The organism is Pseudoalteromonas sp. S8-8, assembly GCF_000497875.1.
In the GTDB taxonomy this organism is placed as follows: domain Bacteria; phylum Pseudomonadota; class Gammaproteobacteria; order Enterobacterales; family Alteromonadaceae; genus Pseudoalteromonas; species Pseudoalteromonas arctica.
Genome location: NZ_AUTR01000035.1, coordinates 115,344 through 306,802, shown reverse-complemented (window position 1 = coordinate 306,802; position 191,459 = coordinate 115,344). Strand labels below are relative to the sequence as shown.

At 39.4% G+C, this 191,459-nt stretch carries 172 protein-coding genes, 4 tRNA genes, 1 pseudogene and 1 riboswitch (1 of these 178 only partly in view); of the genes and pseudogenes, 81 read left to right on the top strand and 96 right to left on the bottom strand.

The window, feature by feature from the left end; genetic code table 11:
* Position 1: 1 nt before the first annotated feature.
* From L659_RS0112220 to xerD, 10 genes are all read right to left on the bottom strand, one after another.
* Positions 2 to 75 (bottom strand) — tRNA-Arg (locus L659_RS0112220).
* 51 nt (positions 76 to 126) lie between these two features.
* Positions 127 to 203: transfer RNA gene (locus tag L659_RS0112215), tRNA-Arg, on the bottom strand.
* A 74-nt stretch (positions 204 to 277) separates the two neighbouring features.
* Positions 278 to 354: transfer RNA gene (locus L659_RS0112210), tRNA-Arg, on the bottom strand.
* A 38-nt stretch (positions 355 to 392) separates the two neighbouring features.
* Positions 393 to 485, bottom strand: a tRNA-Ser gene (locus L659_RS0112205).
* Positions 486 to 613: 128 nt separating this feature from the next.
* Positions 614 to 796: a hypothetical protein gene (locus L659_RS0112200; RefSeq protein ID WP_010553261.1), complete on the bottom strand. Its 183-nt coding sequence runs from the start codon at positions 794 to 796 to the stop codon at positions 614 to 616.
* Between the two features lie 324 nt (positions 797 to 1,120).
* Positions 1,121 to 2,656: a lysine--tRNA ligase gene (gene lysS / locus L659_RS0112195; protein ID WP_007583775.1), complete on the bottom strand. Its 1,536-nt coding sequence runs from the start codon at positions 2,654 to 2,656 to the stop codon at positions 1,121 to 1,123.
* Positions 2,657 to 2,682: 26 nt separating this feature from the next.
* A protein-coding gene (gene prfB, locus L659_RS0112190) for a peptide chain release factor 2 (protein WP_096058065.1) occupies positions 2,683 to 3,781 on the bottom strand; the annotation gives its coding sequence in 2 pieces (ribosomal slippage) (positions 2,683 to 3,705 and positions 3,707 to 3,781; 1,098 coding nt in all).
* A 143-nt stretch (positions 3,782 to 3,924) separates the two neighbouring features.
* Complete coding sequence (gene recJ, locus L659_RS0112180; protein WP_024590719.1) at positions 3,925 to 5,646, bottom strand: single-stranded-DNA-specific exonuclease RecJ; 1,722 nt, start codon at positions 5,644 to 5,646, stop codon at positions 3,925 to 3,927.
* An 81-nt stretch (positions 5,647 to 5,727) separates the two neighbouring features.
* A complete protein-coding gene (dsbC, locus tag L659_RS0112175; RefSeq protein ID WP_007583768.1) occupies positions 5,728 to 6,456 on the bottom strand; it encodes a bifunctional protein-disulfide isomerase/oxidoreductase DsbC in 729 nt (242 codons plus the stop codon).
* Between the two features lie 63 nt (positions 6,457 to 6,519).
* A complete protein-coding gene (xerD, locus tag L659_RS0112170) occupies positions 6,520 to 7,446 on the bottom strand; it encodes a site-specific tyrosine recombinase XerD (RefSeq protein ID WP_024590718.1) in 927 nt (308 codons plus the stop codon).
* A 94-nt stretch (positions 7,447 to 7,540) separates the two neighbouring features.
* On the opposite strand from xerD, the gene fldB reads away from it, so the two are divergent.
* The gene (fldB, locus tag L659_RS0112165; RefSeq protein ID WP_024590717.1) at positions 7,541 to 8,062 is read left to right on the top strand and encodes a flavodoxin FldB; all 522 of its coding nucleotides are present in this window, start codon (positions 7,541 to 7,543) and stop codon (positions 8,060 to 8,062) included.
* Between the two features lie 78 nt (positions 8,063 to 8,140).
* Here the strand turns inward: fldB and L659_RS0112160 are convergent, their stop codons facing one another.
* From L659_RS0112160 to L659_RS0112150, 3 genes and pseudogenes are all read right to left on the bottom strand, one after another.
* Positions 8,141 to 8,608, bottom strand: coding sequence for a YHS domain-containing (seleno)protein (locus L659_RS0112160; protein WP_007583762.1), 468 nt, complete (start codon positions 8,606 to 8,608; stop codon positions 8,141 to 8,143).
* Between the two features lie 139 nt (positions 8,609 to 8,747).
* A pseudogene (locus tag L659_RS01000000123005) lies at positions 8,748 to 9,193 on the bottom strand (DUF2147 domain-containing protein).
* Positions 9,194 to 9,313: 120 nt separating this feature from the next.
* Positions 9,314 to 10,012 (bottom strand): tRNA1(Val) (adenine(37)-N6)-methyltransferase, encoded by a 699-nt coding sequence (locus L659_RS0112150; RefSeq protein ID WP_024590716.1) that lies wholly within the window; start codon positions 10,010 to 10,012, stop codon positions 9,314 to 9,316.
* A gap of 75 nt (positions 10,013 to 10,087) precedes the next feature.
* Here L659_RS0112150 and srmB point away from each other — a divergent pair, with 75 nt between their 5' ends.
* Both srmB and L659_RS0112135 read left to right on the top strand, forming a co-directional pair.
* Positions 10,088 to 11,314 (top strand): ATP-dependent RNA helicase SrmB, encoded by a 1,227-nt coding sequence (gene srmB / locus L659_RS0112145; protein ID WP_007376476.1) that lies wholly within the window; start codon positions 10,088 to 10,090, stop codon positions 11,312 to 11,314.
* A 272-nt stretch (positions 11,315 to 11,586) separates the two neighbouring features.
* Positions 11,587 to 11,907, top strand: a complete 321-nt coding sequence (locus tag L659_RS0112135) for a BON domain-containing protein (RefSeq protein WP_024590714.1) — start codon at positions 11,587 to 11,589, stop codon at positions 11,905 to 11,907.
* Between the two features lie 93 nt (positions 11,908 to 12,000).
* Here the strand turns inward: L659_RS0112135 and L659_RS0112130 are convergent, their stop codons facing one another.
* The 3 genes from L659_RS0112130 to yaaA form a co-directional block, all read right to left on the bottom strand.
* Positions 12,001 to 12,666, bottom strand: coding sequence for a hypothetical protein (locus L659_RS0112130; protein WP_024590713.1), 666 nt, complete (start codon positions 12,664 to 12,666; stop codon positions 12,001 to 12,003).
* A gap of 255 nt (positions 12,667 to 12,921) precedes the next feature.
* Positions 12,922 to 13,869, bottom strand: coding sequence for a mechanosensitive ion channel family protein (locus L659_RS0112125; protein ID WP_024590712.1), 948 nt, complete (start codon positions 13,867 to 13,869; stop codon positions 12,922 to 12,924).
* 121 nt (positions 13,870 to 13,990) lie between these two features.
* Positions 13,991 to 14,770: a peroxide stress protein YaaA gene (gene yaaA, locus L659_RS0112120; RefSeq protein ID WP_007583748.1), complete on the bottom strand. Its 780-nt coding sequence runs from the start codon at positions 14,768 to 14,770 to the stop codon at positions 13,991 to 13,993.
* A 225-nt stretch (positions 14,771 to 14,995) separates the two neighbouring features.
* Between yaaA and tal the strand changes: the two genes are divergently transcribed.
* Entirely contained in the window at positions 14,996 to 15,946 is a 951-nt protein-coding gene (gene tal / locus L659_RS0112115) for a transaldolase (protein WP_007376481.1), read from the top strand.
* Between the two features lie 223 nt (positions 15,947 to 16,169).
* Positions 16,170 to 16,358, top strand: coding sequence for a DUF3545 family protein (locus L659_RS0112110; protein WP_007583746.1), 189 nt, complete (start codon positions 16,170 to 16,172; stop codon positions 16,356 to 16,358).
* Positions 16,359 to 16,465: 107 nt separating this feature from the next.
* Here L659_RS0112110 and ung read toward each other — a convergent pair whose 3' ends face one another.
* The 8 genes from ung to L659_RS0112070 all read right to left on the bottom strand — a co-directional run bounded on the left by ung (position 16,466) and on the right by L659_RS0112070 (position 24,594).
* Positions 16,466 to 17,128 carry a uracil-DNA glycosylase gene (ung, locus tag L659_RS0112105; protein ID WP_024590711.1) on the bottom strand — a complete coding sequence of 221 codons (663 nt, stop codon included), beginning with the start codon at positions 17,126 to 17,128 and terminating at the stop codon, positions 16,466 to 16,468.
* The gene (locus L659_RS0112100) at positions 17,125 to 17,985 is read right to left on the bottom strand and encodes a cobalamin-binding protein (RefSeq protein WP_024590710.1); all 861 of its coding nucleotides are present in this window, start codon (positions 17,983 to 17,985) and stop codon (positions 17,125 to 17,127) included. Before L659_RS0112100 ends, ung begins: the two co-directional genes overlap by 4 nt.
* Positions 17,985 to 18,584 (bottom strand): cob(I)yrinic acid a,c-diamide adenosyltransferase, encoded by a 600-nt coding sequence (gene cobO, locus L659_RS0112095; RefSeq protein ID WP_007376484.1) that lies wholly within the window; start codon positions 18,582 to 18,584, stop codon positions 17,985 to 17,987. The genes L659_RS0112100 and cobO overlap by 1 nt, the downstream gene beginning before the upstream one ends.
* On the bottom strand, positions 18,577 to 20,061 hold the full coding sequence (locus L659_RS0112090; protein ID WP_024590708.1) for a cobyric acid synthase: 1,485 nt from the start codon (positions 20,059 to 20,061) through the stop codon (positions 18,577 to 18,579). Before L659_RS0112090 ends, cobO begins: the two co-directional genes overlap by 8 nt.
* Positions 20,062 to 20,065: 4 nt before the next feature.
* Positions 20,066 to 21,070: a FecCD family ABC transporter permease gene (locus L659_RS0112085; protein WP_024590707.1), complete on the bottom strand. Its 1,005-nt coding sequence runs from the start codon at positions 21,068 to 21,070 to the stop codon at positions 20,066 to 20,068.
* 1 nt (position 21,071) lies between these two features.
* On the bottom strand, positions 21,072 to 21,884 hold the full coding sequence (locus tag L659_RS0112080; RefSeq protein WP_024590706.1) for an ABC transporter ATP-binding protein: 813 nt from the start codon (positions 21,882 to 21,884) through the stop codon (positions 21,072 to 21,074).
* 554 nt (positions 21,885 to 22,438) lie between these two features.
* A riboswitch (cobalamin riboswitch) is annotated at positions 22,439 to 22,588 on the bottom strand.
* A 34-nt stretch (positions 22,589 to 22,622) separates the two neighbouring features.
* A complete protein-coding gene (locus L659_RS0112075; RefSeq protein WP_024590705.1) occupies positions 22,623 to 23,555 on the bottom strand; it encodes a porin in 933 nt (310 codons plus the stop codon).
* A 166-nt stretch (positions 23,556 to 23,721) separates the two neighbouring features.
* Entirely contained in the window at positions 23,722 to 24,594 is an 873-nt protein-coding gene (locus L659_RS0112070) for a LysR family transcriptional regulator (RefSeq protein WP_010553277.1), read from the bottom strand.
* Positions 24,595 to 24,685: 91 nt separating this feature from the next.
* On the opposite strand from L659_RS0112070, the gene L659_RS0112065 reads away from it, so the two are divergent.
* Entirely contained in the window at positions 24,686 to 25,060 is a 375-nt protein-coding gene (locus L659_RS0112065; protein ID WP_002961378.1) for a DUF413 domain-containing protein, read from the top strand.
* A gap of 86 nt (positions 25,061 to 25,146) precedes the next feature.
* Positions 25,147 to 26,382: a response regulator gene (locus L659_RS0112060; protein WP_024590704.1), complete on the top strand. Its 1,236-nt coding sequence runs from the start codon at positions 25,147 to 25,149 to the stop codon at positions 26,380 to 26,382.
* Between the two features lie 17 nt (positions 26,383 to 26,399).
* Here L659_RS0112060 and rarD read toward each other — a convergent pair whose 3' ends face one another.
* Together rarD and L659_RS0112050 are read right to left on the bottom strand one after the other, a co-directional pair.
* Positions 26,400 to 27,317, bottom strand: coding sequence for an EamA family transporter RarD (gene rarD / locus L659_RS0112055; protein WP_024590703.1), 918 nt, complete (start codon positions 27,315 to 27,317; stop codon positions 26,400 to 26,402).
* A 51-nt stretch (positions 27,318 to 27,368) separates the two neighbouring features.
* Entirely contained in the window at positions 27,369 to 27,824 is a 456-nt protein-coding gene (locus tag L659_RS0112050; RefSeq protein ID WP_024590702.1) for a thioesterase family protein, read from the bottom strand.
* A gap of 385 nt (positions 27,825 to 28,209) precedes the next feature.
* Here L659_RS0112050 and recQ point away from each other — a divergent pair, with 385 nt between their 5' ends.
* From recQ to L659_RS0112030, 4 genes are all read left to right on the top strand, one after another.
* Positions 28,210 to 30,033 (top strand): DNA helicase RecQ, encoded by a 1,824-nt coding sequence (gene recQ / locus L659_RS0112045; protein WP_024590701.1) that lies wholly within the window; start codon positions 28,210 to 28,212, stop codon positions 30,031 to 30,033.
* A 7-nt stretch (positions 30,034 to 30,040) separates the two neighbouring features.
* A complete protein-coding gene (locus L659_RS0112040; protein WP_007583724.1) occupies positions 30,041 to 30,325 on the top strand; it encodes a DUF3630 family protein in 285 nt (94 codons plus the stop codon).
* 171 nt (positions 30,326 to 30,496) lie between these two features.
* Positions 30,497 to 32,206 (top strand): ShlB/FhaC/HecB family hemolysin secretion/activation protein, encoded by a 1,710-nt coding sequence (locus L659_RS0112035; RefSeq protein WP_024590700.1) that lies wholly within the window; start codon positions 30,497 to 30,499, stop codon positions 32,204 to 32,206.
* 64 nt (positions 32,207 to 32,270) lie between these two features.
* Positions 32,271 to 32,846, top strand: coding sequence for a mechanosensitive ion channel domain-containing protein (locus tag L659_RS0112030; RefSeq protein WP_024590699.1), 576 nt, complete (start codon positions 32,271 to 32,273; stop codon positions 32,844 to 32,846).
* Between the two features lie 353 nt (positions 32,847 to 33,199).
* On the opposite strand, the gene L659_RS0112025 is transcribed toward L659_RS0112030, so the two are convergent.
* The 3 genes from L659_RS0112025 to L659_RS0112015 are packed head-to-tail and all read right to left on the bottom strand — an operon-like array spanning position 33,200 to position 35,587.
* Positions 33,200 to 34,258: a succinylglutamate desuccinylase/aspartoacylase family protein gene (locus tag L659_RS0112025; protein WP_024590698.1), complete on the bottom strand. Its 1,059-nt coding sequence runs from the start codon at positions 34,256 to 34,258 to the stop codon at positions 33,200 to 33,202.
* On the bottom strand, positions 34,245 to 35,150 hold the full coding sequence (gene rimK / locus L659_RS0112020) for a 30S ribosomal protein S6--L-glutamate ligase (RefSeq protein ID WP_024590697.1): 906 nt from the start codon (positions 35,148 to 35,150) through the stop codon (positions 34,245 to 34,247). Before rimK ends, L659_RS0112025 begins: the two co-directional genes overlap by 14 nt.
* 2 nt (positions 35,151 to 35,152) lie before the next feature.
* Positions 35,153 to 35,587, bottom strand: a complete 435-nt coding sequence (locus L659_RS0112015) for an ATP-dependent zinc protease family protein (RefSeq protein WP_024590696.1) — start codon at positions 35,585 to 35,587, stop codon at positions 35,153 to 35,155.
* A gap of 285 nt (positions 35,588 to 35,872) precedes the next feature.
* Between L659_RS0112015 and zntB the strand changes: the two genes are divergently transcribed.
* Positions 35,873 to 36,844 carry a zinc transporter ZntB gene (zntB, locus tag L659_RS0112010; RefSeq protein ID WP_024590695.1) on the top strand — a complete coding sequence of 324 codons (972 nt, stop codon included), beginning with the start codon at positions 35,873 to 35,875 and terminating at the stop codon, positions 36,842 to 36,844.
* Positions 36,845 to 37,129: 285 nt separating this feature from the next.
* Here the strand turns inward: zntB and L659_RS0112005 are convergent, their stop codons facing one another.
* The 10 genes from L659_RS0112005 to L659_RS0111960 form a co-directional block, all read right to left on the bottom strand.
* Positions 37,130 to 38,317, bottom strand: a complete 1,188-nt coding sequence (locus L659_RS0112005; RefSeq protein WP_024590694.1) for a polysaccharide lyase family 7 protein — start codon at positions 38,315 to 38,317, stop codon at positions 37,130 to 37,132.
* Between the two features lie 898 nt (positions 38,318 to 39,215).
* A complete protein-coding gene (gene rraB, locus L659_RS0112000; protein ID WP_007585369.1) occupies positions 39,216 to 39,551 on the bottom strand; it encodes a ribonuclease E inhibitor RraB in 336 nt (111 codons plus the stop codon).
* Positions 39,551 to 40,264, bottom strand: coding sequence for a 1-acylglycerol-3-phosphate O-acyltransferase (locus tag L659_RS0111995; protein ID WP_024590693.1), 714 nt, complete (start codon positions 40,262 to 40,264; stop codon positions 39,551 to 39,553). Before L659_RS0111995 ends, rraB begins: the two co-directional genes overlap by 1 nt.
* 162 nt (positions 40,265 to 40,426) lie before the next feature.
* Positions 40,427 to 42,721 carry a DNA topoisomerase IV subunit A gene (parC, locus tag L659_RS0111990; protein WP_024590692.1) on the bottom strand — a complete coding sequence of 765 codons (2,295 nt, stop codon included), beginning with the start codon at positions 42,719 to 42,721 and terminating at the stop codon, positions 40,427 to 40,429.
* A 10-nt stretch (positions 42,722 to 42,731) separates the two neighbouring features.
* The gene (locus L659_RS0111985) at positions 42,732 to 43,826 is read right to left on the bottom strand and encodes a PQQ-dependent sugar dehydrogenase (protein WP_024590691.1); all 1,095 of its coding nucleotides are present in this window, start codon (positions 43,824 to 43,826) and stop codon (positions 42,732 to 42,734) included.
* A gap of 29 nt (positions 43,827 to 43,855) precedes the next feature.
* Positions 43,856 to 45,745 (bottom strand): DNA topoisomerase IV subunit B, encoded by a 1,890-nt coding sequence (gene parE, locus L659_RS0111980; RefSeq protein ID WP_024590690.1) that lies wholly within the window; start codon positions 45,743 to 45,745, stop codon positions 43,856 to 43,858.
* Positions 45,746 to 45,853: 108 nt separating this feature from the next.
* On the bottom strand, positions 45,854 to 46,414 hold the full coding sequence (locus L659_RS0111975) for a YqiA/YcfP family alpha/beta fold hydrolase (protein WP_007585377.1): 561 nt from the start codon (positions 46,412 to 46,414) through the stop codon (positions 45,854 to 45,856).
* On the bottom strand, positions 46,399 to 47,184 hold the full coding sequence (locus L659_RS0111970) for a metallophosphoesterase (protein ID WP_024590689.1): 786 nt from the start codon (positions 47,182 to 47,184) through the stop codon (positions 46,399 to 46,401). Before L659_RS0111970 ends, L659_RS0111975 begins: the two co-directional genes overlap by 16 nt.
* Entirely contained in the window at positions 47,171 to 47,629 is a 459-nt protein-coding gene (locus L659_RS0111965) for a DUF1249 domain-containing protein (protein ID WP_024590688.1), read from the bottom strand. The genes L659_RS0111970 and L659_RS0111965 overlap by 14 nt, the downstream gene beginning before the upstream one ends.
* 26 nt (positions 47,630 to 47,655) lie before the next feature.
* Positions 47,656 to 48,282 (bottom strand): NUDIX domain-containing protein, encoded by a 627-nt coding sequence (locus L659_RS0111960; RefSeq protein ID WP_010553288.1) that lies wholly within the window; start codon positions 48,280 to 48,282, stop codon positions 47,656 to 47,658.
* Positions 48,283 to 48,433: 151 nt separating this feature from the next.
* Between L659_RS0111960 and tolC the strand changes: the two genes are divergently transcribed.
* From tolC to L659_RS0111945, 3 genes are all read left to right on the top strand, one after another.
* Entirely contained in the window at positions 48,434 to 49,789 is a 1,356-nt protein-coding gene (gene tolC / locus L659_RS0111955) for an outer membrane channel protein TolC (RefSeq protein ID WP_024590686.1), read from the top strand.
* A 109-nt stretch (positions 49,790 to 49,898) separates the two neighbouring features.
* The gene (gene lpxL, locus L659_RS0111950; RefSeq protein WP_024590685.1) at positions 49,899 to 50,828 is read left to right on the top strand and encodes an LpxL/LpxP family Kdo(2)-lipid IV(A) lauroyl/palmitoleoyl acyltransferase; all 930 of its coding nucleotides are present in this window, start codon (positions 49,899 to 49,901) and stop codon (positions 50,826 to 50,828) included.
* Positions 50,829 to 50,869: 41 nt separating this feature from the next.
* Positions 50,870 to 51,442, top strand: a complete 573-nt coding sequence (locus L659_RS0111945) for a toxin co-regulated pilus biosynthesis Q family protein (protein ID WP_024590684.1) — start codon at positions 50,870 to 50,872, stop codon at positions 51,440 to 51,442.
* A gap of 77 nt (positions 51,443 to 51,519) precedes the next feature.
* On the opposite strand, the gene glnE is transcribed toward L659_RS0111945, so the two are convergent.
* Positions 51,520 to 54,315, bottom strand: a complete 2,796-nt coding sequence (gene glnE / locus L659_RS0111940) for a bifunctional [glutamate--ammonia ligase]-adenylyl-L-tyrosine phosphorylase/[glutamate--ammonia-ligase] adenylyltransferase (protein ID WP_024590683.1) — start codon at positions 54,313 to 54,315, stop codon at positions 51,520 to 51,522.
* Between the two features lie 77 nt (positions 54,316 to 54,392).
* Here glnE and L659_RS0111935 point away from each other — a divergent pair, with 77 nt between their 5' ends.
* From L659_RS0111935 to ruvX, 6 genes are all read left to right on the top strand, one after another.
* Positions 54,393 to 55,286: a DUF350 domain-containing protein gene (locus L659_RS0111935; protein ID WP_024590682.1), complete on the top strand. Its 894-nt coding sequence runs from the start codon at positions 54,393 to 54,395 to the stop codon at positions 55,284 to 55,286.
* A gap of 64 nt (positions 55,287 to 55,350) precedes the next feature.
* Complete coding sequence (locus L659_RS0111930) at positions 55,351 to 55,851, top strand: hypothetical protein (RefSeq protein ID WP_081709157.1); 501 nt, start codon at positions 55,351 to 55,353, stop codon at positions 55,849 to 55,851.
* 69 nt (positions 55,852 to 55,920) lie between these two features.
* A complete protein-coding gene (gene rsmE, locus L659_RS0111925) occupies positions 55,921 to 56,655 on the top strand; it encodes a 16S rRNA (uracil(1498)-N(3))-methyltransferase (RefSeq protein ID WP_007585397.1) in 735 nt (244 codons plus the stop codon).
* Positions 56,656 to 56,709: 54 nt separating this feature from the next.
* The gene (gshB, locus tag L659_RS0111920) at positions 56,710 to 57,660 is read left to right on the top strand and encodes a glutathione synthase (protein WP_024590680.1); all 951 of its coding nucleotides are present in this window, start codon (positions 56,710 to 56,712) and stop codon (positions 57,658 to 57,660) included.
* A 115-nt stretch (positions 57,661 to 57,775) separates the two neighbouring features.
* The gene (locus tag L659_RS0111915) at positions 57,776 to 58,333 is read left to right on the top strand and encodes a YqgE/AlgH family protein (protein WP_007585401.1); all 558 of its coding nucleotides are present in this window, start codon (positions 57,776 to 57,778) and stop codon (positions 58,331 to 58,333) included.
* A gap of 38 nt (positions 58,334 to 58,371) precedes the next feature.
* Positions 58,372 to 58,821, top strand: coding sequence for a Holliday junction resolvase RuvX (gene ruvX, locus L659_RS0111910; RefSeq protein ID WP_008170791.1), 450 nt, complete (start codon positions 58,372 to 58,374; stop codon positions 58,819 to 58,821).
* 89 nt (positions 58,822 to 58,910) lie between these two features.
* Here ruvX and L659_RS0111905 read toward each other — a convergent pair whose 3' ends face one another.
* Positions 58,911 to 60,047, bottom strand: a complete 1,137-nt coding sequence (locus L659_RS0111905) for a PilT/PilU family type 4a pilus ATPase (RefSeq protein ID WP_010553294.1) — start codon at positions 60,045 to 60,047, stop codon at positions 58,911 to 58,913.
* A 9-nt stretch (positions 60,048 to 60,056) separates the two neighbouring features.
* A complete protein-coding gene (locus L659_RS0111900) occupies positions 60,057 to 61,097 on the bottom strand; it encodes a type IV pilus twitching motility protein PilT (RefSeq protein ID WP_007585408.1) in 1,041 nt (346 codons plus the stop codon).
* Between the two features lie 2 nt (positions 61,098 to 61,099).
* On the opposite strand from L659_RS0111900, the gene L659_RS0111895 reads away from it, so the two are divergent.
* The 8 genes from L659_RS0111895 (at position 61,100) to L659_RS0111860 (ending at position 68,115) form a co-directional block, all read left to right on the top strand.
* Positions 61,100 to 61,813, top strand: a complete 714-nt coding sequence (locus L659_RS0111895) for a YggS family pyridoxal phosphate-dependent enzyme (protein ID WP_007585410.1) — start codon at positions 61,100 to 61,102, stop codon at positions 61,811 to 61,813.
* A gap of 17 nt (positions 61,814 to 61,830) precedes the next feature.
* Complete coding sequence (proC, locus tag L659_RS0111890) at positions 61,831 to 62,652, top strand: pyrroline-5-carboxylate reductase (protein ID WP_024590679.1); 822 nt, start codon at positions 61,831 to 61,833, stop codon at positions 62,650 to 62,652.
* A gap of 26 nt (positions 62,653 to 62,678) precedes the next feature.
* The gene (locus L659_RS0111885; RefSeq protein WP_007585413.1) at positions 62,679 to 63,212 is read left to right on the top strand and encodes a YggT family protein; all 534 of its coding nucleotides are present in this window, start codon (positions 62,679 to 62,681) and stop codon (positions 63,210 to 63,212) included.
* Positions 63,213 to 63,272: 60 nt separating this feature from the next.
* The gene (locus tag L659_RS0111880) at positions 63,273 to 63,716 is read left to right on the top strand and encodes a DUF4426 domain-containing protein (protein ID WP_024590678.1); all 444 of its coding nucleotides are present in this window, start codon (positions 63,273 to 63,275) and stop codon (positions 63,714 to 63,716) included.
* Positions 63,717 to 63,720: 4 nt separating this feature from the next.
* Complete coding sequence (gene rdgB / locus L659_RS0111875) at positions 63,721 to 64,320, top strand: RdgB/HAM1 family non-canonical purine NTP pyrophosphatase (RefSeq protein WP_024590677.1); 600 nt, start codon at positions 63,721 to 63,723, stop codon at positions 64,318 to 64,320.
* Positions 64,317 to 65,453 carry a radical SAM family heme chaperone HemW gene (gene hemW / locus L659_RS0111870; protein WP_024590676.1) on the top strand — a complete coding sequence of 379 codons (1,137 nt, stop codon included), beginning with the start codon at positions 64,317 to 64,319 and terminating at the stop codon, positions 65,451 to 65,453. Before rdgB ends, hemW begins: the two co-directional genes overlap by 4 nt.
* A gap of 68 nt (positions 65,454 to 65,521) precedes the next feature.
* On the top strand, positions 65,522 to 67,357 hold the full coding sequence (locus tag L659_RS0111865; RefSeq protein WP_024590675.1) for a DUF885 domain-containing protein: 1,836 nt from the start codon (positions 65,522 to 65,524) through the stop codon (positions 67,355 to 67,357).
* Positions 67,358 to 67,446: 89 nt separating this feature from the next.
* The gene (locus tag L659_RS0111860) at positions 67,447 to 68,115 is read left to right on the top strand and encodes a hypothetical protein (RefSeq protein ID WP_024590674.1); all 669 of its coding nucleotides are present in this window, start codon (positions 67,447 to 67,449) and stop codon (positions 68,113 to 68,115) included.
* On the opposite strand, the gene L659_RS0111855 is transcribed toward L659_RS0111860, so the two are convergent.
* The gene (locus tag L659_RS0111855) at positions 68,098 to 68,541 is read right to left on the bottom strand and encodes a hypothetical protein (protein WP_007585421.1); all 444 of its coding nucleotides are present in this window, start codon (positions 68,539 to 68,541) and stop codon (positions 68,098 to 68,100) included. The genes L659_RS0111860 and L659_RS0111855 overlap by 18 nt on opposite strands.
* Positions 68,542 to 68,815: 274 nt before the next feature.
* Positions 68,816 to 69,532: an SIMPL domain-containing protein gene (locus L659_RS0111850; RefSeq protein ID WP_024590673.1), complete on the bottom strand. Its 717-nt coding sequence runs from the start codon at positions 69,530 to 69,532 to the stop codon at positions 68,816 to 68,818.
* A 114-nt stretch (positions 69,533 to 69,646) separates the two neighbouring features.
* Between L659_RS0111850 and L659_RS0111845 the strand changes: the two genes are divergently transcribed.
* Positions 69,647 to 72,316 (top strand): bifunctional acetate--CoA ligase family protein/GNAT family N-acetyltransferase, encoded by a 2,670-nt coding sequence (locus L659_RS0111845; RefSeq protein WP_007586928.1) that lies wholly within the window; start codon positions 69,647 to 69,649, stop codon positions 72,314 to 72,316.
* Positions 72,316 to 73,269, top strand: a complete 954-nt coding sequence (locus L659_RS0111840) for an ion transporter (protein ID WP_024590672.1) — start codon at positions 72,316 to 72,318, stop codon at positions 73,267 to 73,269. The genes L659_RS0111845 and L659_RS0111840 overlap by 1 nt, the downstream gene beginning before the upstream one ends.
* A gap of 16 nt (positions 73,270 to 73,285) precedes the next feature.
* On the opposite strand, the gene L659_RS0111835 is transcribed toward L659_RS0111840, so the two are convergent.
* Genes L659_RS0111835 through L659_RS0111825 form a run of 3 tightly spaced genes read right to left on the bottom strand, consistent with a single transcriptional unit; the run spans position 73,286 to position 78,433 of the window.
* The gene (locus L659_RS0111835; protein WP_024590671.1) at positions 73,286 to 77,788 is read right to left on the bottom strand and encodes an EAL domain-containing protein; all 4,503 of its coding nucleotides are present in this window, start codon (positions 77,786 to 77,788) and stop codon (positions 73,286 to 73,288) included.
* Between the two features lie 25 nt (positions 77,789 to 77,813).
* On the bottom strand, positions 77,814 to 78,215 hold the full coding sequence (locus L659_RS0111830; RefSeq protein ID WP_024590670.1) for a GNAT family N-acetyltransferase: 402 nt from the start codon (positions 78,213 to 78,215) through the stop codon (positions 77,814 to 77,816).
* Between the two features lie 14 nt (positions 78,216 to 78,229).
* Positions 78,230 to 78,433: a DUF3283 family protein gene (locus tag L659_RS0111825; protein WP_002962585.1), complete on the bottom strand. Its 204-nt coding sequence runs from the start codon at positions 78,431 to 78,433 to the stop codon at positions 78,230 to 78,232.
* 118 nt (positions 78,434 to 78,551) lie between these two features.
* Between L659_RS0111825 and L659_RS0111820 the strand changes: the two genes are divergently transcribed.
* The gene (locus L659_RS0111820; protein ID WP_024590669.1) at positions 78,552 to 79,250 is read left to right on the top strand and encodes a transporter substrate-binding domain-containing protein; all 699 of its coding nucleotides are present in this window, start codon (positions 78,552 to 78,554) and stop codon (positions 79,248 to 79,250) included.
* On the opposite strand, the gene L659_RS1000000123435 is transcribed toward L659_RS0111820, so the two are convergent.
* Together L659_RS1000000123435 and L659_RS0111810 are read right to left on the bottom strand one after the other, a co-directional pair.
* Positions 79,247 to 79,492, bottom strand: a complete 246-nt coding sequence (locus L659_RS1000000123435) for a DUF1289 domain-containing protein (protein WP_007586940.1) — start codon at positions 79,490 to 79,492, stop codon at positions 79,247 to 79,249. The two genes, L659_RS0111820 and L659_RS1000000123435, sit on opposite strands and share 4 nt — an antisense overlap.
* A 105-nt stretch (positions 79,493 to 79,597) precedes the next feature.
* Entirely contained in the window at positions 79,598 to 80,731 is a 1,134-nt protein-coding gene (locus L659_RS0111810; RefSeq protein ID WP_024590668.1) for a 1-acyl-sn-glycerol-3-phosphate acyltransferase, read from the bottom strand.
* A gap of 387 nt (positions 80,732 to 81,118) precedes the next feature.
* On the opposite strand from L659_RS0111810, the gene L659_RS0111805 reads away from it, so the two are divergent.
* Together L659_RS0111805 and L659_RS0111800 are read left to right on the top strand one after the other, a co-directional pair.
* Positions 81,119 to 82,063 carry a D-2-hydroxyacid dehydrogenase gene (locus L659_RS0111805; protein ID WP_024590667.1) on the top strand — a complete coding sequence of 315 codons (945 nt, stop codon included), beginning with the start codon at positions 81,119 to 81,121 and terminating at the stop codon, positions 82,061 to 82,063.
* Between the two features lie 185 nt (positions 82,064 to 82,248).
* Positions 82,249 to 82,629, top strand: coding sequence for a DUF3192 domain-containing protein (locus L659_RS0111800; protein WP_024590666.1), 381 nt, complete (start codon positions 82,249 to 82,251; stop codon positions 82,627 to 82,629).
* Positions 82,630 to 82,907: 278 nt separating this feature from the next.
* On the opposite strand, the gene L659_RS0111795 is transcribed toward L659_RS0111800, so the two are convergent.
* From L659_RS0111795 to L659_RS0111785, 3 genes are read right to left on the bottom strand one after another with little or no spacing between them, the layout of a single operon-like run.
* Positions 82,908 to 83,807 carry a diguanylate cyclase gene (locus L659_RS0111795; protein ID WP_024590665.1) on the bottom strand — a complete coding sequence of 300 codons (900 nt, stop codon included), beginning with the start codon at positions 83,805 to 83,807 and terminating at the stop codon, positions 82,908 to 82,910.
* Complete coding sequence (locus L659_RS0111790; protein ID WP_081709156.1) at positions 83,791 to 87,600, bottom strand: PAS domain-containing hybrid sensor histidine kinase/response regulator; 3,810 nt, start codon at positions 87,598 to 87,600, stop codon at positions 83,791 to 83,793. Before L659_RS0111790 ends, L659_RS0111795 begins: the two co-directional genes overlap by 17 nt.
* A 51-nt stretch (positions 87,601 to 87,651) precedes the next feature.
* A complete protein-coding gene (locus L659_RS0111785) occupies positions 87,652 to 89,049 on the bottom strand; it encodes a PhoH family protein (RefSeq protein WP_024590663.1) in 1,398 nt (465 codons plus the stop codon).
* A gap of 305 nt (positions 89,050 to 89,354) precedes the next feature.
* Between L659_RS0111785 and rapA the strand changes: the two genes are divergently transcribed.
* Both rapA and L659_RS0111775 read left to right on the top strand, forming a co-directional pair.
* A complete protein-coding gene (gene rapA / locus L659_RS0111780) occupies positions 89,355 to 92,249 on the top strand; it encodes an RNA polymerase-associated protein RapA (protein ID WP_024590662.1) in 2,895 nt (964 codons plus the stop codon).
* Positions 92,250 to 92,567: 318 nt separating this feature from the next.
* Complete coding sequence (locus L659_RS0111775) at positions 92,568 to 93,341, top strand: YggN family protein (protein WP_024590661.1); 774 nt, start codon at positions 92,568 to 92,570, stop codon at positions 93,339 to 93,341.
* 98 nt (positions 93,342 to 93,439) lie between these two features.
* Here L659_RS0111775 and L659_RS0111770 read toward each other — a convergent pair whose 3' ends face one another.
* A complete protein-coding gene (locus L659_RS0111770; protein ID WP_024590660.1) occupies positions 93,440 to 95,869 on the bottom strand; it encodes a zinc-dependent metalloprotease in 2,430 nt (809 codons plus the stop codon).
* Between the two features lie 154 nt (positions 95,870 to 96,023).
* Between L659_RS0111770 and L659_RS0111765 the strand changes: the two genes are divergently transcribed.
* Complete coding sequence (locus L659_RS0111765) at positions 96,024 to 96,992, top strand: class 1 fructose-bisphosphatase (RefSeq protein ID WP_024590659.1); 969 nt, start codon at positions 96,024 to 96,026, stop codon at positions 96,990 to 96,992.
* A gap of 535 nt (positions 96,993 to 97,527) precedes the next feature.
* Here L659_RS0111765 and L659_RS0111760 read toward each other — a convergent pair.
* Positions 97,528 to 97,854: a hypothetical protein gene (locus L659_RS0111760; RefSeq protein ID WP_024590658.1), complete on the bottom strand. Its 327-nt coding sequence runs from the start codon at positions 97,852 to 97,854 to the stop codon at positions 97,528 to 97,530.
* A 43-nt stretch (positions 97,855 to 97,897) separates the two neighbouring features.
* Here L659_RS0111760 and L659_RS0111755 point away from each other — a divergent pair, with 43 nt between their 5' ends.
* Positions 97,898 to 98,257: a DUF5522 domain-containing protein gene (locus L659_RS0111755; RefSeq protein ID WP_024590657.1), complete on the top strand. Its 360-nt coding sequence runs from the start codon at positions 97,898 to 97,900 to the stop codon at positions 98,255 to 98,257.
* A gap of 160 nt (positions 98,258 to 98,417) precedes the next feature.
* Here the strand turns inward: L659_RS0111755 and L659_RS0111750 are convergent, their stop codons facing one another.
* The 7 genes from L659_RS0111750 to L659_RS0111720 all read right to left on the bottom strand — a co-directional run bounded on the left by L659_RS0111750 (position 98,418) and on the right by L659_RS0111720 (position 105,958).
* Positions 98,418 to 99,251, bottom strand: coding sequence for a sulfurtransferase (locus L659_RS0111750; protein WP_024590656.1), 834 nt, complete (start codon positions 99,249 to 99,251; stop codon positions 98,418 to 98,420).
* On the bottom strand, positions 99,251 to 100,345 hold the full coding sequence (locus L659_RS0111745) for a capsular polysaccharide export protein, LipB/KpsS family (RefSeq protein WP_007581963.1): 1,095 nt from the start codon (positions 100,343 to 100,345) through the stop codon (positions 99,251 to 99,253). The genes L659_RS0111750 and L659_RS0111745 overlap by 1 nt, the downstream gene beginning before the upstream one ends.
* A gap of 177 nt (positions 100,346 to 100,522) precedes the next feature.
* Positions 100,523 to 100,942 carry a group I truncated hemoglobin gene (locus tag L659_RS0111740; RefSeq protein ID WP_007581961.1) on the bottom strand — a complete coding sequence of 140 codons (420 nt, stop codon included), beginning with the start codon at positions 100,940 to 100,942 and terminating at the stop codon, positions 100,523 to 100,525.
* Complete coding sequence (locus L659_RS0111735; RefSeq protein ID WP_024590654.1) at positions 100,942 to 101,775, bottom strand: DUF3034 family protein; 834 nt, start codon at positions 101,773 to 101,775, stop codon at positions 100,942 to 100,944. The genes L659_RS0111740 and L659_RS0111735 overlap by 1 nt, the downstream gene beginning before the upstream one ends.
* A complete protein-coding gene (locus L659_RS0111730; RefSeq protein ID WP_024590653.1) occupies positions 101,762 to 104,077 on the bottom strand; it encodes a bifunctional diguanylate cyclase/phosphodiesterase in 2,316 nt (771 codons plus the stop codon). The genes L659_RS0111735 and L659_RS0111730 overlap by 14 nt, the downstream gene beginning before the upstream one ends.
* A complete protein-coding gene (locus tag L659_RS0111725; protein WP_024590652.1) occupies positions 104,070 to 104,732 on the bottom strand; it encodes a methylamine utilization protein in 663 nt (220 codons plus the stop codon). Before L659_RS0111725 ends, L659_RS0111730 begins: the two co-directional genes overlap by 8 nt.
* Positions 104,733 to 104,854: 122 nt before the next feature.
* Positions 104,855 to 105,958 carry a phosphoribosylaminoimidazolesuccinocarboxamide synthase gene (locus tag L659_RS0111720; RefSeq protein WP_024590651.1) on the bottom strand — a complete coding sequence of 368 codons (1,104 nt, stop codon included), beginning with the start codon at positions 105,956 to 105,958 and terminating at the stop codon, positions 104,855 to 104,857.
* 178 nt (positions 105,959 to 106,136) lie between these two features.
* On the opposite strand from L659_RS0111720, the gene L659_RS0111715 reads away from it, so the two are divergent.
* The 4 genes from L659_RS0111715 to L659_RS0111700 are packed head-to-tail and all read left to right on the top strand — an operon-like array spanning position 106,137 to position 109,695.
* Entirely contained in the window at positions 106,137 to 107,210 is a 1,074-nt protein-coding gene (locus L659_RS0111715; RefSeq protein ID WP_024590650.1) for a CDP-glycerol glycerophosphotransferase family protein, read from the top strand.
* 9 nt (positions 107,211 to 107,219) lie between these two features.
* Positions 107,220 to 107,918: an ABC transporter ATP-binding protein gene (locus tag L659_RS0111710; RefSeq protein ID WP_024590649.1), complete on the top strand. Its 699-nt coding sequence runs from the start codon at positions 107,220 to 107,222 to the stop codon at positions 107,916 to 107,918.
* The gene (locus L659_RS0111705; RefSeq protein ID WP_024590648.1) at positions 107,915 to 109,180 is read left to right on the top strand and encodes an ABC transporter permease; all 1,266 of its coding nucleotides are present in this window, start codon (positions 107,915 to 107,917) and stop codon (positions 109,178 to 109,180) included. The genes L659_RS0111710 and L659_RS0111705 overlap by 4 nt, the downstream gene beginning before the upstream one ends.
* 14 nt (positions 109,181 to 109,194) lie before the next feature.
* On the top strand, positions 109,195 to 109,695 hold the full coding sequence (locus L659_RS0111700) for a DUF3299 domain-containing protein (RefSeq protein WP_007581943.1): 501 nt from the start codon (positions 109,195 to 109,197) through the stop codon (positions 109,693 to 109,695).
* A 359-nt stretch (positions 109,696 to 110,054) separates the two neighbouring features.
* Here the strand turns inward: L659_RS0111700 and mutM are convergent, their stop codons facing one another.
* Positions 110,055 to 110,864 (bottom strand): bifunctional DNA-formamidopyrimidine glycosylase/DNA-(apurinic or apyrimidinic site) lyase, encoded by an 810-nt coding sequence (gene mutM, locus L659_RS0111695; protein WP_024590647.1) that lies wholly within the window; start codon positions 110,862 to 110,864, stop codon positions 110,055 to 110,057.
* Positions 110,864 to 111,379 carry a hypothetical protein gene (locus L659_RS0111690; RefSeq protein WP_024590646.1) on the bottom strand — a complete coding sequence of 172 codons (516 nt, stop codon included), beginning with the start codon at positions 111,377 to 111,379 and terminating at the stop codon, positions 110,864 to 110,866. Before L659_RS0111690 ends, mutM begins: the two co-directional genes overlap by 1 nt.
* 118 nt (positions 111,380 to 111,497) lie before the next feature.
* Here L659_RS0111690 and L659_RS0111685 point away from each other — a divergent pair, with 118 nt between their 5' ends.
* Entirely contained in the window at positions 111,498 to 112,424 is a 927-nt protein-coding gene (locus L659_RS0111685) for a manganese-dependent inorganic pyrophosphatase (protein WP_007581938.1), read from the top strand.
* A gap of 137 nt (positions 112,425 to 112,561) precedes the next feature.
* On the opposite strand, the gene rpmG is transcribed toward L659_RS0111685, so the two are convergent.
* The 3 genes from rpmG to radC form a co-directional block, all read right to left on the bottom strand.
* Positions 112,562 to 112,717: a 50S ribosomal protein L33 gene (rpmG, locus tag L659_RS0111680; protein ID WP_004335545.1), complete on the bottom strand. Its 156-nt coding sequence runs from the start codon at positions 112,715 to 112,717 to the stop codon at positions 112,562 to 112,564.
* Positions 112,718 to 112,728: 11 nt separating this feature from the next.
* Positions 112,729 to 112,965, bottom strand: a complete 237-nt coding sequence (gene rpmB / locus L659_RS0111675; protein ID WP_004335549.1) for a 50S ribosomal protein L28 — start codon at positions 112,963 to 112,965, stop codon at positions 112,729 to 112,731.
* A 274-nt stretch (positions 112,966 to 113,239) separates the two neighbouring features.
* Positions 113,240 to 113,914 (bottom strand): RadC family protein, encoded by a 675-nt coding sequence (gene radC / locus L659_RS0111670; protein WP_024590645.1) that lies wholly within the window; start codon positions 113,912 to 113,914, stop codon positions 113,240 to 113,242.
* Between the two features lie 144 nt (positions 113,915 to 114,058).
* Here radC and coaBC point away from each other — a divergent pair, with 144 nt between their 5' ends.
* The 4 genes from coaBC to L659_RS0111650 all read left to right on the top strand — a co-directional run bounded on the left by coaBC (position 114,059) and on the right by L659_RS0111650 (position 120,214).
* A complete protein-coding gene (gene coaBC / locus L659_RS0111665) occupies positions 114,059 to 115,252 on the top strand; it encodes a bifunctional phosphopantothenoylcysteine decarboxylase/phosphopantothenate--cysteine ligase CoaBC (protein WP_024590644.1) in 1,194 nt (397 codons plus the stop codon).
* Positions 115,253 to 115,362: 110 nt separating this feature from the next.
* The gene (gene slmA, locus L659_RS0111660; protein ID WP_007581932.1) at positions 115,363 to 115,950 is read left to right on the top strand and encodes a nucleoid occlusion factor SlmA; all 588 of its coding nucleotides are present in this window, start codon (positions 115,363 to 115,365) and stop codon (positions 115,948 to 115,950) included.
* A 140-nt stretch (positions 115,951 to 116,090) separates the two neighbouring features.
* The gene (locus L659_RS0111655) at positions 116,091 to 118,859 is read left to right on the top strand and encodes a S9 family peptidase (protein WP_024590643.1); all 2,769 of its coding nucleotides are present in this window, start codon (positions 116,091 to 116,093) and stop codon (positions 118,857 to 118,859) included.
* A 251-nt stretch (positions 118,860 to 119,110) separates the two neighbouring features.
* Positions 119,111 to 120,214 carry a GGDEF domain-containing protein gene (locus L659_RS0111650; RefSeq protein WP_024590642.1) on the top strand — a complete coding sequence of 368 codons (1,104 nt, stop codon included), beginning with the start codon at positions 119,111 to 119,113 and terminating at the stop codon, positions 120,212 to 120,214.
* Positions 120,215 to 120,216: 2 nt separating this feature from the next.
* On the opposite strand, the gene L659_RS0111645 is transcribed toward L659_RS0111650, so the two are convergent.
* Positions 120,217 to 121,401: an NAD(P)/FAD-dependent oxidoreductase gene (locus L659_RS0111645; RefSeq protein ID WP_024590641.1), complete on the bottom strand. Its 1,185-nt coding sequence runs from the start codon at positions 121,399 to 121,401 to the stop codon at positions 120,217 to 120,219.
* 328 nt (positions 121,402 to 121,729) lie between these two features.
* Here L659_RS0111645 and L659_RS0111640 point away from each other — a divergent pair, with 328 nt between their 5' ends.
* Complete coding sequence (locus L659_RS0111640; protein WP_024590640.1) at positions 121,730 to 123,856, top strand: S8 family peptidase; 2,127 nt, start codon at positions 121,730 to 121,732, stop codon at positions 123,854 to 123,856.
* A 104-nt stretch (positions 123,857 to 123,960) separates the two neighbouring features.
* Here the strand turns inward: L659_RS0111640 and L659_RS0111635 are convergent, their stop codons facing one another.
* The 7 genes from L659_RS0111635 to rplU form a co-directional block, all read right to left on the bottom strand.
* Entirely contained in the window at positions 123,961 to 124,434 is a 474-nt protein-coding gene (locus tag L659_RS0111635) for a peroxiredoxin (RefSeq protein ID WP_007586078.1), read from the bottom strand.
* A gap of 188 nt (positions 124,435 to 124,622) precedes the next feature.
* A complete protein-coding gene (galU, locus tag L659_RS0111630) occupies positions 124,623 to 125,507 on the bottom strand; it encodes a UTP--glucose-1-phosphate uridylyltransferase GalU (protein WP_024590639.1) in 885 nt (294 codons plus the stop codon).
* A gap of 292 nt (positions 125,508 to 125,799) precedes the next feature.
* The gene (locus L659_RS0111625; RefSeq protein ID WP_007586082.1) at positions 125,800 to 126,177 is read right to left on the bottom strand and encodes a DUF3718 domain-containing protein; all 378 of its coding nucleotides are present in this window, start codon (positions 126,175 to 126,177) and stop codon (positions 125,800 to 125,802) included.
* A gap of 78 nt (positions 126,178 to 126,255) precedes the next feature.
* Positions 126,256 to 126,747 carry a type 3 dihydrofolate reductase gene (gene folA / locus L659_RS0111620; protein ID WP_024590638.1) on the bottom strand — a complete coding sequence of 164 codons (492 nt, stop codon included), beginning with the start codon at positions 126,745 to 126,747 and terminating at the stop codon, positions 126,256 to 126,258.
* 73 nt (positions 126,748 to 126,820) lie between these two features.
* Complete coding sequence (cgtA, locus tag L659_RS0111615; protein WP_010553337.1) at positions 126,821 to 127,978, bottom strand: Obg family GTPase CgtA; 1,158 nt, start codon at positions 127,976 to 127,978, stop codon at positions 126,821 to 126,823.
* 140 nt (positions 127,979 to 128,118) lie between these two features.
* Positions 128,119 to 128,376 carry a 50S ribosomal protein L27 gene (gene rpmA, locus L659_RS0111610; protein WP_002957747.1) on the bottom strand — a complete coding sequence of 86 codons (258 nt, stop codon included), beginning with the start codon at positions 128,374 to 128,376 and terminating at the stop codon, positions 128,119 to 128,121.
* 16 nt (positions 128,377 to 128,392) lie between these two features.
* Positions 128,393 to 128,704, bottom strand: a complete 312-nt coding sequence (gene rplU / locus L659_RS0111605) for a 50S ribosomal protein L21 (protein ID WP_002957748.1) — start codon at positions 128,702 to 128,704, stop codon at positions 128,393 to 128,395.
* Between the two features lie 422 nt (positions 128,705 to 129,126).
* Here rplU and ispB point away from each other — a divergent pair, with 422 nt between their 5' ends.
* A complete protein-coding gene (gene ispB, locus L659_RS0111600) occupies positions 129,127 to 130,098 on the top strand; it encodes an octaprenyl diphosphate synthase (RefSeq protein WP_024590637.1) in 972 nt (323 codons plus the stop codon).
* 96 nt (positions 130,099 to 130,194) lie between these two features.
* Here the strand turns inward: ispB and mdh are convergent, their stop codons facing one another.
* Positions 130,195 to 131,127 (bottom strand): malate dehydrogenase, encoded by a 933-nt coding sequence (gene mdh / locus L659_RS0111595; RefSeq protein ID WP_024590636.1) that lies wholly within the window; start codon positions 131,125 to 131,127, stop codon positions 130,195 to 130,197.
* A gap of 225 nt (positions 131,128 to 131,352) precedes the next feature.
* Between mdh and argR the strand changes: the two genes are divergently transcribed.
* Complete coding sequence (gene argR / locus L659_RS0111590) at positions 131,353 to 131,820, top strand: transcriptional regulator ArgR (RefSeq protein WP_002957753.1); 468 nt, start codon at positions 131,353 to 131,355, stop codon at positions 131,818 to 131,820.
* Between the two features lie 7 nt (positions 131,821 to 131,827).
* Here argR and L659_RS0111585 read toward each other — a convergent pair whose 3' ends face one another.
* The 4 genes from L659_RS0111585 to L659_RS0111570 are packed head-to-tail and all read right to left on the bottom strand — an operon-like array spanning position 131,828 to position 136,461.
* A complete protein-coding gene (locus L659_RS0111585; RefSeq protein ID WP_024590635.1) occupies positions 131,828 to 132,727 on the bottom strand; it encodes a Dyp-type peroxidase in 900 nt (299 codons plus the stop codon).
* A 48-nt stretch (positions 132,728 to 132,775) separates the two neighbouring features.
* The gene (locus L659_RS0111580; RefSeq protein ID WP_024590634.1) at positions 132,776 to 133,825 is read right to left on the bottom strand and encodes an ABC transporter ATP-binding protein; all 1,050 of its coding nucleotides are present in this window, start codon (positions 133,823 to 133,825) and stop codon (positions 132,776 to 132,778) included.
* Positions 133,826 to 135,457, bottom strand: a complete 1,632-nt coding sequence (locus L659_RS0111575; RefSeq protein WP_024590633.1) for an ABC transporter permease — start codon at positions 135,455 to 135,457, stop codon at positions 133,826 to 133,828.
* On the bottom strand, positions 135,457 to 136,461 hold the full coding sequence (locus L659_RS0111570; protein ID WP_024590632.1) for a Fe(3+) ABC transporter substrate-binding protein: 1,005 nt from the start codon (positions 136,459 to 136,461) through the stop codon (positions 135,457 to 135,459). The genes L659_RS0111575 and L659_RS0111570 overlap by 1 nt, the downstream gene beginning before the upstream one ends.
* A gap of 937 nt (positions 136,462 to 137,398) precedes the next feature.
* Between L659_RS0111570 and L659_RS0111565 the strand changes: the two genes are divergently transcribed.
* Positions 137,399 to 137,914, top strand: a complete 516-nt coding sequence (locus L659_RS0111565) for a hypothetical protein (RefSeq protein WP_024590631.1) — start codon at positions 137,399 to 137,401, stop codon at positions 137,912 to 137,914.
* A 10-nt stretch (positions 137,915 to 137,924) separates the two neighbouring features.
* Here the strand turns inward: L659_RS0111565 and L659_RS0111560 are convergent, their stop codons facing one another.
* The 5 genes from L659_RS0111560 to pdhR all read right to left on the bottom strand — a co-directional run bounded on the left by L659_RS0111560 (position 137,925) and on the right by pdhR (position 145,965).
* Complete coding sequence (locus L659_RS0111560) at positions 137,925 to 138,605, bottom strand: tRNA-uridine aminocarboxypropyltransferase (RefSeq protein WP_024590630.1); 681 nt, start codon at positions 138,603 to 138,605, stop codon at positions 137,925 to 137,927.
* A gap of 324 nt (positions 138,606 to 138,929) precedes the next feature.
* On the bottom strand, positions 138,930 to 140,354 hold the full coding sequence (gene lpdA / locus L659_RS0111555; protein ID WP_007586124.1) for a dihydrolipoyl dehydrogenase: 1,425 nt from the start codon (positions 140,352 to 140,354) through the stop codon (positions 138,930 to 138,932).
* A gap of 175 nt (positions 140,355 to 140,529) precedes the next feature.
* A complete protein-coding gene (gene aceF, locus L659_RS0111550; protein ID WP_024590629.1) occupies positions 140,530 to 142,449 on the bottom strand; it encodes a pyruvate dehydrogenase complex dihydrolipoyllysine-residue acetyltransferase in 1,920 nt (639 codons plus the stop codon).
* 10 nt (positions 142,450 to 142,459) lie between these two features.
* Positions 142,460 to 145,126 carry a pyruvate dehydrogenase (acetyl-transferring), homodimeric type gene (gene aceE / locus L659_RS0111545; RefSeq protein ID WP_024590628.1) on the bottom strand — a complete coding sequence of 889 codons (2,667 nt, stop codon included), beginning with the start codon at positions 145,124 to 145,126 and terminating at the stop codon, positions 142,460 to 142,462.
* A gap of 89 nt (positions 145,127 to 145,215) precedes the next feature.
* The gene (gene pdhR / locus L659_RS0111540) at positions 145,216 to 145,965 is read right to left on the bottom strand and encodes a pyruvate dehydrogenase complex transcriptional repressor PdhR (protein WP_007586129.1); all 750 of its coding nucleotides are present in this window, start codon (positions 145,963 to 145,965) and stop codon (positions 145,216 to 145,218) included.
* A 727-nt stretch (positions 145,966 to 146,692) separates the two neighbouring features.
* On the opposite strand from pdhR, the gene L659_RS0111535 reads away from it, so the two are divergent.
* The gene (locus L659_RS0111535) at positions 146,693 to 147,145 is read left to right on the top strand and encodes an REP-associated tyrosine transposase (RefSeq protein WP_024590627.1); all 453 of its coding nucleotides are present in this window, start codon (positions 146,693 to 146,695) and stop codon (positions 147,143 to 147,145) included.
* A gap of 500 nt (positions 147,146 to 147,645) precedes the next feature.
* Here the strand turns inward: L659_RS0111535 and ampE are convergent, their stop codons facing one another.
* Positions 147,646 to 148,497: a beta-lactamase regulator AmpE gene (gene ampE, locus L659_RS0111530; protein ID WP_007586130.1), complete on the bottom strand. Its 852-nt coding sequence runs from the start codon at positions 148,495 to 148,497 to the stop codon at positions 147,646 to 147,648.
* A gap of 13 nt (positions 148,498 to 148,510) precedes the next feature.
* On the bottom strand, positions 148,511 to 149,065 hold the full coding sequence (ampD, locus tag L659_RS0111525) for a 1,6-anhydro-N-acetylmuramyl-L-alanine amidase AmpD (protein ID WP_024590626.1): 555 nt from the start codon (positions 149,063 to 149,065) through the stop codon (positions 148,511 to 148,513).
* Between the two features lie 329 nt (positions 149,066 to 149,394).
* Between ampD and nadC the strand changes: the two genes are divergently transcribed.
* The 8 genes from nadC to yacG all read left to right on the top strand — a co-directional run bounded on the left by nadC (position 149,395) and on the right by yacG (position 157,715).
* The gene (gene nadC / locus L659_RS0111520) at positions 149,395 to 150,246 is read left to right on the top strand and encodes a carboxylating nicotinate-nucleotide diphosphorylase (RefSeq protein ID WP_024590625.1); all 852 of its coding nucleotides are present in this window, start codon (positions 149,395 to 149,397) and stop codon (positions 150,244 to 150,246) included.
* Positions 150,247 to 150,730: 484 nt separating this feature from the next.
* A complete protein-coding gene (locus L659_RS0111515) occupies positions 150,731 to 151,144 on the top strand; it encodes a pilin (protein WP_029769886.1) in 414 nt (137 codons plus the stop codon).
* Positions 151,145 to 151,342: 198 nt separating this feature from the next.
* Positions 151,343 to 152,551 (top strand): O-antigen ligase family protein, encoded by a 1,209-nt coding sequence (locus tag L659_RS0111510; protein ID WP_024590623.1) that lies wholly within the window; start codon positions 151,343 to 151,345, stop codon positions 152,549 to 152,551.
* A gap of 87 nt (positions 152,552 to 152,638) precedes the next feature.
* Complete coding sequence (locus tag L659_RS0111505; RefSeq protein WP_024590622.1) at positions 152,639 to 153,868, top strand: type II secretion system F family protein; 1,230 nt, start codon at positions 152,639 to 152,641, stop codon at positions 153,866 to 153,868.
* Positions 153,869 to 154,030: 162 nt separating this feature from the next.
* Positions 154,031 to 154,924 (top strand): prepilin peptidase, encoded by an 894-nt coding sequence (locus tag L659_RS0111500; RefSeq protein WP_024590621.1) that lies wholly within the window; start codon positions 154,031 to 154,033, stop codon positions 154,922 to 154,924.
* 1 nt (position 154,925) lies between these two features.
* Complete coding sequence (gene coaE / locus L659_RS0111495; protein WP_024590620.1) at positions 154,926 to 155,567, top strand: dephospho-CoA kinase; 642 nt, start codon at positions 154,926 to 154,928, stop codon at positions 155,565 to 155,567.
* Positions 155,568 to 155,693: 126 nt separating this feature from the next.
* Positions 155,694 to 157,370, top strand: coding sequence for a type IV-A pilus assembly ATPase PilB (pilB, locus tag L659_RS0111490; RefSeq protein ID WP_024590619.1), 1,677 nt, complete (start codon positions 155,694 to 155,696; stop codon positions 157,368 to 157,370).
* Between the two features lie 114 nt (positions 157,371 to 157,484).
* Positions 157,485 to 157,715 carry a DNA gyrase inhibitor YacG gene (gene yacG / locus L659_RS0111485; protein WP_007586146.1) on the top strand — a complete coding sequence of 77 codons (231 nt, stop codon included), beginning with the start codon at positions 157,485 to 157,487 and terminating at the stop codon, positions 157,713 to 157,715.
* Between the two features lie 234 nt (positions 157,716 to 157,949).
* Here yacG and L659_RS0111480 read toward each other — a convergent pair whose 3' ends face one another.
* Positions 157,950 to 158,438 carry a periplasmic heavy metal sensor gene (locus tag L659_RS0111480; protein ID WP_007586148.1) on the bottom strand — a complete coding sequence of 163 codons (489 nt, stop codon included), beginning with the start codon at positions 158,436 to 158,438 and terminating at the stop codon, positions 157,950 to 157,952.
* Positions 158,439 to 158,603: 165 nt separating this feature from the next.
* On the opposite strand from L659_RS0111480, the gene L659_RS0111475 reads away from it, so the two are divergent.
* From L659_RS0111475 to L659_RS0111465, 3 genes are read left to right on the top strand one after another with little or no spacing between them, the layout of a single operon-like run.
* Positions 158,604 to 159,293: a response regulator gene (locus L659_RS0111475; protein WP_007586150.1), complete on the top strand. Its 690-nt coding sequence runs from the start codon at positions 158,604 to 158,606 to the stop codon at positions 159,291 to 159,293.
* The gene (locus tag L659_RS0111470; RefSeq protein WP_024590618.1) at positions 159,271 to 160,686 is read left to right on the top strand and encodes an ATP-binding protein; all 1,416 of its coding nucleotides are present in this window, start codon (positions 159,271 to 159,273) and stop codon (positions 160,684 to 160,686) included. Before L659_RS0111475 ends, L659_RS0111470 begins: the two co-directional genes overlap by 23 nt.
* A 3-nt stretch (positions 160,687 to 160,689) precedes the next feature.
* Positions 160,690 to 161,637: an alpha/beta fold hydrolase gene (locus L659_RS0111465; protein ID WP_007586153.1), complete on the top strand. Its 948-nt coding sequence runs from the start codon at positions 160,690 to 160,692 to the stop codon at positions 161,635 to 161,637.
* Here L659_RS0111465 and L659_RS0111460 read toward each other — a convergent pair.
* On the bottom strand, positions 161,597 to 162,463 hold the full coding sequence (locus L659_RS0111460; RefSeq protein ID WP_081709160.1) for a cation diffusion facilitator family transporter: 867 nt from the start codon (positions 162,461 to 162,463) through the stop codon (positions 161,597 to 161,599). The two genes, L659_RS0111465 and L659_RS0111460, sit on opposite strands and share 41 nt — an antisense overlap.
* Before the next feature lie 161 nt (positions 162,464 to 162,624).
* Between L659_RS0111460 and trmL the strand changes: the two genes are divergently transcribed.
* On the top strand, positions 162,625 to 163,089 hold the full coding sequence (trmL, locus tag L659_RS0111455) for a tRNA (uridine(34)/cytosine(34)/5-carboxymethylaminomethyluridine(34)-2'-O)-methyltransferase TrmL (RefSeq protein ID WP_007582820.1): 465 nt from the start codon (positions 162,625 to 162,627) through the stop codon (positions 163,087 to 163,089).
* Between the two features lie 69 nt (positions 163,090 to 163,158).
* Here the strand turns inward: trmL and gpsA are convergent, their stop codons facing one another.
* Genes gpsA through L659_RS0111435 form a run of 4 tightly spaced genes read right to left on the bottom strand, consistent with a single transcriptional unit; the run spans position 163,159 to position 165,410 of the window.
* Entirely contained in the window at positions 163,159 to 164,166 is a 1,008-nt protein-coding gene (gpsA, locus tag L659_RS0111450; RefSeq protein ID WP_007582822.1) for an NAD(P)H-dependent glycerol-3-phosphate dehydrogenase, read from the bottom strand.
* 3 nt (positions 164,167 to 164,169) lie between these two features.
* Positions 164,170 to 164,655, bottom strand: coding sequence for a protein-export chaperone SecB (gene secB, locus L659_RS0111445; protein ID WP_024590616.1), 486 nt, complete (start codon positions 164,653 to 164,655; stop codon positions 164,170 to 164,172).
* Positions 164,656 to 164,689: 34 nt separating this feature from the next.
* The gene (gene grxC, locus L659_RS0111440) at positions 164,690 to 164,947 is read right to left on the bottom strand and encodes a glutaredoxin 3 (RefSeq protein WP_002957783.1); all 258 of its coding nucleotides are present in this window, start codon (positions 164,945 to 164,947) and stop codon (positions 164,690 to 164,692) included.
* Positions 164,948 to 164,978: 31 nt separating this feature from the next.
* Positions 164,979 to 165,410, bottom strand: coding sequence for a rhodanese-like domain-containing protein (locus L659_RS0111435; RefSeq protein WP_002957784.1), 432 nt, complete (start codon positions 165,408 to 165,410; stop codon positions 164,979 to 164,981).
* Positions 165,411 to 166,013: 603 nt separating this feature from the next.
* On the opposite strand from L659_RS0111435, the gene gpmM reads away from it, so the two are divergent.
* From gpmM to L659_RS0111415, 4 genes are read left to right on the top strand one after another with little or no spacing between them, the layout of a single operon-like run.
* A complete protein-coding gene (gpmM, locus tag L659_RS0111430) occupies positions 166,014 to 167,558 on the top strand; it encodes a 2,3-bisphosphoglycerate-independent phosphoglycerate mutase (protein WP_007582830.1) in 1,545 nt (514 codons plus the stop codon).
* Positions 167,559 to 167,561: 3 nt separating this feature from the next.
* Positions 167,562 to 168,701, top strand: coding sequence for a murein hydrolase activator EnvC family protein (locus tag L659_RS0111425; RefSeq protein ID WP_024590615.1), 1,140 nt, complete (start codon positions 167,562 to 167,564; stop codon positions 168,699 to 168,701).
* 34 nt (positions 168,702 to 168,735) lie between these two features.
* A complete protein-coding gene (locus L659_RS0111420; protein WP_024590614.1) occupies positions 168,736 to 170,001 on the top strand; it encodes a S41 family peptidase in 1,266 nt (421 codons plus the stop codon).
* A gap of 49 nt (positions 170,002 to 170,050) precedes the next feature.
* Complete coding sequence (locus L659_RS0111415; protein ID WP_024590613.1) at positions 170,051 to 170,812, top strand: divergent polysaccharide deacetylase family protein; 762 nt, start codon at positions 170,051 to 170,053, stop codon at positions 170,810 to 170,812.
* Between the two features lie 179 nt (positions 170,813 to 170,991).
* Here the strand turns inward: L659_RS0111415 and rpoH are convergent, their stop codons facing one another.
* The 4 genes from rpoH to ftsY all read right to left on the bottom strand — a co-directional run bounded on the left by rpoH (position 170,992) and on the right by ftsY (position 176,029).
* Positions 170,992 to 171,855: an RNA polymerase sigma factor RpoH gene (gene rpoH, locus L659_RS0111405; RefSeq protein WP_007582838.1), complete on the bottom strand. Its 864-nt coding sequence runs from the start codon at positions 171,853 to 171,855 to the stop codon at positions 170,992 to 170,994.
* 314 nt (positions 171,856 to 172,169) lie between these two features.
* Positions 172,170 to 173,156 carry a permease-like cell division protein FtsX gene (gene ftsX / locus L659_RS0111400; protein WP_024590612.1) on the bottom strand — a complete coding sequence of 329 codons (987 nt, stop codon included), beginning with the start codon at positions 173,154 to 173,156 and terminating at the stop codon, positions 172,170 to 172,172.
* Entirely contained in the window at positions 173,153 to 173,830 is a 678-nt protein-coding gene (ftsE, locus tag L659_RS0111395) for a cell division ATP-binding protein FtsE (protein ID WP_007582842.1), read from the bottom strand. Before ftsE ends, ftsX begins: the two co-directional genes overlap by 4 nt.
* A gap of 87 nt (positions 173,831 to 173,917) precedes the next feature.
* Positions 173,918 to 176,029, bottom strand: a complete 2,112-nt coding sequence (ftsY, locus tag L659_RS1000000123425; protein ID WP_442960112.1) for a signal recognition particle-docking protein FtsY — start codon at positions 176,027 to 176,029, stop codon at positions 173,918 to 173,920.
* Between the two features lie 228 nt (positions 176,030 to 176,257).
* Between ftsY and rsmD the strand changes: the two genes are divergently transcribed.
* The 13 genes from rsmD to L659_RS0111320 all read left to right on the top strand — a co-directional run.
* Positions 176,258 to 176,863, top strand: coding sequence for a 16S rRNA (guanine(966)-N(2))-methyltransferase RsmD (gene rsmD / locus L659_RS0111385; protein WP_007586536.1), 606 nt, complete (start codon positions 176,258 to 176,260; stop codon positions 176,861 to 176,863).
* A 145-nt stretch (positions 176,864 to 177,008) separates the two neighbouring features.
* Positions 177,009 to 177,224: a 30S ribosomal protein S21 gene (gene rpsU / locus L659_RS0111380; protein WP_002957797.1), complete on the top strand. Its 216-nt coding sequence runs from the start codon at positions 177,009 to 177,011 to the stop codon at positions 177,222 to 177,224.
* Positions 177,225 to 177,243: 19 nt separating this feature from the next.
* A complete protein-coding gene (locus L659_RS0111375) occupies positions 177,244 to 177,690 on the top strand; it encodes a GatB/YqeY domain-containing protein (protein WP_024590610.1) in 447 nt (148 codons plus the stop codon).
* Positions 177,691 to 177,934: 244 nt separating this feature from the next.
* Positions 177,935 to 179,686 carry a DNA primase gene (gene dnaG, locus L659_RS0111370; RefSeq protein WP_007586534.1) on the top strand — a complete coding sequence of 584 codons (1,752 nt, stop codon included), beginning with the start codon at positions 177,935 to 177,937 and terminating at the stop codon, positions 179,684 to 179,686.
* A gap of 124 nt (positions 179,687 to 179,810) precedes the next feature.
* Entirely contained in the window at positions 179,811 to 181,658 is a 1,848-nt protein-coding gene (gene rpoD, locus L659_RS0111365; RefSeq protein WP_007586533.1) for an RNA polymerase sigma factor RpoD, read from the top strand.
* Positions 181,659 to 181,725: 67 nt separating this feature from the next.
* Positions 181,726 to 182,607, top strand: coding sequence for a 50S ribosomal protein L11 methyltransferase (gene prmA, locus L659_RS0111360; protein ID WP_024590609.1), 882 nt, complete (start codon positions 181,726 to 181,728; stop codon positions 182,605 to 182,607).
* 281 nt (positions 182,608 to 182,888) lie between these two features.
* Complete coding sequence (gene dusB, locus L659_RS0111350; protein ID WP_010553368.1) at positions 182,889 to 183,860, top strand: tRNA dihydrouridine synthase DusB; 972 nt, start codon at positions 182,889 to 182,891, stop codon at positions 183,858 to 183,860.
* 19 nt (positions 183,861 to 183,879) lie between these two features.
* A complete protein-coding gene (gene fis / locus L659_RS0111345; RefSeq protein ID WP_002957804.1) occupies positions 183,880 to 184,170 on the top strand; it encodes a DNA-binding transcriptional regulator Fis in 291 nt (96 codons plus the stop codon).
* 191 nt (positions 184,171 to 184,361) lie between these two features.
* On the top strand, positions 184,362 to 185,948 hold the full coding sequence (gene purH, locus L659_RS0111340; protein WP_007586526.1) for a bifunctional phosphoribosylaminoimidazolecarboxamide formyltransferase/IMP cyclohydrolase: 1,587 nt from the start codon (positions 184,362 to 184,364) through the stop codon (positions 185,946 to 185,948).
* Between the two features lie 106 nt (positions 185,949 to 186,054).
* Positions 186,055 to 186,876: a class I SAM-dependent methyltransferase gene (locus tag L659_RS0111335; RefSeq protein WP_024590608.1), complete on the top strand. Its 822-nt coding sequence runs from the start codon at positions 186,055 to 186,057 to the stop codon at positions 186,874 to 186,876.
* Between the two features lie 15 nt (positions 186,877 to 186,891).
* Positions 186,892 to 188,175, top strand: coding sequence for a phosphoribosylamine--glycine ligase (gene purD / locus L659_RS0111330; protein WP_024590607.1), 1,284 nt, complete (start codon positions 186,892 to 186,894; stop codon positions 188,173 to 188,175).
* Between the two features lie 112 nt (positions 188,176 to 188,287).
* Entirely contained in the window at positions 188,288 to 190,828 is a 2,541-nt protein-coding gene (locus L659_RS0111325; RefSeq protein ID WP_024590606.1) for an EAL domain-containing protein, read from the top strand.
* A 22-nt stretch (positions 190,829 to 190,850) separates the two neighbouring features.
* A protein-coding gene (locus L659_RS0111320; protein WP_010553372.1) for a DUF2797 domain-containing protein crosses the window boundary here: on the top strand, positions 190,851 to 191,459 show its 5' portion. The gene runs 201 nt beyond the window's last position; the window shows 609 of its 810 coding nt (coding positions 1–609); the start codon lies at positions 190,851 to 190,853; its stop codon lies off the right edge, out of view.

The following is a 191,459-nucleotide window of genomic DNA, read 5'->3' as shown; positions in this document are numbered from 1 at the left end:
GTGGGCGCAGGAGGATTCGAACCTCCGACCGCTCGGTTCGTAGCCGAGTACTCTATCCAGCTGAGCTATGCACCCACTTTCATTTTTACTATTACTTTTTTTTACTCTAAGTGAGAGTCTATAAAGTGGTGGGCGCAGGAGGATTCGAACCTCCGACCGCTCGGTTCGTAGCCGAGTACTCTATCCAGCTGAGCTATGCACCCACTTTATAGTTTACTTATTTTAACTCTAAGTAGAGCTTTTGCTTATTTAGACTCTAAGCAGAGTTATTAAAGCATGGTGGGCGCAGGAGGATTCGAACCTCCGACCGCTCGGTTCGTAGCCGAGTACTCTATCCAGCTGAGCTATGCACCCATACTTTAAAACTTTACAAAACACGCCATTAAAAGAAATGGTGGAGAGGGAGGGATTCGAACCCTCGATAGAGCTACAAACTCTATACTCCCTTAGCAGGGGAGCTCCTTCGGCCACTCGGACACCTCTCCGTCTTGTGGGGCGTATAATAAAGATTTCAGAAAATATGTCAAACACTTTTCTACCAAAAACGACTATATGGTTATAGATTGCACATATGCTTGGTTTAAAAGTGTAATTAGTTTGAAATTTAAGCGGGTTACGTATTTTTATTTGAAGGATTAACACCTAGCACAGGAACTAAGTCATCAGTTAACTGAGCCAAATACTGTTCTTGGTAACCTAATTGTTGAAATTCAGCAATACAAGCACGGTAGTAAGCATTTCTTTCTTGCTCTGATGTGCATTCTTCTGATAAATCATCTACTCGTTTGTCTTTCATACTATTATTCTAAGTCCTTTAAGAATCTATATTTAACTGCTAAATACCAAGCAGTGTAAATTTCGTGCGTATTCTAGCTAAAACCTTTACATAAATACAACATATGTTTAAAAAACAATCATACTAAAAAGTTATAGCACTGTTAGTTTTAATATTAAAAACTGCCAATAACAATAAATTAGCGAAGCTGAATTGCACATTAACCAGCACTAATAACTACATTTAATTTTTAGTGTAGTACTTATTAATTAAAATACTAATGCAAAGCAAAAAAAACGCCGCTATTAAGCGGCGTTTATTAACTTACTTTGTTCTACCCAAAGCTTAGTCAGCTTGTGGACGCATATGCGGGAACAAAATAACGTCTTTAATTGTAGATGAGTCAGTAAACAACATTACTAAACGGTCAATACCAATACCTTCACCTGCAGTTGGCGGTAAGCCGTACTCAAGTGCGCGTATGTAGTCTTCATCGTAATGCATTGCTTCATCATCGCCTGCGTCTTTCTCTTCAACTTGGCGAGTAAAGCGCTCAGCTTGGTCTTGTGCATCGTTAAGCTCAGAGAAACCATTTGCAAGCTCACGACCGCCAACAAAAAATTCAAAACGGTCTGTAACAAATGCATTTTCGTCGTTACGGCGTGCAAGTGGAGAAACTTCCCACGGGTAGCCAGTAATAAACGTAGGTTGAATAAGCATGTGCTCTGCTGTTTCTTCAAATATTTCACACAAGAACTTACCTGGGCCCCAAACACAATTTTCAGGAATTTTAACGTGCACTTGTTTAGCGTACGCTTTTAATTCGTCAAAGTGGTTTTCTGGGTCGTTAAATACCGCAGCATCAAACTCAGGGTTATATTTTAATATTGCATCGCTCATGCTTAAACGTGTAAACGGTTGGCCAAAGTCGTATTCAACTGAGTCAATTACTTCGCCGTTTTCGTCTTTAGTTGTATTAACTACAACTGCACTACCTAGTACGTTTTCCGCAACCGTACGTAGCATGTCTTCGGTGATGTTCATCAGGTCGATGTAATCAGCGTATGCTTGGTAAAATTCAATCATTGTAAATTCTGGGTTGTGACGCGTAGATAACCCTTCGTTACGGAAGTTACGGTTAATTTCGAATACACGGTCAAAACCACCTACCACTAAGCGCTTTAAGTAAAGCTCAGGCGCTATACGCAAGTACATGTCGATATCAAGCGCGTTATGGTGAGTTACAAACGGACGCGCAGATGCACCGCCAGGTATAACCTGTAGCATTGGTGTTTCTACTTCCATAAAGTCACGGTCTGCTAAAAAGCGACGAATGCCTTCAACTACTTGTGAACGAATGCGGAATGTTTCGCGCGTTGCTTCGTTAGTAATTAAATCAACGTAACGTTGGCGATACTTTGTTTCTTGATCTGATAAGCCATGGAATTTTTCTGGTAACGGACGAAGTGACTTTGTTAATAATTGATACTCAGTCATTTCTACGTATAAATCGCCTTTACCTGATTTATTTAATGCGCCTTTAACACCAATAATATCGCCAGTGTCTAGTTGACCATATTTTTCTTTAAGATCTTTTTGAACATCTTTAGATGCATACGCTTGTACGCGACCTTTCATGTCTTGAATTACAAAAAACGGTCCACGCTTTGCTAAAATACGGCCAGCGATAGACACAACTTCTTGCATCTCTACTAATTCTTCTTTGCTCTTATCACCAAACTGGGCTTGCAAATCAGCCGTGTAATGCTCACGACGGAATTGGTTTGGATGACCGTTGGCTGGGCAATTTTCGCGTATAGCGTCTAACTTGCCGCGACGCTCAGCGATTAACTTGTTTTCGTCTTGGATTTTATCAGTCATTTTTTAGCTCTTTATTAGCTTGGTGGTTATAGGCCAGATTTAAGGCTGGCTTCAATAAATTTATCTAAGTTACCGTCAAGTACCGATTGGGTATTGCGGTTTTCAACGCCTGTACGTAAATCTTTAATGCGTGCGTCATCAAGTACGTATGAACGAATTTGACTACCCCAACCAATATCAGATTTAGCATCTTCTTGCGTTTGTTTTTCAGCATTTTGCTGTTGTAGCTCAAGCTCAAATAATTTAGCTTTTAACTGCTTCATCGCTTGGGCTTTATTTTTATGCTGCGAACGCTCGTTTTGACACTGCACTACGGTATTTGTTGGTACGTGAGTGATACGAACCGCCGATTCGGTGGTGTTAACGTGCTGACCACCCGCGCCCGATGCACGGTAAACGTCTATACGCAGGTCTGACGGATTCATATCAATTTCAATATTATCGTCAACTTCTGGGTATACAAACGCAGAAGCAAATGAAGTATGACGACGACCACTTGAGTCAAATGGACTTTTACGTACTAAGCGATGCACACCAGTTTCTGTGCGTAACCAACCGTAAGCGTATTCGCCAACAAAGCGGACAGTTGCGCCTTTAATACCAGCAACATCACCGTCGGTAGCTTCAACTAGCTCAACTTTAAAGCCTTTAGCCTCGCCCCAACGTAAATACATACGAAGTAGAATATTACACCAGTCTTGTGCTTCAGTACCGCCAGAACCTGATTGTAAATCAAGGTACGCATCGTTTGAGTCATGAGGACCTGAAAACATACGACGAAACTCTAAACCTTCTAACTGTTCGTTTAGATCAGTTAATTCGCTTTGCGCTTCATCAAAGGTATCTTGATCTTCAGCTTCTACAGCAAGCTCAAGTAAGCCTTCAACATCATCAGTACCGGCTACAAGGTTGTCGATTGTTTCAACAACAGCTTCTAATGCTGACTTTTCACGGCCAAGCGCTTGTGCGCGTTCAGGCTCATTCCACACGGCTGAATCTTCAAGCTCGGCGTTAACTTCTTCTAAGCGTTCTTGTTTAAGAGCGTAGTCAAAGGTACCCCCGAAGCAATTCAGTACGTTCGCGAATTTCCTTGATTTGATTAATCACAGGATTCACTTCAAACATGTACATCACTCCAAAATGGCTAGGTAATTGCGCCCCTTTAAATGGGATTTTCGCAATAAATTATCGTCAAATGATAAAAACGCCCGATTTTAACAAAAAACCGCGCGCTTTATTAGCATTTTATGCATGATATTACATATTTTTTAGTGTACTTTTTCAAGCTCTCTAACTATTAATTGCAGCGTAAATTTACCTCTAAACTCATTTATATCGAGCTGGTACGCTACTTTTACAAACTTCGCCTCAGTATCTGGCCATTCTTTTACATCAATACCAAAAGCAATGGCGTCAACTAATCGACCAGATTGGTGCTTTAACACGAGCTTTAAATGCTTTTCGCCTACTATGCGCTGCTGTATTAGTTCAAAGGTATGCTCAAACACCGGCTCAGGAAATTGCTGACCCCACGGGCCCGATTGCTTTAATAGCTGGGCAAACTCCATTGTAAAGCAGTCGTTTGGCAGCTCGCCGTCGGTAAATACAATACAGCGCTTACTTTCTTCACTCAGTTGCGCGCTAACGGCGGCATCAAACGCTTTTTTAAAGTCGTTAAAGTGCTGCTCGTTAATACTTAAACCAGCGGCCATTGCGTGGCCACCAAATTTATTAATTAAGTGTGGGTCGGCAGTATTAAGTCCTTCGAGTAAATCGCGCATGTGTAGCCCTTCAATAGAGCGGCACGAGCCTTTAATTTCACCGTTTTCGCCACCAGCAAATATAACGGTTGGGCGGTGGTATTTTTCTTTTAAGCGACCAGCCAAAATACCAATAACACCTTGATGCCAATCGTCTTGAAACAAACAAATAGCATCAGGAATGTTATCGTCGCTAAATGCGAGCCTATCAAGCACGGCTTGCGCCTCGGCTTGCATGCCTTGTTCTATTTCGCGCCTTGCAAAGTTTAAGCTATCGAGCTCGCCGGCTATACTACGCGCTTGGTTTATATCGGTGCTAAGCAAGCACGCTATACCCAAACTCATGTCGTCCAATCGCCCTGCTGCATTTAAACGCGGCGCAAGTGAAAAGCCAAAGTCGCTTGCGCTTAAGCGGGCAGCATTGCGGTTAGCCACTTCAATAAGCGCGGTAATGCCTGGGCGTGTTTTACCACTGCGAATACGTGCTAAACCTTGGTGTACTAAGGTACGGTTATTTGCATCAAGTGCCACTACATCGGCAACCGTTCCAAGCGCTACAATGTCGAGCAAGTTAGCTAAATTAGGCGGTGGTTGTTGCTCAAAATAACCCAAATCTCGCATTACGCTTCTCAGCGCTATTAATAAGTAAAAAGCAACGCCAACGCCTGCAATAGATTTAGACGGAAAATCACATTCATGTCTATTTGGATTTACTATTGCATCGGCATTTGGCAGCTGCTCACCTTGTAAGTGGTGATCTGTTACCAACACTTTTATGCCAACCGCTTTTAAAATATCAATACCGGCAATACACGATATGCCGTTATCTACGGTGATCACTAAATCAGGTTTTATTTGTACTATTTGCTCAGCAAGCGCGGGGCTTAAGCCATACCCTAAGCTAAACCTGTCAGGAATTAAGTAATCTAAATGCTTAAAGCCAAACATCTCAAGGCCTTGCATTAATGTTGCAGTGCTTGTTGCGCCATCGGCATCAAAGTCGCCAACTATTAATATTTGGCTTTGCGCTTTTAATGCTTCAATTAATAAGTCGCTGGCTTTGTCGATGTCTTTAAACAATTTGAAGTCGTGAAGCGTAGCTACGCTGTTATTTAGCTCTTCGGCATTGAATACATTGCGGTTAGCATAAATTTGTTTAATTACAGGGTGTAAATTACTCGGCAGATGCGAGTCGTCAACGTTTTCACGCGCAATGATTAGTTTTTTCATGCAGGGTTTTAACTTATTGAGTCGTATTAAAAAGACAAAAAAAGGCCATTAAGGCCTTTTTAATAATAACTAAGCGTTTAATTACGACGCTTTGTTAGCTTCTAATGCTGCTTTTAGTGCTGCTGCTGGCTGGTAACCAGGGATCATAGTACCATCTTCTAAAATAATAGCGGGTGTGCCGCTAATACCAAAGCTTTGACCTAATTGGTAATGCTCTGCAACCGGTGCGCTACAGCCTGCAACTACTTTAGTGCTTGTGCCCGATTTAGCTTCTGTTAGTGCTTCTTGCTGATCGCGTGCACACCATACGTTCATTAAATCTGCATAACCTGAACCTTGTAAGCCACCACGTGGAAACGCTAAGTACTTAACGGTAATACCCGCATCAAGTAAATCGTCTAACTCGCGGTGTAATTTACGACAGTAACCACAGCTAATGTCGGTAAATACAGTAATGCTGTGTTTTTCGTTTGGCGCTTTGTACACAATCATCGATTCTTCGTATTCTTTAAGACCTTCAACACGCACGCCATTTAATGCTTGCTCTGTTAGGTTATTACGATTATTTAAATCAATTAACGTACCTTGCATTAAATATTGACCGTCTGGACTTGCGTAAAGCACGCCCTTATTAGTGATTAATTCTTTTAAACCCGTTACTGGACTTGGATTAATTTGCTTTACAGTTACACCAAGCTCGGCAAATTTAGTAATAATAGGATCATTAGCATCTGGTGTTACAGCAACGCCATTTGCAAATGCACTAATACTTGTGCACAACATGGCACCTGCTAACATTAATTTTTTCATAACTTCTCTCTATCCTAAAAATACTTAATATATTGACCGGCTTAATGATATTTACTTTCAAACTTACGCACGCGGATGATGCTCTGCATGTACCGACTTTAACCGTTCATTGGCAACATGGGTATAAATTTGCGTCGTCGATAAATCGCTATGGCCCAACATCATTTGTACCACACGTAAATCTGCCCCATGATTTAATAAGTGCGTAGCAAAAGCATGGCGCATAGTATGGGGCGATAATGGAGACTCAACTGCTGCCAAAATAGCATAGTGTTTAATTCTATGCCAAAAGGTTTGTCGCGTCATGCCTACTCCGCGTTTAGATGGGAACACAAAATCGGTGGCATGTTTTATCATTTGCGCACGCCCACCCTTTAAAAACTGCTCAAGCCAATACATGGCTTCTTCACCCAGTGGAACTAAGCGCTCTTTATTACCTTTACCTTTTACAAACACCACTGCTTGGCGCAAATTAATTTGCTCCATGCGCAGTCCAACAAGCTCACTTACACGCAAACCCGTTGCATAAAGTAGCTCTAGCATGGCTTTATCGCGCAGTCCCATCGCTTCTTCGGTATTAGGCGCATTTAATAATGCCTCAACTTCGGCCTCTGAGAGTGTTTTAGGTAACGACTGCCCTGCTTTTGGCTGAGAAATATTTAGCATGGGGGTGTCGCTAATTAGTTTTTCGCGCACAAAGTACTGATAAAAACGTTTTAGCGCACTAATACTACGTGCAGTACTGCGTGGTTTTAAGCCTAAATCGACTCGATGCGCTAAGTAACTTTCAACATCAAGCCCTGTTACCGTCATTAAATTTTCGCCCTTTAAAAATAGGCAAAACTTGTCTAAATCACTGCGATAAGCACTTAATGTGTTTTCGCTTACGCCTTGTTCTAAGTACAGGCTATCTAAAAAGGTTTCTAGGTAGTCGCTATTACTGCTCATACTGCTGTTATTTTCAAAAGAATCGTCAGATAGCGTTGTCACATTGTGCTCTCATGCTTTGCTAAGGTATCAATTAAAAATACCTTACGGTAAACTTGAGCCTATCATATCAGGCAATTACACAGTGATAAATACGATGCAAATTGGTTTATTTTTTGGTTCTACTACGTGCTACACCGAAATGGCAGCAGAAAAGATTCGCGACATTATTGGTGCCGATATAGTTACCCTGCACAATATTAAAGACGAGCCACTAAAAAATGCAGAGCAGTACGACTTTATCATCTTTGGTATTTCAACATGGGATTTTGGTGGAATACAAGAAGACTGGGAGTCAAAGTGGGACGACATAGCCGACGTAAACCTAAATGGTAAAACCATTGCTTTATTTGGCATGGGCGATCAACAAGGTTACGGGCAGTGGTTTCAAGATGCGCTAGGCATGCTACACGACGAAATAAATACGCAAACATTTACTCAACTTGGTTTTTGGCCAAACGACAGTAGTTACGAATTTGAAGCTTCAAAAGCATTAACGCCTGATGGTAAACAGTTTGTAGGACTCGCGCTCGACGAAGACAGTCAATACGAGCTAAGCGACGACCGCATTGCAACATGGGTTGAACAGGTAATGACTGAATACGGCGAAACGCTTTAATTAATAAGCTAATAAATAAAAAGCAAAAAGCCCGCAACTAGTTTAGCTGCGGGCTTTTTAATTAATAATATGAGTAATTTATTGAAACGTCATCACATTGGTTGTTTGTGGGTAGTACCCATCTGCCATAACAATGTACGGTAGTAAATTACTTAACCATTTTTGCTGCACGCTTTCGCTATAGTTTAAGTAAAGCTTACCTTCGTGAATATAAAATGCTTCTGGGTCTATACCTACAGCGTTACCTTCATCAGCCATTGCATAAGCACACCAACCACCGTATTGCGGTGCATAACGTTTTGGGTTTTCTGCAAATGTCGTTTTGTTTTCTTCACTCGAAAAGTGCCAGTTGGCACCTAAATAACTAAACGTGTATTTGTCGCTGCCTTTAACGGCTTTATTTTGCGTAAAATAAGCAACGCTGTCGTACCCTTTAATAGCCGTGTTATTAAACCAACCCGTATTTACAGCATCATCCTTTGCATTTGCCCCACCGCTTATTAACAGTGCGCTAAGCATTATTAAAGCAACTATGTACTTAATCATCTTTTTTCCTTTATTATTTACTCAAAATTGAATGCCAATTAAATATAGCTGGCTTAGTGAGTAAGAAAGGCAAAGCGCAAAAATGATTTCAGTTAATACTTAATTATTTAACGTTTAGTAATTAAATAAGTAGTAAAACTTACTCTACTTTTAGCCAATATTGGTTTCGGTAAAAAAAGCCAATGTAGCCGCGTACTTCGAGCTTTTCACCTTCATCTTGCGGGGTTAGTTGTAAAGTGTAGGTTTTACCATTTGTTGGATCGAGTATTTCACCGTCTCCCCAAACACCATCATCTTGTGCTTTTACACCCGTGATTATAGTCATCCCTAAAATAGGCTGATCTTTTAACTCATTATCGCATTTACTGCATATATCGTTTTGTTTTGCCGGGTTAAGAAGGTTTCAACTTTGCCGCTTAATATACCGTTGGTTTGGGTAATACGCACATACGATTTAGCTTGGTTTGTATCCTCGTCAATCGTTTTCCAAAGCCCTACAGGCGTAATAGCAGCAAACACACCTTGGCTTGCAAAAATGGTGGCTGCTAACGTGCTAAGTAATGCTAATTTATTTAACTTTTTCATTGTGTTGCCTTTTAAATTAAGTGGCCAATGGCTAAATCATATCAGGTGATTTATAAACACACTATTAAAGCGCATCTCAAATTAGGAATTACTCAATAGAGTTCACTCAACTTTATTGCTTCACATTTTCAAATAAAATGCTTTGCACAGGGCTATATAATCAGCGGTGTAGGTATTATCTAAGTTTCTAATACACAGGGTTGATGATTCTATATCGCTTTTTACGTAGCTAAATGTCATTAAACTGCGGCTAATATCTTTGTTGGGCGTGGCTTTTACTTGGCAATGAGTATTTAAATAAAGCCCATTTTGAGTAGCAAGCTCAATAAATAATGCGCCTTCAACGCTTGGGAGTATTAAGCTAAAGCGAGAACCTCTATGGCTTAAATGTTTAAACGCATTAATTAACTCTTCAAAACTTAGGCCGTCGGTATGGCGTGCGGTATTACGCGCAACATTATCGCCTTTTAAACTGTGATTAAAATACGGTGGATTAGAGATAACCACGTCAAATTTAACTTCACTACTAAAGCTTTGAATAGTTTGATGCGTAATACTTATTGTTGGCCACGGGCTATTAGCTACATTTTGTAATGCTTGGGTATAGGCGCTTTCGTCAATTTCTACCGCAGTTATATCAAGCTCATTACTGCGCTGCTTACACATTAGTGCTAGTAAGCCGGTGCCGGTGCCTATATCAAGTAATGACTTTGCACCGCTTAAATTAGCCCATGCGCCAAGCAAAATGCCATCGGTAGAAACTTTCATTGCACAGTGGTCGTGTTCAACTTTAAATTGTTTAAATACAAAACCAGACATTTTTTCACCTTTTCATTCACCAAGCGCAGCATAGCGCGTATAATCAGGGTAATTGTCCCTTATTTTAGACACTCTATGCAATTTTCTGAATTTGATCTTGATAACAAGCTACTCGATGCCATTAATAAAATGGGCTACGAGACGCCAACCAGCATTCAACAACAAGCTATTCCTGAAGCACTACAGGGGCGCGATATTTTAGCATCTGCGCCTACTGGTACAGGTAAAACAGCGGCATTTTTAATTCCGGCTATTCAGTACTTACTGGATTTCCCACGTCGTGACCCTGGTTTTGCGCGCGTACTCGTTATGACCCCGACTCGTGAGCTGGCTTATCAAATTCATGAACAATGTGAACTGCTAGCTAAACGCACACACCTAAAAATTGGTGTAGTAACAGGCGGTATTAACTACGGCACGCATAAAGAAATTTTTGAAAAAAATAACGATATTTTAATCGCCACACCAGGTCGATTAATGGAATACCTAGAAACCGAAAACTTTCATGCTGAACACGTAGAAATGCTTATTATTGATGAAGCAGATCGCATGTTAGATATGGGTTTCAAAAAAGAAATGAGCCGTATTTGTGACGAAGCTAAAAATCGTCGCCAATGTTTTTTATTCTCAGCAACACTTGAAGGTGACAGCGTAGAAAGGTTTGCTGAAAAAACATTAAACGACCCAGCTCTATTAGAAGCCGAATCGTCACGTAAAGAAAAAGCTAAAATTCACCAATGGGTACATTTAGCCGACGATTATCATCACAAACTTGAGTTATTAGTTAATACGCTAAAAAATCCTGACGTGACTAAAGCGATTGTGTTTGTTAAAACTCGCGAACGCTTAGAAACATTGATTGGCGAACTTACAACTAATGATGTAAAAGCAGCGTGGTTACGCGGCGAAATGCCACAAGACAAACGTATGAAAGCCATGGAAAACTTCCACAGTGGCAAAACAAGCATATTAGTTGCTACCGACGTAGCTGCACGTGGTATTGACGTATCTGACATCAGCCACGTTATTAACTTTGATATGCCGCGCACTGCCGACGTATATGTACATCGTATTGGTCGTACTGGCCGTGCTGGTAAAAAAGGGATAGCAATATCGCTAGTTGAAGCACACGATATTGGTATTTTATATAAAGTAGAGCGCTACGTTGAACAAAAATTAAAACGCCGTGTAATTAGAGGTGTTGAGCCACAGCATAAAGAAGCTAAGCCACCTGCTAAAAAGCGTAAAGATCCAGTAAAAATGAAAGCCAAGAAAAAAGCTAAGGTTAAAAAGAAAAAGTAACCTAAAACATTTTTATACTAAGCCGACTTTTGTCGGCTTTTTAGTGCAAGCCTTGTAGGCTCTGCTGTTTGTACCTGTTACATATGTAACCCAAGCATGTAACTCATACTCATTTAAATGTAATTTTTGCCAACCTGAATTCCCACTTAATAAAATTTCCTTATATTTCATAGCGTTAATATTGGCACCGAAATTGTAACTACAAAGATAACCTAGCCGATGGAATTTCCATATTGTGGCTGCACTATTCACCGTAATGTAAGGATTAAGTTATGAACCGCTTCAAGTTAACTATCGCTTTAGTATCATTTTGTTGTTTATTTTTATTAGCTTGCGCTACAAAAGTAAGTGCAGCAACAAGCGTGATCGTAGTAAGCACTGTTGCTACGCAACCTAACTTGCAGCAAACAATTACTCATACCTTACGTACCAATCCTAACTTAGTGTTAAGCGATATTCGTGTGCAGGTAAAAAACGGTGAAGTAGATTTATATGGCGAAGCGCAAACCGGCTTTCAGCGCGCATTAGCTCAAAAGTTTTTAGAAAATATGGATGGGGTAAAAATAATTCGTAACAAAATTAGCGTTATTTAATACGCACCACATAAACCTATTTGTATAACTAATTCATAAGCGCGGCTTGTTACTCCAACACAAGCTGCGCTTTTTTATGTTTATTTTTTGTAGTTATTTCAATTTATCTAGTTGTTGAATAACATCACTTAATTTAAAACTACTTTTTTGTGAATTAAAACTTTCAACAAAAACTTCTTTAAAACTGCTTACCGTAGAATCTTCATTTAGCTCAAAAGGAAAACCCTTAAGTTCCTTTGTTTTTGGATTAAACTTATAAACAAAATTGTCACCACTTAAACCCGCTGAAAAAACGTAATGATGATTATCAACCCATCCTGCCGCGCCATGAAATAGAGCAATATTTATTTTATCGTTTTGAGTATGTACGCCGACTTTAACTACATTATTTTTATTGAATGCGGCTTTTGTTATCTCTTTACTGGGGATAAACCAAAACCCTTTTGTATTACCCACAAACACAGCTAAATATTCATCATCAGGTGACCAAGTGATAACGTTACTTTCATAACTTTTTCTAGGGCATAAAACATCATCTGAGCTACAAAACTCTCGTAACTTCTCTTTTTCAATATATACCGCTTTATTTGGTAAGATTAATGTAGAGGTAAGGTTTTTGTTTTTATCGAGAAAAAGTATTTCAGCGGTATTGTTATCTATATTTAATTTATAACTCACATCATATTTAGCATTATATTCGTTACCTACTGAAATAAAGCTAATAACTAGGCTGAAAATAAAATTATTTTTGTAAACCATTTAATCTTTAACTTCATTTGTTTGTAATCCTAATATTTAAAAAAATACACCTTGTATAACCAATAATTGCATAATAAATAGATAAAAGGGAAACTTACCTTATAAAAAACACGTTATAAAATCTGCTGGAGAAAATAATTAATGAATAAAGAAAAGTGACTTGAACTAATTAAAAAGCGCATTTTTACTCTGTAAAAATGCGCTGTTGGTAAGTAACTATTTCCCAATGCTTTTGCCTAATGAGCTTTAACTAAATTACTCACTTTGGCTAGAGTCAGCACCGTCTTTATTTGATGATTGCTGGCTTATTTTATCGCTAATCATGGCATCGAGTTTTTCGCCGCCTTTAATACCAAAATCTAAAGTGCGAATTGGGAATGGAATGCTAATGTCAGCTTCGTCTAGTGCTTGCTTAACGGCAACTATACCTTTATGGCGCACCGTCATAAAATCAGGCTCGCCTGGGTATTTAATCCAAAACCACACCAGTAAGTTAATGCTGCTGCTACCAAAGCCTTCAGCGTATACAGCGGTTTCGTCTTTGCGTATTACAAAGTCAAACTCGTTAATTTTTTTAACAATGGCATCTTTGGCTTTATCTATATCGTCGCCATACGAAATACCCACCGGCACTTCTATTCGCCTAACACCTAAGGTGCTGTAGTTTTTAAGGACGTTTCTAAATAATACTTTGTTAGGTACGAGTATCAACTGCCCGTAAAAGCTCTCTATTAGCGTGTTACGCAAGTTTATTGAATGTATTGAACCAAACACGTCATCGGACTCAACAACATCACCTGCTTTAAACGGCTTACGTATCCCCATGGCGATACCTGCAATTAGGTTTTCGGTCATATCTTGAAACGCAAAACCAATTGCTAAACCTACAATACCCGCACCAGCAAGTAGCGAAGTAACGGTGCCTTTTAAACCAACAAAATCGAGCGCTATAAATAAACCTATGCACAACACAATAACTTTAAAAATTGACGCCATTAAGTCGGCAATTTGTGTTGAGTCGAGTGAGCGGCGTAATACGTTTTTCATCAGCTTGCCAGCAAAGCGTGCCAATATTGAAAACACAATTGCGATCAGTATCGCAACTATAAAATTAGGGATATGACTTATTACAACATCAAACCACCCTCCGAGCTTTTCTTCTATTAGTTTTTCGGCTTCGTCAATTGACGGAATGCTGATCATTTTATTTGCACCTATTTAATTAGTGTTCTCATTAATATTAGATGGGGTTGCAAATATAACGCCAACATCAAAAAAGCCATGCAATGCATGGCTTTTAAATTTTTTATTTAAGCTTATAAACCTAATTTTGTTCGTCGCGCATAAATACCGGCTCAAGCTCTTTAACTGTTGCCTCTGGGCTAAAGTAATAACCTGCTACCGTAAACTCTTTAAGTTGGCTTAACTGCGTTACTTTATTTTCGATAATGTAGCGCGCCATCATGCCGCGTGCTTTTTTAGCGTAAAAGCTAATTACTTTGTATTGACCGTTTTTACAGTCTTTAAAGTGTGGGGTAATAATTTGTGCATTTAATGCTTTCTTATCTACCGCTTTAAAGTATTCGTTTGAAGCAAGGTTAACTAAATATTGTGCGTCTTGCGCTTTTAATACGTCGTTTAGTTTATTCGCTATTACGCTGCCCCAAAACTCGTATAAGTTTTTGCCACGCGAGTTTTCAAGCTTGGTGCCCATTTCAAGACGGTAAGCTTGCATTAAATCAAGTGGTTTTAATAAGCCGTATAAACCCGAAAGGATACGTAAGTGGTTTTGTGCGTAATCAAGCTCACTAGCTTTAAGCGTACTTGCATCTAAACCGCCATATACATCACCATTAAAGGCAAGTGCGGCTTGTTTAGCATTACTTTGTGTAAACGGCTGCGCCCACTCGCTAAAGCGTGCTGCGTTAAGCCCAGATAGCTTGTCGCTAATTTTCATTAAACTGCCAATTTGCGCTGGTGTTAGTTCACGGCATACTTTCATGAGCTCTTCGCTGTGCTCTAGTAATTCAGGCTGAGTGAACTTGTCTGTTGCGGGTGGCGTTTCGTAATCAAGATTTTTTGCAGGTGAAATAACAGTGATCATAGTTAGCTATTGACTTGTAATTTATTTAGTGTCAATTTCAACATTAAATGAAACGAAAAGCACGTTTTGTTTAAATAAATCCTCTCTTAATAACCCATGCATTGCCGTTTTTTTATTGATCAGGACATAAGACCTATCAAGCATTGTCACACTGTTGCAGTATGGATTAGATATATTAAGAGTGATTAGATTTTTCTTTTAACTTGCTTGGAATGAGGAAAGCAAATGACTTCAGCTCTACAAAGGCTAAAACAACATTCATCTATCGTAGCCGACACTGGTGATATTGAAGCTATTAAAAAGCATCAACCAGAAGATGCAACTACAAACCCGTCGCTTTTATTAAAAGCGAGCGAGATTGAAGCATATAAGCCTTACCTAGATAAAGCTTGGAGCTACGCAAAAGAAACCGAGCAAGAGCCTGCTAAACAACTTGAACTAGCATGTGATTACTTTGCCGTATTACTAGGTAAAGAAATTAGCGCTATTGTACCTGGTTATATTTCTACTGAAGTAGATGCACGCCTTTCGTTTAATACGCAAGCTACGATTGATAAAGCACATACCCTACTTAGCCTTTACGAAAAAGAAGGTGTAAGCAAAGACAAAATTTTAATTAAAGTAGCGTCTACATGGGAAGGTATTAAAGCCGCTGAGCAGCTAGAAAAAGAAGGGACTAAATGTAACCTTACTTTATTATTTAGCGATGCCCAAGCCCGTGCTTGTGCCGATGCAAACGTATTTCTAATTTCGCCATTTGTTGGCCGTATTTTAGATTGGCACGTTGCTAACGGTATGGAAAAACCAACCGATCCGCTACAAGATCCAGGTGTTCAGTCTGTACGCAGCATTTTTGAATTTTACAAACGTCATGACTACAAAACAGTTGTGATGGGTGCAAGTTTCCGTAACACAGGCGAAATTATTGCACTTACAGGTTGCGACAAGCTAACTATTAGCCCTAATCTTTTAGAAGATTTAGGTAACCTTGAAGGCGCACAAGAATATTTGCTTGAAAGCGATGTTCCACAAGAGCCAAAACCAGAGCCATTAACAGAAGCACAGTTCCGTTGGTTACATAACCAAGATGCTATGGCTACTGAAAAACTAGCTGAAGGTATTCGCTCTTTTGCTGATGCACAAGAACAACTAGAGGCGCGCTTTAAAGCAATGTAATTTGCTATAATCGTGTTTTAAAAACGTCGCAATAGCGGCGTTTTTTTATGCCTAAAATACGCTACCCCTCTATATAATCTTCATATCGACTTCATATAATCTTCGTATAAACCTTCATCAATTAATCACACCTATGTAACATAACTGTCACTTTTTTATTCTATTTTAACTAGGCCTGTGGTATAGGTATTCTTGAGGTCAATAAAATCAATAGGAGAAGTTCATGGATAGCCTAAACGATATATTAGAGATATTAGAAGGACCAGATACAACAAGGAAAACCTCTCAGAAAAATAAAAAAAGAAAATGGCGTGAAATAGAAGCAATAAAAGACAAACAGCGCCTACGTAAAGAACTACAAGAACTAGACTACTTTACAGACAGTATTGCAATTGAAGAGCTCGACTTTTAATTCAATACGCCCCAACTAAACAAAAAGGCTTCCGATATATGGAAGCCTTTTTTAATGCGCTGAAAATAGCTGCATGAGATAAATTTATTATTCAGAGCCCAGGTTATTTACACCTGCCAGTTAATCGGTTTTTCATCTTGGGCTTGTAGTAGCTCATTCGTTTGTGAGAAATGCTGACAACCAAAGAAGCCTCTATGCGCCGAAAGCGGCGATGGGTGCGGCCCTTTTAAAACATGATGGCGAGCGCTATCTATGCCTTTACCTTTTTTTTTTGCGTGTGCACCCCATAAAATAAATACCACACCTTCGCAGTGTTTATTAATATGCGCTATTACATTATCGGTAAATTGCTCCCATCCTAAATGCTTATGGGAATGCGCTTGCCCTTGCTCAACGGTCAATACTGTATTGAGTAAAAACACGCCCTGATCTGCCCAGCTTTGCAGGAACCCGTGTTCAGGAACAGTAAACCCGCTGATATCGGTAGCTAACTCTTTGTACATATTTTTAAGCGACGGCGGCAGCTTTTTTACATCAGGCAATACCGAAAAACACAAGCCATGCGCTTGCCCTTCTCCGTGGTATGGGTCTTGTCCTAAAATTACAACGCGGATGTCATTTAGTGCTGTGGCATCAAAAGCACTAAATACTTGAGGTTCAGGCGGATAAACAGCAACACCTTCATTGCGGCGATTAGCCACATACTCTAACGTTTCCTGCATGTAAGGTTGCTGTAATTCACTTTCTAAAAATGTAGCCCAATCGCTCATTGTGTACTCTTAATCTGTTTACGTGATGCGTCTATTTTATCACACATATCCGCGAGTCCATCTAGCATGCGCGGAGTAAAACGATGTAATAAATCGGCATTTACGCTAATAAATTGATCATTTTTAACAGCGGGCACTTCTGGCCACTTTTGCCAATTAACAACCGGCTGTGGTGTTTTTGATTTTTCATCAGGGATAATAATAACTTGTGGCTTAGTAACAATGACATTTTCGATACTAATTTGCGGGTAATCTGTAACGCTCTGTGCAAATACATTACTTACATGGCATGTTTCAATCAGTTGGCTTATCCATGTATTTTTACTTACTGTCATCATGGGCTCAGCCCATAACTGATAAAACCCGGTAATATTTTTTTTATCTTGCTGGCTTTTAACAATACCATTTAGCTTATGTTTAAATGCATTTGCCGCTTGCTGGCTTTGCTTAACGTTCCCTGTAAATTCACCAAAAGTAAGTAACTCGTCGGCTACTCCAGCGATTGTGGTGGGATTACTCAAATATACTTTTATGCCCAGGCGCTCTATTTGGGCTAAATCTTCGCTTTGATTTCCGCTTTTCCACGCAATGACTAAATCAGGTTTAAGCGCCAACACTTTTTCAAGTGAGATACCGTAATAACCCCCTATGCGCTCAATACTTTGGGCTTCAGCAGGGTAGTCGGCGTAATCAACCGTGCCCACAATATTATCGCCCGCCCCTATGGCAAATAGGTTTTCGACTATATGTGGTGCAAGCGCGATTATTCGCAGTTTTTTAGAATCATTAACTTGCTCTGCAAGTGCATCACCCGATACACTAAAAAGCAGCCCCCCAATAAAAAACGCTTTAAGCATTAGTAATCAAACCCTTCAAGCGCTTTTATACCTGAGTCGAATGCATGTTTTACATTACGCACTTCGCTTACAGTGTCGGCAAGGTCGGTTAAAGTACGATGCGCTGCACGCCCTGTAATAATAACTGACTGCATTGGTGGGCGGTTATTAAGCGCCGTTACTACTTCATCTAAATCAACGTAGCCGTAGGTCACCATATACGTAAGCTCATCGAGTAATACTAAATCAATACTGCTATCAGCAAGCATGCGTTTTGACTCTTGCCATGTTGCTTGGGCGGCCGCTGTATCGGCTTCTTTATTTTGTGTATCCCAGGTAAAACCGGTGTTCATTACAACAAACTCAACGCCTGCACCTTGTAATAAATTACGCTCGCCACATTCCCAAGTGCCTTTAATATATTGGCAAACGGCTGCTTTTTTACCATGCCCTACGCAGCGTGCTACAACGCCAAAACCCGAGGTTGATTTACCTTTACCATTACCCGTAATCACCTGAAAAATACCTTTTACATCTTGTGCTGCAGCAACGCGCGCATCCACTTGTTCTTTTACTTTTTGTTGGCGCTGCTTGTGCTTATCGTTGTTTTGTTCAGTCATTATTGTGCCCTTCATAAATCGAGATAATTTGCTGTATATTTAAATGCGTTTCGCACATGGTTGCTAATCGTTCTAACTGCTGCTCGCGATGAGTGGCAATACTAATTGGATTAATTGAGGCGCTTGGTTTTACCCATTTTAAAATTTGCGATGTAGCATCGGCTTCATCAAATAAACCATGTAAATAGGTGCCCGCAATGGCGTTATCATCGCTAATAAAGCCATCAAACGTAAAACCATTTGGGTGGTTTTCATCAAAGGTTAAAAATGGCTTATTAAGCGCTGCACCTTGGCTAATTCCTGCATGTATTTCGTAACCACTACAGGGTGTTTGTTGGTTATTTAAAAGCAGTGTAGCGGTTATTTTAGTTAATACTTTTTGCGCTGTTAGCGTGGTTTCAAAGTCGCACAGGGCAAGTCCATTTACTTGCTTTAATGACGATTCAATACCATCGGGATCGTTGAGCGTATTGCCCAGCATTTGCATGCCGCCACAAATGCCAAGTACTTTGCCACCATAGCGTAAGTGGCGCTTAATTTGAGTGTCCCAGCCTTCATTTTTCAAAAAATTTAAATCGCCCAGCACATTTTTACTGCCTGGGAGAATTATCAGATCAACGTCTGGGATCGTTTGGGTATGGCGCACATAATTTATATTAATGTTTGGGTGCAAACGCAGTGCATCAAAATCGGTGTGGTTACTAATGTGTGGTACAAGTAGCACTGCAATATTAATTGTGGCGTTGGTTACATTATTATCAATTGCGACGGCGTCTTCAGCATCAAGCGCGAGGTCGTGCAAATAAGGTAATACGCCAAGTACGGGTTTGTTTGTATATTCTTCAAGCCAATCTAGCCCGCCTTGCAGCAAACCTATATCGCCTCTAAAGCGGTTTATAACAAAGCCTTTTACGCGCGATTGTTCTGACTCGCTTAACAACGCAAGTGTACCTACCAAATGTGCAAACACACCACCTTTATCAATATCGGCAATAATAATGACAGGGCAATCTACCTCTTCGGCGTAACCCATATTGGCAATATCGTTTTCACGCAGGTTTATTTCAGCAGGACTCCCCGCTCCTTCAACAAGGAGTAAATCAAAGCGTTTAGCTAAGCGGTTATGTGAGGTAATTACTGCATCCATCGCCACTTTTTTATAGTCGTGATATTTGCCCGCTTCCATATTGCTAATGGCTTTTCCGTGAATAATCACTTGTGCGCCCGTATCGCTATTAGGTTTAAGTAAAATAGGATTAAAGTCTATTTCGGGCTCTACTTTAGCCGCTATTGCTTGCAAAGCTTGCGCACGACCAATTTCGCCGCCATCTTTTGTTACTGCGCTATTAAGTGCCATATTTTGTGGTTTAAAAGGCGCAACCTTTACCCCTCGCTTAGCAAATACCCTGCAAAGGGCTGCAACTAGGGTACTTTTACCTGCGTCGGAAGTAGTGCCTTGCACCATTAAGGTTTTCATGGAATTACACCCTTCGCTTTCTAAAAAACAATAAACTTAAAAAGAACACGCTACCAATAGCAGCAGTAATAACGCCTACGGGTAACTCTTGGTTTTTTAGCAAGGAGCGCGAAAGTACATCAACCCACACCATAAATGTACCGCCCACTAAGCTGGTTACTAGCAATCCCGCGATGGTGCCTTGGGAGATAAAAAAGCGCACAATGTGCGGTACCATTAATCCTACAAACCCAATACCACCACACATAGCCACCAGCACAGCGGTAATTAATGAGCTCAAAACTAGCATAAGTATTCTAAAGCGCTGGACCCTAACACCTAATGTAATTGCGCTTTCATCGCCAAGTAACATGGCATTGAGCTGCCTTCTATAGCTCAGCATTACAAACGTACACAATGTAATTACCAATAAAGGTAACCAAAGCGTAGCCCACTGCGCACGAGCAAAGCTGCCCAGTGTCCAAAATAAAATAGCGGCTACCGCCTGAGGGTCGCTCCAATAAAGCAACAAGCTGGTAAACGCACTAAATAAAAACGACAGAGCAACACCAGCTAATAGCATTGATTCTACCTGTGCACTTTGCTGCCTACCTGCAATAAGTATTAATAAACTCATAGCGAGTAAGCTGCCCAGCAGTGCTGCTGCCGATAGCATAAAGCCTGCGCTAATGCCTGCTAGCGCCATAAGTAACACCACGCCAAATGAGGCACCCGACGATATACCAAATAAGTAAGGATCGGCTAAAGGGTTGCGCGTTACCGTTTGTAAAATAAGCCCCGCAATTGCTAAGCCGGAGCCTGCTAAAAAGGCGAGTAATGTGCGTGGCATTCTTAGCTCGTAAATAATACGCGTATTAAAAGACGCATCATTTGAGAGTAAAAAACTATTAAGTACGTCTTGAAGTGAGGTTTCTGCTGCACCAAAACTAAGTGCTGCAAATAAGCTAAATAAAGCAGCTGCAGCACTTATAAATAGCGCAAGTGAGTGGCGAGTATTAACTGCGCTCATATTATTTGTAACCATAAAAGTAAGTGATATGAGGGATGCTATTTCCCGACTTCGATATTTGCGGGTGATTATTTACTTGGGCGCAGACACCAAAAACCTCGCCTAGCATGTTTTCGGTTAATACCTCACTTGGCGTGCCTGTATGTGTAATTTCACCGTTTTTAATAACCACTAGTTCATCGCACATTGCAGAGGCTAAGTTTAAATCATGAAACGATGCAAATACCGTTACACCCAACGATTTAGCAAGCTCCATAACCTGTATTTGGTATCTAACATCTAAATGGCTAGTTGGCTCGTCCATTATTAACAGTTGAGGTTGCTGGACTATGGCGCGGGCTATCAAGGCACGTTGCTTTTCACCGCCCGAAAGTGACTCAAAGCTTTGCTCACTATGATCTACCAACCCGACTGTATTGATTGCTTGAATGATTTTTTGTTTATCAATGTTAGTTATTGAGCTAAATAGCGATTTATGAGGCGTTAGCCCAAGCGCAATAACATCAAATACGCTTAAGTTAAATTGCGACGGGGTTTCTTGTAAAACAACCGCTACTTTTTTTGCGTACTCATCGCTTTTTAGCTGCCAAATGTCGGTGTTGTTAAACTCTACAATGCCATCACTAGGTTTATTAAAACGATATAGACAACGCAATAAACTCGATTTACCTGCGCCATTAGGTCCAATTAAACCAACAAATTTACCTGTAGTTATTTTAAGGTTTATTTTTTTGAGGATCGTTTTATTGCCAATACCCCACGATACGTTTTTAACGTTTAGTAATGGTATATTTAATGGCGTTTGAGTGTGCAATAGTCAGTCCTAGGCTAGGGTCTGTTGATCTTTCAAGGTTAAATTTGCAACAGTCTGTTTGGTATTTAGGCAAGGCAGAGCCTATGTAGTGTGGTTATTCCCCATAAATGGGCGATAACGTAGCATTAATGCCAAACAGGCGCTGCCCAAAGGGTTCTTCCTAGGGGCTATTTACTCTTTGTTGCTCGGTTTTTACTTAGCCCACTAGGTTACAAACCTCGCGCCGCGATTAAATAGCCCCTAGTTTGAACAAATTTTAATCCGCAAAGTTCAGCAGACCCTAGGTTAAACTCACTAAAAATGCGATAAAAATACTAATGCACTACAAGAAAAAATGAGTAAACCCGCTCGTTAAAAGAATTCATACCAATTACATTAAATTAGTGATTTATTATAGCGACAAATAAATAGCTTAATAACAAGGCGGAAATTATGACATATAGTTGTTATCACTAATTGCTCCCTGCATTGCTCTGCATCCATGCAGTCGTATATCAATAATTTTTAACTAAGTTAGTAAGTTATTTAATTCGCTAGAAAGATCATGTTTTTAATAAAATTGGTATTATACCATTTGTATCTGACTTACAGCTCAGCTGCTTACAGTTGCGGGAACAGTCGAGGACTCGCACCTCATTCCAAATGAAGCTCTATTATGGGCGGCTAAGTAAATAATTTAAAGCAAAAAAAACCGCACTCAAAAGAGCGCGGTTAAAAAGGGAGTGTTTTAACTAATCGTTAAAACTTGTATTCCATACCTAAGCCTACGTAGTCTTGGTCAACGTTGTTGTCCATATCGAAGCTTGAATAAAAACCAAATACTTTAATATTTTTATTTAATTTGTGATCAAGACCAACTGAAATTGCTGACTTATCGTCGCTGTCGTCAAAGTCCATATCTTGGTATTGCACTTTAAATGTGTTGTTACCCATGCTGTAAGCAGCATTTAGCAAGTAACCATCCGCTTCTGCGCTGCCATCTACTGCTTCTTGTGTTTGGTACATTGCGCCCAATTTAAAGTTTTCAACTTTACCTTGGATTGATGCACGCACTACATCATAGCCATTTACTTCGCTATCGGCTGCAATAGAGGCGTATACCGCGCTCTTTTTAAGTGCCACGTCACCGTATGTCACCGCCATTGAATAGCCGTTATCAGCGTCTACATCGTCTTCAGCTACAAAAGTAGCAAGTACTTTAAAGCCTTCGTATGAGTTTGATGAATAACTAACTGTATTTCCTAAGCGGTTTTCACCTTTAAATACATTTTTAATGTCGCCTTCAAGATCGTTAAATAAATCTAACTTACCTTGAGATTGTTTAAGCGCAGTATCGTTACGACCAATAACCACTTGGCCAAACGCACCTTTTAAACCAACGTATTGGTTACGCGCAGAAATATTGTCGTCGTTATCGCCTTTTGAATCAGCATCAGACACATCCACTTGAAACTCAAACTTATATACCGCTTCTAAACTATCATTTATTTTTTCAGAACCTTTAACACCAAGACGAGATGCATTACTTTTTATCTCAGTAAAAGACCCTTCGCCATCATCAGATGATTGCACTGTTACATTCGCTTTACCGTAAATGTCTACATCAGCAAGTGCATTAAAAGATAAACCACTTAATAGTGCTAAGCATAAGCTCGATTTTACAAATTTCATGTTATTTCCTTGGATAATCACAAAAGACTAATTTTTAAAACTGCTGCATTTTGTCACCGCTAAATGACAGTAATATTACAATGGAAATATTAATGTCTTTTTTTATTAATAAAAATGCATTAAATGTGAAATCAAAATAACATGAAAGCTTAATAAACGGCCGAACTTACTTACCTTGCTTTAATGACAAGCTTGGCGTCATTTGCGAAAGTAAATTAACTAAGGTTTCTATTAGCTCTTTTTGCTCGTTGTCTCTGTGATACGCAATAAATACGTCTCTTGAGGTGTTTTCTACCCCTTTAACATGAAACAACTCACCTTTTTCTAAATGCCCTTCTACCAATACTTGAGGTATAAACGCACTGCCGCCACATTGCAGTATTAAATCAAGTGCAATACGTCCTGTGCTAGTTCTAAAATAAGGAGGGGTTTTTCCAGTAAACTGGCGTGCATGCCAAAGTGAGAAAGTAGTTCCCCAATCAACATATACATACTGATTATCAAAAAAGTTTTCGTTCGTTGCAGTGTCGTATCCGCTTACTGGAATGATTGGCAACTCACAGATTCGCTCTACTACTAACTCGTCTACTTTTGGTGGATCAAACAATATTGCCAAATCAAGCGTGCGTTCTAATAACAGCCGAGTGCTTTCTTGTTGTGCTTTAACTTCTGCGACTAATGACACGCCCGGCATCGCCGATACAATATTTGTTATACCAAACTGTAAAAAAGCATCCCAAATATTAGGCGTTCCTGCTAAGCTAATTTGCTTATGCATATTGTCGGCAAGTGCAACATCGACTTTGGCCCGCTGCATGCCCGTAATAATCATTTGTGCATGGGGTAATAAACGCTCGCCAGGTGCTGTAAGTTGAATGTTATTACGCTGGCGAATAAACAAATTAACACCAAGTCCTTGCTCTAATTGGCGAATTCTAAAGCTCACTGCAGACTGCGTAATATAAAGGTTTTCGGCCGCTTTACCAAAGTGACGCGTACGCACTACCTCAACGAATGTTTTTAATAAATCGATATCCAATTTTTTATCCTCACGATAAAAATAATTTGTTTAATAAATTGCCAAACTTGCATCATACTCCAGCTAATTACTAAGGTATGAGGATAAAGCTATGAGCAATAACATTTCATTACTACGCCAAGCATTTGTTAGCCAACGTCAATTTTATGATGATCAAAACTTTCCACGAGGCTTTAGCCGCAGCGGAAACTTCACCTTATTAGAAGCCAGCATACTTGAACAACACGGAGTTGTTTTAAAAGGCTTATACAGTAAAACAATTGAGCCGCAAAACGAACACCAAGAACAGTTTGTAGCAGTCGTAACTGGCTCACAAGAACCTACCAACCCAATCGAACGAGCTTGGGTAAAATACTTAAAACTAACGACTTGCAAAACTAAGTTTCATACTTTATTTGGCCGCTCAAAAATGTCAGGGCCGGCACCGATTAGCCAAGAGTATTATTCAGAAGCGGATAATCTGTAAGTACTTAAGTTATTTGCTTTTTTGCGTTTTAACAGTTACAACTTGTATAAGCAAATATTTTTGCAAAATATAAACAGGGTTGTTCCGTGACGCGAAAAATACTAATAGTTGAAGATACACCTGCAATGGCGCGAGTGCAAAAGCACATCGCGCTTAAGGCTGGTTATGAAGTTGATATAGCTGAGTCATTAGCGCAAACAAAAGAGCTTATAAGTAAAAATAGCTATTTTTGCGCTGTAGTTGACTTCATATTACCTGATGCCCCATCTGGTGAAGCTGTACCTTGTACTATTAATGCAGACATTCCAACTATTGTAATGACGGGCAATATTGATAAAAAAACTCGCGACACTGTAGAAAAATACCCAATCATCGATTACATCATTAAAGAAAACAAACAAGCATACCAATACCTCGAAAAACAATTGCATCGCTTACCCCGCAACGAAAATGTAAAAGTACTGGTTGTTGATGACTCTAAATCGACTCGCCGATACATTTGCAGCCTATTAGTTCGTCACAAATATCAAATTATTGAAGCACAAGACGGAAAAGAAGCATTAAAAATGCTCGAAAATTCACCCGACATTTCAGTCATCATTACTGATAACGAAATGCCAAACATGAATGGTGATGAGTTATGTAGCGAAATTCGCCGCTTATATAGCAACGACGAAAAAGCCATTATTGGTATTTCGGGCTCTGACTATGTAGGGCTTTCTAGTTTATTTTTAAAAAATGGCGCAAACGATTATTTACATAAACCTTTTAATAGCGAAGAGTTTTACTGCAGGCTTAGTCAAAACGTCGATATGTTAGAACTTATAGCCACTATAAGGCGACAAGCCAACACGGATTATTTAACCAATTTACCAAATCGTCGTTACTTTTTTGAAGAAGCTGAAAAATCATTAAAGCAAATAAAACATACTAAAGGTGATGGTGCTTTAGCTATGCTTGATATTGATCACTTTAAATCAATTAACGATACATACGGGCACGATGTTGGCGACGAAGTATTAAAAGGACTCTCTATTTGCTTTAGTAAATATTTTAAAAAGTATTTAGTAGCCCGCTTAGGTGGTGAAGAGTTTGCCGTTTACTTTGCAAATGCGGATAAACAAGAAGCACTAAAAAGACTTGAAGGTTTTAGGTACTTTATAGAAATGAATAGCCAGGAGTTTAGTAAAGCTAAAATAAAATTCACCATTTCTATTGGTTTTGCAAACGGGCCTGTTTATCAAATTGATGAATTATTAAAACAGGCCGACTTAAAGCTTTACGACGCTAAAGAATCTGGTCGTAATAAAGTAGTTAGCTAGCAGCTCTATTAGCTTAATTATACTTCTGCGGCTGTAATAGCCGCTTTTTTACGTTTGCGCGATTGATGGTAAGAGTCCCAACTAAAAATAGCCAGTGCACTCCAAATACATGCAAATGTTACTACACGCTCTGCATCAAACACTTCACCATAAAACACCACAGCTAGTATAAACATTAGGCTTGGCCCAATATACTGAAAAAAGCCTAATGTAGTGTATTGCAAACGCTTAGCGGCGCCAGTAAAACACAGCAGTGGTAATGTAGTTACAATACCTGCACTAATCAGTAATGCATTAGTATGCCAATCGTTAGCTGGCAGGCTTGATGTTGCAGAAGGTGCCATTAACCACCAATAAATGAGTGCAACAGGCAGTAATATAAGTGCTTCAAGCAAAATGCCTGGCAAGGCTTCAACGGGTAGTTTTTTACGTAACAAACCATAAAGCGCAAACGATATAGCTAATGAAAATGCCACTACCGGAAACGAGCCAAAACTAATTAGCTGCAGCACAACACCGGTAAAGGCCAGTGCCACTGCTACACCTTGAAACTTACGCAGGCGTTCACCTAAAAAGAGCATACCCAGTAATACATTTAAAAGAGGGTTTATGTAATAGCCCAAACTCGCATCAAGCATATGGTTATTATTTATAGCCCATATAAATAAACCCCAGTTAAACCCTAGTAATGTTGAGGTAATAACAAGCATAAGCAAAAGCTTAGGCTGAACAATAATGCGTTTAACTTTATCCCAATACTTTAAAACACTTACTACTAGCACTAAAAATACAACCGACCAAACAACCCGATGCATTAAAATTTCAAAGGCAGAAACATGCTGAATTAACTTAAAATATATTGGCGCAAGGCCCCACATAAAAAAAGCAAGACAAGCAAAAATAGCACCTTTACGCTGCTCAGTATCAATCGACATAATAAACACTTAGTGATTTAAAAGGCCGCTAGTTTACTTCCCATACACGTTTTATCCAACTAAATACGTGCCTGTCCCAAAAGCAATTTGAACTGATTGCTCATTATGTAATTCCATTCGACAAACACACACTTTATTACCTGAGCGAATAAGTGTGGCACTCGCTGTAAAGGTCTCTCCTTTACCAGGGCGCAAATAATCAGTGCGCAAGTCGATAGTCCCAAGCGTGGCTAATTTTGTTTGCACACTTGTGATATCTAAATCGGTGAGCTTATCAATCACGCTTGCTGCAGCGAGCATACCGCCTACATTATCAAGTACGGCTGAAATAACACCACCGTGCAGTATTTTTTGCGCAGGGTTACCAATGAGTACATCCTGCCACGGAAACGTAATTTTGGCCTGTTCAGGGCTTAAAGACTCAACCGATATTTGTAAAAACTGGTTGAACGGCATGCCATTTACAAATAATGCACCCACTTGTTCAATTAACATTTCTTTATTCATTATTATTCTCTATGTTTAAACTGGTACGATGAGTAAAGCATAACTTAAGCAAAACTACGAGGTTCTAGTTAAATCATTTACTTAGCAACCTAACTTTAAGAAAGCAGATCTATCTTAATAAGCGGTTTCAACACTACCAGAGTTTAATTTACTTACAATAGAGTTGAGGTTAATACCAATTAGCTTAATTAAGTGATCTATCTGGAGGTAAGAAAATAGTGTCTATAACAAGGCAAAAAACTCGTTATTTAGTTGTTCTATATCAGAAATTTTTAACGCAGCTAGCGTCAGATTTGATCCCTCAAATTGATTAAGTAGTATTGCGGATTGGTATAAGTAACTCAGCTAAAGACATCTCACTAAAAAACCACTAAAATACCCGCCAATGAATACATCAACACCACCTTCTAGCACCCTTGTGCGTAAACCCGAAACTGTCCTCAAACAAGTGTTTGGCTACAGTGAATTTCGCGACGGCCAAAAAACAGTTATTGATGCTGCTATTAACGGCCAAGACTCGCTTGTATTGCTCCCTACTGGCGGCGGAAAATCGGTTTGCTATCAAATACCCGCTTTAGTGCTTGAAGGCGTCACTATTGTTATATCTCCGCTCATATCGCTAATGCAAGATCAGGTAAGTCAACTTCAAGCACTTGGGGTTAAAGCCGCTTACGTAAATAACAGCTTAGCGCGAGAAGAGCAGCAATTGGTGTATCAACAGCTTCATCAGGGGCAAATTAAGCTTTTATATGTGGCACCTGAAAAAGTATTACAACGCGAATTTTTAGAGCGTTTATCGCATTTAAATGTAAGCTTATTTGCCATTGACGAAGCGCATTGTGTGTCGCATTGGGGTCACGATTTTAGGCCTCATTACTTTCGCTTAAACGAATTAAAGCAACGTTTTGCACATGTACCCATGATGGCGCTCACTGCAACTGCCGATAAAGCCACCCGTTTTGATATAGTTGAGCAACTAAAATTACAACAGCCTTATATTCATACTGGCAGCTTTGATCGCCCCAATATTCGCTACACCATAGAAGAAAAATTTAAACCTATGGTGCAACTACTTCGCTACTTAAAAGAACAAAAAAGCCAAAGTGGTATTATTTATTGCACCAGCCGTAAACGTGTAGACGATATAGCTGAAAAAATAGCTGATGCAGGTATTAACGCCGCTGCCTACCATGCAGGTATGAGTAATGAGCAACGACAATTTGTACAAACTGGTTTTGCCCGTGACGATATACAAATAGTGGTCGCAACCGTTGCTTTTGGTATGGGTATAAACAAGCCTAACGTGCGTTTTGTACTGCATTACGATATTCCAAAAAGTATAGAGTCGTACTATCAAGAAACAGGCCGAGCTGGGCGAGATGGACTTGCCGCAGAAGCCATAATGTATTTTGACCCAGCTGATATAGGTCGCGTAAGGCGCTTTTTTGAAGACATAGACGACGAGCAACGCCGCCGTGTAGAAGAACAACGCTTTAACGCAATGGCAAGCTTTGCAGAAGCACAAACGTGTCGCCGCCAAATATTGCTTAACTATTTTAGTGAGTATCAGCGCGAACCTTGTGGTAACTGCGATATTTGTCTAAATCCACCTAAAAGCTTTGACGGTACATTAGTTGCCCAACAAGCGCTTTCTTGTGTGTATAGAGCTGACCAGCGCTTTGGTCTTGGGTACATTGTTGAATTACTACGTGGTGCAAATACTAGCCGCATACGCGATAACAATCATCATGAGCTAAGCACTTACGGCATAGGTAAAGATAAAAGCAGTGAATTTTGGCTTAGTATTTTACGCCAGCTTATTCATCAAGGCTTACTTAGCCAAGATATAACGCAAGGTGCGTCACTTAGGTTAACCGAAGCCGCGCGTGCAATTTTAAAAAGTGAGTACGCACTGCAATTAGCCGAGCCACGCCTGCAAGCCAAACACGTTTATCAAGATAAGTTAGCGCAATTCAATTACGACAAAAAACTGTTTGCTCGCCTGCGCGCACTACGTAAAGAACTTGCTGATGCCGATGATGTACCACCTTATGTGGTATTTAATGATAAAACGCTAGCCGAAATGGCGCAGCTTATGCCAACAAACGACAGTGAATTTTTAAAAGTGTCGGGTGTCGGTTTTACTAAATTAAATAAGTACGGCGGCGAATTTTTAACGGCAATTCGCAATTACCTAGCTACAAATTAAGAACCTTATGACCCAAATAGAATATGACCACGCCCATAAATACATTTTAATTACGCCAGTCGAGCCTCCACACGATGAAGACTTTGAGCTGTGGAGTACACTCTTTTTACACTCAGATGATGTAACACTCAATGAGTATTCTGCAGGCGCCGATCGCCATCAAGTCCGCTTTACCTATAATCAGCAGACCTTTAATTTAAACTATGAGCATTATAGCCAAAGTATTTGGATTAATGCCGAAGGCCATGAAGCTGAGCACTTATTAGCCGCTTTAGCATTTTATTTAAGTTAGCTTTTAATACCCCGCGCACAGGCGGTTCTAAACCAAGTTGGTTATTAACATAAGTGAATATGAGTAACAATTAATTAGTTTCAAAATCCATACCTTTTACTTACATTATAATAACAATGATGTAAGCTGATATTACGATAGTCATTTGCTACGTAGCAGTAAAGAGGTTTAATGGTGAACAAGAAATGGATAGCACAATGTTGTATTAGCTTAACGGTTTTAAGCTTTTATGTGCCTAATGCATTCGCACAACAATCTTCAATGAAAACCGATAACTGCCTTCTAGAACAGACAGATTTAAGCACAAATAAAAACTTACGCCGAGAAGTTCAAGACAAAACAACCCTCACGCACAGTAATAGTAACGCTAAAATAGCCTCAATAAAGCTCAAGCAACTTAATGTATTTAATACTGAGCTTGAAGAGGAAAATAATGCCCTATTCCGATTTGCTAACCGCGCTCATATTCAAACAGAGCCCGATGTCATTAATAACCTTTTATTATTCTCCCCAGGTGACAAGTACGATGCTAAAAAGCTTGCAGAGTCTGAGCGCCTACTTCGTAAAGAAAGCTACTTATATGATGCACAAATTAGTGCAATCGAAAACTGCGACGGCGATGTTAATGTAGAAGTGGTTACCCGTGATTTATGGACACTTTTACCTGAAGTAAACTTTAGCCGTAGCGGCGGAGAAAATAAATCGAGTATAGGTTTTAGAGAATCAAACCTGCTTGGTTGGGGGAAGCGCCTTTCGTTGTCACGCACGACCGACAGCGATCGTAGCGGTTATTTATTTGTTTACGACGATCCTAATATTTTATCTACTCGCTACCGCGGCCGTTTAGAGTACGCTGATAACAGCGATGGCAAGCGCCATTTACTTGAGCTAACCTATCCATTTTACGCGATAGACACCCCTTTTAGTTACGGTATTTTAAGCTATTCTGAGCAGCGCGAAGAGTCACTATATAAACGCGGCGAAGAGTTTAGCGAATTTGATCAAACTACTGATTTAAACCGTGCATTTATAGGACACTCTAAAGCGCTTAATAATAATTGGACCCAACGCTTAACCTTAGGTTATACCGACGAGCAGCATACCTTTGAAGCTATAGACACTACATTTGCACCACTTGCCGATGACAGAAGTTTAAGTTATCCCTTTATAAGCGGCCATTGGTTTGAAGATAACTACATAAAAGTGCGCAATTTTGACAGTATATCTCGCACTGAGGATTTAAACTTAGGTTGGAATATTAAAAGCTTAATTGGCTATTCAGACGAATCATTAAGTAATGACGACAGCCGCGCGGTGTATTCTTTTAACTTTAAAAAAGCCCACTTTACTAACGATAATACCTTATGGCGTTTTAGTGCTGATATTGATGGCTATTGGAATAAAGAACAGAAAAAACTCGAAAACTTTATGGCCACTAGCCAAGTACAATATTATTTAAATACCAGTGAAGACCAATCTTGGTATGTTAAAGCTCGGATGCAATACGCAAAAAACCTTACTGCTGATCAACAACTTACTTTAGGCGGCGAAACAGGCCTGCGTGGTTACCCTATGGATTATCAACATGGCGACCGCAGCTTTTTAGTTAATCTAGAAAAGCGCTATTACTGGGAGTACGATTTACTACAACTATTTAAAGTGGGTGGCGCAGCTTTTGTAGATGTAGGCAGAGCATGGTTTAACGATGAGAATAACGGCGAAAATTCACATGTATTAAAAAATATAGGCGTGGGTCTTCGTTTAGCACCAAGTCGTGCAAACTCAGGAACCATGATCCACATTGATATTGCAGCCCCAGTTGATAGCTACGATGACGTAGACTCAGTACAGTGGTTAGTGAGCGTTAAAAACACTTTTTAAATAATACAAACGCGTTAAACTAATACCAATTGAATTAAATTGGTATAAAAGTTCAGGGCCTAATGTGGAAATAATAGAAGTTTTAGAATTGTTTGCATCACAATATAAGTTAATTGTAACTATAATCGCTATTTTGGTTTTCCCTCTGCTATTAAAAATAACCAAAAAATTACTCGAAAAAGCAATTAAGGGGAAAGTTGATTTACACCGAAAATACCGTGCAGAGCTCTTACTAAAAATTATACTCGCCTTTGTCGTGCTGTGTTTAGTTTTAGTATTTTGGGGTATAGAGCTTCGTGGCTTATTGGTTTTAGGCTCCTCTTTATTCGCTATGTTGGGCGTAGCACTCTTCGCTGCCTGGTCATTATTAAGTAATCTCACCGCATTTTTACTAATGTTTATTCAAAACGATTGCCGTGTTGACTATTGGGTACGAATTATTGATGGTGCAAATCATGTTGAAGGGCGCATTGTTGAAATGGGCTTAATGAATGTAGTACTTGAGCATATTGATGGGCACCGTGTAATTTACCCTAATAATTTATTTGTGACACGCCCTGTCATGGTTTTAAATAAAGAACCAAAGCCAACAAAAGCTCCCGTTATAAAGCGTATTATTGGCCCTAAAAAACATAGTTAAAAAAGTAATAGTCACAAAAAAGCCGCAGAAGATAATTACCTTCTGCGGCTTTTTAATGCTTTAACTAACCAAAATTAAGACTAGGGCGTGTTGATCTTTGATGGTTGAATTTGCAGCAGTATGTTTGGTTTTTAGGCAAGGCAGAGCCTATGAAGTGTGGTTACTCCCCATAAATAGGCGATAACGCAGCATAAATGCCAAACATGCGCTGCCCTTCGGGTTCTGCCTAGGGGCGATAAACTCTTTGTTACTCGGTTTTTACTTAGCCCACTAGGTTACAAACCTCGCGCCGCGATTTAATCGCCCCTAGATTGAACAAATTTCAATCCGCAAAGTTAAACACGCCCTAGCTATTAGTTATTTAGTTCTGCTGTTTTAAGCTCGTCATCTAAATCATTTATCTCATCAATAAAGTTCTCTAGTTGCTGCTCTACTAAACTATTGTCATTTGCAAAGTAAGCAAGGTGGAATACCGCATCACCTTCATTTACTAATGGCATCGTTTGCTGACCAATAACAATACCGCCTTTAGGCGCTAAAAGCTCAAGCTCAGAGTCACCTAGTGGGCTACTAATATAAGCAAGTACTTGCCCTTTAGTTACATGCTCACCCAGTGATACTTGTGCACGCACAATACCATCAACTTCGGCACGTATCCAACTAGTTGAACCTGCAATAATAGGATCTGGTAACTTTTTAGGACGCTTGCCACGGATCATTTTTAAATGACGCATAACATAATCAACACCCTGCACACCTGCCGCAATTGCGATTGGATCAAAACGCAGTGCTTCACCAGCTTCATAGGTTATAACCGGTATACCTAGGTTTGCTGCTTCACTTCGTAATGAGCCATTACGCAATGATGCATCTATAACTGCTGGCGTGCCGAATGCTTTAGCCATTTCAGCGGTTGCTTCATCAGCTAAGTTAGCGCGAATTTGCGGTAAGTTAGTTCGATGAATAGCGCCAGTATGTAAATCAATAATGTGGGTACAATGTATTGCCACTTGATTAAAAAACATATAAGCCATACGCCCAGCAAGTGAGCCACGCTCAGAACCTGGGAAACTACGGTTCATATCGCGTCGGTCTGGTAAATAACGCGATTTATGAATAAAGCCAAACACATTCACAATAGGCACAGCGATTATTGTGCCGCGCAGTTGGCTTGGGTCTATTTTAGCAATTAACTGACGCACAACTTCTACGCCATTTAGCTCATCACCATGAATAGCCGCACACACCATAAGCACAGGACCTTCCATTACACCGTTAACCACTTCAATAGGAATATTAAGTGGTGAATGGGTATAAAGCTTAGCTGCCTCTAAGGCAAGTGTTTTACGCTCGCCTACGCCTACACTTTCACCTAATAAGGTAAAAGGACGGTTAATTTTAACCTTTGCCACGTGTTGCTGTTCCTTTACTTGAGGCATTTTTTTCGATGAAATCAATCACCATGCCTGCAATGTCTTTACCTGTTGCTATTTCAATGCCCTCTAAACCTGGTGATGAGTTTACTTCCATCACAAGTGGTCCACGAGATGAGCGAAGTAAATCAACTCCCGCTACGTTCAAGCCCATTGATTTAGCCGCCGCTACTGCCGTTTTACGCTCCTCTGGAGTAATACGAACTAATCTAGCACTACCACCACGGTGAAGGTTAGAGCGGAACTCACCTTCTTGTGCTTGGCGCTTCATAGCTGCTATTACTTTATCGCCTAATACGAAACAACGTATATCGGCACCACCCGCTTCTTTAATGTATTCCTGAACCATAATATTAGCTTTTAAGCCCATAAATGCTTCAATAACACTTTCAGCCGCTTTGCGTGTTTCAGCAAGTACAACACCAATGCCTTGTGTGCCTTCAAGTAATTTAATTACAACAGGTGCACCGCCTACCATTTCTAGTAAGTCTTTTACATCATCTGGTTTGCTAGCAAAACCTGTTACTGGCATACCAACGCCTTTGCGCGAAAGTAACTGAAGTGAGCGTAATTTATCGCGCGAACGAGAAATAGCGACTGATTCGTTTACAGGGTAAACACCCATCATTTCAAACTGACGAAGTACCGAACAGCCATAAAATGTAACCGATGCACCAATACGCGGGACGATTGCGTCAAATTCTTTTAAGTTTTCACCGCGATAGTGAATTTCTGGTTGCTCAGAGTTGATATTCATATAACAGCGCAATGCATCAATCACTTTAACTTCGTGACCGCGTGCCTCTGCCGCCTCAATTAAGCGACGTGTTGAATATAATTTTCTGTTGCGAGATAAAATACCGATTTTCATAGTTAAACCTTACGACCTAATAGTTGAGATAAAGCCGGGTCAACGACTATACGATTTTCCATGGCTGTACGCCCTAATAACATTCTAAACTTCATTGTTGCACGGCTTGTTAAAGTAAGCTCGATAGGCCAGCTGTGCTCGTCTGCATGCAATGTAGTCTCTATAAAGTAACGTAACTCTTTTTGCCCACTTGAGCTGGTTACGTACTTCATTTTTTTAACTTTTGCATTGCAAGTGACTTGCGTTTGCTCATCATCTTGCAGTGGCTGGGCCGTAAATTTAACCCATTTTTCTGAGTCAACTTCGTATTCTTCAATGTTAATTGCATGAATACATGAAGTGCGAGCGCCAGTATCAATTTTTGCTTTTATCTCGTTAATACCAAGCTCAGGTAAACTTAACCACTCACGCCAACCAACTGTGATCTTTGCTGTCATAAATGTGCCCTTAATAAAAAAGTGACTTATACGCTACAGGTAAAAAAACACCAACGAAATAAATTTATCTAGTCGATTAGTAAATTAAATTGATCTTTTTAAACAACTGGTCACACAATGCACGCCTTGCTGAATAGTACTTTATGCCACTTTACTCAGCCCAAAGGCTCTGCATATATTTTGCTATTTAAGCTTAACTTATTAAAAATAAAGGTAAGTTTAAAATAGTTAAGTAGATACACTATAGTTAACGGTATTAAAAATACACTATTATGAGAAATAATTATGATTAATGGTTTACTACATGCACTTGTACTTGATGGACAAGGCGGCGCTCGCCCTATTGAAAGCACTAATGAGCTAAATAGCTGGCAACCAAGCCACGGAAAACTTTGGGTGCACATGGACTATAGCCAAAGCGAGGCTGTTCAGTGGCTCAAGGCACAACCTCATTTAAACGACTACGAATTAGAGTCCTTAATTGCTGATGAAACACGCCCGCGTATTACATCAACTACTAACGGACATATGTTATTTTTACGTGGTGTAAATTTAAATCCAGCACAAAGCCCTGAAGACATGGTTTCAATTCGTTTATTTATTAGCGAAGACATTCTTATTACTACCCGCAAGCGTCGTTTATTATCGGTGCAAGATACGCTCGCCTGTTTAAATGAAAATAAAGGCCCATGCAATATTTCTGAGCTAGTATGCTCTATTACACAAAAACTAACTTCTCGCATGCAAAGCGTTATTGACTCACTAGATGAAACACTCGACGAGTTTGAAGAAGAAATAGATGAACCAAGTAAAAAGTTTGATAACCAAGGTTTATCACAGTTGCGCCGTCAAACAATTGCCTTAAAGCGTTATTTAAAACCGCAAAAAGAAGCCCTTAGCTCAATGGTAAATAATCACTACCCGTGGCTGTTAGATGACGATAAAGCAAAATTAAACGAAACAACTAACTTACTTATTCGTTATTTAGAGGAGCTTGATAGCTCTATTGAACGTGCGCAAATCATTCAACAAACAATCACTAACCAAGTGTCTGAGCAATTAAATCAGCGTATGTATGTAATGTCGGTTGTGGCTGCATTGTTTTTACCTTTAGGCTTTTTAACCGGCCTGTTCGGCGTAAACGTAGGAGGCATTCCGGGTACCGAGAGTCCTTATGCGTTTAGTGCTTTTGTCATATTTTTAATTGTGCTTACTGGCGGTATTGGTGTGTATTTTAAAAATAAAAAATGGTTGTAATACCAACCCGCAATAATACTTAATCAATTTGAGAGATTAAATCTGACGCTAACTGCGTTAAAAATTTCTGATATACGTCTGCATGGATGCAGGAGGTAGAGCAATGCAGGAGCAATTAGTGATAATAACTAAATAACGAAATTTTTGCTTTGTTATCGACACTATTTTCTTACCTAAAAATAGATCACTTAATTAAGCGAATTGGTATAAATTAAGTTTTTACAGTTAAAAAAGCCACTCAGCTTTAAACTAAGTAGCTTTCTAAACTACTGAATAACTAAATAATTAGTTAGTTTTACGCGTATAACTAACGTCAGTCATTGTTACTTTAGCTTTTGTAATTCCTAAATCTTTAAAGCACTCTTTAAATGAATCTGAGTTTCCTGACTCGCCACACTCATCTAGTGTATATGGGTCTTGTGATTGTAAATAATTACCAAACTTGAAGTAAGATTCTGAATCATCTTCTACCGGAATACCAAAGGTAGTACCTAGTGCAGTCACATCTACATCACCGTAATTATTAACTACTTTTAGATTGAATGAACCACCACTTCTGATAGTACCTAGTGCATGTTTTTCTTCTTTACCACTGGTGTTACGCAGGCGAACATAAACGTCAAAAATCCCGTTACCTGCTACGCTATCATCAAAACCTGATTCATCAGTATCTGAAACATATACTTTTGAAATCGTACCCGTATCGCTAGCGTGGTGCTGAGAAATAATCGTTTTACCACCATCTGACATTTCAACTTTTACAGTTGCCTCAAAAACCTCATAGGTTTCAGTCATTGCAACACGTGCACTTTCTTTTACTTTATATTCATGACGCCAGCCATTCCCGTTTGGAGTGATATGACGCGCTTCTAGAGGAACAAACTCTAAAGTGTCGCTATTTACTAATGGATGAGGATCGTTACCTTCAAGGTCAAAAATACTACCGTTGGTGATGTTGCTTGCTATACCTGAGCCACTACCAGTGTCGCCACCGCCAGTATCACCACCACCCGTGTCTCCACCGCCAGAAGAAGTTCCCTTAGTTAATGAAAAGTTGTCAAAGCGAACATCATTTGAGCTTTTGTCATGCTTAGCAAATACCTGCAATGAATTAGTACTAGCTGTGGTGAAAGTTTTAGATACTTTTGTCCACGAAGAAACGTTAAATTTCTCACTTTTAAACAAACCATTAAGATCGTTAATGCCGATTTGTCCCTTGCCAAGTACGTACGCACTTAACGTGTACTGAGTATTTCGATCTACATCTACATTCTGGTAAACACGCCCTGGGCTACCTTGAATTTTTAATGATTTAGAGCCTTTATACGAATCTGAAGATAGTGCTGCGGGCTCTGTTTCATTCCAGTTACTCCAACCATCTTCAAAACCAGAATTATCAATCGTGGCAGCATGCGCAAAAGAAGTACTCGCAGCAATTGCAGAACAAATAAGTAACTTTTTATATTTAACCATCATTTTTATTCCTTTAAATCTGTATAAATAACCTAACAGCTAACTTAGTACTAAATACCAAACTTAGCTTGAGCTTGCATCATGTAAACAGACTTTCAATTCAAAAAATTGGTAATATCAAAAATAAATTAAAATAACTCAAATTGGTATTACCAAAACATTGCCAAACCGGTAAGGCAAGGCTATATTTTTTGTATCCAATATGTCAACAAGTGAATTGTTACCATGAAATCAGCTAAACGTTCTAAAAATAATAATAAAATAAACATTAATCAATTAATAACAACAAGTTAAAAACAAACCAATTTAAAAAAACGAATGTTGTTATTTGTAAATTTCAGAAAATAGTAGTAATTAAAATAAAATGGTCTATTACCAATTTTTATTTATAGCTTAATGCTTTATGAATAAACCGAATTAAATTTTGATTAAATTGTAACTGAGAAAAACTGGTCATACCAATAAGGCACTAACACAGCTTGATTTGAAAATAGATTTAGTACGAATAATTAATTAAATGGAGCTTTAATCAACACATTTACTAGCATATTAAAGCCCTAAATATTTAGATTTATTAGTCTCTAGCTAGTCCATGTTGACCTTTGGTGGTTGAATTTGTAGCAGTATATTTATTTAATACCAATTCGTTTAATTAAGTGATCTATTTTAAGGCTGGAAAAACGTGTTGATAGCTAGGTAAAAAAATCGCTATTTAGTTGTTCTAAATGAGAATTTTTTAACGCAGGTAGCGACACGTTTAGCCCCGTAAAATGATTAAGTATTATTACGGATTGGTATAACCTCGAAAATAAACATGCCCTAGTTATAGGCATAAAAAAGCGAGTGCTTCTACAGCACTCGCTTTTAAACTAGTTAATCTAAACACTCGTTAATTACATTACTCTTGAAAGTAAGTACCCCAACCATCGTACTCAACTTCGCACTCAACGGCTAGTTGCGCTAGCTTATCAACGTCTTCCATAATAACGTCTACGTCTAGCTCAGCTTCAACTACAATGTCAAAGCTCCAAATTTTGTTACCGTCTTCAAGCTCAAGCTCTGCTGGTTCTTCAACATCGTAACCCAATTTAAAAGCAGCAAGTGCAGCTTGCTCTAACTTAGGAAAGTCTTCACACACAAAGTGGTGCTCTACTTCATAAAGTATTTCAGGGTCTGACCCATCTTCAAGTAGTGAACTTACGATGTCTTCACTTATTTCACGCCAGTTTTCCATTATTTTTCTCTCACTTGAGCATCTAATTCAGTTATTTTAGCAGCCATAATGCTATGCACGCTTTTAGCATGCTCACGCGCGCTAATTTCTTTATCAAGCGGTATAGGCGCTAACATTTCGATGTGAATTGTACCATTATCCCAACGATTTAGCTTAATGGTTTTATGTGTTGTATTCATACATACCGGAATTATGGGTACATCTGCGCTCATTGCGGTGTGAAATGCACCGGTTTTGAATGGTAGCAACCCTCTTCCGTAGCTTCGTGTACCTTCTGGAAACATCCATACAGATAAGCCATTATTTTTAATTTTTTCGGCTGCTTTTGAGATAGTTCCTGCCGCTTTGGAGCGATTCGATCTGTCTATTAATATATTACCCGACAACCAATAAAGCTGACCGAAAAATGGGATCCACTTTAAGCTCTTTTTACCCAAACTTACGCAGTTTTTTGGCACCATTGCTGGCACTGTAAATAAGTCGTAGCTATTTTGATGATTAGCAACATAAACTGCAGGACCTGGATCAACGGCATCTTTATGACGTGTTAAAACTAGCTTAACGCCAACCATTTTAGCCATTGAGCCAAACCAACCCGCTATAATATGTACATTATTAGGGTGAAATGGTCTTACAATCGAAAGTAATAAACCAAAAATACAACTGAATAATATAAACAGCAGCATAATAAAAACGCGTATAACAGCTAGCAAATGGGCTTCTCCAAAAATGAATTATAATTATTATAGCGTTATTTTGTGACACAAACGAGTCAATAGCGCACAAGTGTACGCTGAAATATTTAAGCTCTTTATTTTAAAACAAAAACGGCCTGCAAATGCAGACCGTTTTTATTTATACAAAAAAGTAATTGGCTACTCTTCGCTAATAACGTCTATTGGTTCATCATCTTGAGGGGTTAGCTCAACAACGGCTTCGTCAACACGCTGTAAGCCACGCGGTAGTTTATTACCCCTACGTCCTCGCTCACCATGATAATGCTCTAAATCACTTGGTTTAAGTGTTAGTTTACGCTTACCAGCATGAAGCGTAACACTGCTTCCTAGTGGTACAACAGCAAGCACTTTTACAAACTCTTCACGGGCTTGTACTTTAGCACCTGGTATAGAAATGATTTTATTACCTTTACCCTTACCTAATTTTGGTAAGTCTCGCAGCGGGAATAAAAGCATTCGACCTTCGTTAGAAATAGCCATACAGTAATCGCTAGCAACATCGTTCACTCTAATAGGAGAAAGTAATATTCCACCTTTAGGGACACTTACCAGCGCTTTACCGTTTTTATTTTTACTAACTAAGTCTTTAAAGTCGGTAATAAAGCCGTAACCTGCATCTGACGCCATAAGCAATACTTGCTCGTCTTCACTCATTACCACGTGCTCAAAATTAGCACCTGGTGTTAAGTTAAAGCGACCTGTCATTGGTTCGCCTTGGCTACGCGCCGAAGGTAGACTGTGCGCATCGGTTGCAAACGCCCGCCCCGCTGAATCTAAAAACACCGCAGGTTGATTACTCTTACCACGAGCAGAGGCTCTAAAGCCGTCCCCTGAGCGATAATTTAAGCCTTGTACATCTAAGTCATGACCTTTACCAACGCGTGCCCAGCCTTTGTCTGATAGCACAACAGTAACTGACTCTGATGGAATTAAATCTTTTTCGTTAAGTGCTTTCGCTTCTGAGCGCTCAATCACTGGCGAGCGACGATCGTCACCATACATTTCAGCGGCTTCTTGAATTTCTTTTTTAAGCAGTGTCGACATACGACGTTCTGAGCCCAAAATTTGCGCTAATTTATCACGCTCTTTAGCCAGTTCGTCTTGCTCACCACGAATTTTAAACTCTTCAAGTTTTGCTAAATGACGAAGTTTTAATTCTAAAATTGCTTCTGCTTGCGTATCAGTTAAATCAAAGCGCTTCATTAATACAGGCTTTGGTTTATCTTCGCTGCGAATGATTTCAATTACTTCATCAATATTTAAAAAGGCGGCTAGCAAACCCTCTAAAATATGTAGACGTGCTAATACTTTATCTAAACGATACTGCAAACGACGACGCACTGTTTCGCGTCTAAATATTAGCCACTCACTTAAAATACAGCGTAAGTCTTTAACTTGCGGGCGGCCATCTAGGCCTAGCATGTTTAAGTTTACTCGGTAATTTTTTTCAAGATCGGTGGTTGCAAATAAGTGCGCCATTAATGGCTCAGCTTTAATGCGGTTTGAGCGCGGAATAATTACAATGCGTGTTGGATTTTCGTGATCTGACTCGTCACGTAAATCGGCAATCATTGGTAATTTTTTAGCGTTCATTTGCGCTGCAATTTGCTCAAGTACTTTACCACCAGAACATTGATGCGGCAGCGCTGTAATAACAATATCACCATGCTCTTCGGTATAAACCGCACGCATTTTGATAGACCCACGACCGGTTTTATATATTTTGTGAATATCGGCTTTTGGGGTAATTATTTCAGCATCTGTTGGGTAATCTGGTGCATGTACAAGCTCAAGTAATTCTTCAAGCTCTGTTTTTGGTTTATCAAGTAATAAACAACATGCACTAGCCACTTCACGTACGTTATGTGGCGGAATATCGGTTGCCATACCTACGGCAATACCCGTTATACCATTTAGTAAAATATGCGGTAAACGAGAAGGCAGTACAACAGGTTCGTCCATTGTGCCATCAAAGTTTGGTGTCCAATCGACGGTGCCTTGGCCAAGCTCTTTAAGCAGTACTTCTGAAAACTTAGATAAACGCGCTTCGGTATAACGCATTGCTGCAAACGATTTAGGGTCATCTGCCGCGCCCCAGTTTCCTTGTCCATCCACCAAAGGGTAGCGGTAAGAAAACGGCTGCGCCATTAATACCATCGCTTCGTAACATGCACTGTCGCCGTGTGGATGGTACTTACCAAGCACGTCACCCACTGTACGGGCTGATTTTTTGTACTTAGCGTTAGCCGACAAACCCAGTTCGCTCATCGCATAAATAATACGACGCTGTACTGGTTTTAAACCATCACCTACATGCGGTAAGGCGCGGTCCATGATCACGTACATGGAATAATTTAAATAGGCGTCTTCGGTAAAACGCCCCATTGTTTGTTGCTCAATTCCTTGCATTAGCAAGGTATCTGTATCACTCATTAAAGCTTACCTAGTTTTTCTTATAGCTTACACGGTAGATTACATTGGCGTAATCATCGCTTACTAACAGACTGCCGTCACCTAATTCTGCAAATGCAACAGGGCGTCCAAATGTTGTTTCGTCTTTCATAAAGCCAGTAATAAATGGCGTATATTTAGTTACGCGACCTACTTCAATTGTTGCTAGCCCTACTTTATAACCTGACTTTTTAGAACGGTTCCATGAGCCATGTTCAGCAACAAATAATTGTTGCTTATAGCTTGCTGGAAATTGCTTACCGTTATAAAAATGAATACCTAATGGCGCTACATGCGCTGGAAGTGCAAGAGCTGGCGACGTGTAATCGGCAATATTTTTACCTTCACCAAACTCAGGGTCAATAATTGCACCGGCATGAACATACGGAAAACCAAAATGCTCACCCTCTTGCGTTGCACGGTTTAACTCATCAGGCGGAATATCATCGCCCATCATGTCGCGACCGTTATCACTAAACCATAAAGCTTGAGTAGCTGGATGAAAATCAAAACCGACGGTGTTTCTAACGCCCTTGGCTATTGTTTTTATTTGTTTTGTTTCTACATTAAGCGCAAAAATACGACCAAAACGTTCATCTTCAGCACAAATATTACACGGTACACCCACCGGAATGATTAGCTCGCCCGTTGGTGCAAAACGTAAAAATTTCCAACCATGATGACGCTCGCTCGGTAATGCGTTATAAACCACATCAAATTTTGGATCTTTTAATTGGGTATCAATATTTTTAAAGCGAATAATACGATGTACTTCGCCTACGTATAAATCGCCATCTTTAATTGCTATGCCAGAGGGCATGTTTAGGCCTTTAGCCACAACAATTTTTTTATCTGCTACGCCATCGCTATTATGATCAATAAGCGCATATACGTTGCCCGCTTTACGAGAGCCAACATACACAATACCTTTTTTGGAAACAGCTATTTGACGTGCATTTTCTACATCATTTGCAAATAAGCTTATTTCAAATCCCGGTGCTACGGTGAGCTTATCGAGTATATTTTTCGCCATTACAGGAGCGGTAGTCAGCCCAAGTAACAGCAAACTTCCTAGTAGTTTTTTCATTCGCCTCTCCTAGTGTTAAGCACAGGTAATTAAACGAGTGCCTTGTTACCATGATCTTCTAACCATTGACGACGATCAGGCGATCGTTTCTTAGCAAGCAGCATATCCATCATTTCCATGGTTTCTACTTCTTCATCAAGCGTAAGCTGCACTAAACGTCGTGTATTTGGATCCATCGTGGTTTCACGCAGTTGTAACGGGTTCATTTCACCCAGACCTTTGAATCGTTGTACGTTTACTTTTCCGCGTTTTTTCTCGGCTTCTATGCGCGCCAAAATAGCGGTTTTTTCTTGCTCATCAAGTGCGTAATAAACTTCTTTACCAATATCGATTCTAAATAATGGCGGCATTGCTACATACACATGCCCTGTTTTTACTAACTCTGGGAAATGGCGAACAAACAGTGCACATAATAGTGTTGCGATGTGTAGTCCATCCGAGTCAGCATCGGCCAATATACAAATTTTATTGTAGCGTAATGCCGACATATCGGTTGATTCTGGATCAATACCCAGCGCCACTGAAATATCGTGTACTTCTTGTGATGCTAGTATTTGGCCTGACTCAACTTCCCAGGTATTCAAAATTTTACCACGTAGCGGCATGATAGCCTGAAATTCACGGTCTCTTGCTTGTTTAGCAGAGCCACCAGCAGAATCACCTTCCACTAAAAACAATTCGGTACGGTCGTTATCGGCCGCGCTACAATCGGTAAGTTTACCCGGTAAAGCAGGACCTGCAGTAACACGTTTACGCACTACTTTTTTAGCTGCACGCAAGCGAGTTTGTGCATTTGAAATACATAACTCAGCTAATAACTCTGCGGTATCTGTATGTTCATTTAACCATAAACTAAACGAGTCTTTTACAACCCCCGATACAAACGCAGAACACGAGCGTGATGATAGTTTTTCTTTTGTTTGCCCTGCAAATTGTGGATCTTGCATTTTAACCGACAACACGTAACTACAACGATCCCAAATGTCATCAGGAGTTAATTTCACACCACGCGGTAGTAAGTTTCTAAACTCACAAAATTCACGCATTGCTTCAAGCAAGCCTTGGCGTAAACCATTTACATGCGTACCACCTTGCGCGGTAGGAATAAGGTTTACGTAGCTTTCGGCTATTGATTCACCACCTTCTGGTAGCCATACAACAGCCCAGTCAGCGCCTTCAATTGAACTTTTAAATTCGCCAACAAACGGGTCTTGCGGTAATGTTTCAAAACCTTTAATTGCTTCAACTAAATAATCTTTTAAGCCTGTTTCGTAAAACCATTCTTGGGTTTCTTTTGTTTGCTTATTAACAAACTTAATTCGCAGCCCGGGACACAAAACGGCTTTGGCTTTTAATAAATGATTAAGTTTAGTAATTGAATAATTTGGTGAATCAAAGTAGCTAACATCAGCCCAAAAACGAACCGTAGTACCGGTGTTACGCTTACCCACTGTACCAATTACGTTTAAGTCTTCTACTTTATCGCCGCTTTCAAATGCCATTCTGTATTGTTGAGCGTCGCGTCTTACTGTTACTTCTACACGCGTAGATAACGCATTTACTACCGAAATACCTACGCCGTGTAAACCACCCGAAAATTGATAGTTTTTATTAGAAAACTTACCACCGGCGTGTAATTTAGTGAAGATCAATTCAACCCCAGGGATACCTTCTTCTGGGTGAATATCAATAGGCATACCACGCCCGTCATCACTTACTTCAAGCGAATTGTCTTCGTGGAGTATTACGTCGATACGAGTAGCATGACCCGCCATAGCTTCATCGACACTGTTATCGATAACCTCTTGGCCTAAATGATTGGGACGTGTTGTATCTGTGTACATCCCTGGGCGTCGTTTTACCGGATCTAATCCATTAAGTACTTCAATGGCTTCGGCGTTATAATTTTGATCACTCATAGTTTTTGTCTTTATATCCGCTAAGGCTCTAATACGTTTTACTAGTTTTATTGTTATATGCGCTAAAGCGTTAATATAGTAACTAACCTCAGTTCAGGCTAACTAGTTTTACGTGATTTTAAGAAAATCTACAATACTTGCAAAGGTGCGTTCAAATTCAACGTAGCTATGATCGCCACCAAATTCTATCAATTGCTTGCATTGCGAATAATATTTTACTGCGTGTTGAAAGTTCAACACTTCATCGCCTGTTTGCTGTAATAAGTACAGTAACTCAGGGTATGCTAATTTATCTACAGCGAGTAATTTAAGTGCCTCAATATGACTGTTATTTAAATCGTAATGATAATCTTGATACGGATTATAATTAGGTCCAAGTAACGACTGTAATAAATTATAGGGTGCGACCGCGGGATTAATAACCACTGCAGGAATTTGATAACGCTGCGATAAATACGTGGCAAAAAAACCACCTAACGAGCTACCTAATAAAACGGTATTTGGCGTTAGTAATTGTTCAAGCTCAATTATAGCTTGTAGGGGCTCGTGGTTTAAGTTCGGTACACAATAATCAACGTCATAGTTTGCCATAAGCTCACCAAAGCGCACAGCTTTATATGATTTTTGTGAACTATTAAAGCCATGAATATAAATTACGCGTTTAGCCATACTACTTCCGTTTTTACTTCTACTTTATCTTTTTTACTCTTTATATTTAGCGTTCTGTAAGCTGGTCCCGCATTTTTTTGCTCCCACTGTGAAGTGTGCTTTACAAACTGTATTGAGCTGGCTGGGGTCGCATATATGGGCAGCCCTCTAAAACTTTGTTCGTAATCATTGTGCACATGCCCATGAAAAAGCGCAGATACATTATTACTATTAACTAAGATATTTAAAAGCTGTGGGCCATTTTCTAATAAGTGTTTATCAAGGTAGCCGTTTATTGGCAGCGGATTATGATGACAAAATATAACTTTACTATTATTCGAGTTGACTAAAGCGTCCGTTACTTCATCTAAATGCGTGCCAGTAACCCATCCTGCGGGCGTGGGCCCTTTAGAATTAATAAGAAGTAGCTCAATCCCATTAGCAATAATATGTTTAGCCGAATTTATTTGCCCACCACTTATGCGATTAAGCATTGCTAGTTCATCATGATTACCTGGCACCCAAAATACAGGGCAAGTAATGTCACTGGCATTTATAAGTTCACTAAATAATAAGTACGATTCAAAACTATGATCTTGTGTTAAATCGCCACCAAAAATAATGCAGTCTATTGATTGCTTAGCTATGTGTGCCAAGGCTTGTTCAAAATGATCTGCGGTATTTACAGTAAAGTACTCACCGCTTTTGTCTGCAAATAAATGGCTGTCAGTAATATGAGCAATTTTTAAAGATGATTTATCAAATGTATATGTATCATCAAACCAAGCCATTATTTACATCCCAATTTAACGTCGCTTGTCCGTGCTCTACACAGGCCACTAACCAATCGTATAAAAAAGCATTCAGTTGATACTTTTCATCTTTTTGATGCATTTTAGGGTTAGGGTATCCATAAGATGGTTTTATGCGTTGATGGTAATCGTGATGAACAATTTCAGCCACTTTGGCATCGTGATACATGCGTACCGTTAAATACAGTGGCGTAATCCCTTTAACCATTCCTGTTAGCTGCTTAATTGAAATATCCATGGTGTATTTTGCGCTGCCATCAATTTTTGTAGCAAACTCACTGTTGCCAAATTTAACTTCACGAATGCTTCCTATATTGCGCTCGCTCGGTAACAACTTTAATAGTCGCACATAGTTATGCTCACAAAGTGTTAAATACTTTGGGAGGCTCTGAATATATCGCTTTGTTGCTAATTGTGCTGTCAAAGTACCACCATAATATTAGTAAGAGTTTATGCCCATTTGCTTGCCATTTTTTCACGATTAAGCGCAAGCCACTGCATACAAATAACCGTTGCCGCATTATCCATTTCACCGTTATTGAGGCGCATTAGCGCATCATCAACTGATAGAATGTGAGTTTTTATATCCTCCCCTTCAGTTTCAAGACCATATACACCTGATTTCACTTGGCTTAAGTCAGTACGCGCTAAATACAAATGCAAGCGCTCAGTTGTACCACCAGGGCTTGATAGGTATGAAAGCATAAATTCAAGTTCAGTTAATTCAAGCCCAGCTTCTTCATACGCTTCTTTTTTTACAACTGATTCGTAATCCGTACTGCCGTCTGTCATTCCGGCTATACACTCTAGCAGCCAAGGCGAATGCTTGCTTTTAATAGCGCCAATACGTATTTGCTCAATTAAAAGAACAGTATCTGATATTGGATCGTAAGGGAGTACTGCAATTGCATCGCCACGTTCTAATATTTCTCGACTAATTACTTTAGATTTTCCACCCGCAAAAAGAGCATGTTCAAACTGGTATAAATCAACCTGAAAAAAACCTTTATAAAGGTTTTTTATTGGCTTTAAATTCACATCTTTATGTGTAAATTGAACGAGCTTTTTATCAACCACGTACATACCTCCTACTTATCTAAAGCTTTAAAATGCGTTAATATATTCTGTTACACTTGAACATACTGTTTTACTAATTATTTTTTTTGTTATGCAGTAAAACAGGTTAACATGCTTTTAGTACAAAAATTGTCTAAGGACCGAACCCCACATGAAAAAGAACATTCTTGCGGCGCTAGTTAGTTTATCATGCGCATTAGGTGCAACAGCAGTGAAAGCTGAAGATTTACTACAAGTTTTTGAAATAGCGACAGCTAACGATCCTACTGTTTTAAAAGCAAAAGCCCAAGCCGATGCGCAGTCTTACCAAAGCGATTTGGCGATGAGTGCACTATTACCTCAAATTGGTTTAACTATGGGTTATACAAAAAGCGATGCAACGTCGTACCAAAGCGTTGGCGACTTATCTAACCAAGTAAAAGTTGAAAGTGATACAGACCAATTCTCTCGCGGTGTAAGCTTAAGCCAAACATTATTTGATTTAGGTGCCTGGAATACGTTAGATATTGCCGACAAGCAAGCGCTTCAAGCAAGCGGCCTATACGATGCAGCTAAACAAAACTTAATTGTACGCGTTGCTGAAGGTTATTTTAACGTATTAAGTGCAAGCGATAACCTTGAATTTGTTGAAGCTGAAAAACGTGCAATTGAACGTCAACTTGAGCAAACAAAACAACGTTATGCGGTAGGCTTAACAGCAATTACAGACGTACACGAAGCGCAAGCTCAGTTTGATAACTCTGTAGCTCAAGAAATTATTGCAGGTAATGCTGTAGAAACAGCACGTGAGCAACTTCGTGAGATTACAGGTAAATATCACGAAAAATTAGACTTTTTAAATACAGATACTTTCTCAACAACTAAACCAACTAAGCGCTCAAGCGACTTTGTTAAAGTAGCTGAAGATAAAAATATAAACCTACAAGTGTCTAAAGTAACGGTTGATATTGCAAAAGATCAAATTGAATTAGCAAAAGCGGGTCATTATCCAAAGCTAACCCTTAGTGCTAGTTATGGCGATTCTCTTACAGACAATCAAATAAATGGCGCTAACTTTGATGATCAGCCACGTTCAGACTCAAGCTCTGTAGGGCTTAACTTTAGCGTACCTTTATATTCAGGTGGTGCAACAGTTGCTGCAACAAATCAGGCCCGTGCGTTTTACGTAGGTGCGAGCCAAGACTATGAAACAAATTACCGCGCAGTAACTCGCACAGTGATTACATCTTATAACCAAGTTGTTTCAGACATTGCTACTTACAAAGCGCTAGAGCAAGCCGTTGTTTCAGCTCAAAGTGCCCTTAAAGCAACTGAAGCTGGTTTTGAAGTAGGTACTCGTACCATTGTTGACGTACTAGTAAGTACGCAAAACTTATACGATGCAAAGCGTAACCTTGCTGATGTACGTTACCGTTATGTGTTATCTACCCTTCGCTTAAAACAAGCTGCGGGTACACTAACAAGTGCAGATTTAGTGGCTATAAACCAAGGTTTAAAAGCCGCTTAAATCGCATAATTCATGTAGTTAAAAACATTGGAAGCCAGCTAAATGCTGGCTTTTTGTATTTTACAGCGCTTAGCGTTAAACTATCGTTTTTATTCTCAGAGATATTTTTGTGGTCACCTCATCTCCTTTTAAAGCATCTTTTTTGGGCCCTCGATACTGGTTAACGTGGATTGGCGTTCTATTTTTATATTTAATTTCTTGGTTACCGCAAAAACTACAATTGGCAATGGGTAAACAGCTTGGTCGCTTAGTTCATAAATTTATGAAACGCCGTCGCCATATTGCAGAAGTTAACATTAAATTATGTTTTCCTGATATGAGCGCAGCAGATCAAAAAGACCTTGTGCTCAAAAATATGGAAAACACCGGTATTGCAATGGTTGAGACTGGCATGGCCTGGTGGTGGCCGCAGTGGCGAGCACAAAAAGCATTAGGGTCTTTTAAAGGGCTTGAGCACTTTGAACGCGTGCAAGCGTCTGGTAAAGGTGTTTTATTACTTGTCCCCCATATTCTGCATCTTGAAATGGCTAGCCGTATTATGGGCTTAGAGTGTCAAGGTGTTGGCTTTTATCGCCCTCATAACAATCCATTAATGGAATACTTTACGACTAATGGGCGCCTTCGCTCTAACGAATATTTAATCGGTCGAAAAGATGTAAAAGGTTTACTAAAAGCATTAAAAAATAAAAAGGTATGTTATTACTTACCCGATCAAGATTACGGTCGTAACCGCTGTGAATTTGTCCCATTTTACGCAGTACCTGACGCTGCAACTACAACGGGTACTCTTATGTTTGCAGGCAGTAAAAACTGCGAAACAATGAGTTTAATAACTCGCCGTGATGAAAATGGTAAATATCACTTAGAAATACTGCCAGAGCTTGAAAACTTCCCCAGTGGTGATAATAAGGCTGATGTAACACGTGTAAATCAACGCATGGAACAATCTGTTAATGCTGCACCCGAACAATATATGTGGCTACACCGTCGTTTTAAAACTCGACCTGATAAAAATACCCCTTCTTTTTATAAAAAGTAATGGTATAACAATAATAGGAACAAATAAGGTGGGGAATAATCATGTGGTTTTGGATTAGACATTTATCATTTGCAGCTGTACTAATAGCACTCGCCGTATATTTTTTGTTGAGTGATGGTTCTTTATTTGATATTAAAAAATCTAAAAATGCAGCTGCCGAAGGATTATCACGTTTTTACTCCTCTATTCGTAACCAAGTAAAAAGTAATAAAGAACGAGATCAATTTGTTTTAAAACTTAAAACACCAGAACAAACCTTGGATAGAGTATTGGCTGAACGTGCGCGAACAGTAGATCCAATGCCTACAAATTGGACTGGAGAAGTTGAGCCTAGACGCTTTGAAAATGGCACAACCCTTAAAGATGTACTTAATCAATATGCTAAAAATGAGGGGATTGAGCTTTACTGGTACTTAAGTAAAGATTACGTAGTTAAAGATCATTTTAGAGTAGACAGCAACTTTACTTCAGCACTTTATCAAATTGGTCGTGCTATAAATGACGACTTTGAGCATGAGGTTTACACTTACTTTTGCCACAAACAAAGAGCAGCGGTTATTACCGAGTTACCATCAGAATTTGTGCGAACAAACTGTTTAAAGCTAAAGGTTTAAGGGTTTACGCGCACAAAAAACCCAAGCAAGCGCTTGGGTTTTACAATTCAATTCAATTCAATTCAATTCAATTCAATTCAATTCAATTCAAAAATACTATTCCAAATATTCGTTACGTTAGTAATATCTTGTAAAAAAGCTTCTCGCGAGATCAATTTGCCTTTTTGATCCAAGCTCAACACGTGATAACACGAGCGATAATCAATATACGCTTTGATCAACTGCTGTTTTTGCTCTTTAGTAATACAGCCTATATTTGCTGCATCCGTTAATATTCTTACGTTATCTGAATAAACGGTAAGCTGCTCAAATTCATTAGCGTGTTTAAGTACTAAATATTGCGTAATAAACTCAATATCAGCCATACCACCAACATCTTGTTTTAAGTCAAATTGCTCAGTATTTCCCTTCGCTAGATGGTCGCGCATTTTTTCGCGCATTTTTATTACATCGGCTTTTAACACGGTATCATCTCGCTGCTGGCAAAGTATATTTTTACGAATTTGTGAAAAACGATCTATCAGATCGTTTTGACCTAAAATTAACCGAGCCCGCACAAGTGCTTGATGTTCCCACGTCCATGCTTGAGTTTGCTGATAGTGATTAAAACTCTCTAGATTGATAGCAAGTAAACCTGATGCACCTTCAGGGCGTAATCGAGTATCAAGCTCATACAAAATACCCGATGCAGTACGAGTATTAAATAAATGCATTAAGCGCTGAGCGAGTTTTAAATAAAACTGGCGAGAATCTATCGGTTTTTCACCATTGGTTTGGCTTGAGCCATCATGATTATGCACAAACACCAAATCTAAATCTGAGTCGTACCCTACTTCTAAGCCGCCTGTTTTACCATATGCAATAACAGCAAAGCCTTTGTTTTCATCATCAGTGCCAGGGGGCATACCAAAACGCTTAACGGTGTTATGCCATGCAATATTAACAGCTTGATCAACAATCGCTTCGGCCAGTACGGTTAAGTGATCGCTTACTTTCATTACATCAAGAACACCGGTTGCATCAGCAGCAGCAATTCGTAATTGATGCGTTTGCTTAAATTGCCTAAGCGACTCCATTTGCAGTTCTAAATCGTCATGCTCTATTCGTAAAAAATACTGCCTTATTTCATCTTTATAAGCGGTTAACGGTGTCGGTTTATAAAGAACAGCCGGGTCTATTAGCTCATCCAGCAATATAGGGTAGCGAGAAATATGCTCGCCTATCCATTTGCTATGACAACACAGTAAAACAAGTTGCTTTAATGCACCTTGGTTTTCGTACAGCAATTCTAAATAAGCAGTACGTGAAATTATCTTATTAAAAATTTGGCAAACCATTGTAAAAGCAGCTGCGCTGGCATTAAAGTCATTTAACTGACTCAATAAAACAGGCATTAATTTATCAAGGGTTTCACGCCCTCGGTTACCTATGTTTACCTTAGACAGTCTTAATTTAAAATCGCTAAGGGGTGTTTGCCATTCATCTCTAGCCTCTTTTAAAAAGCTCACATCACCATGATCCCAAGCACTAATAAATGCGCCTTCACAGGTATCTAGTGGCGCGGTTTCTTCACCAATAACGAGAGCAAACTCACCGTTAACTTGCTTCATTACCTTTTCAATAGTGCTTAAAGTGGCAGAAAAATCAGCTTGTTCTAATAATAAATTTAAGCGCTGCTGATTCAATTCATCATCGGGGAGTGTTTGCGTTTGCTGATCGTCAAATATTTGTAAGTACTGCTCAACTTTTCGCAAATAAAGGTAATTGCGTTTAAGCTCGCTTGCTTCTTGCTCATCTATAACTTGGATGAGGGCCAACTCATTTAATGCTTTAAGTAATGATTGAGTTTGTAGGTTAGCCTCTCGCCCACCTCGTACCATTTGCAGGGCTTGCACTATAAATTCAACTTCACGAATGCCACCAGCACCTAGTTTTATATTATTAGTTAAGCGTTTACGGCGAACCTCTTGTGCAATCATTAACTTCATTTTACGCAAAGATTCAATTACCGAAAAATCAATATACCGGCGATAAACAAACGGCTTTAAAAGCTTAATAAATTCATCCCAATATTTATTAGGTGTGCCAATTAGGCGCCCTTTTAACATTGCGTAGCGTTCCCAGTCGCGACCTTGTTCTTGGTAGTAATCTTCAATGGCATTAAAGCTCATAACCAAAGGGCCACTTTCGCCAAACGGGCGTAGGCGCATATCAACCCTAAATACCTGCCCGTCACCGGTGGCTTGGTTAAGTGATGCAATGAGCTTTTGTGCAACTTTGGTATAAAATACTTGGGCCTCAAGGCTTCTGCGGCCACCTTGGGTTTTTGTACTGCGCGGATATGCAAAAATGAGATCAATATCAGAGGAGTAATTTAGCTCTTGTCCGCCGAGCTTCCCCATCCCTAAAACCATTAATGGCATTGCTTGGTTTTGCTCATCAAGCGGCTCACCATTTACTTTTGCCACCTGTGCATGCGCCCATTGGTTAGCACTATTTATTAGCATGTCAGCCAATTGGCTTATGTAATTAATACTATCGGCAATGGGGTTATTACAGCATAAATCTAAAAAGGCGACTTTAAGCCAGTACTTTTCACGATATTGGCGAAGTACTTTATGGCACTGCACTTCATCAATGTCAGCTAAGTTGAGGTTTTTAAAAGGAGAATCTATTACTCTATTTTGTATTTCGTCTTTGCATAATAGCCAAGTATTTAAATCAGGTTGTGATTCTAAACTGCGCCAAGCAAAGTCGCTTAATGCTAATAACCTTACAACTTCACTTTGTTTACTTTGCTGCGGGTATAACTTTTCAAAGCGCATCAAGCCAAGTTTTTGTAATTGAATAGGAAGTTGCTTTACGTTACTCATCAATCCTCTCTTTTATATCATCAATAACCGTACTAGAATGATTAAAACCTAGAAAGGTTAACTTAATTAGGATCACCATGTCATATTTGTCTTTATCTAACACTAGTTTTATTGCGATTGCCATTAGTTTTGCGGTTATTTGCATAACTATTTTTTGTTTACGAGTTGTCACTCAAATTAAAGCAAAACAAGCGCTTAAAGATGAGCTAGCACAACACGACAACTTTGCCATGGGTATTAGTTTTGCATCTGAAATATCAGTTGTTATAGCCACTATGGCTTTCTTATTTGACGAAATAAGCATAAGTACCGCACAGTCAAACCCGTTAAAAGTGTTAATTATTATTATTCTTTTATTCACTTTTATAAAAGTGGGTCATTTAATTCACAGAAAATGGATACTCCACAGGTTTAACGAAGAAGCTGCCATACTAAAACAAAATGTATGTGCTGCATTGGTAGATTCAGGAATGTTAATCGCTAACTGTATTATTGCACTTGGCTTATACACGTGGACGCACACTCAAGGGTTTAGCAACTTACTTATTGCTTGTGTTAGCTTTTTTACGCTTCAGGGAATGTTTGCATTGGATAGTAAAATACGAGAACACCGTTTTGCAAAAGCAAATCAAGGAGCTTCGCTACAAAGTAACTTTAACCTAGAGAATACGTCTATTGGTATAAGGTATGCTGGCAAATCAATAGGTTTATCATTGGCTGTGTATGCTGGTTTATCTAGCGCAGCATTTCAAAACGGTAAAATGGTAGAAAACATATTTACACTCGTTATGCATTGCGGTGTAATGTGGATATTACTCTACAGCTTAACGTATGTGATAAAAATTATCTCTTTACCAAATATTGATACGGCTCTTGAAATAGACCATCAAGACAATATTGGGGTAGCGTGTATAGAGTTTGCTGTTTTTTGTGCTATTGGCTATTTACTTATTAGCATGTTTTCTCTTTAGACCTTTTTACTAAAAATACAGTCATTAAAACGTCTGCATTTAAGTAATAATGGTAATTACTTAAATGCAACAAGGTCCTACCTCTATGCCACTTGAAATAACGAACTACTTGTTAATTGACATAGACAACGAATTTAGCCGCGCATTTGCTGAGTATTACGTAAATAATAATGGCAAAACAAAAGCGAGTACGCTTATTGCTGCAGGCAGTAATACACGCCAGTTAGTAAAAATGATGTTTGACGAACTAATTAAAGACTATAGTTATTGCGACCTTGAAAACGAAATAAGCGTTTCTGAATTAATTAACTATCTAAAAGAGCATCACGATTTACACGGAGTCCTTTTTAATAGTACCGATTACTTACTCGCAAGCGATAAACAACGCTTTATTTATAACTCGTTACATGAACAGCGCTTTTTAATAAGCTTTGATGATACAGGCTATACACTAAGCCTAGTTACTGACGAGACGTTAACGGAACCTTCGCAAAATCACCACGATATAGCGCACACACCACAAGATTTAATAGACCTTGCAGAGCAACTTAATAAAAATAAATAATTGCGCACAGCTCCCAGCTTACTTACCATAGCAGTATATATTTTTACGCTAAGTAGTAAGTGACGCCCTATGCGAGTTCCTCATATTTATCAAACATCGAGTATTGCCCTAAACACCCCTGTAACTTTAGATGACGATGCTGCAGGGCATATTGGCAGAGTGCTGCGCATGAAAGTAGGCGAGCATGTATCTATTTTTAATGGCGAAGGCGGCGAATACCTTAGTGAAATAATTGAGGTAACAAAAAAAACAGTCGTCGTAATGCCATTAGAGCTTAATCCCCATGATGTAGAATCCCCACTTAAAATTCATTTAGGCCAGTGTGTATCCCGTGGTGATAAAATGGATTTTACAATTCAAAAGTCAGTTGAACTGGGAATTACCGAAATTACCCCTATTTTTAGTCAACGCTGTGGCGTGAAACTAATGGGCGATCGTCTTGAGAAAAAACACCAACAATGGCAAAAAATTGCAATAGCAGCGGCAGAGCAATCTGGGCGTAATTTTGTGCCAATTATTCATCCCCCTGTAGATTTAAAACAATGGCTTGCACAACAAACCAATGCAATTAAGCTCACTCTTCACCCTCGTGCTGAGCACAGCATTAAAACCATTACGGTACCTAAAGATGGCGTACGCTTTTTAGTCGGCCCAGAAGGCGGCTTTACCGACGATGAAATGGCACTAACTAAACAACTAGAATTTGTGGATATTCGCTTAGGCCCGCGCGTTTTACGAACGGAAACAGCCGCTTTAACGGTCTTAAGTGCATTACAACTTCAATTTGGCGATTTAGCTAATTGAAATAACTAAAAGCACCCTCATATAAACAGTAACATTTATAGTAAGGCACAGCGCATGGCAATTAAGTTAGGTATTATTTCAGATCCTATTAGTGGATTTAACATCAAAAAAGACACCGGTTTTGCAATGATGATGCAAGCGCAAGAACGCGGCTACGAAATTTATTATATGGAGATGGATGATTTATCTCTTCGTAAAGGTAAGTCGTACGCTACAGCGTCTAAAGCGCAAGTGTTTAATAATGCAGAAAAATGGTACGAGCTTGAAGAAAAAGCCACTATAGCCCTTGCCGACCTTGATGTTATTTTAATGCGAAAAGATCCTCCTTTTGATACCGAATACATTTACGCGACGTATATTTTAGAGCGTGCAGAACAAGAAGGTACGTTAATAATTAACAAGCCACAAAGCCTTCGCGATGCTAACGAAAAGCTATTTACAGCATGGTTTAGCGAACATACGCCAGACACACTTGTTACACGTAGCCAAAAACAAATTCGTGAGTTTTTAGCCGAGCATAAAGACATTATTTTAAAACCCCTTGATGGCATGGGTGGCGCATCTATTTTCCGCCTTAGAGAAGACGATGCCAACATTGGTGTAATTTGTGAAACGCTAACCGAGCACGGCAGCCGCTTTGCTATGGTGCAAAATTACATCCCAGAGATCAAACAAGGCGACAAGCGCGTATTGGTTATTGATGGTGAGGTTATTCCGTATTGTTTAGCGCGAATTCCACAAAATGGTGAAACACGCGGTAATTTAGCTGTTGGCGGTCGAGGCGAAGCGCGTCCACTTAGCGAGTCAGATTTAAAAATAGCGCAAGCGGTTGCACCAACGCTTAAAGAAAAAGGCTTAATATTTGTAGGTTTAGATATTATTGGCGATAAATTAACTGAAATTAACGTAACTGCACCAACGTGCGTGCGCGAAATTGAAGCTGCTTATGATATTTCTATCACGGGTATTTTATTTGATGCCATTGAGCGTAAATTAGGTAAGTAATTACCACAATAAAAAGCCCATTAGTTTAAGCCTTTCATGCAATTAATGGGCTTTTTATGTCTATTTAAATAACTATGCCATACTCAAAGTTCATTAACTAAAAAGGGTGAAATCTATGCAGTCATTAGAAAATCATTTTTTAATCGCGATGCCGTCGATGCAAGACCCTTTTTTTAAACGTGCTGTTACCTATATTTGTGAGCACAATGAAGATGGGGCTATGGGCTTGGTAATAAACCAACCTATTGATGTTACCGTTGGCGAACTTTTAGATAAAATAGAAATTGATAACGACAAAACGCAAAACGCAGCAAAAGTAAGTGTGTTTGCAGGCGGACCCGTTAAAACTGACCGTGGTTTTGTTTTGCACTCTCCTCAATCAGGTTATTCAGCAAGCCAAAAACTCAGTAGCGATATTATGATCACTACCTCAAAAGACGTTTTAGCAAGCTTAACTACCGCACAAGCACCTGAACAATTTATTATTACATTGGGTTATTCAGGATGGGAGCAAGGACAACTCGAACAAGAGTTACTTGATAACAGTTGGTTGATCATAGAAGCCGATCCGAAGATCATTTTTGACACCCCCGTTGAAAAACGATGGGAAAAAGCAGTTTCAATGTTGGGCTTTGATATTAGCCAACTCAGCCCTGAAGCTGGTCACGCATAATAGTAATTTAACCCTTAGCAAACTTAAACAAGATACACATGACAAAAAAATCGCTTAAGCCGCAAGGCGAACGCACTGTAATGGGCTTTGACTTTGGCACCAAAAGTATTGGTATTGCTATTGGGCAAGAGCTAACAGGCAGCGCGTCTAGCCTTAAGGCTGTAAAAGCACAAGATGGCATTCCTAACTGGGACCATATTGCTGTACAAGTAACCGAATGGCAGCCTGACTTAATGGTTGTTGGCTTACCACTAAATATGGATGGAACGTCACAAGAGGTTACCTTTAAAGCAAAAAAGTTTGCCAACAGATTACATAATCATTATGGCATTCCGGTACAAACACAAGACGAGCGTTTAACGACTGCGGATGCTAAAGCGCGACTTTTTGAAAGTGGTGGCTATAAAAACTTAGGCAAAGGTAACGTAGATAATATGTCTGCGGTTATTATTTTAGAAAGTTTTTTTGAGTCTAGTTACGGTGAATAAACAGGCTATATAAATAACCTGTTATATAAATAAAAAGCGCCAATTGACGCTTTTTTTATATTAAGTATTTATATTCATTACTTTTTAAATCATTGATCGCTATTTTTATCGTCAAGGCCATCAATAGTAACGCCTTGTAAAAAGCCCGCACCTTGCTGCTCGTTATTGCGCAGTTTAATCATTAAGCGTAAATCATTTGGCGAATCAGCATGATGCAGTGCATCAGCGTAATTAATTCGCTGCTGTCTATACAGCTCAAATAATGCTTGGTCAAAGGTTTGCATGCCCATTTCTTTCGATTTAGCCATTGCCTCTTTAATACCACCAATATCACCGTTTTTAATCAGTTCAGCAACCATTGGTGAGTTAAGCAATATTTCAATAGCTGCAACACGGCTTTCACCATCAGCAGTCGGTACTAATTGCTGAGCAACAATTGCACGTAAGTTAAGTGCTAAATCGTACTTAAGCTTATCGTGTTTTTCTTTTGGAACTAAATGCATAATACGGTCAATCGCTTGGTTAGCATTATTAGCATGCAGTGTTGCAACACACAGGTGCCCAGTTTCGGCAAAGCTTAGTGCGTATTCCATAGTTTCTTGAGAGCGAATTTCACCAATCAAAATTACATCGGGAGCTTGGCGTAATGAGCTTTTAAGTGCTGACTCAAAGCTTTCGGTATCAAGCCCTACTTCGCGTTGAGTAATAATACTTTTGCGATGCTCATGAACAAATTCAATCGGATCTTCAATAGTCAGTATATGACCACGTTGATGTCGGTTACGGTAACCAATAAGTGCGGCTAGCGAGGTTGATTTACCCGTGCCAGTACCACCGACGAACAAAACAAGGCCACGCTTAGACATAATTACATCGGTAAGAATAGAAGGAAGACCTAGCTCACTCACATCAGGTATTTGCGTAACAATACGGCGAATAACCATACCTGCTTTATCGCGTTGCCAAAAGGCAGAAATACGAAAGCGCCCTTCGTCAGTGGCAATCGCAAAGTTACATTCTTTCGTTGTATGAAACTCTGCTTTTTGCTTTTCGCTCATTGCAGATTCAACTAACTCAAGCGATTGCTCATCTGTAAGCCTATCGTCACTGAGGGCTGTTAGCTCGCCGTTTATTTTTGCACTTACAGGTAGCTGACTCGATACAAATAAGTCAGAGCCTTTTTTCTCAATCATGATGAGTAAAAAGTCGTTTAAAGATAAAGCCATAATAGTTTCTTACCCGCCAAATTGTGTTTTGTCTTGTGCTTTTTCTTTCGCTGCCGCATTTGTAACAATGCCGTGATTAACTAAATTAGTTAAACATTGATCCATTGTTTGCATGCCCACAGACGCACCGGTTTGAATAGACGAGTACATTTGTGCAATTTTATCTTCACGAATTAAGTTACGAATAGCAGGTACTGCAATCATAATTTCGTGTGCTGCAACTCGCCCGCCACCAATCTTTTTAAGCAGTGTTTGCGAAATAACAGCACGCAAAGATTCAGATAACATTGAACGTACCATTGATTTTTCTTCACCTGGGAATACATCGATAATACGGTCAATGGTTTTTGGTGCAGATGTTGTATGCAACGTGCCAAACACTAAGTGGCCTGTTTCGGCTGCGGTCATTGCAAGACGAATTGTTTCTAAATCACGTAACTCACCAACCAATATTACATCTGGATCTTCACGCAATGCACTACGTAGCGCATTTGAAAAGCTATGAGTATCGCGATGTACCTCACGTTGATTAATAAGGCTTAATTTATTATCGTGAACAAACTCGATTGGATCTTCGATTGTTAGAATATGGTGATGTTTATTTTGATTTATATAATCGACCATAGCGGCAAGTGTTGTTGATTTACCAGAGCCCGTTGGGCCTGTCACTAACACGAGTCCACGTGGGGTATCGGAGATTGTTTTAAAAATATCTGGCGCACCTAAATCATCAAGCGTTAACACTTCACTTGGTATGGTACGAAATACCGCAGCAGGCCCGCGATTAGAGTTAAACGCATTCACACGAAAACGTGCTAAATTAGGCACTTCAAACGAAAAATCCACTTCGAGATTTTGTTCATAGTCCTTGCGTTGATTATCGTTCATAATATCGTAAACCAGACTGTTTACGTCTTTGTCTGCAAGGGCTGGTATATTAATGCGGCGAACATCACCGTCTACGCGTATCATAGGTGAAACACCCGACGATAAATGTAAATCGGATGCTTTGTGTTGCACACTAAACGCTAATAATTCGGTAATATCCATTTATGACTCCACAACTAACTGATAAATATATGGTTACAATAGCAGAACGACTCACATCCGCCTACGCTAGAATTGCAGACGCGGCAAAAATTGCACAACGAAACACTAACGAAGTCACTCTACTGGCAGTGTCTAAAACTAAACCAAGCGAAGATGTTATTGCAGCTTATGAGCATGGTCAGCGCGAATTTGGTGAATCTTATGTTCAAGAGGCTATAGATAAAATAGCTCAACTACAGTCATATAGCGACATCATTTGGCATTTCATTGGCCCGATTCAATCTAATAAAAGTGCTTTAGTGGCTGCCAACTTTGATTGGGTGCAAAGTGTTGATCGCATAAAAATAGCGAAACGATTAGATTCCCAGCGCCCAGACGATAAACAGCCTCTTAATATACTTATTCAAGTAAATATAAGTAATGAAGAAGCGAAGTCGGGTTGCCACCGCGATGAAATAGATGAACTTGCCGATTTTATTAACCAATGTGAGCACTTAACACTTCGAGGTTTAATGGCGATTCCCGCTAAAAGCAACGATCTGGATACGCAAATTCAATCTTTTGAGCAATTACAAACTTGCTTTGATAAACTAAAGACCCAATATCCTCAAGTAGATACTTTGTCGATGGGTATGAGTAACGATGTTGAAGCTGCCATTAGTGCAGGCTCAACCATGGTAAGGATCGGCACAGACATTTTTGGAACACGAACTTAAAAGGTGATAACAGATTTATGTCAGATAAAAAAATCGCATTTATAGGCACAGGTAATATGAGCTACGCCATTATTGGTGGCATGGTAAAAAACGGTTTTAACGCAAGTAACATTATTGCGACTAACCGCAACCAAGAAAAGCTTGAAAAGGTAGCAGCCGATTTCAAGGTGCAAACCACCAGTGACAATAACGAAGCCCTGCGCGATGCTGATGTAATTGTTTTGTCTGTTAAACCACAAATGATGGGCGATTTATGTAAATCGTTTCAAGAGTCGGGCGTAGATTTTAGCGATAAACTGTTTATTTCTGTTGCTGCTGGCTTAACTGTAAAACGTTTACGTGAAATGCTAGGTCAAGACGTTAAAATGGTACGTTGTATGCCAAATACACCGTCTTTATTAGGCCGTGGTGTATCAGGTTTATATGGTGCGGGCGAAACACAAAGCGAACACGAATTTGTACAACAAGTTTTTGAATGCACGGGCATTGTTGTATGGGTGGAAAAAGAGTCACAAATTAACGATATTATTGCTGTAACCGGCTCATCACCTGCTTACTTTTTCTTATTTATGGAAGCCATAGAAGAAAAAGCTAAAGCTCTGGGCTTTAACGATGAAGACGCTCGTCGCCTGGTACAACAAACAGCCCTTGGCGCCGCCGAAATGGCACTTAGCCAGCCTGATATTACTATTTCGCAACTACGTTCAAACGTAACATCTAAAGGCGGTACTACTCACGCAGCTGTTGAGCACTTAAAAGATGAAGGCTTAACTAAAACCGTTGGCGATGCAATGGATGCGTGTATTGCGCGTGCAGAGCAAATGGAAAAAGAACTTTAAAACCACTTTTTATTGAAGGTTACACTATGAATGCCATGCAATTTTTAATCAGTACCCTGTTTGATTTGTTTTTAATGGTGGTATTACTGCGCTTTTGGCTGCAGTGGGCAAAAGCCGACTTTTATAATCCAATGAGCCAGTTTGTGGTTAAAGCCACGTCGTTTGCGGTAAAACCACTGCGAAAAATCATTCCGGGGTTTGGCGGACTTGATCTAGCATCTCTGTTGCTGGCATTTATAGTGGCTGTAGCCAAAATTAGTACTTTAATGCTTGTTATATATAATGCGTGGGCAATACAGCCTGTAATTATACAAGCACTTATAACGGTACTAAAAGAAGGCCTTAACTTAGTTTTTTGGGTACTTATTATTCGCGCTATTTTAAGCTGGGTTAGCCAAGGTTATAACCCTATAGAAGCGGTTTTCCATCAGCTTACTGAACCAATGCTAAAACCAATTCGTAAAATATTACCATCAATGGGTGGCTTAGATTTATCAGTTTTAGTACTTATTATTGGTATTCAGTTTTTGCAAATGCTGCTTATGGATTTTTTAGTCTAATATGGATTTTTTAATTAGAGGCCCAAAGGCCTCTTTTTTATATGTTTTGAGGAATACATAATGAACCGTTTAATTAAGTTTTGTTTTATTGCTTGTTTAGCATTTGCATTTAACGCGCAAAGCGAAGAAATGCAAGGCGCACAATATAAAGAGCTTGGCCCTTGGCAAGTGCATTACATCGCCTTTCCTTCTACTTTTATTCAGCCAAAAATAGCAAAAGCGTATGGCCTTGAGCGAAGCGGATACAAAGGCATTGTGAATATTTCTATATTAAAAAATGATGCCGAAAATACAGCCCAAACAGCAAAGCTTACTGGCACAGCTAGAAACCTACTTGGCAATAAACAAACGCTTACTTTTAAAGAAGTAAAAGAAGGTGGTTCAATTTATTACCTTGCCCAAGTTGATTATACCAACGAAGAGATTTTACGCTTTGAGATTGAAATACAACAAAGTAATCAATTTCAAAAATTACAGTTTCAGCAAAAATTTTACGTAGATTAATAACATGACCAAAACTTTAGTACTTGCTACAGGTAACCCTGGCAAAGTAAATGAGCTAGCTAACATGCTAAGCCCTCTGAATATTAATGTAGTTCCACAGAGCGATTTTAACGTAGGTGAAGTTGCCGAAACCGGCACTACCTTTGTTGAAAATGCCATTATTAAAGCGCGTCATGCCGCTAAAATTACTGGCATGCCTGCTATTGCCGATGACTCAGGTTTAGAAGTTGATGGCCTAAATGGCGCACCCGGTGTTTACTCTGCCCGTTTTGCAGGCCCAGGTGCCAGCGATCAAGATAACATTGATAAGTTACTCGTAGACTTGGGTAATAACCCTATCCGTAGTGCTCGTTTTTGGTGTGTACTGGTATTAATGCGCCACGCAGATGACTCTACCCCCCTTATTTGCAGTGCAAGCTGGGAAGGCGAAATTACGCTCACTCAAAAGGGCAACGGTGGCTTTGGTTACGACCCTGTATTTTTTGTAGCAGAGAAAAATTGTACCAGTGCTGATCTTACAAAAGAGCAAAAAAATGCAGTGAGTCATCGCGGCCAAGCACTACAAAAACTATTGCTAGAGCTACAGCAAAAAGGCGGCCTGTGAACCTTCCACCACTGAGCTTATATGTGCACGTACCTTGGTGCGTGCAAAAATGCCCGTACTGCGATTTTAATAGCCACGGACAAAAAGGTGAAATACCTGAAGCTGAATATGTTCAGCATTTAATTGATGATTTAAAAGCAGATTTGCACTTAGTGCAAGGACGTAAAATTCACAGCATCTTTATTGGTGGCGGTACTCCGAGCTTATTAACTGGTGCGGCTTATACTCGTTTATTAAATGAAGTCGACAACCTAATTGGTCTTGAAGAGCACTGCGAAATTACCCTTGAAGCCAACCCAGGTACAGTAGAAACAGGTCGTTTTAAAGATTACGTAAAAGCAGGTATTAACCGTATTTCGATTGGCGTGCAAAGCATGCAAAACGACAAGCTAAAAGCACTGGGGCGGATTCATGGCAGTGACGAGGCTAATTATGCTGCGCAGCAAGCTAAAGAAGCCGGTTTAAATAGCTTTAACCTTGATTTAATGCACGGCTTACCAGGGCAAACACTTGACGATGCACTGAGCGATTTAAAGCAAATAATAGCGCTCGATCCTCCTCATATATCGTGGTATCAACTAACTATTGAACCCAATACTCAATTTGCTTCAAAGCCCCCTACCTTGCCACAAGACGAAACACTGTGGGACATTCAAGAGCAAGGGGTAGAGTTACTAGCTCAAGCAGGTTACATACAATACGAAATATCGGGCTATGCAAAACCGGGCTATCAATGCCAACATAACTTGAATTATTGGCGTTTTGGCGATTATCTCGGTATTGGTTGCGGCGCGCATGGTAAGGTTACTGATGCAAATACAGGGCTTATTACGCGTACTGAAAAGGTTAAACACCCACGCGGCTATATGGATTTAATTAAACCGTATATGTACAAAAGCTGGCATGTAGAGCAAGACGATTTAGCGTTTGAATTTTTTATGAATCGCTTTCGCCTTGTTGAGCCTTGCCCAATTAATGATTTTAATAAACTTACAACACTGCCACTGCAAAGTCAGCAAAGTGCATTAAACCAAGCAATTAATAAAGGTTTATTGACTCAAACAGACAGCCATTGGCAGGTAAGTTTAAAAGGTCATCGCTTTTTAAATGACCTGCTAGAATTATTTGTGTAGCCCCCAGCGCTACACAAAAAATAAATATAAAACACCCTAATGGGTTTCTAACAACAAAAGGGAAAACAATGCGTAAACTTACTTTTATTGCGGCCGCAGTAAGCGTTGCACTACTTGCTGGTTGCCAGCAAACAACACAACAAGCGACTTCAGCTCCTATTGCACAAGCAGTTCAATCACAACAAAGTGAAATAGACAAAGCCAATGCATTTTTTGAAGATACATTTAACCGCGACGTAATGAGCAGTCCTGTATATCAAACATACATGGGTATTAAGCAAGATTACGATAAGTGGGATGATGGCAGCGAAGAAAGACAGCTTAAAGATTTAGCGCAAACGAAAGCTGACCTAGTTGCACTAAAAGCAATCAGCCGTGATTTATTAGATGATGCAACAAAAGTTAGCTACGACTTAAAAAAACAAGATCTTGAAAGCTCAATTGCTGACTTTAAATGGCGCTACCATAATTACCCTGTGAACCAAATGTTTGGTACGCATTCTATGATCCCTGCATTTTTAATTAATCAGCACTCAATTAGTAATGTAAAAGAAGCTAAAGACTACATTTCTCGTTTAAATGGTGTAACTGGTGTTATTGATCAGCTTATCGTTGATTTAACTGTACGTGCAGAAAAAGGCATCATAGCCCCTAAGTTTGTATTCCCGCATGTTATTGATTCAAGCAAAAACATTATTCACGGTGCACCGTTTGAAAAAGGCGATGATTCTACATTGCTTGCTGACTTTAAACGTAAAGTAACAGCGCTTGAAATTAGCCAAGACGAAAAAGACTCGTTAATCAGCGATGCATCAGATGCATTAAAATCGGCTGTTAAACCATCTTACTCTAAGTTAATTAATTACCTTGCACAGCTTGAAAAACGCGCAGATGATCGCGATGGCGCATGGAAATTACCTGATGGCGAAGCGTTTTATAACAACGCACTTAAGCGCACAACTACAACAGATTTAACGGCTAAAGAAATTCATGCAATTGGTCTATCTGAAGTGACACGTATTCATGATGAAATGCGTGAAATTAAAGACAAAGTTGGCTTTAAAGGCGACTTAAAAGCGTTTATGCAGTTTATGAAAACTGACAAGCAATTTTACTACCCTAATGATGCACAAGGTAAACAACGCTACCTTGATGAAGCCACTGGGCTTATTGATACAATGAAAACGCGTTTAGATGAGCTATTCATTGTTAAACCAAAAGCTGATTTAAAAGTAAAAGCGGTTGAAGCATTCCGTGAAAAAGCGGCAGGTAAAGCATTTTACCAACAGCCAGCTCCAGATGGGTCACGCCCAGGTGTTTACTACGCTAACCTTTACGATATGGAAGCAATGCCAACGTATCAAATGGAAGCACTGGCTTACCACGAAGGTATTCCGGGACACCACATGCAAATAGCTATTTCGCAAGAGCTAGAAGGTATTCCTAAATTCCGTAAGTTTGGTGGCTACACAGCGTATATTGAAGGCTGGGGTTTATACTCAGAGTTCATTCCTAAAGAAATGGGCATGTACTCAGACCCTTACTCTGATTTTGGTCGCCTTTCAATGGAATTATGGCGCGCATGTCGCTTAGTTGTTGATACAGGTATTCACGCAATGAAGTGGACTCGCCAAGAAGGTATTGATTACTACGTAAATAACACCCCTAATGCTACATCTGACGGTGTTAAAATGGTTGAGCGTCACATTGTAATGCCTTCACAAGCAACCGCTTATAAAGTGGGTATGCTTAAGATTTTAGAACTTCGTGAAGACGCTAAAAAGCAACTGGGTGATAAATTTGATATTCGTCAGTTCCACGACGTAGTGCTTAAAAATGGTCCTGTACCACTTAATGTACTAGAAAACTTTGTTAATGAATGGGTAGCAAGCAAAAAGGCTTAAAACCAATTTAAACAATTGCTTTAAATATGAAAGGTCGCATTTGCGGCCTTTTTTGTTTTATAGTAGCAAAAAAGATTTTGGAAATAATAATGGATTTAAGCATACAACTACTTAATGCGCGTATTTCAAAGCAGCAGTTAAATGAACTCGATAACGACTTTAGACAGTTAAGCCCTGCTCAGCAAACTTTGCAGCTTAACCATTTATATGACAGCGCCCAACGGTTGAGTGTTAAGTATGACTTTATGCAAAACATAGCAATCCGTATATTAAGTACTAATACAGCACCTTCTCTATTTATTAACCAACTCACTAATATTGACGCATTGAGCTTTTTCACCCCAGCGCTGAGAGTAAATAAAGGCTTTTTAGTACAAGATACTCAAGGAAATAACGTACTGCACAATGTGTTTAAGCATGCCGATGCTACAAAGCTACCATTTAACTATGTACGCTCTTTAATGTTGTTTGAATCAAATGATGACTTAGTTAAAGCACTCGCGCAGCCCAACTCTCACGGATTAACACCAGTTGCCTGCTACATTGCCTATGCAAATAAACCGAGCACACCGGTAAAGCATGAATTTTCAGCTTTGTTAGCATTAATGGAAATAGAGCAAAAACAAAACCCTAACGCAAAACAGCAGCTTGCCAACGTACTAAAAGGGCAAAAAGTTAACGAGACCACAATTTTACTGAGCGCCGCTTACTTGCAACGCTCAACGGCGCAAGTTGCTCACTTAATCAAGGCGCTTTAATTCACTCACAACTTCTGTACGCACACTGTCTATGGCATGTGTAATAGATTGCGCAGCACTTTGCTGATCAACCATATTTGGCCAATTTGTTTGCCAGACCTTTTGTAAGTCTTTTGTTTTTAAATGTACTTTATCAACGGCTAAGTAGCTTAAGTCATGAATTAAGTTAACTTTAACCCAGCCTTTTCTAGGGCTGCCATCTATTTTGTTATTATCGTAATGTGCGGCAAATACAATAAGCTCAAGCTCGGCTAGTTCTTGTAAAATTTGAAAGCTAGCAATGCGTGTATTGTTGTTCTCTTCACTTGCCTCCATTCGCCATGCATTATAACTAAAGCCTATAAACGCAAACACTACGCTCGCTATAGCAGTAAAAAAATACGAACGGGGCGCCAGTACAAACTGACCATATTTAGACTCTGACATATTATTTCCTAGGGCCTGTTTATCTTTCGAGGTTAAATTTGCAGCAGTATGTTTGGTATTTAGGCAAGGCAGAGCCTATGCAGTGTGGTTATTCCCCATAAATAGGCGATAACGTGGAATAAATGCCAAACATACGCTGCCCGAAGGGTTCTGCCTAGGGGCAATTTACTCTTTGTTGCTCGGTTTTTACTTAGCCCGCTAGGTTACAAACCTCACGCCGCGATTAAATCGCCCCTAGATTGAACAAATTTTAATCCTGAAAGGTCAACAGGCCCTAGTCATTTAAATAATATTCAACACTGGTTACCACTCTTATATTTTTTATTTGCGGTGTGTTTGAATCTCGATTACTGATACTAAATTGCCCTTGGCGAGCTGTTTTTATTTTGCCTAATTTTGAATTAGAGTCTTTAGCAAATTTATTAGCGACTTCACGCGCTTTTTCAGTTGCTTCTTGCACCATCGCAGGTTTTACATCATTGAGGCCAGTAAAAATATATTCAACTTTTGTTTCGTAGCTGTCCTGCACTATTGCGATATCTTGTTTAGCAAGTTGGCTCACTTTGCTCAACGCGTTTTGCACTTTATCTGGCGCATCAGAATAAACAATAATATTTGAGCGCACTATGTATCTAAATTGCTGATTTTCATTACTGTATTCACGTGCTTGCTTATCAATAACTGACTGGCTGCCTATTGTTATTTCATCGTCGTCAAAACCATGCAGTTTTAAAAAAGCAGTTACAGCATCATTTTTTTTCTCAACTCGGCTGACTAATTTTTCAAGATTATTGTCGGCATCACTAAATTGCAGAGGCCAAATTACCGTATCGGCTATAACTTCTCGCTCGGCCAATCCCTTAACCTGCACAGTACGTTCCATCTCTTTTACACTGAGAGCTGTGCTCTTTAAAATAAACCCTAAGCTAATTAAGCCTATACTTAAACAAATAGCCGCTATAACAATGTAAAAACCGGGGGTTTTATTCACAATAATCTCCTTGATTGATATCAATAATAAGCATCTAGACGCTCGAAATAACACAGTAAACAGGGTACATTGAGACTATAAATAACGCAAAATTTAATCAGCCTAGGAAAAACCATGAGCCTTAAGCGCATTACCCAGTTTTTTAACCCAAGCTCAGTGGCCGTTATTGGTGCCTCTAATATATCAACTCGTGCTGGTTTTGTGGTTATGCGCAACTTACTTCAAGGCGGTTTTAAAGGGCCGATAATGCCCGTTACTCCAAGCCATAGCGCAGTACATGGCGTACTTGCTTACCCCTCTATTGCTGACTTACCAAAAGTACCCGACCTTGCTGTTATTTGTACTAACAAAAATACCTTAATTGATATTATTGAGCAGCTTGGAGAGCTTGGCTGTAAAACGGCTATTGTTATTGCAGATGGGCTTTCTGGAGAGCAAAAAAGCGCACTTAAAGCATGCGCTCAAGCCAAACAGGTTACTTTGCTTGGACCCAATTGTTTGGGCTTGCTGATCCCTCATATTGGTTTAAATGCGAGCTTTTCACATACCGTGGCGAGCCCAGGTAAAATTGCATTTGTATCGCAATCAGCAGCTGTATGCTCAACCATTTTAGATTGGGCTAAAAACAAAGAAATTGGCTTTTCATATTTTGTATCGGTAGGTGATTGCCTTGATATAAACTTTAATGAACTACTCGACTTTTTAGGTCGTGATGCTAAAACCAAAGCTATTTTACTCTACATTGATAACATTGAAGATATTCGTGGCTTTATATCAGCAGCAAGAGCCGCGGCCTTTAGTAAACCTGTAATTGCAATTAAAACAGGTAAAACAAGTGCAGGCGCACTTGCAGCCGAAATTCACACCGGTGGAAAGCAAAGCTCTGATGCTGTTTACGATGCGTTATTTCAACGAGCGGGTATGCTGCGCGTAAATGATTTACGAGAGCTATTTGCAGCGACACAAACACTCGCCATGCATCCAAAATTATTAAAAGTAGAGCAACTGACAATTTTAACTAATGGTGGCGGCCCGGGTGTTATGGCCGTTGATGAGCTAATTCAAAGCTCCGGTAAATTAGCAGAACTAAGCATTGAAACCCGAAATGCGCTAAATAAAGTTATTCCGCAATCAGAAACCACCTCAAACCCTGTGGATATTTTTGGCGACTCAGCACCTGCGCGTTATAAGCAAGCATTAGAAATTTTACTGCACGCAAAAGAAGTTAAAAACTTACTGATTATCCATACTCCCTCAGCGCTTGCGCCCAGCGAAGACTACGCCAACATTATTGTAGAAACCTTACAAACATTACCCAAAATGGCACGCCCTTACGTTATAACTAATTTTATGGGTGAAGACGCATCTTACGCCGCCAGAAAAGTGTGCTCAAACAACGCAATACCAACTTATAGAACACCAGAGGGTGCTGTTGGCGCGTTTATGCACTTGGTAACGTATCGCCGTAACCAAAAGCATTTAACGCAAACACCTGAGTCGAATACTGATGACGCAAAAATAAATAAAGTAGCAGCTAAAGCGCTTATTAATGAGTTTTTAGATGACGGACAAAGCTACTTACCTACCCATCAGGCAAGCCAAGTATTAAATCACTATGGTATTACATGCATTCAAACTGAGGTGGCTTACACCCCAACAGAAGCCAGAGAGCAAGCCATAGAACTTGGTTTTCCGGTCGCGTTAAAACTTATTAGCCCAAGTATTGCTTCAAAGTCTGAAGTAGGTGGTGTGGTGCTTAACTTAAACGACGCCAACGAGGTTGAACAAACCGCTTTTGCAATGCTTATCCGTATTAAAAACACTTATCCGGATGCTGTTATTGAAGGGTTTTCATTACAAAAAATGGCGCCGCGAGCAGGCGCAAATGAGCTGCGAATTGCAATTAAAACCGAGCCTAATTTTGGTCCTGTTATATTATTAGGTGAAGCAGGAACCGGCCTTGAATATGCGCAAGCCGCCGTTGCTCTGCCTCCACTAAATATGAACTTAGCAAAGTATTTAATTGCGGCAGCGCACGATAAAGGCGTACTAAAGGAGCGCATATTACCCGAAAAAGTTGATAAGTATCGTTTGTGTGCACTGCTAACGCGTATTTCTCAGTTAGTTATTGATCAACCTGACATAAGCTCAATGGAACTTAATCCTATTCTTGCCAGTAATGGACAGTTTTTAGTGCTCGATGCCACCATGACACTTAGCCGCTATCAAACTCAGAGCAATCGTAAGCGCTTATCTATTCGTCCCTACCCTATTGAACTTGTTGAAGTGGTAACACTTAAAAACAACACCCAGGCTACGCTCAGGCCAATAAAGCCAGAAGATGAACAAGCTCATAAAGCATTTGACGAGTCACTTAATAAAGAAGACAGATATAAACGCTTTTTTGGCGAACTACCACAATTTAACCACGATCAACTCGCTAAAATGACGCAAATTGATTACGACCGTGAAATGGCGTTTATTGTTTGCCAGCGCTTTGAAGGTAAAACACGTACATTAGGTGTATCTCGCGTCATTATGGACCCCGATAACCTGCATGCTGAGTTTGCCATTGTAGTACGCTCAGATTGCCAAGGCTTAGGGCTTGGTCGCATACTAATGAGTGCTGCAATTAACCACTGTAAACGCCAAGGTGTTGAGTCGATTGAAGGCATAACTTTACCAGAGAATACGGGGATGATTGAGCTTGCCCGTAAGTTAGGCTTTAAAATTAGTCGCGACTTTGAAGAAGGCAGTATTAATATGGTACTTAAACTTAAATAATGAATGAACCACACACTTTAAGACAAAAAATGGCTTGCCTGTTTGAAGGCACAGGCCAGTACCATCGAGCAGGACATATTCTTGATATTGCACTCATTAGCTTAATAATGATTAACGTTGTAGCCATTGTTATTGAATCAATTCCAAGTGTGGCAGAGCAGTATTACAACGAATTCTTAGTTTTAGAAATTGTCTCGGTCGCTATTTTTGCTATTGAGTACTTAGCCAGACTTTGGGCTTGCGTAGATAAAACACAATATGCAGCAATGGAAGGGTCTCATACCAAACGTCGGCTTAGCTATTTTTTCTCCCCTTTGGCAATTGTTGATTTAATTGCGATTTTACCAAGCTTAATGATGTTTTTATTTCCTCTCGATTTACGTTTTTTACGCGTGCTCCGACTATTAAGGGTATTTAAACTCACTCGCTACTCACGCGCCATGCAGCTACTTTTAAAAGCCTTTAACGATGAAGGTAGTTCATTAATGGCTGCTTTTTTTATTATGGCCGTCGTGCTTATTTTAGCTTCATGCGGAATTTACTTAATTGAGCACGACATACAACCCGATAAATTTGGCTCTATTCCTGCGGCTATGTGGTGGGCAATGGCAACATTAACAACCGTTGGTTATGGCGATGTAGTACCTATAACGCCATTGGGTAAGTTTTTCGGCGGTGTTATAACACTACTGAGCATGGGAATGGTTGCGATACCTACCGGTTTACTGGCGTCTAGTTTTTCAGAACAAATACGTAAACGCCGCCAATTTTTTGAAGATGCCGTACATGAACAAATTCAAGATGGCACTCTTAATGATACTCAACAAGAACACCTAGAAGAACTACGCTATAAATTAGGCTTGAGTAAACTAGAAGCTAATAAGGCCATTAAAACGCAGTTGAATGAGCATAATAGCCATTTGTTTTGCAGGCACTGCGGTAAAAGGCCTTAAATAAGTACTGCTATTATTAATTAAATATGTCACTCCAATTGCGATTAATAAGCGGGAGTACTTCGGTATTAGGTACCGGTTTACTAAATAAGTACCCTTGGAAATGCATGCATCCTCGCGCCTTTAAAAAGGCGAGTTGGTGCGAGCTTTCTACGCCTTCAGCTACACATTCTTTACCTAAACTATCAGCAAGCGCGAGTATTGATTGAATAATAGCTTCATCGTCAGAATCTATGCCTATGTCTTGTACAAAGCTTCTATCTATTTTTAATACATCAATAGGAAAACGCTTTAAATAAGTAAGCGATGCGTAACCCGTACCAAAATCATCCATATACAATCTACAGCCCAACTTTTTAAGTTGTTCCATGCTGTGTAGCGCTTCTTTTGAATCACGCATTAATATTGATTCGGTTATTTCAAAAACAATTGCCTCAGACGACACTCCTGAATTACTTAACGCTTTTTTAATTTCAGGAACAAGGTCTTTAAACTCAAAATCAAGAGCCGATAAATTAATAGATAAATACAGGCTAGGTGAGGCTTTTCGCCACTCTTTTAGCTCTAATAAAGCGCGCGCAAAAGTCTGCAGCATAATTTTTGTAATTAGGCCTATACCTTCTGCTGCCACCGAAAACTCTTGAGTTTGCACAAGCTTATTTTCAGGCCAACGCAGCAGTACTTCAAAGCCTTCTGTTTTTTGACTTTCAGCGTTAATAATAGGCTGGTAGTAATTACAAAATTCTTCTTCTTGATACGCTTTAGTTAGCTGAGACTCAAGATGCAGCGCTCTTTGAACATGCTGATTCATCTCTTGCTTATAAAACTGATAACGCCCCTCTAAAGAGTCTTTTGCATGATATAACGCTATGCTCGCAGCTTTTAAAAGCGCAGAGCCTTGCTGTGCATCATCTGGTGATATAGACACACCAATACTTAAATTAACGTTTACAACTTGGCCATTAATCGTAATATTTTGATTCACACAATCCATCAACTTAGTGCATATAATGAGTACTTGTTCGATTTGCTGAATATCTTCCACCAGTACTACAAATTCATCGCCACCAAATCGAGCAACACTATCCGATGGACGCAAGGAGCATTTTAAACGCTCAGCAACCTCTTTAATTAGCTCATCAGCAACTGCATGCCCCAAAGAGTCATTAAAGTATTTAAAACGCTTAATATTTATATGTAATAAAGCAACTTTACATTCGTGCAATTTTGCTTGCTCAAGGGCGTGTTCAACGCGGTCATTAAATAATGTACGATTTGGCAACCCTGTTAAGGCATCGTAGTTGGCCAATAAGTGCAGCTCATTTTCGGCTGATTTTTGTGCATTTATATCGGTTAAAATAATGACATAGCTATTAAGGCGCTGTTCGTTATCGGCCACTGCACTTATTTTCACAAGTACATGGCGTGGCTCACCACTTGCTAAAACTACACTGTCTTCACACGAAAAGTGCTCTCCAATGGATAGCTTTTGCATTATGCGTAAATAATCAAAACGATTGCTGCGCGATATACCTAAATTTAATGCTCGACTAGATAACGACTCAGCAGAGAAATTAAAGGCGGTTTGCAGTGATTTATTAGAAGCCCGAATATTTAAATTTTTATCGAGGATAAACACCCAATCACGTGTTTGCTCAAATGCTGCCGTAAATAGTAAAGCGTGTTCTTCAAACACCATCTCACGGGTCATATTTGTGTAGGTACCCGCTACTTTTTGTGGCGTTTTATCATCCCACTCAACGACTTTTCCAAAATCCTTATACCAGCGCCAATAGCCTTTTGCATGGCGCAGGCGGTAGGTGCAATTAAAGTAACCTTTATCGGTAGATAAAAACTCAAGCCACTCTAAGCGAAATAGCTGTTTGTCTTGCGGATGAATTTTAGATAAATATTCATCAAGGCTCACGGTTTCATTTTCGTAACCTAACTCACTCGCTAAGCGAGGTTGGTAAATACTTGGATTGCTTGATTCCCAATCCCAAACACCCGATTCGCTGCCTTCAAGCGCTAGCTTTAAACGCGCTTCGCTTTCTTTACTTTCTTTATTTGCTGCCAATAAAATACGCTGAATTTTATTACGGCGCATAACCCACATAGCAACAAAGCCAATAAACAGCATGCCATAAAGCACCATAAAATAAGGTGCACGCCAAAGTGGATACTTTACTTTTATTTTTAAAATAGCAGGCGAGGTATATTCGCCAGTCAGGGGGTCTTTAGCCCAAACTTTTAATTGATAATTACCTGGATTCAATTTTGGAAACAATACACGGTTGTTATTTCGGGTATAACTTTTTTGTCCGTTATCGAGTTGATACTCATAAATGATGCGTTCTTGATTACTAAATGCCATGGCCGAAAATGCAACTTCAAGCCCTATATCATCATGGTTTAACACAACCTCGTTGAGCGGTTGTTTTAAATCAAGCGATAAATCTCGTGACATTAAATCAACTCGCGTAATATTTACGTGATCAATAAGCGACTGATAGTTTTGGTTTTCCATTGGATGAAAATAAGTAAAACCTTTTAAGCTACCATACGCAATATGGCCATCTTTAAGCTGTGCCATGGCGTTGCTATTGAACTCAGCAGAGAGTAGCCCTTCTGATGTAGAAAATTGCTGAAAATGAAGTGTTTCTGGGTTTAATCGCCAAATGCCTTTATGGCTACTCATCCAGATCATGCCATCATCATCTAGCACCATATCGTATAGCAGAGTGCCTAATTTATTCCTCTCTAAATCGATTGTATGGACTAATTGATAAGTAGATGCGTCAAGGCCTATTAAGCCGAAATTAGAAAGTGATATCCACAATATATTGTTGTTATCAATTAAGTAAGAAAGCACACTAATGGCTACGTTTTCATGCTGTTTTGGCACTTTATAAATCATTTTAAGTGCTAAATCACTTGGGTTTACTTGGTATAAAATACCGGCATTAAAAAATAATGGTGAATCTGGTTTATTGCTCAGCGCAGGTAAAAAGCCATGGGCTAAAAAGGGTTCAAATTGATCAAACTGACCACCCAAACGCGTTATTACTTGAGAATCTATATTGTATATAAATACCCCATGATCTGAGTGCACAAAGTATAGATCGCCATTTGGCATTAATGTAACGCCATGTACCCTACCGGTAATTAACTCCTGATTAGCAGGGTTATGTACTTTAGGTTCGCTAACTTGATGCGTTACAGGGTCAAAAATAAACAAACCACGATTTGTATAAAGCCATAAATTATTTTTATAAGGCGTTATTTCATATACGGTAAACTCAGTGGTGAGTAAGTCGACTTTGTAATCTTTTAAATAAGCTTTACCAATATTTGTTTTTAAATCAACCTCGGTAATACCGTTATGCGTTGCAAGCCAAAGCTTGTCTTTATATTCGGTAATCCCCCAGATAGAGTGATGCGATAAACCATCCCCCCCGAGCAAAGTGCCATCGACATTATTAAAATGATAGCTGTCATGAGATAAATAAAACGCACCATCAGTCTTAGTCGCAACCCATGTACCACCCGATTTATCTTTAGCCATATCAATAATACTGGTATCGGCAAGTGTGTACTTACTTTGGGCTATTCGAGTATTTTTAATCATCTCCCCGGTGTTTAAATCAAATTTAAACAAGCCTTTATCGGTAGCTAAATCTATTTTTCCGTGTTCGTTTACTATGCTCCAAACATTTAGGTCACTTAGTAATACCTTACTTTCAAAAGGTAAATCGGGGCGTTCAAACATTTTTGATAAGTTACTAATATCAACTTCGTATAAACCTTGGACCGCCCCTACTAACAACTGTTTATTTTCACCTAATGCGAACGACTTAACATTATTTTGGTAAATATGCTCAGCTTCACCTTTTAAGTGCTGTAGGGGTCTAACTTGCTCTGTTGCAATATCAAATACATATGCGCCATGGCTTGTACCTATAAATATATAACCATTGTAGGCAAAGAGCTTTCTCACAAGGGTGTTTTTATATTTAGCCGGAAGCTCAAAAATAGTTGTGATTTTTCCGGTTGCTATATCAAGCTTTGCAAAGTCGCGGCCTCGGCCAATCCAAAGTGTTTTTTTATCAACGGCCACCATACTAAAAACAGACTGATTGATAATTTCTTCTTCACTGGTAGGTTTTTCTAGAAATTGCTGATATGAATCTGTTACGGGGTCGTATCTAAATAGGCCTGCAAGTAAAGAGGCTATCCAAATGTGCCCTTGAGGGTCTTGGTAAATACGATCAATGATCGCTTCTTCTAATTCACCATTAGGGCCGTTTATTGGAATAACTTGATAGCCATCATAACGATTAAGCCCAGCCTCAGTAGAAAGCCAAAGGTAACCATTAGTGTCGATAAGCATTGTATTAACGTAGCTTTGCGATAAGCCTTCGCTTGGAGATAAACGTTTTACTTGTGCGCCTACTTGGCAACTTAGGATAGTTATTAAAACTACAAAGCAACTAATGATCCCATTAACGCATTTACTCATGCTTATTCCATATTATTATTTATTATTATGGGTACTCTAGAGCGACTATATTTCGATGTTTGTAAGTATCAAAAAGTACTTGTAAAGCAAGAGTATATGTTAACACCTGGTTAAAACCAATAGCACAATATAAATCAACTACGTTTTTATATGCGAAGGTATTAATCATCTTATCTTGCGACTTTAAGAGTGTTGATAATAGCTGTTTAGCAACACCTTTACCGCGATGTTCCAGCACAACAAACATGGTAGATAAAAATAAGAACTCTGTTTTATCTTGCAGCCTACATGCTGCAACTATTTCATTATTATAGTAAGTAACCCATACCTTATCTTGTTTATTAGCCCGCCCTCTTACATTATGTTTTTTATAAAATTTATTAACGAGTGGAACTTTTAGCCCATCCAGCAACTTAACTATATACATTTTTATATCAACACTTAGCTAAGCATTAGCGCTAAATATTGCTCAAACTTTTGCTTCAAAACCATTTGTTCAGCCATTGGACGGCTATGGATTGTATTATAAACTTGCTCTCTCGTTTTTTTATTTCGCTTAATTTGATACGCCCAAAAAGACGCTTCATAATCTAACTGAATTTGGTATTTTTCTTCACGTGGCAATAGGCATAAATTAAAACTCACAATACTTCCTCATTCGCTTTTAAAATTATTTGATTAACCCCGAAACTGGGCAAGAGGTAATCTCCTTGTTATTATACGCGTCTTATTTTATTTATTTCTGTAGTAATTGGAACTGATAATGAATAGACATTTTAGTATCTTGTTATTATTGGTAAATTTATTTTTTAGTGCCTCTTGTTTTAGTCATCAATACAACCTCACTTTTAATCGTCCGCAAAGTACACCACAAGCTGATTATGCCTTAGAGTTATTAAAGTTAGCATACGCAGATATCGGTTTTAAAATACATATAATCGATTTTAGCCACCAAAATGCTTTGCTAGCTGCAAATAATGGCGTACTTGATGGGCAGTTAGGAAGAGATGCAAGCGTTGAAGAAAATTACGAAAACTTAATTAGGGTCGATTATGAGCTCTTTAAGTTTGACTTAGTATTGTATAAAAACTGTTTACCTAGCAGTTTAGAACAGCTCGATAGCGTCGCAATTGTTGATGGCTACCCTGTCCAAGAACATTATTTAGCAAGCACACAGTTTGCAGGGAATATTATTAAAGTTAAAAGCATGAATACCCAACTTAATTTGCTTGCTCAGAAAAAAGTACAGGGAGCTTTAATGATTAACTTTATAATGCAAAACAATGAGCTACCTTCACCTCAAGGTTGCTTTGAAAAAGAAGTGTTGAATACTTATCCGCTTTATCATTATTTAAATAAGCGTAATGAAAACTTGGTAGAAAAGCTTAAAATGTCATTAATTAACTTAACTAACAATGGCACTGTATACGCACTAAGAGCCAAGTATGGATTAAGCTTTTAAAAGTCGAACCCTTGCTGCTGCGCCTGTGTGCTTGGCACTGCATTTTGCTGCTTTTTTTGAAGATAACGTTTGTAGCGCTGCTGGCACAAACTAAGCACCTTCTTTTTTTGGTCGTTGGTTAAGGTATTCCACGAAAAGCGTTCATCCCGACTACGATAACACCCTTTGCAATACCCTCTGTTATTAACTAAGCAAATACTCTTGCAAGGACTTGGAATATCAAATATTTCAATTTGTTGCATGCATAAGTACCGCCCAGTTGAAGAGGAGGTATTAGTATAGCGTTATTTTTGAGCAAAAAAAAAGCAGCAATTTAATTGCTGCTTAGTTTCATTGAGCTGTGAGTATTAATGTTCACAGCTATTAGTATTTATCTCTGTTTTACGGTGAAATGGCTTAGCGTACATAGCTAGCACTAATGGTTTTAACTCTTCAGGTACACAGGCTAAACGTTGTTCAAATGTCGCTGTATCAGGAGAGTCTATTACCGCATCTTTACAACCACCAGCGATGTAATTGCCTGGGTGTAAATAAAACGAATCAACAATTTGCCTATCAATTGTTTTAGCAAGCTCTTCAGCACTATCACATTTAGATTCAATTGGTTGCCCAAATGCTAAATGCACGTGCCCTTTAGCAGTACTAAAGCCTTCAACAATGCTCGCAATATCTTCACCAGCCGATTTAACGTACTCACCATGATGTTGCTTGTGGTAAAGCTCTTTGGCTTTAGCAATTGCACACGGCTCATATTGATAAGAAATAGAAACAGGCACTATTTTTAACTCTTTAATATAATCGCCAAACTCTTTCTTTTGTTTACGCCCATTTAATTGCAGCATTTTTAAAAGCGCAGGATCAGTTTGATCAAAACCGTCTTTTGCACGCCCTTCTTTTTGCGCAATCCAAATAGAATTTCCACCGACCACAGAATCGTAAATGTATGACGATAGTTGAGTCAGTGCTTTTAACATCTCTTTTGGTGCTTTAGCAGAGCGCTTAACTATAAAGCTTTTATTTAGACGCATAAGCTCAGTAATGTAAGGTATTTGCAATAAATTATCGCCAATAGCAATACGCACTGTTTTCATTTTATGTTGGTATAAACCCCAGTTAACTAATGCAGGATCAAGCACTATGTCTCTGTGGTTTGAAATAAATAAATAGGCCTGGTTAGCATCTAACTGTTCTAACCCAGAAAAGGTAACTTTTGATGTGGTGCGCTTCACTAGTTTATCTAAGTATTGTGCCACTTCATTTTGCACATCTTCAACGGTGCTTACTTTGCCCCATTTTTTACGTAACTGACTTCTTACCATTGGACGCGCAATAAAAGGCACTGCCGATAAAAAGCGCGGTAAATTATACTTTGCTATTACATCAATAAACGCATCATCGTTAATTAAACGTGTAAGCGACGCCGCAACTTCGTCGTCGTTGTATGGGCGTATATCTGCGTATTTATCTTCTAATTCACTCATTACTACATCTACAGTGTTAAAAAACGGTACGCCAAAGCGCACCGTTTATGTCTATACCCGATTATAACTCAGCCAATCTAAAATGCGAAATAACCAAAAAAACGATTTTTATTTTTAGCAACTTGTTTTAAAGCCGAGTTTAATTACCTTCTATGACCATGAGCTTGCTTAAAAGTGCAAAAATCTGATCAGTCTAGCAAAATACCATGTTCTCAATCTGCTAGTGGGCAGACCACTAATACAAAGCCCTCTAATCATTTGGTAGTAATACCATTAACAAAGCCTTTCTTTCGTAGTACCTTAAGCTCGTATTTTAGATTTTTGATGGATCGTAGGCATCTTTTTACGATTTTAACTCTTTCAGATCCACTTATTTTAGGGCTCATAATGAACATTACTATTCTTGATAACGCAACGTTAGCTAAAACGTCTCTTACTGGTATTGAACAACTTGGTAAATTAACGACTTATGAACTTACTAGCCCAGAGCAAGTTATTGAACATTGCCAAGGTGCTGATGTATTAATCACTAATAAAGCAGTTTTAAATCGCGACACGATTAGCAAACTTACACAGCTTAAATTAATTTGTGTAAGTGCAACTGGTACTAATAATGTTGATCTAGAAGCCGCTAAAGAATTTGGTATTGCCGTAACTAATGTAGCTGGCTATTCAACACCTTCTGTTGTTCAACATACGTTTTCTTTAATTACTAACTTACTGGGTAACACACACCGCTATCAGGCGGATTGCCAGCAAGGCGCGTGGCAAAAAAGTGAAATGTTTTGCATACTCGATTACAGCTTTAACGACTTACAAGGTAAAACATTTGCCATTATAGGCGGTGGTACGCTAGGTAAAGGCGTTGCTAAAGTGGCTGAGGCATTTGGCGCAAATGTTATTGTTGCAGAGCGCAAAGGTGTTGCATGTCGTGATGGTCGTACGCCTTTTGAAGACGTCATTAAAACAGCCGATATAATCAGCGTACACTGCCCTCTAACAGATGAAACACGTGATTTAATTGCACTTAATGAGCTTAAAATGATGAAGCCAAGCGCTATAATTATTAATACAGCACGTGGTGGAATTATTAACGAATCCGACTTAGCTACAGCGCTTGAGCAAAACCTAATTGCTGGAGCCGGTGTTGATGTACTAACTAAAGAACCTGCTGAGCTTTCAAACCCACTTGCTAATTACAAAGGTAATAACCTTTTACTTACTCCACATATAGCATGGGCAAGTACTGAATCTATTGTGCGTTTAATTAATGAAGTAAGTTTAAATATTGCTGCATTTAATAAAGGCGAATCACGTAACCGCTTGGTGTAGTGATTTTATTGTAGTAATCAAATAAGCTAAAAAATGGCTGTTTTTACTAATACATTTAATATTTTATTAGATAAAAACAGCTTAACCCACTTAACAAACTGATTAATAACAACTTATAAATATGGTCTACTCTTTGCTTTAATACAGCTAATAACCAATTAAAAATCTTATTAAGGTAAATAAAAATGAAAAAATCACTTTTAGCAGCCGCTTTAATCGCTCCATTTTTAACAGGCTGTGTTATTGCCGTATCAGATGGTGAAGCTGAGACTCATTGGGCTGGTAAGAATTCATCTAGCTGGCAAGCACAACATAAAAATAATCGTGAAGCTATATCAGAGCTAAAAATGGATAGCAGTTATCAATCTGTTTTAACGCAATTAAAAACGCCTAATTTCACAGAGCTATTAAAAAAAGATGACGATGTATACCAAGTACTTTTTTATGTAACTCATAGTAAGCATTCAGATTCTAAAACAACGAAAGATGAATGTACGCCACTTGTATTTAAAAATGATAAGTTAGTGGGCATTGGTGAAACCGCTTTAGGTATGATCACGCAGTAACCTATAATACCAATCCGCAATAATACTTAATCATTTTGCGGGGCTAAACGTGTCGCTACCTGTGTTAAAAAACTCTCATTTACGACTGCATGGATGCAGAAGGTAGAGCAATGCAGGAGCAATTGCCGAGAACAACTAAATAGCGAATTTTTTGCCTAGCTATCAACACGTTTTTCCATCCTCAAAATAGATCACTTAATTAAGCGAATTGGTATAAAAAGTAGTTTGATACAAAAACGCCAATATATGAATATTGGCGTTTTTTGTATATTAAGTTTTTAGCGTGCGACTATTCTATCTCGCCCTGCATCTTTAGCGGCATATAAGCCTAAATCGGCCTCTTCTAATAACGCTTGCTCAGCATATACTTTACCACTTTGAGTGGTGGCGATACCTATACTAATAGTGATGTGGTCTGCATTTAATGAGGCTTTATGTTCTATATTCAAAGCATTTACAGCATTGCGTAATTTATTAGCAAACTCCACAGCTTCATGCCTATTCATTCCAGGTAATACAGCTGCAAATTCTTCACCACCATAACGAGCTATAAAGTCACTACCACGTTCACATTGAGCTGCGAGTGCTTGTGCAACATCCTTTAAACATTCATCGCCAGCACGATGTCCGTAGCAATCGTTGTAACGCTTAAAGTGGTCTATATCCATAAGTAACACTGATAGCGGGGTTCCACTGCGTTTACTTCGGCGCCATTCACGAGCTAAGTTTTCGTCTAGGTAGCGTCTATTTGGGATTTCAGTTAAGCCGTCGATTGAGGCTAGCATCTCTAGCAGATCATTTTTTTGCTTTATAAGTAATTGGTTACGTACTCTAACGCGCACAATAGAAGGGCTAAATGGCTTAGTGATATAATCCATAGCACCGAGTTCTAGGCCCTTAGCTTCGTCGTCATGGCTACGATTAGCTGATATAAATATAACGGGGATCGATTGAGTTATCGGATTTTCTTTAAGTTGCACAAGCACTTCATAGCCGTCAATTCCTGGCATAATCACATCAAGGATAATTAAATCAACTTGCGCAGTTTTTACAAAGGTCAGTGCTTTTTCACCACTTTCAACTAAGAATACGTCGTGTTCTACTTTAAGTGTTTTTTCAAGTACTAATCTGTTGATTGGATCATCATCTACAATAAGTACTTTAGCTCTTTTCGACATCCCTAGCCCCTACCCCTTTTATAAAAACAATTACCTGTTCTAACTGCATAATAAGCTCTTTCAGTGTTATTTCAACAGGCTTGTTAGTTGTTTTAAGTGTTCTTTCACACAATAAAGCGCAGTGAGACAATCGTCTAAAACCTAAATTACCTGCTACACCTTTTATACTATGCACTAAGCGTACCAAATCATCCTTATTGGTTGTTTCTTCTATTTGCAATAGCTGGGTTTCGCATAAATTAGCAAATTTACCAATCATTGTATTGAGGAGCTTTTCATCCATACTAAACTGCGTTAATGCGAATGATTTTTCAAAAAAGCTTGGTTTAACTAAGTTTAAATCGGCAATTGCATCAATAAGTACCTTAGCAACAACTGGTTTAGTTAAATGCTTATTCATACCGCACTTTAAAGAACGTTCAATATCAGCGGGTTCACAATGAGCCGTTAAAGCAAAAATAGGCAGTTGCTTTGCGTCAAACTGTTGACGAATTAAAGCCGTAGCTTGGCAGCCATCTATTTGCGGCATTTGCACATCCATCAATATTAAGTCAGGCTTTAAAACTTGCAATAATTCCATGCCGATAGATGCGCTTAAAGCGGTAACAACACTTACGTTTGCTTGGCGTAATACACTGCTAATTATTTCTAAATTAAGTTGATTATCATCAATGGCTAATACAAGTAGACCCGATATATCAACTTTAGTTTCAGCAATATTATATATTACGGCATTGGTACTAGCTTTAGGCTGTTGCTGAGAGTTCAAGCTAAATAGCCTTTGTCCCAATGCCGATGCTTTAACGTGATGCGCAGCTAAATGCTCACTTGTTGGTAAATTAAGGGTGTGCTGATGATTAATAATAATTACCGATGTTTCTTTAGCTGATAACGAATCATTAATTGCTTCAATATTTAAAAGTGCAGGTAAGTCGGCCGCATCGATTATTATTTGCTGAGTATTGGAGAGCTTAATTGGGTATTTAAGTACTTCATCTAAATTAATATTAGCAAGCTCTGTATAAGCATTTGTTACTTGCTTAAGCTCTTTGCTTTGATCCGATAAAATAGCCAATGTATTAGTCGGTAACATCGTATTTTTAGTGGTATCAACCAAAAAACTAACGCTGAAGTAAAACTCACAGCCATGACCTTTTTTACTCTTTAAAGCAATCTCCCCTCCCATTAATGACACCGCATGTTTAACAATCGCTAAACCTAACCCAACACCATGATGTATACGTGTTGAAGACTCATCACCTTGCGTAAAGGCGTCAAATAAACGCCTCTGATCGGCTTCATCTATGCCCATACCGGTATCAATTACTTTAAAGCAAATATGCTGTTGCTCTAGGCTATCGCTTTCAATAAGTTCCATTTTTAAAGTGATAGAACCTGTTTTTGTAAACTTAACAGCATTTGTTAATAAATTACCTAATATTTGCTGTAAGCGAATACTGTCGCATATCAAATCAGGCGCTATTAACGGGTCAATATCAATAACAAATTCAATACCTTTTCCTTCGCACAATGGAGCCGTTAAACTTTCACAAATATCCACCAGCTCAACCATACTAAAAGATGCTTGTTTTAAATCGGTTTGCGAACTTTCTATGCGTGCAAAATCAAGCATTCTATTGAGCATTAGCAACAAGCTTTGTGCTGCATGCTTAGCTTGATCCGTTTGTTGTAATTGCTTTTGCGTTAATCCTTGCTCAATAAGCATATCAAGCAGCCCTAAAACAGCATTAAGAGGAGTGCGTATTTCATGACTTAAATTGGCTATAAAGCGACTTTTAGCAAGGGTTGCTCGTTCGGCATCTAGTTTCGATTTAGTTAATGCGCTCACATCCTGAATGTGAATAACGTAATAAGCTGGGTCGCGGTTTTCATCCCATACAAGCGATACACTCAGTTGCAACCAACTTGTTAAGCGCCCTTGAGCAAGCGTTAAGTGGTATACGCGTTTTTTGTCATCTAGCAATTGCGCTAAAGTGCTTTTTATTTGCTGCCATTGAGTATCGTCAAACAATGCTTTTAACTGCTCACCAACCAGTACTGGCTGTTCAGAAAACTGCTTTCTTGCCGCTTTATTTACTTGTAATATTGTGTGCTCAAGCGAGAGTAAAACCACACAGTTAGCCGCAAATTCAATCGCACTTCTAAATTTAGATTCTGATGCTTTTAAGGCCAATAATGCTTGTTGCTGTTCGGTAATATCGCGACCAATACCCATAGTCCCCAACAGATGTTGGTGCTCGTTATAAAAAGGTGCAATAGTAAGTTGATACGTTTTTTTATCAGTTTCTATTCGCTGTTCAACACTGTTTCTATTTTGTAATACTTGTTTTTCAAGCGCATTTATTTGTTGATCGTTATCACCTAAATCATCTACATATTTACCGACTAATGCAGTTTGATCTTTACCGATGTACGCCTCAAATGCTTTATTGCATCCTAAGAATGATCCATCAATATTTTTAAAATAAATAAGATCTGGCACACTGTTTAGCATAGTGTTGAGCAAAGCCAAGTGGCGCTCTTTTGCTTCGTAACTGCGGCTTAGTTTTTCTGATTGCAACTGAACCTGGTCGTCCAGAGCTTTATTTGCACTTTGTAATGAATCAACTAACTGTTTGTTTTTAGTAAATACACGCTTCACTTTAGAAAACCAAGGCTGCCAGCTCAGCGGTACTTTATAATCGAGCTGCACTTCTTGCTGTGTACCGTTACTCTCTAGGTACGACATTAAGTGAGTCATTGGCTTAATAAAAATGCGCTGACTTAACCAAAAAAACACGCCAAACATAATACTTAAAAATAGCGTTAAAAATGCGAACTCTAATAGTATTTCATACTTAATTGGGCTTATTAATTGGGGTTTGTGCTCGTAAAATGCTGCGTGAATAGGTAACTCATCCATAGGCTGCATAAAGTAATTACTATCACTAGTTAATACTGTTTTTTTACTATGGTGCTGGGCCAAATCAGGCCAATAATTTTTTAATGCTGTTGCTTGCTCTATTAACTGTTTAGAGCTGGCGATAACTTGATGTGATTGGTTCATAAAAACGTATTCACCACTGTTCGGTGAAACCTTTTTTAACCACCCAGAAATTGCCTGAACATCATAAATCAAAATAATGTAATCGGCTGAGCCAGTGCTTCGTTGTCGGCCAATAGCAAAATACGATTTATCATTCACTTTAACAATGGGACTTGAAGTAAGTTTGTTTGGTGAAAATTTTGGCTTGAATTTTCCATTTAGAATTTCAGTAAGCATTAAACTTTGGCTTTTGTTGCGCCTGCTTACATAAGCAAAGCCATTATTATCAACATACGCTACACCCGATAACGACTGCATTAATGCAAGCGTTGTATTAAACGAAGGCCCTAATGTAATAGCCTGCTGCCACTGCATTAATGCCTTAGCAGATAACGCAAACTCCCCCTTACCTACAATTTCAGTGCCTTGCTCACTAAAGTGACGGTAATAGTAACCATCATATTGATTTATGCCCTCGAGTAAGCTTTGGTTTATTTTTGGATAGGTCGTTTGCTCGTATAAGCTAAACATGGTGGTAAGTAGATTACTCACCGACTCCATCCCGTGAGTAACCTGTGCTGAAACATTCGTAAAATCGGCTTCGCGTTTTTCAACCGCCCGCTCAAGCTTTATATTATATAAGTGCAAGCACAGTAAAAAAGCGACAATCAATGGCACTAAAAGCGCAATAAATAATGAACGATAATAATGCTTCAGAGGTAAAAAATTCAATGTACTGCCTGCCATTTGGCTCGAAAATCAATCGATAGACTATCGAGCCAATTTGTTAAGCGCAAGTTATAAATTTTCTTCTGCAAATGACGCTAAGCGACTACGTACAACACCGTTGAGGTTTATAGTTGCGCTGCCTTCAAAGTTTTTAAAGCGCTCTACTATGTACGTTAAGCCCGATGTTACTGGCGTTAAATAGTTACTATCTATTTGCGCCAAGTTACCCGTACAAATTAATTTAGTACCTTCGCCGCAGCGAGTAATAATCGTTTTAAGTTGAGATGCCGTTAAATTTTGGCTCTCATCTAAAATGACCACCGCATTTTGAATACTACGGCCGCGCATAAAGTTAACCGATTTAAACTGAACATTAGCCTTCTCCATAATGTAGTTTCGGCTTGATATCGGATTTTCGTCGCCTTTGTGCAATACCTCCAGCGTATCGGTAATGGCTGCAAGCCATGGCGCCATTTTTTCCTCTTCGGTGCCTGGTAAAAAGCCAATGGACTCTGCTATTTCTGGCGTATTACGAGTAACTATTACTTTGTCGTAAATACCTTTTTCGATAACCATTTCAAGGGCGCTGGCAAGCGCTAACAAGGTTTTACCACACCCTGCTGGGCCGGTTAAAATAACAAGTTCAATACTTGTATCAAGGAGTGCATCAAGCGCCATACCTTGATAAATATTTTTTGGCTTAACGCCCCATGCTTGTTGATGCATTAAGCGCTCAACGCTAATATCTTTTAACGTAATGTGCTCATCATCGTACGATTTAACACGTGCAGCAAAGTGATCTCCGCCATCAAGCAAATATTCATTACAAAATACATCAGGGATTAAATTTTTAGGCACATGATGAAATGTATCTCGGCCATGTTGCTCAGTATTGCACTGCCCAACATGATCCCAAAAATCGCCTTCAATTTTTTTATAACCACTAGTGAGTAAGCTTATATCGTCAATAAGTTGATCGGTACGATAATCCTCAACATATTTAAGTCCTGCGCCTTTGGCTTTTAAGCGCATGTTTATGTCTTTTGTTACCAATATAACTTTTGAATCACTGTGTTGCTTTTGTAAATACACCGCACAGTTAATAATCCGATGATCGTTTTCGTTACCAGGCAGCCCCGAAATCGAGTCGGCAAATAAATGGTCGTTTACAATTATGAGTGTACCCGCAGAGCTCGCTTTTGCCTTTTTATTACTCGGCAGCGCCACGCCTTGTAGCATTTGCTCGGGCGTTGCATTTTTAAGTACTTCATCTAGTCCACGAATAGCGACGCGCGCATCACGACTTACATCGTGTTTTCTGTCTTTTATGTGGTCAAGTTCTTCAAGCACTGTCATCGGAATTACAACGTCATGTTCTTGAAAAGACAAATAAGCGAGGGGTTCGTGAAGTAGTACGTTGGTATCTAGCACATACATTTTACTTTCAAGGTTCGAAGCTTTTTCCATAGCACTTTCCTTACGTTTTATGATTTTTATGCTATACCAAAATAACTAAGTAAAACGGGCAAAACTTAAACCTGCAATACTTAATTGCCAAGGCATAATGTAAGTTTAGTCTATTTGTCATAAAAGTCCGTTTTATTACAAACTGTAATTAGTTTTGATTTACCTAAAAAAGAGTCATAAACAAGTTGTTTTAATAGTAATAATTAACACTTACAAAATTAATTAAAAGTGAGCCAAATAGCGCCTTGCAGTGGTGTTAGCTTACAGGTAACATAGCCGCCTTTTTCATCATAGACGAGACATACATGAATTTTTCCTTAGGTCAGCGTTGGATCAGTGATACAGAGTCAGATTTAGGATTAGGCACTGTTGTTGCCATTGAAGGCCGTCAGGTCAGCATATTATTTCCTGCCAGTGGTGAGAGCCGTGTTTATTCTTCGGCAGAAGCACCTGTTACCCGTGTGGCATTTAATCCTGGCGATGTGATCAAAAGCGTTGAAGAATGGGAATTAGAAGTAGAGTCTATTGAAGTACAAGGTGAGTTACTGTGTTATCACGGCACCCGTGTTGATAACGGCGAAACTGCCAAACTTAAAGAAACGTTTTTAGATCATTTTATTAAGTTTAATAAACCACAAGATCGTTTATTTGCGGGCCAAGTCGATCGTTTTGATCGCTATACACTTCGCTACCAAACGTGGTTACATAAATTTGAACGTGAACAATCGCCTATTAAAGGCTTAATTGGGCAACGTGCTAATCTTATTCCTCACCAGCTTTATATTGCCCAAGAAGTGGGTAAACGTTTTGCACCACGCGTACTTTTATCAGATGAAGTAGGCCTTGGTAAAACAATTGAAGCGGGCATGATTTTACACCAACAAATTATTAGTGGTCGTGCGAGCCGCGTACTTATTGTTGTACCAGAAAATCTACAGCACCAATGGTTAGTAGAAATGCTACGCCGCTTTAACTTACATTTTTCTATTTTTGATGAAGAACGCTGCGACGAAGCGTTTGCAGATTCACCAAACGTGTTTGATACAGAGCAATTGGTACTTACCAGTCTTGAGTTTTTAACCAAGAAAAAACGCTGGTTTGAACAAGCAACACTTGCTGATTGGGACTTACTAGTTATAGATGAAGCCCATCACCTAAGTATCAATAACGGCAAGCCAAGCTCAGAGTACCAACGTATGGCAGAGCTTAGCCAAGATATTCCGGGCCTTATTTTGCTTACAGCAACGCCTGATCAACTTGGTCACAGCAGTCACTTTGCACGTTTACAGTTACTCGATCCGGATCGTTTTTACGACTACGACGTGTTTAAAGAAGAAGAAGCAAATTATAAAGACGTAGCGCAAGCGGCAAATCAATTACTGCAAGAGCAAGCTCTGGACGACGCAGCCAAAGCCACGCTAATTGAGCTATTAAAAGAAACCGACATTACTGATATTCTTGAAAAAGCACAGCAAGGTGATTTACCAGCGCGTAAAGAAATACTTAACATGCTACTCGATCGCCACGGCACAGGTCGTATATTATTTAGAAACAGCCGCAGCGGCATTGACGGCTACCCAAGCCGTAAATTACACGCCTACCCAATGGCATTACCAAAGCAGTATAAAACGGCTATGTCGGTTCTTGGTAACATGGGCGGCATTCAAAACCCTGAACTAAGTGCACACCGTGCTCTTTTTCCTGAAAAAATATTTCAAGAATTTGAAGGCGAAAGCGCAAGCTGGGGTTTATTCGATCCACGTGTAGATTGGTTAATCGACACCCTTAAAACACTTAAGCGCGAAAAAGTACTGCTTATATGTGCTAAAGCTGAAACAGCTATCAGCCTTGAGCAAATACTGCGTGAACGTGAAGCAATTAAAGCGTCGGTATTTCACGAAGGCATGTCGATTATTGAGCGTGACCGCGCTGCTGCATTTTTTGCAGACGAGTACGATAATGCACAAATATTACTGTGTTCAGAAATTGGCTCAGAAGGTCGTAACTTCCAGTTCTCGCATCACTTAGTGTTGTTTGATTTACCACTAAACCCAGATTTGCTCGAGCAACGTATTGGTCGATTAGACCGTATAGGCCAAACACAAGATGTGAACATTCATGTGCCATATTTTGAAAACACCGCTCAAGAAGTACTGCTACGTTGGTATAACGAAGGTCTAGATGCATTCGAATCTACATCAACAACGGGGCAAATGCTTTATAAAGAGTTCCGTGATGACCTACTTGAGTATATTTCTGCGCATAACTGCGATGAAGACGAGCTTGATCCATTACTTGAGCAAGTAGCACAACAAAATGCGGTACTGCGTAAAAAAATGGAAAGCGGACGAGATCGTTTACTAGAACTACATTCATCGGGTCAAGGTGCTGCCGATTCGCTTGTAACTGATATCGAAAAACTCGATAACCAGTTTGAATTGCCAAGCTACATGATCAACGTGTTTGACACATTTGGCGTAAGCCAAGAAGATAAAGGCGAAAACACCATTATCTTAAAGCCAACGGAACATATGTTAAATGCATCGTTCCCATCGCTTAAAGAAGACGGCATGACGGTTACCTTTGATCGCGACACGGCACTTTCGCAAGAAGACGTGCACTTTGTTAGTTGGGATCACCCAATGGTGCAAGGCACCATGGATATGATTTGTGACGACGACTTTGGTAGCGCATCGGTGGCTTTACTTAAAAACAAAAAGTTACCGCCTGGTACCTTTTTTGTTGAGCTTATTTTTGTTGCAGAAGCAATGGCACCAAAAGTATTACAAGTTGGTCGCTTTTTACCGCCTACACCAATTCGTATATTACTTGATAAAGCAGGTAATAACCTAGGTGAAAACGTGGCATTTGAAGGCTTTAATCAGCAGTTATCAGCCGTAGGCCGCCAAACAGCAAGTAAGCTTGCCGGTGCATTGCAAAGCGCTGTTCACCCAATGATCACTACCGCTAAAGATATGGCACAAGAAAAACTTGAAGTTATTCGCGCAGCGTCACTTGCTAAAATGCAAACGTCACTCAGTGAAGAGCAAGAGCGACTTGTTGCCCTTAAGCAAATTAATCCGAATATTCGCCAAGAAGAAATTACCTTCTACGATAAGCAACGTAACGACCTAACTACGTATATTGAAAAAACGCAGTTACAACTTGATGCAATTCGCTTAATAGTGGTTTCACACTAAATATTTAGTTTTTGAGCCGACTCCAGAGTAAATTTAGAGTCGGCTATTAAGCTTAATTGATATAAATAGCTGTATCTTTTTAAACTTCATTTAAAAACCACGTGTTCTTATTTTACTATGAGCCAATTCTACCCTCTCTAGCTATATATTAAGCCCTTTGTTGAACTGTTGATTTTTCCCAACATAACCGTATCTAAAAACTCAAGCTGCACTCTATACAACTATTCTGTGAGATAGTTGATAGGTTTATTTTCCCTTGCATAAAGTTGTTTTTTTGTTAACCTACTCGCCTTCCATTTTAGTCTTTTTGAGGTGTTTATGGCGTTTCTATCTCGTTCGATATTGGCGTTTTCCATGGCGCTCTCAAGCACTAGTGTCTTTGCTCAAGCCCAATGCGATGTTGAATTACGTCATGGTTTAATTATTACTGACGATGCAATTCGCATATTAGATAAAGGCCAAACTCGTGTCCAAATTAATAACAATAACCAACTGTTTATTCGTGGTTATTGGGTTGATTTAAGTGATGACGAAAGCAAAGTACTCGAACAGTTTAGTAATGGTATTCGCCACACAGTCCCCGAATTAGTAAACCTTGCTACCGATGGTGTTAACTTAGGTTTAAGCGCTATTGAACACGTAGTTGAAGGTATGTCAGACAAAGAACCTGAAGTACTTAAAACACAATTGCAGTATGTAGAGCGCGCGCTAATGGATAAGTTTAAGCGCGGAGATGACTTCTTTTTTATAGCCCCTCAATCACTTTCGCAAATAGATGACTTTTTCACTAAAGAGATCAGCCAGCAAATTCACTCTGCTGTTCATGGATCGTTAGGTGCTATTTTGGTATCACTTGGCGATGCGTTTAAATCGCGTGAAGGTAATATAGAAGATCGCATTAACGACATGGGGCAACGCATGGATATTATCTCAAGAGAAATTGATAAATCGCTACAAAAAAAGGCACATCAATTAGAGCTTAAGGCTTCTGAGTATTGCGAATGTTTAAATGCACTCGATGTAACCGAGTCTCGCTTACAGGCAATAGTACCTGGTATGGCCGATTACGATTTAGTGCAAATAAAGTCTTAGAGTACGTATTCGTTTTTAGAATAAAATAACACCGAGTATAAATATACTCGGTGTTTTGCTTTGTAATTGATTAAAACTAAGCGCTTCTACTTTTTATTCTAAATTGGTGAGCCCGGTGGGATTGGCAGCACTTTAAAGTTGTTTGGCCATTGCCCTTTAATTAAAAACTGATTTACTTGCTCAGCTAAATATTGCTTAAACGCACTCTCGCCAGTACTTGTATGGCTCAGCATTGAGTTTTGGTTAAAGTCTTCACTCAACTTAACTAAGTAGTAACGTAGCTGCGCTTGCACTTCAGGGCTTGCACTATCGCTTGCTACTAAATCAGCCATAGCTTTTGCTGTTAAAAATTGCACGCGCTGAGTGATTTTACCTGTCATTGTATTAGGTGATGACACGTTAAACACTTGGCTATATAGCTCCTCAAGTAACTCATCTAAACTATAAAAGTCATTACTACGCGCTTGTTGCTGCGCTAAGCGATTTAAACGCTGTGCATTTAATAAAAGCGACAAGCTGTGCTGCACTGCAACCTCGGGTAATGCCATTGCATCGAGCGTTAACCCTGTGCGCCCAACTATGCTTTCGCGCGATTTAGACTCGCCATATGCTTTTGGCGGAATTAGCGATAACACAGATTCAGGAAGTAATAAGTTACTTGGCTTAAGTGTTGCAAAAATAGCGTTTACCGCTTCTTGCTGTGTTTTTTTATTAACGACTTGTGCGCCTTTTACGGGTGAGTCACCGCGTGTTTCGTATTCGTAATCAACACCGGCTATAAGCTTAACCGCTGCCTCAACCTGAAAACGGTGAAACAGATAAAGCGGAACTAGTTTTTCCTCTAATTGCGATAATGAATCACCCGTTTTAATATTATTAATACCAAACTGCGAAAGCGCTTTTTTACGTACGTCGAGTACTCTTAAAAGCTCCTGCGAAGGATTAGTGCCGTTATCCCATAAATGAGCTGTTGGATGTGCGCCACCTTTAGCACGAGCGTCGCTATCTGATATAAACTCAAGGCCTTTGGCTTTGTTCTCTTTTAAAATAGCAGCAAGTTCTGCGCTTTCATCTTGGTTAGTAAAATTGCTATAGCCATATTTAATTACTTGGGTATCCCACACGCCCATGCCTGTTGCATAGCCGCGCGTTACATCAAGCTTACCTTGTTCATTAAAACTAAGTAGCGGATGTGGGTAATCCATTACTGAGGCTCTATCCCCTACCGATGCTGCAAAGTTATGAGAAATACCTAACGTGTGGCCAATTTCATGTGCGCTTAATTGGCGAATACGATCAAGCGCCATTGCTTGCAAGTTTTTAGCAACTTCATTGCCTTTTAAATAAGGAGCAGCAAGAGCTTCGGCTATTAAAATATCTTGGCGAACACGCAATGAGCCGAGTGTTACATGCCCTTTAAGTATTTCACCTGTACGTGGGTCGATCACCGAACTTCCGTATGACCAACCACGCGTTGCACGGTGTACCCATTGAATGACGTTGTAACGAATATCCATAGGGTCGGCGCTACTTGGCAGCACTTTTACTATAAATGCATTTTTATATCCTGCCGCCGTAAATGCGTCGTTCCACCACTTTCCACCTTCAAGCAAAGCGCTTTTAACGGGCTCTGGAACGCCAGGATCAAGGTAATATACAATTGGTTTAACAGGCTCACTAATAGGTAAACTTGAATCCTTTTTAGTTAAACGATGACGCGGTATATAACGCACGTACATAGAGTCACCAAGCGGCGCTGCGTAATCTTTATGTTCTATACTCCAAAAACCTGATTGCGGATTAAACTTACGCGGCGTGTAGTTGTCATCTGGTAATTGAATAAGTGAATGATGCATATGAACAGTAAGCGCATAAGGGTCAGCACTTACTTGGCGAACAAATTCACCTGGTTTTGTGCCTTTAAATGTAAGTACAGCTTCAAGCTCGGTGTTTTTTACAAATGCTTTTGAGCGATTCATATAAACGGCGCTACGTGACTCATCAAGGCTAAAGTTACCTTGCTTACGCGCCGCAAGCGTTCGGCTTACGCCGTGTACATCACTTAATAAATAAGGTGTGTAATCAATAAGTGCTGTGGCTTTATCTTCTGCGACTACTTTAAAACCAGCAAGTATACTTGATGCAAACGCTTCTTTAATACTTTGCTGTTCGGCCTTGTTACTTGTGTTGGCACGATAGTAAGTATTTACAGCGCGTAACATTACTTTGTCGCCAAAACGCTCAAACTGCACAAGGTGAGTATTACCAAGCTGACCTCTATCAAGGCCTATATCGTTAGAGCCAATACCGTAAGGCAAGCTTTGCTGCAGTAAAAATTGCTGTTCAAACTTATCAACTTTTAAATATACTTTTCCGTTTTGGGTATCGTAAAAAAACGAATAATAGCCCGGAAAATGATTCATTTGCGTAGTAAATTCATCAATTGACTTAATTGCTGCGTGCGCTTGAGTTATGATAGAGCACAGCACAGTAAAGAATATGTAACTTAGTAGTGGTATTTTTTTCATAATCTTATCTTTGTTATTTGTGTTTTAAGTACGATTAGGTGGTCCCATTATAGGGTGCTATTTAAACAATACAGTTATTTAAGACGAATTTCAGCGCTCTAAGCTAATCTCTCTCACATTATGATTGGTTTTAACACGTTATCAGGAAAATAGAATGCGTAGACTCCCTCCAGTATTACTAGAAGATGGTTGTTCAAGAGAACTTTTATCATTAATTCGAACAATTTTAGCGGCATGTAAAGAAATTTCGTTTCGCGTTGGTCAAGGCGCGCTTTCTGGCGTATTAGGCTCAACCCTTGATGAAAACATTCAAGGTGAAACTCAAAAAAAGCTCGATGTATTATCTAATCAGCTGTTAAAAGATATTTTACTGGAATCAGGTACGGTTAAAGCAATCGCTTCTGAAGAGGAAGACTACACAGTAGCAGGTAACCCAGACGCTAAATTTATAGTGGCATTCGATCCACTGGATGGCTCGTCAAATACCGATATTAACTCACTTGTGGGTACTATATTTTCTATTATGGAAGTGCCTGAAGGCTCAGACGCTGCTGATCAAAGCATTTTTATGCAGCCCGGCCACAAGCAAGTTGCAGCAGGTTACGTACTTTACGGCCCGTCAACAATGCTTGCGCTGACTACAGGTAAAGGCACGCGCATGTTTACCCTTGATAAAACACAAGGCAGCTTTTTACTTACACAAGATTTTGCCGAAATCCCTGCTGATACAAACGAATTTGCTATTAATACGTCTAACCAACGCCATTGGCAGCCAGCTATGCAAAACTATATCAATGATTTGCTAGCAGGTGATACAGGCCCTCGCGCTAAAAACTTTAATATGCGCTGGATTGCAGCAATGGTGGGCGATGTACATCGCGTGCTTAGCCGTGGCGGTTTATTTACTTACCCTACCGACACCAAAGATCCTAAAAAGCCAAATAAATTACGCCTACTTTACGAAGCAAATCCAATGGCTATGTTAGTAGAGCAAGCTGGCGGTATCGCATCAACCGGTACCGAGCGTATTATGGATATTCAGCCTGATGCAATCCACCAGCGTGTAGCCGTTATTTTAGGTTCTAAAAACGAAGTCGAAACGTGCTTGGGATATCATAAATAATCGCTTAAAACGATTGTCTTCAATTTAAAAAACCGCATTCAATTGAAATGCGGTTTTTTTGTAGGTGAGGTTTTACACCTCGCTTTTTAGACACCAAAGCCACGTTACATGAGCGCGAAGTAAATTCGCACCTACAGGGTTGCATATATTGTAGGTGAGGTATTATACCTCGCTTTTTAAACACCAAAGCCACGTTACATGAGCGCGAAGTAAATTCGCACCTACAGGATTGCATATATTGTAGGTGAGGTTTTACACCTCGCTTTTTAAACACCAAAGCCACGTTACATGAGCGCGAAATAAATTCGCACCTACAGGGTTGCATATATTGTAGGTGAGGTTTTACACCTCGCTTTTAATCTCAAAAGCCACGTTACATGAGCGCGAAATAAATTCGCACCTACAGGGTTGCATATATTGTAGGTGAGGTTTTACACCTCACTTTTTAAACACCAAAGCCATGTTACATGAGCGCGAAGTAAATTCGCACCTACAGGGTTGCACATATTGTAGGTGAGGTTTTACACCTCGCTTTTTAAACTTTTACTAACGCAACTATTTGAGCAAGCTTTTGATGATTAAGATCTCCCATTTGCTCGCTATTACTGAGCGCATAAATAAAACCTTCATGCTCAGCACAATCAATGTCATCTCGCGATTCAATTACGTTTGCCCAAAGCTCTAAATCATCTAAGTCTATTTCGTTACTTAAACAGCGCTTAAGGACATCAATTAAAACCTCGGTTGAGAGAGTATAATGAGTTTTATTGCTATCAGCAGGGCTTGAAACGATAACCGATATAGCTTCGTCCCTTTGCTCACCAAATGTAATAAATTCAGCTAATGCTTTTTGTGTATTCATAATATTTGTTATTCTTGGCTCACTGTTACTAAAAAGAATTATAATGACTCAACTTAACTGCGCTCAATGCCACAGTACTCTAACGTGTAATGTAGACGATATATCAGCGTGTTGGTGCAATGAGCTGCCGGCTATTTTACCGCTTGATATCACAGCAACAAGTTGTTTATGCCGCAAGTGCACGCTTAATAAAATAAATACTTTTTTAAAGGGTGTTTATACACAACCTATTAAAACTCAAATAGACTTTGCAAAACAATTTAGAGGTAACGAAAATTTAATTGAAGGGCTCGACTACACCATGCAAAGTGGTTACATGATATTTAGTAAGTGGTTTTTTTTAAAGCGTGGTTCGTGCTGCAAAAATGGTTGTAAAAATTGCCCTTATGATTTTAGAAAGTAAAAGCTATTTAATACAAATACGAACAAACATTGGTTTTTACCTTCTCATTTTCTTCTCTTTCACTTCTCCTTGTGAGTAATATTTTTAAATGCAATTATTCACAAAGAGGTTTTGAGGCGCTGCGCTTTTAACGTGAGCAAGCTTTACATATGCAACATGTCTACTTTTCTCCCGTGGCGATGGGCAATGAATCACTTGCGCCCCACTCACTCCACGAGCCATCATAAACACTTAAATTACTGTAACCACACTCGGTAGCAAATAACGCTAAAACACAGGCTGTAATACCTGAGCCACAGCTAAATTGTAGCTGCTGCGCATCACCGACCACGTCATTAAATATCGCTTTAATTTCAGTAAGTGGTTTTGCTTCACCTTTATTAAGTAAATCCATAAAAGGTAACGATCGACTATTTGGGATATTCCCGCTACGCATACCTTTTCGGGGTTCACTTTCTTCGCCTGTAAAACGCTTATAAGCACGTGCATCTAGCAATGCAGTGCTAGGCTCATCGATTGCGTCAACCACTTGTTGGCTATTAATAAAATACGCAGAGTTATAGTTTGCCGTAAAATCACCTTTACCTGACGCTTTGCTATAACCTTGTTGTGTGGCGTAATCGCTCTCTAACCACTTTTTAAGGCCACCACTGAGTACTTTAACATTGTGATGCCCCATAGCTTTAAACATCCACCACGCTCTTGCTGCGCTAAATAAACCGCCATCTTCGTATACAACTATAAACGAGTCGTTATTTACACCTGCATTTTGCATCACGTGGGTAAACTGCTGCTCGCTGCATATCATACTTGGTAAGGGATTTGATCTATCGGCCAATTCGTTTTTTATGTCAAAACGTTTAGCGCTAGGCAGCATTGCTTGAGGCGAATAAGCACCCAAAACACCTGGGCGCAGCATACCTGCATCAAATATCACTAATGCAGGATTATTAAGTTGCTCGTGTAATTGCTGACAGCTAATTAGGTTTTTCACTACGATTCCTTATCACCATGATACTTAGCAAACTCGTCATTACCCGTAAAACGCGCTTCAATCGCTTTAATGTGTTTATCTTCAGTGTGTTTCCAAACGCCAGGAATACAATATACATGTTCAATAAAGCTAAAAAACTTATCCTTTAATAATGTATTTGGTTGCCAGCCCTGCACTACTTCGTTCATATTCTCTGCTAGCTGCTCTGCAGTGCTTGCATGCTTTACCAAACCCTCAATGTTGTAACAGGCTTGTCCAAGAGTTAAAACTCGTTTATTGAGCAGCAATGCTTCTAAGCCGACCGTTGAATTAATCGTTAATACGGCTTCAGCGCACTTAATCAAATCACTTGTTTGATTTCCATTAGCAAAAATTGCAATCGGATCTTTTTCATAAAGATGAGCGTAATGTTTATGCCACGACGGATGCTCTTTAAAAACCACTTTTAAACTTGGATCGTTTAAGCTTTTGACCGCTTTAATCACCTCGTCGTAAAACATGTCCATAGAGTTTATCCACGGAGAAAAGCTAGCTAATTGAGTATCGTGAGGTACTTGAAAAGGCGCAAATATATAGCGTTCTGGCACATCGGCGCATTCAAATTCACAGCGCTTTTTATGATCAGCTCTTGGAATTAAATCCGGCGCACAAAAGTTTAGCTTATTTTGTGGGTCAAAATTTAGGTAAAAAGAAGGGTCACGGCTTAACGACGCATTATAGTTAATACCATTAGGGTCTAAACTGCTTGTACCGGGTAGTAAACCATTTTCATAATAAAACTGCTTAACACCTAATGCTTTTGCAGCCATAGCAACGGTCGTATTTGGAAGTTTATTGCCGTTCCAAATAACAATGCAGTCAGGATTAGTCTCGGTTAATAAGGCTAAATACTTAGCGTATCGTAATCGTTCAAATAAAACTAACCCAGCACTGTAAACAGCAGTAATAATAGGACTATTCCAGATAGCATTACGTGCTCTTTTGCGTTTTAGCTGAGAGTTAACTACATCAGTAAAATTAACTTGAAACGCATCTTTTAAATACTTAACAGCAGAAAGCTTAGGGGCTCCCATGATATGTAATTGGCAATCCATTGACAATTTTTTGATTATTTTTCTATAGTATTTTGCGTGTACATTTTTGCGAGAGATAAATAGGTAAGCCATACAAGCTATATTTGCCAATTATTGTTTTTATGAAATAATTCTAAGTGGACAATGACATCAAAGCAAGGTTCCCTTTACTTAATAATTACTTTAAAGCCTTTATGGCTACATTTTTATAATTTCACCACGAAGTGGTGCCATTCTAGAGAGAATATCGTTTTGCAAACTATGGCTAATGTTCTGCTCATTCATTGCATTTATAAGTAAATCAACCACATGATTAAAGTCTTTCTCTGTAATATGCATACCTGTATGGATTGCTACCATAGAGTCGCCATCGTATGTACATGGGCCTTCTACTAACATACACATATGAGTAATAAACCCTTGGCGAAAGTACGCTATATTGCTGTGTTCAAAGTAATGAATTATCTGCTCGTCATTACCTATTTGATAGATAAAGCTATCAACAATTCTGCCTATCCCCGCTTTACCATCGAGCTTTTGATAAAGCGATAATTGTGTTGAGCTAGCACAACTACAAAGCAATCCTACGCATACTATAAAAATACCAACGCTTTTCATTACCAATACCCTGTTACCGATAAATACCAACCTGTTTGATCGTCAGCTCCTGCAATGCTTCCTAAATCAAGGTAAGCCGCTGTCACACTTACGTGCTTATTAGGCATCCATGCTACAAATAAGTCTTTCCAATCTTGTTCGCCTAAGTTTAAGTTATTTGATTTTTGACGATACTCAACACCTACGGCGACTTCACGACTAAAAAATAGTGCTGTGCTGCCTTCAAATAGCACTTTACCACTACCATTTTCTCCACCGTAGCCAAGCAAACCAAGTTGATTAGCTTCGCTGTATCGTGTAGTTACGTTCCAAAACCAGTTATAGCCAGCAATAGCCCCTAAATGTAATTTACTAGCAGCGAGGTAGTAGTCAGTACCGCTAGTCTCTTCTGCGCCTACAAGTGTTGCAATACTGCCATCATCCAGTGATTTATGCTGAATACCTAAGCTAAGTTGTGGCCAATCACTGTAAACAATATCACCATATAAACGTATTTTAGCACCTGTAATTGATTGCTCTATTTCAGCATCAAGTGCTGGTACATCAAAGCGCTGTTGGGCATAACTGAGCTCAACACGATTAAATAAATTAAGTTGTGCACCACATACGTCAAGTGTGTAGTCGGTTACATCTGCGCGGCTACAAAAGCCATTTACCGAAAATTCATCATCACTTGCGTACCCAGCAAGTTGTGCCCACGGTACAATACCACCGCCGCCACTGCCTTCAATTTGAGAAACTCCCGGTGTAGCTAGCAGTTTTCCATTGCTTGCAATGCTCGGTACACTAATTATTAAAAACAAACTTGCTAATAAGTATTTAATTTTTTTCATAGTATTCCTCCAGCCATTCTTCTAATAGTTCTGCTTTTAAAGGTCTACTTAAGTAATAGCCTTGTGCATGATCGCACTGCATACCTCTAAGTAAATTTAATGAGCCAAGTGTTTCAACCCCCTCAGCTACAACCGAGAAACCTAGCTGATGCCCCAACGTAATTGATGATTGCACTATAAATTGATCTTTTTGCGATTCATCAAGTTTTAGGATAAAGCACTTATCTAGCTTAAGCTCATCAATCGGTAACATTTTTAATCGACCAAGTGATGTTTGCCCTACACCATAATCATCTAATGATATTTTAACGCCAATTGCCTTTAGGTTTTCGAGCGCTTTAATACCTTTTTCTTCGTTTTCGATCATATCGCGCTCAGTAAGCTCAATAGTGATCAGCTTAGGATCTACTTTGTACTTTTTAAGCGTACGAACTAATGCAGCATGAAAGCCCGGAAATGCTATATCTTGCGCAGATACATTTATTGCAGCCTGTAAGTTTATATTTTTAGACTGCCAATTAGCTACTTGTGCTACAACCGTATTAACAACCCACCCAGTAAGCTCAACAATAAGGCCCGACTGCTCAGCTAAGTCAATAAACAGTTCAGGATTAACCCAACTACCATCTTTTCGCTGCCAACGAATAAGTGACTCAACTTTATCTATTTTTTGCGTTTTCATGTGTAATTTGGGCTGATAGGTCATAAATAACTGACCATCATCATCGCTAATAGCCTGCTTTAATTCATCAAGCATTATTAAGCGCTCTAAGTGCGCCTCGTCCTCACCATTTTGATAATAATGTATGCTCTCTTGTGTGTTTGCAGCACTTTCAACAGCAATTAGCACGCGGCGCATTAAGTCATCACTTGCAATTCCTTGCGTAGGATACTGCACAATGCCCGCACTAAAGCGTAAGTTAATTTTTAGTTTTTGAATGGTGTAGCACGCTTGTAATTGTGCCATTAAGCCAACAATACCGCTTTTGTGTTCGCGCGCTGCCGCAGTCGGAAACACAGTTAAAAACTCATCGCCGCCAATACGAGCATGAAAGCCCCCTAACTCATCCGAAAACTCACTTATTCTGCAAGCAACCGCCTTTAGGCAGTCATCACCAATACGCGGACCGAGCTTATCGTTTATATGGCGAAGCCCTTTTATGTCTATTGCAACGAGCGTGTACTCGGCTGATGAATCTAACTCATCATCAAGCACCTCAAGCATGGCTGAGCGGTTATAAAAGCCTGTTAGGGAGTCGTGTCTGGCTTGAAAGCTAATTTGTTGCTCGCGCTGATTAATATCATTACCCATGCTATCAAACGCTGCGACTAGCGTGTCTATTTCGGTGCTTTGCCTTCGCCCTTTGAATTCAAATGCATAATTACCTTGTGCAAATTGCCTTGCTATTACAGCTAGTTGAGTAAGTGGCGTAGTTAAATTATTTGCAAATATGCTGCTCGTAATAACACCTACAAACATAGTTAAAATAGCTAAAATAATAAGTGTAAAAAGCAGTTTTTCGAAGTCACTATAACTTTGAGTTAAATCGGCACTCAGTAAAATAATTATGGGATGGGTCAACAACGATGGTAAATCTATTTCTCGGTTACGATACACTAAATACTCACCAAAAAACCGCGATGTGGTTACGGTACTAAAATAGCTAACAGGTTCAAATTGCTCAGGACGATTAGCTAATGAGCTAATAACAATATCGTCAGCACTGCCTATAAAACTTACATCCATACCTGTTAAGCTTTTTAGTTCATGGGCTACATTGTCATCAATTTTAAAACCCACCAAACTATAGGCCACTGTACGTGGCGCTTTTACAGGTAATAAAATAACTTGATACAGCTCGTTATTAAGCACCACAAAGCTAGACTCTTCTGGCGCACTTAAAAGCTCTTCCATCAAGGGCTTTAAGTTGTGTGCAAAAGCGTCTTCGTCAGTATTAGCGGAAATTAGCTTACCCGATAAATCAAGTAACAACATTAATTCGGCATCAATACGCTGACTGTGATTAAACAGCACGCTGCTGATTGTACCTGCATCTCTCGTTGCTACAGCTTGCTTAAAACCAAAATCGGAGGTGAGTACTTTTGCAGCGGTTAACAGTAGGCTTTCTTTTGACTTTAAATATTGCTTATAAACATTTTGCGCTACGGTAATATCTTGATTTACTTTTTCTTCTTGAAACTTACTCGTAGACCACCAAAAACTAAACAAGCTGACCATAGTGGTTAATAACACTAAGCCAACACATAAAATGGTTATGCGATTTCGTAAACTATTAGTCATTACCAACCTTAAACTTACTGCCAAAGGTATTTCTAGGTGCTGGAGTTGATGTGTTTACTATTATCTGTAACTGTTTTTGGGAATTAATTGTTATCATTTTTTTATTTTCCAATGGTGCTGTTTGTAATGGATGCCACACACTCACTTGTGCCGGCAGTGTATTAATAGGCAAATTTACATAGCCTTTTTTATCTGTTTTATATACGAATTTGCTGTTAGCTACATAAATATAGCCAACCATAGAGTCATGTATATTACACCCCAAAACAACAACCCCTTGTTGCTCAAACGTAATGGGCTCTTTTGGTTGGCCTGAATATAATCTTAGTTGAAAAGGCTTAGCTTGTGAAAAAGAATAAACATGATGGCGAATATTATCGCTGTTAGGAAAATTAACTTTTTGACCCTGTTGTACAACTAATAATTCGGGTAAAAACTGCTTATGGACTTGATCCATTATAGCAATGGGCAAATTTGATGGTGTGGCTTGTTTACCAGCAATATTAAGCTCAACCACTGCACCTGATAACTTTTGGCCGTGTTGATCTTCTATTACTAATTCAATATTCGCACTTAAAGCAAACTGACTAAAAAACAAACCTATAGCTAAAAAGTAATGACTTTTAGCAAACTTTTGCAATGCCCGTTCAAACATAACAATACCTAAACATTAATGTTAGGTTAAGTTAATTAGAGACGAGCGCTAATTGCAAGAATTATAGCCCAGTAACTAAAAATAAAGATTTAGTTACTGGCTTTATTAGCACTTAAGTGCTGTTATTTAACAATTAATCCGTAATCGTTATCTAAAATAGTAATAACTTCTTGGCGAGGATCTTCAGGGATTACGATATCTCTGCCAACAATTTTACTCGCTATGCCAACATAGGTATTTGACACTTCAAGCATTACTGATTCTGGTAAAATATAATCTTTAGCTAACTGCTCACGCTCACTCATGCGATCTTTATTTAATAATACGTCGCTCTCTGGCACATTATTAATAAGTAATTGGCGAAAACCTTCTTTAGAATTTTCAACAATTTTACCATTTTTGTATGCTGCTTCATCCCAAATACGTGACGAATCAGGCGTGCCTACTTCATCAATATATATAAGCTGTTGCGCGCCATTTAAATCCTCTACATAACCAAACTCAAATTTTGTATCTACAAAAATTTGGTTAAGCTTCGCTAGCTCATCACTAATTAATTTAAAACCTTCAACTAACAGTTTTTCGTATTTGGTTACGTCATCTGCCGATTTAAAGTTAAATACATCTAAGTTATTAGTAATGTTAGCGCGAGTAATATTTACATCATCAACTGGCGGAATATCAGCAACGCCTTCAATAATACCTTTTGTTGATGGCGTAATTAAAACGTTATCAAGCTTTTGGTTCGCTTTTAAATCCTCTGGCAAGTCAATACCACAAAAGTTACGTATGCCTTTAGCGTAGTCACGCCACATGCTACCCGTAATATATTGGCGAGCAATTGCCTCTACTTTTACTGTACTGGCTTTGCGTACAATCCACACATACGGATGTGGAATATCAACAATATGATTGCCCGCAAGACCCGCTTTATCAAATAACTTAAACCAATGGGCTGCCACTGAGTTTAGCGCTATACCTTTACCTGGTACGCCATTTAAACCGTTTTCGCCTTGCCAAATGCAATCAAATGCAGAAATTCGGTCTGAAATAACCATAATCGCAAGCTCAGTACCTGTCGGTACTTGGTAGCCTTTGTCTTTAATTAATCGTGCGCTGTCTTCATCAGTTAACCAATAAACTGAACGAACTTTACCGCTGTGTACTTCACCTTTGGTACGAATGGGTAAATCATCGTTTACGTCTAAAACTTTATAGCTAGTCATGCTATCTCCGGGGTTAGGGATGCTCTTTGAGCAAAGTATGGTATGGGGTTATATGGGCTGTATAATAATCTAGCCAACCTCAAAGCTCAATCGGATGCTTAAAACAAATAAAGGCATATATTTATAAGCGAGTCGCAATGGGGTAAACTTAATGTGCCAACCAGCCTGAGGAGATAGCTTGAACTACTTAACTGCCACTAAAAATAAAAAATACTTGATGTATATTTCTCAAAATTATTCATATGCTATTTTGAGGCCTATTCAGGCTGCAATATTAGCTCATGGTGGTGAAGTGCGCTGGTTTTTACAAGGTTTGGCAGTCAATCCTAATTTTTTAAAAAAAGAAGAAAAACGGCTTAATACAATAGAAGATATTCACGAATGGAAACCCGATGCAACGTTTGCACCGGCTAATTTAATACCCACTTTTTTCCCTGGTATCAAAGTAGGTGTGTTTCATGGCTTTGATGCAGGTAAGCTAGATAAAAAAGGGAATAACGATCATCTTAAAGCTAGAGGTTGTTTCGACCTGTATTGTACACAAGGCCCAAATACAACAATCCCATTTAAAGCCTTACAAAGAAAACTAGGCTATTTCAAGGTAACAGAAACTGGCTGGCCTCCTCTTGACCGATTATTTGATGGCATCACCGAAACGCCTTATACAAATAAATCAGACACCCGACCAACCTTATTAATCTGCTCTACATTTTCAAAGCGACTATCGCTTGCACCAAAGCTATATGAGCAAATAAAACATTTTAGTGAAACCGGAAAATGGCGAATTTTAATGCAATTTCATCCAAAAATGCCAACTGAATTGGTAAGCAAATATAAGGCATTAAGCAATCAAAATTTAACGTTTATTGAGACCGACGACGTAGTCCCTTTATTAAAATCAGCCGATGTTATGTTATGCGATACATCATCAGTACTTTTAATGTTTTTAGTCCAACGAAAACCTGTGGTCACCTTTTGTAATAATGCTCCTGAGGAACACCTACTTAATGTAACAGACCCTAATAAAGTTGAAGAAGCCTTAGAGCAGGCTTTCACGTACCCTAAAACACTTATGAAAAACATTGAAAACTATTGCCAAGAGCTTCATCCATATACTGATGGGCAGTCGAGTGAACGCGTAGTTGCTGCAACAAATGAGTTTTTATTAAGTGAAGATAAACTAAAACCTAAGCCATTTAATATTATTAGGCAATTTAAAACGCGCAGAAACCTCAATTATTGGAAATGGTAAAATAAAGTAATGATCAACCTAAAAAACGTAACTTTTAAGTGGCATAAAAGCGATAGCTCACCCACGCTCAACATAAAAGAGTTAGTTATAGAAAAAGGTGAGCATATTTTTTTACACGGTCCTAGTGGCTCAGGTAAATCGACATTGTTAGCGATTCTTGCTGGTATTAATACAGCCACCAGCGGTGAGGTATCAATTTTAGACCAAAACCTAACTACATTAAGCAATACTACCCGTGATGTTTTTAGAGCGGATCACATTGGCTACATTTTTCAAAACTTTAACCTGCTTCCTTATTTAACTCCTATTGAAAATATAACGCTTGGGTGTGAGTTTTCAAAAAGTCGAAAACAAAAAATATTAAAGCAATCATCAAATAAAAACTCTGCCTTACAAAAAGAAGCGATGCGGTTATTAAATGCTTTAGGCCTTACTGCGCAGTATCACCATAAAGATGTAGCGACATTGAGTATTGGACAGCAACAGCGCGTTGCTGCAGCTCGCGCATTTATAGGCAGCCCTGAATTAATAATTGCTGATGAGCCCACCTCTGCACTCGATACAAATAACCGTGAGAGCTTTATAAAGCTACTGTTTGAACAAGCAAAGTTATCTAATAGTACGCTGGTATTTGTGAGCCACGATGAAACACTAAAGCCTTTATTTGACCGCTCCATTGACCTTATAAGCTTGCAGGAACAAGTATGATTCTCGCTAAACTTGCTTACAAAAGCTTATTAAACCGCCGCGCAAGTGTACTGCTTACATTATTTACTATCGCAATTAGTGTAATGTTACTTTTAAGTATTGAGCGTGTACGAATTGATGCTAAAAGTAGTTTTAGTAATACTATTTCGGGCACTGATTTAATTGTTGGTGCGCGTACCGGCGACATACAGTTGCTGCTTTCGTCAGTATTTAGAATTGGCCATACTAATAACGGCGTAAGCTGGAAAAGTTATGAATACATAACAAGTCAGCGAGGCGTAAAATGGAGCATACCTATAAGCCTAGGCGACAGCCATAAAGGCCAAGCGGTACTAGGCACAACACTTGATTACTTTAGCCATTATCGCTTTGCAAAAAAACAAAACTTAACCTTTAACAAAGGCCACCCTTTTGCTGCAATTAACGAAGTGGTGCTAGGTAGTGAAGTTGCAAATAAATTAGGTTATAAACTTAACGACTCTATTGTTATATCGCACGGTATGGGGAACACCAGCTTTCATCATCATGACGATAACCCATTTAAAGTCGTCGGTATTTTAAACCCTACTGGCACGCCTGTTGATAAAACGCTGCATATTCCTTTGGCTGCAATCGATTTAATTCACGGCGGTAAAGCTAGCCTTGAGCATGAGCAAGAGCAAGAGCAAGAGCAAGAGCAAGACGAACATAACGACCTAGTTGGGCATCCAAAACAAATTACAGCATTTTTAATGGGATTTAATTCGCCTTTATACACGCTACAAATTAGGCGCAATATAAATCAATATAAGCCAGAAGCCCTGCTTGGGATTATGCCAACCGTAACACTTAAAGAGTTATGGGAAATGCTCGCCATAGTAGAAAAAATACTTTTGCTATTCTCAGCTGTTGTCGTGTTAGTAAGCCTACTTGGCATGCTAACGACATTGCTTGCAAATTTAAGTCAGCGTCGTCGCGAACTTGCTATATTACGTTCGGTAGGCGCTCGCCCTTGGCATTTATTTACACTTATAAGTATTGAGTCACTACTGACCACTTTACTTGGTTGCCTAGTAGGTAGTGTGCTTTACTATTTAGTTATTTTTTCAGCCGGCGGTTACTTACAAAGCCATGCCGGTATAAGCGTAAATATCACAATACTCTCTTACTATGAACTGGGCTTAATCGGCGTTATTATGGCAGCCGGTTTTATTATTGGCTTAATACCCGCTACTCGCGCTTATTTTTATTCACTCAGCGATGGTATGAGTATAAAAGCATAATTTTTAGGGATTTTATGACATTTTTTAAAACAGCTTTTCAGTACATTGCTGCTATTGGCTTATTATTTATAAGCGTAGCGAGTTATGCTAATCCACCAAAAGAAATTTTTTGGGAAGACTTAATCCCTAAAAACCACGTGCAAATAGACACTCAAGCACAAGCTAATCACGAAGGTAGTGATCAAAACTGGGTGCAACCCGATTTAGATGCTCCAGTGGTAAAGGCACTTGATGGCCAATCGGTGAGTTTGCCTGGTTTTGTTGTGCCACTTGAGGGCGATAGCGAAGTAATTACCGAGTTTTTACTCGTTCCTTATTTTGGCGCCTGTATACACGTACCACCACCACCGCCAAATCAAATAGTCCATGTAACAATTAAAGGTGGAGTACCAATAGATAGCCTATACGACGCAATTGTTGTAACTGGAATAATAAGTACTGAAACATGGTCGGGCGAAATAGCGCAGGTAGGATATAAAATGAAAGCGGTCGGTGTAGCACCGTTCGAGCTTTAAAATAAAGGGCCCGCTTTTAAAGCTGGCCCTTAAATATCATTAAATTTAGAATCGATAAAATTTAAATAACTGAATATTCAAATAACTAGGGCGTGTTGATCTTTGTGGATTGAAATTTGTTCAATCTAGGGGCGATTTAATCGCGGCGCGAGGTTTGTAACCTAGCGGGCTAAGTAAAAATCGAGCAACAAAGAGTTAATCGCCCCTAGAAAGAACCCAAAGGGCAGCGCATGTTTGGCATTTATGCTGCGTTATCGCCAATTTATGGGGAATAACCACACAACATAGGCTCTGCCTTGCCTAAATACCAAACAGTCTGCTGCAAAATCAATCACGAAAGGTCAACACGCCCTGGATAACTACTTTTGGCAATTTGAGCAAAAAATAGTACTGCGCTGCCCCAATCTAATTTCTTCCAATTCGTTTTCACACGTCATACATGGCTTGCCTTTGCGCCCATATACTAATAACTCTTGAGCAAAATACCCGGGCTTACCATCACTTTGTGAAAAGTCTTTAAGCGTTGTACCACCTTGCATAATGGCCGCAGCAAGCGTGTCTTTTATAATAGGGATAAGTGCTTGATAACGTTTGAGCGATACTTTTCCCGCTTCTCGCTTTGGATGTATACCCGCTTTGAATAACGATTCATTCGCGTAAATATTACCAACACCAACCACCACTGCGTTATCCATAATAAATTGCTTTACGGGTACTTTTTTATTGCGCGACTGTTCGTACACGCGTTTAGCAAAAAAATCATCGGTAAGCGGCTCAGGGCCAAGCTTAGAGAGTAGCTTATGCACTTCACCTGGCTCTTGCCATAAGCAGCAACCAAAGCGACGAGGATCATTTAAGCGCAGTGCTTTACCGTTACCAAAAATAAACTCTACGTGGTCATGCTTTTTAAGCGGCTCACTTTTATCTACAACACGTAAATTACCTGACATACCCAAATGTAAAATAGTGCTCCCAAGTTCACAGTGTAAAAGTAAGTATTTAGCTCGTCGTTCAATACTAGTAACAATTAGCCCTTCAAGTTGATACACGTCATCTGGCACTGGCCAGCGCATACTGGCATTGTAAATATTTACCTTTGTAACAACTTGGTTTTGTACGTGGGGAGTGATGCCCATTCGGCTCACTTCTACCTCTGGTAATTCAGGCATTAATTAGACTCACTTTGTGAAAAATCAAAACTAGGAAATAACTGCCGTGCAGTTTTTAAATCGAGTGCGAGTATTCGTTGGCTACTCTTTTCGAGTAAGTAATATTGCCCATCGCCTTTATAAAGCAAATAAACCCAAGGTAAACTCTCGCCAGCCAACTCAAATGTAGCAACATATAAAGGTGCATTAGGATTAAAAACAACAGATTCGTTAACACCCATTAACCGCGCGCTTTGCCATTGGTTAATTAAATCACTAAGTTGCTGCTCAGATGCTTGCCACACAAGCGGTATGTCTTTTTGTAGTGGGGTTGTACGCCAGCTTGTTCCTATTCGCTCAATTTTTTGATCAACAAATTGCAGTGTCAGTACAAAACTTTGCTGAGGGAGTACGGCTTGTAATGTTGGTTTATCCTCCCCTCCCAAAAGTTGCTTATGCCAGCCATTTAAGAAGAAGATCATAATCAACATCGAAAATATTATAACGTTGTTCCAACCTTTACGGCCCAGTCGCATATTAATACACCTAGTAAATTCAAGATTTTAAAGTGTAACTAAAACTTAATTGCGCTGTCTATATGTTAAAGGCCCCAGACTTTGTTAGAATATCGGCAAATTTAAAGGAGTTCCGTCAATGTCTATGTATGTAGTGGGCCATAAAATCCCAGATTCAGATTCTATTTGTGGTGCAATTGCACTGGCTTATTTAAAAAACCAAATCGATGAGCCTGCAATTCCAACTCGTCTTGGTGAAATTTCACCTGAAACTCAATTTATCCTTGATAAATTTGGCTTCGAAGCACCAGAGCTTAAATTAAGCTACGCGGGTGAAGATGTGTATATTGTAGATCACACAGAAAAAACACAAGCACCCGATGATATCGACCAAGCTCGCGTTGTTGGCGTGGTAGATCACCACAAATTAGGTGACTTAACATCATCTACTCCGCTTGAATGTTGGATTCGTCCTGTTGGTTGTTCAAACACCATTATTAAAATGATGTACGACTTCTACAGCGTAGAAATCCCTAAAGACATCGCGGGTATTATGATGTGTGCAATTTTAAGCGACACTGTCATATTTAAATCACCAACATGTACCACTGCCGATATTAAATGTGTTGAAGCGCTAGCTGAAATTGCAGGCGTAGAAGACTTTAAAGAATTGGGTATGGATATGTTCCGCGTTAAATCTGCGGTAGAAGACACACCAGCACGTGATTTAGTAATGCGTGACTTTAAAGATTTCAACATGAACGGTAACCTAGTAGGCATTGGCCAACTAGAAGTAATCGACCTTGCTGTTTTTGACGATATTAAAGCAGACCTTGCAGCCGATATTGCTAAGCTAAAAGTTGAGGGTAATCGCCACTCTGTATTTTTACTGCTTACCGATATAATGAAAGAAGGCTCAGAAATGCTAATTGTATCTGACGATGCAAACTTAGTTGAGCAGGCTTACGGTGTAAAACCAGAGAATGATAAAGTATGGTTAGATGGTGTACTGAGCCGTAAAAAGCAAGTAGTACCACCACTACAAGATGCATTCACAAAAATCTAATTGTGTTTTCATTTATTGATTTAAAAGCCTTGTTGGTTATGCCAACGAGGTTTTTTTATGTCAATTCGCTAATCATAGTTTAAAAACAAAAAACCCAGCCTAAGCTGGGTTTTTAAATTCTAAAAGAAGAACTAAAATTACTTAATTTTAGCTTCTTTAAAAAGAACATGTTTACGAATCTTTGGATCAAACTTTTTGATTTCCATCTTCTCAGGCATGTTACGTTTGTTTTTGTCAGTAGTGTAGAAAAAACCAGTACCGGCAGTTGAAACTAAACGGATTTTATCGCGCATGATTCAGATCCTTAAACTTTAACGCCGCGAGCACGGATTTCTGTAAGAACCGTGTCGATGCCTTTTTTATCGATAATACGCATACCTTTAGTAGTAGTGCGTAATGTTACAAAACGTTTTTCACTTTCAACCCAAAAACGGTGTGTTTGTAGGTTAGGTAGGAAACGACGTCTAGTCGCGTTTCTCGCGTGTGAACGGTGATTACCAACCGCTGGACGCTTACCTGTAACTTGACATACTTTAGACATGTCTATATATCTCCAATAACTTCGCTCGAGCTTAATTTAATCTAAGGCCGTGTATTTCCGCCCTAGAGATAAATCGAAGGGCGCTCTTTATACAGCTTTTACAGGCAAAGATCAAACACTGATCTATCCAATCAGCTCATATATGTAAATTTGATAGCGGCTAATTATAAAGATCGAATGCCCTTAGGGAAAGTAAAAACTGCATTTAAATTAAACTAATTTGCCAAAACACGTTAAACAGCTCATTTTTAACACACTTATGTGTCTAACAAAGCTAAATCAGGCCTCGCTCGGCAAACGAAACACAGGTTTCTCCACCAACAATGATGTGATCGAGCACACTTATGTCGACCAATTGCAGTGCTTGCTGCAATTTATTCGTAATAAGTTTGTCTGCTTGGCTCGGTTCTGCAATACCACTTGGGTGATTATGCGCAAAAATAACAGCGGCTGCATTATTTTTAAGGGCAGCCTTTACCACTTCACGCGGATACACACTGGCAGAATTAATTGTGCCATAAAAAAGTATTTCGTCTTTTACTAATCTATTTTGGCTATCTAGGTATAACACCATAAATACTTCTTGTTGCAAGCCTCGCATTTGAATTGTTAGATAGTCATAAACTGAGTTTGGCGAATTAAACACTGCATCTCGTTGGCAACGCTCCTGCATATAACGTTGGCTTAGCTCTAATACAGCTTGTAGCTGCACATACTTAGCGGTCCCTAACCCCTTTTGAGAGCAAAACTCCTCAATACTGGCATTAAACAAATTATGTAGGGTTTTATTTTCATTTAGTAGATGCTGAGCCAACTCAATTACATTCATTCCTGGTAACCCTGTTCGTAAAAATATGGCAAGGAGCTCAGCATCAGTAAGTGCTTTAGCTCCTTTGGAGATGAGTTTTTCACGAGGTCGAAGTGAGTTTGGAAGTGAAGTAAGTTGCATTGTTCATCCTTGAGAGGCGAAAGTGTCTTATAAATGTAATGCAAATTTAAAATTTAGCCTGTTATTTCGAATTAAAAAACTTCGCTGTACGGGTAAAGATTTGTTATTTTAAGCCCAATATTTAATAAAAACTGATGAACATTCATGACTAACTTAACAAACAAAAAAATTGTACTAGGTATTACCGGCGGTATTGCAGCTTATAAATGCGCAGAACTCGTTAGGCGATTAAAAGACGCTGGTTGTGAAGTAAAAGTAGTTATGACTGAATCAGCTAAACACTTTATTACACCACTGACCATGCAAGCCGTTAGTGGAGAAACAGTCTCTGACTCATTACTAGACCCTTCTGCTGAAGCTTCAATGGGGCATATTGAATTTGCAAAATGGGCTGACTTAATTTTAGTTGCCCCAGCTACCTGCAATATTATTGCAAAAATGGCAGCCGGCATTGCTGACGACCTACTAACGACGTTACTGCTAGCAACGCCTGCAAAAGTAGCTGTAGCACCAGCCATGAACCAGCAAATGTATGCACACGCAGCTACACAAGCAAATTTAGCCACATTAAAAGCACGTAACGTACTTCTTTGGGGCCCAGGTAAAGGTGAGCAAGCCTGTGGCGATATCGGCGCTGGGCGAATGTTAGAGCCACATGAGCTAGTTGCACTATGTACAGCAAAAGAGCAACCGCAATTACTTGCAGGAAAAACAATTACAATAACGGCAGGCCCAACGCGAGAGCCTCTCGATCCGGTACGTTTTATATCAAATCACAGCTCTGGAAAAATGGGTTATGCACTGGCAGAGGCCGCTTTGCAACTCGGTGCTACGGTTAATTTAATTTCGGGTCCAGTCACTATAAAAGCCCCTACTGGCGTAAACCTTATCAATATAGAAAGCGCTGAGGAGCTATTAACTGAGTCACTTACCTATGCACCACAGTCAGATGCATTTATTGGCTGCGCCGCTGTTGCGGATTATCGAGCTGCAAACATTGCGACTCAAAAAATGAAAAAACAAGGCGACGAACTCACCCTTACTTTAACTAAAAACCCTGACGTAATTGCAGCTATTGCCAACCTTACACAAAACCGCCCCTATACGGTTGGATTTGCCGCCGAAACTCAAAATGTAGAAAGCTATGCTAAAGGTAAACTAAAAAATAAAAATCTAGATATGATTTGCGCTAATGACGTATCAAAAAGTGGCTTAGGGTTTAATTCCGATCATAATGCTTTAACACTATACTGGCATAACGAACAACTAGAATTACCAACTACAAGTAAAATAGAAATAGCTCGCAAGGTGATCGAACAGCTGGCCAAACATCTATAAAAGGCTGGAAACAAACTGAATAAAACATTAACATACGCCAATCATTTGAACAAAAAATGACTAGGGTTCTTAACTGCGCCACTAAGAATAACTAATAAAAAGGAATGTTCATGCCTGCGACAAAAAGAAGTAATCGCAAAGAGCAAATACTGCAAGCACTCGCACAAATGTTAGAAACTAATTTAGGACAACGTATCACCACAGCAAAACTAGCTGCTGAGGTGGGTGTGTCTGAAGCCGCGCTATACCGTCACTTTCCGAGCAAAGCGCGTATGTTTGAGGGCTTAATTGAGTTTATTGAAGATACCCTTTTATCTCGTATAAATATTATTATTGAAAACGAAAAAGAAAGCCAAACGCGCATTTATAACATTCTATTATTACTTCTAACCTTTGCTGAAAAAAATCCAGGCATTACTCGTATTTTAACTGGCGACGCATTACAAGGTGAGCAGGAACGTTTACGCGAGCGGGTACAAAGCTTGTTTGAAAAATTAGAAACTCAGTTTAAACAAGTACTTCGTGAGCGTAAATTACGTGAAGGTAAAAACTTTCAAAGTGATGAGCTTACACTTGCAAACTTTTTACTTGCCTACGTTGAAGGCAAAATGAATCAGTTTGTACGTAGCGACTTTAAAGCAAAGCCAAGTGTTCAATTTGAAAAACAATGGCTTGAGCTACAAAAAATTTGGCTGTAATGTTTCCTAAATTAATAAATTAAATACCAAAAAACGACCTACGGGTCGTTTTGTCGTATGTAGCTGCCATTTATCTGATCCGCTCGAATTGTGAGCCAAACTCGTTACAATGAAACAATGTCATAATACGAGAATCAATAATGAAAACAAAACTCACCTTATTAAGCACGGCACTCGTTGCCAGCTTAACTAGCACCGGCATACACGCCAAAGAATCGCTACAATTTAAAGACGTTTTTAGTTTTAAATCAGCTAAAAGCACGCAACTATCTGACAATGGTCAAGTACTCACTTTTAGTGCAACGCCGTATCGTGGAAATGCAACTGGCCAAGTTTACTCACTACAAAGCAATACTCTCATCGCAGAAGTAGAACGCGGCACTAAACCTCATATTAATAAAGCCGCTAACTGGGTCGCTTTTACACAAGTACCTACCTTACTTGAAAAAGAAACAACCAAAAAAAAAGACACACTTAAAAACAATCTGGTACTCGTAAACACACAATCAGGTGCTCAACAAAGCTTTGCTGATGTAAAAGATTACACGTTATCTGATGACGGTATGTGGCTTGCTTATCGTTTAAATAAAAAAGACGATGACGCAAAAGTAGAAGATAAAACCGATAGCACTAAAAACGAAGAAGATAACGCTATCACGCCCGATAAAAAAGATAAGAGCTATGCGCTTGTTATCGTAAATTTATCTGATAAACGCACCCATACAATAGAAAACGTATTTAGCTATGCTATTAACTCAGCCAACAGCCAGCTATTAGTGAGTCAAAGTTACAGCGATGGTAATAACAACCAAATAGCGTTAATTGAGCTAAGTGACTTTACTAGCAGTGTATTAATTGATGAACCGGGCGTAACCGCAAATAAAATAGCGTGGCACCCAGCTGACAATATTGCAGCGTTTACATTGGGTAACTATGTAAATGATGACACGCGCCGTCGAAGCTACACTTTACAGCTATATAAAAACGATAAACTTTCAACAATAGCCTCACCTGATAAAACATGGACCCTAGGTAAAACAGCCACCCTTGAATGGTCAGAAAATGGCGAGCGCTTATATTTTGAAAACCATCCAAAATTAGCAGCTAAAGTAAAAGCCAAAGAATATACCAACGAAGCCTCATTGTACGATTTTGACACCATACGTGAACATAAAGGTTTAGATGTATGGCACAACAACGATGCGCAAATAAAACCGCGTGAAGAACAACAATGGAACGAAGTTAATAAAAATCGCCATTACAGCGCGGTGTATCACGTTAACTCGCAAAAAGTGGTACAGCTAAGTACCACTAATATGCCTGAGGTTGCACTAAACCCTGAGCGAGATGTATCTTTACTTGGCTCATCTAACATCCCCTACCTAGAAAAAATAATGTACGGCGGTTTTTTTGCTGATTACTTTGCAGTAAATATAAACACCGGTAAACAAACTCCAATTATTAGTAACTATCCGTTTAGACCAAGCCTTGCACCAAATGGTGAATTTGCAGCTTATTTTAACGACAGCCAAATACAGTTAAAAGATTTAAAAAATAATAAAGTAACACCGCTTACAAAAGCGATTCAGGCAACCTTTGCTGATGATAAACACGACTACCCTTCGACTCAACCTGGTTATGGTTTTGCTGGTTGGATGACCGATAGCAGCCAAGTGCTTGCTTATAGTAAATACGATATTTGGGCGTTTGACGTAAAAACGCAGCAAGCTAAACGCCTAACTAATGGTAAACAAAGCAATTCGCAGTACCGTGTTATTAAGCTTGATAAAACCCAAGTGGGCTTTAAAAAAGGCGATACATTACTTGTCTCTGCTATTAATCTACAAACTAAACAAAGCGAAGTGGCAAAGCTCGACTTAACCACTAACACAATAACTAACGTGCTTAGCGGTAATAAACGCTTTGATATGGTTAAAAAAGCCAAAAAGGCTGACAAGTATTTATTCACCTCGCAAACTTATAGCCAATTTCCTGATTACTACCAAACTAATTTTAGCTTTAGCGCACCAAAACAAGTAACCACGCTAAACCCACAAATTAGTAATTTTGCCTGGGGCGAAAAGCCAGAACTAATAAGCTATAAAGGCTTTGACGGCGAAGATTTACAAGGCGTCCTAATAAAACCAGCGGGATATAAAAAAGGCGATAAAGTACCTGTGGTTGTGTATTTTTATCGTTATATGAGCCAGCGCATGTATGACTTTCCAAAAATGGAATTAAACCATCGCCCTAACTTTCCTATGTTTACCTCAAATGGTTATGCGGTATTTTTACCTGATATTCGCTTTGAAATAGGTCACCCTGGTAAATCGTCAACGCAAACCATGATAAACGCCACTCAAAAGCTAATTGATTTAGGCATAGCTGATAAAAATAAAATTGGCTTGCAGGGTCACTCTTGGGCGGGCTATCAAAGTGCGTTTATGATAACCCAAACAGATATGTTTAAAGCGGTTGTATCTGGCGCTCCAGTATCAAACATGACAAGTGCTTACAGTGGCATACGTTTAAAATCGGGCCTTGCTCGTCAATTTCAATACGAAACAGGACAAAGCCGTATTGGCAAAAACTTATTTGAAGCACCAGAACTTTATATAGAAAACTCACCGGTGTTTTTTGCAGACAAAGTTAATACGCCTATCTTAATAATGTCTGGCGACAAAGACGATGCAGTACCTTGGCATGAGAGCGTGCAGTATTACTTAGCTCTGCGCCGTGCAGGAAAAGATGCTACATTTTTACAATACGAAGGTGAACCACACCACTTGAAAAAGTTTCCTAATCAGGTCGATTTTTCAGTACGTATGATGCAGTACTTTGATCATTACTTAAAAGGCAAACCAGCTGAAAAGTGGATGACAAAAGGCGAGGCATTTATAGAGGAATAGATATAACATTTATTCAGAGCTCTACGTAAGCGATAACGTTGAGCTCTGCGTCAATTAAATCAAGGCGAGGCATATTACATTTAAGTAATCAGTCACTACCTAGTCCTTCATACCTTTGAAAAATGCTGTAATGATCTTTAAACTTTTATAAACACCACCGTATATAAGCGTTTTAATCAAAGTAAAAAACTATAATAAAAGCCTAATATAAGTAATAATCACTAAATTCAGAGGTTAAAGAGTCGTTCATTATGCTAGGTTTTTGGTACAAAGAGTTTCCACAATACCCAAAAGACCATAAGGATTTTTGGCGTACTCGCTTAATAGCTCACTCTTTACTAATAACTACATGTTACTTTTTAGCTTTAACACTCCTCAATCTTTTTTATTTTGAAAGCTATGACATTGCTTTAATTGATGCCTTAGGACTTACGATATCGTTAGGTATTTATACTTGGTTTAATAAAACAGCCAATGTAAATGCAGCAGCGTGGGCTGTCACCCTTATGGTCGTTAGCTTAATAATGATGTTTGTGGTTTCTGTAGGTGGGCATGCGCATTCTTTATTTTGGGCGACGTTAATCCCGCCTTTTAGCTTTTTTTTAGTTGGAAGAAACTGGGGAAGCCTATTTAGTGCAGTCGCCTTTACTATTTGTGCGTATCTTGTGTATTTACAACAACAGCAAACTGTAACAATTGGCTTAGGCTCTTTATTTAATCTCATAGAGGTAAGTCTTGCTCATATTTTAATTTTTAGATTTTACGAAAAAACACGGTTTTCGGCATACACTCGATTATCTATCCGTAACTTAGAAATTCAACACTTAGCAGAAACCGATAAGTTAACGGGGCTTTATAACAGGCAAAAATTTGATTTTGAATTATCACAGTTAATTGCTAAAAATGACGTTTTTAAAACCCCGCATTGCTTACTTATTTGCGATATAGACCACTTCAAAAATATAAATGATACCTACGGGCATTTAGTTGGCGATAACGTACTCACTGAATTTTCTAAAATATTAAAAATGCGTATGGGAAATGATGCACTTATTGCGCGATGGGGTGGAGAAGAATTCACTATTATTTTATCCAACACCTCTTTAAATGATAGCGCTAAAAAAGCCGATGACCTGAGAAAGTATATTGCCGAAAACACAATTACAAATGTAGCATTTACTATAAGTATTGGGTTAGCAACGATACAAAAAGACGATACAGTGCTAAAACTATTGGAACGGGCTGATACTGCGCTATATAAGGCTAAAAATAATGGACGCAATAAAGTATGTGTTAGCGATAACGATTCAACCGTTATCGCTCAATCAACCTACTTAAATGGGTTTATAGCCTAAACTTAAGCGTACTGCCCACAAGCAAATCCACAGCTCCAAGCATACTGGAAATTGTAGCCCCCTAACCAACCCGTTACGTCAGTTACTTCGCCTATAAAGTATAGGCCTTTAGCTTTTTTAGCTTCAAAGGTTTTTGAGCTCAACTCGTCGGTATCTACACCGCCCAATGTTACTTCTGCTGTTCTATAACCTTCTGTGCCATTGGGTTTAATTTGCCAAGCATGAATATAATTTACCAGCTCATCTATTTGGGCATGTGTAAGCTGATTAATATTACAATCTGGTATCGCTTTGCTTTCGTGCAGTATTTCTATAAAGCGTTTAGGTAAAATAGTCGAAAGGCTGTTTTTTAACGACTTTTGGGCTTGTGTTTCACGCCAATCAGCAAGTTGCTGCCTTAAATCAATTTCAGGTAATAGGTTTATAGTTACAGCCTGCCCTGCTCGCCAAAATGAGCTTATTTGCAATATTGCAGGGCCCGATAACCCTCGGTGAGTAAAGAGGATATTTTCTTTAAATACGGTGCCGTCTTCGCTTGAAACTTCACATGGAATACTAATTCCCGAAAGCCCTTCAAAACGCTCTTTATCATGCTGATGCAAAGTAAACGGCACAAGTGCAGCCATAGTTGGTAACACGCTTAAGCCAAACTGCCCTGCAATTTTATAACCTATTGGTGTAGCCCCTAGTTTTGGCATGGTTAAGCCACCCGATGCAATAACTAACGACTCACAGCTTAAGGTTTCTTGCTCTGTGGTAACGCTATAGCCGGTTTCGGTTTTTGATACGCTGATCACTTCACTGCGTAGCTTTATATTTACTCCGGCCCACTCACATTCGGTTAGTAAAATATCAACAATGTCTTGTGCATTGTTATCGCAAAAAAGCTGGCCTAGTGTTTTATGGTGATACGCCAAGCCATGTCTGTCCACCAGCTCAATAAAGTCATGCTGTGTATAACGACTTAAGCATGATTTAACAAAATGAGAGTTTGTGCATAAGTAGTTATCCGGGGTTGCATTTTCATTTGTAAAATTGCAACGCCCACCACCACTTATTAAAATTTTACGACCTGGTTTTTTTCCCATATCAAGTACTGTAACGCTTCGGCCACGGTATCCAGCTTGCGCTGCACACATTAATCCTGCAGCTCCCGCACCTATTACAATTACATCTACTTGGGTCATTTATTTATCTCATTAAAAAATTTGCTCGATTATAGCAAAGTTTAATAGCTAACAACGCAGCATTTGAATTATTAGTAATAACACAACAAAAACACATCAGTAATAAGTGGGGAATAATTACTCGCACAATAAAACAACCCTTTATGCTTATTTTTAATTTATATGACAAATACTAAACAACGAGTAAACCGCTAAAAACCTGGGTTATAACTAAATGAAAGAGGTACATAATAAATTGATATTTTAACCTAATTAACAGATCGTTTACTTTTGTTCCCGCATCGTGATCTTATATCACGAAATAATAAATAAAAATCTAGGGATAATTATGACAACTAGTAAAACTTTTAAAAGATGCGCAATTGCAATTACAGTTAGTACGCTTTTTGCAGCAACATCTGGCATGGCTCAATCAGTTTCAAGTTCAATGGCTGAAACATCTGCTAAACTACAAAGCCAAGGCAGTTTCGAAACTCAGTTCATTATTAAATATAAAAATAATAACGAAATGGCGAGCCTCTCAACTGCAGACGCAAGCCCGTCTAGCATGAAAAAGCGCGCACAAAGCTTTGTTAAAAACTTCGCTTCTAAAAAAGGCAAAGTAAAAGCAAAATACATTCGTGCAATGGCACTTAATAACCATCACGTAATGCGTGCTGATAAAAAATTAAGTACAGCAGAAGCGCAAGAATTTATGCAAGAAATGGTTGATTCAGGCAATGTGGAATACATTGAAGTGGATCAAATGTTAAAGCCGTTTTCAACTCCTAACGACCCTCGCTTTGATGACCAATGGCATTACTACGAGCAAGCCGGTGGTTTAAACTTACCGACGGCATGGGATACCGCAACGGGTAGCGGTGTAGTTGTAGCCGTACTAGATACAGGTTACCGCCCACATGCCGATTTAAATGCTAACATTTTACCGGGTTACGATATGATCTCTAACCTATCGGTAGCTAACGATGGCGGTGGTCGCGATAGCGATGCACGTGATCCTGGTGATGCAGTTGCTGCGAATGAATGTGGTACTAACGGTGCACAAAACTCTAGCTGGCACGGCACGCACGTAGCCGGCACAGTTGCTGCGGTAACCAATAACGGCGAAGGCGTTGCAGGCGTAGCTTATAACGCAAAAGTAGTGCCTGTTCGTGTACTTGGTAAATGTGGTGGTTTAACCTCAGATATTGCAGATGGTATTATTTGGGCATCTGGTGGAAGTGTTTCAGGCATTCCTGCCAACTCAAACCCTGCAGATGTAATAAACATGAGTTTAGGCGGCAGCGGTTCATGTAGCTCTACAACTCAAAATGCAATTAACACAGCACGCAGTAACGGCACTGTGGTAGTTATTGCTGCAGGTAACGATAACGATAACTCGGCAAACTACAACCCAGGTAACTGTAATGGTGTAGTAAACGTAGCATCAGTAGGTCGTAATGGCGGTCGAGCTTATTACTCAAACTACGGTAGCAATATTGATGTTGCAGCACCGGGTGGCGCGCAAAGTTTTGCAAACGACTCTGAAGGTGTTCTATCAACTTACAATTCAGGTTCGTCTACACCTTCAAGCGACAGCTACGGTTATTCGCAAGGTACATCAATGGCTGCGCCTCACGTAGCAGGTGTTGCGGCACTTATTAAGCAAGCAAAACCAGATGCAACGCCTGACGAAATAGAAAGTATTTTAAAATCAACAACCCGTTCGTTCCCTGCTACATGTACTAGCTGTGGTACGGGTATTGTTGATGCAGCCGCAGCTGTTGCAGCAGCAAGTGGCGGCACTACTCCACCTACAGGCGGTGATAGCGAGCTTATTAATGGTGAAGCTAAAACAGGTTTAAGTGGGGCTGCAAATGCACAAGCGTTTTACACTATGACCGTACCAAGCGGTGCAACTAACGTAACATTCACTATGAGTGGTGGTACTGGTGATGCTGATTTATACGTACGTGCGGGCAGTAAACCTACAACTACTACCTATGACTGTCGCCCTTATAAAGGCGGTAATAGCGAAGAGTGTTCTATTGATAACCCTACTGCGGGAACTTACCACGTAATGCTTAACGGCTACTCTGCGTATTCAGCTGTGAGCTTGGTAGGTAATATTACTGGTGGTTCATCGTCTGGTGGCGGTACAGGCACTCCACAAGCTGGCGGAGGCACTATAAGCGATGTGACAGCCAATACTGGTCAGTGGAAACATTACACGTTAGATGTACCTGCAGGAATGAGTACGTTTACAGTAACAACGTCGGGTGGAAGTGGCGATGCAGACTTATTTGTAAAATATGGCAGCCAACCAACAACCACTACGTACGATTGTCGCCCTTATAAAAATGGCAACGCAGAAACATGTACATTTACCAATCCACAAGCAGGTACTTGGCACTTAAGTGTTAACGCCTATAGCACTTTCTCTGGTTTAACACTTAGCGGACAATACCAACCGTAATTTAAAATTTGAGCCGTAAATAAAAAACCGATGTTGTTTCCAACATCGGTTTTTAAATAGTAAGTAGCTGATTAATTAAAGCTAAAACCTACACTTTATTACTGTTATAGCTTCTCTAGTACTGATTCTGCGCGGCTTACAACAAACTCTTTGTCTTGCTCTACAAATAAACCAGTTACTACTGCATTTTCAACAATCATAGCGTAACGCGTTGAACGTAAACCACCAAAACTAGCGGTATCTTTATCAAGCCCTAACGATTTAGTGAAACTTCCATCGCCATCAGCAAGCATTGTAATTTCTTGCGCGTTTTGCGAGTCGCCCCATGCTTTCATAACAAATGCGTCATTAACAGATACACAGTAAATAGCATCCACACCTTTTGCTTTAATTTTATCAGCAAGAGTAATAAATTCAGGTAAATGTGCATTTGAACACGTTGGTGTAAATGCACCTGGCACTGCAAATAACACGACTTTTTTACCTTCAAACAACTCTTTATTTGTAAGAGATTGCATACCGTCGTCAGTTAATTGCGTTAACGTAACCGATGGTAATTCTTGGCCTTGCTCAATCATGGTGGTTCCTTTAAAAGATCAATACAGAATAAGTAACAATCATACTACGTAAACTATTACAGTGTAGGTAAAGTGTAACTAACTTAGTAACCCAGAGTAGTCTAGCAAAGGTTTATAGACCGAGTTTACTACATTTTATGAAAACTATTTTAGCTTCTATAGTTTTCATAAAATTTATTGCTCTGTAGCTAAGGTAAATTCAAATCATTTATAAAACTTGAAAAATCATTACCTAGCTTTTCATCTCGTATACTGTACTCAACAATTGCTTTTAAGTAGCCTAACTTATCTCCACAATCGTGAGAGCGACCACTCATATGAAATGCTTCAACGGTTTCTTGTGCCATTAATGCGTCAATAGAATCTGTAAGTTGTATTTCACCGCCAGCGCCTACAGACGTTTTTGCGAGTAGAGGCCAAATATTCTTACTCAGTACATATCGCCCTACAACAGCAAGATTTGAAGGTGCTAAATCTGCATCAGGTTTTTCAACCATAGCTTTAATTGCAGCACTTTTACCTGGCATTAACTCAACACCGTTTATATCAGCAATACCATATTTACTAACGTCTTCTTTAGCTACTGGCTCAAGCATTATTTGGCTTGCTTGAGTTTCTTTAAAGCGTTTAATCATGGCCGCTAAGTTTTCAGTTTCTTGATCGGCAGTATAAGCATCAAGTATCACATCTGGCAGGAGCACTACAAAGTTATCGTCACCAACTATTGGCTTAGCACACAAAATAGCATGCCCTAGCCCTTTAGCTTCACCTTGGCGTACACTCATAATGGTGACATCAGGCGGACAAATAGAGCGAATCTCATCTAATAAAGCACGTTTAACACGTTTTTCAAGAGTAGCTTCTAGCTCGTAACTTGTATCAAAATGGTTTTCGATTGCATTTTTAGAGCTGTGTGTAACTAATACAATATCTTTAATACCGGCAGATACACATTCGCTGACAATATATTGAATTAGAGGTTTATCAACTATAGGGAGCATTTCTTTTGGAATAGCTTTTGTCATAGGGAGCATTCTCGTCCCTAAGCCTGCTACTGGAATTACAGCTTTCATATCTATCCTTAGTGATTAAGTTTGTAAATAAACTAGCAGATATAAAATAGATACCAGCTGAATAAAGTTACCTCTTTTGAAGAAGTAAATTTGAAGCTGCTTTTAAAGTGAAGACTCTACACTTTGGGAATATAAAATAGATAGGTAAATAGTGAACTTATTAATGATTTTGTTGGGGGTGAGATTACATTAGCTAAATAAAAAAGTCTGAAGTTGTTATTAATAACAACTTCAGACTAATCAATATTTAACAATACCTTACTGAAGGTAGAGTTATAAAACCTTTTTATAATTAAAGACCAGCGCGATCTTTAATCACTGCAATAAGTGGTGAGCTAGCAAAGTTGCCTTCAGCCCAAGCAATATCAGCACCATCTGTTAGAGCACTTTTTGATAAGTTTTTAACTATATACTCACCAGTATCCACTGCATTACTAGCAACAGCATGACGTAATAAGTTATTACCATTACATTGTACTGCATCATAAATATTACGAATTTTTACACGAGAGCTTTTAAGCTTGCTGCGTAATCGGTTTTTATCGTCTGCCGCAATATATTCACAAATAGATACTGCTAATTGATCTTCAGCATTTGCAGGTGCTGTATACGAAAAAGAACTTACAGCGACAACAGCAGTAAGTGCAACTAGCTTTGGTAATTTAAACATGACAAACCCTTTATAATACTTTGTTCTTATATAGACTATCAAATATTATATCAATCTATCAAAAATTACGCAATAATGTTAATGTTCTTTATACAAAGTTACGAATTTATAACTAGATTTGTTTTTTTCATCAGGAAGGTTTTCTTGCTCTTCTTTCACGTCCCAATTAGCAACTTTATTGTAATCAGGAAACTGTGTATCGCCTTTAATATCTAAATCAATAAAGGTTAAATACAAGCGTTCTGCTTTTGGTAAAAATTGCTCATAAATATTACCGCCACCAATAATCATTACTTCTTCAACAGCACAAACTAGTTCTAGTGCGGCCTCTGGTGTAGTTACCACTTCAATACCCTGTGCAGTATATTCGCTGTTTCGAGTAATAATAATATTACGACGCCCAGGTAAAGGACGGCCTATTGACTCAAAAGTTTTACGACCCATGATCACAGGTTTACCCGTAGTTATTTTTTTAAAATGCTGAAGATCCGCAGGTAAATGCCATGGCATTTTATTATCTAGGCCAATTACACGGTTATTTGCCATTGCTGCAATCATTGAAATTATCATAATAAACACCTAGTACTTTATTCTTAAACAAAGAAAAAGGAGCATAAGCTCCTTTTTAATAAATTTTATTTAATTAACGCTCGTAGACAACTTCTACGTCGTAATCATCTTCATCCCAGTCGTCCCAATCATCATCATTGCCTTTACCTTTAGTGGCTTTTTCATGATAGGTATCCCACTTGAATTCAACTTCTTCATCTTCAACTTGTACAAACTTCTCTTTAGGCATGCTATCAAGTAGTGTCATTATGTTGTGGATTAAAGGTTGAGTATTAAGTTTATTAATTGCTGAAATGTGATAAATATTTTCAGTTTCGCCCAGCTCTTCTGCAATCGCTTCGCATAGCGCTTTTGCTTCATCTGCTGGTAATAAATCTATTTTATTAAACACTAACCAGCGTGGTTTTTCAGCTAATTTAGGACTGTATTGGTGTAGCTCGTTAATAATCGAGAATGCATTATCAACAGGGTTTGAACCATCTACCGGCATTACATCAATAATGTGCAATAACACACGACAACGCTCTAAATGCTTCAAGAAGCGAATACCTAGGCCTGCACCATCAGATGCACCTTCAATTAGACCCGGAATATCGGCTATAACAAATGATTTATTTGCTTCTGGACGTACCACACCTAAATTAGGAATAAGCGTCGTGAATGGGTAATCAGCTACTTTTGGTCTTGCTGCAGATACACTGCGGATAAACGTAGATTTACCTGCATTTGGTAATCCTAGTAAGCCTACATCAGCTAATAATAGTAACTCTAACTTTAAGTTACGTACTTCACCGGGTGTGCCCAATGTTTTTTGACGAGGTGCTCGGTTAGTACTTGATTTAAAACGTGCATTCCCCAAGCCGTGGAAACCACCTTTTGCAACCAAAATTCGTTGACCATCTTGAGTTAAGTCGCCAAGTCCCTCTTGGGTATCAACATCCATGATGCGCGTGCCTACAGGCACCATAACAAATAAATCATCGGCTTTTCGGCCTGTACAGTTACGGCTACGACCATTAGTACCACGTTCAGCTCTATGAAAGCGCTCAAACTGATAATCAATTAGGGTATTTAAGTTTTCATCAGCTTGTAGATAAACACTACCACCGTCTCCACCGTCACCGCCGTCTGGTCCACCATCTGGAACATATTTTTCACGACGGAAAGACACGATGCCGCTGCCACCGTCTCCAGCTTCTGCGCGAATTTCTACTTCATCTACAAACTTCATGATTACTCACTTTAGGGATTGGCTTGTTTAATAACTCTATTATATACCCAAGCCAACACAAATGCAGGCTTGGGTATATATTTTGACTGACTACAAAACAAAAAACCCCGCAAAGGCGGGGTTTTTAACTACCTTACTGATTACTCAGTTACGATAGTTACGTATTTACGGTTTAAAGGACCTTTTTGTTCAAACTGAACTTTACCATCTGCTTTTGCGAAGATAGTGTGGTCTTTACCGATACCTACGTTAGTACCAGGGTGGAAACGAGTTCCACGCTGACGAACAATGATGCTACCCGCTAGAACTGATTCGCCACCAAAACGCTTAACACCTAGGCGTTTGCTTTCTGAATCGCGACCGTTACGAGTACTACCAGCTGCTTTTTTATGTGCCATTTCTAAGTACCTCTAATTAAGCGCTAATGCTAGTGATTTTAACTTCAGTGAACCATTGACGATGGCCCATTTGCTTACGAGAATGCTTACGGCGTCTAAATTTAACAACCTTAATCTTCTCACCGCGACCATGTGAAACAACCTCAGCTGTTATCTTGCCACCGTTTACGAACGGTACACCGATCTCGATTTTCTCACCATCAGCAACTAAAAGTACTGAATCAAATTCTACTGCCGCACCAGTTTCAACGTCTAATTTTTCAAGACGAATCGTTTGACCTTCAGTCACACGATGCTGTTTACCACCACTTTGGAAAACCGCGTACATAATTAACTCCGTCTGTGCACCCTCAAATCGGCGCAACTAAAATATTCTTCGATAGGGCGCGAAGTTTACGCTAACGCGAAATAACTAGCAAGCCTATTTTGTAATTAAAATGAATAAAAAGTAGCTGCTTTGAGAGCAATTCAATATTTACCCCATTTTATATTAATTAGCCCTTTTGCCAAGCGCTTTTTAACTCTTAGTCGAAATAAATTAATGTACTCAAATATGACCCTCACAGCTTAATATCTAAGCACACCATAAACTGTATATTGATTATCAATTAATCAGTTATCTTGGCTAATTCAGTCTAAATTAAGTACTTTAATAGTGTTTTTTCAATCAATCGTCACAAAATATCGAGCTAGTGCATTTTTTGTTGTACAATCTGCGCCGTTCACACATAAAAATTGGCTCGGAGATCAATGGATATAAAAGCTATCCAGGCGTTAATCGAAAGCGATATGAATGACGTCAATCAACTTATACATGCGCAAATGCGCTCAGATGTGGCGTTAGTTAATCAGCTTGGTTTATATATAGTTAGCAGTGGCGGCAAACGCGTTCGTCCAATGCTGGCAATTTTAGCAGCCAAAGCGCTCGGTTATCAGGGTAAAGATCACATAACACTTGCAACAATTGTTGAGTTTATTCATACAGCAACGCTATTGCATGATGATGTTGTAGATGAATCAAACTTACGACGTGGCACGCCTACAGCAAATGCTGAATTTGGTAATGCTGCTAGCGTATTGGTTGGTGACTTTATTTACACTCGTTCATTTCAGCTTATGGTTGGTCTTGGAAAAATGCAGATTATGCAAATACTTGCCGATGCAACAAACATTATTGCTGAAGGTGAAGTATTGCAGTTAATGAACTGCAACGACCCAGATACGACCGAAGCCAGTTATATGCAGGTTATTTACTCTAAAACAGCTAAGTTGTTTGAAGCAGCGACAGGCCTTGCTGCCATTATTACTGAGCAAGACCAAACTACTCTCGATGCACTAAACCTATATGGTATGCATTTAGGTACTGCGTTTCAGCTAGTAGACGATGTACTCGATTACAATGCAGATGCTGAGCAGTTGGGTAAAAACATTGGTGATGATTTAGCTGAAGGCAAACCAACGCTTCCACTTATTTATGCTATGCAACATGGTAGCAAGCAGCAAACGCAGCTTATTCGTGATGCAATAGAGCACAGTAATGGTATGGAGCATTTAGAAGAAATTCTATCGGCACTAAAGCAAACTAATGCGCTTGAATTTACAATGCAAAAAGCAGAGCTTGAAGCTGACAAAGCTATTGCGTGTTTAGACTTTTTAGCTGAGTCTGACTATAAGCAAGCACTCATAAGCCTTGCTCGTATTGCGGTTGACCGCGACCACTAGTTTTAACTAGTTTTAACTAGTTACACAGTGTGAAATTAATTCTGAGCAATAAAAAAGCCTGCAAATGCAGGCTTTTTTGTTATTCTACTTTGGCTATTACGCCATGAAATCAACACCTTCTTTGATGTCTTTTTTCAGTGTTTCAAGCATGTCATTTTTTGCTTTTGTTTCAAATGCGCTTAGTTCGCCGTAAGAAAGAATTTCTTCTACGCCGTTTTTACCTAAACGTACTGGATGTGCAAAGTACTCTGCATCGCCACTTTCAACAGCAACGTAAGCGTAATCTACAACTTCTTCACCCTGTAGGCCTTTAACTAAAGACATACAAAAACGAGCTGCAGCAGCACCCATAGATAGCGTAGCTGAACCACCGCCTGCTTTAGCATTTACAACTTCAGTACCCGCATTTTGGATACGTGGAGTAAGTGCAGCAACTTCTTCATCAGTGAAAGAAACACCTTCAACTTGAGAAAGTAGAGGAAGAATAGTTGTGCCTGAGTGACCACCAATTACTGGTACTTTCACAGTTGCTACGTCTACGCCTTTAAGTTCAGCAACAAATGCTTCTGAACGAATAACGTCAAGCGTAGTAATACCGAATACGCGTTTAGCGTCGTAAGTACCTGCTTTTTTGAATACTTCAGCAACGATTGGAACTGTGCCATTTACTGGGTTAGTAATAATACCTACTAACGCTTTAGGACAGCTAGCAACAATGCCTTCTGCTAAAGTTTTGATGATACCAGCATTTACATTAAATAAATCAGCACGATCCATACCTGGTTTACGTGGCATACCCGCTGGGATAAGAACGATGTCAGAGCCTTCAAGCGCTTTGTTTAATTCGTCTGCGCCAAAGCCTGCTACTTTAACATCTGTTGGGATGTGAGAAAGGTCAACCGCAACACCTGGTACTACTGGTGCAACATCATAAAGTGATAATTCAGAGCCAGCTGGTAAGCCTGTTTTTAATAATAAAGACAACGCTTGGCCGATACCGCCTGCAGCACCTAATACAGCAACTTTCATTGGAATTCTCCGTAATTTGAGGTAGGAAACATTTGTGGCTCTTAAGATAATGAAATTAGCGACTAAAAACAAATTTATCCTGTCTATTTCAAGTATATTTTCGACCATAGTCGTAAACTTTTGTGATTTAACGCATCAAACTGACAAGTTAACTAAACAACTGCTGCATAATTATTCATTTTTGTGTAGAATTTGCGGCATAAATAACAAAAACGAATAAAGACTATGCAACCACAAGATAAACAAGAAGCACTGGTAAAAGCATTTAAATCACTATTAAAAGAAGAAAATTTTGGCTCTCAAGGCGAAATAGTTGATGCATTAAAAGATCAAGGCTTTGACAATATAAGCCAAAGTAAAGTATCGCGCATGTTAAGTAAATTTGGTGCTGTACGCACACGTAACGCCAAACAAGAAATGGTTTACTGCTTACCTGCTGAAATGGGTGTACCTACGGCTAAAAGCCCATTACGCCAATTAGTAATCGACATTATGCACAACGAAATGATGATCATTATTCGTACCAGTCCAGGCGCCGCTCAGCTTATCGCTCGTTTATTAGATTCATTAGGTAAAGCAGATGGCGTACTAGGAACAATTGCAGGCGACGATACTATTTTTATCGCTCCTGCTAAAATATCTGAAATAGATGTAACACTTGAACGTGTTCGCATTTTATTTGATACGGTTTAATAGCAAACTAAATTTGTTTTAAAAACCCGACTGAAGGCGCAAAGAAAGCAGAACCCATATCGGCTTGAGTAAAATCAAGCCAGTGGTCGTAACAATCCCCTTCCCCTAAACGACTATTAAGTACTTTTTCAAATGCGGTGCCCGTACAAGAGCATGTAATTGATAACATTCCCTGCTCATACACATCGCCATAAGGCATGCTCTGATTTAATAATAGCGGTTGTCCGTCTTCGTCTTTTAGCTCACTTCGCGAAGCATGGCTGGTTTCGATCGCGGGGGTAATTAGCGTGTTATCAAGGCGCGTACGCCCCATTATTTGTTCTTGCTCGCTCAATGATAAGTGCTGCCACATAGTTAAATCATGCTTATAGCGCTGTACATGAATATAACTCCCCTGATCTTCAAAATTGCCAGGGTTACTAATTAAAGCCGTAGCGCGCTTTTTTCTTCCATGTGCGGTGTCGCCACCATAAATAAAACCATTAAAATCACGACCATCTAAAAAGCGAAAATTACGAATTTGCTCCACCAGCTCAACATCGGGAGCAAATAGTTTTAAAATTTGCAGCGCAAATAAATGGTTAACGTCTTCACGGTCAGAGCGAATTTGCACAAATAAATCGCACGGTTGTACGCTCATTTGATGATCGCTATGGTTTATATTAGGAAAGCTCTGTAATTCGCTTGGGATGTATTCAGGGAGGATATGCGGCCAATATTGCGCACCAATAGCAACCATACAAGAGAGCATTGATTCTGAAAATTGATCGCTAAATTCTTCTTCAATAGCGCTTACTTGTTTTAACTTTGCGCGAAGTGATTCATCTTGACCATCAAACACATTAAAAAATAAGTGCAAACCGTGTAAGTTTGCTTCAGCACAAATCCCTGATTGCGCTTGCGCCATTGTTATTCCTTAGTTTTACAGATAAAAACACAGCGAATAACAAATTAATTACGATTCGAAAAAATTCACCGTGTGAGGTTTTATTTTTATTATAGCCTGTTCATTATTTTCAAATGACTGGCCATATTGTGCAGCAACTTCAATTTCTTGTTTATCAATAACAAGTGAATAAACATACGCCGAACCAATAAAGCGACGACTTATGATTGTAGCTCGCTTGCTGAGTTTGTCACTTTGGTTATCTGCCACTAATTCTATTTGATGAGGGCGCACATATATAAGCCCTACGCTTACGTTTTGCTTACTCTCAATATAAGATTCGACTAAACCAAATGGTGTTTTGTATTCAGTTGCTGTTAATACTTCTGCGCTCAAGTATATGCCTTGACCCAGAAACTCTGCAACCTCCTTTGAACATGGAGCTGCAAAAAGCTGCTCGGGCGTGCCTTGTTGCTCAATTTTACCGCGATGCATAATGGCAAGTGTATCTGAAAACGCAAACGCCTCTTCTTTTGAATGTGTAACAAACACAGCAGACACTTGAGTTGCCTTAATAATTCGACGTATATCGGCAATTAATTCAAAGCGTACTTGTGTGTCGATATTTGAAAAGGGCTCATCAAGTAGCAATAAACTAGGCTTATAAGCTAATGCACGAGCAATAGCTACACGCTGCTGTTGACCACCCGATAACTGATGCGGGAACCTGTCGGCACAGCCAATTAAATGTACCAGCTTAAGCATTTCATCAACGCGTTGCTGCTTTTGAGCTTTACTCATTTTACTAAGCCCGAATGCGATATTATTTGCTACCGTTAAATGCGGAAACAATGCATAATCTTGAAACATCATGCCGATGTTACGGTGCTCAGGCGAGACAAACGATTGCTCATCACTCACTAATTTACCGTCTATAAAAATAGACCCTTGCTTAGCTTCAATTAAACCTGCAATCGCTTTTAACGTGGTCGTTTTGCCGCACCCACTCGCTCCGAGTAGGCAAACAATTTCATCTTTACCTACTGTTAAATCTAAATTGTGGATAACCTTTGTGCCGTTATAGTGATAGCTCACGCCTTGTAAAATTAAACTACTCATTTAACTACGCTGCTCCATAGAACGATTAATAAAATACAAAGGAATAAACCCAACAATAACAATAAATAATGCCGATATAGAAGCAAGCTCTAACTGCTCGTCACTCACATACTGAAATACATGAGTAGCTAAGCTTTCAAAATTAAACGGCCTGAGCAATAGCGCAGCCGGCAGTTCTTTCATGCACTCAATAAATACCAATAACGCAGCAGTAAGCAATCCTCTTCGCAGTAAAGGTAGGTGCACTAAACGCAGTGTTTGTCCTTGGCTTTTACCCATTGATTGGCTTGCCATATCAAGTGATGGGCTAATACGTAAAAAACTCGACTCAATTGCTCCGTGTGCAATGGCGTAAAACCTAACAATATAAGCAATAATAATAGTAAGAATGCTACCTGTAAGCAGTAAGCCAATATCTAAATTATACGGCTCGAGCGCTGTGTTAATGGTGTTCTCTAATAATGTAAGGGGTAACAAAACCGCAATAGCGAGTACTGTGCCAGGCAACGCATATCCTGTGCTTGCTAAACGCCCAGGAATAAGCGGATACGTTTGCTTTGCCACACGCTGATAAAAAACCACAAAAACACTCAACGTAATCGTTATTAGGCTCACAACCCCTGCCACTTTTAAACTTTGCCAAGCGTAACTAAAAAACTCTACATTCCATGCTTTATCAAAGTAAGTAATGGCGTAATTTATGAGTACTGCAATAGGAGTTACAAACGCGATAAGTAAAATAAAGCTACAAAATGCCGTTGCGAGCCAAGCTGACTTTCCTTTTAATACATAGAGAGATTCACTATTTACACTTGATTGGCGCTCAAATACAGCTTGGTTACGACGACTAAAGCGCTCTGCCATTAATGCTAAAAATAACAGTAATAACATCACACCCGATATTTTAGCTGCCGCTGTAAGTGAGTAATAACCAAACCACGTATCGTACACAGCCGTAGTTAATGTACTTACGGCAAAATAACTCACTGTTGCAAAGTCAGCCATGGTTTCCATACTTATAAGCGCAAGAGCCGCCACAATAGCCCCACGAGAGAGTACTAAGCTTACTTTAAAGAAACTTTGCCAAGGAGATAATCCCATTAACTGGCTAGCTTGTACTAATTTGAATGACTGCTCGCGAAGAGCCGTTTTAAAAATCAAAAATAAATACGGATAAAGCACCAAGGCAATCATAACGATGGCGCCGGGTAATGTACGTATATCAAAAAACCAATAGTCATTAGGCGATTGCCAACCAAACCATTCTCTCAGCGCTATTTGCACCGGGCCCGCATAATCTAATAAATCAGTGTATACATAGGCAATAATATAGGTGGGCATAGCAAGGGGCAGCATAAGTGCCCATTCAAACTGTTTTTTACCCGGGAAACTACAGTAAGCCGTTAGCCATCCAAGTGGCAAAGCTATGGCGCAGCTAAGGACGCAAACACCTAAAACAAGCAATACGGTATTGGTTATGTAATCCCAAAGCACGGTATCCCACAGGTGAGAAAACACCTCAGAGCTACCTTGTAGAGATTCAAAAAGAAGAAAAAACAACGGGGCCGATAGAATTAAGCCAGTCGACCACGCAAAGAGCTGCCATTTAGACAGCTTAAATTTATTAGTCATTAAAGATCGAACTTCACCTCATCAATTAGCTTAAGCGCTAACGGACGATATTTACTAATCTCATCAAGTGGCAAGCTGTCTTCTTTAAAACTCCCCCAAGACGCAACCAAACTTGATAGTTCAACACCCGACTTAACTGGATACTCCATATTTAATGAGGCATACATGTTTTGTGCTTTGCTGTCGGTCATATACTCTATGAGCTTTAATGCATTTTCAGGGTTTTTAGCATATTTGGTAATAACCGCACCCGAAACATTTATGTGTGAGCCACGATTAGTTTGATTCGGAAAGTTAATATTTACGGCCTCAGCCCAACCTTTTTGTTCTTTATCTTCTAGCATTTTACCAAGGTAGTAACTATTACCTAATGCCAAGTTACATAAACCTTCTTTAACGGCTTTAACTTGAGCACGATCGTTACCTTGAGGTTTACGTGCTAAATTAGCCTTAACACCTTCAAGCCACTCTTTGGTTTGCGCTTCACCATGGTGTGCAATCATAGAAGCCACTAAACCTAAGTTATATGGATGTTTGCCAGAACGCGTACAAATTTGTCCTTTGTATTTAGGATCTGCTAAATCTTCATAAGTGAGCTTAGGTAACGCACCAATTCGCTCTTTTGATGAATACACATTACGCACTCGCTTAGTAAGCGCGACCCATTGGCCATCACCGTCACGAAAAGCTGCAGGCACGTTATTATTTACACTGTCACTTTTTATAGTTTGTGTTAATTTTAAATCTTCTAATTGAATAAGCGCACTAAAATTAGAGGTTAATACTAAATCGGCTTTACTATGTTTACCTTCACGTTTAACACGCTCAATTAACCCTTTTTTAGCAAAAACAACATTGGTTTTTATTCCCGTTTGTTTTGTAAAATCTTCTAAAATTGGCTGAATCAAAAACGGCTGACGAAAAGAATAGATATTAACAACGTCACTTGCAAAGGCTGGTGCCGATGCTGCTAATCCTAAAACAAGTGTAAATACTGTCTTCATTATTTCACCTAAATAATTGTTATTATCATCGAATTCTACCGCGCTCATTCAAAAAGTGCACACTTTAAATAAATGTAAATATGTAAATAACGCCCAAAAAGGAAATGCAGTGTAAGAGATGTCTCACGGATGTGACAGCTAATGAGTAAAAATCAAGATAAAAAACACACAAAAACAACCTAAGCACCTGTATTAACTGAGCTTTCACATTATTACTATTGCGTAAATACTAATTGAATGTAGTTTTATCCCTATTTTAGTTGCTCTATTGCACTATAATTTACGCATCAACCAAGCAATGACGCTTATTGAGTAAAAGGAAATGGACTGCTTACTCAACCAACCAATGATTAGGTTACCAGGACAACACGGATTTTAGGACAGGCTCAGGATGAGTATCACAACGCAATGTTGTAAAAAGGACAGCGTCAGGAAGATGCGAAAAGGATAACAACACGGCTAAGTTGTTTAACAGGATGTTTAAGGAATAAATGGATAGGCCTTTAAGGCAACACAATGGATTGGTTAAAATAGGGATACACTAGGAAGTGTAATTAAGGATTTGGTAATAGTATTTACCCTACAGGATGTTTAGGAATTTAAGGATACAGGCCCGGATGGTCTACATTACATAGAACTAAAAAGTAATATAGTAATAAACATGGATTAGTAAAAATTGGAGTTGATTAAGTTCAATTGCAGGATGCAGAAAATTAGAAGATTCCGCAAGCGCGCCTAGAGATAGAGCGCGCTTTTCTTTGCCTAAAATTTGGGTTTAGTAAAGCTCTAAGCAACTACCACTAACTTTTGCAGGGTAATACTGCATCCCAGTTAATCAATATTAATACCTTCAAATACTTTATTAATATTTTAAATTTCGCTAAGTTTTTCATTAATTGCGCCGATAACTAAGTAACGCAAGGATCATAAATACTCAATGGATATGAATTTTAAAACGCCGCAAAGCAATACCTTTTTATGTAAAGTATCAGACGCAAGTACAGCAAAACCAATTGGTGTTTTTAGTGCCCAAACTCCCAACGAAAATCCGTATAAAGCTTTATTTAGCCCCAAAGGTTATAACTTTTTAAATATGCCAATGAGTGAGTTTAAAAACATACTTAACGTAATTATCCAGTTAGAAAGCGATATTTCTATTAGTAAATGGGGTGAGGGTTCTCGACCTGATGAATTTAGTTATCAGCTTAATAGAATAGCAAACGCTATTGCGACTACTCACTTTAAGGGAAAAACCGATATTAGCTGTTACTTTTTAAAGCGAGTCGAAGAGGCTAAGGATATGATTGGTGAGGACTGCACCTCGTTTATTCAGGCTCACAATAGCGTAAGCCAATTATATAATACGGTTTTACAATTAACATCTGAAGAAGGCTTCAGAGCAATTCAAAATAAAGCACTTGCTCACTTGAAAGAGCAGCAAGCTTTCGCTTAACTGCGTAAAGCTACTCTTCTAGCGGTCGGCCTTTATTGCGCTTACCAAGCAAATACGCATCACGAAACTTAATAAAATGCTGTTCTAATTTAGAAGATGCATCCATTTCGCCCGCAAGTGCTAATACCATAATAGCCACTTCAGCAGTGCCTAGTTGATGCGCATGAGGGGCAACACGTAATCGGTAATCAGATAGTTTATCAGCAGTAACAGAAAGTACAGGCAAGTTATCTAAGTATGGGCTTTTGCGAATCATTTTTTTAGCTTCACGCCAGGTACCATCTAAAAATATAAATAGCGGTTTTTTACCCTCTTCAATACTTATTTCGGTAATGGCCCTGCCCTCTTCTACATCTTCAGCAGGGAATACTACCATTGGCTGATATTGTGAATCGCTTATCAAAGCTAAAAGAGCGGGATTAGGGTCTGTTCTGTCCCACCTAAAGGCGTGGTTATCTGGCACTATTTCAGCAATTAAGCGCCCAGTATTAGAAGGTTTAAAACTTTCATTGTGATACATTAATAAGCACACAGCTGCTTTACAATCTGCATGCTCAACACCTTTACAAATACAGTAGTGCTTAGCTATTAAGCATTGCTCACAGCGATCTAATTTACCGCCTCGAGCATTAAACTCTCGACGGGATTCACTTATTTGTTGAGCGCGTAATGCTAAAACTGAGTTTTTCACTGTATTTACCTTCAATTAATTAAGCGCGCATTGTAACGACTTATCGCTATTTAATCTTATATTTATAGCCATACCAACCTGCATAAATCTTTGATCAATTTAACGAATTAAATTGCACTATAACGTCGTTAAAAATTTTTTATTTAGAACAACTAGATACAAAAACTTTTGCCTAGTTCTAGCGTAATTTTCTTAACGTTAAATAGACCCCATATATAAGCAGATTCGTATCATTGAATTAATTCAACATCTCTTAAATTAAAAACCAGGCATAAAAAAACCCAACCGAAGTTGGGTTTTTCAAACAAATGCTAAAAAGTTAAATTACTTCTTTTTAACTGCTTTTTTGTTTGGTAAGTCAGTGATCGAACCTTCAAAAATTTCAGCTGCAAGGCCGATTGATTCATTCAATGTAGGGTGAGCATGAATAGTAAGCGCTAAGTCTTCACCATCAGCACCCATTTCAATACCTAAACCGATTTCGCCAAGCATTTCGCCCGCGTTAATACCGATCATAGCACCACCGATTATACGGCCACTTTCTTTATCAAAAATAAGTTTAGTAGAACCTTCAGTACGAGATGATGCAATAGCACGACCAGAAGCTGCCCACGGGAATACCGCAGTTTCAATTTTTAGGCCTTGCTCTTTTGCTTCTTTCTCAGTAACACCTACCCAAGCGATTTCTGGGTCAGTATACGCAATCGAAGGAATACATTTAGGGTCGAAGAAATGCTTCTGACCAGAAATAACTTCTGCAGCGACATGACCTTCATGAACCGCTTTATGCGCAAGCATAGGCTGGCCAACTAAGTCACCAATTGCAAAAATATGGCTTACGTTAGTACGTAATTGCTTATCAACATTAATAAAGCCACGCTCATCAACGTTTACGCCCGCTTTTTCAGCATCAAGTAAGTTACCGTTTGGAGTACGGCCAACTGCAACAAGCACTTTGTCGTAACGTACAGGTTCTGCTGGTGCGTTTTTACCTTCAAACGTTACGTATAAGCCATCTTTTTTAGCTTCAACACCAACAACTTTAGTTGAAAGCATTACGTTGAATTTTTTGCTTACGTATTTTTGGTAAATTTTGATAATGTCTTTATCAGCTGCTGGAACTAATTGGTCAGCAAATTCTACAACATCAATTGCAGAACCTAGTGCACGGTAAACCGTACCCATTTCAAGACCGATAATACCACCACCAAGTACAAGTAGTTTTTCTGGTACATCTTTAAGCTCTAGCGCGCCAGTTGAATCAATTACACGGTCATCTTGTGGGATGAAAGGTAAGTTAACTGGTTTAGAACCTGCTGCAATAATCGCGTTATCAAACGTGATAGTTGTAGAGTCTTTCTCGCCTTCAACTACTAAAGTATTGCTGCCAGTGAATTTGCCGTAACCAGATACAACTTTCACTTTACGCATTTTAGCCATGCCCTCTAGTCCACCAGTTAACTGGCCAACTACAGAATCTTTCCAAGTACGAACTTGGTCAAGATCGATCTTTGGTGCGCCAAAAGTAACACCATGAGATGACATTTCAGCTGCATCATCAATCACTTTAGCTACGTGTAAAAGTGCTTTTGAAGGAATACAACCAACATTAAGACATACGCCACCTAATGTTTCGCGAGATTCTACTAATGTAACTTCTAAGCCCAAGTCAGCAGCACGGAAAGCCGCAGAATAACCACCAGGACCACCGCCTAGTACAACAACTTGAGTTTTTAATTCGTTGCTCATGCTATTACCTTAATTGTTTGAACGGGACACTGCCCTAAAGTTTAACTGCCATGTTTCTGCAAGGCAGAAAGTGAGAGCAGATCACAAATTTGTGCAAAGATTGTATCATTGCAAATGGTAAAAATCCCAGCTAAAAACAACTGGCTGGGATTTGATTCTATTCATTGTCCAGCGATTACATCACCAATTGGCGAATATCGCTCATGTAACTTGCAAGAGTCACAGTAAAGCGTGCAGCAAGTGCTCCGTCAATAACCCTATGGTCGTACGACATAGACAGCGGAACCATTAGTTTTGGTTCAAACTCTTTGCCATTCCATTTAGGTTTCATTTCAGATTTAGACACACCTAAAATAGCCACTTCTGGTGCATTAACAATCGGCGTAAATGCCGTACCGCCAATACCGCCAAGGCTAGAAATAGTAAAACAACCACCTTGCATATCAGACGATGTAAGCTTCCCGTCACGTGCTTTAACAGATACTTCCATTAATTCGCGTGATAGTTCAATAATGCCTTTTTTATCAACATCTTTAAACACTGGTACAACTAAACCGTTTGGCGTATCAACTGCAACACCAATGTTAATGTACTTTTTAAGAATTAAGCTTTCGCCGTCTGCAGAAAGCGATGAGTTGAATTTTGGAAATTCAGCAAGTGCTTTTGCAGCTGCTTTCATTACAAACACAAGCGGCGTAATTTTAACACCCAGCTTTTTCTTCTCGCTAAGCACATTTTGCTCTTTACGGAATACTTCAAGGCTTGTGATATCAGCTTCGTCAAACTGTGTAACATGTGGGATTTGCACCCAGTTACGGTGTAAGTTTTTGCCTGATAGCTTTTGAATACGAGACAGCTTTTGCTCTTCAATTTCGCCAAACTTAGCAAAATCAACTTTAGGCCATGGAATAAGACCAAGCTCGCTGCCACCAGCATTACTACCTGCAGATAATTGACCCGACTCAACTTGCTTAACTAGGTTTTTAACATAGTTTTGCACGTCTTCTTTAACTATACGGGCTTTACGACCAGTGCCTTTAACGTTAGCTAGGTTAATACCAAACTCACGCGCTAAACGGCGAACAACAGGTGATGCATGAGCATACGCGCTGTTTTCTGTGAAGCTTTCATTACTTGCTTTTGCTGGTGCCGCTTGAGCCGGTGCCGACTCAGTTTTAGCCGCAGCTGCAGGTGCTGATTTTTCAGCGGGTGCAGGTGCTGCTACTGGCGCGCTGCCTGCAACTTCAAATACAAAAATTAATGAGCCAGTCGATACTTTATCGCCAGCGGCTACTTTAATTTCTTTAACTGTACCTGCAAATGGAGCTGGTACTTCCATTGCAGCTTTGTCGCCTTCAACGTTTAAGATTGATTGATCTTCTTCAACCGTATCGCCAACTGCAACCATAATTTCAGTTACTTCAACTTCATCGCCACCAATATCAGGTACATTAACGTCTTTAGTACTTGGTGCTGCGTTTGCTGTTGAGCTAGCTGCTGGCGCTTCTACAGGAGCCGACTCTTTAGCCGGTGCTGCAGATTCACTTCCTGCTACTTCAAAAACAAACACTAATGAGCCTGTTTTAACTGTGTCGCCAGCGGCGACTTTAATTTCTTTAACTATACCGGCAAATGGAGCTGGAACTTCCATTGCTGCCTTGTCGCCTTCCACGTTTAAGATAGATTGCTCTTCTGAAACGGTGTCGCCAACAGCAACCATGATTTCAGTTACTTCAACTTCATCATCGCCAATGTCTGGTACGGTTACTTCTTTAGTTGAAGAACCTGTAGAAGCAGCAGGTGCTGCCTCTTCAGATTTAGCTGGAGCAGCGGCTGATGCTTTTTCTTCACCAGTGCTTTCACTTTCGCCTTCAAACAAAAATACTAAAGAGCCTGTTGTAACGGTGTCGCCAACGTTTACTTTAATTTCTTTAACTGTACCCGCTTGCGAAGCAGGTATTTCCATTGATGCTTTGTCGCCTTCAACATTTAATAATGATTGGTCAACATCTACTTTGTCGCCAACGCTTACTAATATTTCGGTTACTTCTACTTCATCGTCACCAATATCTGGTACTTTAATTTCAATACTCATTGCAAACCTCTTATGCGTACAGTGGGTTAAGTTTGTTAGTGTCGATGTTGAACTTTTTAAGTGCTTCAACAACTACTGACTTCTCAACTTCACCACGTTTAGCAAGTTCAGATAACGTAGCAACAACAACGTAGCCCGCGTTAACTTCAAAGTGACGACGTAGGTTTTCACGGCTATCAGAACGACCATAACCATCTGTACCTAACACTTTGTAGTTGCTGCTTGGAATAAATGAACGCGCTTGTTCTGCGTAGTTTTTCATGTAATCCGTTGCTGCAACAGTCACAGAGTCGTTTAATACGCTTGTGATGAATGCTGTTTTTTGCTCGCCTTCAGGGTTAAGCATATTGAAACGTTCAGCATCTTGACCTTCACGCGTTAATTCGTTGAAAGACGTTACAGAGAACACGTCAGACGCAATGCCATACTCTTCGCTTAGAATCGTAGCGGCTTTACGTACTTCAGTCATAATAGTACCTGAGCTTAATAGCTGTACGTTGGCTTTTTTACCTTCGTAACTTTCAAGCTTATAAATACCTTTACGAATACCTTCTTCAGCGCCTTCTGGCATAGCTGGCTGATGGTAGTTTTCGTTCATAAGCGTTAGGTAGTAGTAAATATTTTCTTGGTCATCACCGTACATACGACGAATACCGTCTTGTACAATAACAGCTACTTCAAACGCGTAAGTTGGGTCATATGAAATACAGTTAGGAACCGTATTAGCAAGAATATGACTGTGACCATCTTCGTGTTGTAAGCCTTCACCATTTAGCGTTGTACGACCCGCAGTAGCACCTAATAAGAAACCACGTGCTTGTTGATCGCCCGCCATCCATGCCATGTCGCCAACGCGTTGGAAACCAAACATAGAGTAGTAAATGTAGAATGGGATCATTGGTAAATCGTTAGTGCTGTATGAAGTTGCAGCAGCAACCCATGACGACATTGCACCTAACTCATTAATACCTTCTTGAAGCACTTGCCCTGATACAGTTTCTTTATAGTAAGAAACAATATCACGATCCTGTGGTGTATAGTTTTGACCATGCGGGTTATAAATACCGATTTGACGGAATAAACCTTCCATACCAAATGTACGTGCTTCATCGGCAATAATTGGTACAATATTTTTACCAATGCCTTTATCTTTTAATAAGATATTAAGTGCACGAACAAATGCCATTGTTGTAGAAATATCACGTTTTTGCTCTTCAAGTAGCGGTTTAAATGCCTCTACTTCTGGCAACGCTAATTTTTCAGTAAAACGAGGAATACGTTTAGGTGTATAACCTTTAAGTGCATCACGACGAGCATGAAGGTACTTATGCTCTGGTGAGCCTTCTTCAAGCTCTAAATAAGGAAGCTCTTTTAATTGCTCCTCAGATACTAAATCGTCAAGACCAAGACGTGAACGTAAATGTGCAACATGCGACATATCCATTTTTTTCACTTGGTGTGCAATGTTTTTACCTTCAGCTGCTTCACCCATGCCGTAACCTTTTACAGTTTTAGCAAGAATCACAGTTGGACGACCTTTAGTATCTTCTGCTTTTTTAAATGCAGCAAATAGTTTTGATGACTCATGACCACCACGCTTAAGCGCGAAAATTTCGTCATCTGTCATATCTGCAACAAGTGCAGCTGTTTCTGGGTAACGACCAAAGAAGTTTTCACGTACGTACGCGCCATCTTTAGCTTTGTATGTTTGGTAATCACCATCAACAGTTTCGTTCATTAACTGTAGTAATTTACCCGTTGTGTCTTTAGCTAGAAGAATATCCCAGCCGCTGCCCCAAACTAGTTTAATTACGTTCCAGCCAGCGCCTTTAAACAAGCCTTCTAGCTCTTGAATAATTTTACCATTACCCATAACTGGACCATCTAAACGCTGTAAGTTACAGTTAATTAAGTAACAAAGGTTGTCTAGCTTTTCGCGTGAAGCAAAAGAAATAGCACCGCGTGATTCTGGCTCATCCATTTCACCGTCGCCTAAAAACGCGTATACACGTTGGTTTTTAGTGTCTTTTAAGCCACGACCATCTAAGTATTTTAAAAAGCGAGCTTGGTAAATAGACGCAATCGGACCTAGGCCCATTGATACCGTAGGGAACTGCCAAAATTCAGGCATTAATTTAGGGTGTGGGTACGACGGTAAACCTTTGCCATCAACTTCTTGGCGGAAGTTATCTAACTGTGTTGCCGATAAACGACCTTCAACAAACGCACGTGCGTAAATACCCGGAGAAATATGACCTTGGTAATAAACTAAGTCACCACCGTCTACGTCATTTGGTGCTTTAAAGAAGTGGTTAAAACACACTTCATAAAATGCAGCAGATGATTGGTAAGACGCCATATGACCGCCTAAGTCGAGATCTTTTTTCGATGCACGTAGAACGATCATAATCGCGTTCCAACGTATAATTGAACGAATACGGCGCTCAAGGTTTACATCACCTGGGTAAGCCGGTTCTTGATCTACAGGAATAGTATTAACGTAGTTCGTGGTAATACCCGTTGGCATATCAACGCCGTCTAAACGGGCTTGTTCTAACACTTGCTCAAGTAAAAACTGAGCTCGTTCAACACCTTCTTCGCGCACAACTGATTCAAGAGCTTGTAACCACTCTTGTGTTTCTAGCGCGTCTACGTCAATTTTATTGACTTCAGACATATGGAGGTTTCCTTATGTTTAAAATACGAATGTTTAATTTAATATCACTGTTACTTAATTTTGTGTGTTCAAAGTAGCAATGTACTAGCTTAATTTTGTTTGGTGCGTCTTAAACTACGTTCAATTCGCGAATGTTCTTTACCCGCTTCAAGTAATGCTTCTTCTATAAACGCTAAATGCGCATTACTTGCTAAACGGGCTTGTTCTGGATTACCGTCAATAACGGCATCCATTAATAAACGCCGGTGCTGGGCTAACTGACTGCTAATATCTGACTTTTTTAATAGAACAGTTAAATTTTGCAATACATTTTGCTCAAGTAGCGCTTTCATGCCTCTTACTAAATGCAGTAACACCACATTATGCGAGGCTTCTGCCACGCTAAAGTGAAATGCATTAATTGCTTTTGCTTTTTGCTGTAAATCATCATTAACTAGGGCAATTTTATCAAAGCTTTCTTTCACTTTGCTAAAATCGTTGCTGGTCCCGCGCAGTGCTGCGTAGTAAGCAGCAATCCCTTCTAATGCATGACGAAATTCAAGTAAATCAAACTGCGACTCAGGGTGTTTACTAATCAAATCAAAAAGTGGATCAGTAAGCCCTTCTTCGAGCTGATTTTTTACAAACGTGCCGCCACCTTGGCGACGCGTAACTAAACCTTTTGCTTCTAACTTTTGAATTGCCTCACGCAGTGACGGGCGAGACACTTCAAATTGCTTTGCTAGTTCACGCTCTGGTGGCAACTTTTCACCTGGTGCTAACGAGCCTTCAAGAATCATGTTCTCGAGTTGCTGTAAAATAACATCAGATAACTTTGCTGCTTTGATCTTTAAAGACATGAATCAACGTCCGCGTTGTATAAATACCAAGAGCCCATAAAGCGGGGCTTTGAGTAGTATGATTTACCCAAAAGGTAAATTGGTCATACCAAAAATTTTCAATACGGTATCAAAAACCTTATTAGCTGTCAATTTACAGGTAGCTTGAGCAATTAAAGTAGCGTAACGCATTTTGAACGAAGATTAAACAATGCGCAATTTACAAAAATTGTTATAACGTTAATAGGATGAAAACAATTGGTCTGACCAGAAAAATAGAGTGTTAACTCTAGTTGAATTTATTAAAGAAATTAATAACAGGATAAAAGTACCAAAGAAATAGCTGCAATTTACACACGATCAATCAACTAAACATAAAACACAATGCGCGATATAAAATCGCGACTACACAATATCGTAGCAGCGGGTTTACCCCGCGATTATTGTGCAAACAATCTCCCAACCGAAAAACATATGTGGGATATAAAATCGCGACTACGCAATATCGTAGCAGCGGGTTTATCCCGCGACTATTGTGCAAGCAATTACCTAAACGTAAAACACAATGCGCGATGTAAAATCGCGACTACGCAATATCGTAGCAGCGGATTTACCCCGCGACTATTGTGCAAGTAATTACCTAAACGTAAAACACAATGCGCGATGTAAAATCGCGACTACGCAAATTTATAAAAATTGCATATGCTTTAAATTCGTGGGTCTGTGATTGCTAAAATACGGGTATGTTATGCATCGTTCATATTTATTACGAAAGGGAAGAGTATCAAAAGCAAACCACTATTATGCTATTACACTGGTTTGTCATGAGCGAAACAACCTATTCACAAGCTTAATAATTAATAGAGCTATTATCAATGAAATGAGGGGATTAGAAAGAGAGCAACTAATTAAATCAAATACTTTCGTGATAATGCCAAACCATATTCATTGGTTATTACAATTATCCGATAGCGCAACATTAAGTGAGGTAATTAGAAGCTTCAAAGGACGCTCAGCCACGGTGTATAGACAATTTGGCAGACAAAAGCTTTGGCAAAAAGGGTTTTATGATCACTTAATAAGAAATACCGAAGACTTAAATAGCTGTGCTAGATACATAGTCGCAAACCCTTTGCGTGCAAATTTAATAGAAAATATTGCAGACTACCCATATTGGGATAGTATTTATCTAAACTCGTAGCAGCGGGTTTACCCCGCGACATTTGGCAACTAATCTCCCAACCGAAAAACACAATGCGCGATATAAAATCGCGACTTCGCAATATCGTAGCAGCGGGTTTACCCCGCGACATTAGGCAACTAATCTCCAACCAAAAACACAATGCGCGATATCGTAGCAGCGGGTTTACCCCGCGATTATTGTGCAAGTAATTGCCTAAACGCAAAACAAAATGCGCGATGTAAAATCGCGACTACGCAATCGTAGCAGCGGGTTTACCCCGCGACATTTGGCAACTAACCTCCCAACCGAAAAACACAATGCGCGATGTAAAATCGCGACTACGCAAATATCGTAGCAGCGGGTTTACCCCGCGACATTTGGCAACTAATCTCCCAACCAAAAACACAATGCGCGATATAAAATCGCGACTACGCAATATCGTAGCAGCGGGTTTACCCCGCGATATTTGGCAACTAATCTCCCAACCGAAAAACACAATGCGCGATGTAAAATCGCGACTACGACAGTCCACCAAATAATGTAAGTAGCGCTATAAGTACTAAGTAAAATAATACATTGCGCTTAACAAGCTTAATCATACAAGTGGCCTCGTAGGTACAGCCGTAATAACGCTTTTCAACTTGCTCTGCAGCCAGCGCAGTACATGTTACTACTTCTCGGTTTGGAGATTTAAAGTTAAGTACGTAACGTAGCCAACAGCTTGTGCCTTTATTAAAGTTACCTATTACTAAATAACCAAAGCTGGTAATACGTGCAGGTAACCAGTCGAGCCAAAACAATAATTTATGTATAAGTTTAAAACGCTTAGCAAATATTACTTTATGATCTTCTCGTACTAAATCAGCTAAAGTACGTACCAGTGCATATAAAACCGCACCTGGCGCGCCTAAAACAACGAACCAAAAAATAACCGCACAGTAAAATCTAAAGTTTACCCACGCCAATGTTTGCCCAAAGGTTTCGCCACCATCTTGATCATCAGTACGCTTTTGACCTATTTGCAACGCATATAAAGATGCAGCAGTACCGTCATCTCGCGTTAACGCATTTAAGTACGACTTATATAAAGCACGCTGCTTAGCACAACCAAAGCAAACCAAAAGCACCGCGATATTAATGCCCAACTGCCACAAAACAAAATCAGATAAACAATAAATTAGTGCCATCGCAATCACTGGAAGTAAAAGCCAAATTAAAAAGCCCGGTGCTGAGCTAAATAAGCCCTTATCACCAAGTAATTTATTAGAGCGATTTAAATAACCATTTGCGTAATAACTTATCTGCCAGTAATTAGACCGAGCGCCTAAGCGCTCTAGTATTAATGCAATTATTATAGAAACTAAAATCATGGGAATAACTCTCTTAACTTAGTTGTTCAATCATATTAAAAAACAATGGCCAATTAAAGCTACTGCCAGGATCTGTTTTACGCCCAGGGGCAATATCGCAATGCCCAACAATACGCGAAGGGGTAATTTTTGGATAGCGTTGCATTATAGATTTACTAATAATAGTTAATGTTTTGTACTGTGCTAAAGAATATGGAGCGGTGTCGGTACCTTCAAGCTCAATGCCAATGCTAAAGTTATTACAAGCAGGTACCCCCTCAAACTCAGATTGCCCTGCATGCCAAGCACGCTTATCAAAAGGCACATATTGTGTAACCTCACCGGTGCGCTTTATAAAGCAATGGGCCGATACACGTAAATTCTTTAAGTCACTAAAACTCGGATGAGCATTGCAATCAATGCACCCCATAAATAACTCATCAACGAAAGGTGTACCAAACTGCCCTGCTGGCAATGATATATTGTGAATCACCAATAAAGAAATATCAGCCTCATCAGGGCGCTCATCAAAATGCGAACAAGGCCGCTGCGCTACCGTACTTAAAACACCGTTTAAATCTATTTTCATGATACGTTTATTATATAAATATCAAGATATACATAGCACTGATGCTAATGGATTTATTAAAAAAATGATAGTAACAAGCGAGGTATAAAACCTCACCTACAAATAATTCAAACCCACACGTAGGTGCGAATTTACATCCGCTCATGTAACATAACTTTTGAAATTAAAAGCGAGGTATAAAACCTCACCTACAGATAATTCAAACCCATAGGTAGGTACGAATTTACTTCAAGCGCTTATCTTTATATTAGCGAAAAGGCAATCGCTTCTCTTTCTTTTATAAACATAGTAAAATTTGCTTAATTTATTAACGCTTATGAGCTTTTATTATGTCTACCCCGCACTCTTTAGTTAGCCAACTTGTCACTCTTGCACTCAACGAAGATCTAAATTATCAAACAGCTCAAGAAGGCGATATTACCGCGCAGCTTATCCCTCAGAGCGAGCAAGCCAACGCAAAAGTAATCACCCGCGAAGACTGCATTTTTTGTGGAAAAGACATCATCCTTGAAGTATTCAAACAGGTAGACCCAAGCGTTAAGGTTAATGTACTCATTAATGATGGCGACGCAGTTAAAGCAAACAGCACATTATTTACCGCTATTGGCTCGGCTCGTTCAATATTAACTGCCGAGCGTACTGCACTTAACTTTGTGCAAACGTTATCGGGTACAGCCACTACTACAGCACATTATGTAAAAGAATTAAGTGGTACAACAACGCAACTACTCGATACACGCAAAACCATACCTGGTCTGCGCGCTCTTCAAAAATACGCAGTAAAATGTGGCGGGGGTGCAAACCATCGTATTGGATTATTTGACGCTTTTTTAATTAAAGAAAATCACATAGCAGCTTGCGGCACAATAAACAAAGCCGTAGCTCAAGCTAAACAAAACCACCCAAACAAACCTGTCGAAGTCGAAGTAGAATCACTCCCTGAACTTAAGCAAGCAATTGAAGCTGGCGCCGACATAATTATGCTAGACAACTTTAGCGTAGAGCAAATTAAGCAAGCTGTAATTTTAACCAACAAGCGTGCAAAATTAGAGGTTTCAGGCAATATGACCCTAGAAACGCTCAAAACTTATTCACAAGCCGGCGTCGATTTTATATCAAGCGGAGCGTTAACAAAAAACTTACAATCAATCGATTTATCGATGCGTTTTGAACGATTTTAAAGCAACAACTGCCAATTAATACCCCTAATCGATTGACAAGTTAAGTAAAAAAGCATTAAATAACCCGAAAGGCTTACTTTGTAACATTTTGTTAAATAAAATCGCTTTTTTATAAGAAGATACGTGCTAAATACTAAAATAAAATGGTAGACTAATTCTGTTGTACTATTTTATTTTAAAAGGTAGTCATAAATAACTAGTACCTTTAGTTTTTAAAGACATAATTAAAAACTAAAGCAACTAAACTACTTACTTTATGCCTATACTATTTGTTGCTACAACATGTAGTGCTCTTAGTAAACTTTTATAGCTAGTACTAAACATAATGAATTCACGTACGGCTTTTGTGTTTCATACTCTAAAGCTAAAGTGTAATAAAATTAATTTTAAGTAAAACTGTAAAGTAAATCAGTTAAATTAAGTTAGGCACTTCTGCCGCTTAAGTGATTTAAGTTACAAAAATCTATCCTTTAGGAGAGGAAACATGAAAACAATGACTCAAAAACAACAGGGTTTCACCCTAATTGAATTAATGATTGTAGTAGCAATCATCGGTATTCTTGCTGCAATTGCATTACCTGCATACTCTAAATACCAATCGACTTCAAAATTAACAGCAGCCTTAGCTGAAATCTCTTCTGGTAGAACTGGTTTTGAGATAGCAAAAAATAATGGTGATGAAACACCAACCCTAACGCAAATGGGTTTAACATCACCAACTCAAAATTGCACAATTACGCCTGGGACAGATAATATCAAGTGTGTCGTTGTTAACGCTCCAACACAAATTGAAGGTGCAACACTAACTTGGACAAGAACTGATGCTGGCGCTTGGTCTTGTAAAACATCAGAGCTTGATGATCCAACTTTAGCACCTAAAACATGTCCACAATCGTAATCATTTTTTGATTACTAAAAGCGCCTAATTAGGCGCTTTTTTAATGCGTAAGAATCAGCATTTATGAATATAGTAAATATAATAAAACCATCGCTTATCAGCTTGTTTTTTCTGTGTACGCTAATACCTCTAATACCCATATTTTCCTACGATTACCATAATCACCAACGCATAATTCAAATAGCGTTGTTACTTAGTATGAGCCTTATAGCGCTTATTTCTTTTTTAGGCATTAAAGAGCCTACATTTAGGCTGGTACTAAACAAAAAAAGTGGAATATTATTTTCAGTTTTTATCTTTTTTGGTTGTTTATCTGCATTAATGAGTGCGGAGCAAATTTTTAGCTTACTTTACACATTTCATATAAGCTTACTTATTTTAACTATGTGTTATGTAAGTACTATAAATAATAAAAAATCTATTTTATTTATTATTTATGCATTACTGATAACTCATACAAGCCTCATTTTAATATGCCTACTTAATATAATTTTTACGCTATCAGAACAACAACCCTTAAACCCCTACATAATCTACTCCGGTTTTATTAACATTCGCTTTTTTAACCAAGTACAGGTGTTTATTCTTCCCTTTTTGGTGCTACTCCTAAAGTTTAAAAGTATTCAGCACATTGTATTTATTATTTTGTTTTTAAACTTATTATTAATATTCATTGGCCAAGCTCGTGGCGCTTTACTCTCATTTTTAGTTTTCTCTATTTTTGCTCTTGCTTTAAAAGCTACATTAAAAAAACAAGTTTTTATCGGATTAGCCTGTTTTATATTAAGTTGCATTGCTTTTTATGCTCTGGACTCATTAAATAAAGGGGGGGCTGAAATACTACGCACATCCACCTCGGGCCGTATTGATTTATGGTTTAATACTCTTTCAAGCCTATCTTTAAAGCATTTATTTATAGGCAATGGTCCTGGAGTGTTTGAAATGTCACTTGGCAGCTCAGCTCCTTTTAGCCATCCTCATAATTCGTTAATTGAAATTTTAAATGAGTGGGGCCTTATAGCTCTTATATGTATTTTAACTGCTGTTTGTACAACCTTTAAAAAAGCCATAACACATTTGAAATGTCATAAAAAAGATATCATTACTGAAAGCCTCTTTTACTCTTTTGCTATAGGTATTACATACTCACTATTTTCTGGCGTGCATGTAATGCCAGTATCGCAAACACTCTTATTTATAATGTGGGGGTTGCTACTTGGTAGAATCAATAAAAAAAGTATCCAAAGCATTTCCATAAATAAATACTTAAAAGCTTTAGTAGCCATTTTATTTGTTTTTACATGGTACCTATACTTACAGAAAGTGATAAGCATATATAATAATATTGATCCTGATAAGGGCTATATTTACGGACCTAGATTTTGGTCCGTTGGACAACGATTTTAAAGCGCCCAACTTTTCTATCAAGAATCATTAGTTTAAGTTATGCTTATAATAATGAAGTTTCAAACCAAATTCAGCTGGGTACTCTTAATGGCAAAAAAACAACAAGATAAAGGCCTCGATACCTTTCAGTGGGTCGGTGTAAGTGCACGAGGGAAGAAACTTGAAGGCGAGCTTACAGGTAATAGTATTGCATTAGTAAAGGCTCAGCTTCGCAAGCAAGGTATCACTCCCTCAAAAGTAAAGCGTAAAGCAAAACCATTATTTGGCATTCAAAGTGTTCAAAAAATAACGCCAAAGGATATCGCTCTCGTTACTCGCCAAATAGCAACTATGTTGATGGCGGGCGTTCCGCTAATACAATCAATTGAAATGATTGGTACTGGTTCGACTAATAAAAGTATCAGGAAACTAATGGAGACTATTGCCGATGAAGTAAAAGCGGGTCAGCCATTATCTACAGCGCTTAGAAAACACCCCCGCTACTTTGATGATTTATATTGTGACCTAGTAGCCTCAGGTGAGCAGTCAGGTGCGCTTGATAGAATATTTGATCGTGTCGCTATTTATAAAGAAAAGTCTGAAGCATTGAAGTCAAAAATTAAAAAAGCAATGTTTTACCCTATTTCGGTATTAGTAATTGCCGGTATTGTTACCTCAATATTACTAATATTTGTAGTGCCACAGTTTCAAGACATTTTTGCAGGTTTTGGCGCTGAACTCCCCGCTTTTACATTATTTGTAATTGGTATATCTGACTTTATGCAAGCATATTGGTGGATGATTCTTATTGGAATGTTTGCTTTTGGATATGCATTTAAAGAAGCTAAATTAAGAAGCTTAAAATTAAGAGATGCAACCGACCGAGCTATACTTAAACTCCCTGTTATTGGCATGATTTTAAATAAAGCGGCTGTTGCTCGCTATGCAAGGACTCTTTCGACTACATTTGCCGCTGGTGTTCCATTAGTTGATGCACTTGACTCTGCTGCAGGGGCTTCCGGCAATGCTGTATATCGTTATGCCATTTTAGATATTAAAGTAGAAGTGAGCTCGGGTAATCAAATGAACTGGGCAATGCGCAACTCAAAAATATTCCCTGATATGGTAATACAAATGGTCGCTATTGGTGAGGAGTCTGGCTCACTAGATGGCATGCTCGCAAAAGTAGCAACTATTTACGAACAAGAAGTTGATGATGCAGTTGATGGCCTTTCAAGTTTACTTGAGCCACTTATTATGGCCGTACTAGGTGTACTTGTTGGTGGCTTGATTGTTGCTATGTACTTACCTATTTTCCAACTTGGCTCTGTTATTTAATTACCAAAAATAACAATTCACAGGAAATAAAAGAGAGGCTTACTTTTTGTTAAGGTATGGCTATTAATGTCTTCTCATTTACTCTCTTTCACTTCTCTTTGTGATAAATACTTCACTTAATTTTTAAACGCTTAATTTTTAAAATAATTTTCAGGTAATAGAATGCAAAGTATTATAGAAGTAATGCAAAGCCAGTTGTGGTTTTATTTAACCACTATTGGCTTAATTAGTTTATGTATTGGTAGTTTTTTAAATGTGGTTATTTATCGCTTACCATTGATGATGCAGCGTGAGTGGCAAAGCGAATGCAGACTACTGTTAGAAGATGAACTTACAGGGAATAAATCTAAACAAGCCAATATCAATGAGCCTTTTAACTTAGTAAAACCCAACTCTACCTGCCCTAAATGTAAAACTGCCATTAAGCCTTGGCAGAATATTCCTATTATTAGTTGGTTAATATTAAAAGGTAAATGCGCAAGTTGCAGTAATCCTATTTCGGCCCGTTATCCTGCTGTAGAGCTAATTACTGCCCTATTAAGTTTAATTGTTGCCTATAGCTTTGGTGCGACCGAGCAAGCCCTTTTATATATTTTTGTAACGTGGATATTGGTTGCACTAACCTTTATTGATATTGACCACATGCTGCTGCCAGATCAACTTACACTTCCGCTTGTATGGCTTGCACTTATTGCCTCTGTAATGGGTTACACAATTACACCAACCGATGCCATTATTGGTGCGGCTTGTGGCTATTTAAGTTTATGGAGCGTGTTTTGGTTATTTAAGTTATTAACCGGTAAAGAAGGCATGGGCTATGGCGACTTTAAACTGCTTGCTGTATTTGGTGCTTTGCTTGGCTGGCAGTCATTACTCACTATTATTCTACTTTCGAGCGTAGTGGGTGCCATTATAGGTATTGCACTGCTGAGCATACAAGGTAAAGACAAAGCGACCCCTATCCCTTTTGGCCCTTATTTAGCGATAGCTGGCTGGATCACAATGCTTTGGGGCAACCAAATTCAAGGCACTTATTTTAATTTAATTGGTTATTAAAATGAGTGAACAAATAACTAAAGTAAACAGCTGGGTATTAGGTTTAACAGGTGGTATTGGTTGTGGTAAAACAGCCGTAAGCAATATGTTTGAAGAACTTGGTATTACTATAGTTGATGCCGATATAATTGCGCGTGAAGTAGTACTCCCAAATAGCAAAGAGCTAAAAGCGATTACAGCCCACTTTGGCAAAGATATTTTATTGCCTGATGGCACATTAAATAGAGCAGAATTACGCGAAAAAATATTTACTAACAACAATGACAAAGAATGGCTTAATGCGTTATTGCACCCTCTTATACGGATAAAAATACTAACCGATTTAAATAATGCAACTAGCCCTTATGTTGTTTTAGTAGCGCCTTTATTGTTTGAAAACAACCTTGATAAATATTGCGACCATACCCTACTTATTGACGTACCAACCTCTGTACAAATAGCGCGTACAGTAAAACGTGACAACACAAGTAGTGAGCAAGTTAAAAGTATTATTGCCTCACAAATGTCACGTGCCGATAAGCAGCAAAAAGCGAATGATATTTTAAATAACGACCGTAGTTTAAACCTAGTGCATATAGAACTTGTTGATCTTCATAAAAAGTACCTACAATATGCATTACACAACAAAACTAACTCACATTAACACTGTCCTAACTCACACAAACTCGTATTTTAGTTAGTAAAATCACAACAAAGAATGAAAGGTGATGTAATCACCTTCTTTTTTCTGATAAATTGCTTACTATTGAAGGAATAAAACAGGTGCGCAATGAATATTAACTCACCGTTATTGAGAAAATTTATAACCCTTGGCCGCATTGATGCCGACACGGTTAAAAACAAACAAAATGAATTTGCCTCAACAGCTGAGCTTATTTCTAAATGTGGAAAAATCGATAGTAAAGATTTAGCTGAACAATGTATTGATCTGTTTCGCGTACCTTATTTTGATTTAAAAGATTTTGACTCTACAAAAATCCCAGCCGATCTCGTAAAAGAAAAACTCATACGTAAACATCACATTTTGCCGCTTGTTCAAAAAGATCGAAAAGTTTATATAGCAGCATCAGATCCAACAGATTACGGCGCATTCGAAAACTTTGAGTTTAGTACCGGTCTTTCATGCGAAATTGTTGTTGTTGATTATATTCAACTCGATACCAAAATTGAGCAATTACTAGATGCTACTGGCAGCCTAAATTTAACTGATGACGAGTTTCAGGAATTTGCTGATTTAGACTCAGAAAGTCAAAGAGATACAGCACCACAAGATGATGATAAAGACGACGCGCCTATCATCGTATACATCAACAAAATTTTAATGGATGCCATTAAAAAAGGCGCCTCTGATTTACACTTTGAACCATATGAGCACAAGTACCGTATTCGCTTTCGTATTGATGGCATTTTGCATGAAGTAGCAAGCCCACCTAATACATTAGCAACCAAGCTTTCTGCGCGTATTAAAGTAATGTCGCGACTCGATATTGCCGAAAAACGCAAACCACAAGATGGTCGTATAAAACTAAAAATTACTGAACGTAAAAGTATCGACTTTCGTGTAAGTACCATGCCTACCTTGTGGGGCGAAAAAATAGTAATGCGTATCCTTGATTCATCAAGCGCTATGTTAGGCATTGATGTATTAGGATATGAGCCTGAGCAGAAAAAGCTCTATATGGATGCACTTGCCCAGCCTCAAGGGATGATACTAGTAACAGGCCCAACGGGTTCTGGTAAAACAGTATCGCTATATACAGGTTTAAATATATTAAATCAGCCAGAGCGCAATATTAGTACTGCGGAAGATCCGGTTGAGATTAACCTTGAAGGTGTAAACCAAGTACAAATTAACATTAAAGCCGATATGACTTTTGCCAATGCACTGCGTGCATTTTTACGTCAAGATCCTGATGTAGTTATGGTAGGTGAAATACGTGACCTAGAAACCGCAGAAATATCAATAAAAGCGGCGCAAACAGGTCACTTGGTTTTATCAACATTGCATACAAACTCAGCGCCGGAAACAATCACCCGTTTATTAAATATGGGTGTGCCGGCTTATAACGTAGCAAGTTCGATCAGCTTAATTATAGCCCAGCGTTTAGCACGTCGTTTATGCCCTAAATGTAAAACGCCAGAACAACTTCCGAGTGAAGAACTGGCTCGCCAAGGATTTAGCGCCAAGCAAATTGAAGAAATGACGTTATATACGCCTAAAGGGTGTGATAGTTGTACCGATGGTTATAAAGGCCGAGTGGGTATTTACGAAGTAATGCAAATTACCCCTGAAATTGCCCAAATTATTATGCGCGGTGGTAACTCGCTTGAAATAGCTGACGTTTCACTTAAAGCCGGATTTAATAATTTACGTTTATCAGGTTTACGCAAAGCAGCCGATGGCCTTACATCCCTTGGTGAAATTAATCGCGTGACTAATTTTTAAAGGTCCATAGTAAAAGTTACAAGGTTCTGAACACTAAATTCAGAGCCTTACTTATACCTAGAGACTCATATCTAAGTAATGTAAAATGCAGAAAAAGATTGTAAAGAGTAAATTATGCCTACTATTGTAAACTGCCCAACCTGTAAAACTAAAGTTGAATGGTCAGAGCAAAGCCCATTTCGCCCTTTTTGCTCAAAACGCTGTCAGCTAATTGATTTAGGTGAATGGTCGTTTGAAAATAACAGAATTTCTGCACCAATCACATCCGCAGAAGAGTTTAGCCAAGACATGATTGAAGATATTGAAGCTATGCTGGCTAAAAATGAAGATGACTTTTTTAAGTAATTTATCTTCATTATGCCCTAATACCAATCCGCAATAATACTTAATCAATTTGAGGGGTTAAATCTGACGTTAACTGCGTTAAAAATTTCTGATATAGAACAACTAAATAACGAAATTTTTGCCTTGTTATCGACACGATTTTCTTCCCTCAAAATAGATCACTTAATTAAGCGAATTGGTATAAAAGCAAAAACCAGCATTAAGCTGGTTTTTTAGTATTTACAAAAAGTATAATTAACTTTTTTGTTTACTGTGCTTTTTATTCATACGCTTTTGCATTTTAGCAAATTTCTCTTTTTGCTCAGCGTTAAGAACTTGCATTACTTGGTGCTGCGTTTTTAGTTTAATTAAACCAAATTGATCACCTTTTTCATGACGTTCATTTAATAGCTCTTTTGCTGCATTTTCGTCAAATGTTGCCGCCGAAAGTAACGCATCCATTTTAGCTTTATGCGCTTCACGCATCGCTTTACGGGCTTCTTTATCGTCGCCACGCAACGCTTTCATCTGTGTTTTTTGCGCTTCAAAAATAGCTTTTAGCTTAGTTTGCTGCTCATCTGTTAAGCTTAATTTTTCAACGCCGCGCTCAGAAAGTAAAAAGCGAGCTTGAGAATGGCCTTGTTTATGTCCGTCGCCTTTAGCTAATACGCTACCAGCACCAAGCGTTGCTGTTGCTAAGCCACAGATAAGTACTAATTTTGAAAGTGTATTTAATTTAGTCATAATCATTACCTTAATATTGGGTTGGTTGTGGCTGCTAAGCCAGTGAGTTAACTATACCTAACTCAATGCAAAGTAACGCAAAGCAGTGTAAAGGTTGTGTAAAGATTCACCTTTGCACTATTTAGCGGGTAAAATAACGCTATAAACAACTCTAAGGGTTTGTAAATGAAACTATTAATGATTGATGACGATACTGGTCTTTGTGAGCTATTAAGTGAATATTTAACTGCCCAAGGGTTTGAAATACAAAGCGTACACGACGGTGAGCAAGGCCTTAAACTAGCACAAGCAAATGACTACGCCCTTATATTGCTAGATGTAATGCTACCAACGCTTGATGGTTTTGAAGTGCTTAAACAACTTAGGCAAACAAAACTCACACCGGTCATAATGCTTACTGCAAAAGGTGAAGACTTTGACCGTATTTTTGGCCTAGAGCTAGGCGCTGACGATTACATACCAAAGCCTTTTAATCATCGTGAATTACTAGCCCGCGTAAAAGCGATAACACGCCGTATAGAGCACATTAATAGCTTAAATGCAGCTACAACGAGTAAGTTACTCGTTAATGGTATTACTGTTAACCTTGCTGCGCGAGAGGCCTCAATCGACGGATCTACACTGACCCTTACTGGTACAGAGTACGAAATACTCACACTATTGTGTAAAAATGCAGGCGAAGTGGTTAGTAAAGAGCAAATTAGCGAAGAAGTACTAGGCAGGCGTTTAGCTTCTTTTGATCGCTCTATCGATATGCATGTAAGTAATATCCGTAAAAAAATAGCTGAGCATATTCCAGGTGAGCGAATTAAAACAATGCGAGGTACGGGTTATGTCTTTATCCAAGGCGAATAAAAGCACTTACTTTGCTTGGTTAAAACACCCTGGGCACTACCTGTTTTTTAAAGTATTTATTTGGTTTTGGTTAACTATAATCGGCACCGTAGCAGCGCTTATATTTTTAAGTAATATAACCGCTATTAATGCGGTATCTAACGAGCCACTTTATGGCCCGATGAAAAAAAACCTAATATACACCGCCAAAAGTATTGAGCGCACTGCTATTAAACATAAGCGCAGCCTAAGCGAAGTATTAGTACACCCTCGCCTATCAAAGCGTAAACTTTTATATTTAAGCGCAGCTCAAAGCGAGGACTCTCTTAGTAGTAAAGAGGTGCCAGAGAGCATCGACTTAAGTTTATTAAACTTCACTCAAAATATGTCACCGCAAATTATTTTCACTGAAAAATATCAAGCCTTTGGCCCTGTTAATATAAACGTGCCTGAAGGGAGTTTTTATCTTTATGAAATAGATATTAACCATCAACCACCGCTAATAATGCGCTTTAAGCTAATGCCTAATTGGATGAAAATAGTCATCGCAATTGTTGCCTCTCTTATTTTAAGCTTTGTATTTAGCCGGAACTTAATAGCCCCTATAAATAGTCTTAAAAAAGCGGCAATTAAACTATCAGCGGGTAACCTAAGCGCAAGAGCCGACATTTCTGTAAACCGAAAAGATGAGCTAGGAATACTAGGGCGAGATTTTAACAGCATGGCTAATCAGTTAGAGCTTTTAATTAGTTCACAAAAACGCTTATTAGCCGACATATCACATGAGTTACGCTCGCCCCTTACGCGTTTAAAAATGGCTACCGGTCTTGCACAAATGCAAGCTAACGACGCTAGCCAATCGTATTTATTACGCATAGAAAAAGAAGCTAACCAACTCGATAAGATGATTGCCGACGTGCTGCAAGTTTCTCGCTTAGAAGCAAAAAGCCAAGCGCTTTCACTGCAAAAACAATCATTACAAATAATTGTAGATCACGTTATTAACGATGCGCAGTTTGAAGCAAAACAAAATAATAAGCAGCTAAATATAGTGGGCGCTGTAGATGTAAACATTAATTGCGACGAAGGCCTTATTGCCAGTGCGCTTGAAAACCTATTACGCAACGCTATTAAATACGCAAATAATACAATTAGCATTACTCTAAAGCATGCTGATGCCATTTATATAGAAATATGTGACGATGGCTCTGGTGTGCCAGATGATCAACTGAGCAAGCTTTGCGAGCCCTTTTTTAGGCAATCAGATGCGCGCGATCGCGTAAGTGGTGGCACGGGTTTAGGTCTTGCGATTGCTAAAAATGCTATTACTGCGCATGGCGGCAGTTTAGTATTATCAAATAAAGAACTAGGTGGCTTGTGTGCTAATATAACCTTGCCATTAATAAAAGAGTAAAGCATGTTTTATAGTAGTGAGCGTGAGCTTAAGAGTAATCAAATAACAATTAATAACTTTTATAAAAACACGCTAATTAAAGCTTATTTAGATACACCTAACGGGCAATTATTTTATGCTTATGCCATACCAGATAAAGCCAAAAATGCCATTGTAATAAGCTCTGGGCGCCTTGAAGGGTTAGATAAATATAAAGAGTTGTTATGGGAGCTGTATAACAATAATTTTGCCATATTCATAGCCGATCACCAAGGACAAGGCCGCTCTTATCGCCACCTACTAAATAAGCACAAAGGCCATGTTAATCAATTTAAAGATTACAGCGCAGACCTAAACTTATTTAATACACAAATAGTGGATACTCATTGGCAAGGTAAAAAGGTGTTAGTGAGTCATTCAATGGGCGGCGCCATAGCATTTGACTATCTTGCGCATTTTGAACACAACTTTAGTGGCGCGTTTTTATCAGCGCCTATGCTTGATATTTATACAAAAAACACACCAAAGCCTTTAGCTAAATTAATAGCAAGTACTGCAACCCTTTTGGGTCAAAAAGACAATTACGCACTAGGGCAAACCGATTACATACCCGATGAGTTTGCTACAAATGTATTAACCAGCAGCCCAGTGCGTTACGAGCTATTTAGGCAAACATATCAAGAAGAGCCATTACTACAGCTCGGCGGTGTTACTTACGGCTGGCTAAATGCGACGTTTGCATTTATAACTTCTGTGGATAACTTAAGCGTGACTATTCCACTTTATATTGCCAGTGCGCAAAACGACGAAGTGGTTGATAACAATGCCCAATATAAATTAGCAAACAGGCACGTAAACACGGTACTTAAAAGCTTTGAAGGCGCTAAACACGAGCTGTTTTTTGAACGTGATGAAATACGCCAGCCATTGCTTAAAAGCTTGTATCAGTTTTGTGAGTCGGTGACGGCTTAATAAGTACCGACAAAGGGTCGAGGTGGATCAGTATATCTACCTCAGACTCAAAGCGTTCTTTAAGCATTGCCTCTACTTCATCAGCTACGTTATGTGCGCGAATCAAACTTAAATGATCATCAAGCTCTAAGTGCATTTGGATAAACTTAACTTTTCCGCCTTGGCGCGTGCGAATATCATGCACACCATGTACATCAGCATGGGCTCTGGCTATATCAAATATGCTTTGCTTTTCATCATCTGGCAGTTCTTTATCCATTAAATGATCGGCACTATCGCGAGCAATATCCCAGCTGTTATAAAGTAAGTAACCCGCTACACCTATCGCAAAAACAGGATCGGCATACAACACACCATAATAAGCTAACAAAATAGCTAATAGCACAGCGGCATTTAATATTAAATCACCTTTGTAATGTACTGAGTCGGCTTTTATAGCAATTGAATCGGTGTATTTAACCACCTTGTTTTGTACAAATACAATGACGAGCGTGCACGCAATAGCAAAAATACTTACCCACACACCTAATAAAGAATGGCTTAACTGTATAGGGTTAAATAATCGCTCAATACCATGAAAAGCAAGTAGGCAACCTGAGCCTGCAATAAACGCGGCTTGCCCAAGTCCAGCAAGTGCTTCAGCTTTTCCGTGTCCAAATCTATGGTCATCATCTGCTGGGCGCAGTGCGTAACCTAACACTAAAAAACTCATGGCGGTGGCAGTAATATCCATTAACGAATCAGTTAACGAGCCAAGCATTGAGGCAGAGCCAGAAGCCAGCCATGCCCATGTTTTTGCGCCAATCATTAAACTAACCATTACCATGGTAACAATGCTTGAAGTTTTAACCCAAAATTCGTAGCTACGGTTATGCACGTTTTAATCCGATAATTAGGAGTACTCAATAGTGTGAGTATATCATTTTTTTAAAAGGTTTCGTGTATACTGCCCGTCGTCAAACTACAGATTATTTTATAAGGCTCATTATGCTGGATATTGTTTTATACCAACCTGAAATACCGCCTAACACTGGTAATATTATTCGCCTATGTGCCAATACCGGCTATGCATTACATTTAATTGAGCCGCTAGGTTTTGAGTGGGACGATAAGCGCGTGAAACGTGCAGGACTTGATTATCATGAATTTAGTCATGTTCAACGCCATGCCTCATTTGAAGATTACCTTGAAAAATGTAAACCAAAAAAAATATATGCATGTACAACCAAAGGTAGTCAGTTTCACCATGAAGCAAGTTACGAAGCGGGTGACTGCTTGGTATTTGGCCCAGAAACTCGCGGCCTGCCTGACGATATGATCCAAGCACTGCCAAAAGAGCAGCGTGTACGTATTCCTATGCAAGCCAATAGCCGCAGCATGAACCTATCAAACGCAGTAGCCGTGTTTGTTTACGAGTCGTGGCGCCAGTTGGGTTTTCCTAACGCGCAGTAAATAGCTTTGAGCTAAACAACAAAAAACCGACATAATGTCGGTTTTTTAGTTTTATAAACCCTTATAAAATTATTCAGAACGTTGCTCTCGGCCTAATAGCGCCATTGCAGCTTCTTTCATATCTTTATTTTCATAAAGCACTTTATAAATTTGCTCGGTAATCGGCATTTCTACACCGCTACGCTGCGCTAATAAATACACTTCTTTGGTATTTCTAAAGCCTTCAACTACTTGACCAATTGATTCAATAGCAGCATCAACGCTTTCGCCTTTACCTAACGCTAAACCAAATCGACGATTACGTGATTGGTTATCTGTACACGTTAGTATTAAATCGCCAAGGCCTGCCATCCCCATGAAGGTTTCTGGCTTAGCACCAAGAGCGCAACCTAAACGAGTAAGCTCTGCAAGGCCTCGGGTGATAAGTGCGGTACGCGCATTAGCGCCAAAACCAACACCGTCCGAAATACCGGCACCAATGGCAATTACATTCTTAACCGCACCACCGAGTTGTATACCAATAAAATCATCATTGTTATACACACGGAATGAGCGACCACAATGAAGTAAATCAGCAAGCTGCTGAGCAAATTCAGGTGACGTAGAAGACACTGAAATAGCTGTAGGTGAACCCATCGCCATTTCTTTTGCAAACGTAGGACCCGACAGTACCGCAAGTGGAATATCATCACCCAATTCTTGCAAAGCCACTTCTTGTAACAAACGTCCAGTATTAGGCTCAAGCCCTTTAGTTGCCCACGCTACTTTGGCACCGTCTTGCAATGCAGGTTTTATCTGGGCAAGTGTGTCGCCAAAAGCATGACTTGGCACAACAACAAGTACAATAGCGCTGCTAGCAACGGCATGTTGTAAGTTAGCTTCAAGAGTAAGAGTATCTGGAAAAGGAGCATCAGGTAAGTAACGTTGATTTTTCCGCTCAGCTGCAAGCGTGGCAACGTCGTCGCTATTTCTTCCCCAAAGTGTCACGTGGTGACCATTTCGGGCTAAACAAATAGCAAGGGCGGTGCCGTAAGACCCCGCCCCTAATACAGTAACAGCTGTAGTTGCTGTACTCATAAGTTATGCGTCTGCTGAAGCCTGGTCAGCTTGCGCAGTACGTTGTTGCATGTATTGTGAAAATAACGCATCAAAATTAACTGGCGCAAGGTTAAGCTGTGGGAAAGTACCACGGTTAACAAGGTTTGAAACAGCTTCACGTGCATATGGGAACAACACGTTAGGACAAAATGCACCTAGCATGTGCGCAAGTTGCACTTCTTCAACTTCAGCAATAGTAAAAATACCTGCTTGTTGAATTTCACATAAGAACGCAGTTTCTTCACCAAGAGAAGCGGTTACAGTTAGCGCTAAAACAACTTCAAATACACCTTCGTCTAGTTTATTAGAGCGTGTATCTAGGTCTAGCTTAACTTCTGGCGTCCATTCTTTTTGAAAAATGGCCGGAGAGTTTGGCGTTTCAAACGATACGTCTTTAGTGTAAATACGTTGAATAGTAAATTGTGCGCCGTCTTGTGCAGCTGCTACGTTTTGATTTTCTTCGTTCATTGTTATTCCTAACTTGTTCGTTATTATAATTAAATTAAGCGTTTAGCTTAGCGTCAAGTTTACCTTGCGCTTCAATAGCCATCATGTCGTCGCAGCCACCGATATGTTCATCATTAATAAAAATTTGCGGTACTGTGCTTGCACCACCTGCTTTGGCAATCATTTCATCGCGTAGCTCAGGCTGTACACCAATATCATAATTTGTGTATTCAACGCCTTTGCTGTTTAAAAGCGAAAGAGCACGCTGACAAAATGGACAATACGCCTTGGTGTATAAAACAACATTACTCATAATAAATCCTCTATCGGCCTAGCTAAACTGATTAGCGACCTGTTGTAGTTGGTAAGCTGGCAGATTGCCACGCACCCATGCCACCTGCTAATAAGTAAACTCGTTCAAAACCAGCTTTACTCATAGCGGCTGCAGTACCTTGGGCAGTCATACCTGTAGTACATACAACTATAATGGGTTTAGTCTTGTACTTTTCAAGGCTTGAAAAGTCAGATTTTTTCGCATTCTCTGGGCTTAAGTGCTCAGCACCAGAAATACGCCCTGCATTAAACTCTTTTTGCGCACGTATATCGATTACTTGACCGTCATCACGGTTAATAAGTAACGTAAGCTGCTGAGGATTTATTTGACGAACAGCTGAAAGCTTACTCTTTATCCAGCCACTAACAATAAGGAAAACAATACCAACCCAAGCAAGGCTTAAAATGGGATGATTTGTAATAAATTCAATATATTGATCCATTCTACTTCCACTATGAAATTATGTTTTAAACCTAGGGCGTGTTGGCCTTTGTGGATTGAAATTTGTTCAATCTAGGGGCGATTAAATCGCGGCGCGAGATTTGTAACCTAGTGGGCTAAGTAAAAACCGAGCAACAAAGAGGTAATAGTCCCTAGAAAGAACCCAACGGGCAGCGTATGTTTGGTATTTATGCTACGTTATCGCCTATTTATGGGGAGTAACCACACTTCATAGGCTCTGCCTTGCCTAAAAACCAAACATACTGCTGCAAATTCAACCACCAAAGTGCAACACGCCCTAATATTTTAAGGATTTTGTACTTTAGCCACGCAAGTATACCCAAACCAACCTAAAATGCGAGTTTAGGAGCACTTAGAGACGTTTAAAAAACGATAAAGCCCCCCATATATAGTTAACAAGAACTCTTGATAATAAATCTATCTCAAGCAGAGTTCAGGTTAGTCAATGAGGTATAAGTGAAAAAATTTAATATCTTGTTTTCAATGCTGATCCTAGCTTAAAAACACGGTATGCTAAAACCACGCTAATAAACCTTTTAGGTGCACAGTATCCATCAACAGATACTAATTTTCAGGAGCTATTATGACAGAGCATAAAAAACCACTGGTATTAATGATTTTAGACGGTTGGGGATACCGCGAAGATACGCAAAGTAATGCTATTCTTGCAGCTAACACACCGGTATTAGACAATTTATGGGCCACACGGCCACACACATTAATATCAGCTTCGGGTTTAGATGTTGGTCTTCCTGATGGTCAAATGGGTAACTCAGAAGTTGGCCATGTGAACTTGGGGGCTGGTCGCATTGTTTATCAAGATTTTACCCGTATCACTAAAGCAATTAACGATGGCGAATTTGATTCAACCCCAGCCTTAGTTGAAAACATAGATAAAGCGGTAAGTGCAGGAAAAGCAGTTCACATAATGGGTCTTTTAAGCCCAGGTGGTGTGCATAGCCATGAAGACCACATAGTTGCTAGCATAAAACTTGCTGCAAAACGTGGCGCTAAAGAAGTTTACTTTCATGGCTTTTTAGATGGCCGCGATACACCTCCACGTAGTGCTAAAGCGTCAATCGAACGTATTGAAGCGTTATTTAGCGAACTTAAATGCGGTCGTTTGGCGTCACTTATTGGCCGCTACTACGCAATGGACAGAGACAACCGTTGGAACCGCGTAGAAAAAGCGTACAACGTAATTGCATTAGCTGAAGGTGACTTTAATTTTGATAACGGCGTAGAGGCACTTAATGCAGCGTACGAACGCGACGAAAACGACGAATTTGTGGCCGCTACAACCATTACACCAACAGGCGCCGCTCCTGCTTCAATAAACGATGGCGACACTCTAATTTTTGCCAACTTTAGAGCAGATAGAGCCCGCGAAATTACTCGCGCTTTTGTTGAGCCTGATTTTGATGGATTCGCAAGAAAAAGAACGCCAGAGCTTAGTGCATTTGTAATGATGACAGAGTATGCAGCCGATATAGATGCACCTATTGCCTTTGGTTCAACACCGTTAGTAAACGTACTTGGTGAGTGGTTTGAAAAAAATAACAAAACACAGCTTCGCATTTCAGAAACCGAAAAGTACGCACACGTTACGTTTTTCTTTAGTGGCGGGCGCGAAAGTGAATTTAAAGGCGAAACACGCGAGCTAATTCCTTCGCCGCAAGTTGCAACCTATGACTTACAACCTGAAATGAACTCAGAAATGCTAACCGACAAGCTAGTAGCAGCAATTAAAAGCGGTAAATACGATGCTATTATTTGTAACTACCCTAACGGCGATATGGTTGGTCACTCAGGTGTATTTGAAGCTGCTGTTAAAGCTTGTGAAGCTGTAGATAGCTGTATCGGCCGTGTTGTTGATGCACTTGAAGAGTTTGGTGGTGAAGCACTAATAACAGCCGATCATGGTAATGCTGAGCAAATGGCTGATCTTAAAACAGGCCAAGCGCATACTGCTCACACTAGTGAACCTGTACATTTTATTTATGTTGGTCGCGATGCAGAGCCTATGCAAGGTAAGGCATTAAGCGATGTAGCCCCTACAATGCTTCACTTAATGGGCATGGAGCAACCAAGCGAAATGACTGGTACGCCTATCATGATGTTGAAATGACACATGAATAGACGTATTAACCGGTTAATTAAGTGCGGTTTAATACTAACTTCATTAGTGACTGCATCTGCAGTTGCTAATGAGGATCGTACTAAAAAAGACTTATCAGAAGTTCAAAATGCACTTGAGCAAAGCCAAGCTGAGTATAACACCCAAAGAAAAAAAATAGCGTCGCTACAAAAAAACCTAAAAAGCCATGAACTCGATATAGCTAAAAATGCTAAAGCACTTAACATGGCAGAGCAATCAGTAAAAGAAACTAAAACACAGCAAAAAGAGCTACAAAATAAAGCCGATGAGCTCGATAAAAAGCACACTCAATTTCAGAAAATTTTAGCCGCGCAACTTAAAAGCGCCTATATGGCCGGTGGCGACGACTACTCTAAAATGCTGTTAAATCAAGAAGACACTGCAAAATTTGAGCGCACACTTAGTTATTACAACTACTTAAATAAAGCCCGTATTGAACAAATTGAAGATCTAAAAGACCTTCAAAAGCAAATAGTACAAAACCAAAAAGAGCTTGTTAAAACACAAGAAAAACTAGCGCTTTTATTTGATGAGCAAAAAAGACGTCAAACTGCATTGCTTAATGCACAAAGTGAACGCCAAGCTAATCTTAAAAATTTACAAGCTCAGCTCAACAGCACCAAAAGTTCAATAAACTATTTAAAAGAAAACCAACAAACTTTGGTAGCAACAATTGAAGAGCTCGAAAAAGAAAAAACACAGAAAATTGAATTACTGGGCCTAAATAAAAACAAAGGCAAATTAGACTGGCCGAGCAAAGGCAAGTTAGAGCACACATTCGGCCAACGTAAACATGGTGGTATTGATTGGAAAGGCGTATTAATTGGTGCAAAAGAAGGCACTAATATTAATAGTGTACATAACGGCCAAGTTGTATTTGCCGATTGGCTAAAGGGCTATGGTTGGGTAATTGTTGTAGACCATGGTGAAGGTTTTATGAGCCTATATGGTCATGCCCAAACACTGCTAAGAGATGTAGGCGACATGGTACGCGAAGGCGAAATCCTTGCTTTAGTTGGCCAAAGCGGCGGACAAGCTAGTTCTGGTCTATACTTTGAAATACGCCACAAAGGACGCGCAGTAAATCCTGTAAAATGGTGCAAACGCATTTAATTAAATAAATCGCTGCACCGCTCTGGAGCAGCTGATGACAACTAAAAAAACTGTAGTAATTACCATTGATCAAAAAAATACAGGCTTTTATATAAGTCTGTATTTGCTTGTATTACTAACCTTAATCGCTTTTTCTAGTAACGCACTAGCAAGCTCGATTAAAGATCTTAAAAGACAACAAATAGACGAAATACTCTTTAACATTCATGCCTACTATGTTGAAGATCTCACCTTACAAAATAGCCACCACATTAAATATAATAGCCAACAGTTTGAGCGTTTATATTCAAAGCTCGACTCTTACTCTAAGTACTTAAATGAGCACGAACTAACCTCATTATTTGATAACACAAATGGACGTTACACCGGTATCGGTATTGAGGTTAAAAATATCGACGAGAATATGACTATTGTTAATGTGGTTAATAACTCCCCCGCAAAAGCAGCGGGTATTTTGCCAGGCGATATTATTGTAAGTGTAAACAACCAAGCAGCCCAAAACCTTACAATCGATGAAGTAGCAACACTAATAAGAGACAGTAAATTTTCAAATATAGACCTAATTATAAGTCGTGATAACAATAAAAACCCACTCACGTTTCATGTAGCACGCCGCCAAATAAACCTCGAAAGCGTAACAAGCGAACTTCTAGATTTTGGTACTGGTTATATAGCTATCAATAACTTCTCTAACCACACATTACATGAGGTTGCTCTGCAAGTTGCTGCCCTGCAAAGCCACTTTGGTTACCCACTTAAAGGCTTAGTAATTGATTTACGTGATAACCCAGGGGGTACATTACAAAGCGCAGTAGCGGTATCAGACCTATTTTTACAAAGTGGTACTATAGTGACGACTAAAGGACGTTTTTACGATGCCAACCAAGCATTTTATGCAAAGCGTGGAGACATTCTAAAAAATGCCCCCATTGTTGTGCTTATAAACGAAAACTCAGCCTCTGCAGCCGAAATACTTGCAGCAGCGCTAAAAGATAATAAACGAGCAACCGTTGTTGGCAGTCAATCTTTTGGGAAGGGTTCTGTACAATCGCTCATTCCTCTAGGTGACGGCAACACTGCATTAAAGCTCACCACAGCTAAATACTTTACGCCGCTAGGTAAATCGATTGATGGAATAGGAATAACCCCAGATGTGGCGGTTAATCAAACAAACCTTTCACAAAGTAATAAAGCCGTTATAATAAAAAATGAACACACTAACAGTAACGCGCAATTACTTACTGGTAACTTAGCCGACTTACAGTTAGTTAAAGCAAAACAATTACTCAGCATGCAGTAACTTGTATAAGCTGTTAAACAAAGCTAAAAAGATAATAAAAACTATAAACGTGAAAATAATAAAATGGCTAATATTAGCTATTTGTTTTAGCTCAGCAACAATTAGCGCCAAACAAATAGCAATAGTGATAGACGATATAGGCTATCATCAACGGGACTTAGAATTCCTTTCCTTACCAGGGCAATTGTCGTATTCAATTTTGCCCCATACCCCTTATTCGCAAATTTTTGCAACGCTTGCTAGTCAATCAAACAAAGAGTTATTACTTCATGTACCTATGCAGGCACTTAACGGTAAAGAACTCGGACCTGGCGCGCTTACTTTAAATATGAATAAAGAGCAGCTTCAGCAAACTCTCGGAACAGCTCTCGCTAGTTTACCGCAAGTTAAAGGCGTTAATAACCACATGGGCTCAGCGCTTACGCAGCAAAGCCAAGCTATGAAGTGGACAATGGAAGTACTTAAAAAGCGCCATTTATATTTTTTAGATAGCCGCACAACCGATTTAAGCCAAGCACAAAATGCTGCTAACTTTTTAGGTGTTGCCAATATTAGTCGCCAAGTGTTCTTAGACAATATAACTACACCAGAACAACTCCAGCTAAGACTTGAAGAATTAAAACAACTAGCCACTACCCATAGCTTTGCCATTGCAATTGCTCACCCCTATCCAGAAACAATTGATTTCTTGCGTGAAGCGTTACCCCAGTTAATAGATCAAGGCTTTGAACTCGTGCCGGTTTCGCAGCTGGTTGAGCGTAAATACATTCAGTTGGCGCAGGCTGAGGGTAAAGGGATTAGTGCTAGATGATATAAGCTTTAAATAATGCTATATCCAAATGATAAACTAACCATTCAATATGCAGCGCATCGGTATTACTTGATAGGATATTTTATCGTTGGGTTTCGCTTCGCTCAAACCAACTTACGCGAAAGCAAAAAGCCCCGTATTTTCATACAGGGCTTTTTAAATTTGCTGCTTAAGCAATATTAGCTCATAGCACTTTGTAACTTTTTCATCGCTGTTTTTTCAAGCTGGCGAACACGTTCAGCAGATACACTGTACTTTTGTGCAAGCTCTTGAAGAGTCGCTTTATCATCCGACAACCAACGTGCGCTAACAATATCTTGTGAACGTTCGTCTAGTGTTTTAAGTGCGCTAAATAAACGAGTATGCGCTTGCTCTTTCCACTGCTCTTGTTCAACGTCGTCAGCTAAATCAGCTGCGCCATCTGTTAAATATTGTACTGGAGAGTACGTGCTTGTCGGTGCGTCGTCGTTATCGTCGCCCGTTAGGTCAAAGCCCATGTCTTGGCCGCTCATGCGCGATTCCATTTCACGTACTTCTTTTTCACTCACACCTAGCTCGCTAGCAACGGTACTAACCTCAGCTTGATTAAACCAACCTAAACGCTTTTTGTTTTTACGAAGATTAAAAAACAATTTACGTTGCGCTTTAGTGGTTGCAACTTTAACTATGCGCCAATTTTTAAGCACAAACTCATGAATTTCGGCTTTAATCCAATGCACTGCAAACGATACTAAACGTACACCCACTGTAGGGTCAAAACGTTTAACCGCTTTCATCAGGCCTATATTACCTTCTTGAATAAGGTCAGCTTGTGGTAAGCCGTATCCCGAGTAGCCTTTAGCAATATGTGCTACAAAGCGTAAATGCGACATAATGAGTTGCTTGGCAGCACTAAGATCACCTTCTTCCTGAAGCTTTTTAGCAAGTTCTTGCTCTTGTTCAACTTTAAGCATAGGAATAGTGCTTACCGCTTGAAGGTAACCGTCCATGCTTGCGCTTTGTTGTCCGACTGTAAGTGCCATTGCGTATAAATCTTTACTCATTTTTCACCTCGGTGATAAACATTTGAAACTATCTTAGCACTCTTTCTTTAAGAGTGCTAACCCCAATTTAAAACTTTTTTAAAGTATAAATCAAGCAGTTTTTAGTATGTGTTTAGTCTACTACAAGCGACTGAATAAGTGATGAATTGAGGGGCTGCAGCAGGTTAACCTCGCTGCATCACCTTATTTACAACTCATTACTTCATGGGAGGATAGTACATAAATATGACAGTTTTAATAACAGGAGGTACAACCCAGTCCGATACGATACGCATATCAAGCTGGGTTGGTTCACTTATAGTTTGCAGGATTTTTTATACTTTATCGGGTTCTATTTCTTTAATATATCGATTTACAGAAAGGTACGAGCCCACAAATCCTAAGCTTGTTGCAAGCAACACTAAAAAGCCGAGCTCATTAAGCGATAATCCAATTAACGAGAAGCTTGTTTGATACACCCCCGCTACACTGCTCACAGCGCTTGAAAGCCACCACATCATTAGTCCTACGCATATAAAGGCAAATAAACCACCTATTACACCATACCAAATACCGGTCCACAAAAATGGGGCATGTATAAAGGTGTTAGTTGCGCCGACTAGCTTCATTACTTGTATTTCTTCTTTTTTATCCATGATCGACAAACGGATGGTGTTACCAATAATAAGCGTCACTGAGGTAAGCAGTAATAATGCGATGGTTATTACACTTTCTTTCAGTAAATCTAGTAATGCATTTAAACGCTCTAGCCACGCTATATCGAGCTTACCAAAATCAACTTCACGTTCATTTTCTAATTTAGTTAGCAGTACTTTAGCCGCATTTGGGTGTCTGTGACGTTTTGTAGGAGTAACAAGTACCACATCAGGTAATGGGTTTTTATCTAAGTACTCTAAAGCTTGCCCAAAGCCAGATACGTCTTTAAATTCTGTTAGTGCTTTTTGCTTTGATATAAATTCAACGCTTTCCACTTCTGGATAAAGTGCTAAACGCTTTACTAATGTTTGCGTTTCTTGCTCGTTCATACTTTCTTTTACAAACAACGATATTTCACTCGCTTCTTCAAAACCACTACTGACTTGCTGGACGTTTTTAACAACAAGATAAAGTGTTGCAGGTAACGTTAGGCTCAAACCAAGTACAGCAATAGTCATCATAGATGCAAGCGGCGTACGCCACATTTCACCTAAGCTATGAACACCTTGGCGAAAAATATTAATAATGAAAAAATAACCGCCAGCTAATACTGATTTTTTTTGCTTGTCGTTACTATTTTGACGACTTTTAAAAAGTAAACTCATAGTGCTCCCTCAGCGAGCGGATCTTGAAGCATGCGGCCATCTTTTAAGGTTAGACTGCGGTACTTCATACGTGCAACCAAACCTAAGTCATGCGTCGCTATAAGAACAGTGGTGCCGTGTTTATTAAAGTCCTCAAACAGCTTTAGGATTTCCATTGAAAGCTCAGGGTCTAGGTTACCTGTAGGCTCATCGGCTAACAAAATTGGCGGAGAGTTTACAATTGCTCTGGCAATACCAACACGTTGCTGCTCGCCTCCAGAGAGCATAGACGGATGACATTTTATTTTGTCTATCAGGCCTACTTTATCAAGCGCACCATGAACACGTTTAGCTATTTGCTTATGGTGAGTACCCTCAATAATAAGAGGCAGTGCCACGTTATCAAAAATGGTATAGCGCTCTAGTAAACGGTGGTTTTGAAAAATAATACCTATATCACGGCGAGCATAAGGAATTTGACGCGAGTTTACTTTATTTAAATCAACACCGTTGATAAATACACTGCCTGCCGATGGGCGTTCCATTAAGCTAATTAACTTAAGCAACGTACTTTTACCCGCACCACTGTGGCCGGTTAAAAAGGCAAGTTCACCCGGTTTAACATGAAAATTAACTTTTTCGAGGGCGCGGTGCCCTCCAGGATAAGTCTTACTTACTTGCTGAAAATTTATCATCTTTTTATTATGCCAATTCAATTAGTTTACTAATAAAATTGGTATTCCTCGCAATTAAAAAGGGAGCAAGCTCCCTCTTTTGGTAAATTAAACGTCGTCCTCATCTTGGCTAAATAACGCATCAATAAAGTCATCGCTTTTAAAAGCGCGTAAATCATCAATACCTTCACCAACACCAATGTAACGAATTGGAATATTAAACTTATCTGCAACCGCAAAAATAACACCACCCTTTGCAGTTCCATCAAGTTTTGAAAGCGTAATACCAGTTAAACCAACGCATTGATTAAATAAGTTCACTTGGCTAATTGCATTTTGACCTGTGCCAGCATCAATGGTTAGCATCACTTCGTGCGGCGCATCAGGATCAATTTTTTTCATAACACGAGCTATTTTTTCAAGCTCCTGCATTAAGTTATCTTTATTTTGCAAGCGACCCGCTGTATCTGCAATTAACACATCTATATTACGTGCTTTTGCAGCTTGGAATGCATCAAAAACAACCGATGCACTATCTGCACCCGTATGCTGTGCAATAACAGGAATGCTGTTACGTTCACCCCAAACCTGAAGTTGCTCAACAGCAGCCGCTCTAAACGTATCGCCAGCAGCCAGCATAACCGACTTACCTTCGCTTTGAAATTGCTTAGCCATCTTACCAATAGTCGTTGTTTTACCAACGCCATTTACGCCCACCATTAAAATAACAAATGGCTTTTTATCTTTGGTAATTACTAAAGGCTGTTCAGCCGTTTTTAGCATCGCCGCCATTTCTTGTTTCATTAACTCATAAAGCGCATCACCATCTTTTAACTGCTTACGGTTTGCAGCATCAGTTAAGCTATCAATCAACTTCATGGTGGTATCAACGCCTAAATCGGCGGTAAGCAGCTGTGTTTCAAGATCTTCAAATAATTCGTCATCTATTTTTTTACCACTAAAAATAGATGCAAAGCCAGAACCTATATTAACGCGAGTTTTTAACAAGCCCTTTTTAAGGCGAGAGAAAAACCCTTCTTTTTTCGGCTTTTCTGCTTTTTTAGCTTCTTCAATTGCAAGTTCTGCTGTGATACGTTCTTGTTCTAAAAGCTCATTTTCTGCTTTTTCAGCAGCAATGCGTTCTTGCTCTAAGCGTTCTTTTTCTGCTTTTTCTAAAGCAATGCGCTCTTGCTCTAAACGCTCATTTTCTGCTTTTTCTAAAGCAATGCGTTCTTGCTCTAAACGTTCATTTTCTGCTTTTTCAGCTGCAATGCGCTCTTGTTCTAAACGCTCGTTTTCTGCTTTTTCAGCCGCAATGCGCTCTTGCTCTAAACGCTCGTTTTCTGCTTTTTCAGCCGCAATACGTTCTTGTTCTAAACGTTCATTTTCAACTTTGTCAGCAGCAATACGTTCTTGCTCTAAACGCATTTGCGCTTCTTGTTCTGCTAAACGTTTTGCTTGCTCTTGTCTTTGTGCTTCAGCATCTGCTTGTTCTTTTGCTAATAACTCAGCATTCGCTTGCTCTATTGCAAGCTTTTCAGCCTTTACAGCTTCATCCTTTTTTTCAAGGCGTATTTGCTCTAGTCGCTCAGCCTCTACCTTTTCTGCAGCCAATCGCTCTTGCTCTAACAGCATCTGCGTTTCTTGATCGGCTAAACGTTGTGCATGTTCTTGTCTTTGCGCTTCTGCATCAGCTTGTTGTTTTGCAAGTAATTCAGCATTGGCCTGCTCAATTGCAATCTTTTCTGCGTTTTCAGCACGCTCTTGCTCTAAACGTTTTGCTTCAATTTGTTCAGAAGCAATACGCTCCTGCTCTAAGCGCTCTGTTTCAGCCTCTGCTTTTAAACGTTCAGCTTCAGCTTGCTCCTGTGCTAGCTTTTCTTGCTCTAAACGTTTAGCTTCAATTTTTTCAGCAGCAATACGCTCCTGCTCTAAGCGCTCTGTTTCGGCTTCTGCTTTTAGACGTTCAGCTTCAGCTTGCTCCTGTGCTAGCTTTTCTTGCTCTAAACGTTTAGCTTCAATTTGTTCAGCAGCAATACGCTCCTGCTCTAAGCGCTCTGTTTCGGCCTCTGCTTTTAAACGTTCAGTTTCAGCCTGCTGCGCAAGCTTTTCTTGCTCTAGCTTCTGCGCTTCTTCTTGCGCTAATGCTTGTTGTTTATCAGCGGCTGCTTTTTGCTCTGCTTCTTTTTTATCTGACTTGCCAAAACCGAGCCACGACATGAATTTACTTTTTTTTGTCATACTTGCTAATAACCACTTATAAAAATCTGATAAACTAAAATTTGAAATAGCTTGGCAATGCCCAGCAATAGTTGCTAATAAATACAACCATTCAAAACGTAAGTGTTCAATAGTAACACTTTTAATACGGTTGAAAAATGAAGCTACACGTAATCACCCATAATATTATCTGAGCTAGATACCATATACCATTTTTTAGTGAGCTAAATGAGAAAAAAAACAACGCAAAATAAAGCTACTAACAAGCCCAGTGATGGCTTTATTAGAGTGATTAGTGGCCAATTTCGAGGCCGAAAACTCCCTGTTAAAAATGTAGAAGGCTTAAGACCTACTACCGATCGAATTAAAGAAACTGTATTTAATTGGCTAATGCAAGATACGCGTGACACAAATGTACTTGATTGTTTTGCAGGTTCTGGTGGGTTAGGATTTGAAGCGCTATCTCGATTTGCAAAAAACGCCACATTTATCGAGCTCGACTCGTCAGCTGCCAAGCAATTAGAACAAAACATTAGCACTTTAAAGCTCGACAACGCATACGTTAAACATACTAATTCACTCTCCTTTTTAGAGCAAAAAAACACAAACGAAGCGTTTAATCTTGTATTTGTTGACCCACCATTTCGTAAAGATTTAGCGCAAACAACCTGCGATTTATTAGAAAAAAACCAATGGTTAAGCGATGATGCATTAATTTATGTTGAAGTAGAAACAGAGTTAACCACCTTCAAGAACCCGAGCAACTGGTTGTTAATTAAAGAAAAAAAGGCAGGCCAAGTGTTTTGCAAACTCTACCAGCGCCAAGCAAATTAATACTGTTTTACATGATGCGTTTCTGTTAATATTGTCCTTTACATGTGGTGTTGCTTCGGATTACAATACCGCACCATTTTTGAACCACTTGATCAATGTTTGATCAACTTGAGCAACGCTCATAATTTAGGTAGGTGAATTTTTAATGCCAGTAATTAAAGTAAGAGAGAACGAACCGTTTGACGTAGCACTTCGTCGCTTCAAGCGTTCATGTGAAAAAGCAGGAATCCTTTCAGAAGTTCGTCGTCGCGAGCACTATGAAAAACCAACAGCTGAGCGTAAGCGTAAAAAAGCTGCTGCAGTAAAACGTCACATGAAAAAACTTTCTCGTGATAACGCACGTCGCGTTAAATTATACTAATATATTAGGTCTTGTATAAATGAGCCTTTTAATAACGCTAAAAGATGCGCAAAAAGATGCGATGAGAGCTAAAGACAAATTACGTCTTAACCCTATTCGTATGGTACTTGCTGCAATCAAGCAACGTGAAATTGACGAGCGCATAGAACTAGACGACGCAGGTATTACCTCCGTTATAGTGAAGCTTGTTAAACAACGTCGTGACTCTTACACTCAGTACAAAGATGCTGGGCGTGATGATTTAGCTGATATTGAAGCCAATGAAATAGTAGCACTTGAAACTTTCTTACCTCAAAAATTGAGTGAAGAAGAAATCATTGCTCTCATTGATGCGGCTATTGCTGATACTAACGCAGCAGGTATGCAAGACATGGGTAAAGTAATGGGTATAATCAAAAGCAAAGCCGAAGGTCGTGCCGATATGGGCAAAATCTCTGGTTTAATTAAGCAACGATTAACTGCCTAATACTCCCACATACATTAAAGTATGATTGAAGTGAACCGAGCCTTGCGCTCGGTTTCTTTGTTTTTAACTTTAATAAAAAGTACACCTACTAGGTTACTTTAAAATGAAATTTTTTATAGCTTCCCTATTTATTTTGCTATCATTTTGGTAAGTTAAAGCACGCTATACTTTGCATCAAGCAAGTATAAAAAAGTAAATTTCATATTCGTTATTCTTCTTATTATTTCAGGACTGTATTTTACTAATGGCTGGAAAGATCCCACGTAACTTTATAGACGATTTACTTGCCAGAACCGATATTGTCGACCTGATAGACTCAAAAGTAGGTCTAAAAAAAGCAGGTAAGGATTATCAAGCTTGTTGCCCATTCCATAACGAAAAATCGCCCTCATTTACGGTATCGCAAGACAAACAGTTTTATCATTGCTTTGGTTGTGGCGCTAATGGTAATGCTATTTCGTTTGTAATGGAGTATGAAAAGCTTGAGTTTGTAGATGCTATTGAAGAAATAGCAAGCATGCTTAACTTAGAAGTACCTCGAGAACAAGGCACAAACTCAGCACCAGAACGTACTGCTGCGCAAAAGCGCTCTGATTACGATTTAATGCTTCATACTGCGCGCTTTTATCAGCACCAATTAAAACACCACAGTAATTCTGCCGCCGTTATTGAATATGTAAAAGGCCGTGGTTTAAGTGGTGAAACAGTTAAAAAGTTTATGATTGGCTACGCTCCCAGCGAATGGGATGGATTATGTCTTCAGCTTGGCCGCAATAAAGAACAAAAAGAGCAATTAGTTGAATTAAAGCTAGCTTCAGAAAAAACACCAGGCAGACAATTTGATTTTTTCCGCGACCGATTAATGTTTCCTATTCGCGATAAACGCGGACGCGTTATTGCATTTGGTGGGCGTGTAATGCAAGCCGACCAAGGGCCAAAATATTTAAACTCGCCAGAGACCCGAATTTTTCATAAAGGCTTTGAGCTTTACGGACTTTATGAAGCAAAGCAAGCCCATAAAAAGCTTGAGCATGTAATGGTTGTTGAAGGTTACATGGATGTTGTTGCCCTAGCCGAGCAAGGGATTGAATATGCCGTTGCATCGCTAGGTACCGCAACAACAAGCGAGCACATGCATACGCTGTTTAGAACAACAGATAAAGTAATCTGTTGTTACGATGGCGACAGAGCTGGCCGTGATGCAGCTTGGAGGGCGCTTGAAAACGCACTTCCTTATTTAAATGACGGTAAAGCACTGCAATTTACTTTTTTACCCGATGGCGAAGACCCTGACTCTCTTGTACAAAAAGAAGGTAAGGAGCAATTCGAATTGCGCCTAAGCCAAGCAGATGACTTTACCAAAGTATTGTTTAATAAATTAAGCCAAGAAGTTGATTTAACACTCGACTCAGGAAAAGCTAAATTACTCAGTGCAGCACTTCCACTCATTGAAAAAATCCCAAGTGAATTTTATCAAGAAAACATTCTTGAACAGTTAGGGCGTTTAATCGGAAGAACACGTGAGCAATTAAATAACCGTTTAAAAACGCCAAAGCAACAGCATTCGATTGAACGTAAGTTTAAAATAACACCAATGCGTCAAGCGATTGGTATTTTAATTCAACATCCTAATTTGGCTAAAAATGTGCCATATTTGCCTGAACTCGCACAAATGAATATTGCTGGTATAGGGCTATTATTACGCTTACAAGAGCAAGCTTTAGAAAAAGAAAGCATTACCACAGCGCAACTACTCGAATTTTTTAGAGGAACTGAAGATTACGAGCCCTTAATCAAGCTTGCAACGTGGCAACACGACATAAATGAAGAGCGTTTAGAGACGGTTTTTAAAAATACTTTCAAGTTTATTGAAGATCAGTGTTTAAATTATCGACTCGAGACCCTATTAATAAAGGACAAGACTCAAGGCCTTAGTAGCGACGAAAGACTTGAGTGTCATTTGTTAATGACAGCGTTAAAAGCCACTAACAGCTAGTCAAAATTGATTTAAACTGTTATACTGTGCTATTCACTGCGTCACATTATTCTAGTTGGCTTTAATGCAAACTACATGATGGCGCCTGTTGTATCAACTTATCAGAGTGGAAGAAACAATCTCTATGGATCCAACTCCTCAGTCACAATTAAAACTTCTGATTCAAAAAGGTAAAGAGCAAGGCTACTTAACTTTTGCAGAAGTAAATGATCACCTTCCACAAGACATTATAGACTCAGATCAAGTAGAAGATATCATAAGCATGATTAATGATATGGGTATCAAGGTTAGCGAAAACGCGCCTGATGCTGATGAATTAATGATGCAAGAAACAACGACAGACGAAGACGCAGCTGAAGCTGCCGCTGCAGCCCTTGCGACTGTAGAAAAAGAAATCGGCCGTACAACGGATCCGGTTCGCATGTACATGCGTGAAATGGGTACTGTTGAACTTCTTACACGTGAAGGCGAAATTGTAATCGCTAAACGTATCGAAGAAGGCATTAACCAAGTACAGATTTCTGTTGCAGAGTACCCTGAAGCAATCACTTACCTGCTAGAGCAGTGGGATAAGTTTGAAGCTGAAGAAATGCGTTTAAGCGATATCATCGTTGGATTTATCGATCCTAATGAAGATACAGCGCCAATTTCAGCAACTAATATCGGTTCAGAATTAAGTGCTAAGCAACTTGATGACGATAAAGATGACAAAGATGATGCTGATAGCGATGACGAAGATGAAGAAGAAGTAGACACAGGGCCAGATCCTGAAGAAGCGCGCATTCATTTTGAAAATTTACGTGATTTATACAATAAAGCACGTGATACGTTTGAAGCTAAAGGTCGTTCGCATCCTGAATCACAAGCCGCCATTTTTGAAATTGGTGAGCTTTTCAGAACCTTTAAATTAATACCTAAACAGTTTGACCGCATGGTAAATAACATGCGTGAAATGATGGATCGTGTTCGCGTTCAAGAACGTCTAATCATGAAACAAGCTGTACAAATTGCTAAATTACCGAAGAAAACATTCGTTAAGCATTTTGCTAATAACGAAACTGACGCTTCGTGGGTTGATTTAGAAATTTCAGGTAACGAAAAATACTCAGCTAAACTTGAAGAAGTTAAGCCAGAAATCATTCGTAGCATTAATAAACTATCTGTTATTGAACAAACAACAGGTTTAAGCATTGAGCGTATTAAAGACATTAACCGTCGAATGAGCATTGGTGAAGCGAAAGCACGCCGTGCGAAAAAAGAAATGGTTGAAGCTAACTTACGTCTTGTAATCTCAATTGCTAAAAAATATACAAACCGTGGCTTACAATTCTTGGATTTAATTCAAGAAGGTAACATTGGTCTGATGAAAGCAGTTGATAAGTTTGAATATCGCCGTGGTTATAAGTTCTCTACTTATGCTACGTGGTGGATACGTCAAGCAATCACTCGCTCTATTGCTGACCAAGCAAGAACAATCCGTATTCCAGTACATATGATTGAAACGATTAATAAACTTAACCGTATTTCTCGTCAAATGTTACAAGAAATGGGTCGTGAGCCAAATCCAGAAGAATTAGCAGAACGCATGATGATGCCTGAGGATAAAATCCGTAAGGTACTTAAGATTGCTAAAGAGCCAATTTCAATGGAAACACCAATCGGTGATGATGAAGATTCTCACTTAGGTGACTTTATCGAAGATACAACTATTGATTCGCCAATTGATTCGGCAACAATGGAGTCTCTTCGTGGCGCAACTAACGATGTACTTGCAGGCCTAACAGCCCGTGAAGCTAAAGTACTACGTATGCGTTTTGGTATTGATATGAATACCGACCACACCTTAGAAGAAGTAGGTAAACAGTTTGACGTAACACGTGAACGTATTCGTCAAATAGAAGCGAAAGCGCTGCGTAAATTACGCCACCCTTCTCGCTCAGATTTACTGAAAAGCTTTTTAGACGCTAAATAATTTAGCGCTACTATATAAACTAAAAAGGCCGCTATAGCGGCCTTTTTTCTATTTGAAGGAAATAATCATGGCTTGGATCCAAATTCGTATTAACGCCAATGCTGCAACAGCAGATGCAGTAAGTGACCTATTAATGGAAGCGGGTAGTGCTTCAGTAACCTTTATTGACGCAAAAGACACCCCTATTTACGAACCCAAAATTGGCACCGTTGTATTTTGGGCTGATACAACAGTAATTGGCTTGTTTGAAGCTAATCACGATATGAATGCAGTCGTTGCGTTATTGAAACGCCATGATGAACTAAAAGACAATTTAGTATACAAAATAGAGCAGCTTGAGGATAAAGACTGGGAACGTGAATGGATGGATAACTTCCACCCTATTCAATTTGGTGAAAGACTATGGATTTGTCCAAGCTGGCGCGACATTCCAGATCCTGATGCAGTAAATGTACTGCTTGACCCTGGCCTTGCTTTTGGTACGGGCACACATGCAACAACGGCCTTGTGTCTTAAGTGGTTAGAAAGCCAAGATCTAACAGGTAAAACGGTTGTTGATTTTGGTTGTGGCTCAGGCATTTTAGGTATTGCAGCTATAAAACTAGGCGCAGAGCGCATGATTGGGATTGATATTGATCCTCAAGCGCTTGAGGCAAGCCTCGATAATGCTAACCGCAATGGCGTTGCAGACAAACTTGAAGTATACCTTCCAGAAAACCAACCTGAGTTTACCGCCGACATAGTAGTGGCAAATATATTAGCCCAGCCACTTCGTGAATTGCACAGTGTAATTTTAGGTTTATTAAAGCCTGGCGGCAAAATTGCCATGTCGGGTATTTTAGAAGAACAAGCACAATCAGTTGCTGATATTTATGCACCGTTTATTGAACTAGATGATATTGCCGTTGAAGGTGATTGGACTCGAGTAAGTGGCACTAAAAAAGCGTAATAAACTGCATAACCAAATTTAGAGCATTAACTCAAAACCTGCATGTAAAGCCTGTATTTAACAGGCTTTACTATTTTTTTACATATTAAAAGTTTTCTGATTATTGTGTAAAAAATAAAACTTGTATAAATTTCAAACAAATCAACCTACTTGTCATGTGGTTATCAAATGTCAATACGAAAAGGGCAAAAAAAAGTTACTTTTGTTCAATTTATAGCCTTTGATTTTTGTGAAAAAAACCGTAAACTTAGCGCCCCTTGAAAAGAGGCCTATTGAATATAGTGCGTATCGGTAAATACCAACTTGAGAATAATGTAATTGTCGCGCCAATGGCTGGCATTACAGACAGACCATTTAGACAACTTTGCCGTCGTTTAGGCGCGGGGCTTGCTGTGTCTGAAATGCTATCGTCTAATCCTAAGGTTTGGAAAACGGAAAAGTCGATGAACCGTATGGATCACAGCGGTGAGTCGGGTATACGCGCTGTGCAAATTGCAGGAGCAGATCCTGAGCTTATGGCGCAGGCCGCACAATTCAATGTTGCTAACGGTGCACAGATCATAGATATCAATATGGGGTGCCCAGCAAAAAAAGTGAACAAGAAACTCGCAGGCTCTGCCTTATTACAGTTTCCTGAACTTGTGGAAGAGATTATTGATGCAGTCGTTAATGCTGTTGATATACCTGTGACACTTAAAATCCGTACAGGATGGGATCCGGATAACCGTAATGGTGTAGAGATTGCGAGAATAGCTGAACGTTATGGCATTGCATCACTTGCTGTACATGGGCGTACGCGCGCATGTATGTACAAAGGTGATGCTGAGTACGCCACGATTAGGGATATAAAACGTTCAGTGTCGATTCCTGTTGTTGCCAATGGTGATATTACATCACCAGAAAAAGCAAAACAGGTTTTAGACTATACGGGTGCAGATGCCATTATGATTGGCCGAGCCGCCCAAGGTCGCCCTTGGATATTTAGGGAGATAGACCACTATTTGCGAACTGGGGAACACTTACAGCCGCCTGCTATTGCAGAGGTGCGCAGTATTTTAATGGAGCATTTAACAAACCTCCATCTGTTTTACGGTGAGCCAATGGGAGCGCGAATTGCTCGCAAACATGTATCTTGGTATTTGCAAACCCATGACAGTGATGGTCAGTTTAGGCGAGTATTTAATGCGCTCGACAACCCACAAGCACAGGTCGTCGCATTAGAGCAATACTTTAAAACACTAGCAGCTAACTAAGAAAGAAAGAGACTTAATAATGTTCGAACAAAACGTGACTTCTCCATTTATCACTAACCCTCATGTTCAGTCACACGAGAAACCGCAGCCATTGCGTGATGCAGTAAAAAAAGCTGTTCACCACTATTTAAAGCAGCTTAACGGTCAAGATGTGCAAGACGTTTACGACCTTGTTCTTTCAGAGCTAGAAGCGCCATTACTTGAAGAAGTGATGACATATACACGTGGTAACCAAACTCGTGCAGCAATTTTACTAGGTATCAACCGTGGTACTTTACGTAAAAAGCTTAAAAAATACGGCATGAACTAATATGCTGGCTGTGATTTATCACAGCTAATTATTAAAAAAGCACCCTAGGGTGCTTTTTTTATGCCCGTAGTTTAATAGCCGAGTTGCAAAATGCTCACCCTCATCGGCGCTTTATAAGTCGTTTTTTGAGTTGTAATCAGTTAAAATGCCCGCTTCTAAGCTAGCTCATTAACTGAGGAAATCAAACTACAATGGATACTCATCGTCCCATTCGTCGCGCACTATTAAGTGTGTCTGATAAAACCGGTATTGTTGAATTTGCCCGCGCACTAGAAGCGCAAGGCGTTGATATATTATCAACTGGCGGCACATGTAAACTACTTGCTGATAACGGCATAAAAGTGACTGAAGTATCAGATCACACAGGCCACCCTGAAATCATGGATGGTCGCGTAAAAACTCTTCACCCAAAAATTCACGGCGGCATATTAGCCCGTCGCGGACAAGATGAAAGCGTAATGGCAGATAACAACATTTCTGCTATCGACATAGTTGTAGTTAACTTATACCCCTTTGCGAATACAGTCGCTCAAGAAAACTGCAGCCTTGAAGATGCTATTGAAAATATTGATATTGGCGGCCCTACAATGGTTCGTGCAGCCGCTAAAAACCACAAAGACGTAACAATCGTGGTAAACGCGAGTGACTACGACCGTGTTATTAGTGAAATGCAAAACAATAATGGCTCTACTACATATAAAACACGTTTTGACTTAGCGATTGCAGCTTACGAGCACACTGCCGCATACGATGGCATGATTGCTAACTACTTCGGTAAAATGGTTCCTGATTACACCGAGGAAGCTGCTGTAGAGACTAAATTCCCACGTACTATCAATATGCAGTTCACTAAAAAGCAAGATATGCGTTACGGTGAAAACTCACATCAAGATGCTGCTTTTTATGTTGAAAGTGACATTGCTGAAGCATCAGTTGCAACAGCAACTCAATTGCAAGGTAAGGCCCTTTCGTTTAACAACATTGCAGATACCGATGCAGCACTTGAATGTGTTAAAGAATTTGACGTACCTGCGTGCGTAATTGTAAAACATGCTAACCCGTGTGGTGTTTCAATTGGGGACAATATTCTACAAGCATACGAGCGCGCTTTTAAAACAGACCCTACATCAGCATTTGGTGGCATTATTGCCTTTAACCGAGAGCTAGATGCAGCAACGGCACAAGCAATTGTTGACCGTCAGTTTGTTGAAGTAATTATCGCACCTAGTATTTCGAGCGACGCTGCAAAAATTGTTGAAGCTAAAAAGAACGTTCGTTTATTAGAATGTGGACAGTGGACAGGTAAAGCCGCTGGCCAAGATATTAAACGCGTTAACGGCGGTATTTTAGTTCAAGACCGCGATTTAGGCATGGTAACGCAAGGCGATTTAAAAGTTGTTTCTAAACGTCAACCTACAGAGCAAGAGCTTAAAGATTTACTATTTTGCTGGAAAGTAGCTAAGTTTGTTAAATCAAACGCAATTGTTTATGCCCGTGACGGTATGACCATTGGTGTAGGCGCAGGCCAAATGAGCCGCGTATACTCAGCTAAAATTGCAGGCATAAAAGCTGCAGACGAAAACCTTGAAGTTAAAGGTTCAGTTATGGCGTCTGATGCATTCTTCCCATTCCGTGATGGAATTGACGCAGCAGCAGCCGCTGGTATTACTGCGGTAATTCAGCCAGGTGGCTCAATGCGTGATGAAGAAGTGATTGCAGCTGCTGATGAAGCTGGCATGGCAATGGTACTTACTGGTATGCGCCATTTCCGCCACTAATCACACGAAGGGTTAAACGTTGGTTTAACCCTTTTTGTTTGCTATAAATTCACGTATTCTGATTATTCAATAACCTATTTAAAATTATAATGTGAAGGAACAAACAATGAAATTTGCGCTAAAATCGCTACTTGTAGCCACACTAACGATGACATCGACTATGGCGCTTAGCCATAACCACGAATCGAGCCTCGAGCATGCACTTCAATCAAGCGAACGTAGCGCTAAAAACAGCGTTCGTGACGAATATCGTCACCCGGCTCAAACACTAGCATTTTTTGGCTTTAAACCAACTATGACAGTTGTTGAAATTGCGCCAGGCGGTGGTTGGTATAGTGAAATTTTAGCGCCAGCACTAAAAGAGCAAGGCACTTATTATGCCGCGCACTTTCCTGCTGATTCATCAGTTGGCTACTACCAACGCTCTCTTGCGGGCTTTAAACAAAAAGTAGCTGAAGATGAGCGCTTTAGTAGCGTTAAAATTACTGAGTTTGCACCTGTAACACATTTAGATATTGCGCCAGCTGGCAGTGCCGATATGGTTTTAACTTTCCGTAATGTACATAACTGGTATATGGGCAAAGATAAAAGCGGTGCATTAAGTGCATTCCAAGCTTTTTATAAAGCCCTTAAACCAGGTGGTACATTAGGTTTAGTTGAACACCGTTTAGCTGAAGAGCGTGCTGACGAAGATCAAAAAACATCAGGTTATATGAAGCAGAGCTACGTAGTAGACCTTGCTAAACAAGCTGGGTTTGAATTAGTAGCAAGCAGTGAAATAAATACAAATCCAAAAGATACAGCCGATCACCCTAAAGGTGTATGGACGCTACCACCAAGCTTAAGACTCGGCGAACAAGATGCTGACAAATATAAAGCCATTGGTGAAAGCGACCGCATGACGCTGAAATTTAAGAAACCGCTTTAAATAGGAATTTTCGCCATGAATGTTTTAGTCATTGGCAGCGGCGGCCGCGAACACGCACTTGCGTTTAAAGCCGCTCAAAACACCAAAGTAAATACTGTATTTGTAGCCCCTGGTAATGCAGGTACTGCACTTGAACCAAAACTTGAAAACGTAGCAATAAACGTTGACGACTTAGAGGGTTTACTTAGTTTTGCACAGCAAAACAATGTAGAGCTTACTATTGTAGGTCCAGAAATACCGTTAGTACTGGGTGTTGTTGATAAGTTTCGTGAACATAACATGGCTATTTTTGGCCCAACGGCAGGCGCAGCCCAGCTTGAAGGCTCTAAATCGTTTACTAAAGATTTTTTAGCACGCCACAATATTCCATCAGGCGATTATCAAACGTTTGAACAAATTGACCCAGCCCTTGCTTATTTAAAAGAAAAAGGCGCCCCAATTGTTGTAAAAGCTGATGGTTTAGCTGCGGGTAAAGGCGTAATTGTAGCAATGACGGAAGCCGATGCCGAAGATGCTATTCGCGATATGCTTGCAGGTAATGCTTTTGGCGATGCGGGAAGCCGTGTTGTTATTGAAGAATTTTTAGACGGTGAAGAAGCGTCTTTCATTGTAATGGTTGATGGCAAAAACGTATTACCTTTTGCAACAAGCCAAGATCATAAACGTGCATATAATGGTGATGCAGGTCCTAATACGGGTGGCATGGGTGCATATTCACCAGCGCCAGTTGTTACGGATGAAATCCACCAGCGTATTATGAACGAAGTGATCTACCCTACGGTAGAAGGGATGGCAAGCGAAGGCCATCCGTACACCGGTTTTTTATACGCAGGTTTGATGATTGACGAAACAGGTACCCCTAAAGTAATTGAGTACAACTGTCGCTTTGGCGACCCTGAAACTCAACCAATGATGCTACGTCTACAATCAGACCTAGTTGAATTGATTGAAGCTGCTAACCGTGTAGAACTTGATAAAACAACGATTAAGTTTGACCCACGCGCAGCCGTTGGTGTTGTACTTGCAGCTAAAGGTTACCCTGGTGATTACCCTAAAGGTGATGCAATTTCGGGGCTAAAAGTTGATTACCCTGCGGGTGAAAAAGTGTTTCATGCAGGCACTAAACAAAGTGGCAATGACGTTGTAACCGCAGGCGGTCGCGTATTATGCGCAACAGCACTTGGTAACACCGTTACGCAAGCGCAGCAGCGCGCCTATGAGCTTGTTAAACAAATTAGCTGGGATGGTATGGAATATCGTACTGATATAGCTTACCGTGCTATTGCACGCGAGCAATAGCCTGTAATACCTATTCATTGGTATAACCAGTTAATTTAACTACAAAAGCGCAGTTTATCTGCGCTTTTTTAGTGCTACACTAATTAAAAGGTTTTTTAAAAGTAAATTAACGTTGGAACTAAGAACTTTACGTTACCATGCAATTGCTGTTGCCATACTGATATTTATATTTTTTATAATCAGTACATTGGCATCAAACCTTGTCGTGCCTACACGATATACAATTGATAAAACGGCTCCAATGTACCTCGATTACGCCTACTATATTGACGAAACCAAAACTAAAACATTCGATACCATTATTAACCAACCTGAGTTACTTACTCATCAACCATTTTCAGATGTTCCATGGAGTTTTAGCCAGCAAAACTATTGGTTGTTTCTTGATTTAGAAAATAAAAGCCTTAACAAGCAAAATGTTGTGGCACATTTTGACAACCCTATGGTCGATCACCTTACGATTTATCGCCTCGATAAAAACAACAAACTAATTGAAACATACAAACTCGGCGATAAAGAAGAAGCCCTCTCTTTGTTTGAATACAGCGTACCGCATATTCGTTTTTTAGTAGAAAGAAAATCATCACAACGCCTAGTAATGAAAATAGACACAGTCGGCATAAGTAAAACACCTGTAAACTTATATCGTGATAAAGAGTTTATTGACTTAGTGCGCTCTCAAACTGGGATCTGGGGTATTTTTGTAGGCGTGCTATTGATGGCTGCGCTTTATAACTTGGTGCTTTATTTTGGCATAAAAGACCGTGTTTATTTAATTTATATTGGCTATATCATTAGTGCGTTAACCTTATTGGGTGCAGTGCTTGGTTTTGGATTTTATTTATGGCCAGTGCAATGGCAGTTATATATTCACGAAAAAGTCATATTTTTTAACTACGCAATATCATTTTTCACTCTCGCCTTTTGTACTATGTTTTTACGCTATCACAAGGACAATTGCTGGCGATACAAAATGAGCGTAAAACTGCTTTTGTTTATGTCAGTAATGGCTATAGCTAGTCTATTTATTCCTGAGTACATTGCAGCCCCGTTGTTTTTTTGTGTAATGGCACTTTTATACGTTGTTTGTATTATTTTAATTTATAACAAGCTACGTAGCGGCTTTAGGTGGGCTAAGTTTTATGTACTTTCGTGGATACCGCTGATATTTGGTGCGGTAATACAGCCTATGGAGCTCACTGGCTTTTTGGCTTATAGCTTTACCTCCCGCCATGCCTTTTTAATGGCTATTTTGTGCGAAGTTATTTTAATGGCAATGGCGTTAGCTGACCGAGTAAGGTATCAGCGCGAACGTGCGCTTTACCATGCCACGCACACACAACAAACAAAGTTACTTAATAGCTCCAAGCTAAAACAAGCATTTATGGCGCTACAAAGCCAAAACCGCTCAACAACTTTATGTTTAATAAAAATACGTCACTTTAATTCGCTCAATACTATTATTACCTCTTCTCAGGGCTACACACTTATAAAGCATGTAGCCAAAGAGCTTGAATTAGAACTCAGCCATGAACGCGAATTTACAAACCTCGAAACAGATTTAAACACCAGCCCACGCTTAGCCGATTTAAGCAGTGGCGTATTTGCCTGTATTTCTACTAAAACACAAAACCAAGAAATGCTAGAAGCACTACTGACTAAAATAATTAGCAGCCTACCAAAACAATATGAAATTAAAGGGCTAAACCTGCAGCTTAGTTACAGTATAGGTATTAGTAGTGCAGGTAAGAGTAACGACTTTGAATATTGGTTAAAGCGTGGTTATTTAGCGCTTAAAAAAGCAAAAGGTAGCGTTAATCAAGTTGGGTCATCGTCAAACGGTAATAATCTAATGATGGACGTTGCTCTAGCCGCTAAGCTGCAACAAGCCATCAAAACAAATCAACTGGCACTTTATTACCAACCTCAAATAAACTTATTAAGTAACCACGTAAGTGGTGCTGAAGCTTTATTACGTTGGCCCGACCCAGCTTACAGCAACTTATCAATTGAAGAACTAATAATACTTGCTGAGCACACAGGCATTATTAACGAGCTAACACTGTGGGTAATAGAGCAAGCCTGTAAAGACATAGTCAAGCTTACAAAAAATGGCTATAACGAGCACACAATTAGCGTAAATTTAAGCGCTAAAAACTTAACTATAAATAACTTAGCCGAAAAAGTAGAAAATATTTTAATTAAATACCAAGTGCCGGCACAGTTACTTAAATTTGAACTAACCGAATCGGCCTTCGTAGATAGCCAGGATGCACTTATAAAGTTAGTTGATGAGCTAACCGCATTAGGTATTAAAGTAGTACTGGATGACTTTGGGACAGGCTATGCGTCACTTAGCTACTTAGTCAATTATCACTTTAGTGAACTTAAAATAGATAAGTCATTTGTTTTTGATTTACCTAATAACCCTACTCACCAGGTTATTGTACAAACAGCCATTGATATGGCGCATAACCTCAATTTATCAATAACAATTGAGGGGGTAGAAACCCAAGAAATCCATCACTTGCTCAAAGATATGAATGCTGATTGCGCCCAAGGTTATTTATACGCAAAAGCACTGCCTTACACCGACTATTTACACTTCTTAAAAAGCCAATATAGCTTAAAAATGTTAGACTCCTCTTTTTAACATCTTTAGGGGCCAAGTAAAGATGCAAGGCACACTGCGTAAATTAAAATCGAGCTTAACCGAACCAGTACAATATCACTTACCTGTAGGTGAACACCTAGTAGACTTAAATGCATTTATAGGTAAGGAGCTTACGCTTACCTTTAGTGGCACTATTTTATGTTCTAACTGCGGTAAAAAAACCAAAAAAAGCTATTCTCAAGGTCACTGTTTTGTATGCATGCGCAAGCTCGCTAGTTGCGATATGTGTATTATGAAACCAGAAACCTGCCACTACGATCAAGGTACTTGCCGAGAGCCACAGTGGGGCGAAGAAAACTGCATGATTCCGCACTATGTATATCTCGCTAACACCTCTGGCTTAAAAGTAGGTATTACCCGCCACACACAAATACCGACTCGTTGGGTTGATCAAGGCGCTACTCAGGCATTACCTATTTTTAAAGTGCAAACCCGCCTGCAATCAGGTTTAGTGGAAGTTGCATTGGCTGAATTTATTGCCGATAAAACGAATTGGCGCAATATGCTAAAAGGTCAAAACGAAGCAATTGACTTAAAAGCAGCTGCAGCCGAGCTGATCCCACAAATTAGTGAAAAGCTAAACGAGCTCAGTGAATTATTTGGCGCAACA

Excerpts from the sequence above, each read along its gene's own strand:
- L659_RS0111855 (WP_007585421.1), bottom strand. The coding sequence starts at position 68,541 with ATGTCAGAGTCTAAATATGGTCAGTTTGTACTGGCGCCCCGTTCGTAT.
- rpmA (WP_002957747.1), bottom strand. The coding sequence starts at position 128,376 with ATGGCACATAAAAAAGCAGCTGGTAGTACTCGTAACGGTCGCGATTCA.
- radC (WP_024590645.1), bottom strand. The coding sequence starts at position 113,914 with ATGCAACTTACTTCACTTCCAAACTCACTTCGACCTCGTGAAAAACTC.
- ftsX (WP_024590612.1), bottom strand. The coding sequence starts at position 173,156 with ATGAGTTTACTTTTTAAAAGTCGTCAAAATAGTAACGACAAGCAAAAA.
- L659_RS0111905 (WP_010553294.1), bottom strand. The coding sequence starts at position 60,047 with ATGGCTTTATCTTTAAACGACTTTTTACTCATCATGATTGAGAAAAAA.
- rpoD (WP_007586533.1), top strand. The coding sequence starts at position 179,811 with ATGGATCCAACTCCTCAGTCACAATTAAAACTTCTGATTCAAAAAGGT.
- pilB (WP_024590619.1), top strand. The coding sequence starts at position 155,694 with ATGAATATTAACTCACCGTTATTGAGAAAATTTATAACCCTTGGCCGC.
- L659_RS0111970 (WP_024590689.1), bottom strand. The coding sequence starts at position 47,184 with ATGGCTTGGTTTGATGATACATATACATTTGATAAATCATCTTTAAAA.
- L659_RS0112090 (WP_024590708.1), bottom strand. The coding sequence starts at position 20,061 with ATGAAAACCTTAATGGTGCAAGGCACTACTTCCGACGCAGGTAAAAGT.
- nadC (WP_024590625.1), top strand. The coding sequence starts at position 149,395 with ATGTCTACCCCGCACTCTTTAGTTAGCCAACTTGTCACTCTTGCACTC.
- mutM (WP_024590647.1), bottom strand. The coding sequence starts at position 110,864 with ATGCCTGAATTACCAGAGGTAGAAGTGAGCCGAATGGGCATCACTCCC.
- L659_RS0111775 (WP_024590661.1), top strand. The coding sequence starts at position 92,568 with ATGGCGTTTCTATCTCGTTCGATATTGGCGTTTTCCATGGCGCTCTCA.
- L659_RS0111930 (WP_081709157.1), top strand. The coding sequence starts at position 55,351 with ATGCAACAAGGTCCTACCTCTATGCCACTTGAAATAACGAACTACTTG.
- gshB (WP_024590680.1), top strand. The coding sequence starts at position 56,710 with ATGGCAATTAAGTTAGGTATTATTTCAGATCCTATTAGTGGATTTAAC.
- cgtA (WP_010553337.1), bottom strand. The coding sequence starts at position 127,978 with ATGAAGTTTGTAGATGAAGTAGAAATTCGCGCAGAAGCTGGAGACGGT.
- rimK (WP_024590697.1), bottom strand. The coding sequence starts at position 35,150 with ATGAAAATCGGTATTTTATCTCGCAACAGAAAATTATATTCAACACGT.
- L659_RS0111730 (WP_024590653.1), bottom strand. The coding sequence starts at position 104,077 with ATGACTAATAGTTTACGAAATCGCATAACCATTTTATGTGTTGGCTTA.
- L659_RS0111765 (WP_024590659.1), top strand. The coding sequence starts at position 96,024 with ATGCGTAGACTCCCTCCAGTATTACTAGAAGATGGTTGTTCAAGAGAA.
- yacG (WP_007586146.1), top strand. The coding sequence starts at position 157,485 with ATGCCTACTATTGTAAACTGCCCAACCTGTAAAACTAAAGTTGAATGG.
- dnaG (WP_007586534.1), top strand. The coding sequence starts at position 177,935 with ATGGCTGGAAAGATCCCACGTAACTTTATAGACGATTTACTTGCCAGA.
- L659_RS0112110 (WP_007583746.1), top strand. The coding sequence starts at position 16,170 with ATGGATAGCCTAAACGATATATTAGAGATATTAGAAGGACCAGATACA.
- L659_RS0111805 (WP_024590667.1), top strand. The coding sequence starts at position 81,119 with ATGAACATTACTATTCTTGATAACGCAACGTTAGCTAAAACGTCTCTT.
- L659_RS0111635 (WP_007586078.1), bottom strand. The coding sequence starts at position 124,434 with ATGATTGAGCAAGGCCAAGAATTACCATCGGTTACGTTAACGCAATTA.
- L659_RS0111770 (WP_024590660.1), bottom strand. The coding sequence starts at position 95,869 with ATGAAAAAAATACCACTACTAAGTTACATATTCTTTACTGTGCTGTGC.
- L659_RS0112065 (WP_002961378.1), top strand. The coding sequence starts at position 24,686 with ATGAGCAATAACATTTCATTACTACGCCAAGCATTTGTTAGCCAACGT.
- L659_RS1000000123435 (WP_007586940.1), bottom strand. The coding sequence starts at position 79,492 with ATGCAACAAATTGAAATATTTGATATTCCAAGTCCTTGCAAGAGTATT.
- L659_RS0111820 (WP_024590669.1), top strand. The coding sequence starts at position 78,552 with ATGAATAGACATTTTAGTATCTTGTTATTATTGGTAAATTTATTTTTT.
- L659_RS0112050 (WP_024590702.1), bottom strand. The coding sequence starts at position 27,824 with ATGAATAAAGAAATGTTAATTGAACAAGTGGGTGCATTATTTGTAAAT.
- L659_RS0111795 (WP_024590665.1), bottom strand. The coding sequence starts at position 83,807 with ATGTCGAAAAGAGCTAAAGTACTTATTGTAGATGATGATCCAATCAAC.
- L659_RS0111505 (WP_024590622.1), top strand. The coding sequence starts at position 152,639 with ATGGCAAAAAAACAACAAGATAAAGGCCTCGATACCTTTCAGTGGGTC.
- L659_RS0111895 (WP_007585410.1), top strand. The coding sequence starts at position 61,100 with ATGACTCCACAACTAACTGATAAATATATGGTTACAATAGCAGAACGA.
- rraB (WP_007585369.1), bottom strand. The coding sequence starts at position 39,551 with ATGGAAAACTGGCGTGAAATAAGTGAAGACATCGTAAGTTCACTACTT.
- rpoH (WP_007582838.1), bottom strand. The coding sequence starts at position 171,855 with ATGAGTAAAGATTTATACGCAATGGCACTTACAGTCGGACAACAAAGC.
- L659_RS0111375 (WP_024590610.1), top strand. The coding sequence starts at position 177,244 with ATGAGCCTTTTAATAACGCTAAAAGATGCGCAAAAAGATGCGATGAGA.
- L659_RS0112125 (WP_024590712.1), bottom strand. The coding sequence starts at position 13,869 with ATGATCAGCATTCCGTCAATTGACGAAGCCGAAAAACTAATAGAAGAA.
- L659_RS0111565 (WP_024590631.1), top strand. The coding sequence starts at position 137,399 with ATGGATATGAATTTTAAAACGCCGCAAAGCAATACCTTTTTATGTAAA.
- L659_RS0112075 (WP_024590705.1), bottom strand. The coding sequence starts at position 23,555 with ATGAAATTTGTAAAATCGAGCTTATGCTTAGCACTATTAAGTGGTTTA.
- secB (WP_024590616.1), bottom strand. The coding sequence starts at position 164,655 with ATGAACGAAGAAAATCAAAACGTAGCAGCTGCACAAGACGGCGCACAA.
- L659_RS0111840 (WP_024590672.1), top strand. The coding sequence starts at position 72,316 with ATGAATGAACCACACACTTTAAGACAAAAAATGGCTTGCCTGTTTGAA.
- L659_RS0111335 (WP_024590608.1), top strand. The coding sequence starts at position 186,055 with ATGAAATTTGCGCTAAAATCGCTACTTGTAGCCACACTAACGATGACA.
- L659_RS0111710 (WP_024590649.1), top strand. The coding sequence starts at position 107,220 with ATGATCAACCTAAAAAACGTAACTTTTAAGTGGCATAAAAGCGATAGC.
- L659_RS0111790 (WP_081709156.1), bottom strand. The coding sequence starts at position 87,600 with ATGGCAGGCAGTACATTGAATTTTTTACCTCTGAAGCATTATTATCGT.
- L659_RS0111700 (WP_007581943.1), top strand. The coding sequence starts at position 109,195 with ATGACATTTTTTAAAACAGCTTTTCAGTACATTGCTGCTATTGGCTTA.
- L659_RS0111740 (WP_007581961.1), bottom strand. The coding sequence starts at position 100,942 with ATGAAAAGCGTTGGTATTTTTATAGTATGCGTAGGATTGCTTTGTAGT.
- L659_RS0111650 (WP_024590642.1), top strand. The coding sequence starts at position 119,111 with ATGCTAGGTTTTTGGTACAAAGAGTTTCCACAATACCCAAAAGACCAT.
- L659_RS0112200 (WP_010553261.1), bottom strand. The coding sequence starts at position 796 with ATGAAAGACAAACGAGTAGATGATTTATCAGAAGAATGCACATCAGAG.
- lysS (WP_007583775.1), bottom strand. The coding sequence starts at position 2,656 with ATGACTGATAAAATCCAAGACGAAAACAAGTTAATCGCTGAGCGTCGC.
- L659_RS0111785 (WP_024590663.1), bottom strand. The coding sequence starts at position 89,049 with ATGGAAAAAGCTTCGAACCTTGAAAGTAAAATGTATGTGCTAGATACC.
- L659_RS0111735 (WP_024590654.1), bottom strand. The coding sequence starts at position 101,775 with ATGAAAAAAATTAAATACTTATTAGCAAGTTTGTTTTTAATAATTAGT.
- L659_RS0111985 (WP_024590691.1), bottom strand. The coding sequence starts at position 43,826 with ATGAAAAAACTACTAGGAAGTTTGCTGTTACTTGGGCTGACTACCGCT.
- L659_RS0111625 (WP_007586082.1), bottom strand. The coding sequence starts at position 126,177 with ATGTTTAAATTACCAAAGCTAGTTGCACTTACTGCTGTTGTCGCTGTA.
- lpdA (WP_007586124.1), bottom strand. The coding sequence starts at position 140,354 with ATGAGCAACGAATTAAAAACTCAAGTTGTTGTACTAGGCGGTGGTCCT.
- L659_RS0112100 (WP_024590710.1), bottom strand. The coding sequence starts at position 17,985 with ATGCTTAAAGCGTTTTTTATTGGGGGGCTGCTTTTTAGTGTATCGGGT.
- L659_RS0111720 (WP_024590651.1), bottom strand. The coding sequence starts at position 105,958 with ATGACTAGCTATAAAGTTTTAGACGTAAACGATGATTTACCCATTCGT.
- rplU (WP_002957748.1), bottom strand. The coding sequence starts at position 128,704 with ATGTACGCGGTTTTCCAAAGTGGTGGTAAACAGCATCGTGTGACTGAA.
- aceE (WP_024590628.1), bottom strand. The coding sequence starts at position 145,126 with ATGTCTGAAGTCAATAAAATTGACGTAGACGCGCTAGAAACACAAGAG.
- L659_RS0112005 (WP_024590694.1), bottom strand. The coding sequence starts at position 38,317 with ATGGTTAAATATAAAAAGTTACTTATTTGTTCTGCAATTGCTGCGAGT.
- tolC (WP_024590686.1), top strand. The coding sequence starts at position 48,434 with ATGAAAAAGAACATTCTTGCGGCGCTAGTTAGTTTATCATGCGCATTA.
- ispB (WP_024590637.1), top strand. The coding sequence starts at position 129,127 with ATGGATATAAAAGCTATCCAGGCGTTAATCGAAAGCGATATGAATGAC.
- L659_RS0111575 (WP_024590633.1), bottom strand. The coding sequence starts at position 135,457 with ATGACTAATAAATTTAAGCTGTCTAAATGGCAGCTCTTTGCGTGGTCG.
- L659_RS0111690 (WP_024590646.1), bottom strand. The coding sequence starts at position 111,379 with ATGCGACTGGGCCGTAAAGGTTGGAACAACGTTATAATATTTTCGATG.
- zntB (WP_024590695.1), top strand. The coding sequence starts at position 35,873 with ATGATTAATGGTTTACTACATGCACTTGTACTTGATGGACAAGGCGGC.
- cobO (WP_007376484.1), bottom strand. The coding sequence starts at position 18,584 with ATGACTGAACAAAACAACGATAAGCACAAGCAGCGCCAACAAAAAGTA.
- rpmB (WP_004335549.1), bottom strand. The coding sequence starts at position 112,965 with ATGTCTAAAGTATGTCAAGTTACAGGTAAGCGTCCAGCGGTTGGTAAT.
- L659_RS0112135 (WP_024590714.1), top strand. The coding sequence starts at position 11,587 with ATGAACCGCTTCAAGTTAACTATCGCTTTAGTATCATTTTGTTGTTTA.
- rpsU (WP_002957797.1), top strand. The coding sequence starts at position 177,009 with ATGCCAGTAATTAAAGTAAGAGAGAACGAACCGTTTGACGTAGCACTT.
- parE (WP_024590690.1), bottom strand. The coding sequence starts at position 45,745 with ATGAGTGATCAAAATTATAACGCCGAAGCCATTGAAGTACTTAATGGA.
- galU (WP_024590639.1), bottom strand. The coding sequence starts at position 125,507 with ATGAAAGCTGTAATTCCAGTAGCAGGCTTAGGGACGAGAATGCTCCCT.
- L659_RS0111945 (WP_024590684.1), top strand. The coding sequence starts at position 50,870 with ATGTGGTTTTGGATTAGACATTTATCATTTGCAGCTGTACTAATAGCA.
- L659_RS0112130 (WP_024590713.1), bottom strand. The coding sequence starts at position 12,666 with ATGGTTTACAAAAATAATTTTATTTTCAGCCTAGTTATTAGCTTTATT.
- L659_RS0111580 (WP_024590634.1), bottom strand. The coding sequence starts at position 133,825 with ATGAGTAGTTTAATTTTACAAGGCGTGAGCTATCACTATAACGGCACA.
- L659_RS0111570 (WP_024590632.1), bottom strand. The coding sequence starts at position 136,461 with ATGAAGACAGTATTTACACTTGTTTTAGGATTAGCAGCATCGGCACCA.
- L659_RS0111755 (WP_024590657.1), top strand. The coding sequence starts at position 97,898 with ATGACTCAACTTAACTGCGCTCAATGCCACAGTACTCTAACGTGTAAT.
- rarD (WP_024590703.1), bottom strand. The coding sequence starts at position 27,317 with ATGTCGATTGATACTGAGCAGCGTAAAGGTGCTATTTTTGCTTGTCTT.
- L659_RS0112035 (WP_024590700.1), top strand. The coding sequence starts at position 30,497 with ATGGTGAACAAGAAATGGATAGCACAATGTTGTATTAGCTTAACGGTT.
- L659_RS0112040 (WP_007583724.1), top strand. The coding sequence starts at position 30,041 with ATGACCCAAATAGAATATGACCACGCCCATAAATACATTTTAATTACG.
- gpsA (WP_007582822.1), bottom strand. The coding sequence starts at position 164,166 with ATGAGTACAGCAACTACAGCTGTTACTGTATTAGGGGCGGGGTCTTAC.
- L659_RS0111645 (WP_024590641.1), bottom strand. The coding sequence starts at position 121,401 with ATGACCCAAGTAGATGTAATTGTAATAGGTGCGGGAGCTGCAGGATTA.
- yaaA (WP_007583748.1), bottom strand. The coding sequence starts at position 14,770 with ATGATCACTGTTATTTCACCTGCAAAAAATCTTGATTACGAAACGCCA.
- srmB (WP_007376476.1), top strand. The coding sequence starts at position 10,088 with ATGCAATTTTCTGAATTTGATCTTGATAACAAGCTACTCGATGCCATT.
- recQ (WP_024590701.1), top strand. The coding sequence starts at position 28,210 with ATGAATACATCAACACCACCTTCTAGCACCCTTGTGCGTAAACCCGAA.
- rsmE (WP_007585397.1), top strand. The coding sequence starts at position 55,921 with ATGCGAGTTCCTCATATTTATCAAACATCGAGTATTGCCCTAAACACC.
- recJ (WP_024590719.1), bottom strand. The coding sequence starts at position 5,646 with ATGAAAAAACTAATCATTGCGCGTGAAAACGTTGACGACTCGCATCTG.
- mdh (WP_024590636.1), bottom strand. The coding sequence starts at position 131,127 with ATGAAAGTTGCTGTATTAGGTGCTGCAGGCGGTATCGGCCAAGCGTTG.
- L659_RS0111835 (WP_024590671.1), bottom strand. The coding sequence starts at position 77,788 with ATGAGTAAATGCGTTAATGGGATCATTAGTTGCTTTGTAGTTTTAATA.
- L659_RS0111880 (WP_024590678.1), top strand. The coding sequence starts at position 63,273 with ATGAACCGTTTAATTAAGTTTTGTTTTATTGCTTGTTTAGCATTTGCA.
- L659_RS0111760 (WP_024590658.1), bottom strand. The coding sequence starts at position 97,854 with ATGAATACACAAAAAGCATTAGCTGAATTTATTACATTTGGTGAGCAA.
- L659_RS0111515 (WP_029769886.1), top strand. The coding sequence starts at position 150,731 with ATGAAAACAATGACTCAAAAACAACAGGGTTTCACCCTAATTGAATTA.
- L659_RS0112015 (WP_024590696.1), bottom strand. The coding sequence starts at position 35,587 with ATGACAGCAAAGATCACAGTTGGTTGGCGTGAGTGGTTAAGTTTACCT.
- coaBC (WP_024590644.1), top strand. The coding sequence starts at position 114,059 with ATGACTAACTTAACAAACAAAAAAATTGTACTAGGTATTACCGGCGGT.
- L659_RS0111900 (WP_007585408.1), bottom strand. The coding sequence starts at position 61,097 with ATGGATATTACCGAATTATTAGCGTTTAGTGTGCAACACAAAGCATCC.
- L659_RS0111860 (WP_024590674.1), top strand. The coding sequence starts at position 67,447 with ATGGATTTAAGCATACAACTACTTAATGCGCGTATTTCAAAGCAGCAG.
- L659_RS0111655 (WP_024590643.1), top strand. The coding sequence starts at position 116,091 with ATGAAAACAAAACTCACCTTATTAAGCACGGCACTCGTTGCCAGCTTA.
- L659_RS0111865 (WP_024590675.1), top strand. The coding sequence starts at position 65,522 with ATGCGTAAACTTACTTTTATTGCGGCCGCAGTAAGCGTTGCACTACTT.
- L659_RS0111420 (WP_024590614.1), top strand. The coding sequence starts at position 168,736 with ATGACAACTAAAAAAACTGTAGTAATTACCATTGATCAAAAAAATACA.
- L659_RS0111470 (WP_024590618.1), top strand. The coding sequence starts at position 159,271 with ATGTCTTTATCCAAGGCGAATAAAAGCACTTACTTTGCTTGGTTAAAA.
- prmA (WP_024590609.1), top strand. The coding sequence starts at position 181,726 with ATGGCTTGGATCCAAATTCGTATTAACGCCAATGCTGCAACAGCAGAT.
- rdgB (WP_024590677.1), top strand. The coding sequence starts at position 63,721 with ATGACCAAAACTTTAGTACTTGCTACAGGTAACCCTGGCAAAGTAAAT.
- trmL (WP_007582820.1), top strand. The coding sequence starts at position 162,625 with ATGCTGGATATTGTTTTATACCAACCTGAAATACCGCCTAACACTGGT.
- L659_RS0111705 (WP_024590648.1), top strand. The coding sequence starts at position 107,915 with ATGATTCTCGCTAAACTTGCTTACAAAAGCTTATTAAACCGCCGCGCA.
- glnE (WP_024590683.1), bottom strand. The coding sequence starts at position 54,315 with ATGAGTAACGTAAAGCAACTTCCTATTCAATTACAAAAACTTGGCTTG.
- folA (WP_024590638.1), bottom strand. The coding sequence starts at position 126,747 with ATGATAATTTCAATGATTGCAGCAATGGCAAATAACCGTGTAATTGGC.
- fis (WP_002957804.1), top strand. The coding sequence starts at position 183,880 with ATGTTCGAACAAAACGTGACTTCTCCATTTATCACTAACCCTCATGTT.
- ampD (WP_024590626.1), bottom strand. The coding sequence starts at position 149,065 with ATGAAAATAGATTTAAACGGTGTTTTAAGTACGGTAGCGCAGCGGCCT.
- L659_RS0111535 (WP_024590627.1), top strand. The coding sequence starts at position 146,693 with ATGCATCGTTCATATTTATTACGAAAGGGAAGAGTATCAAAAGCAAAC.
- L659_RS0111935 (WP_024590682.1), top strand. The coding sequence starts at position 54,393 with ATGTCATATTTGTCTTTATCTAACACTAGTTTTATTGCGATTGCCATT.
- tal (WP_007376481.1), top strand. The coding sequence starts at position 14,996 with ATGACTTCAGCTCTACAAAGGCTAAAACAACATTCATCTATCGTAGCC.
- L659_RS0112085 (WP_024590707.1), bottom strand. The coding sequence starts at position 21,070 with ATGAGCGCAGTTAATACTCGCCACTCACTTGCGCTATTTATAAGTGCT.
- proC (WP_024590679.1), top strand. The coding sequence starts at position 61,831 with ATGTCAGATAAAAAAATCGCATTTATAGGCACAGGTAATATGAGCTAC.
- purH (WP_007586526.1), top strand. The coding sequence starts at position 184,362 with ATGGATACTCATCGTCCCATTCGTCGCGCACTATTAAGTGTGTCTGAT.
- ung (WP_024590711.1), bottom strand. The coding sequence starts at position 17,128 with ATGAGCGATTGGGCTACATTTTTAGAAAGTGAATTACAGCAACCTTAC.
- L659_RS0111435 (WP_002957784.1), bottom strand. The coding sequence starts at position 165,410 with ATGGATCAATATATTGAATTTATTACAAATCATCCCATTTTAAGCCTT.
- dsbC (WP_007583768.1), bottom strand. The coding sequence starts at position 6,456 with ATGAAAAAATTAATGTTAGCAGGTGCCATGTTGTGCACAAGTATTAGT.
- L659_RS0111510 (WP_024590623.1), top strand. The coding sequence starts at position 151,343 with ATGAGCCTTATAGCGCTTATTTCTTTTTTAGGCATTAAAGAGCCTACA.
- L659_RS0111885 (WP_007585413.1), top strand. The coding sequence starts at position 62,679 with ATGAATGCCATGCAATTTTTAATCAGTACCCTGTTTGATTTGTTTTTA.
- rapA (WP_024590662.1), top strand. The coding sequence starts at position 89,355 with ATGAATTTTTCCTTAGGTCAGCGTTGGATCAGTGATACAGAGTCAGAT.
- L659_RS0111475 (WP_007586150.1), top strand. The coding sequence starts at position 158,604 with ATGAAACTATTAATGATTGATGACGATACTGGTCTTTGTGAGCTATTA.
- L659_RS0111725 (WP_024590652.1), bottom strand. The coding sequence starts at position 104,732 with ATGTTTGAACGGGCATTGCAAAAGTTTGCTAAAAGTCATTACTTTTTA.
- coaE (WP_024590620.1), top strand. The coding sequence starts at position 154,926 with ATGAGTGAACAAATAACTAAAGTAAACAGCTGGGTATTAGGTTTAACA.
- L659_RS0111425 (WP_024590615.1), top strand. The coding sequence starts at position 167,562 with ATGAATAGACGTATTAACCGGTTAATTAAGTGCGGTTTAATACTAACT.
- L659_RS0111685 (WP_007581938.1), top strand. The coding sequence starts at position 111,498 with ATGTCTATGTATGTAGTGGGCCATAAAATCCCAGATTCAGATTCTATT.
- L659_RS0111480 (WP_007586148.1), bottom strand. The coding sequence starts at position 158,438 with ATGACTAAATTAAATACACTTTCAAAATTAGTACTTATCTGTGGCTTA.
- L659_RS0111585 (WP_024590635.1), bottom strand. The coding sequence starts at position 132,727 with ATGGCGCAAGCGCAATCAGGGATTTGTGCTGAAGCAAACTTACACGGT.
- L659_RS0112150 (WP_024590716.1), bottom strand. The coding sequence starts at position 10,012 with ATGTCTGGTTTTGTATTTAAACAATTTAAAGTTGAACACGACCACTGT.
- ruvX (WP_008170791.1), top strand. The coding sequence starts at position 58,372 with ATGACAAAAAAATCGCTTAAGCCGCAAGGCGAACGCACTGTAATGGGC.
- L659_RS0111975 (WP_007585377.1), bottom strand. The coding sequence starts at position 46,414 with ATGGCTAAACGCGTAATTTATATTCATGGCTTTAATAGTTCACAAAAA.
- parC (WP_024590692.1), bottom strand. The coding sequence starts at position 42,721 with ATGAGTGATACAGATACCTTGCTAATGCAAGGAATTGAGCAACAAACA.
- L659_RS0111810 (WP_024590668.1), bottom strand. The coding sequence starts at position 80,731 with ATGAGTGAATTAGAAGATAAATACGCAGATATACGCCCATACAACGAC.
- rpmG (WP_004335545.1), bottom strand. The coding sequence starts at position 112,717 with ATGCGCGATAAAATCCGTTTAGTTTCAACTGCCGGTACTGGTTTTTTC.
- L659_RS0111500 (WP_024590621.1), top strand. The coding sequence starts at position 154,031 with ATGCAAAGTATTATAGAAGTAATGCAAAGCCAGTTGTGGTTTTATTTA.
- grxC (WP_002957783.1), bottom strand. The coding sequence starts at position 164,947 with ATGAGTAATGTTGTTTTATACACCAAGGCGTATTGTCCATTTTGTCAG.
- ftsE (WP_007582842.1), bottom strand. The coding sequence starts at position 173,830 with ATGATAAATTTTCAGCAAGTAAGTAAGACTTATCCTGGAGGGCACCGC.
- aceF (WP_024590629.1), bottom strand. The coding sequence starts at position 142,449 with ATGAGTATTGAAATTAAAGTACCAGATATTGGTGACGATGAAGTAGAA.
- slmA (WP_007581932.1), top strand. The coding sequence starts at position 115,363 with ATGCCTGCGACAAAAAGAAGTAATCGCAAAGAGCAAATACTGCAAGCA.
- L659_RS0111465 (WP_007586153.1), top strand. The coding sequence starts at position 160,690 with ATGTTTTATAGTAGTGAGCGTGAGCTTAAGAGTAATCAAATAACAATT.
- L659_RS0111915 (WP_007585401.1), top strand. The coding sequence starts at position 57,776 with ATGCAGTCATTAGAAAATCATTTTTTAATCGCGATGCCGTCGATGCAA.
- L659_RS0112160 (WP_007583762.1), bottom strand. The coding sequence starts at position 8,608 with ATGATTAAGTACATAGTTGCTTTAATAATGCTTAGCGCACTGTTAATA.
- fldB (WP_024590717.1), top strand. The coding sequence starts at position 7,541 with ATGCAAATTGGTTTATTTTTTGGTTCTACTACGTGCTACACCGAAATG.
- purD (WP_024590607.1), top strand. The coding sequence starts at position 186,892 with ATGAATGTTTTAGTCATTGGCAGCGGCGGCCGCGAACACGCACTTGCG.
- L659_RS0111800 (WP_024590666.1), top strand. The coding sequence starts at position 82,249 with ATGAAAAAATCACTTTTAGCAGCCGCTTTAATCGCTCCATTTTTAACA.
- L659_RS0111845 (WP_007586928.1), top strand. The coding sequence starts at position 69,647 with ATGAGCCTTAAGCGCATTACCCAGTTTTTTAACCCAAGCTCAGTGGCC.
- pdhR (WP_007586129.1), bottom strand. The coding sequence starts at position 145,965 with ATGTCTTTAAAGATCAAAGCAGCAAAGTTATCTGATGTTATTTTACAG.
- argR (WP_002957753.1), top strand. The coding sequence starts at position 131,353 with ATGCAACCACAAGATAAACAAGAAGCACTGGTAAAAGCATTTAAATCA.
- L659_RS0111830 (WP_024590670.1), bottom strand. The coding sequence starts at position 78,215 with ATGTATATAGTTAAGTTGCTGGATGGGCTAAAAGTTCCACTCGTTAAT.
- L659_RS0111640 (WP_024590640.1), top strand. The coding sequence starts at position 121,730 with ATGACAACTAGTAAAACTTTTAAAAGATGCGCAATTGCAATTACAGTT.
- L659_RS0111460 (WP_081709160.1), bottom strand. The coding sequence starts at position 162,463 with ATGGTAATGGTTAGTTTAATGATTGGCGCAAAAACATGGGCATGGCTG.
- L659_RS0111745 (WP_007581963.1), bottom strand. The coding sequence starts at position 100,345 with ATGGATTGCCAATTACATATCATGGGAGCCCCTAAGCTTTCTGCTGTT.
- rsmD (WP_007586536.1), top strand. The coding sequence starts at position 176,258 with ATGAGAAAAAAAACAACGCAAAATAAAGCTACTAACAAGCCCAGTGAT.
- gpmM (WP_007582830.1), top strand. The coding sequence starts at position 166,014 with ATGACAGAGCATAAAAAACCACTGGTATTAATGATTTTAGACGGTTGG.
- ampE (WP_007586130.1), bottom strand. The coding sequence starts at position 148,497 with ATGATTTTAGTTTCTATAATAATTGCATTAATACTAGAGCGCTTAGGC.
- ftsY (WP_442960112.1), bottom strand. The coding sequence starts at position 176,029 with ATGTCGTGGCTCGGTTTTGGCAAGTCAGATAAAAAAGAAGCAGAGCAA.